The sequence below is a fragment of the Chitinophaga flava genome (assembly GCF_003308995.1).
Lineage (GTDB): Bacteria > Bacteroidota > Bacteroidia > Chitinophagales > Chitinophagaceae > Chitinophaga > Chitinophaga flava.
This window is the reverse complement of the sequence record NZ_QFFJ01000001.1, coordinates 1,557,130-1,787,815: the sequence shown is the minus strand read 5'-3', so window position 1 is coordinate 1,787,815 and position 230,686 is coordinate 1,557,130. Positions and strand designations below refer to the sequence as shown.

Annotated in this window: 188 protein-coding genes, 2 tRNA genes, 1 pseudogene and 1 riboswitch (2 of these 192 running past the window's edge); of the genes and pseudogenes, 108 read left to right on the top strand and 83 right to left on the bottom strand. The window is 46.7% G+C overall.

Features of this window, described 5'->3' with window-relative positions:
• Positions 1–296, top strand: partial view of a 30S ribosomal protein S1 gene (rpsA, locus tag DF182_RS07125; protein WP_113614958.1) — the final stretch only. 1,600 nt of this gene lie to the left of the window's left edge; 296 of the gene's 1,896 nt are visible here — the last part of the coding sequence; its start codon lies off the left edge, out of view; it ends in the stop codon at positions 294–296.
• A gap of 78 nt (positions 297–374) precedes the next feature.
• Here the strand turns inward: rpsA and DF182_RS07120 are convergent, their stop codons facing one another.
• Complete coding sequence (locus DF182_RS07120) at positions 375–1,139, bottom strand: cyclase family protein (protein WP_113614957.1); 765 nt, start codon at positions 1,137–1,139, stop codon at positions 375–377.
• Between the two features lie 35 nt (positions 1,140–1,174).
• The gene (hxpB, locus tag DF182_RS07115; RefSeq protein ID WP_161964080.1) at positions 1,175–1,837 is read right to left on the bottom strand and encodes a hexitol phosphatase HxpB; all 663 of its coding nucleotides are present in this window, start codon (positions 1,835–1,837) and stop codon (positions 1,175–1,177) included.
• Between the two features lie 964 nt (positions 1,838–2,801).
• On the opposite strand from hxpB, the gene DF182_RS07110 reads away from it, so the two are divergent.
• The 3 genes from DF182_RS07110 to DF182_RS07100 are packed head-to-tail and all read left to right on the top strand — an operon-like array spanning position 2,802 to position 6,302.
• Positions 2,802–4,916 carry a nitrite reductase gene (locus DF182_RS07110; RefSeq protein WP_113614955.1) on the top strand — a complete coding sequence of 705 codons (2,115 nt, stop codon included), beginning with the start codon at positions 2,802–2,804 and terminating at the stop codon, positions 4,914–4,916.
• A gap of 28 nt (positions 4,917–4,944) precedes the next feature.
• Positions 4,945–5,721, top strand: coding sequence for a uroporphyrinogen-III C-methyltransferase (gene cobA / locus DF182_RS07105; RefSeq protein ID WP_113614954.1), 777 nt, complete (start codon positions 4,945–4,947; stop codon positions 5,719–5,721).
• Complete coding sequence (locus DF182_RS07100) at positions 5,721–6,302, top strand: precorrin-2 dehydrogenase/sirohydrochlorin ferrochelatase family protein (RefSeq protein WP_113614953.1); 582 nt, start codon at positions 5,721–5,723, stop codon at positions 6,300–6,302. Before cobA ends, DF182_RS07100 begins: the two co-directional genes overlap by 1 nt.
• Positions 6,303–6,346: 44 nt before the next feature.
• On the opposite strand, the gene DF182_RS07095 is transcribed toward DF182_RS07100, so the two are convergent.
• Positions 6,347–6,694: a DUF488 domain-containing protein gene (locus DF182_RS07095; protein WP_113616800.1), complete on the bottom strand. Its 348-nt coding sequence runs from the start codon at positions 6,692–6,694 to the stop codon at positions 6,347–6,349.
• Between the two features lie 54 nt (positions 6,695–6,748).
• Here DF182_RS07095 and DF182_RS07090 point away from each other — a divergent pair, with 54 nt between their 5' ends.
• A complete protein-coding gene (locus tag DF182_RS07090) occupies positions 6,749–7,435 on the top strand; it encodes an HD domain-containing protein (protein ID WP_113614952.1) in 687 nt (228 codons plus the stop codon).
• 164 nt (positions 7,436–7,599) lie between these two features.
• Here the strand turns inward: DF182_RS07090 and DF182_RS07085 are convergent, their stop codons facing one another.
• Positions 7,600–8,121, bottom strand: a complete 522-nt coding sequence (locus tag DF182_RS07085; RefSeq protein WP_113614951.1) for an acyl-CoA thioesterase — start codon at positions 8,119–8,121, stop codon at positions 7,600–7,602.
• Between the two features lie 355 nt (positions 8,122–8,476).
• Between DF182_RS07085 and DF182_RS07080 the strand changes: the two genes are divergently transcribed.
• From DF182_RS07080 to DF182_RS07070, 3 genes are all read left to right on the top strand, one after another.
• Complete coding sequence (locus DF182_RS07080) at positions 8,477–10,129, top strand: CTP synthase (RefSeq protein ID WP_113614950.1); 1,653 nt, start codon at positions 8,477–8,479, stop codon at positions 10,127–10,129.
• Between the two features lie 216 nt (positions 10,130–10,345).
• Positions 10,346–12,196 carry a membrane protein insertase YidC gene (yidC, locus tag DF182_RS07075; protein ID WP_113614949.1) on the top strand — a complete coding sequence of 617 codons (1,851 nt, stop codon included), beginning with the start codon at positions 10,346–10,348 and terminating at the stop codon, positions 12,194–12,196.
• A gap of 81 nt (positions 12,197–12,277) precedes the next feature.
• Positions 12,278–13,204 carry a M20/M25/M40 family metallo-hydrolase gene (locus tag DF182_RS07070; protein ID WP_113614948.1) on the top strand — a complete coding sequence of 309 codons (927 nt, stop codon included), beginning with the start codon at positions 12,278–12,280 and terminating at the stop codon, positions 13,202–13,204.
• Here the strand turns inward: DF182_RS07070 and DF182_RS07065 are convergent, their stop codons facing one another.
• The 5 genes from DF182_RS07065 to DF182_RS07045 all read right to left on the bottom strand — a co-directional run bounded on the left by DF182_RS07065 (position 13,205) and on the right by DF182_RS07045 (position 15,375).
• Positions 13,205–13,825: a SprT-like domain-containing protein gene (locus DF182_RS07065; RefSeq protein ID WP_113614947.1), complete on the bottom strand. Its 621-nt coding sequence runs from the start codon at positions 13,823–13,825 to the stop codon at positions 13,205–13,207.
• 5 nt (positions 13,826–13,830) lie between these two features.
• Positions 13,831–14,217, bottom strand: a complete 387-nt coding sequence (locus DF182_RS07060) for a hypothetical protein (protein WP_113614946.1) — start codon at positions 14,215–14,217, stop codon at positions 13,831–13,833.
• Positions 14,217–14,435 carry an AtpZ/AtpI family protein gene (locus DF182_RS32840; protein ID WP_113614945.1) on the bottom strand — a complete coding sequence of 73 codons (219 nt, stop codon included), beginning with the start codon at positions 14,433–14,435 and terminating at the stop codon, positions 14,217–14,219. Before DF182_RS32840 ends, DF182_RS07060 begins: the two co-directional genes overlap by 1 nt.
• A complete protein-coding gene (locus tag DF182_RS07050) occupies positions 14,404–14,823 on the bottom strand; it encodes a bactofilin family protein (RefSeq protein WP_113614944.1) in 420 nt (139 codons plus the stop codon). The genes DF182_RS32840 and DF182_RS07050 overlap by 32 nt, the downstream gene beginning before the upstream one ends.
• Positions 14,824–14,970: 147 nt before the next feature.
• On the bottom strand, positions 14,971–15,375 hold the full coding sequence (locus DF182_RS07045) for a hypothetical protein (protein ID WP_113614943.1): 405 nt from the start codon (positions 15,373–15,375) through the stop codon (positions 14,971–14,973).
• A 220-nt stretch (positions 15,376–15,595) separates the two neighbouring features.
• Between DF182_RS07045 and porW the strand changes: the two genes are divergently transcribed.
• The 3 genes from porW to DF182_RS07030 all read left to right on the top strand — a co-directional run bounded on the left by porW (position 15,596) and on the right by DF182_RS07030 (position 22,559).
• Complete coding sequence (porW, locus tag DF182_RS07040; RefSeq protein WP_161964079.1) at positions 15,596–18,613, top strand: type IX secretion system periplasmic lipoprotein PorW/SprE; 3,018 nt, start codon at positions 15,596–15,598, stop codon at positions 18,611–18,613.
• Positions 18,614–18,857: 244 nt separating this feature from the next.
• Positions 18,858–21,266: a transglycosylase domain-containing protein gene (locus DF182_RS07035; protein ID WP_113614941.1), complete on the top strand. Its 2,409-nt coding sequence runs from the start codon at positions 18,858–18,860 to the stop codon at positions 21,264–21,266.
• 138 nt (positions 21,267–21,404) lie between these two features.
• Complete coding sequence (locus DF182_RS07030) at positions 21,405–22,559, top strand: thioredoxin family protein (RefSeq protein ID WP_113614940.1); 1,155 nt, start codon at positions 21,405–21,407, stop codon at positions 22,557–22,559.
• 56 nt (positions 22,560–22,615) lie between these two features.
• Here DF182_RS07030 and sucC read toward each other — a convergent pair whose 3' ends face one another.
• Entirely contained in the window at positions 22,616–23,827 is a 1,212-nt protein-coding gene (gene sucC / locus DF182_RS07025) for an ADP-forming succinate--CoA ligase subunit beta (protein WP_113614939.1), read from the bottom strand.
• Between the two features lie 130 nt (positions 23,828–23,957).
• On the opposite strand from sucC, the gene DF182_RS07020 reads away from it, so the two are divergent.
• From DF182_RS07020 to DF182_RS06985, 8 genes are all read left to right on the top strand, one after another.
• On the top strand, positions 23,958–24,779 hold the full coding sequence (locus DF182_RS07020) for a purine-nucleoside phosphorylase (protein ID WP_113614938.1): 822 nt from the start codon (positions 23,958–23,960) through the stop codon (positions 24,777–24,779).
• Between the two features lie 18 nt (positions 24,780–24,797).
• A complete protein-coding gene (locus DF182_RS07015; RefSeq protein ID WP_113614937.1) occupies positions 24,798–26,777 on the top strand; it encodes a putative porin in 1,980 nt (659 codons plus the stop codon).
• A gap of 76 nt (positions 26,778–26,853) precedes the next feature.
• Entirely contained in the window at positions 26,854–27,870 is a 1,017-nt protein-coding gene (locus DF182_RS07010; RefSeq protein WP_113614936.1) for a hypothetical protein, read from the top strand.
• 85 nt (positions 27,871–27,955) lie between these two features.
• Positions 27,956–28,351 carry an HYC_CC_PP family protein gene (locus tag DF182_RS07005; protein WP_113614935.1) on the top strand — a complete coding sequence of 132 codons (396 nt, stop codon included), beginning with the start codon at positions 27,956–27,958 and terminating at the stop codon, positions 28,349–28,351.
• Between the two features lie 79 nt (positions 28,352–28,430).
• Positions 28,431–28,976: a heavy-metal-associated domain-containing protein gene (locus DF182_RS07000; RefSeq protein WP_113614934.1), complete on the top strand. Its 546-nt coding sequence runs from the start codon at positions 28,431–28,433 to the stop codon at positions 28,974–28,976.
• Positions 28,977–28,994: 18 nt separating this feature from the next.
• A complete protein-coding gene (locus DF182_RS06995) occupies positions 28,995–29,849 on the top strand; it encodes a transporter family protein (RefSeq protein WP_113614933.1) in 855 nt (284 codons plus the stop codon).
• A 5-nt stretch (positions 29,850–29,854) separates the two neighbouring features.
• On the top strand, positions 29,855–30,424 hold the full coding sequence (locus DF182_RS06990) for a helix-turn-helix domain-containing protein (RefSeq protein ID WP_245957385.1): 570 nt from the start codon (positions 29,855–29,857) through the stop codon (positions 30,422–30,424).
• A 411-nt stretch (positions 30,425–30,835) separates the two neighbouring features.
• Positions 30,836–32,503 (top strand): L,D-transpeptidase family protein, encoded by a 1,668-nt coding sequence (locus DF182_RS06985; protein WP_113614932.1) that lies wholly within the window; start codon positions 30,836–30,838, stop codon positions 32,501–32,503.
• 72 nt (positions 32,504–32,575) lie between these two features.
• Here the strand turns inward: DF182_RS06985 and DF182_RS06980 are convergent, their stop codons facing one another.
• Both DF182_RS06980 and icd read right to left on the bottom strand, forming a co-directional pair.
• Positions 32,576–33,805, bottom strand: coding sequence for an NADP-dependent isocitrate dehydrogenase (locus DF182_RS06980; protein ID WP_113614931.1), 1,230 nt, complete (start codon positions 33,803–33,805; stop codon positions 32,576–32,578).
• Between the two features lie 285 nt (positions 33,806–34,090).
• Complete coding sequence (icd, locus tag DF182_RS06975) at positions 34,091–35,362, bottom strand: NADP-dependent isocitrate dehydrogenase (protein WP_113614930.1); 1,272 nt, start codon at positions 35,360–35,362, stop codon at positions 34,091–34,093.
• Positions 35,363–35,552: 190 nt separating this feature from the next.
• On the opposite strand from icd, the gene DF182_RS06970 reads away from it, so the two are divergent.
• The 6 genes from DF182_RS06970 to DF182_RS06945 all read left to right on the top strand — a co-directional run bounded on the left by DF182_RS06970 (position 35,553) and on the right by DF182_RS06945 (position 39,991).
• A complete protein-coding gene (locus DF182_RS06970; RefSeq protein ID WP_113614929.1) occupies positions 35,553–36,158 on the top strand; it encodes an SGNH/GDSL hydrolase family protein in 606 nt (201 codons plus the stop codon).
• Positions 36,159–36,205: 47 nt separating this feature from the next.
• Positions 36,206–36,874: an FAD-binding oxidoreductase gene (locus tag DF182_RS06965; RefSeq protein WP_113614928.1), complete on the top strand. Its 669-nt coding sequence runs from the start codon at positions 36,206–36,208 to the stop codon at positions 36,872–36,874.
• A 163-nt stretch (positions 36,875–37,037) separates the two neighbouring features.
• Positions 37,038–37,778 (top strand): LiaF transmembrane domain-containing protein, encoded by a 741-nt coding sequence (locus tag DF182_RS06960; protein ID WP_113614927.1) that lies wholly within the window; start codon positions 37,038–37,040, stop codon positions 37,776–37,778.
• Positions 37,779–37,832: 54 nt separating this feature from the next.
• Positions 37,833–38,186, top strand: coding sequence for a DUF4288 domain-containing protein (locus tag DF182_RS06955; protein ID WP_113614926.1), 354 nt, complete (start codon positions 37,833–37,835; stop codon positions 38,184–38,186).
• A 25-nt stretch (positions 38,187–38,211) separates the two neighbouring features.
• Positions 38,212–39,276, top strand: a complete 1,065-nt coding sequence (locus DF182_RS06950; protein WP_113614925.1) for a sensor histidine kinase — start codon at positions 38,212–38,214, stop codon at positions 39,274–39,276.
• Positions 39,254–39,991, top strand: a complete 738-nt coding sequence (locus tag DF182_RS06945) for a LytR/AlgR family response regulator transcription factor (protein WP_113614924.1) — start codon at positions 39,254–39,256, stop codon at positions 39,989–39,991. The genes DF182_RS06950 and DF182_RS06945 overlap by 23 nt, the downstream gene beginning before the upstream one ends.
• On the opposite strand, the gene DF182_RS06940 is transcribed toward DF182_RS06945, so the two are convergent.
• Entirely contained in the window at positions 39,986–40,375 is a 390-nt protein-coding gene (locus tag DF182_RS06940) for a thioesterase family protein (protein WP_113614923.1), read from the bottom strand. The genes DF182_RS06945 and DF182_RS06940 overlap by 6 nt on opposite strands.
• Positions 40,376–40,555: 180 nt before the next feature.
• Between DF182_RS06940 and DF182_RS06935 the strand changes: the two genes are divergently transcribed.
• Positions 40,556–40,981: a MarR family winged helix-turn-helix transcriptional regulator gene (locus DF182_RS06935; protein ID WP_113614922.1), complete on the top strand. Its 426-nt coding sequence runs from the start codon at positions 40,556–40,558 to the stop codon at positions 40,979–40,981.
• Positions 40,982–41,029: 48 nt separating this feature from the next.
• Positions 41,030–42,622 carry an MFS transporter gene (locus DF182_RS06930; RefSeq protein WP_147243366.1) on the top strand — a complete coding sequence of 531 codons (1,593 nt, stop codon included), beginning with the start codon at positions 41,030–41,032 and terminating at the stop codon, positions 42,620–42,622.
• 9 nt (positions 42,623–42,631) lie between these two features.
• Here DF182_RS06930 and DF182_RS06925 read toward each other — a convergent pair whose 3' ends face one another.
• Both DF182_RS06925 and DF182_RS06920 read right to left on the bottom strand, forming a co-directional pair.
• A complete protein-coding gene (locus tag DF182_RS06925; RefSeq protein ID WP_113614920.1) occupies positions 42,632–44,503 on the bottom strand; it encodes an Nramp family divalent metal transporter in 1,872 nt (623 codons plus the stop codon).
• A gap of 43 nt (positions 44,504–44,546) precedes the next feature.
• The gene (locus DF182_RS06920; protein WP_113614919.1) at positions 44,547–45,206 is read right to left on the bottom strand and encodes a metal-dependent transcriptional regulator; all 660 of its coding nucleotides are present in this window, start codon (positions 45,204–45,206) and stop codon (positions 44,547–44,549) included.
• 132 nt (positions 45,207–45,338) lie between these two features.
• Here DF182_RS06920 and DF182_RS06915 point away from each other — a divergent pair, with 132 nt between their 5' ends.
• Positions 45,339–46,283 carry a hypothetical protein gene (locus tag DF182_RS06915; RefSeq protein WP_113614918.1) on the top strand — a complete coding sequence of 315 codons (945 nt, stop codon included), beginning with the start codon at positions 45,339–45,341 and terminating at the stop codon, positions 46,281–46,283.
• A gap of 352 nt (positions 46,284–46,635) precedes the next feature.
• Here DF182_RS06915 and DF182_RS06910 read toward each other — a convergent pair.
• Positions 46,636–46,710 (bottom strand) — tRNA-Val (locus DF182_RS06910).
• Positions 46,711–46,905: 195 nt separating this feature from the next.
• Positions 46,906–49,065 (bottom strand): cation:proton antiporter, encoded by a 2,160-nt coding sequence (locus DF182_RS06905; protein WP_113614917.1) that lies wholly within the window; start codon positions 49,063–49,065, stop codon positions 46,906–46,908.
• A gap of 169 nt (positions 49,066–49,234) precedes the next feature.
• Between DF182_RS06905 and DF182_RS06900 the strand changes: the two genes are divergently transcribed.
• From DF182_RS06900 to DF182_RS06890, 3 genes are read left to right on the top strand one after another with little or no spacing between them, the layout of a single operon-like run.
• A complete protein-coding gene (locus tag DF182_RS06900; protein ID WP_113614916.1) occupies positions 49,235–49,543 on the top strand; it encodes an ATP-dependent Clp protease adaptor ClpS in 309 nt (102 codons plus the stop codon).
• Between the two features lie 25 nt (positions 49,544–49,568).
• Entirely contained in the window at positions 49,569–50,207 is a 639-nt protein-coding gene (gene aat / locus DF182_RS06895) for a leucyl/phenylalanyl-tRNA--protein transferase (protein ID WP_113614915.1), read from the top strand.
• 55 nt (positions 50,208–50,262) lie between these two features.
• Positions 50,263–50,901 carry a DinB family protein gene (locus DF182_RS06890; protein WP_113614914.1) on the top strand — a complete coding sequence of 213 codons (639 nt, stop codon included), beginning with the start codon at positions 50,263–50,265 and terminating at the stop codon, positions 50,899–50,901.
• A gap of 83 nt (positions 50,902–50,984) precedes the next feature.
• Here the strand turns inward: DF182_RS06890 and mtaB are convergent, their stop codons facing one another.
• A complete protein-coding gene (gene mtaB, locus DF182_RS06885) occupies positions 50,985–52,262 on the bottom strand; it encodes a tRNA (N(6)-L-threonylcarbamoyladenosine(37)-C(2))-methylthiotransferase MtaB (protein WP_113614913.1) in 1,278 nt (425 codons plus the stop codon).
• A gap of 102 nt (positions 52,263–52,364) precedes the next feature.
• On the opposite strand from mtaB, the gene DF182_RS06880 reads away from it, so the two are divergent.
• From DF182_RS06880 to priA, 3 genes are all read left to right on the top strand, one after another.
• A complete protein-coding gene (locus DF182_RS06880; RefSeq protein ID WP_113614912.1) occupies positions 52,365–52,811 on the top strand; it encodes a DUF4258 domain-containing protein in 447 nt (148 codons plus the stop codon).
• Positions 52,812–52,913: 102 nt separating this feature from the next.
• Complete coding sequence (locus DF182_RS06875) at positions 52,914–53,681, top strand: lysophospholipid acyltransferase family protein (protein WP_113614911.1); 768 nt, start codon at positions 52,914–52,916, stop codon at positions 53,679–53,681.
• Positions 53,678–56,119, top strand: a complete 2,442-nt coding sequence (priA, locus tag DF182_RS06870) for a replication restart helicase PriA (RefSeq protein WP_113614910.1) — start codon at positions 53,678–53,680, stop codon at positions 56,117–56,119. Before DF182_RS06875 ends, priA begins: the two co-directional genes overlap by 4 nt.
• Positions 56,120–56,125: 6 nt before the next feature.
• Here priA and DF182_RS06865 read toward each other — a convergent pair whose 3' ends face one another.
• Positions 56,126–58,093 (bottom strand): hypothetical protein, encoded by a 1,968-nt coding sequence (locus tag DF182_RS06865; protein WP_113614909.1) that lies wholly within the window; start codon positions 58,091–58,093, stop codon positions 56,126–56,128.
• A 14-nt stretch (positions 58,094–58,107) separates the two neighbouring features.
• The gene (locus DF182_RS06860; RefSeq protein ID WP_113614908.1) at positions 58,108–58,767 is read right to left on the bottom strand and encodes an oxidoreductase; all 660 of its coding nucleotides are present in this window, start codon (positions 58,765–58,767) and stop codon (positions 58,108–58,110) included.
• A 141-nt stretch (positions 58,768–58,908) separates the two neighbouring features.
• Between DF182_RS06860 and murB the strand changes: the two genes are divergently transcribed.
• A complete protein-coding gene (gene murB, locus DF182_RS06855; RefSeq protein WP_113614907.1) occupies positions 58,909–59,922 on the top strand; it encodes a UDP-N-acetylmuramate dehydrogenase in 1,014 nt (337 codons plus the stop codon).
• A gap of 60 nt (positions 59,923–59,982) precedes the next feature.
• Here the strand turns inward: murB and DF182_RS06850 are convergent, their stop codons facing one another.
• From DF182_RS06850 to DF182_RS06780, 15 genes and pseudogenes are all read right to left on the bottom strand, one after another.
• Positions 59,983–60,945, bottom strand: a complete 963-nt coding sequence (locus tag DF182_RS06850) for a YpdA family putative bacillithiol disulfide reductase (protein ID WP_113614906.1) — start codon at positions 60,943–60,945, stop codon at positions 59,983–59,985.
• 257 nt (positions 60,946–61,202) lie between these two features.
• Positions 61,203–62,087, bottom strand: a complete 885-nt coding sequence (locus tag DF182_RS06845) for a class I SAM-dependent methyltransferase (protein WP_113614905.1) — start codon at positions 62,085–62,087, stop codon at positions 61,203–61,205.
• Between the two features lie 134 nt (positions 62,088–62,221).
• The gene (locus tag DF182_RS06840) at positions 62,222–63,178 is read right to left on the bottom strand and encodes a YeiH family protein (RefSeq protein WP_113614904.1); all 957 of its coding nucleotides are present in this window, start codon (positions 63,176–63,178) and stop codon (positions 62,222–62,224) included.
• 93 nt (positions 63,179–63,271) lie between these two features.
• On the bottom strand, positions 63,272–64,102 hold the full coding sequence (locus DF182_RS06835; RefSeq protein WP_147243365.1) for a hypothetical protein: 831 nt from the start codon (positions 64,100–64,102) through the stop codon (positions 63,272–63,274).
• Positions 64,103–64,227: 125 nt separating this feature from the next.
• Positions 64,228–64,608: a hypothetical protein gene (locus tag DF182_RS06830; RefSeq protein ID WP_113614902.1), complete on the bottom strand. Its 381-nt coding sequence runs from the start codon at positions 64,606–64,608 to the stop codon at positions 64,228–64,230.
• Positions 64,609–65,049: 441 nt separating this feature from the next.
• Positions 65,050–65,619 carry a hypothetical protein gene (locus DF182_RS32575; RefSeq protein ID WP_211327070.1) on the bottom strand — a complete coding sequence of 190 codons (570 nt, stop codon included), beginning with the start codon at positions 65,617–65,619 and terminating at the stop codon, positions 65,050–65,052.
• A gap of 54 nt (positions 65,620–65,673) precedes the next feature.
• Positions 65,674–66,111: an HD domain-containing protein gene (locus DF182_RS06820; protein WP_113614901.1), complete on the bottom strand. Its 438-nt coding sequence runs from the start codon at positions 66,109–66,111 to the stop codon at positions 65,674–65,676.
• Between the two features lie 139 nt (positions 66,112–66,250).
• A pseudogene (gene nagB, locus DF182_RS06815) lies at positions 66,251–68,182 on the bottom strand (glucosamine-6-phosphate deaminase); the annotation flags it as partial.
• A 223-nt stretch (positions 68,183–68,405) separates the two neighbouring features.
• Entirely contained in the window at positions 68,406–70,694 is a 2,289-nt protein-coding gene (locus DF182_RS06810; protein WP_113614899.1) for a glycoside hydrolase family 20 protein, read from the bottom strand.
• Positions 70,695–70,723: 29 nt separating this feature from the next.
• Positions 70,724–71,491: an endonuclease/exonuclease/phosphatase family protein gene (locus DF182_RS06805; RefSeq protein ID WP_113614898.1), complete on the bottom strand. Its 768-nt coding sequence runs from the start codon at positions 71,489–71,491 to the stop codon at positions 70,724–70,726.
• 81 nt (positions 71,492–71,572) lie between these two features.
• Positions 71,573–72,457, bottom strand: coding sequence for an alkaline phosphatase (locus DF182_RS06800; RefSeq protein WP_113614897.1), 885 nt, complete (start codon positions 72,455–72,457; stop codon positions 71,573–71,575).
• A 78-nt stretch (positions 72,458–72,535) separates the two neighbouring features.
• Positions 72,536–73,300: a copper homeostasis protein CutC gene (locus DF182_RS06795; RefSeq protein WP_245957384.1), complete on the bottom strand. Its 765-nt coding sequence runs from the start codon at positions 73,298–73,300 to the stop codon at positions 72,536–72,538.
• Between the two features lie 96 nt (positions 73,301–73,396).
• Positions 73,397–74,449, bottom strand: coding sequence for a N(4)-(beta-N-acetylglucosaminyl)-L-asparaginase (locus DF182_RS06790; protein ID WP_113614895.1), 1,053 nt, complete (start codon positions 74,447–74,449; stop codon positions 73,397–73,399).
• A 33-nt stretch (positions 74,450–74,482) separates the two neighbouring features.
• Positions 74,483–75,448 carry an ROK family protein gene (locus DF182_RS06785; RefSeq protein ID WP_113614894.1) on the bottom strand — a complete coding sequence of 322 codons (966 nt, stop codon included), beginning with the start codon at positions 75,446–75,448 and terminating at the stop codon, positions 74,483–74,485.
• The gene (locus DF182_RS06780) at positions 75,420–77,336 is read right to left on the bottom strand and encodes an MFS transporter (protein ID WP_211327069.1); all 1,917 of its coding nucleotides are present in this window, start codon (positions 77,334–77,336) and stop codon (positions 75,420–75,422) included. The genes DF182_RS06785 and DF182_RS06780 overlap by 29 nt, the downstream gene beginning before the upstream one ends.
• Positions 77,337–77,529: 193 nt before the next feature.
• On the opposite strand from DF182_RS06780, the gene DF182_RS06770 reads away from it, so the two are divergent.
• Both DF182_RS06770 and galK read left to right on the top strand, forming a co-directional pair.
• Complete coding sequence (locus DF182_RS06770) at positions 77,530–78,855, top strand: sugar MFS transporter (protein ID WP_113614893.1); 1,326 nt, start codon at positions 77,530–77,532, stop codon at positions 78,853–78,855.
• 166 nt (positions 78,856–79,021) lie between these two features.
• Positions 79,022–80,197, top strand: a complete 1,176-nt coding sequence (gene galK, locus DF182_RS06765; protein ID WP_113614892.1) for a galactokinase — start codon at positions 79,022–79,024, stop codon at positions 80,195–80,197.
• A gap of 156 nt (positions 80,198–80,353) precedes the next feature.
• On the opposite strand, the gene DF182_RS06760 is transcribed toward galK, so the two are convergent.
• Positions 80,354–81,748: a Gfo/Idh/MocA family protein gene (locus tag DF182_RS06760; protein WP_113614891.1), complete on the bottom strand. Its 1,395-nt coding sequence runs from the start codon at positions 81,746–81,748 to the stop codon at positions 80,354–80,356.
• A gap of 260 nt (positions 81,749–82,008) precedes the next feature.
• Here DF182_RS06760 and DF182_RS06755 point away from each other — a divergent pair, with 260 nt between their 5' ends.
• The 13 genes from DF182_RS06755 to DF182_RS06695 all read left to right on the top strand — a co-directional run bounded on the left by DF182_RS06755 (position 82,009) and on the right by DF182_RS06695 (position 102,536).
• Positions 82,009–84,066, top strand: coding sequence for an alpha-L-fucosidase (locus DF182_RS06755; RefSeq protein ID WP_113614890.1), 2,058 nt, complete (start codon positions 82,009–82,011; stop codon positions 84,064–84,066).
• A gap of 417 nt (positions 84,067–84,483) precedes the next feature.
• Entirely contained in the window at positions 84,484–85,260 is a 777-nt protein-coding gene (locus tag DF182_RS06750; RefSeq protein WP_113614889.1) for a GNAT family N-acetyltransferase, read from the top strand.
• Between the two features lie 56 nt (positions 85,261–85,316).
• Entirely contained in the window at positions 85,317–86,507 is a 1,191-nt protein-coding gene (argG, locus tag DF182_RS06745; RefSeq protein WP_113614888.1) for an argininosuccinate synthase, read from the top strand.
• A 15-nt stretch (positions 86,508–86,522) separates the two neighbouring features.
• Complete coding sequence (gene argC, locus DF182_RS06740; protein ID WP_113614887.1) at positions 86,523–87,506, top strand: N-acetyl-gamma-glutamyl-phosphate reductase; 984 nt, start codon at positions 86,523–86,525, stop codon at positions 87,504–87,506.
• 33 nt (positions 87,507–87,539) lie between these two features.
• Positions 87,540–88,664 (top strand): aspartate aminotransferase family protein, encoded by a 1,125-nt coding sequence (locus DF182_RS06735; protein WP_113614886.1) that lies wholly within the window; start codon positions 87,540–87,542, stop codon positions 88,662–88,664.
• 5 nt (positions 88,665–88,669) lie between these two features.
• On the top strand, positions 88,670–89,620 hold the full coding sequence (locus tag DF182_RS06730) for an N-acetylornithine carbamoyltransferase (RefSeq protein ID WP_113614885.1): 951 nt from the start codon (positions 88,670–88,672) through the stop codon (positions 89,618–89,620).
• A 1-nt stretch (position 89,621) separates the two neighbouring features.
• Positions 89,622–90,410 (top strand): acetylglutamate kinase, encoded by a 789-nt coding sequence (gene argB, locus DF182_RS06725; protein ID WP_113614884.1) that lies wholly within the window; start codon positions 89,622–89,624, stop codon positions 90,408–90,410.
• A gap of 3 nt (positions 90,411–90,413) precedes the next feature.
• The gene (locus tag DF182_RS06720) at positions 90,414–91,478 is read left to right on the top strand and encodes a M20 family metallo-hydrolase (RefSeq protein ID WP_113614883.1); all 1,065 of its coding nucleotides are present in this window, start codon (positions 90,414–90,416) and stop codon (positions 91,476–91,478) included.
• A gap of 52 nt (positions 91,479–91,530) precedes the next feature.
• Complete coding sequence (gene argH, locus DF182_RS06715; protein WP_113614882.1) at positions 91,531–92,865, top strand: argininosuccinate lyase; 1,335 nt, start codon at positions 91,531–91,533, stop codon at positions 92,863–92,865.
• 82 nt (positions 92,866–92,947) lie between these two features.
• On the top strand, positions 92,948–93,421 hold the full coding sequence (locus DF182_RS06710; protein WP_113614881.1) for a hypothetical protein: 474 nt from the start codon (positions 92,948–92,950) through the stop codon (positions 93,419–93,421).
• Between the two features lie 11 nt (positions 93,422–93,432).
• On the top strand, positions 93,433–93,999 hold the full coding sequence (locus DF182_RS06705; protein ID WP_113614880.1) for a hypothetical protein: 567 nt from the start codon (positions 93,433–93,435) through the stop codon (positions 93,997–93,999).
• Positions 94,000–94,909: 910 nt separating this feature from the next.
• Positions 94,910–98,053, top strand: a complete 3,144-nt coding sequence (locus DF182_RS06700) for a hypothetical protein (protein ID WP_211327068.1) — start codon at positions 94,910–94,912, stop codon at positions 98,051–98,053.
• 97 nt (positions 98,054–98,150) lie between these two features.
• Positions 98,151–102,536: a DUF6443 domain-containing protein gene (locus DF182_RS06695; protein ID WP_161964078.1), complete on the top strand. Its 4,386-nt coding sequence runs from the start codon at positions 98,151–98,153 to the stop codon at positions 102,534–102,536.
• A gap of 668 nt (positions 102,537–103,204) precedes the next feature.
• Here DF182_RS06695 and DF182_RS06690 read toward each other — a convergent pair.
• Positions 103,205–105,580, bottom strand: a complete 2,376-nt coding sequence (locus tag DF182_RS06690) for a TonB-dependent receptor (protein WP_113616797.1) — start codon at positions 105,578–105,580, stop codon at positions 103,205–103,207.
• 280 nt (positions 105,581–105,860) lie between these two features.
• Between DF182_RS06690 and DF182_RS06685 the strand changes: the two genes are divergently transcribed.
• From DF182_RS06685 to DF182_RS06665, 5 genes are all read left to right on the top strand, one after another.
• Positions 105,861–106,268, top strand: a complete 408-nt coding sequence (locus DF182_RS06685; RefSeq protein ID WP_113614877.1) for a single-stranded DNA-binding protein — start codon at positions 105,861–105,863, stop codon at positions 106,266–106,268.
• 281 nt (positions 106,269–106,549) lie between these two features.
• A tRNA-Met gene (locus DF182_RS06680) sits at positions 106,550–106,621 on the top strand.
• A gap of 112 nt (positions 106,622–106,733) precedes the next feature.
• Complete coding sequence (era, locus tag DF182_RS06675; protein WP_211327067.1) at positions 106,734–107,603, top strand: GTPase Era; 870 nt, start codon at positions 106,734–106,736, stop codon at positions 107,601–107,603.
• A gap of 43 nt (positions 107,604–107,646) precedes the next feature.
• Positions 107,647–108,960, top strand: coding sequence for a ribosome biogenesis GTPase Der (gene der / locus DF182_RS06670; RefSeq protein ID WP_113614876.1), 1,314 nt, complete (start codon positions 107,647–107,649; stop codon positions 108,958–108,960).
• Between the two features lie 85 nt (positions 108,961–109,045).
• A complete protein-coding gene (locus DF182_RS06665) occupies positions 109,046–109,276 on the top strand; it encodes a hypothetical protein (RefSeq protein WP_113614875.1) in 231 nt (76 codons plus the stop codon).
• A 93-nt stretch (positions 109,277–109,369) separates the two neighbouring features.
• Here the strand turns inward: DF182_RS06665 and DF182_RS06660 are convergent, their stop codons facing one another.
• Together DF182_RS06660 and topA are read right to left on the bottom strand one after the other, a co-directional pair.
• Positions 109,370–110,242 carry a transglutaminase-like domain-containing protein gene (locus DF182_RS06660; protein WP_113614874.1) on the bottom strand — a complete coding sequence of 291 codons (873 nt, stop codon included), beginning with the start codon at positions 110,240–110,242 and terminating at the stop codon, positions 109,370–109,372.
• Positions 110,243–110,265: 23 nt separating this feature from the next.
• A complete protein-coding gene (topA, locus tag DF182_RS06655; RefSeq protein ID WP_113614873.1) occupies positions 110,266–112,620 on the bottom strand; it encodes a type I DNA topoisomerase in 2,355 nt (784 codons plus the stop codon).
• A gap of 244 nt (positions 112,621–112,864) precedes the next feature.
• Here topA and DF182_RS06650 point away from each other — a divergent pair, with 244 nt between their 5' ends.
• From DF182_RS06650 to DF182_RS32565, 4 genes are all read left to right on the top strand, one after another.
• The gene (locus DF182_RS06650) at positions 112,865–113,626 is read left to right on the top strand and encodes a Rossmann-like and DUF2520 domain-containing protein (RefSeq protein WP_161964077.1); all 762 of its coding nucleotides are present in this window, start codon (positions 112,865–112,867) and stop codon (positions 113,624–113,626) included.
• An 82-nt stretch (positions 113,627–113,708) separates the two neighbouring features.
• On the top strand, positions 113,709–114,230 hold the full coding sequence (locus DF182_RS06645; protein ID WP_113614871.1) for a KdsC family phosphatase: 522 nt from the start codon (positions 113,709–113,711) through the stop codon (positions 114,228–114,230).
• A gap of 11 nt (positions 114,231–114,241) precedes the next feature.
• Entirely contained in the window at positions 114,242–115,183 is a 942-nt protein-coding gene (locus tag DF182_RS32570) for a geranylgeranylglycerol-phosphate geranylgeranyltransferase (RefSeq protein WP_211327066.1), read from the top strand.
• Entirely contained in the window at positions 115,184–115,753 is a 570-nt protein-coding gene (locus DF182_RS32565; protein ID WP_211327065.1) for a Maf family protein, read from the top strand.
• A gap of 80 nt (positions 115,754–115,833) precedes the next feature.
• Here the strand turns inward: DF182_RS32565 and DF182_RS06635 are convergent, their stop codons facing one another.
• Positions 115,834–117,015, bottom strand: a complete 1,182-nt coding sequence (locus tag DF182_RS06635; protein ID WP_113614870.1) for a homoserine dehydrogenase — start codon at positions 117,013–117,015, stop codon at positions 115,834–115,836.
• 80 nt (positions 117,016–117,095) lie between these two features.
• Entirely contained in the window at positions 117,096–118,274 is a 1,179-nt protein-coding gene (locus DF182_RS06630; RefSeq protein WP_113614869.1) for a trans-sulfuration enzyme family protein, read from the bottom strand.
• Between the two features lie 178 nt (positions 118,275–118,452).
• A riboswitch (SAM riboswitch) is annotated at positions 118,453–118,571 on the bottom strand.
• Positions 118,572–118,702: 131 nt separating this feature from the next.
• Here DF182_RS06630 and DF182_RS06625 point away from each other — a divergent pair.
• Entirely contained in the window at positions 118,703–119,983 is a 1,281-nt protein-coding gene (locus DF182_RS06625) for a DUF2851 family protein (RefSeq protein WP_113614868.1), read from the top strand.
• 75 nt (positions 119,984–120,058) lie between these two features.
• Here DF182_RS06625 and DF182_RS06620 read toward each other — a convergent pair whose 3' ends face one another.
• Complete coding sequence (locus tag DF182_RS06620; RefSeq protein WP_113614867.1) at positions 120,059–120,466, bottom strand: OsmC family protein; 408 nt, start codon at positions 120,464–120,466, stop codon at positions 120,059–120,061.
• Between the two features lie 183 nt (positions 120,467–120,649).
• Here DF182_RS06620 and DF182_RS06615 point away from each other — a divergent pair, with 183 nt between their 5' ends.
• The 5 genes from DF182_RS06615 to DF182_RS06595 all read left to right on the top strand — a co-directional run bounded on the left by DF182_RS06615 (position 120,650) and on the right by DF182_RS06595 (position 128,498).
• Positions 120,650–121,483 carry a hypothetical protein gene (locus DF182_RS06615; protein ID WP_147243363.1) on the top strand — a complete coding sequence of 278 codons (834 nt, stop codon included), beginning with the start codon at positions 120,650–120,652 and terminating at the stop codon, positions 121,481–121,483.
• Positions 121,484–121,519: 36 nt separating this feature from the next.
• Complete coding sequence (lipA, locus tag DF182_RS06610) at positions 121,520–122,419, top strand: lipoyl synthase (RefSeq protein WP_113614865.1); 900 nt, start codon at positions 121,520–121,522, stop codon at positions 122,417–122,419.
• A 383-nt stretch (positions 122,420–122,802) separates the two neighbouring features.
• A complete protein-coding gene (locus tag DF182_RS06605) occupies positions 122,803–124,137 on the top strand; it encodes a TolC family protein (RefSeq protein ID WP_113614864.1) in 1,335 nt (444 codons plus the stop codon).
• 18 nt (positions 124,138–124,155) lie between these two features.
• Positions 124,156–125,295, top strand: coding sequence for an efflux RND transporter periplasmic adaptor subunit (locus tag DF182_RS06600; RefSeq protein WP_113616795.1), 1,140 nt, complete (start codon positions 124,156–124,158; stop codon positions 125,293–125,295).
• Positions 125,296–125,324: 29 nt separating this feature from the next.
• Positions 125,325–128,498 (top strand): efflux RND transporter permease subunit, encoded by a 3,174-nt coding sequence (locus tag DF182_RS06595; protein ID WP_113614863.1) that lies wholly within the window; start codon positions 125,325–125,327, stop codon positions 128,496–128,498.
• A gap of 136 nt (positions 128,499–128,634) precedes the next feature.
• Here the strand turns inward: DF182_RS06595 and DF182_RS06590 are convergent, their stop codons facing one another.
• Both DF182_RS06590 and DF182_RS06585 read right to left on the bottom strand, forming a co-directional pair.
• Positions 128,635–129,033 carry an SdpI family protein gene (locus DF182_RS06590; protein WP_113614862.1) on the bottom strand — a complete coding sequence of 133 codons (399 nt, stop codon included), beginning with the start codon at positions 129,031–129,033 and terminating at the stop codon, positions 128,635–128,637.
• Positions 129,034–129,172: 139 nt separating this feature from the next.
• Positions 129,173–131,881, bottom strand: a complete 2,709-nt coding sequence (locus tag DF182_RS06585) for an AsmA family protein (RefSeq protein WP_113614861.1) — start codon at positions 131,879–131,881, stop codon at positions 129,173–129,175.
• 211 nt (positions 131,882–132,092) lie between these two features.
• Between DF182_RS06585 and DF182_RS06580 the strand changes: the two genes are divergently transcribed.
• The gene (locus DF182_RS06580; RefSeq protein ID WP_113614860.1) at positions 132,093–132,695 is read left to right on the top strand and encodes a TrmH family RNA methyltransferase; all 603 of its coding nucleotides are present in this window, start codon (positions 132,093–132,095) and stop codon (positions 132,693–132,695) included.
• 58 nt (positions 132,696–132,753) lie between these two features.
• On the opposite strand, the gene DF182_RS06575 is transcribed toward DF182_RS06580, so the two are convergent.
• The gene (locus DF182_RS06575) at positions 132,754–135,645 is read right to left on the bottom strand and encodes an SGNH/GDSL hydrolase family protein (RefSeq protein ID WP_113614859.1); all 2,892 of its coding nucleotides are present in this window, start codon (positions 135,643–135,645) and stop codon (positions 132,754–132,756) included.
• Between the two features lie 37 nt (positions 135,646–135,682).
• Positions 135,683–136,117: a hypothetical protein gene (locus tag DF182_RS06570; RefSeq protein ID WP_113614858.1), complete on the bottom strand. Its 435-nt coding sequence runs from the start codon at positions 136,115–136,117 to the stop codon at positions 135,683–135,685.
• Positions 136,118–136,465: 348 nt separating this feature from the next.
• Here DF182_RS06570 and DF182_RS06565 point away from each other — a divergent pair, with 348 nt between their 5' ends.
• Together DF182_RS06565 and DF182_RS06560 are read left to right on the top strand one after the other, a co-directional pair.
• Entirely contained in the window at positions 136,466–136,960 is a 495-nt protein-coding gene (locus DF182_RS06565) for a hypothetical protein (protein WP_147243362.1), read from the top strand.
• A gap of 165 nt (positions 136,961–137,125) precedes the next feature.
• Positions 137,126–137,572, top strand: coding sequence for a hypothetical protein (locus DF182_RS06560; RefSeq protein WP_113614856.1), 447 nt, complete (start codon positions 137,126–137,128; stop codon positions 137,570–137,572).
• Positions 137,573–137,715: 143 nt separating this feature from the next.
• On the opposite strand, the gene DF182_RS06555 is transcribed toward DF182_RS06560, so the two are convergent.
• The 3 genes from DF182_RS06555 to DF182_RS06545 form a co-directional block, all read right to left on the bottom strand.
• The gene (locus DF182_RS06555) at positions 137,716–139,155 is read right to left on the bottom strand and encodes an apolipoprotein A1/A4/E family protein (RefSeq protein ID WP_245957383.1); all 1,440 of its coding nucleotides are present in this window, start codon (positions 139,153–139,155) and stop codon (positions 137,716–137,718) included.
• Positions 139,156–139,342: 187 nt separating this feature from the next.
• Entirely contained in the window at positions 139,343–141,718 is a 2,376-nt protein-coding gene (locus DF182_RS06550; RefSeq protein WP_113614855.1) for a ribonucleoside-diphosphate reductase subunit alpha, read from the bottom strand.
• A 92-nt stretch (positions 141,719–141,810) separates the two neighbouring features.
• A complete protein-coding gene (locus tag DF182_RS06545; RefSeq protein WP_113614854.1) occupies positions 141,811–142,785 on the bottom strand; it encodes a ribonucleoside-diphosphate reductase small subunit in 975 nt (324 codons plus the stop codon).
• 451 nt (positions 142,786–143,236) lie between these two features.
• Here DF182_RS06545 and DF182_RS06540 point away from each other — a divergent pair, with 451 nt between their 5' ends.
• On the top strand, positions 143,237–143,878 hold the full coding sequence (locus DF182_RS06540) for an ABC transporter ATP-binding protein (protein WP_113614853.1): 642 nt from the start codon (positions 143,237–143,239) through the stop codon (positions 143,876–143,878).
• Position 143,879: 1 nt separating this feature from the next.
• Positions 143,880–145,007: a hypothetical protein gene (locus DF182_RS06535; protein ID WP_113614852.1), complete on the top strand. Its 1,128-nt coding sequence runs from the start codon at positions 143,880–143,882 to the stop codon at positions 145,005–145,007.
• Positions 145,008–145,273: 266 nt separating this feature from the next.
• On the opposite strand, the gene DF182_RS06530 is transcribed toward DF182_RS06535, so the two are convergent.
• Entirely contained in the window at positions 145,274–146,827 is a 1,554-nt protein-coding gene (locus DF182_RS06530; RefSeq protein ID WP_113614851.1) for a hypothetical protein, read from the bottom strand.
• A 157-nt stretch (positions 146,828–146,984) separates the two neighbouring features.
• Here DF182_RS06530 and leuC point away from each other — a divergent pair, with 157 nt between their 5' ends.
• From leuC to DF182_RS06505, 5 genes are read left to right on the top strand one after another with little or no spacing between them, the layout of a single operon-like run.
• The gene (leuC, locus tag DF182_RS06525) at positions 146,985–148,388 is read left to right on the top strand and encodes a 3-isopropylmalate dehydratase large subunit (protein WP_113614850.1); all 1,404 of its coding nucleotides are present in this window, start codon (positions 146,985–146,987) and stop codon (positions 148,386–148,388) included.
• 40 nt (positions 148,389–148,428) lie between these two features.
• Positions 148,429–149,184 carry a methyltransferase domain-containing protein gene (locus DF182_RS06520; RefSeq protein WP_113614849.1) on the top strand — a complete coding sequence of 252 codons (756 nt, stop codon included), beginning with the start codon at positions 148,429–148,431 and terminating at the stop codon, positions 149,182–149,184.
• A 15-nt stretch (positions 149,185–149,199) separates the two neighbouring features.
• Positions 149,200–149,799: a 3-isopropylmalate dehydratase small subunit gene (gene leuD, locus DF182_RS06515; RefSeq protein ID WP_113614848.1), complete on the top strand. Its 600-nt coding sequence runs from the start codon at positions 149,200–149,202 to the stop codon at positions 149,797–149,799.
• 39 nt (positions 149,800–149,838) lie between these two features.
• Positions 149,839–150,918: a 3-isopropylmalate dehydrogenase gene (leuB, locus tag DF182_RS06510; protein WP_113614847.1), complete on the top strand. Its 1,080-nt coding sequence runs from the start codon at positions 149,839–149,841 to the stop codon at positions 150,916–150,918.
• A 26-nt stretch (positions 150,919–150,944) separates the two neighbouring features.
• Complete coding sequence (locus DF182_RS06505; RefSeq protein ID WP_113614846.1) at positions 150,945–152,450, top strand: 2-isopropylmalate synthase; 1,506 nt, start codon at positions 150,945–150,947, stop codon at positions 152,448–152,450.
• A 68-nt stretch (positions 152,451–152,518) separates the two neighbouring features.
• On the opposite strand, the gene DF182_RS06500 is transcribed toward DF182_RS06505, so the two are convergent.
• Complete coding sequence (locus DF182_RS06500; protein WP_161964076.1) at positions 152,519–153,199, bottom strand: M15 family metallopeptidase; 681 nt, start codon at positions 153,197–153,199, stop codon at positions 152,519–152,521.
• Positions 153,200–153,345: 146 nt separating this feature from the next.
• On the opposite strand from DF182_RS06500, the gene DF182_RS06495 reads away from it, so the two are divergent.
• From DF182_RS06495 to DF182_RS06455, 9 genes are all read left to right on the top strand, one after another.
• Positions 153,346–154,128 (top strand): SDR family NAD(P)-dependent oxidoreductase, encoded by a 783-nt coding sequence (locus DF182_RS06495; RefSeq protein WP_211327064.1) that lies wholly within the window; start codon positions 153,346–153,348, stop codon positions 154,126–154,128.
• A gap of 75 nt (positions 154,129–154,203) precedes the next feature.
• Positions 154,204–154,962 (top strand): hypothetical protein, encoded by a 759-nt coding sequence (locus DF182_RS06490; protein WP_113614844.1) that lies wholly within the window; start codon positions 154,204–154,206, stop codon positions 154,960–154,962.
• A gap of 24 nt (positions 154,963–154,986) precedes the next feature.
• Positions 154,987–155,838, top strand: a complete 852-nt coding sequence (locus DF182_RS06485; RefSeq protein ID WP_113614843.1) for a fumarylacetoacetate hydrolase family protein — start codon at positions 154,987–154,989, stop codon at positions 155,836–155,838.
• Between the two features lie 6 nt (positions 155,839–155,844).
• Positions 155,845–156,174 (top strand): L-rhamnose mutarotase, encoded by a 330-nt coding sequence (locus DF182_RS06480; protein WP_113614842.1) that lies wholly within the window; start codon positions 155,845–155,847, stop codon positions 156,172–156,174.
• A gap of 84 nt (positions 156,175–156,258) precedes the next feature.
• The gene (locus tag DF182_RS06475) at positions 156,259–157,086 is read left to right on the top strand and encodes an amidohydrolase family protein (RefSeq protein WP_113614841.1); all 828 of its coding nucleotides are present in this window, start codon (positions 156,259–156,261) and stop codon (positions 157,084–157,086) included.
• Positions 157,087–157,104: 18 nt separating this feature from the next.
• Positions 157,105–157,887: an L-fucose dehydrogenase gene (locus DF182_RS06470; RefSeq protein ID WP_113614840.1), complete on the top strand. Its 783-nt coding sequence runs from the start codon at positions 157,105–157,107 to the stop codon at positions 157,885–157,887.
• A gap of 57 nt (positions 157,888–157,944) precedes the next feature.
• Complete coding sequence (gene fucP, locus DF182_RS06465) at positions 157,945–159,252, top strand: L-fucose:H+ symporter permease (protein WP_113614839.1); 1,308 nt, start codon at positions 157,945–157,947, stop codon at positions 159,250–159,252.
• 68 nt (positions 159,253–159,320) lie between these two features.
• On the top strand, positions 159,321–160,100 hold the full coding sequence (locus DF182_RS06460; RefSeq protein ID WP_113614838.1) for an MbnP family protein: 780 nt from the start codon (positions 159,321–159,323) through the stop codon (positions 160,098–160,100).
• Between the two features lie 7 nt (positions 160,101–160,107).
• A complete protein-coding gene (locus tag DF182_RS06455) occupies positions 160,108–161,172 on the top strand; it encodes a cytochrome-c peroxidase (protein ID WP_245957382.1) in 1,065 nt (354 codons plus the stop codon).
• A 167-nt stretch (positions 161,173–161,339) separates the two neighbouring features.
• On the opposite strand, the gene DF182_RS06450 is transcribed toward DF182_RS06455, so the two are convergent.
• The 4 genes from DF182_RS06450 to DF182_RS06435 form a co-directional block, all read right to left on the bottom strand.
• Positions 161,340–161,915, bottom strand: coding sequence for a DNA-3-methyladenine glycosylase I (locus DF182_RS06450; RefSeq protein WP_113614837.1), 576 nt, complete (start codon positions 161,913–161,915; stop codon positions 161,340–161,342).
• The gene (locus tag DF182_RS06445) at positions 161,903–164,104 is read right to left on the bottom strand and encodes a DUF4954 family protein (protein WP_113614836.1); all 2,202 of its coding nucleotides are present in this window, start codon (positions 164,102–164,104) and stop codon (positions 161,903–161,905) included. The genes DF182_RS06450 and DF182_RS06445 overlap by 13 nt, the downstream gene beginning before the upstream one ends.
• Positions 164,105–164,118: 14 nt before the next feature.
• Positions 164,119–165,954 carry a glutamine--fructose-6-phosphate transaminase (isomerizing) gene (gene glmS, locus DF182_RS06440; RefSeq protein ID WP_113614835.1) on the bottom strand — a complete coding sequence of 612 codons (1,836 nt, stop codon included), beginning with the start codon at positions 165,952–165,954 and terminating at the stop codon, positions 164,119–164,121.
• A 270-nt stretch (positions 165,955–166,224) separates the two neighbouring features.
• Positions 166,225–168,597, bottom strand: a complete 2,373-nt coding sequence (locus tag DF182_RS06435) for a S9 family peptidase (protein WP_113614834.1) — start codon at positions 168,595–168,597, stop codon at positions 166,225–166,227.
• 102 nt (positions 168,598–168,699) lie between these two features.
• Here DF182_RS06435 and DF182_RS06430 point away from each other — a divergent pair, with 102 nt between their 5' ends.
• Positions 168,700–169,236, top strand: a complete 537-nt coding sequence (locus DF182_RS06430; protein WP_113614833.1) for a histidine phosphatase family protein — start codon at positions 168,700–168,702, stop codon at positions 169,234–169,236.
• Positions 169,237–169,358: 122 nt separating this feature from the next.
• Here DF182_RS06430 and mgtE read toward each other — a convergent pair whose 3' ends face one another.
• Together mgtE and DF182_RS06420 are read right to left on the bottom strand one after the other, a co-directional pair.
• Positions 169,359–170,735 (bottom strand): magnesium transporter, encoded by a 1,377-nt coding sequence (gene mgtE, locus DF182_RS06425; protein WP_113614832.1) that lies wholly within the window; start codon positions 170,733–170,735, stop codon positions 169,359–169,361.
• Between the two features lie 58 nt (positions 170,736–170,793).
• The gene (locus tag DF182_RS06420) at positions 170,794–171,669 is read right to left on the bottom strand and encodes a bestrophin family protein (RefSeq protein WP_113614831.1); all 876 of its coding nucleotides are present in this window, start codon (positions 171,667–171,669) and stop codon (positions 170,794–170,796) included.
• A 144-nt stretch (positions 171,670–171,813) separates the two neighbouring features.
• Here DF182_RS06420 and DF182_RS06415 point away from each other — a divergent pair, with 144 nt between their 5' ends.
• The 6 genes from DF182_RS06415 (at position 171,814) to hutG (ending at position 178,790) form a co-directional block, all read left to right on the top strand.
• A complete protein-coding gene (locus tag DF182_RS06415; protein WP_113614830.1) occupies positions 171,814–172,227 on the top strand; it encodes an SET domain-containing protein in 414 nt (137 codons plus the stop codon).
• A 442-nt stretch (positions 172,228–172,669) separates the two neighbouring features.
• Complete coding sequence (locus DF182_RS06405) at positions 172,670–173,158, top strand: MarR family winged helix-turn-helix transcriptional regulator (protein ID WP_113614828.1); 489 nt, start codon at positions 172,670–172,672, stop codon at positions 173,156–173,158.
• 47 nt (positions 173,159–173,205) lie between these two features.
• Entirely contained in the window at positions 173,206–174,774 is a 1,569-nt protein-coding gene (gene hutH, locus DF182_RS06400; RefSeq protein ID WP_113614827.1) for a histidine ammonia-lyase, read from the top strand.
• Positions 174,752–176,422, top strand: coding sequence for a urocanate hydratase (hutU, locus tag DF182_RS06395; RefSeq protein WP_113616791.1), 1,671 nt, complete (start codon positions 174,752–174,754; stop codon positions 176,420–176,422). The genes hutH and hutU overlap by 23 nt, the downstream gene beginning before the upstream one ends.
• A gap of 136 nt (positions 176,423–176,558) precedes the next feature.
• Positions 176,559–177,788 carry an imidazolonepropionase gene (gene hutI, locus DF182_RS06390; RefSeq protein ID WP_113614826.1) on the top strand — a complete coding sequence of 410 codons (1,230 nt, stop codon included), beginning with the start codon at positions 176,559–176,561 and terminating at the stop codon, positions 177,786–177,788.
• Between the two features lie 3 nt (positions 177,789–177,791).
• Positions 177,792–178,790: a formimidoylglutamase gene (gene hutG, locus DF182_RS06385; protein WP_113614825.1), complete on the top strand. Its 999-nt coding sequence runs from the start codon at positions 177,792–177,794 to the stop codon at positions 178,788–178,790.
• Positions 178,791–178,823: 33 nt separating this feature from the next.
• Here hutG and DF182_RS06380 read toward each other — a convergent pair whose 3' ends face one another.
• A complete protein-coding gene (locus tag DF182_RS06380; RefSeq protein ID WP_161964075.1) occupies positions 178,824–179,657 on the bottom strand; it encodes a CHAD domain-containing protein in 834 nt (277 codons plus the stop codon).
• 94 nt (positions 179,658–179,751) lie between these two features.
• On the opposite strand from DF182_RS06380, the gene DF182_RS06375 reads away from it, so the two are divergent.
• Complete coding sequence (locus DF182_RS06375) at positions 179,752–180,342, top strand: hypothetical protein (protein ID WP_113614824.1); 591 nt, start codon at positions 179,752–179,754, stop codon at positions 180,340–180,342.
• Positions 180,343–180,532: 190 nt separating this feature from the next.
• On the opposite strand, the gene purU is transcribed toward DF182_RS06375, so the two are convergent.
• Positions 180,533–181,399: a formyltetrahydrofolate deformylase gene (purU, locus tag DF182_RS06370; RefSeq protein WP_113614823.1), complete on the bottom strand. Its 867-nt coding sequence runs from the start codon at positions 181,397–181,399 to the stop codon at positions 180,533–180,535.
• A gap of 62 nt (positions 181,400–181,461) precedes the next feature.
• Here purU and DF182_RS06365 point away from each other — a divergent pair, with 62 nt between their 5' ends.
• The 3 genes from DF182_RS06365 to DF182_RS06355 all read left to right on the top strand — a co-directional run bounded on the left by DF182_RS06365 (position 181,462) and on the right by DF182_RS06355 (position 184,598).
• The gene (locus DF182_RS06365) at positions 181,462–181,932 is read left to right on the top strand and encodes a metallophosphoesterase family protein (protein ID WP_262511073.1); all 471 of its coding nucleotides are present in this window, start codon (positions 181,462–181,464) and stop codon (positions 181,930–181,932) included.
• 41 nt (positions 181,933–181,973) lie between these two features.
• Positions 181,974–183,041, top strand: a complete 1,068-nt coding sequence (locus tag DF182_RS06360; protein ID WP_113614821.1) for a DUF4421 domain-containing protein — start codon at positions 181,974–181,976, stop codon at positions 183,039–183,041.
• Between the two features lie 162 nt (positions 183,042–183,203).
• Entirely contained in the window at positions 183,204–184,598 is a 1,395-nt protein-coding gene (locus DF182_RS06355; protein ID WP_161964074.1) for an outer membrane protein assembly factor BamB family protein, read from the top strand.
• 59 nt (positions 184,599–184,657) lie between these two features.
• On the opposite strand, the gene DF182_RS06350 is transcribed toward DF182_RS06355, so the two are convergent.
• The 3 genes from DF182_RS06350 to DF182_RS06340 form a co-directional block, all read right to left on the bottom strand.
• A complete protein-coding gene (locus tag DF182_RS06350) occupies positions 184,658–185,239 on the bottom strand; it encodes an LOG family protein (RefSeq protein WP_113614819.1) in 582 nt (193 codons plus the stop codon).
• Positions 185,240–185,253: 14 nt separating this feature from the next.
• Positions 185,254–185,877: an HD domain-containing protein gene (locus DF182_RS06345; protein WP_147243361.1), complete on the bottom strand. Its 624-nt coding sequence runs from the start codon at positions 185,875–185,877 to the stop codon at positions 185,254–185,256.
• Positions 185,878–185,967: 90 nt separating this feature from the next.
• Positions 185,968–188,238, bottom strand: a complete 2,271-nt coding sequence (locus DF182_RS06340) for an aconitate hydratase (protein ID WP_113614817.1) — start codon at positions 188,236–188,238, stop codon at positions 185,968–185,970.
• 304 nt (positions 188,239–188,542) lie between these two features.
• On the opposite strand from DF182_RS06340, the gene DF182_RS06335 reads away from it, so the two are divergent.
• Entirely contained in the window at positions 188,543–188,764 is a 222-nt protein-coding gene (locus DF182_RS06335) for a PspC domain-containing protein (protein ID WP_113614816.1), read from the top strand.
• Positions 188,765–188,943: 179 nt separating this feature from the next.
• On the opposite strand, the gene DF182_RS06330 is transcribed toward DF182_RS06335, so the two are convergent.
• A complete protein-coding gene (locus DF182_RS06330) occupies positions 188,944–189,351 on the bottom strand; it encodes a hypothetical protein (RefSeq protein WP_113614815.1) in 408 nt (135 codons plus the stop codon).
• Between the two features lie 72 nt (positions 189,352–189,423).
• The gene (gene kdsA / locus DF182_RS06325; RefSeq protein WP_113614814.1) at positions 189,424–190,245 is read right to left on the bottom strand and encodes a 3-deoxy-8-phosphooctulonate synthase; all 822 of its coding nucleotides are present in this window, start codon (positions 190,243–190,245) and stop codon (positions 189,424–189,426) included.
• 250 nt (positions 190,246–190,495) lie between these two features.
• Here kdsA and DF182_RS06320 point away from each other — a divergent pair, with 250 nt between their 5' ends.
• Complete coding sequence (locus DF182_RS06320) at positions 190,496–191,434, top strand: NAD-dependent epimerase/dehydratase family protein (protein ID WP_113614813.1); 939 nt, start codon at positions 190,496–190,498, stop codon at positions 191,432–191,434.
• Positions 191,435–191,667: 233 nt separating this feature from the next.
• On the opposite strand, the gene DF182_RS06315 is transcribed toward DF182_RS06320, so the two are convergent.
• The 4 genes from DF182_RS06315 to DF182_RS06295 all read right to left on the bottom strand — a co-directional run bounded on the left by DF182_RS06315 (position 191,668) and on the right by DF182_RS06295 (position 195,497).
• On the bottom strand, positions 191,668–192,915 hold the full coding sequence (locus DF182_RS06315; RefSeq protein WP_211327063.1) for a sulfate adenylyltransferase subunit 1: 1,248 nt from the start codon (positions 192,913–192,915) through the stop codon (positions 191,668–191,670).
• A gap of 32 nt (positions 192,916–192,947) precedes the next feature.
• Complete coding sequence (gene cysD / locus DF182_RS06310) at positions 192,948–193,856, bottom strand: sulfate adenylyltransferase subunit CysD (RefSeq protein ID WP_113614811.1); 909 nt, start codon at positions 193,854–193,856, stop codon at positions 192,948–192,950.
• A 36-nt stretch (positions 193,857–193,892) separates the two neighbouring features.
• Positions 193,893–194,576 (bottom strand): phosphoadenylyl-sulfate reductase, encoded by a 684-nt coding sequence (locus DF182_RS06305; RefSeq protein ID WP_113616789.1) that lies wholly within the window; start codon positions 194,574–194,576, stop codon positions 193,893–193,895.
• 327 nt (positions 194,577–194,903) lie between these two features.
• Positions 194,904–195,497 carry an isochorismatase family cysteine hydrolase gene (locus DF182_RS06295; protein WP_113614809.1) on the bottom strand — a complete coding sequence of 198 codons (594 nt, stop codon included), beginning with the start codon at positions 195,495–195,497 and terminating at the stop codon, positions 194,904–194,906.
• Positions 195,498–195,591: 94 nt separating this feature from the next.
• Here DF182_RS06295 and DF182_RS06290 point away from each other — a divergent pair, with 94 nt between their 5' ends.
• On the top strand, positions 195,592–195,915 hold the full coding sequence (locus DF182_RS06290) for a MerR family transcriptional regulator (protein ID WP_113614808.1): 324 nt from the start codon (positions 195,592–195,594) through the stop codon (positions 195,913–195,915).
• Between the two features lie 90 nt (positions 195,916–196,005).
• Here the strand turns inward: DF182_RS06290 and DF182_RS06285 are convergent, their stop codons facing one another.
• From DF182_RS06285 to DF182_RS06260, 6 genes are all read right to left on the bottom strand, one after another.
• Entirely contained in the window at positions 196,006–196,425 is a 420-nt protein-coding gene (locus tag DF182_RS06285) for an RrF2 family transcriptional regulator (RefSeq protein ID WP_113614807.1), read from the bottom strand.
• A gap of 159 nt (positions 196,426–196,584) precedes the next feature.
• Complete coding sequence (gene dapB, locus DF182_RS06280; protein ID WP_113614806.1) at positions 196,585–197,301, bottom strand: 4-hydroxy-tetrahydrodipicolinate reductase; 717 nt, start codon at positions 197,299–197,301, stop codon at positions 196,585–196,587.
• A gap of 39 nt (positions 197,302–197,340) precedes the next feature.
• Complete coding sequence (locus DF182_RS06275) at positions 197,341–198,048, bottom strand: DUF5683 domain-containing protein (RefSeq protein ID WP_147243360.1); 708 nt, start codon at positions 198,046–198,048, stop codon at positions 197,341–197,343.
• Entirely contained in the window at positions 198,038–198,958 is a 921-nt protein-coding gene (locus DF182_RS06270) for a ParB/RepB/Spo0J family partition protein (protein WP_113614804.1), read from the bottom strand. The genes DF182_RS06275 and DF182_RS06270 overlap by 11 nt, the downstream gene beginning before the upstream one ends.
• Positions 198,955–199,755: a ParA family protein gene (locus DF182_RS06265; protein WP_113614803.1), complete on the bottom strand. Its 801-nt coding sequence runs from the start codon at positions 199,753–199,755 to the stop codon at positions 198,955–198,957. The genes DF182_RS06270 and DF182_RS06265 overlap by 4 nt, the downstream gene beginning before the upstream one ends.
• Positions 199,756–199,821: 66 nt before the next feature.
• On the bottom strand, positions 199,822–200,502 hold the full coding sequence (locus DF182_RS06260; protein ID WP_113614802.1) for a metal-dependent hydrolase: 681 nt from the start codon (positions 200,500–200,502) through the stop codon (positions 199,822–199,824).
• Positions 200,503–200,906: 404 nt separating this feature from the next.
• Here DF182_RS06260 and DF182_RS06255 point away from each other — a divergent pair, with 404 nt between their 5' ends.
• The 4 genes from DF182_RS06255 to lon all read left to right on the top strand — a co-directional run bounded on the left by DF182_RS06255 (position 200,907) and on the right by lon (position 206,552).
• Positions 200,907–202,175 carry a metallophosphoesterase gene (locus DF182_RS06255; protein WP_113614801.1) on the top strand — a complete coding sequence of 423 codons (1,269 nt, stop codon included), beginning with the start codon at positions 200,907–200,909 and terminating at the stop codon, positions 202,173–202,175.
• A gap of 67 nt (positions 202,176–202,242) precedes the next feature.
• Positions 202,243–203,181, top strand: coding sequence for a hypothetical protein (locus tag DF182_RS06250; protein ID WP_147243359.1), 939 nt, complete (start codon positions 202,243–202,245; stop codon positions 203,179–203,181).
• A 111-nt stretch (positions 203,182–203,292) separates the two neighbouring features.
• Positions 203,293–203,901, top strand: a complete 609-nt coding sequence (locus DF182_RS06245) for a porin family protein (RefSeq protein ID WP_113614799.1) — start codon at positions 203,293–203,295, stop codon at positions 203,899–203,901.
• A 248-nt stretch (positions 203,902–204,149) separates the two neighbouring features.
• Positions 204,150–206,552 carry an endopeptidase La gene (lon, locus tag DF182_RS06240; RefSeq protein ID WP_113614798.1) on the top strand — a complete coding sequence of 801 codons (2,403 nt, stop codon included), beginning with the start codon at positions 204,150–204,152 and terminating at the stop codon, positions 206,550–206,552.
• A gap of 355 nt (positions 206,553–206,907) precedes the next feature.
• Here the strand turns inward: lon and DF182_RS06235 are convergent, their stop codons facing one another.
• Both DF182_RS06235 and ahcY read right to left on the bottom strand, forming a co-directional pair.
• Positions 206,908–207,639, bottom strand: coding sequence for a pyridoxine 5'-phosphate synthase (locus DF182_RS06235; protein WP_113614797.1), 732 nt, complete (start codon positions 207,637–207,639; stop codon positions 206,908–206,910).
• A gap of 109 nt (positions 207,640–207,748) precedes the next feature.
• A complete protein-coding gene (gene ahcY / locus DF182_RS06230; RefSeq protein ID WP_113614796.1) occupies positions 207,749–209,077 on the bottom strand; it encodes an adenosylhomocysteinase in 1,329 nt (442 codons plus the stop codon).
• Between the two features lie 469 nt (positions 209,078–209,546).
• Here ahcY and DF182_RS06225 point away from each other — a divergent pair, with 469 nt between their 5' ends.
• Genes DF182_RS06225 through DF182_RS06210 form a run of 4 tightly spaced genes read left to right on the top strand, consistent with a single transcriptional unit; the run spans position 209,547 to position 222,543 of the window.
• Positions 209,547–216,857 carry a Calx-beta domain-containing protein gene (locus DF182_RS06225; protein ID WP_113614795.1) on the top strand — a complete coding sequence of 2,437 codons (7,311 nt, stop codon included), beginning with the start codon at positions 209,547–209,549 and terminating at the stop codon, positions 216,855–216,857.
• A gap of 39 nt (positions 216,858–216,896) precedes the next feature.
• Positions 216,897–217,811, top strand: a complete 915-nt coding sequence (locus DF182_RS06220) for a PorP/SprF family type IX secretion system membrane protein (protein WP_113614794.1) — start codon at positions 216,897–216,899, stop codon at positions 217,809–217,811.
• 10 nt (positions 217,812–217,821) lie between these two features.
• The gene (locus tag DF182_RS06215) at positions 217,822–220,023 is read left to right on the top strand and encodes an OmpA family protein (RefSeq protein ID WP_113614793.1); all 2,202 of its coding nucleotides are present in this window, start codon (positions 217,822–217,824) and stop codon (positions 220,021–220,023) included.
• Between the two features lie 36 nt (positions 220,024–220,059).
• The gene (locus DF182_RS06210) at positions 220,060–222,543 is read left to right on the top strand and encodes a Calx-beta domain-containing protein (protein ID WP_113614792.1); all 2,484 of its coding nucleotides are present in this window, start codon (positions 220,060–220,062) and stop codon (positions 222,541–222,543) included.
• A 284-nt stretch (positions 222,544–222,827) separates the two neighbouring features.
• Here the strand turns inward: DF182_RS06210 and DF182_RS06205 are convergent, their stop codons facing one another.
• From DF182_RS06205 to rplU, 7 genes are all read right to left on the bottom strand, one after another.
• Positions 222,828–223,322, bottom strand: coding sequence for a GNAT family N-acetyltransferase (locus DF182_RS06205; protein WP_113614791.1), 495 nt, complete (start codon positions 223,320–223,322; stop codon positions 222,828–222,830).
• Between the two features lie 10 nt (positions 223,323–223,332).
• On the bottom strand, positions 223,333–223,968 hold the full coding sequence (locus DF182_RS06200; protein WP_113614790.1) for a DsbA family protein: 636 nt from the start codon (positions 223,966–223,968) through the stop codon (positions 223,333–223,335).
• An 89-nt stretch (positions 223,969–224,057) separates the two neighbouring features.
• Positions 224,058–224,801 carry a PrsW family intramembrane metalloprotease gene (locus DF182_RS06195; protein WP_113614789.1) on the bottom strand — a complete coding sequence of 248 codons (744 nt, stop codon included), beginning with the start codon at positions 224,799–224,801 and terminating at the stop codon, positions 224,058–224,060.
• The gene (locus DF182_RS06190; protein ID WP_113614788.1) at positions 224,798–226,486 is read right to left on the bottom strand and encodes a helix-hairpin-helix domain-containing protein; all 1,689 of its coding nucleotides are present in this window, start codon (positions 226,484–226,486) and stop codon (positions 224,798–224,800) included. Before DF182_RS06190 ends, DF182_RS06195 begins: the two co-directional genes overlap by 4 nt.
• 405 nt (positions 226,487–226,891) lie before the next feature.
• Positions 226,892–227,302: a histone gene (locus tag DF182_RS06185; protein WP_113614787.1), complete on the bottom strand. Its 411-nt coding sequence runs from the start codon at positions 227,300–227,302 to the stop codon at positions 226,892–226,894.
• Between the two features lie 64 nt (positions 227,303–227,366).
• Positions 227,367–227,645: a 50S ribosomal protein L27 gene (rpmA, locus tag DF182_RS06180; RefSeq protein ID WP_113614786.1), complete on the bottom strand. Its 279-nt coding sequence runs from the start codon at positions 227,643–227,645 to the stop codon at positions 227,367–227,369.
• A 51-nt stretch (positions 227,646–227,696) separates the two neighbouring features.
• Positions 227,697–227,999, bottom strand: coding sequence for a 50S ribosomal protein L21 (rplU, locus tag DF182_RS06175; protein ID WP_113616788.1), 303 nt, complete (start codon positions 227,997–227,999; stop codon positions 227,697–227,699).
• A gap of 405 nt (positions 228,000–228,404) precedes the next feature.
• On the opposite strand from rplU, the gene DF182_RS06170 reads away from it, so the two are divergent.
• A complete protein-coding gene (locus tag DF182_RS06170) occupies positions 228,405–229,904 on the top strand; it encodes a GH3 auxin-responsive promoter family protein (protein WP_113614785.1) in 1,500 nt (499 codons plus the stop codon).
• A 94-nt stretch (positions 229,905–229,998) separates the two neighbouring features.
• Positions 229,999–230,686 carry the 5' portion of a 1-deoxy-D-xylulose-5-phosphate reductoisomerase gene (locus DF182_RS06165; RefSeq protein WP_211327062.1) on the top strand. Its footprint extends 479 nt past the window's final position, so the window shows 688 of its 1,167 coding nt (coding positions 1–688); the start codon lies at positions 229,999–230,001; its stop codon lies beyond the right edge, outside the window.

Sequence of the window (230,686 nt, the reverse complement as noted above, 5' to 3'; positions counted from 1 at the left end):
CAGAAGACGAAAAACCAATCAACGTTGAAGACGTGAAAGAATTCATGATCATCGAATTCGATCGCAGCGAAAAACGTATCCTGGTTTCTCACACCAGAGTATGGGAAAAAGCACAGGCTGAAGAAAAAGAAGCAGTACAGAAAGAAAGAAAAGCTGAAGCTGACAAAACCCGTAAAGCAGTGAAAAACATTCAGGGTAAAGTAGAAAAAGCTACTTTAGGTGACCTGGGTGCTTTAGCTGAACTGAGAGAAAAACTGAAACAATCTGAAGGTGGCGAAGAAAAAAGCGCACAATAAGATCCAGTTTCATTAAATAATAAATCCCGTTCTGAGTAAAATCAGAACGGGATTTTTTTATGTGTTGATGGCATCATATTAATCCAGCATCGCCACCACCCGGGCAGGTGCAGCACTGGCTCCCTTTATTTTCAGCGGAAACACAGCCACTTTAAAACCAAAAGGTGGTAAAGCACCCAGGTTGACCAGCTGCTCCATATGACAATACTCCTTCTGTTGCCCTACCAGATGGGCCTGCCAGAAATAATCATCTTTTCCTTCTTTTTTTGCTTTGGCAGCCATGTACTTCAGCGGAAGATCAAAGCCCCACTGATCTATGCCCATCACCTTTACACCCTGGTCGATCAGCCAGTGCGTGGCTTCTGCACTCATACCCGTACCCCGCATCGGGTATTCCCGTGTGCCGATGTACTTGTCACGGCCGGTATGTATCAGCACAATTGTGCCCGGTTTGATCACAGCACCGGTTTGCTGCAGATTTTCCCGTATATCCGACAACGTTATCTCTTCTAAATCCGCCTTATGGGTCATATTGATCACTACTCCATCGCCATAACACCATTCCAGTGGTACCTGGTCGATGGTTTTGGCCGGCTGGCCATTTACTTCCGGCGCATAATGCCAGGGAGCATCAATATGGGTGGCAGCATGTACACCCATGCCCAGGATCTTGTCATCGGCCCATCCCTGGAAACCCTTGGGAAACAATTTCGCCGGCAGGCCCAGGAAAAAACGGATCAGCGGCCGGCTTTGCCGGTGCGGCTTGTGTTTGATCCGGATACGCATAAACCAGGGGTCCTGTTTGTTGTACTCGATGGTTTTCGAGAGATCAATGATTTTCATAAGTGATGATATAAAGGGGTTGTTGGTTGACGGATTTAGTGTTGCATTAGCAAGGTCAGCTGCTGGTCGTTGAATTGCAGCAACGAATCCAGTTTCATGTTGGCCAGCGCATAACGCGGATCCTGGCGGTTGTGTGGTTCCGGCACTACCACCGTGGTCATACGGGCAGCCTTGGCAGCCGTCATACCGGTTACGGAATCCTCAAAAGCGATGCATTCCAGCGGATCACTGTTGAGCGCCTTCGCACAGGCCAGATATACCGCCGGATGGGGTTTACCATAATCTTCAAACTCAGCAGAATACACTGCCTGGAAAGACTCCTTTATCTGAAGATGCCCCAGCACCGCTTCTATCAGCCGCAGGGGAGAAGAAGAAGCCAGCCCCATCTTGAAATTGCGCTCCCGGAAAAAATCCAGGATATATGTCAATCCCTCCATAGCACGGCCTTCTGCCATAATCTTCTGTGTTACGCTGTCAATGATTTCATTGGTCACCTGTTCGGCACTCTTGCCCTCCCATTTAAAGTAGTTGTGCCAGTAACTTACCACCTCACGGGTACGAAGCCCTGTTGTACGATGTGTTAGTTCTGGTGTGAGTGTTACGCCTACCGTTGCAAATACCTCCCGCATCGCAATGCCCCACAATGGCTCTGAGTCTACCAGCAGGCCGTCCATATCGAATATTACCGTGTTGATCATATGCATTTTTTCCGTCGCAAAGATAATAAGGGGATAAGGACGTGTGATAAATTCTAAGAAAAACAGGAAACTTTTCTTAGGATGCGCAGTTGTAATGAACGATACAAAGGCACCTTTCCGGCACTCATCCTGTATTTACAGGTGATTCATTTACATCCGGTTAATATTCGCAATTAGTAGTCATTGTAATTTTGTAGAATAACTTTTTGAATTTTAAAACACAGCAATAATGGCTAATAACATAATTACAGTAATCATTGCGCTGGTATTCATTTCCACAGTATTTATTCCTCTTATCAAAATTTTGAAAATTAGTTTATCTCATTTTAAAAAAATGAAAATTAAAATAGAAGTGGCGAAATTGTTGAGCTGGATTTGGATAGAAAGAATGACGTAAATACTGTAATTAGTTTTACAGATATATTTCCAGGTCTTAAATAGTATGTTTTTTGGCAAGAGCAAAACCCCAATTATCGTCTGCCAGGACATTTAAAAATAATATACTGCGCTCCTGAAGTGGCTTTTTAGCCCCCCCCTATACTGCCTTAACCCATAATAAAATGTTATACCGGATAAGCGGAGGTTATGGACCAATGAATGGTTTCATTATGTATTGTGTTGATAATTATTATTTTAGACCTATTCCAGCCACTGTCTTTATTTTTCACACTGCGCAACCGTGCTTCAGCTCCCCACAAATTTTTTTTGGAAAGATGACCCGCATTTCTATCTTTGTATTACTCTACTAAAATTATAGGGAATATGGATAATAAGGTGACGTTGATGAGCCACTCTGGTAATTGTTGTTGCAGTGCAACAGCAGCGGAACGCGTGTAGTATGCAACACAGATAAGTTTACACTAATCTCAGTTATACGAAAGCCTCCGCACATCGCGGAGGCTTTTTAGTAGACTTCCCGACCAAAATTGATCAAAGATTTTACCACCACCTGAAAATACTTTTTATGCAAAGCTTCAGAACAGAACTCGAAAATCCCATTGTAGAACAGGATATTATCGACCTGGAGAAAAAGATCCGCCTGTTCCGTGAAGGAGCGATTACAGATGAAAAATTCCGTAGCCTCCGCTTGGCGAGAGGGGTGTATGGTCAGCGTCAGCCCGGTGTGCAAATGGTGCGCATCAAATTACCCTATGGTAAAATGACCCTGCAGCAGTGGAAAAAAATTACAGAAGTATCTGATGAATATGCTACCAGCAACCTGCACCTGACTACCCGTCAGGATGTACAGATCCACTATGTGAGCCTCGAAAGAACACCGGAACTGTGGCATAAACTGGAAGAAGATGAGATCACCATCCGCGAGGCCTGCGGCAACACCGTCCGCAACGTAACTGCTTCCGACCGTGCCGGCATAGATCCTGAAGAACCATTTGATATTACACCATACGCAGACGCTACTTTCCGCTATTTCCTGCGCAACCCTGTCAGCCAGGAAATGGGACGTAAAATAAAAATCGCTTTCTCTTCTTCTGAAAAAGATACTGCCTGGGCTTTTATGCATGATTTCGGCATGATACCCAAGGTGAAAATCATCGACGGAAAAGAAGTGCGCGGCTTCAAAGTATTGGTAGGTGGCGGTTTGGGAGCACAACCCTTCCTGGCCAAAACGGCATATGAATTCCTGGAAACAGATCTGTTGATTCCTTATATCGAAAACGTACTACGGGTATTTGACCGCTATGGTGAAAGAACCAGCAGAAACAAAGCCCGTATGAAATTCCTCATCCAGAAAATAGGCATAGAGGAATTTGAACGCCTGGTAAAAGAAGAATACAAAGCGGTTAAAGTCAAAAGTGTACCGGTAGATGCCGATGCATGGGTACAAACAACACCACCGCCGGTGCCCGCTTCCTTACCGGCTTATAGCATCAAAAACCCTCAGAAATACGAGGCCTGGAAAAAGACCAACGTCTTCGAACAGAAACAAAAAGGTTATTACGGCGCTTATGTAAAAATCACACTGGGCAACATCGGCTCTGCTGTTAGCCGCCAGCTGATTGAAGCCCTGCGGCCGGTAATAGCCGACGATGTAAGGGTGACAGCCAATCAGGGACTGCTCCTGAAATATATTTTGCCTGAACATCTGCCTTATGTGTATAGCGCCCTGGAAGATGCAGGCTTTGCTGAACCAGGATTTGACAGCATCGCCGATATCACGGCCTGCCCCGGTACAGATACCTGCAACCTGGGTATCTCCAGCAGCACCGGTATCGCTAAAGTACTGGAATCCGTGATCACAGACGAGTTCCCGGATCTGATTTATAATAAGGACATCAAAATAAAGATCAGTGGTTGTATGAATTCCTGCGGCCAGCATGGTATTGCCAGCATCGGTTTCCACGGCTCTTCCCTCAAAAGCGGAGGTAAGGTGCTGCCGGCCCTGCAGGTACTCCTCGGAGGAGGTATCGTAGGCGATGGTGTTGGACGGGTGGCCGACAAGGTAATCAAAGTGCCCAGCCGCCGCGGCCCCGACGTATTACGCAGCCTGTTGCATGATTATGAAATCAACAGTCAGGAACACGAGCTGTTTAACGAATACTACGATCGTCGGGGTGAAAAATATTTCTATGAACTGCTGAAACCACTGGCAGACGTCAGCAGCCTCACCGCGGGCGACTTCATCGACTGGGGACAGGCAGAAGATTACGCTACCGCTATCGGAGTAGGAGAGTGCGCCGGTGTGATCATCGATCTGGTAGCCACCCTGCTGCTGGAAGCTGAAGAGAAACTGGATTTGTCTGCTGTAGCGCTCGCCAATGGCGCCTTTGCAGACGGCATCTACCATGCCTACTCTTCCTTTGTACAGGGCGCTAAAGCACTGCTGCTCGGTGAAGCAGTCAGCGGTAATACGCAGATCGGCATTATCAACGACTTTGAAAAACATTTCGTTGCTACCGGCAAGTTCAGCTTTGAAACAGATTTCAAAACATTGGTACTGCAGATTAACGCCAACGAGCCTACGGAAAGTTTTGCTAAAACTTACTTCCAGCAGGCACAATCTTTCTACAATGCAGCACAGGTTTACCGCCGTAAAAGCAGTGAACCGGTACAGGCATAATTGTTCATCACATTTAATACAACATCTCATGCAGCACATACAACCTAAACTTACATTGGTAGGCGCCGGCCCCGGAGACCCGGAACTGATAACCGTGAAAGGCCTGAAAGCTATACAGGAAGCCAGGGTAATCCTCTATGATGCCCTGTCCAGCAACGAATTGCTGGAATATGCTCCGGCCAGCTGCCTCCGTCGTTTTGTAGGTAAACGTGCCGGCATGCATGTTTATTCCCAGGATGAAATTAACCGCATGATTGTAAAATATGCACTCAGCTACGGCAGCGTGGTTAGACTTAAAGGAGGCGATTCCTTTGTGTTTGGCCGCGGTCAGGAAGAAATAGCCTTTGCCCAGCAATTTGGCATCACGGCAGAAGTAGTACCAGGTATTTCCAGTGCTATTTCTGTCCCTGGTGTCAACAAAATACCCGTCACCGCCCGCAACGTCAGTGAAGGCTTCTGGGTTATCACCGGTAACACCCGGCATGGCAACCTGTCCCGCGATCTGGACTACGCCATCCAGGCCAATACTACCGTGATCATCCTGATGGGAATGAGCAAACTGGCTGAAATAGCTGGTATCTTCAACGCCCGCGGTAAAGGAAATACACCGGCAGCCATCATTCAGAATGGTACCCTGCCTAATCAGCAGCTGGGAATGGGTAAAGTGTCTGACCTTGTGGAAATAGCTGCTGCCCATCAGCTGTGCAATCCCGCCATCATCGTGGTAGGAGAGGTAGTACGTTTCCATGAAAACTTCGCCGCCCTGCAAACAAGGATCGTTGATGAACTTAAAATTGCTGTATAATGGAAAATCAGTTATTCCCGGTATTTTTTAAGCTGAACCGCCTGCATGTACTGGTAGTGGGCGGTGGCAACATTGGACTGGAAAAAGCGCAGGCCATGCTGCAGAATTGCCCGGAAAGCAATATCACCATTGTGGCCCTCGATTTTCTTCCTGAGCTGGAGGAAATAGCGCGTCGTTATCCCAATGTGGAACTCATCCGCAAACCTTTTTCCTGTGGAGATCTGTTGGGTAAGGACCTGGTGGTCGCTGCCACCAATGACCATGCGCTCAATTATACGATCTGGGAAAAAGCCAAAGGTAGTAAGGTGCTGATCAATGTTGCAGATACACCGGAGCTCTGCGATTTTTACCTGGGCTCTATCGTACAAAAAGGCAACCTGAAAATAGCCATCTCCACCAATGGCAAATCACCTACTGTGGCCAAACGCCTCAAACAGGTGCTCCAGGACGCCCTCCCTGATACTCTCGATGATGTACTCAATAAACTCTATATTATCCGGGATAAACTGAAAGGTGATTTCACCGCCAAGGTGAAACAATTGAATAATATTACAGATGTATTAGTAAAACCAAATCACTGATGCATATGCAGAATAACCTATGCCAACTATACAATATTCTTTTGTTAACCCTTTAATACTTCCATTAATACCCTTGCCTGATTGTGATGGTCATCTTTGGCCCCGTAAACTAGTGTTACCCGATGGTGCAGGGCTTTTTTCCTGATCGCTTCCAGCATTGTTTGTTTCTCCTCATCGGCCAATTCATCCATATATTTTGTCCGGAACGCGGGATATTTTTCAGGTTCATGATTAAACCATTTCCGCAGTGTTTCGCTGGGAGCGATCTCTTTCATCCATTCGTCTACATGTGCACGCTCTTTGGTAAGGCCGCGCGGCCATAGCCGGTCTACTAGGATGCGGTAACCGTCACTTTCTGAAAATTCGTCATATACACGTTTGATCTGTAACATATCCCCATTAACCATTCCGTGGTGGGAAAAGTTTTACGTATTATCTTTACCGTTATGCAAAATAATCAGGAAATCATTAACGCTACAGTGGCGTATGTTAAGGCTACCCTGGAAGGGGCGGAGGGAGGTCACGACTGGTGGCATATTCACCGGGTATGGCGTCAGTCACGGCATATCGCTGCACAGGAATCCGTGGACATGCTGATCGTAGAGCTGGGTGCATTATTACATGATATTGCCGACTCCAAATTCCATAATGGAGATGAAAACATCGGGCCGGCAAAGGCTACTGCCTTTATGGAATCGCAGGGCCTTACTCCGGAAGTGATAGCGCATGTGGTGAATATCATCCGGTATATTTCCTTCAAAGGAGGATTCACTGACAAAACATTTTATTCTCCGGAACTGGGCGTAGTACAGGATGCCGACCGTCTTGATGCTATCGGCGCCATCGGTATCGCCAGGGCTTTCAGCTATGGAGGGTTTAAGAACCGGGCTATCTATGATCCCACTATTACTCCTAAACCGTCTGCGTCCAAAGAAGAATATAAAAACAATACAGCCCCTACCATTAACCATTTCTACGAGAAACTGCTGTTGCTGAAAGATCGCATGAATACCAACACCGGCAAACAACTCGCAGAAGAAAGACACCGGTTTATGGAGATTTTTCTGGAACAGTTTTACCGGGAGAACCGTGATTTATATGATACTGCTGATGTTCCTGATGGGCGGAAATAATTGTGAGGCGTGAAGAATGTCACTGATATATTTTAAATAAAAACGGCTGACCTGAGTCAGCCGTTTTTATTTATTTCTTATTACTATCTGTTTCCTGCTGCATCTTCGCTTCAATCTGCGCTTATCAGAAATATCAGCAGTATCAAATATATCAGCGGTTGCTGTTATTTATCAAAGAACAGTGCTTTCAGCTCATCAGCATCTTCCGGTTTCATTTTTCCACCGAGGATCAGACGAAGCTGGCGGCGGCGGAGTGCGCCTTCATATAATCTTTTTTCCTCTTCTGTGTCAGTGATGATGCTGGGAACAGGTCTGGAGTTGCCATTGGGGTCCAGGGCTACAAATGTCATAAAAGCTTCATTTGATTTGTAGCGGTATTGTTGCACCGGATCTTCTCCCCAAACACGCATATGGACTTCCATGGAGGTGTTAAAGGCACGGCTTACTTTTGCTTCGATATGTACTACGTTGCCCAGTTTAATGGGATTTTCGAATGAGATGTTGTCCACTGAAGCAGTAACCACGGGGGCGCTGCAATGTTTCATACAGGCCAGTGCAGCTGCGATGTCCATCCAGTACATCAGGCGGCCTCCCATGAGGTTGCCGAAAGTATTGGTATCATTGGGTAAAACCAGTTCCGTCATCTGTATGAGCGAGTCCTGCGCTCTCTTAGGCGTTAAAGTCATCTTTTATTTATGTGTTTCGGATATTTATGTATTTCGGACGCAAATTTACAGTATATATTACTAAGGAACGAAAAGCTTATCCGGGCCGCGGTGTGCAGATGCAGGTTTTTAACAAATAATTTCCATCACTTGAAAATTCTTTAAAACCCACTGTGGTTCAATGATAAGAGCTGAAGAGAAACCCTCAAAAATTAACAAACAAATAAAGCCACTGCGTAAAAAACTTGGGAGCGAAGCAAATTTGTGTAACTTTGCATGACCTCCGGAAGTAGTTTACTTGACAGGTATAACACCAAATGCAATCTGGCACTTCCTCCTTAATAGGTCAAGTATCTTTAGCTGAATTTTAGTTTTTATGGCAAAATATATCTTCGTTACGGGAGGTGTTACTTCCTCTTTGGGTAAAGGAATTATAGCTGCTTCGCTGGCAAAACTGTTGCAGGCACGCGGCTTTAGAGTGACTATTCAGAAGTTCGATCCATATATCAACGTGGATCCGGGAACGTTAAACCCTTATGAGCACGGGGAATGTTACGTAACAGAAGATGGCGCCGAAACCGATCTGGACCTGGGGCACTACGAGCGCTTCCTGAACACGCCTACTTCTCAGGCTAACAACGTTACTACTGGTCGTATTTACCAGACTGTTATCAACAAGGAAAGAGAAGGCGCCTACCTGGGCAAAACTGTACAGGTAATCCCGCACATCACCGACGAAATCAAACGTCGTATCCTCCTGTTGGGTAAAGATGGCAAATATGATATCGTGATCACTGAGCTGGGCGGTACCGTGGGTGATATCGAATCACTCCCTTATATCGAGGCTGTTCGTCAGTTGCAATGGGAACTGGGTGAAGAAGACTGTCTGGTAGTACACCTGACACTGATTCCCTACCTGCGTGCGGCTAAAGAACTGAAAACCAAGCCTACACAGCACTCTGTACGTTTGCTGAGCGAATACGGTGTGCATCCTGATATCATTGTATGCCGTACGGAAGAACCGATGTACCGCGATCTGAAGAAAAAAATCGCCCTGTTCTGTAATGTGCAGGTAGATGCGGTAATCGAGGCTAACGACGTGCCTACTATTTATGAAGTGCCATTGGAAATGATGCGCGAGAAACTGGATGTTTCCGTTCTGAAAAGACTGAACCTGCCAGTGGAAAAAGAGCCTGAACTGTCTAAATGGCGCGAATTCCTGGACAAACTCAAATATCCTAAATCCAAAGTGACCATCGGTCTGATTGGTAAATATGTAGAGTTACAGGATGCTTACAAGTCTATTCTTGAATCATTTATACATGCTGGCTCTCTCAATGAGTGCAAGGTGATTGTACAGAATATCCACTCCGAGCACCTTACACCGGAGAACGTATGTGAGAAACTGAAAAACCTCGATGGTTTGTTGGTTGCTCCCGGTTTTGGCCACCGTGGTATTGAAGGTAAAATCACAGCTATTCAGTATGCCCGCGAAAACAACCTGCCTTTCTTTGGTATCTGTCTGGGTATGCAGATGAGCGTGGTGGAATTTGCCCGCAACGTACTGGGTTGGAAAGATGCGCACTCCGTGGAAATGAACCCCGACACTGCACATCCGGTGATCAACCTCATGGAAGAACAGAAAAAAATCACCGCTAAAGGTGGTACCATGCGTCTGGGTGCTTATGCATGTGAGCTCAAACCAGGTTCCAAAGCTGCAGAAATCTATGGCGGCGCAGCGGTGATCAGCGAAAGACACCGTCACCGCTATGAGTTCAACAACGAATATCTCGAACAGATCGAAAAGGCGGGTATGATGCCTTCCGGTAAAAACCCGGAAAGCGGCCTCGTAGAGATGATCGAAATACCTGGACATCCGTTCTTCGTAGGGTCCCAGTTCCACCCTGAACTGAAAAGTACAGTGGAAAGCCCGGCACCGCTCTTTGTTTCCTTTATTAAGGCCGCCAAACAATACGCGGAAAACAAAAACGGTAAGACTAAACTGGCTGAGGAAAAAATCGCCCAGTAATATTTACGTATTTGATTTTTTTAATCTATATATTTAAAATGCAGCGGATTTTATTCGCTGCATTTTAAATATATAATCATTACATAACCAATGGTAGCGGTCATTTTCACCTGTATTAAAGTGGGTTTTACCTGCTTAACAGTGGTTTCACCTAAAAAGGGGTGTTCAAATGATAAATCCTGCTTACCTTTGCTGCCTAAATTTTAATTGCATTTCATGGATAGAAATTCGGTTATTGGGTTTTTACTGTTGGGTGTTTTACTGGTTGGATATATTTTCTTTAACCAGAAACAGCAGGTAAATATCGCCAAGGAGAAAGCCCGGCAAGATTCCATCGCTAATCTTAACAAGCCTAAAGCACCAGTTGCTGACTCTCTGACACTTGCGGGTAACGGTGGAACGCTGGATTCGGCTCACCAGGCCCAACTGGCCGGAGAATTCGGCCTTTTTGCCGCTGCTGCGGTAGCACCGGTGCAAACTACCGTTATGGAAAATGATGATGTAAAAGTCACTTTCTCCAATAAAGGTGGTCAGCCTGTTAGTGTTCAATTAAAAAAATTCAAGACTTCTGAAGGAGGTCCTTTAATGCTGGCACAGGGTTCTTTTAACCGCCTTTCCGTGGAAGTGCCTGCCAGCGCTAATAAAGTACTGAGCAGCTCCGACCTGTTTTTTACCGCTGGTCAGGTACAGAAACAGGCTGATGGCGCACAATCTATCAGCTATCGCCTGAACACCACCAACCCGGCTATCTACCTCGAGTTTGTATATTCCATCAAACCAGGTAGCTATATCGTGGATTATAATGTTCATGCGGTTGGTTTCCAGAACATCCTGCCAGGTAATCAGAACTACCTGACCCTGCAATGGAACAGCCAGAACGACAAACAGGAGCATGACATGGAGAACGAGCGCCTCAACAACCAGGTGCACTACATGTTCAGCAACGATAAACACGATTACTTCACCTTACAGCGTACCAGCCACGAAAAACTGGACAACAAGCTGAAATGGATCAGTGTTAAACAACAGTTCTTCAACACCACGCTGATCGCTAAAAACGGCAGTTTCGACGCGGCAGACGTGAACACCAAAGTACCGCAGAGCGGCAACATCGTAGGACAGGCATTTACTTCCCTGCAAATACCTTACAACCGCGCCAATGATTTCTCTTTCCCGATTGAAATCTACTACGGTCCTAACCACTACAAAACCCTGAAGTCTTTTGACCTGGGCCTCGAAAAGATCATCCCGCTGGGCTCTGGTATCTTCGCTTTTGTAAAATATGTGAACAAATGGATCATCATTCCGGTGTTTAACTTCCTGAGCGGATTTATCGGCAACTATGGTCTGATCATTATTCTTCTCACCATCTTCATCCGTCTGCTCATCGCTCCTTTCACCTACCAGAGCTATGTGTCTCAGGCCAAAATGAAAGTGCTGAAACCAGAAATCGACGAGCTGCGCGCCAAATACGGCGACGACCAGCAAGGATTTGGTGTAGAACAGATGAAACTGTTCAAAAGCGCCGGTGTAAACCCACTGGGTGGCTGTTTACCAGCCCTGTTACAGTTACCGATCCTGGTAGCGATGTACAGCTTCTTCCCGTCTTCCATCGAGCTGCGTCAGGAAAGTTTCCTGTGGGCTAAGGATTTGTCTACTTATGACTCTATCCTGAACCTGCCGTTCAACATACCTTTCTATGGTAACCACGTGAGCCTGTTCACCATTCTGATGACCATCACCAGCTTGATCCTGGCCTTCTACAATCGTGGTATGACCGATCAGAGCAATCCGGTGATGAAATACATGCCTTACATGATGCCTATCATGTTGTTGGGTATCTTCAACAGACTGGCTGCTGCACTGACCTTCTACTATTTCCTGTCCAACGTGATCAGTATCCTGCTGCAATGGGTACTGCAGACATTTGTCATCAACCACGCCAAAATCCACGCACAGATCCAGGAAAATAAAAAGAAACCGGTCAGCAAATCCAAATGGCAGGAGAAGCTGGAAGAGGTACAACGCCGCCAGCAGTCAATGCAACAACAACAGAAGAAGAAATAGTTTTCTGTCTGATATAGTAATTAATTAGTGAGAGCCCTCAGCAATTATGCTGGGGGCTTTTGCTTCAACCCGATAGTGAATATGAAGAAAAGCTTGTTATTGATGTTGCTGGCAGGTGGAATGTCAGCGGCCTATGCGCAGGACACCATTCCGAATGCAGTCAGCATTCAGCAGACCGTTAATTATCTCGCCTCCGACAAACTGAAAGGAAGAGGTACCGACGAAAAAGGTGGAAGAACAGCCAGCCGTTATGTGGCCCGGCAGTTTAAAAAACTGGGCCTGAAGCCGGTGAATGGCAACAGTTATTTCCAGGATTTTACTTTCGACCGGAATGCCCATAAAAATATTCCCAGCCGTAACGTATTGGCATTGCTGGATAACGGTGCCGCCCGTACGATCATCATTGGCGCTCACTACGATCACCTGGGTACTGCTGGCCTGTTTGATGGTAAATATCCCATTGGACAGATCCACAACGGCGCTGATGACAACGCTTCCGGAGTGGCAGGCCTGCTCGAACTGGCACGTCATTATGTGAAAAATGCCGGAAAAGAGCCTTTTAACTTCCTGTTTATTGCTTTTGGAGGGGAAGAGCTGGGCCTGCAGGGTTCTAAATACTATACCGCCCACCCATTGATGCCGCTGGATAAAGTACATTTTATGCTGAACATGGATATGATTGGCCGGTACAATCCTGAAAGAGGCATTGGTATTGGTGGTTTCGGCAGTGCGCAGGAGTGGCCGGAAGTATTTAAGGACGTGCAGCAACCGGGCATTAAATATTTCACAGACGCGGCCGGCAAAGGGGCTTCCGACCATCACAACTTCTATATGAACAAGGTGCCGGTCCTGTTTTTCCATACCGGCGGGCATGACGACTACCATAAGCCGACGGATGATGCCAATAAGTTACAGGCTGCTGCAGAAGCGGGAATCCTGCAACTGGGCATACAGCTGATCAACAGGGCGATGACATTTGGTGAATTACACTATGTAGGCGAAAAATAATCAGTCGACTGGTTCTACCTCATACAAGGGGCTGAACAGATAAATACGTTTAGACGCTACCTCTTCACAGCGGTAGCGTTTTCTTATTCTTTCCCCTTTGCGGAAGATGCGGCCGTCTTTGGTTTTAAAGAGCTGGTTCGGTGGAAGTTGTTCTACTAGAAAATGAGTTTCTTTTTTGGCATCGTAATTCCGGAGTACCCGCATGAGGTTTTCATCGGAGCAGGAACTGGCAGCGGGATTCATCATGCTTTTCCGGACGGCCTGCTCTACATCATGCGGGAGGTAATTTTTTCCCACAAAATCACGCAGGATGACGGAATATTCGTGTTTCCATTCTTTTCCATGTGCCAGTACCCGGTTAGCGTATTTGTTGAAGGTGGTGAGATGAGCGATTTCGTGGAGCAGGGTAAGGAGAAAAGAATATTTGTTCAGCGATCCGTTGATGCTGATACGGTGTCCTTTTCCATTTCCGTCTGGATGACGGTAGTCACCCAGTATGCTTTGCCTTTCGCGCGTGATGGTAAGGTGCACTTTGTACATGTGCAGAAATTCCATCACCTGCTCAAAGGTGCCATCGGGTAAATAGGACGCTAATGCATGCAGAGGCGCCTCTTTTTTCACTACAACTACTTTTTAAGCCTGGTAAGCCGGAAGAGGCTCCATGTTTCAAATACAGTATACACGAGGTAGAACGACAACAACATAAAAATTGTCGGTTTGTTGACATTCGGCCGGTAGCTCAGCACGTATATGGCAATGCCAATTACGCACAGCATTAGTTTGCTGAGGGTGGAGCCGTATACAGCCCGTATAAATGCGTTGTTGTTGGAAGAAGCGAGCCCTTTACGGCTCATGAGGTAGGAGACCAGGGTGATCAGGGCCATAGCCAGGTTGCCAGCCATCAGCACGTACACATGTGCGCCGATGTCCAGCAACCGGGGCTTGAAAAATATGATCAGGCCGTTAAAAACTCCAAAAACGAAAAATAATCTGATTAAAAATCTATCGCTCATTACCGACGGGTGTCTTTTATAATTTGCCACAAAAGTATGGCTAAAGCCAATAAAGAAAAAATGATCAGGAATACAGGAAACCGCCAGCCAATTTTCTGGTCCAGTTTGTACCCTGCAAATACGCCTAATCCTAATGTGGCCATCATCTGAAACGCCAGCCCGGCATAGCGTAGTAACGGATTACGATTATTCGGCTTCCTGGAGGACGGATTTTCCATGTTTATTGTTTTCAGGCACCTCATCGCCCATGTAGCAGCGACCATTGAACTTGGCGCTAGGCTCCATTTCAAAATGAGCGGTGTATACATCGCCTTTTACAAGCGCATTCCCTTTCAGGAACAGCAGTTCGTCCACTCTGATAATACCGGTCACCTTACCCAGGATGTCTGCACTCTGACATACCAGGTCGCCGATAATATCACCTTCCGGACCTACTACAATCTTAGCTTTGGTTGATACCAGTCCGTTTACTTGTCCATCTATACGGATATCACCCTCGCATACGATATCTCCCTGGATAGTAGTGCCACTGCCGATAATGTTCACAGTGGAAGTTGGTAACATGGTCTTGTTGTCACCCTTAGAGTTTGATTTGTTATTAAACATAGGTTTTCAGGTTTTTCAGCTTTAATGATGTAAGATAATTAAAATATGTAATTATTTAGTTGTTTGACTATTGGTTACTAGTGGATATGGAATACCCCGAACAATCAATTAAACAATTCCCGATGACTGTAATTCTCCAATAAAGACTTAATACGTGCTATTGTCTACTTTGGGCACTTTTAGAATAGTAGTGTCCAATTGACCCGTGAAATCCCCGTTGATGACCTGTTTGATGTTTTTCAGGTAAAGGTCTCTTTGATTAATGGCTGTTTCCAGAGAGTCGGCCCTCATTTTCAGATGGATAAACTCCTTGCGCTGTTTCAGGTCTCCATAGCCTGGGATATAGTATCGTAATGGTGTAAATACAATGGTTGCCACTGTAATGGCCACCAGTAACACAAACAGGGTGCTCAAAGCGATATAAACACTCATTCTGGATAGTTTAAAGGACGTAACTTCTTCGTAGGTATCGTCATTCATAATTACCAAACGGTACTTATGACTCAGTTTTTCCAGGTTTCTTCTGTTGTTTTTTTTCCCCTTCTTCGCCATGATTAGGTAGTACTTGTAGAGATTTATTCGTTTTCAGGCGGCTAAAGTTAATCAATCCCACCAATTGATCCACTATTTTATCATATCTTTAAAATATTTTTTCAAACAAACAGTTATATAATAGAGCCTATACACCCTGGCATACATGAATTGCTATAAATCGCTACGTCGTTATCCGGTTTTATTTTTTTTATCGTTGTGCATAGGATCTCCGGCGGTTATGGCACAAATCAAGCCCCGTAATCCGGCACAACAGCAGCCATCGCAGCAGCAACCGCAGCCCCAGAGCAATCAGGCTAACAAGCCGGTTGTCAAACCCCTCTTTAAACCCAAAGAGCGTGTGGTACAGGACCGTCGTCCCCCGTCTGAAGTGATGCTGGAAAAAAAGCCCTGGAATTTTAAGCGCAAGTTCTTCCAGAACCTGGCGACCCGTTATAACTATTATTTCCACGCCCGGGTAAAACTGGATAAAGTAGTGAAAACCGTCAACCGCGACGGTCAGGATAATTATAACGTATTACTGCCGTTTTATCCTACCACCCTGCAAAGCAAAGGGTATAGCAAAACAGAACTCGACTCTGTTATCGAAAAAACCAATATGGCCATCCAGCTCCACGACCCCAGAGGGAAGTGGATAGATGACTGTTTCCTGCTGATGGGCCGAGCCTATTTCTATGAAGGAGACCTGGAAAATGCCAATAAAACCTTCCAGTATATCAACCTCACCTTCGCTCCCCGGAAAAAATCCGAATATAAAACCGTGGTAGGCGCCAGTGAAAATGATCATATCTCCATCGCTTCCAGAGAAAAAAGAAAAGGTTTCTTTGGCCGCTTCAAACATATATCTGCCCGTAACGATGCCTTTCTCTGGAGAGCCAAGACCCTCCTCGAACAGAAAGAATACGACGAGGTACAGGCCCTGCTGAATATCCTCAGTACAGACCCCAATTTCCCGCACCGCCTGGACGGCGGCCTCGCGGAAGTGCGCGCCTATAGCAACTATATCCAGGGCAGATACCCTGAGACGATAGAACCGCTGAAAATGGCCATCGATAAAAGCCGCGACCGGGTAGCTAAAGCCAGGATGTCTTTTATCCTCGGTCAGCTCTACCTGCAGCAACAGCACCCTGATTCCGCCATGGAGCAGTTCAGAGATGTAATCAGCCGCAAACCGGACCCCATGATGGACTTCCAGTCCCGCATCCAGATCGCTAAAATCAATGCGAAAAAAGAAGGGGGCCTGGCCCAAAGCCAGGAAGGCCTGCGGCATATGCTGAGAAAAGAACGCTTTACCCATTTCCGCGACGCGATCTACTATACCATGGGCACTCTCGCTTATCCAGCTGATGCAGAAGCAGCACTGGGATACCTTCAGAAGTCCCTCAAGGCAGGTGGTGATAATATGGTGCAGCGTACCCTCACCTACAAAGGCATCGCAGATATCTACTACGACCAGCGCCAGTACCTGGACGCCAAAAAATATTACGATAGTACCGCCGGTGCCATGACACCCGACTTTGTCGATGCAGCCAATGTCAATGTCCGTAAGGCAGTGCTCACAGACGTAGCTGCCAAGCTGGCCATTATCCGCCGGGAAGACAGTCTGCAGCGCATCGCCGCCATGCCCGAATCCGACCGGAATATCTTCCTCGCCAAAATGGCCGCTACCCTGAAAACAGCTGCCGCCGAGAAGAAAAAAAATGATGCCATGCAGGCCGCCAATCCGTACGACAATCCCACCTTCGGGATGAACAACAACGGCGCCTACAACCCCAAAGAAGAAAAAGGGGACTGGTACTTCTATAACCAGGGCAGCAAGTCGGCCGGATACTCCGAATTTAAACGCCGCTGGGGTAACAGGGCCGTAGGGGATAACTGGCGCCGCAGCCAGACCGGCACCATCAACCTGGCTAATAACAACAACGCCCCCACGGAAACTACCGGCCCCACCGCCACGACACCGGAAAATCTGCCCCCGGACAGTATTACCGGCGAACGGCTGGCACAAGGCCTCCCACTGACACCTGAGAAATTGAATGCTTCCCGCAAACTGGACCAGGATGCCCGTTTTGACCTCGGCAAGCTGTATTACGATAAACTCGAAAATTATCCGCTGGCCATAGAAACATACGATTCCCTGCTGCTCAAATACCCCGACCATCCGCGTAAACCGGAGATTTTATACTCCCTCTACGTATGGCACGGAAAACTGAACCACGCAGCGGAAGTCGCCCGCTACAAAGACCTGATACTGAAACAGTACGCCAATACCAACTACGCGGATATTATCCGCTCCGGTGGTAACAGGGATGTGGACCTGGCCAGAAAAAAAATCATCAGCGCCACCTACGATTCTGCCTATACGGCTTTCCGTGATGGAGACAACGCTACTGCTCTGGCTATTAAACGCCGTGCTGATTCTACCTATGGTGTTAATTTCATGCAGAGTAAATTCGACCTGCTGGAAGCCATGGTCCTGGTGAAATCAGACACGCTGATCGGCGTAGACTCTACCCAGGCTTCCCGTAAGGTGATTGTGGCAGTGATGAACAAATATCCCGGTGATGAAGGTGTCCGCCGCCAAACGCAGGCTCTCCTGGACGCACTGGACCACCGCAATGAGCTGGTTAACTACCTCGCGAAGCTGGAAATCAAAAAAGATGTGAATGGAGCCCCGATGGTAGATGAAAATATCTCCATGCGTTATCCCTGGCAAAATCCGCAGCCGGTGCTCGTAGATAAACTCAACGCCGCCAAAGCTGCTGCAAAACTCGATTCTGCCCGCATCTCCGATAAAATAGCCGGTGTGGTGCCTAACGCTCCGATTGCAACTGTGGCGCCGCCCAAGCCGATAACACCGTATAAACTGTCTGCCGCCAACCCCCACTTTGTGGTGCTGTCTTTCCAGCGCGTTTCCAAAGAGCTGATGGATGAAGGCCTGAACCAGTTTACCCGATACAATGCCTCCAAACATGCTACCGATAAAATAGAAGTGGGCAGTTTTGTATTGTCACCTTCTGAAACAATGCTTATTTTCCGCTTATTCCCGAACGAAGACAAGGCACTGAACTATTTCGATGAAATCCGCGAAGAGGCTTCCACGAATATTATTCCACGGATCAGGCCGTCTGAGTACTCCATATTTGTGATCTCCCGGGATAATTTCATTCTGCTCAACAGTACTAAAGACCTTATCGGTTACCGGAAGTTTTTTGCAGATAATTATGTAACACAATAATATATAGCGATTTATACCAGTACAGCGGGCTTTGCCGGAATAATGGAATGTTAAATCCGAAAGCCTGCTGTACCGAAATCATTAAATCTCTAAATATTTAATAGATTTGTGGGTCAAACTGTTAGTAAACAGGCCTGTTTATTGCTGTTAGAGGCCTTTTATTAAAAACTAATTTTAACAGCCAACGATAGGTCACTGTCCAATTTAAAGCGGCGGTAGCCCGCAAAACAAATTTATATAGCGCATGAAAAAATCGGTGAAAATATTATGGCGTGTAGCGTTTGGTATTTTAGCACTGTTCGTTCTTTTAATTTTATTGGTCAATTTCCGGGTCATTGGCAATATGCCTTCGATGGAGGAGTTGGAGAACCCGCGCGCAGCGCTGGCTTCAGAAGTGATCGCTGATGACGGAACTATTCTGGGTAAATACTATCAGGTAGACCGCTCTAGCAGCGATTATAATGAGATCTCCAAAAATGTGATCAATGCTCTGATTGCAACGGAAGAAACCCGTTTTTACCAAAACTCCGGTATCGACGCCAAAGGCACCATGGCCATTCCCTTCTATCTGCTGATCGGGAAAAAAAGAGGTTCCAGTACTATCACTCAACAGCTGGCCCTCAACCTGCAGGCAGACAACCTGGGTAAACAACGTGCCACCAATCCTTTAAGCAGGGCTTTTCAGAAACTGCAGGAATGGATCATCGCCGTTAAACTGGAAAGAAACTTCACCAAACAGGAGATTCTGACCCTGTATCTCAACACTGTAGCTTTCGGTGACAACGTATATGGTATCGAAAACGGAGCCCGTACTTTCTTCAGTAAAGATGCCGGCCACCTGTCTATCGAAGAGGCTGCCATTCTGGTTGGGATGCTGAAGGGTAACACATTGTACAACCCTCGCCGTAACCCGCAGATGGCCCTGGCCCGTCGTAATACTGTAATCGACAACATGGTGGATGCCAACTTTATCACATCTGCCGAAGCCGCTGCTGCCAAAAGCAAACCCATTGTATTACACTATAACAAAATAGACCATAACAAGGGATTGGCTCCCTACTTCCGGGAAGTGCTGCGTGATGAGGTGAAAACCTGGTGTAAAAATCACAACAAAGCCGATGGTACACCGTATAACCTTTATCGTGATGGTCTGAAAATCTATACTACCATCAACCCGCGTATGCAGTTGTATGCAGAAGAAGCAGTGGCCCGCCACCTGCAGACGCTGCAGAAATACCTGTCCAGCCAGCATGATGTGAAATCCGGCAGCGTATGGAAAAAATGGCCACAGTACCTCGACAAATACACCAAAGAGTCTGATCGTTATAAGGCCATGAAAGACGATGAGGCTTCTGATGAAGAAATCACCAAAGCATTCAACACCCCTACCAAAATGAAGGTGTTTGCCTGGAAAAGTTTCTCAGAACCTGATCTGAATGAAATGGACACTGTCATGACGCCGCTGGACTCCATTAAATATATGCGTGCCGTATTACAGGCAGGCTTTATGGCTATGGACCCGGAAAGCGGAGAGGTGAAAGCCTGGGTAGGCGGACCGGATTTCCGTTACTTTAAAAATGACCACGTAGCGAAAACCCGCCGTCAGGTTGGTTCTACCTTTAAACCATTCCTGTATTGCTTTGCTATCATGAATGGTATGTCGCCTAGTACCATGCTGCCTAATGAGCCTATCACCATTGGCAACTGGACACTGACCCGCAACTCCGAAGGAAGTGTAGGTGGAAGTATTTCCATGGCAGGTGCGCTGGCCAGGTCACTCAACCTGGTATCGGCTTACCTGATCAAACAAATCGGCGCCAAAGCTTTTGCAGACTTTGCACAGAATAAGATAGGTTTCACCAGCAAAATTGAACCGTATCCTTCTATTGCGCTCGGGGTTTCCGAAATATCCCTGTATGAAATGCTGCAGGCTTACACCATGTTCCCTGCCAGAGGTATCAATACCAAACCGATTTATATCACCCGCATCGAAGACCGATATGGTAATATCCTGGAAACATTTGCTCCGGTAAAACGTGAAGTGATCAGTGAGAAGGAATCCTATACCATGGTGAAAATGATGGAAGGCGTATTACAGCCCGGCGGTACCGGTGCCCGTATGCGCGGCACCTACAAAATGCAGGGAGAAATGGCCGGTAAAACCGGTACCACCAACGATAACACTGATGGCTGGTTTATCGGTTACACCCCCAAACTGCTGGCGGGCGCCTGGGTAGGTTGCGAAAACAACTTTATCCATTTTGCTACCACCGGTATCGGACAGGGTGCTAATACCGGTTTGCCGATCTGGGCCTACTTCATGCAAAAGGTATATGCAGATAATACCCTGAAAGTCAGTGCTGCCGATAAATTCCCGATTCCGGCCAACATGACCGATGAGACGTATTCCAACTTCGATACTAACGTGAAGCCAGGTGCTGAAGCTGAAGATATCGGCAATGGTTCTGAATCTGACTATAATTCCGGCGCCGGCGTAGAAGATATGTATGCTCCGGCAGACACCAAGCCTGCTCCTCCGGAAACGACGAAACCGAAAGATGAAAAGCCGGTAGCGCCGAAGCCTAAAGATGATAATAAAGGAATACCTGCTACCCCTCCCAAAGCAGTATATCCTCCAAAAAGAGATAGTTAAGAAAAAAGCGGATTACCCCTGGTAATCCGCTTTTTTTATGCCGTTTATCCAATATCCCGATAGGATTACCCGGATATTTTTTAGTTTACGCGCCAAAACCAAACCAACCAAACCAAAACCAAACCATTAAAAAGTAGTATGCAAAAGCTAACCAAAGCGTTGCTGATCGCAGCGCTGTTGCCCGTTGTGGCCTATGCCCAGGACAGTACCCAATTTATCAAAGGTTCCTGGAAGGAGCTGACCGCCAGGGCTCAGAAAGAGCACAAGCCCATTTTTATTGACACGTATTTTGAAGGCTGCCATGCCTGTAAAGACATGGAAGTGAAGGTATTTCCCCGGCCGGAAGTAAAGCGGTATATGGAAGAAAATTTCATTTGTACCGGTTATGATGTGTTTAAAGAAGAGTTCGGGATGGAACTGTGCCGCAAATATTTTATGCGTGGATTTCCTACCTACCTGGTTATCAGTGGAGAAGGCCAGCTGTTGAACCGCGGTGCGGGATATCAGGAGCCAGACAGGTTTATGGCTTTCCTGAAAGAGAATATTGCGCGTTACAAAGAGGGCCGGTACCTGGCTGGTTTTGGAAATAGCCTGTCTTCCAAAGACCCTGACTTTTACCGGGCTATGTGGAACAAGGATTACAAAGGAGGTAACAAGGAAGAAATAGCTGCTTATCTGGGCAAACAGAAAGATAAGCTGGCGGAATCTACCTTCAAGGTAATGCAGATGAGCCGGGAGCTGCCCGCCGATTACCGGGCTTTTTACCTGAAAAACAGGGCGTCTTACGTGGCCCGTTTCGGGGAAGAGCTGAACAATAACATCCTGGACGGCCTGTTAAAGCAGGATATCGCTGCGCTGCCGGCTACACTGGATATGGCTGTCTTTACTGCTTTCCTGCAAAAACAGCAGCAGGTATACGGAGCTGGTGACTGGTCTTATGTGCAGATGTTTTATGCAGAGAACTATCTCTTCAAAAAATGTAAGGATGCGAAGGCGTTTTTGGAATTTGCGGCTGCCCATCCTGATAAGAATGAGAACAGGGTTCGATACATGAATTTTTACATGGGTGCTGATATGGCCAAAGATCCTGCGCTCAAATCGCTGTATCTGAAATGGGCAGAACCAGTGGTGACAGCAGATGCCAGTCAGGAAACCTTGCAGATGCTGGCATATATGAGTAAAGGGCTGGATGAGAAGGTACAGGCTAAAAAATACTTCGGCTGGTTAATAGCGAAGAAAAAGGCCTGGGGTGATGATGCAGCAAGAGAGGAAAAAGAGCTTTCCCAGTTATAAAATAAAAAAGCAGCGAAAATTTTTCGCTGCTTTTTTTATTTAAAAATCAGATCAGATTAGTTCAGTGCTTTGTTCACCAGGTCAGCAGCTTCGCTGAGGAGGGTAGCAGACTGTACTTTCAGGCCGCTGGCTTCGATCAGGTCTTTTGCTTCTTTGGCGTTGGTACCTTGTAAACGTACGATGATCGGAACGTTGATGTTGCCGATGGATTTGTAGGCGTCGATAACACCCTGGGCAACCCTGTCGCAACGAACGATACCACCGAAGATATTGATGAGGATCGCTTTTACTTTAGGATCTTTCAGGATGATGCGGAAGCCGGCTTCCACGGTTTGTGCGTTGGCAGTACCACCTACGTCCAGGAAGTTGGCAGGATCACCACCGCTCAGTTTGATCATGTCCATAGTAGCCATGGCCAGACCGGCGCCGTTCACCATACAACCTACGTTACCGTCGAGTTTTACGAAGTTCAGGTTGTATTTGCCTGCTTCTACTTCGGTAGGATCTTCTTCAGTGATGTCGCGGAGTGCTTCCAGGTCGGGATGACGCATCAGTGCGTTGTCGTCGAGGTTTACCTTAGCGTCAACGGCAATGATTTTTTCATCGCTGGTTTTGAATAATGGGTTGATTTCCAGCATGCTGCAATCCAGTCCTACGTAAGCGTTGTACAGGTTGGTTACAAATTTAACCATGTTTTTGAACGCTTCGCCGCTTAAACCGAGGTTAAAAGCGATGTTACGGGCCTGGAATGGTTGCAGGGCCATGTTTGGCTTTACCCACTCTTTGAATATTTTTTCCGGTGTGTTGTGTGCTACTTCTTCAATGTCCATACCGCCTTCGGTAGAGTACATGATCACGTTCTGACCTTTAGCGCGGTCGAGCAGGATAGACAGGTAAAATTCTTTTACCGGGTTAGGGCCGGGATAATAAACGTCCTGTGCTACCAGTACTTTGTTAACCAGTTTACCAGCTTCGCCAGTCTGGATAGTTACCAGCGTACCACCGAGAATATTGCCTGCAATGGTTTTAACGTCTTCTGCATTTTTTCCTACAGCTACTCCTCTCTGCTCTGTTCCACGGACTTTACCTTTACCGCGTCCACCAGCGTGAATTTGCGCTTTAACCACAGCAAACTCGTTACCGTATTGCACCTTCAGTTGTTTGTACGCCTCGGCCGCCGCTTCTGGCGTATCTACGGGAATGCCTTCCTGTACCGGTACATTATATTTTTTCAACAGTTCTTTAGCCTGGTACTCGTGTAAGTTCATCGCAATAAAATTTGGCGCTAAAATAGGTCATTATGATTTAAATATAAAACTGCAGTCATTTGTGAATTAAAAAATAACTTTGCGCGGGTTTGATTTTTAAACCCGACTTTTAATTAATCGTATTAATCAGATGAGTGAATTAAAGGATCAGATCAAAGAAGCCGGTGACTTTATCAGGAAATTCTGGCAGGAACGCCCCGTAGCAGGCGTTATTTTGGGCAGTGGGTTGGGAAACCTGACCAAGGAAATAGAAAGTAGCATAGAAATTTCTTATCGTGATATCCCACATTTTCCTGTGTCAACTGTAGAAGGACATTCCGGCAAACTGATACTGGGGTATATGCAGGGCAAGCCTATTGTGGCCATGGCAGGACGTTTCCACTATTATGAAGGGTTTTCCATGCAACAGGTGACTTTCCCGGTACGGGTGATGAAGGAGCTGGGTATTCATACCTTATTCATTTCCAATGCTGCCGGCGGTATGAACGCTGCTTTTGAAGTGGGGGATCTTATGATAATCACAGATCATATCAATCTGCAGCCGGAGCATCCTTTACGTGGACGTAATGACGAAACCCTGGGACCCCGTTTCCCGGATATGAGCGAACCTTATTCCAAAGACCTGATTTTTGCGGCTTTTCAGATAGCTGCTGCCAACAATATACATTTACATTCCGGTGTATACGTAGGTGTACAGGGCCCTACTTTCGAAACCAGGTCTGAATACAAATACATGCATATCATCGGTGGTGATGCTGTAGGTATGAGTACTGTGCCCGAGGTGATTGTGGCCATACATTCCGGTCTGAAAGTGTTTGCGATGAGTGTGATTACCGATATTGGCATCCGGGAAGAAGAAAATGTGATTACCCATGAGGAAGTGCTGGAGGCAGCACATGCGGCAGAACCCAAGCTAACGCTTATCTTTAGTGAATTAATCCGGCAACTATAAACGTTTTGTCATTTTCGGATGAGGCATCTTCTTATTATCATAGCCCTGCTATTGGCAGGAGGGCATTCTTTAATGGCCCAGTTCAATACCGGGCGTTTCGGCAATATGGGCGGCGGCGGTGGCGGCACCAACAAAATGCAGCGTGATACCAGCAAACATGATCACGAACCGGACACGCTGACGCTGACCTACCGCTATCTCGGTGAACCTACCGATTTCGGCATAGACTCTTCTGTGGCAGACTTTAACACGGATTTCCTGAAAGTGCCGGCCAACTACATGACATTGGGCAACAGCGGTGCTGCTGCCCGTAACCTTATTTTTACGCCTCTTCTGAAACCCGGATTTGACGCCGGTTTTCATGCCTACGATGTATATGGCTTCACACACGCCAATGCGCGGTTTTATAATACCAACCGCCCATATTCTGAACTGAACTACCTTGTAGGCAGTAAACAGGAACAGGTGATAGGTGTAACCCATACCCAGAACCGTACGGACCGGTTCAACTTTGCCTTCGACTACCGCAAAATAAACTCACCAGGTTATTTCCGGACACAAAACACGAATCACGATAGCTACCGGCTCACTGCCCGCTATCAAAGCAAAAACAAAAGGGCTAACACCTACTTCAGCTTTTACTTCAATAAGCTCAATGGTGGAGAAAACGGTGGTATCAAAAATGATTCATTCCTGAACAGTAATCTGTACAGGAACCGTCAGAGTATCGATGTGAACCTGGGTAACCAGGAAGTAACTCAGTATGCCTTTTTCGGGTCCAAAATACCCGTGAAATCGCAGTATAAGGAAACAGGGATACTGATCCAGCAACAGTACGACTGGGGCCGCGGTGATTCCCTCCATATCAATGACACTACGGACTATTATCGTTATACGCCGATATTCAGGGTGCAATACACCTTCAACTATCAGAACAACGATTACCAGTTCATTGATACCAATCAGGACACTACCTTTTATACGCGGCATTACGGTTTTGATTTTATCCCGGGTGATACTATCACAGCCAGACATCAATGGAAGACAATTTCCAATGACCTGTCACTGGTGCAGTTTCCGGTATTTGGTAACCTCGGTCACTTTATCAACGTGGGAGCCCGCTTTGAAACGATTGCCGGTGTGTTCCTGGATGCCAATATCAATTTTACCAATCTGGCACTGCATGGTGAATACCGGAACAAAACACGTAATAAACTGTGGGACTTCTCTGCCCGCGGAGAATTATACGTAGCAGGGCAGAATCTTGGAGACTACAGTCTTTACGGTATGTTGCGCCGTCATATCAACGACTTGCTGGGAGATGTGAAACTGTCGGTGACGAATGTCAACCGCGAGCCGTCTTATGTGTATAAATTCTTTAACAGCAGTCGTAATACCTGGTATAACAGCACGCTGGCCAAGGAAAATACCACTCAGCTGCAATTTGCAGCCGAAAACAAAAAGCTGAAATATAACCTGGCGGTCAACTATTTCCTGTTTACCAACTACACTTATTTCAGCGACTATTTCCACAGTGCGCAGGCGCCGTCCCTGTTCAACCTTCTGCAGGTAGTACTTAGTAAGAAGTTCACTATTTCACCGTTCTCCTGGTACATGGATGTTGCTTTCCAGCAGCGTCATGGCGACGGACCGCTGAATGTACCTACATTCTGGACCCGTAACCGCTTTGCCTTCGAGAAGGTGCTGTATAAGAACCTCAACCTGATGACCGGTCTGGAGTTCCGTTATAATACAGACTACTACGCCGACGACTACTCGCCGTTGCTGGGACAGTTTGTTTTCCAGAACAGTACCAAGGTGAAATATTTTTCACCGGACATTTCCGCTTTTGCACATTTCCGTATCAAATCCTTTTCAGCTTTCGTGAGAGCTGAAAACCTGAATACATTCTTTGCTGAAAACAACCACAGCGCGCCGTTATACCCATATAACAACTTCGCATTCCGCGTTGGGCTCCGTTGGTGGTTTATCAACTGATTTTCTGCACCTTGTAGCCGCATACAAGGTGCAGAAAAATCTTATTTTGTAGTTTGTTGAACCCGTATTTATACTTATGAAACGTATCTTTTCTGTACTGCTGTTGCAGTGTTCTCTTGTATTTATAGCCTATGCCCAGAATGATCCTATTGATCAGGGCATGGTACAGATTTATGGTAATGAAGAAGGCGCAGCCTGGCTGAATGGCGACGAACCCTGGCAGACCATTACCAAAGGAAATTATATGGCCATAGAGCACCTCTTCGGAGGACAACTTAAAACAGGTTATGTACGACAGTACTATATACTGATCAGGCGAGCGGATAATATGACCTGTGGAGATATACAGTTCCGCTTCTGGTTTTCCTGGGCCAATAAACCCGGTCATGAGTTTCAAGTAAGTAAATGGTGGGGCCAACTTTGGGAAGGAGGTTATACCTTGGTGCAGATTCCTCCTACAATGGCGCAGGCGATAAAGGCGGGCCTTAATCCCGGTAACCCATCGGATTGGTTCTGGAGAATTGATGGGCGCATTATCGGATGTGGTTCAAACAAGTCTGCTTCTGCCAAGATCTCTGCCATGTATCTGAGAGCAATAGATTATTATCAAGGGAACACAGTGGATGTAAAACTCAATGAAGATGGAAATGTGACGATGGCTACCCGGTATGTGCTGGGAGGTGGTTATGGAGATATCGCCGTAAAAAATGGGAACGTAGGTATTGGTTCCTTTGACCCACAGGCCAAACTGGCGGTTAATGGAACTATCCTTGCCAAAAGAGTGAAAGTAAGCCAGGATGCTGCTGACTGGCCTGATTTTGTATTCCATCCGGATTATGCGCTGCCTTCTTTAGACAGCACCGCCGCTTTTGTTGCCCAGAACCGCCATCTGCCGGGAATTCCATCTGCGCAGCAGATCGCACAAAACGGGCTCGACCTGGGAGAAATGAATAAATTGTTGCTGCAGAAAGTGGAGGAACTTACCCTGCACCTGATTCAGCAGAAGGGAGAAAATGAGGCGTTAAAAGCCAGAGTGGAGCAATTGGAGCAAGCGCAGGCATCTCCCCGTAAAAAGAAAAAAACGAAACGCTAACCGAATGTTAAAATAACCGGCGCATCCGGAATTTCATCCTCGTGATGATGAAAAACAATTTATTGTAGTATTTTTGTATTTCATCATGAAACGTTTTCTCGCCATATTTTTTGCTGTCCTTTACACGCTGCTTACCAGCGGGTTTACGGTCAACGTGCATTACTGCATGGGCAAACTGGCATCTGTAAAGCTGCAGAGCGATTCTGATAAGGATCAGTGCAAGCGTTGCGGAAGGCCGGTAAAAAGTATGGACTGCTGTAAAAACGAGGTGAAATTCTGCAAGGTGACGACCTCCCACGAGGCGGCCAAAGCCCTGCAGCAGGATGCACCGGTTACCATGGATCTGCAGCTGCCCGTAAGAATCCTGCAGGCTCCAGCCTTATCTGTAACAGACATTCGTCTCACTGGTTATCCCCATGATCCACCGGGGCCCAATCTTCACACCCCCGTTTTCCTCCGGAACTGTTCATTTCTGATCTGATACAGTTGTTTCTGTTGTTTTCCACATCGTGGAAACATATAGGCATTGCTGTAATTATTAATCTATAAATATTCAGATCATGAAAATATTATCCATTCTTTTAGTTGCATTGGGTTTAACTTTTGGCGCCCAGGCGCAATATAAAAAAGCCAGCTTACAGGCTTCCGGCCTTACCTGCGCCATGTGTTCACGGGCTACACTGGAATCTCTCCAGACACTGCCTTTTGTTGATAAAATTGATACCGATTTAGATAATACCACCTTTATCTTATACTTTAAACCAGGCGCTGTAGTGAGCATCGACGCTATCAAAGCGAAAGTGGAAGATGCCGGTTTTTCTGTAGGTAAACTGGTGGTGACTGCTAATTTCAACGAGGTAAAAGTTCAGAACGACACCCATGTGCCTTTTGCCGGCAGCACCCTGCATTTTATGCATGTCAAAGATCAGGTGCTGAATGGCGATAAAGACATTACTGTCATCGATAAAGATTTTGTCTCTTCCAAACAGTTCAAAAAATATTCAACTGAAACAAGTATGCCCTGTTATAAAACAGGGATAATGGCAGATTGCTGCAAGCCCCACGAAGCAAACGCTTCCAAAAGGGTTTATCATGTAACCATTTAACACTATCTTGTTTTCGGTATGCGCAAACTTTTAATCATGGTCCTTGCCCTGTGTGGCATCGGCCAGGTAACAACAGCACAGGAATTATACGTTAATACAGAACCGGCCAGCAATATGCCGGCGAACTCGCTGGGTATCCGTCTTAGCAACAAGTTTTTTAAAATGGAGCACGACGGTACTACCGGGATGCGCTTTGAACCGGAAGTTATGTGGGGCATCAGTAAAAAGCTGATGGTACATGCTATTGGTTATGCCTCCAACATGATGCAGTCTTCCATCAGGATGGAAGGCGGTAGTGTTTACGCCAAATACCGGTTCCTCTCACTGGATCAGCAGCACGCCCATTTCAGGATGGCTGCCTATGTGAAAGGTTCTGTAATAGACAACCCGTATTTCCCGACCACGGAGGCAACCAAAAAGCCGTATCACAACACAGACCTGGATCTGGAAGGTGCTACCTCCGGTGTGGCCGGCGGTATCGTAGCCACACAACTGTTACATAAACTGGCATTGTCTACTACGTTGGGGTATTCCCGTTATATGAACAATGTGAAGGACAATATCCCCGAAGGGTTCCCAAAAAACTCGGTCAATTATAGTTTGTCTGCAGGATATCTGGTGCTGCCGGTAAGGTATAAGAATTTTAATCAGACCAATCTGAACCTGTATGTGGAGCTGTTGGGTAAAACCAATACAGACGTAGCAGGACGTGGTTCTTACCTGGACATAGCGCCGGCAGTACAATTCATTTTCAACAGTACTACCCGGCTCGATCTGTCTTACCGTACTCAGTTGGCCGGTGATATGCCGCGTAACTCGTTTAACTCAATGCTGGTGCGAATAGAGCACAACATTTTTAATATTAAAAAATAATCCGCGTGAAAACAGATCTGTTCATAAAAAATATGGTTTGTCCGCGCTGTCTCAAGGTGGTTAGATCGGTGCTGGAAGAAGCTGGACTTACTATTGAAGATATACAATTAGGTAAAGCTACGGTGGAAGAAAAGCTGACTGAGCAACAGTTGCAGGGAATTTCATCAGCTTTGCAGGCGGAAGGCTTTCTGCTGATTGACGATAAAAAACAACAGCTGGTAGCCGCCATCAAAAATATTGTAGTAGAAACCGTGCATTATTCTGAACTGGATGAAATGAGAGAAAATTTCTCCACACTGTTGGCAGGCAAATTGCAAAAGGATTACCATTACCTCAGCAGCCTCTTCTCTGAAATGGAAGGAGTAACCATCGAGCAGTATATCATCCAGCAGAAAATTGAACGGGTGAAAGAGCTCCTGGAATACAATGAACTGAGTTTGAGCGAAATCAGCTACAAGATGGGCTACAGCAGTGTGGCGCATCTGTCGGCACAATTCAAAAAAGTGACCGGCCTCACTCCAAGCCAGTACAAGCAGTTGAAAACGCCCAATCGTATTCCACTGGACAAATTATAATATTGGAAGTTAGTTGTTTTAGTTTTAGTTGAAAGAGAGGCTACCGAATACCGTAGCCTCTTCTTTAAAAATCAGCGGAGATGAAAAAAACATTATTAGCCATTTGGAAATTCATACAATCATTATTTACAAAAAAAGAATGCTGCCGCTAAGGTGTCCCAGGGCTAAAGCCATGGGCTATATTGGTTTAGCTCAAAGACGGTGGTTTAAAATAATTTAGCCTGGGGCCTTAGTCCCGGGTTATTTTTTTTATATATAAATAACCACTTGTGTTTTTATAATATTTAGCCTTGAGTTTTAGTATTTCCAATTGTAAATACCCCCATATATTATCTAGTTTAGCCCAGGACTTTAGCCCTGGGCTATTTTTTGGCATAGAAATTATATATCTTTAGCCATTGATTTATTCAAATGAAGTACAAGATTATTTTAAGTTTGTTATGCGGCTCTGGAGTGTTATTGTTAGCCTGTGGACACCAAAAGAAACGCGTAGTTCCCCAAAAGAAACAGATTGTCGCCAACATCAGGCAGCTCGATGAAGTGATCCGGGAAAGTATCACCGAGCGATTGAATGCTATTCAGGACAATGATGGTTTGATGGAAGACAGCCTTCCAGCATTTCGTACTGCTGCCATCCGGGATTTTTACAAGGAAAAAGACAATGCCGGCCGCTGGTCGCATGATGGGGTGGCCAATCCGGCTGCAGCCACTATGCTGGCCGCTATCCGTCAGGCTGATGAGGTGGGATTGTTGCCTGCCCATTATCATGAACCGGCATTGAATGCTGCCTTTGAGCAATTTTCCAAAGATCCTGCCGCCAAAAAAGACGCTGCCTTATGGGCCAGGGTAGACGTGATGCTCTCAGATGCTTTTATGAGAATGGCTTCTGACCTGCGTTTCGGAGCAGCTCCCCGTGACAGTGTTACGCTGAAAGCGGATTCTCTTTTTACCGATGTTGAGCTGACGGCCAAATTAAAGCAGGCACTTGAGCAAAATGATGTTGCTGAGCTGCTGCATGGCCTGGAACCTACTCATGCCGGTTATCTGGCGCTGAAAGAAGGTATCCATAGCTTCAAAGAAAAGTATGCATCTTATCACTGGGATACGCTGCCGCTCAATTACACGGATACTGCGGCATTCCGGTTACAGGTTATCAACCGGCTGGTACAAAGCGGTCATCTGGATACTGCTGGCAAAGTACTGGACAGCACGTTGCTGAAGACAGGTGTAAAAGCTTTTCAGAAAGAATTTAACATCTATCCTGATGGAGTAGCCGGCAAACGTACCGTGATGGCTATGAACAGGTCTGTACGCGACTGGGTGATGCAGGCAGGGTTGAACCTGGACCGCTGGCGCAAACTACCGGACACCATGCCTAATCAGTATATCATGGTTAACCTGCCCGGCTATACGCTCAGGGTGGTAGACAGCGGAGAGGTGAGGCTGGAGTCGAGGGTGATCGTAGGTACACCACGTACCCGCACGCCTATCCTCAATTCCTACATGACCAATTTTATGCTGTATCCATACTGGCGTGTACCCTACAGCATTGTATTTAAAGAGATGCTGCCCGCGATCAAAAAAAATGTGGGTTATCTGGCATCTAAAAACCTGGAAGTGATCGATGCTGCCGGTAATACCGTAGATCCGTCTACGATAGACTGGAGTAAGTTATCAAAGGGGCATTTCCCTTATGTATTACGACAGATGGACGGCCTGGACAACTCGCTGGGTATCATGAAATTTAATTTCCGTAATAAATACAGCGTATACCTGCATGATACAAATAACAGGGGACTGTTTAAAAATGCCATGCGTGCTATGAGCCATGGTTGCGTACGTGTGCAGCAGTGGGACAGCCTGGCGGAGTATCTGATATCTTCGCCGGATACGGCTAATCACCGGATAGACAGTGTACGTGCCTGGATAGTCCGTGAAGAAAAAAGACAGGTGGACCTAAGCAAACGTGTACCGATTTACTTCCGGTATTTTACAGCAGAAGGAAAAGAAGGCACCCTGGTGTTTTATGATGATATTTATGGAGAAGACAAGGTGGTACGCCGCCAGATGGGATTATAACCGATCAGTAGTAATGAACATAAAAGAAGGGCTGACCATTGGTCAGCCCTTCTTTTGTATTTGACAGAAAAATTATTTGGCAAGTTTCGCTTTCAGTGCTTTGTCCAGCTCTTCGAGGAACTCTTCAGTATACAGATAATCTTTACCGTGGGCTACTTTGTTACCGTGGATACAAACAGCGAGGTCTTTGGTCATTTTACCGCTTTCCACTGTTTCGATACAAACCTGTTCGAGGGCGTGGCAGAAGTTGATCAGTTCCTGGTTGTTGTCCAGTTTACCACGGAATTCCAGACCGCGGGTCCATGCGAAGATGGAAGCGATTGGGTTGGTGGAGGTAGGTTTACCGGCCTGGTGGTCGCGGTAGTGGCGGGTTACAGTACCGTGGGCAGCTTCTGCTTCCATGGTTTTACCGTCTGGCGTAACGAGGGTGGAGGTCATGAGACCGAGGGAGCCGAAGCCTTGCGCTACGGTGTCGGACTGTACGTCGCCATCGTAGTTTTTGCAGGCCCATACGAAGTTACCGTTCCATTTCAGGGCGCTGGCCACCATGTCATCGATGAGGCGGTGCTCATAAGTGAGGCCGGCAGCATCGAAAGCAGCTTTAAATTCCTGCTGGTAGATTTCTTCGAAAATATCTTTGAAGCGACCATCGTATTTTTTCAGGATGGTGTTTTTGGTGCTCAGGTACAGCGGCCATTTTTTCATCAGTGCCTGGTTGAAACATGCACGTGCGAAGCCTTTGATAGACTCGTCAGTGTTGTACATAGCCAGGGCAACGCCGTCGCCTTTGAAGTTGTATACTTCGTGTTCGATTACTTCACCGTTTTCACCTTCAAATTTGATGGTGAGTTTGCCTTTACCTTTGGTAACGAAGTCGGTAGCGCGGTATTGGTCGCCGAAAGCGTGACGGCCGATGCAGATAGGCGCGGTCCAGTTAGGTACCAGGCGAGGTACGTTTGTCATTACGATAGGCTCACGGAATACAGTACCATCCAGGATGTTACGGATAGTGCCGTTCGGTGATTTCCACATTTGTTTCAGGTTGAATTCCTTAACACGGGCTTCATCCGGAGTGATAGTGGCGCATTTGATACCTACACCTACTTCACGGATGGCGTTGGCAGCGTCGATAGTCACCTGGTCGTTGGTGGCATCACGATGCTCCATACCCAGGTCAAAGTATTTGATTTCTACGTCCAGATATGGAAGTATCAGTTTGTCCTTAATGAATTTCCAGATGATCCGTGTCATCTCGTCTCCATCCAGTTCTACCACCGGATTAGCAACTTTAATTTTTGACATTACGGTTTTTTTTAAAAAATTAGATTAAAAGCAACAAAAAACGAACAACTATTCAAGCAAGTCCCTTTTCAGGGATAATCACGAAAAATACGAATAGCTGAGAAAATTACAAAACATTTTCGCCGGCCGGGGCGGTGTAGTGCCAGCAAACCTTTGCTGGTACTACGATTGTGCAATAAATAAGCGCACAAAGGAGCGAAGATTACGTATACCGATTACCGGGAGATAATCAGTAGCGGTAGATCTTCGCTCCTTTTATTATTGGTTTGTCCTAAACTCTGCGGATTAGTGCTGCATTTGTTTGATCACCTCGTCAGCAAATTCGCTGGTTTTCACCAGGGTGGCGTCGTCCATCAGATTGTAGAAATCGATGGTAACGCGTTTGCGGGCGATAGCGGTGCTCAAACCGTGAACAATGATCTGTGCAGCTTCTTTCCAGCCCATGTATTCCAGCATCATTACACCGCTAAGGATAACGGAAGATGGATTCATAGTATTGGTGTTGGCGAAGCGAGGAGCTGTACCGTGGGTAGCTTCAAACACAGCATGACCGGTAACGTAGTTGATATTGGCGCCAGGGGCGATACCAATACCACCAACAGCGGCAGCCAGTGCATCGGAGATATAATCACCGTTCAGGTTGAGGGTAGCTACTACGGAATAGTCCTGCGGAGCCAGCAGTATCTGTTGGAGGAAGTTGTCCGCGATCACGTCTTTGATCAGCAGTTTACCTTCAGCCAGCGCTACTTTCAGCTCTTTATTGGCAGCTTCTTCGTTTTGTTCTTTTTTAGTTTTTTCCCAGCGTTCCCAGGTGTATACTTTATCACCGAATTCTCTTTCAGCGAGTGCGTAGCCCCAGTTTTTGAAACCACCTTCGGTGAATTTCATGATATTCCCTTTGTGTACGAGGGATACGGAAGGACGTTTGTGCTCGAGTGCATAGAGGATGGCAGCACGAACCAGTCTTTCTGTACCTTCGATAGATACGGGTTTGATACCGAGGGAAGAGGTTTGCGGGAAACGGATTTTCTTAACGCCCATTTCATTTTGCAGGAAATTGAGCAGTTTTTCCGCCTCAGGCGTACCTGTCATATATTCGATGCCGGCATAGATATCTTCTGTGTTTTCACGGAAGATGACCATGTCTACCTTTTCAGGATGTTTAACAGGAGAAGGTACTTTGTTGAACCAACGTACAGGCCTTACACAGGCGTAGAGGTCCAGTTCCTGGCGCATAGCCACATTGAGGGAACGGATACCACCACCTACAGGTGTAGACAACGGACCTTTGATAGACACCAGATACTCTTTCAACGCGTCCAGCGTCGCTTTAGGCAGCCATTCGCCGGTTTCCTGGAAGGCTTTTTCACCTGCCAATACTTCTTTCCATTCAATTTTCCTTTCGCTACCATAGGCTTTTTCAACAGCTGCGTCGAATACACGGACGCTGGCTTTCCAGATATCCGGACCAATTCCGTCGCCTTCTATAAATGGTATGATTGGGTGGGTAGGGACCTGTAACAGGCCATTGTTCATCGATATTTTTTCTGCCGGCATAAAACGGTTTCTTTATGCGTTACGTAAAAGTTGTAATCGGGTGCAAAGTTATGGCATTCCAATGTAAGGCCGGTCAACTTTCTTGCTTTATTCTGCTGAAATAACACAGTACATATAACTTTTTGCTTATGTCAGTATTAATGCTATTTTGCTGTACTTTTTTAATCAACCTAAAACAGTAGATACCCTCATGGTCCCTTATTCCTTTCTGGCGTTGGGCGATAGTTATACGATCGGTGAATGTGTAGCGGAAACAGAACGTTTTCCGGAACAGACAGTTGAGCTGCTTCGCAGCAAAGGCATAGCTGTGCAAACACCCCGTATAGTAGCTACTACCGGCTGGACGACAGACGAACTGGAGCAGGGCATCAGGGATGCTCATATTACCGGTACTTATGATATAGTGACGCTGCTGATCGGCGTTAATAACCAATACAGGGGCCGTGACCTGACCGAATACCGGGAGCAGTTTACCGCCTTATTGCAACAGGCCATTGGTTTTGCAGGCAACCGGCCTTCCCATGTGGTTGTGCTCTCTATCCCCGACTGGGGCGTGACTCCTTTTGCCGCCGACCGCGACCGTGCTGCTATTGCTACACAGATAGATGCCTACAATGCGGCCAATAAAGACATTGCAGCATCTATAGGTGTTCATTGGCTCAATATTACCCCCTATACCCGTGAGGCTGCACATGATATTACGCTGGTAGCATCCGACGGCCTGCATCCCTCGGGGAAAGATTATGCCCGCTGGGCCGCAGATCTGGCCGCATGGTTACCACAGGCATTGCACTAAGCCAAAAAATATCCTACATTCATATATTTAAGGAAAACCTACACACTATGGAAAGCCATATCGTAAAAGTATTGTCGGTAACCCCGGTAACACACAATGTCAGATGTTTTAAAGTAGAGAAGCCTGAAGGCTATACTTTTGTCCCCGGGCAAGCCACCGAAGTGGCTGTTAACAAGCCCGGATGGGAAGAAGAGCGTCGCCCCTTTACTTTTACCGGTCTGAATGAGTGGGACCATCTGGAGTTTACCATCAAGATTTATGAAGATCACCATAGCGTGACCGACCAGCTGGGCCATGTGCAAGCCGGCGACAGTTTTATTATCCATGATGTATGGGGCGCCATCCATTACAAAGGTGAAGGCGTTTTTATCGCCGGCGGCGCCGGTGTTACCCCTTTTATCGCCATTTTCCGTGATCTGCAGAGGAAAGGCCAGTTGGGTCACAACAAACTGTTTTTCTCCAACCGGACCTTTGGTGATATAATTCTTAAAGAAGAATTTGAACAGATGCTGGGCGACAACTTTATTAACACCATTACAAGAGAAGAAGTGCCGGGTTATGAGCATCATATTATAGATGAAGCTTATTTGAAAAGAAAGCTTCCCAATTTCGACCGGCAATTTTACATCTGTGGCCCTGATATAATGGTTCAGGATCTCCGTGCAGTACTGGAAAGATTGTCCGGTAGCGCCGATCTCGTGACCGTAGAAGTCTGACCTGACAACGGTGGAAATGGAGGTCATCATTTTCACCGGTATTTTCCTGCATTTTACCGGCAAAAGCACATTTTTAGCCTAAAGAGACTTTCGCGGCAGCTCCTGCCGTCCTACTTTTGTATTGTTAAAAATTTCCAACAATGAAAATGAAAAAGCAGTCAAAATGATCAAAGATGATATTATCGCTAAAAGGAGAAAGGGGCGCAACATCGGAGGAATAATCCTCATTATCGTAGGAACCGGCCTGTTGCTGAAAAGACTGGATCTCGACATACCTGACTGGATTTTTTCCTGGCAGATGATTTTGATAACCGTAGGCCTGGTACTGGGCTTTAAACATAACTTCAGAGGTGGTCACTGGCTTGCAATGATAGCGGTTGGCGGCATCTTTCTGGCCGGTGAGATTATGAACTGGCCTTATAATACAGCCCGCTTTATCTGGCCGGTAGTATTGATTGCAATTGGTATCACCGCATTGTTCAAACGGCAGAACGAGCATTCTTATGTTACAGATACACGGTATTTCGCCAAAGACACCTCGGACAGCGATGCTTCCAACGAAGACAAAATCAACACTTCTTCCTGTTTCAGTTCAGTAGAAAGGGTCGTTACTTCCAAAAATTTCCAGGGAGGTTATGTATCCAACGTGTTTGGTGGTACAAACCTGAACCTGATGCAGGCAGATATCAACGGTACTGTGACGCTGGAAGTGGAAGCTATCTTCGGAGGATGTGAAATCGTGGTGCCCTCCAACTGGACCATCAGAGTAGATATTTCTACCGTTATGGGTGGTGTGGAGGAAAAACGGCCGGCTGCGCTCCTGGGTAATATTGATAAAGACAAGGTGTTGTTGCTGAAAGGCAACTGTATCTTCGGCGGCGTGGAAATCAAAAGCTATGCATGAACTTCATAAACGGAAACCATTTTAACTATCTCATCCAACTTAAAATATTATTGTATGTATTGGTTTGTTGCTAAAGTAGTTTACCAGATCATCTGCGGAAATGGCACTCATACGCCGCAATTCGATGAACAGTTAAGACTGATCAGCGCCATCTCTAAAAAAGAGGCTTATCAGAAAGCGAGGGAAATCGGAATGCAGGAACAATACGCATTCAAAAATCAACAACAGGAACTGGTACAATGGAAATTTATCAATGTACCGGAAGTATATACCCTTGATCATCTTACTGATGGCATGGAATTGTATTCCCGCATAGAAGAACCGGGAGATCCCAATTCATATCTGGCCTGGCTGCAAATGAAATCGGCCCAGCTTCAAGGGCAACAATATATTGAAGTCAACGTTTAAAACGATCTAAAAACAAGGCGAACCTTTGGCAAAACAATTATACAAGGGAAGCTCCTCCTGGAGTTTCCTTACTTCTTTCCTGATCTGGCTGGTATTGTATGCCGCCTTGTTGTATTACTGGTTTGATTTAACATTATGGCAGGCAATTACAGATAGTTCTGTTCACGTTATCCTGCTGGGTGCTGCCGGTTTACTGATCAGCCGCAACCTGTCGTATTACAGGCCGGGAGCGGGTATCAACAAATTTTTATATGTAACGGTAGTCAGTACAGTGATGTGTGCCCTTTGGGTATTCTTTAGCCACTGGCTGCTGGTCACCACCTTCAGTACTGATCCGGCTTACATACATTGGTTAAACAGTGCCATCCCTATTCATTTTATTGTTGGAGATATGATCATAGCGGGCATTGGATACAGAAGCCAGGTATGGTATGATGAAGAAGAAGTACAGGAAGAACGTGAAAGGAGAGAAGCCAATGAAGCGATTGTCCGGGAAGCGGAGTTGTATAAGTTACGGCAGCAACTGCAGCCGCACTTTCTGTTTAACAGCCTCAATTCCATCAATGCGCTGATTATGATACGTCCGGAGCAGGCCCGTGAGATGGTGCTTAAGTTATCTGATTTCCTGCGCGGGTCGTTGAAACGGGAAGATGATCACTGGATCTCTCTGAAAGAAGAACTGCAATATCTTCAGCTGTATCTGGATATCGAAAAGGTACGTTTTGGTCATCGTTTATCCACTAACGTTACCTACGATGAAACCGCAGAAAAAATGTATATGCCGCCGATGTTGTTGCAACCAGTTGTGGAAAACGCTATTAAGTTCGGCCTGTACGATACTATCGGAGATATCACCATCACTATAAGGGCTTACGTGGAAGATGGTATGCTGTTGCTCGAAGTAAAAAATCCATTCGACAACGAACTGCAGCAGCCTCATAAAGGCACCGGTTTCGGGCTTACTTCCATCAGACGCCGTCTGTACCTGCTCTTTGCCCGGCAGGATCTTATGGAAACAGGTGCGCATGAAAATATTTATACTACCTTGATTAAAGTACCACAAACACATGATAAAAGCAGTAATAATTGATGATGAACCTCTGGCTCGTGAAGTGGTAAAAGAGTTCCTGGCACACTATCCACAGGTACAGCTGCTGCAGGAATGCAATGATGGTTTTGAAGGATTGAAGGCGATACAACAACATCAGCCGGACATCATTTTTCTGGACATACAGATGCCTAAGATCACAGGCTTTGAGATGCTGGAGCTGGTAGAAAATATGCCTGCTGTGATTTTTACTACCGCCTTCGAAGAACACGCGCTGCGCGCCTTTGAAGTACATGCAGTGGATTATCTGTTGAAACCCTTTTCCCGCGAGCGTTTCGACAAATCCTTCCAGAAATGGCTGGAGCAGCATAATAACAATACCGCTGCTACCACCGCATTACTGGAAACAGCTGCTTCCACGCCAGCACAGAGTAATCGGGTAGTCATCAAAATCAATGGTAAAATCAAAATCATTCCCGTCCAGGATATTCACTATCTGGAAGCGGCAGATGATTATGTGAAAATCATTACCCAGGAAGGTAGTTTCCTGAAGAACAAGACGATGTCTTTTTTTGAGCAAATGCTGGACCCGCAACAGTTTACACGGGTGCACCGTTCTTATATCCTCAATGTAAACCAGGTGACCCGTATTGATCCGTATGAGAAGGAGAACCACCTGGCGATTCTGCGCAGCGGAGCTAAAGTACTGGTGAGCAAAACGGGTTATCCCCGGCTGAAAGCAGCCCTGGGCTTATAATGACGCAAACCGGCGTTCCAGTTTGGCTTTGGGAAGGATCTTCTGTACCTGGACGCCTCTGGCCACCAGCCGGTTATCACAATGGGCTTCATAACTGCAGGTAATTTCATTTCCCTGTAAGGCGGTGATGGTAGCAGTAAACAATACCACGCTGCCTTGCAGGGCAGGTGACAGATGCTCTACCGTGAGTTTGGTTCCAATGCCTTCTTCTTCTTCCGTTTTCATCTCCAGCACAAACAGGCGGCAGCACCATTCCGCATCACGGCCCAGCGCAAAGGTGGCATATACAGGATGTACCTGTCCGCTGTCGAAGGCAGCACAGTCTTCTGCCCGCACATGACGGGTAAATTGTTTGACATCCCCTGGCTGGAAGATCGCTCTCATAGCAGTTATTTATCTTCCAAATTACGCTTTTAATTGTTTATATACGCGGTGCTATAACCAGAAAGCCTGTACGAAACAACGGTACAGGTAGTCAACCTACCTTGTCAGTGATCAAGCATTGTTAATAGTTGAATATTCAACTATTGTATCGTACCTTTGTGGAGATCAAAACTTGTAAATATGAATTCCGTACCGAGGATCAGTCTGTTAGTTTCGCAGGCACTGGGGCTTTATCGTTTGCGCATCAATGGTTTGCTGGCACAGCATAATATTGATCTCACGTCGGAGATGGTGATGGTACTGCGGATCATATGGCAGAGGGAAGGCCGCAAACAACAAGAGCTGGCGGACTTGTTGTACAAAGACAAGGCAAGTATTACCAAGATTATCCATAACCTGGAGAGCAGGAAACTGGTGGCCCGGGTGAGTGATGACGAAGATGCCCGCAATAAAAAGATTGTACTGACACCAAAGGGGCTGGCCCTGAAGAAACAGGTGTTGCCGGTGTTGGATCCTTTCCTCGACAGTATTACAGCTGATTTCTCTGAAAAAGAATTGCAAACAACCTGTTTAGTACTGGAATCAATTATCCAAAAATTGAAATAAAAATTTTTACTTATATAGTTGAATATTCAACTATTAATCTGTTCTTTCATGGCTTACGCGTTATCACCTTACCGGTCATATATTCCTCGGCTGATAAAAGGGCCGGTGATAATATTGCTGATCCTGCTGCAGTCGTTTGTGTTGGGGATCACGAGTACAACGGCTTCTCGGTTGTCGGCTTTTTACGGCATTGAGCCGGAGACTGTCGTATGGTTTTCGCAGATCGGCGCGGTGGGGATGGTGGCGATTATACCGGTGTATTATCGTTTACGGATGTACTTTAAAAAAGCAGACCTGCTGCAGCTGGCGTTGTGTTTACAGGTATTGCTGGCCCTGTTGTGTTTTACGGTAGACTATGCGCCGTTGTTGCTGGTCACCAACTTTTTTATGGGTATGCTGAAACTGATATGTTTGCTGGATTTTATTTCGGTGCTGACGGCCAATTATCCGGTGATGCGCCACAGGGCTTTATTTTACGGCATCTACTATACTATTGCCAGGATAGGGGGAGAGCTGGCAGATATTTTTGTGAACCCGGTGCTGGAAGATTATGACTGGCGTGATATTTACCTGATCTCTGCTGTATCCGCCAGTATTTGTATTATTATTTGTGCGGTATTGTTTCATCGTCAGCGCATGCACCGGAAAGTGCCGTTGTATCAGGTAGACTGGCTGAGTATGTTCCTGTTTGCGGCGGCAGCCTTGTTATTCTGTTATATGCTTACTTACGGTAAAACGCTGGACTGGTTTGAGGATGAGACGATACTGTATGCGCTGGTGGGCTGTTGTATCAGCACGTTGTTGTTTGTATACCGGCAGTATCATGTGAAGCGCCCGTTCTGGAACCTCCGTGTCTTCAGCCTGTATCGACAGGTGCCGCTGGGGATTGCGTTTATGCTGGTGTTGTATGTTTTTTACAGTACCAATTTTTTGTTTAACTATTATGCGGGTTATAATTTCAGGGAAGAAGAAAATTATCTTTCACAGGTTGCTTTCATTACGTTGTGTGCTTATCTGGTGAGCTTTCCGTTGACGGGGCTGCTGCTGTATAAGGGGATACAGCGCCGGGTGATGCTGTGTATCGGCTTTTTGTCATATGCCGGGTCTTTATATCTTTTCTGTAACAGTATTCAAACGTCTGCTTCTTTTGAGGGGCTGGTGTTGCCTTACCTGATGCAGGGTATGGCTTACGGGATGGTGTTAACTACGTTATCCACATTTGCAGCTACCAATATTCCCCGGGAGATGAATGCGGACAGGGTGATGGGCAGTTTATCATTTCGTTATATTATAGGTTCATTTGCGGGATATTCGTTGTACAGCAACTGGTTGTTCAGAAGTACAGTGGTTCATGCCTCCCGGCTGTCGGAGGGGCTTACCTATGAGAATCCGTTATATCATACAGAGTTAAACTCTTTCAGGGCTTTATACCTTTCCCATGGGATGGACATGCAAGATGCCACCGCAGCGGCATTGGCCACGATCCAGAAAAAACTGCAGCTACAGGCAATGCTGGTATCTATACGGGATATTTCCATGCAGGCCGCTATCGCGGCGGCGATAGTGGCCTGCGTGGTATTACTGGTGCGTAAATTTGAGATGCATGAAATGGGGGTAGGGAATACCTATAAAATCGTATAGTCGATATCGTTATTGTACCACCAGTACGGGTATTTTTACAAAGTGTCTTACCTGATCGGCTGTTTCTCCATAAATCCAGTCTTTGATGCCTTTGTGGCCGTGGCCGCCGAGTATGAGAAAATCGGCTTTTTCGTTGTTGGCGATACGGGCGATTTCTTTGGCACGGTGACGGAAGCCCAGTTGTCCGCGGGCTTTGATGCCGCGGCTTTGCAGCAGGGCCAGATAGGTATCCAGCTGTTCCTGGTCTTTGCGGGTTTCGAAGTCATCAGACTCTTTACCGAAGTATTTAGCAGAGGCGCTTTCCACAATATGAATCAGGATATATTCCGTTTGTGCGTTACCGTGAGCGATGGCATAGGAGATGATTTGTTCATCTTTTTTGCTGAATTCGAGTGCCATGGCAATCCGTTTGTATTCGGGCTTTTCCAGTTCACCGAGTGATACCTGCGGGGTATGGATACCACCGGTAGCTTCCTGACGATAGCGGCTGAGGAGTGGATATACGATGGTGATGACGAGCAGTGCCACAAAGCCCAGCATGGCCAGGATGATGATACCGTCTACATATATATTTCCGGTGCCGGAGATATAGTTCATGGCTTCTGTATACACCATACGCATATTCAAATATACCAACAATGCCGTGATGGCCCAGCTGATGACTTTGACAACGGGTTTGATAGCGTATTTACCCATGGTGTGTTTATCGCTGACGAAGTGTATCAGCGGGATGATGGCAAATCCCAGTTGCATACTCAGTAGTACCTGACTGAATACCAGCAGGGGGCCTACCTGGTTTTCGCCGGCAATCAGGATGGTGAAGAACGCAGGAACGATGGCTAGGAGACGGGTCAGCAGTCTGCGCAGCCATGGGTTGATACGCAGGTGGAGGTATCCTTCCATAATGATTTGTCCGGCCAGCGTACCGGTTACGGTGCTGCTTTGTCCGGCGGCTATCAGCGCCACGGCAAAGAGGATAGGGGCGAGTTTGCTGCTCAGCAGCTGTTCCAGCAGTTGATGGGCATCCTGTATTTCAGCAACATCCGTGCGGCCGGTTTTAAAGAATACGGCAGCGGCCAGTATCAGGATGGCTGCATTCACGAGGAAGGCGAGGTTGAGTGCGATGGTGCTGTCGATGAAATTGAGTTTCAGCGCTTGTTTGATACCAGCATCATCGCGTTTTATTTTGCGGGTTTGTACAAGGGCGGAGTGAAGGTACAGGTTATGCGGCATTACGGTGGCGCCGATAATACCGATGGCGATGTAGAGGGCCGTGTTGTCAGGAAGGGTGGGAATGAATCCATGTACTACCTCACCCATGTTGGGTTTGGCCATTATCAGCTGTATCAGGAAAGAGATGCCTACAATGGCTACCAGTGCTACGATGAAAGCTTCCATTTTACGGATGCCGTAACGTTGTAGCACCAGCAGGAGGAAAGTGTCGAATACAGTGAGGCTCACACCCCAAATCAGCGGGAGGCCGGTGAGGAGCTGGATACCGATGGCCATGCCCAGCACCTCGGCGAGGTCGGTGGCTGCGATGGCCACTTCTGCCAGCAGATAGAGTATGAAGTTAACGCCTTTGGGATAGGTTTCCCGGTTGGCCTGAGCGAGGTCACGTCCGCGGACAATACCCAGCCGGGCGCTGAGGCTTTGCAGCAGCAATGCCATCATATTACTCATCAGCAGCACCCATAGTAATTTATAGCCGTATTGGCTACCGCCGGCCAGGTCTGTGGCCCAGTTCCCCGGGTCCATATATCCTACACTGACCAGGTAGGCCGGTCCGAAGAATGCAAAAAGTTTTTTCCATTTCGATTTACCATTGGTGTCGATGCTCTGATGTACTTCACTCAGGGACGTAGCATGATTATAATTCATAATACTTCAATTACGCATAATGGCTGCATATCGCAGCCATTTATTAAACGGGTCTTACCATAATATTTTTAGCCACCTGCTCGCTGATAGTGAGTGTTGGCTGGTGTTTTAATTTGATTTCGATGGAGTTGTCATACTCGTAGTGAGCAACAATTTCCAGTTGAGTGCCCAGCCGGATGCCTTTGGCATTCAGGAAGGCGAGGAGGGCAACGGACTGATCGGTGACGGCGGTGACCACCAGGCGTTTGGCATTGGCCTGGTCCAGTGGTGTTTGTGGTCTGGGTTTGATCATTTTGCCGTTGGCGTCGGGGATAGGGTCGCCATGCGGATCGATAACCGGATTGCCAAGGAATTCACTCAGGCGGGTGGTGAGCTTTTCGCTGCGCACATGTTCCAGCTCTTCCGCGATTTCATGTACCTCTTCCCAGCTGAAGCCCAGTTTATCTACCAGAAAACACTCCCATAAGCGGTGACGTCGTACGATCTGCAGGGCATAGCGGCGCCCTTCTGCTGTCAGGGTAATACCTTGATATTTTTCATAGTCTATCAACTGCTTCTCCTTTAGCTTTTTGGCCATATCTGTTACGGAAGCCGGTTTGGTGTCCAGCTCATACGCCAGGGCATTGGTGGTAACGGCTGTATCTCCTTCCTGGAGCTTGTAAATAGCTTTCACGTAATTCTCTTCCGCAATAGATAAGTTCATATCGTCTAAAATATTATTTAGGCAAATCTAAATAATTTTTATTTAAACTTTTACCTATCCGGTATGTTTTTTGAAATTACCTGTGCACATATAAAAATTATATCTAACTTTTCGCCCAGAATTAACTTTTCAATGAAGCGTTACCTGTTATTATTACTGATGATTGGTGCATTAGCCGCCTGTAAGAACAATAAAAAGGCTGGCAATAACACCAACGAGCCGATGACATTTGAAGACTTCCAGGCACTTTTTAAGCCGGGAACATTACCCTACAAACTGAACGCAGACACGCTGCAGTTGAAAATGGCCGATTCACTGGCCGTAGCAGCCACCGATGTGAACCGTTTTCTGACTGACACCCTCACCAAAGGAGATTATAGTAAAACAGAAAAAGTAAAACTGTTTCCGCTGACCCGCATACCGGGCAATGTGGCCGACTATATGATTATCAAAGCAGTGGGAAAATCACAGACTACCGGTTATCTCTGCATCCTGGATAAAAAGGGTAAATATCTCAACCGGCTGCGTATAGCCAACACCGGTGGTAGCGATGGTTCCATCATCTCCACTTCCATCGACAACAAAAATGTAGTTAAAATCAGTGCTGAGAAAAAAAAGAGCGGAGCCAACACCTCTCTGAAAGAAGAGTTTTATGCGGTGAACAAAGATGGTTCCGTACAGCTGATCATGACTAACACCAACGGCCCTACGACAGCAGGACAGATATTCAACCCCATCGATACACTGCCCCGTAAACACAAGTTTTCCGGTGACTATACCTCCGGCGATATGAGCATCGTATCTATCCGCGACGGAGAAGATGGTAAAACCTTCCAGTTCTTCATCTCTTTCTCAAAGGATAATGGCAACTGCAAAGGTGAGCTGAGCGGCAGAGGACATTACCTCGCAGGCAACAGAGGAGAGTATAAAGACAAGGAATCCTCCTGCGGGATCTCTTTCCAGTTCTCCGCTGGGCGGGTAAATATCCGTGAAATCGGGGGCTGCGGTGCTTACCGCGGTATCAAATGCTTCTTTGAAGGCGGATTTGTGAAGAAAAAACATAAATCCCAGGGCTAAAGCCCTGGGCTATTTTTGATTTAAACAGCTGTTTTTAAATAGAGATTTAATTCGGCTGTTTATGGATTTTTAGTATTAACCAGGTTGATTGTTATTCTCCGGTATAAGATAGCCCAAGGTTTCACCTTGGGCTATCTTATTTTTATATATAAAGGTTTAATTCTTCTGTTGAAGGAAGTTGCAGTATCATCAAATATTATTCAATAAGGGCCTAATTCGTTTATTGAAGAAAGTTGTAATATTAACTCACCAATTATTGAATCCCCCGAAGCATCTAAAACCAATATAGCCCAGGGCTTTAGCCCTGGGGCTAAATAAAAAAAGCCACTCAGTAATACTGAGTGGCTTCTAGTGGGAGCTACTGGATTCGAACCAGTGACCCTCTGCTTGTAAGGCAGATGCTCTGAACCAGCTGAGCTAAGCTCCCTTTTCTTTGTTTTTCCGTCGAGCCTTTCGTTCGATGGGATTGCAAAGGTATAAACTATTTTTATTCTACCAAATAAATTTTTGAAGTTAGTTGAGGTGTTTGTCTGAAATCCTTTGCTGGAAAGGATTTCAGACAAGTGAAAAATATTTTATGCTCCTGATATTTCTTGTCATTTGTATACAAAAGACAGTTTTATCAGTTTTTATTTTTGGGTCCTTTGAAGATTCTTCTGAAGGCTTTGCCTAGTTTATTCAGGTTGGCCAGCTGCTCCTGAATAGGTGCCAGTGTTAAGTCTTCCGGTTGTAGCCCTGCTTCCAGGTAATCAATTTCTGTTTGTTCCGGATAAAGCAGGATCACGTTGTTGTCTTTAAAATGGCGGCTTACTTTGGCGGGTATCCCTTCCATGTAAGCATGATAGGACAAGGTGCCTTTACGTGCGGTAACCACTACCACCAGGTCGTCGCGGGTCACTTCACGGGAGAGGATGAGGAAATCTTCTATCGTATCAAATTGTTTGTAGGCAATTTCCACACTCATTTTTGACTGGACTTTAAATTCTTCCATGAGTGATTGGGTTCGTCCGTTGCAGAATACCAGCAGTTTGGCGCCGGCCTGTTTGGCGAGCATGAACATTTTTTGCAGGTAGTGGAGGAAGCCCAGTTCGTACTCGGTATTAGGGGGCAGTACCAGCACCATTTTTTTGGTGGTACTGAGTGGATGGAGGAAGTTACAGACATATACGGTTTCCCATACACTTTGTAAAACGTTGTCCATGGTGGTGCCGAAGATGGTGCCAAACCAGCGGTCGGTGGTGCTGGTTTTGTCGGTCCATCCCAATACCACATCGCTGATCATGAGTTCTTTTGCTGCGCGGGCGATACCATCAGATACGTTAAGGTCTATTCTTGTTACCACCTGTACATTGCTTTCGGTGGCGGCGGCATGAATGATCGCTTTTTCCATCATTTTGTTGGTGAGATGGATTTTCTCGCGGGCTTCTTCATTATCCTGAACTACGGCCAGGGGGTAGATGGGCGTGGTGGTGTGGGTATCCTTGATCATAACGGCGAAGTCGAGCAGGGCTTCGATACGTTCTGGATTGGCTACGGGCACCAATATACGTTCGGGCTGGTCGGGTAGTTCAGGTTGTTGTTCTGCTTCCTGCAGTGCCAGTTTACGGCCGGCGCTTTCTGTTACGAAAGAGCCTACGAGGCAGGTGATGAGGATGAGTACTACGGTGCCGTTGAGTACATTTTCATCCACGATGCCCATGTTAAAACCAATGAGGATAACGGCGATAGTGGCGGCCGCGTGGGCGCTGCTGAGGCCGAATATGACATTCCGTTGGGTAGGACTGTATTTAAAAATGAGCTGTGTAAAAAATGCAGCGAACCATTTGCTGCAGAGTGCCATAATGGTGAGTGCTCCGGCTATCATCAGGGCGGTAGGACCTTTGAGCAGTACCCGGAGGTCTACCAGCATACCTACGCTGATCAGGAAGAAGGGGATGAACAGGGCGTTGCCTACAAATTCAATCCGGTTCATTAAAGGCGAGGTATGCGGTATCAGCTGGTTGAGCGCCAGTCCGGCCAGAAACGCGCCGATAATACCTTCTACGCCGGCCAGTTCGGCCAGAAATGCGGCAGCAAATACAAGCGCCAGCACAAAGATGAAATGGGAGGTCTTATCGTCCTTTATTTTCTTGAAAAACCATCTCCCGAGCATAGGCATCAGCCAGAGGATAATAACGGCAAAAATGGCCAGGGAAATGCTTAATCTCATCCAAAACTGGGTGTTAAGGTTGCCTGCCTGTGCGCCGGTAATGATAGCCAGTATCAGCAGCACCGCAGTATCGGTGATGATGGTGCCACCTACCGCTACGGTGACAGCCTCATTTTTGGTAATGCCCAGCCTGCTGGCCAGCGGATAGGCTACCAGCGTATGTGTGGCAAACATGCTGGATACCAGCAATGTTGCTTTGAAGTTAAAATGCAGTACATAGGTGCATACCACAAATCCCAGCAGCAGCGGGATAAAAAAGGTAAGCGCTCCGAAAACCATACTACGGTAGCGGTTTTTCCTGAACTCCGTCATATCCAGCTCCAGCCCCGCCAGAAACATGATATACAGTAAACCTGCTTTGCCAAACAAATCGATACTGCCTTTTTCTATAATCCCGAATCCATGGTCCCCAATCAGCATACCGGCCAGTATCAACCCAATGATACTCGGTATCCGGAATTTCCGCAGGATAATAGGGGCCAGCAAAATGATAAACAGTACCAGCGAAAAAATAGGTACCGGATCTTTCAGCGGCAGGTGAGTGTCCATTAATAATACCAAGCTATTAACCATATAACATTTTGTTATTTTGTTATTTTCAGATTCCTTTTCCGGATCCTTTATAGCGGCCTGAAAAGCCGAATATGAAAATAAACAAATCTTAAATAATCAATTTCTCCAGGTCAAATATGAATAAATTAACGAATAATCCATGTAATTTTGCATAAAGCTTTGTTTAAAAATGAGCGAAAGAACTAATACACAGGTATTTACGGAGGAGCTGGAGGATATTCTGGTAGCGGAAGATGAACAGTTTCCGTTCAGTCTGGTGGTATGGAACGATGAGGTAAATACATTCGACTGGGTGATCGCTTCCCTGATAGAGGTATGTGGTCATACACATCAGCAGGCAGAACAATGCGCCCTCATTATCCATCACAATGGTAAATATGCTGTAAAGGAAGGAGAATACCATAAACTGCGCCCGATGTGGGAAGCGCTGGTAGAAAGAGGTATTACTGCCACCATCGAAGAGATGGCGGATAAATAATGTTAGCCTTCACCCCGCTTGTTTCATGCCCGTTTTCCGTCTTTCCAAACAACTGATTTTTCCACCGGTGTCCCTTGCGGAGCCTGACGGTCTGCTGGCCGTAGGCGGTGATCTCTCTGTAGAGCGGTTGCTGCTGGCCTACCGTTCCGGTATATTTCCCTGGTTTGATGAACGCCCTATTCTCTGGTGGAGCCCGGACCCCCGTTTTGTATTGTTTCCGGCGGATCTTAAAGTGTCTGCCAGCATGAGGCAGGTGCTGCGCCGCAATCAATTCCGTATCACCTACAATGCGGACTTTCCGGCTGTAATAGCCCGCTGCAGCCGTATTCCGCGTGCAGGACAAAACGGTACCTGGATCACTAAGGAGATGCAGGATGCCTATATCCGCCTGCATAAAGCAGGGTATGCCATGTCGATAGAGAGTTGGGAAGATGACCGGCTGGTGGGCGGACTGTACGGCGTAAAAATTGGTTCCTGCTTCTTTGGTGAGTCAATGTTTGCCGATGTCAGCAATGCTTCCAAAGCCGCCTTTATTACTTTCGTACAGGCTTATGCGCATGAACTCGCTTTGATCGACTGTCAGGTGGAAACGGAGCACCTTGCCTCACTGGGAGCCGGTTTCATCAGTCGTGATACCTTTCTTGAACTACTGCAAGTTTCATGATTTTTGTAGCTTTGTAATTGCTTACCAACCCCATTGTCCACCAAAATTTACTGCAATGAAAAAAGTACTCTTATTGATGGCAGTGGTACTGTTTTCGGGCTTTATCGCTCCTCCGCACCGCCATACACGGCATCATCACAGTATGCGGCATGAATTCCGGGCTGAAGACAAAATGATGCTGATCTCACAGCTGAAAGATTCAAGGGAAAATCTGCTGAAATCTATCGCTGGCCTCACGGATGCACAACTGCAATATAAGCCGGCACCAGACCGCTGGTCTATCATAGAAAATGTGGAACATATCAGCATCATCGAAAAAATGCTGATGGACACAGAAAAGAACCTGATGAGCCAGCCCGCAGATCCGGCAAAAAAGAAAGACCTGAAGTATACAGATGAAAGCCTGCTCACTATGGTGGAAGACCGTAGCAAAAAACAGAAAACACCTGATTTTGGTATGCCTAAACATAATTATGCTTCTCCTGCAGATGCGGTGGATGCCTTTGTCAGACAGAGAGATGGGCTGATTGATTATGTAGCCACTACCAAAGACAAATTACGTGATCACATTACAGATAACCCGAACATAGGCACCATAGATGCGTACCAGTTATTACTGTTTGACGCAGGCCATACAGCACGTCATATCAAACAAATCGAAGAAGTAAAAGCTGATCCGGGTTTCCCGAAATAATAGCCCCAACGGGCCGGAGTGATGAATAGTGTGATGATTAAGTAGACCCTCTCTGTATCAGCGATACAGAGAGGGTAAAAAGATTAGCGCAGTTCCCAGTCTACCAGCTGGTTTACCCATTCCTGGCGGAAGGGCGTAGTTACGCGGATATAGTTGTCGGTATAACCTTCCATCATACCGTCTTTGTTATGTCCTTCAAACAATACTTTACGGGTTTGCTGGAGATATTGTTCGTTGAAGTATTGTTGTTTTTTATGACTGAGATTACGGAGCTGTTTGTTGCGTTCATGGCGCACGTTAACCGGCACTACGGGGTTGATCTCGAGTGCGGGGGTATTGGCTCTTTCTGAGTAGGTGAACACGTGCAGGTACGATACATCCAGCGAATGCAGGAAGTCATAGGTGTCCTGGAATTGGACATCACTTTCAGAAGGGAAGCCAACGATCACGTCTACACCGATAGCGCAGTGAGGCATGAACTGTTTGATGAGCGCTACTTTTTCCGCATACAGTTCGCGGCGGTAGCGGCGGCGCATCAGGCCCAGGATCTCATTGTTGCCGCTCTGCAGCGGAATATGGAAGTGAGGCATGAACCTGCGGCTGTTGGCCACAAACTCGATGATCTCGTTGGTGAGCAGGTTGGGTTCGATAGAAGAGATACGGTAACGTTCTATACCTTCTACCTTATCCAGTTCCTGTATCAGTTCATAAAAACTTTCTTCTCTTTTTTTGCCACCGGTAAGGCCTTTACCGAAATCGCCCAGGTTGACGCCGGTAAGCACTATTTCCTTTACGCCGTCGCTGGCCAGTTTAACGGCATTTTCCACTACGCTGGCAACACTGTCGCTGCGGCTTTTTCCTCTGGCCATAGGGATGGTACAGAAGGTACAGCTGTAGTCGCAGCCATCCTGTACTTTCAGGAAGGTACGGGTACGGTCGTTGACAGAGTAGGAGGCATGGAAGGTATTGACATCTTCAATATCACAGGAACAGATTTTGGCACTGTCTCCTTTAGTGAGTGTTTTCAGATGTTCGGTGATATTGAATTTTTCTGCAGCGCCCAGTACCAGGTCTACCCCTTCAATAGAAGCGATTTCCTGAGGTTTGAGCTGTGCATAACAGCCGGTGATGACGATCATGCTTTCTGGTGCACGGCGCTGAATACGGCGTACCAGCTGCCGGCATTCCTTGTCGGCATTATCGGTCACAGAGCAGGTGTTGATCACGTACACATCTGCTGTGCTTTCAAAATCTGTTTTCATAAACCCATCCTGTTCCAGCAACCTGCTCAAAGTAGAGGTCTCTGAAAAATTCAGCTTACAGCCGAGTGTATGAAATGCTACTGTTTTTACCTGTTCCATAAAGGAGGGCAAAGGTAGGAACTTTTTATGTCATAGTTAGGTAAGTAATTTTAAGTACTTTAGTGCCGCTTTTCTAAAAAGCACGTCCTGTTTATTGAAAATATGAAATCACTGCAAAAGTACCTACCCGTTATTTTACTGGCCTTATTACTGCTTGCCGGATGGCATCAGGAATGGTGGAAAGGAAACGATAAGTCTTCCGCCCCTATCACAGAAAAGCCAGTTGTTACCCGCTCCGGGAAAGCCGCCGCCACTGTTTCTGATGCCCTGCTCAACCGACAGGCCCGCCTGGAATATACCCGGCACGCCATGTGTCGGATGGACTGCCGTCATGTGACAAAAGGGGAAGTGGAAGAAATTCTTGCCAAAGGAAAAATAAATCCTGATAAGTCCAACCTGCAGGATAAACCCTGCCCTACCTATGCACTGGAAGGGTATTCCCATGAAGGCCAACACCTCCGTATTGTATTCGCTCCCTGTGATCAGGAACACGCCAAAGTGATCACCTGTATAGACCTGGACAAAGACTGGAGCTGCAGTTGTGAATAGGTAAAAAAACTGTCGCTTCTCTGTTGCTTCGTGTCTTTACATGCACTCTTCGGGAAAAAAGTCGTAGTTTTCCGCCATCATTAATCATTCTACAAGGCGTTTATGAATTTTCTACTGAAACCGTTGCGTGTAATCTATGTTGTGTACGCCGCTATCGTTTTCCTGGGTATTATGTTTCTGATCCTGCCGCCAATTTTTCTGGCATCCTTGCTGGGCAAGGAGAAGGGTGGAAACATTATCTTCTATTTCCTGCGCTTCTGGGCGCATGTCTGGTTTCCGATGGTAGGTATCCGGGTTACCCGCGAATATAAATGTGAACGTGATAAAGAGCCTTGTATCTATGTGGTGAACCACCGTTCTTATCTCGATGCGGCCGTGGCCGTTAAAGTGATGCGGCTGCCGTTCCGTCCGCTGGGAAAAGTGGAAATGTCTAAAATCCCTTTCTTCGGATTTATATATAAAAACTCTGTCGTAGCAGTAGACCGCTCCAACGCGCCTGCCCGTGCCAGAAGTGTAAGAGAGATGATGACCGCCCTCAAAGCCGGTATTTCCATCCTCGTATTTCCGGAAGGAACCACCAACGAAACCAAAGAACCACTGCGCCCGTTTCATAACGGCGCTTTCCGTATGGCCATTGAAATGCAGATTCCGATCAAACCCGTTTTGTATGTAGATTCAGGTGACCGTTTCCCACATACCGGACTTATGCATCTCAATCCCGGCCGCTGCCGCGTAGTATTCTTGCCCACTATCCCTGTTGCAGGGCTTACCCTGGATGATATCAATACGCTGAAACAACAGACCTATGATATCATGGAAAAAGAACTCAGGCAACACCGCGATTATCCAACATTGCAGCCCGTAGGATGAAGTACGCAGATGTAATATTGCCGCTGGCCTTACCCAAAAATTATACTTATGCTGTCCCTGAAAGCATGGAAGATGCTTTACAGCCGGGAAGCCGTGTGGCTGTACAACTGGGAAAACAGAAAAAGTATGCCGGCATTGTAAAAGCAGTACACGAACAGGCCCCGCCTTATAAAACCAAGCCACTGCTGGATATGCTGGATAAGGATCCGGTCGTATATCCCACACAGTTAGCCTTCTGGTCATGGATAGGCAGCTATTATATGTGCAGTGAAGGTGAAGTGCTGAACGCCGCCCTTCCCGCGCACCTCAAGCTTTCCAGTGAAACGTTGTTGCTGTTTAATGACGCCTACGGCGATGATTTTACCAATCTCGATGATGATGAATACCTTATTGCGGAAGCGCTGCATATCCGCAAGGAACTACGTATAGAGGAAGTACAGCTGATTCTCGATAAATCAGAAGTGTACTCCATCATCAAAAAACTGATAGAAAAAAAGGTATGCCTCATCTATGAAGAACTGAAAGAGGTATACAAAGAGAAACAGGAGAACTTTGTACAGCTGCATGCTGAATACGAGGATGAAGAGAAACTGGCTGCTCTCTTCAATGATATGGGCCGCGCTCCCAAACAAATGGAGCTGCTGCTGGCCTACCTGCACCTGTTGAAAACAGAAGGCACCGTACGGCAGAATGAGCTGTTGAAAAAATCCGGCGCCACCACCGCCCAGCTGAAAGGACTGGTGGATAAAAATATTCTCTGGATAGAAAAAAGAGCAGTAGACAGAATCCGTACCAGCAAAGTAGAGGCGCAGATCAACTTTGATCTGAGCTCTGCGCAGGAAGCGGCATTACAAGCTGTCCGCCGTCATTTTGAAGATAAACAGGTGACCCTCCTCCATGGGGTGACCTCCAGCGGTAAAACGCAGATATATGTGAAGATGATGGAAGAATGCCTGGCCTTAGGCCGGCAGGTACTTTACCTGCTGCCGGAGATCGCACTCACCGCACAGATCATCACCCGCCTGCAGAAACACTTTGGCAGCAGCATCGCCATCTATCACTCCCGCTTCAGCAACAACGAACGGGTGGAGATATGGAACAAAGTGAAAAACGGAACCGTACAAATCGTACTGGGCGCCCGTTCCAGCCTGCTGTTGCCTTTCCGCGACCTGGGACTTATCATCCTGGATGAAGAACACGATCCTTCCTACAAACAGCAGGACCCTGCGCCCCGCTACCATGCGAGAGATGCAGCCATCTATTATGCCGGGTTGTTTAAAGCCAAAGTACTACTGGGCTCCGCCACACCGGCACTGGAATCGTATTATAATGCCCTTCAGGGTAAATACGGATTGGTAGAACTGACTGAACGTTTTGGAGGTATACAGATGCCTGCCATCGAGGTAGTGGACATCAAACAGGAAATGGCTGAAAAAACCATGGACGGCCATTTTACACAGGCCCTGAAAACCGCTATCAGCCAGAGCCTGGATGAAAAAAAACAGGTTATTCTTTTTCAGAATAGACGTGGGTATGCGCCTTTTCTGTTATGCACTACCTGCGGCTGGATACCTCATTGCAAACAATGTGATGTATCACTTACCTATCACCGTAACCAGGATAAACTACATTGCCACTACTGTGGTACCCGTTATCCATACGTATTTACCTGTGAAGCCTGTGGTTCGCAGTCGCTGATTCCGAAAAGCTTTGGCACGGAAAAAATTGAAGACGACCTGCAGCAGATCTTCCCGGAAGCGCGTATAGCACGTATGGACGTGGATTCCATCCGAAACAAAGACAGCCACAATAAAATGATCCGCCTGCTCGAAGAGCAGGAAATAGATATTCTGGTAGGCACCCAGATGGTGGTGAAGGGGCTCGACTTTGATAATGTAAACCTGGTAGGCATCCTCAGTGCGGACAGTTTGCTGAGTTATCCTGATTTCAGGGTGAATGAAAGAGCTTTCCAGCTGATGGAGCAGGTGAGCGGCCGCGCAGGCCGTAAACACGGTATGGGTAAAGTGCTGATACAAGCCAGCAATACCCGTCATCCGATACTACATTACGTAAAGGAACACGATTACAAAAGCATGTATGAGGCGGAAATCGCCGAACGGCAACAGTTTGGTTATCCTCCGTTTTACCGGGTGCTTAAACTAACATTAAGGCATAAAAACCAGCAGGTAGTGGAACAGGCTGCACAGATACTGGCTTCCTGGCTGCAGCCGCATATTGGCGGGCAACTGGTAGGCCCTGCCGCGCCGCTGGTGTCAAGGGTGAGGAACAACTACCTGCAGGAGATGCTGATAAAACTTCCCCGCGAAGCACGTGTGATAGCACATATCAAACAGGTGCTCCGCGAGTATTTTATTCAGCTGCTGGCGGAAAAACGTTTCCGGTCTGTGGTGATCGTACCGGACGTAGACCACGTATAATAACTTCTATTTCTTTTTCAGTATCAAAGGTTGTTGCTGCAATTGTTTGAGCCGGTGCATCACGGCTTCAAATGTTTTTTTGCTGTCTCCGTTAAATTCGTTCTGGCTGTACCACTCGATGGTATAGATGTTGAGCCGGCCATTTTCTTCTTCGCATCTCATTTTAAAACCCATCAGGTTTTTGTTGGTGATATCGGCCGTGAAGGCTGCTTTATCTGCCAGCGTATAACCATCAGGGAGTTCAATATGTACTCTTTTTTCCTGGTAATAAGGGAAGGCCAGCTGTATAGGTCTGTTGCCTTCGGGGATGCTGTAATTGTAGTTTTGGTTGCTGGTCAGAATCTGGCCGATACCGATGATATAGTTACCGCCGTCCTGTACTACCAGTCCGGGTGTTTCCAGTGTGCTGGTGATCACTACAGGTTTGTCGAGCGGCAGTGGTGTGAACTTCTCATTTTGTGCTTCTACAGCCAGCGGTTTGCGGTTGCCGGGCATAAATGGCAGGATGGCGTTGAAGATGGCGTTGCGCAGTTCAGTGGTATTGGCCTGAGAGAAAGCATTTTTAACATTGCTGCCGGCATAGCCGCCGAAGGACTGTGTTACTTTCCAGGAGGGCAGGGCACTGAGATTGCTTACGCTGGCTTCGAGTGTGCTGCTGCTCAGGGTATAGAGTGGTTGCGGAGTAGTGATGAAATCGGTGAGCACGCGGCTTTGTGTACCTACCAGTGTATCGCGGCAGCGTAAAGCCAGGGTATTGGTCCAGAGTGACGGATAACAAGGATAGCGTGTATCCATCTCCGTTGGCGCCAGTGCCTGCTGTTCTGTCGGGAAGTACAACAGGATATTATTGGCGGCAGCGCGGTTGACGAGGTCCTGCTGGAGGGGAATGGTATCCCGCGAAGCGGTGAATAACAGTTGTACGGGCACATTCAGGGTGTAAAAGGTGGCCATCATCAGCTTTACCATGCCTACCTTATCCGTTTGTTTGTTGCGGATAATGGTGCCCAGATCAGGGGCTTCAAAGAAATCACTGGCGGGGCGCAGGCTGTAGTTGCTTTTGATAAATTGTTCTACCAGGTAAATCAGCTGTGATGTTGGGCGGCGTTGGCGCAGGAAAGGCCATCTGTCCAGTTCTTTCTCCAGTTGTTTCTGTTCGTTTTTGTTGACTGAAACATAGGGGATATAAGCATCTTCACCAAACTGCTGCCAGGTGATGCGGGTGGTATCTTTGCCTTCTATGGCGTTGTTCAGCGCAAAATCGATCCGTTGCAGTTGTGGCAGATAGTAGTATAACTCATTGCTTTTTAGCGGTGTTACATGTTGAAGTGCTACCTGATGAAAATGGCTGTTGCCGGAAGAGCTGTCTTTAACAGCGGGTAGGCCATTGGCGCTATGGAAGCGAAACTGCAGGTTACGAGGTGCTGCCAGCATAAAGTGAGTCTGGCCGGTGGCGATACCGGACTGCAGGTAGTCAGAGCCGGCGTAGTCGAATTGTATTTTCAGGCTCATCTCATATTCCAGCTCACAGCCTGCCTGTACCTGAATATTGTTGACCACCACGGCTATGCGGTTGTCGTTGAGTTTGAGAGATCTTGTCTGATCGGTAAGATTCGCTGTTTTTCCATCAGGGAAGATGGCTCTGATGCGGAATCCCCGCAGCACTTCGCCGTTCTCCAGTGTCAGTGCCAGCTGGGTGAGACTATCAGCTGCGGCGGCAGTATTGATATGTATCTTTTTATAGATTGTTTTATAGTGGGTAAAAGTTTCTGCTTTATCACGATTGGTGATGTTGAAATCACGGGCTATTTTGTAGCTGGTGATATAATAAGGTTGCTGTGCGATAGGACCGGTAACGGCTTCGGTGTGAGCATTGTCCTGCCAGGTACCGGGATAATAGTTGTTGATCTGGGCAGAGGTCTGCAGTGAGAGAGAAGCTATGAATGTGACTATGACGAAGAATATAAGTTGTTTCATGATGGCGAAGGTATCTAAATTCCTAAATTTTGTATGGCATCGGATTCAAAGATATGTATTCCGGGGTCAGCTTGTTTGGCTACTCTTACCATGGCGCTGGCAACGGTTGCTGCTTTGATGCCACGGTATTTTTTCCAGCGGCCCTGCAGCAGGAAATAGAAGAGTTGAATGAGGTACTTACCAAGCCATTCTCCGAAGCGGAATTCACTTCGCTGGCCTATCAGGAAGGAGGGCCGGAAGATGTAGGTGCCATAGAAGCCCAAACCCAGCACCGCTTCTTCTGTTTGGCCTTTGGTGCGGAGGTAGAAGTTGGCAGACCGGGGATTGGCGCCGATAGAGGATATCATCAGGAACTCAGAAATACCATTGCTTTGGGCTATGCGGGCACATCTGATGGTGATGCCGAAGTCTACGGCGCGGAAGTTCTCCTGAGTACCTGCTTTTCTAATAGTGGTACCGATGCAGGAAAAAAATACATCACCGCCCTGCATCGCTTCTGCCAGGCTATCTTCATCTTCAAAATCTACAATAACACTTTCCAGTCCGGGCCGTTGATGTACCCATGGTTTGCGTACAAGTACTTTTACTTTGCTGAAAGAATTGTCCTGTAATAATGCTGAGACGAGATGGGTGCCGGTAAGCCCTGTAGCTCCAATAACGATAGCTGTTTTCATACAATTACAAGTTACAAATTACGAATTACGAATTATGTGCGACGAATGATTAATGCGAATTACACTTTACTTCAATTCGCAATTCATAATTCGTAATTGGTAATTTCCGATATATTTGCTTCATTATAAAGTTACACTATTATGATATCCGAAAATGAGCAGCTTCAGTCGTATAATACATTTGGTATTCCGGTCGTAAGCCGCTACTTCGCTTCCTTTGTCAGTCAGCATGACCTGACATCGGCGCTGGACGATGCGCGGGCTAAAGGTTTGCCACGTATGATACTTGGAGGGGGCAGTAATATCCTCTTTACAAAAGATTATAATGGGCTGATGCTCAAAAATGATATCAAGGGCATCCAGGTGGTGGATGAGGATAACGATCACGTATATGTGAAAGCTGGTGCAGGCGAGAACTGGCACAGCTTTGTACAGTACTGCCTGTCAGCGGATCTGGCCGGACTGGAGAACTTGTCACTGATACCAGGTAATGTGGGAGCCAGTCCCATGCAGAATATCGGCGCCTACGGCGTGGAAATAAAGGATACTTTCCATTCACTGGAAGCTTTCCATCTGCACGACAGAACAGTGGTGACCTTCACCAACAATGATTGTGCATTTGGTTACCGCGAGAGTGTATTCAAAAAACAGTACCGCGACCAGTTTGCCATACTCAGCGTTATTTACCGGCTGAATAAAAAACCGAATTTCAACACCAGCTATGGTGCTATCAATGAAGAGCTGGAGCGTATGGGAGTGAAAGAGCTGTCTATACAGGCTATCAGCCAGGCAGTGATTAATATCCGTACCTCTAAACTGCCGGACCCTGCAAAGATTGGCAATGCAGGCAGCTTCTTTAAAAATCCTTCTGTAGATGCGGTCGCCTATGAGCGGCTGAAAGCAGCACATCCGCAGATTGTGGCTTATCCGCTGGCCGACGGACACTATAAGCTGGCAGCAGGCTGGCTGATAGAACAATGTGGCTGGAAAGGCTTTCGTGAAGGGGATGCCGGTGTACATGCCAAACAGGCACTGGTGCTGGTCAACTATGGCCATGCCAAAGGCAATGAGATCTATGCATTGTCGCAGCAGGTGCTGGACAGCGTACACGCCAAATTTGGTGTACAGCTGGAGCGGGAAGTGAATATCGTGTAAATAATCACATAATAAAAAAGCGAAGACCAGCCCTGTATGAGGCTGGTCTTCGCTTTTTTATTATCGTTTGATGGATTGTATGATTTTATCTGCGTGGTCGCGTGAGTTTTCTATGAACCATATGTGTGTGTCCATTCCTCCGCATACCACACCGGCCAGATAGATATGTGGCATATTGGTTTCCATGGTCAGCGGATTATAGGCTGGCAGTTTCTTTTCATCATCTGACAGCTTTATGCCTGCTTTTTCCAGGAACCCGAAATTGGGCTGGTAGCCAGTCATCGCGATCACAAAATCGTTGGGGATGGTGACTTCTCCCTCCGGTGTGTTGATGATCACCGCCTGCTCCTCAATTGTTTTGATGGTGGAATGGAAATACGCTTTGATAGATCCTTCCTTGATTCTGTTTTCAATATCCGGTCTTACCCAGTATTTCACCCGTTTGCCTATTTCATCTTCCCGGATGACCATAGTCACCTGTGCACCTTTGCGATAGGTTTCCAGTGCGGCATCTACGGCAGAGTTGTGGGCGCCTACCACCACTACTTTACGGGTAGCGTAATAGTGCGGGTCTTTGTAGTAGTGCGTAACTTTAGGCAGGTGTTCACCGGGCACACTGAGCGTATTGGGTATATCGTAGAAGCCGGTGGCGATGATCACATGGCGGGCATGGTAGGTCGATTGGGAGGTGGTGATAATGTATTCCCCTGCGTTGGGTTGTACCGCTCTTACTTCTTCAAAAAGATTGATGTTGAGTGCTTCTGAAGTGACTACCCTGCGGTAGTATTCCAGGGCTTCGGGCCGGGAAGGTTTGGGATTGATGGAAACGAAGGGAATACCACCTATTTCCAGCCTCTCTGAGGTGGAAAAGAAGGTCATGTACAGCGGGTAGTTATAGAGGGAGTTGACAACGCAACCTTTTTCTATAATGATATAGCTCAGTCCTGCTTTTTTTGCAGCCAGGCCGCAGGCTATTCCAATGGGTCCTCCTCCTATTATCAGTACGTCGTAAGCAGCGATCATGATGTCCGTATTTTTTTAGTGTCCGGCGAGATAGTCGAGTAGCCGGAACATGGTTTGTTATTTTCGCTGACATTGTATGTGCCAGCAGTTGTGAGCCTGGTATGTCCATTCTCAGTTATCCAGTCGGCAATGCAGGCAAGGCCTTGAAAAGGCACATGTTGAAAATAGTAGATATGCATGATCTGTTCTGGTAAATGGTTACCCGAAGATACGTTGCAATCCTGAAGTACGATAGTTCAAAATTATTGGAAGAGCTGTTATTGCAGCTCGCTTCGTACTACGCGGAAGTATTCATAGCCTTTCATATGTTGACTTTTCTCCCCGAAATATTCAGCGCGGTATCTGTCGGCTCCGCCATCATAAAGCACTTTCATATTACGTTCATGCATAAACGCAGTAATGTTCTGAGGGTCGAGACCATAATCCCATCCTTCACCGGCGCGGTGCAGGGTTTTGTTGATACGTGAAAATCCTTTGTATCGATGCGGGTTTTCGAGGACGGCCCTGTCGGGGTAGGTGACGATCACCTGCGTGCCGGAAGGAAAGCTGCGGATGAACCGGAACATGGTTTCTGCATGTTGTGCTTCGAAATTGGTGCTGAGATTTTCCCAGAGGAAGAGTGTTTTATAATGATCGCGTTGTTTGAGGAGAACGGGGGAGATGACATCGGCGAGGTGTTCCTTGTTCATATCCAGTTTTACATAATCCAGGTGAATGGCGGGGGACTGGATGAGTTCCCATAGTTTTGATTGTTTGAAATACTGGGTTTCGGGATGATCGACCTCTACAAAACTGACCGGTTTGCCGATGTTGAGGCGATGGGCCCGGGTATCGAAGGTAGCGCTGAGGATGATGATCTGGTTGATATCCTGTTCGCAGACAGCCTGAATGATCATATCATCTATCAGCTTTGTGCGGGCGATGGCGGCAGTATGTGTTCCGGGCCATCGGAGCTGAATATAGGCTGCCAGCAGTTTTCGGACAAATGGTATACTACAGCCGGCAATCAGCGTTTGATGATAACCCTGTAAAAATGCTGCGGCATACGGATCATAAAATAGCCGCTCTTCAGTTGGTTTGGTGCTTTCCATAGCACGGAATAAAGCCATGTAAGTACCGGATTTGGTGGATGGTGCCTTCATGTTAATGTTGTGGTAATGAATAATGTATTCGGGGAGATCTCGGTCTTTCAATTGGTTATTTCACGTGACCATAATATCAAATATATCATAAAATAATCATTTTGACGCTGGGAAAATCCCCCCTTTTCAAAATTCTATACCAGATAAAAAACAGCGAGCAGCGCACCAGTGCTGATCAGCACCCAGAGCAGGATCCCCTGCAGCAAAGGTTGCCATCCTATACCGCTGAAAGCCTGCCTGGTGAGGCCAGTGCCTATCAGGAAAAGGGTAAGGGAAAGAGCCGTTTTAGCGCTGTGTACAAGGTAAGGAGCCACTGTGCTGACTTCTGGCACCCAGGTGTTGAGCAGCATTGCCAGCAAAAACAGACCGATGAACCAGGGAATTTTTATTTTACCATTACCATTCCTGAAAAGCAGCATGGTAATAAAAGCTACCGGCATAATCCAGAGGGCGCGGGAGAGCTTGACCGTAGTAGCCACTTGCAGGGCCAGGTCGCCGTATTTATTGGCAGCGCCCACTACAGAGCTGGTATCGTGGATAGCGACCGCACTCCATAACCCGAATTGTTGCTGCGTGAGATGCAGCCAGTGGCCTACAGCGGGGAATACAAAGAGGGCGAGGGAATTGAGCAGGAACACAATACCCAGTGCCACAGATATCTGTTTCTCACCGGCTTTGATCACTGGAGAGATGGCGGCTATGGCACTACCACCGCAGATAGCGGTGCCACAGGAGATGAGGTGGGAGGTTTTGGGTTCTATTTTCAACAGTTTACCTAACAAAGCACCAAACAGCAGGGTCCCTGTGATAGAAGCAATAGTGAAAAGGAACCCTTCTTTGCCGGCTTTCAGCGCCATATGAGCATTCATGCCAAAGCCGAGGCCTATCACAGACAGCTGCAGCAGCCAATGGGTTATTTTAGGGGTGATGCCTGCAAATGGATTGCCGATAGTTTGTGCGATGGCCAGTCCAAGGAGGAGGGCTACCGGCGGTTCTACTGCGGGTAGCAGCGTTGCCGCGGCGGCAGTGAGGAATATCACTTTGGGAAGATAATGCTGAATCCGGGCCTGTTCAGTTTTTTGTAGTTGCATGGCAGCGTTTTTTGAGACACAAAGGTCCGTTCATTTGCTGCCGGAGTCAAATGTTGAAAAGTGATCGTCCATAACCTCAGGTTATGACCTTCATTAATCCACAGAGACGATAAACTTGTTGAATTTGGTACTGAAATCCTCCTGAAGGGTTTTATCGATGCCATTGAGAAAATGGATGGTGAAGCCGCGCTGCAGTCTGCGGGAGCTGCTGGCAGGCAGTTCCAATGGTCTGGAATGGACTACACCGATCAGCTGTTTACCCTGGCAAACGAGCGCAATACGGTACATCGGGCTGGGATCGTCGATACCGCTTTCATAGTTGAAATACAGTGTATACGGTTTGATGGCTAATTTGTCTTCCTCCAGTTGGAAATTGTGGATAAACGGTGTGAGATCTTCTTCACTATGACCTTTATGCTGGTGGAGGAAGTTGACCAGTGCTGTTTCTACGATAGTGCCGCTACGGATATTTTTCTTTTCCGTATAGCCGTTGAGGGTAGCCCACATTTTTTCGCCATTGGTGGCTACCGGGAGGCGGATATCTTTTTCGAGCACACCGGCGCTGATGCCATTGACTTTTATCTTATGTCCTTTACGAAAGAGGGGTTTGGTATATTCAGCCGCAGTGATATCGATGTTGACCAGCACGGGAAACCAGCCGTTTTTCAGGTTGGCGCAGTACACGGGTATATAGTCCGTGAGGGTGGCGATCACGTCTCCATTGGGACCGGAGCGGATCACGGTGCCGGCGGCCACTCTTTCACTGATGATCGGTGCGGTGGAAGCTGTTTTTGTGTTGGCAGTTTTTTTAGTGGCAGCATTTTTTTTATCGCCTGTTTCATCTTCATTACCAAATCTGCTGTGTTTGTCCGGGTTACAGGCAAATAATACCGCGGCCATCACCAAATAACAAATTTTCTTCATAATTGATTGGAACACAAAGTGTAAGATAGGCAAAAATATCAATTACGGCAGAAAATTCCGGTATAGGGGTAACCGTTAACCATCCGCTGAAAAATGGTTGCAGTCAAAAGAATGTGATGGATAAATCAGTATTCCGAGAAGATAATGTGGTTGCCTACTTCGAGGCGGCGTATTTCCTTCATGCTGGAGAAGGGATCGAGAGGAGACCAGGCCGATGCCGTAAACAGTTGTATCGATTGACCCTGCAGCTGCTGTCCGAGGCTTGCCAAAGAAGCCGTGGGTAAAGAAGCAGGTTTGATATAATAAATCCTGGGATCATCTTTCAGGTGAATAACAAACCCCGGAGCACTCTGGGAAACTTCCAACACCAATCCTGATACCGGTTTGCAGCTGTTTTTATTGACACGGCGGACAGAAGGTATCCCTGAAATAAGCAGCACCAGAATAATACAGGCTACCAGCAATAGTGTAGCAGGACCTTTGTTGTTTGTTTTGTTATTCATCATCAGTTGGCGATATTTTTGTCTCCCAGGGTTCCCAGGGCTGAAGCCCTGGGCTATGGTTGTTGAATTGTTTTAACGGTGTGTTCTTGTTTAATTTAATCCAAGGCTTCAGTTTAATTTAGCCCAATCTAGCATTGGATTCTACTCTAATTTAACTCAAGGCTTTAGTTTAAGCTGACTAAGTATAGGATTTCGGTCTGATTTAATCCAGGGCTTCAGTTCAATTTAATCTAATAGCACAGGATTTTAACGCCTTAACTCAGGACTGCAGCCCAATTTAGTCTAATTAAATCCAGAACTAAAAAGATGAGAACACTCCGTTAAAACAATTCAACAATCTTAGCCCAGGGCTTCAGCCCTGGGAGCCCTGGGAGCAAAATACGAAAATATATGAATAAAAAAAGCAGGCTATAAGCCTGCTCTGTATCAATCTATTAATTTCTTTTATTTTTTCTTCGGGTCAGTATCTTCTTCCCATTCTTCACTTTCATCCCAGTCTTCATCTTCATCCCAATCATCTTCATCATCTTCGATAAGCAGACTTTGTTCAGAACCTGGTTCTACGTTGTTGGCGCGCCAGTGGGCTACGATTTCGTCATTACGTTTTTGTACGGCGTCGAAGCTGTTGATTTTGCCTTCTTCAAACATCACTTCCACTTCCGGGAGTGCTTTGATGGCGTTATAACATTCCTGCAGGAGGCTGATTCTGGAGGGGGCATTACGTAAAGCGCTATACGAAAGACGGATGGCGTCGAACGGGCCGCTGTTATGAAATACTTCTTCTCCGTTGAGCATGGGGAAAAGCCAGATGAGCACATCATCTCCTTCTTCCTCGTCATTCAGGATGCCAAAAAAATCGTCCAGTTGTTCAAATCCCAGTGGTGCAAGGTCTTTGAAGGTCTGGCTTCGTGCCGGATATTTCGGATGTTCTTCCCCGGTGATCAGAAACAGTTCGCCGAAGCGCGGTTTGTCTTTGGCTTTAAACCTGAAGTCGATAAGGATATCGTTTTCCATTGATGGCTAAGCTTTATACTGTAATTTAATGGTTTAATTGGAAAGGTATTAAAATTATTTATCCTGAATAAGTGCTGCCGCGATTTTGCGATAGGCGTTCAGGTATTTATTCAAACGGGGGATATCCTTTTCTCCGAGCGTCGGGATACGTCTGATATCCATGTTGTCTGACAGATCATAGAGTTTAACCGTGGATGCCAGTCTGTTTTGTAAGGTACGATTTACAAAGTGTTCGTAGTCTTCCTCTTCAGATAGTTTGGTTACACAGCGCAGGGCTTCGAGCAGCTGGGGTGACAGTCCTTCTTTTTCCAGTGCTTCGAAGGTCCAGGAGCTGTCTTCCACAACGTCGTGCAGTACGCCCAGTATTTTCTCTTCTGTTGTCCGTCCCATCTGCATTACGCGGAGCACATGGGTAATATAGGGCTGACCGTATTTGTCGACCTGGCCCTGGTGTGCTTCTATTGCGATGGCAATCGCGCGGGTTAAATCCATGGGATAAATGTAGGATTTTTTTACACAAAGGCGCCAAGCCGCTGGGAGGATAGAAAAAGAGCGAAGCCCAAACAGTGTTCCCGGTGGGGTACTGTCTGGGCTTTTGCTGTTGATTATTTTTGCGCTTTCGCGCGAAGTATTACATAAAGTGATAACGCACGAATGCTTCCATGGCAGCGTATTTCTGCAGACCTAACTGGTCGTACAGGTTGGCCGTGTTGGCATTGCGGTCTTCTGCACGTTGCCAGAACTCGCGGAGGTCTGTACCCTGGAAAGGAACAACGTCTTTCTGGCTCTGGTGGATGAAGATGCCGAGGCGTTTCTGCAGTACCTGGTCAGGGCTCATAGGAACAGCCATTTCAATTTCGTGGATATCCCATTCCTGCCATGCACCTTTATACAGCCATACCCAGCAGTCTTTCATCCATTCTTCGTGTTTCAGCCTGTCGAGGGCGGCGAAGATAGTGTCGAGACATACCTTGTGGGTACCATGCGGATCGGCGAGGTCGCCGGCGCAATAGATCTGGTGTGGTTTTAATTTGCGGATCAGGTCAACGGTCAGCTGGATATCCTCTTCACCCATTGGTTTCTTTTCCACCAGGCCTGTTTCATAGAACGGCAGGTTCATGAAGTGGGCGTTTTCTTCAGCGATACCTACGTAGCGGCAGGTAGCTTTAGCTTCGCAGCGGCGGATCAGGCCTTTAATGGCGCGGTTTTCCGGTGTATCTTTCTGACTTGGTTTTTTGGTGCGGATAAATGCTTTGGCTTCATCCAGGATCTGGGAGCTTTTGCTTTTATCGATGTCGAACATACCTTCAAAGCCTACGGCGAAGTCGATGAAACGCAGCAGGAATTCGTCGGTAACAGCGATGTTGCCGGAAGTCTGGTAAGCTACGTGTACTTCATGTCCTTGTTCGTGGAGGCGGATGAAGGTGCCACCCATGGAGATGATATCATCATCGGGGTGCGGAGAGAAGATCAGCACGCGCTTTTTAGCGGGTTCGGAGCGTTCCGGATGCTTAGGCAGCTGCGGGCCGGGTTTACCGCCGGGCCAGCCGGTGATGGTGTCGCGGAGGGCGTTAAATTCTTTGATGTTCAGTTCGTAGGCAGAACCATATTGTACGATCAGGTCGTTGAGGCCATTTTCGTTATAGTCCTTGTCGGTGAGCATCAGGATAGGTTTGTTGAGCTTCATCGCCAGGCTGGTTACCGCTTTGCGGGTCAGGCTGGGAGTCCATTCGCAGTCGCCGGTGAGCCATGGCTCTTTGAAGCGGGTGAGCTCAGCTGAAGCCTGCTCGTCGATTACGAATTTGCAGTTAGGATGCTGTTGCAGCAGGGAAGCAGGCACCTGGTCAGTGCTGTGGCCTTCTACAGAACGGCAAACGATTTTTGCTTTGTGGGAGCCCCATGCCATCAGTATTACACGTTTGGCTTTGAAGATGGAGCTGAGACCCATGGTGATAGCCAGACGAGGCACCTGGCTCATATTCGGGAACTCGTAAGCATTGGCCAGGCGGGTGCTGTTGTCCAGTGTTACAAGACGGGTATGTGAGTTGATGTTGGAACCTGGCTCATTGAAACCGATATGGCCGTTGTTACCGATGCCCAGGATCTGAATGTCAATACCACCGGCTTCTTCGATACGTTTTTCGTAGTCTGCGCAGTATTGTTTGATCTGATCTTTAGGAATAGTACCATCAGGAATATTATATTGTCCTTCCGGAATATCGATATGATTAAAGAGGTGTTCCTTCATAAAGCGGTTGTAGCTCTGCAGGGCATCCGGCTCTATAGGATAGTATTCGTCGAGGTTAAAGGTGATTACATTTTTGAAGCTCAGTCCTTCCTCTTTGTGCAGGCGAACTAATTCGGCGTAGAGATATTTGGGTGTAGAGCCGGTGGCCATTCCCAAAACACATTTTTGATTGGCAGCCTGCCTTTCGCGTATCAGCGCAGCAATTTCATGTGCAACTGCTTTGGAACCCTCTTTGGCAGAAGGGTGTATGTCCACAGCAATTTGCTCAAAGCTGTCAATCAGTTCGATTTCCTGATGATTAATCGTCATTTGTAAACGTTTTTGATTAGATGCGGTTTAAAAACGAGCCGGAAAATTAAATAAAATACTGCTAAAATCTGCTAAAATTTAGCTCTTATTTAATTTAAAAATATTTTAACTTAAAAAGAACGTTTTTTATATTGTATAAGATTAATATCCGGCATATACTCAAACCGCTTTTCGGTGTAGGAGTCATATAAAAAACCGCCCGGGCCAAAAGGGCGGGCGGTTTTACTTTTTACTGGATAATCATTTCATCTATGAAGAGCCAGGCCGGGTTACCAGCACCTTCAGCGCCGGCAGGGATTTTCCCGAAATTGACGGCGTTCAGCTTCACATAACGTCCTCTCGCTGCTACCTTACCCCGTACCTGATTGATGCCGGTTTGTGTAAAGTCTGTCTGTTTATATACCTCTTTATAGGTTTTACCATCTTCTGAAACGGCAAATGTTACCTGTTTGGGTGGATATATCCAGTTGGGCCGCAGGTTCAGCGTGTTCATACCTACCAGGCTGATGTCCTGTACACTATCCAGATCGATCACTGCTTCAAAATTATTACCGTTATAACCAAACCACTGATTGTCGTTATAGGAGGCGATGCCTTCAATACCGTTTACCAGGGCGAAGCTATTGCCGGGATCATAATCTTTTGACGGAGGTGCAGCCAGGGTCACTTTTTTACCCAGACCTTTATGGAACACAAAGTGCTGGCTGTATTCGTTGCCAAAAGGTTTATCGTTCTGAAATACCTGCGCACGGATAGTACCGGTTTGTTTGATCTGTACTGGTCCGCTGTAGGCAGTAGATTGAAGGGAAGGAGCGGAGCTATCGAGCGTATATACGATTTTACCGCCATCGAGCTTGCTGCTGAGCGTTACTTCCACACCACCTTTTTTATTGTCTGTTACGGTGCCGGCTACTTCAAATACATGTTTGGCGTAGTTGACTTTTTTCTGGTCGAGGCGTTTTACGTGTACTTTGAGTCTTTCGAGGAAATTGTCGTAGTTGCGTTTGTCAGCGGGTGACCACAGTACTTCTGCGAGGGCGGAGGCACGTGGATAAACCATGTATTCGAGATAGTCGGTGTTGCCGATGTATTCTGTCCATAAGTTGGCCTGTGCGCCTTTGATGTAGCGGGCTTCGTCTTTGTTCAGTTCTGTGGGCACTGGTTCGAAAGCATACACTTTGCTTACAGGCGTAAATCCGCCGATAGCCAGTGGTTCGTTGTGGCCTTGTGACTGATAATGGTCGAAGTAGCAGAAGTTGCCTGGTGTCATGATCACATCATGTTTCTGTTTGGCAGCGGCGATACCGCCTTCAATGCCTCTCCAGCTCATTACGGTGGCGTTGGGAGCCAGTCCGCCTTCAAGGATCTCATCCCAGCCGATGATCTGGCGACCTTTGCTGTTCAGGTATTTTTCCATACGCTGGATAAAATAGCTCTGCAGGGCATGAGCGTCTTTCAGGCCTTCCTGTTTCATGCGGGCCTGGCATTTGGGACATTTTTCCCAGCGCACCTTAGGGCATTCATCTCCGCCGATGTGTACGTATTTGCTGGGGAACAGCGGCAGTACTTCATCGAGGATATCCTGCAGGAAGGTGAACACGCTGTCGTTGCCGGCGCAGAACACATCGTCGTATACGCCCCAGCGTGTGCCTACTTCATAGGGGCCGCCGGTGCATCCCAGGTTGGGGTAGGCAGCAAGGGCTGCCAGTGCGTGACCTGGCATTTCTATTTCAGGGATGACGGTCACAAAGTGATCAGTAGCATATTGTACCACTTCTTTCACTTGTTCCTGTGTATAGAAGCCACCATAGGGCTTTCCGTCATATTTATTGTCGGCATAACGGCCGGCCATGGTTTCCTTGCGTTTGGAAGCCACTTCCTGCAGGCGCGGATATTTTTTGATTTCGATGCGCCAGCCCTGGTCTTCTGTGAGATGCCAGTGGAAAGTGTTGAACTTATGCATGGCCAGCAGGTCGATATATTTTTTGATGAACTCCACCGGGAAGAAGTGACGGCCCACGTCGAGGTGGAGGCCGCGGTAGGCGAAGCGGGGAGCATCTGTAATGCTTACACCAGGGATGTACATGGCCTCAGCTTTCTGTACGGGAAGCAGCTGAATAAGCGACTGTATGCCGTAGAAGGTGCCGCGGCCGCTGTTGCCATTGATGGCAACGCCTTTGCTGTCTACATTCAGCGTATAACCTTCTGCGTTAGTAGAGTCGCTGCCAGTATGCAGTACGATGCTGTTTCTGTCGCCCTGGTCTTTGATGGCCAGTTCGTAGCCGGTCAGTTCTTTCAGCCAGGCATTAAAAAGGGCGGCTGTTTTGCGGTCGGCATCGCCGGAGGCGACGATAACCGTGTGTTTATCCAGAAGGAAGGAGTCCTGTTTTTCTGTCACGCTCGCGGGCATAGGAATGATGCTCACTTTGCCTTTGGGCGCGTCTGTATGCCGGGAGCCGGAGCAGCTGTATAAAGCGGTTGCCCCACCCAACAGGCATAGGTAGAAAAGTTTTTTCATTGACACATTACATATTTAGATTATGAGAATTATTTCAGTTCCAGATCGCTGAGCAGTGGCCGGTGATCGGAGGCTACGGCTTCTTCGATGACCCTGGCACCGGTAACATTCCAGTGGTGTTTGGGATGGTACATGATGTAGTCGAGTTTCACCCGGGGAGAGTCTGCGGGGAAGGTAGGACCCATCTGTGCGGTGGCGTCTGTGAATATTTTTTTTAAGATCTGTATTTCTTTGGCATTAGGTGTAGCGTTAAAATCGCCGGCGAGTATCACCGGTGTTTGTGTTTCCCTGAAATATTCTGCCAGTGTGATGGCTTGTGCGATGCGGTCGCCGGCATGTTTTTCTGAGTCGAGGTGAGTGCTTACAAAACGAAGCAGGCTGTCACCAGGTAGTTTTACGGTGATCACGCCGGCTACTCTGGGCTCTGTACCTGGTTTCGCGGAAGGCAGCGGTACGGTGACAGCTTCTGTAATAGGGAAGCGTGACAGGATACCAGTGCCATAACCACCGCCATCAAAGTCCATCGCTTTGGCAAAATAGGTATACATGCCTGTGATAGATGCCAGTTCTTTCAGCTGGTCTGTGTGTTTGGTACGCTGGGTAGCACTGTCTACTTCCTGCAGTGCCACCAGGTCGGGATTGGTGGCAAGGATCACGTTGGCAATACCCTGGAGGTCGAGCACTCCTTTGATGTTTTCGCCGTGATGGATGTTGTAGGTCAGTACTTTTACCTTTTGTTGGGCAGTCAGTGAAAACCCTGTCAGCCATATGACAGTGAGGAGCAGCAATTTTTTCATAGCATGTATATTTGATGATTTCCGGATTCCGGTGTTTGATATTGAATGAAAATCAAAAAACCGAAATCCGAAAATAAGGAATTACTTAAATGCTTCTTTCACGGGTCTTCCGGTCCATACCTGCGGTGTTTTGAGACCGAAGATCCAGGCGATAGTGGCGGCAGTATCGTAGGTTACAACACTGGTGCTAAGTTCTTTGTTTGCCTTTACGCCCGGGCCGCGGATGATCCATGGAATCTGCATCTCTTCCATGGTTTTGCCGCCATGACCTTTTTTAATACCACCATGATCTGCTGTGAGCAGGATGATGGTATTGTCCCACATACCGGCATCTTTAACAGCCTGTAATATTTTGCCCAGCAGCTCGTCATTTTTTTTCACCTGATCGAAGTAGGGTTGGATATTATGACCAATATTATGTCCTACACCATCAGGCTGATCAAAATGTATGAAGAGGAAGTCTGGTTTTTTTTCTTTGATATAAGCTACCGATGCTTCAGTGGCGAGGCTGTCATTGTCTTTGGTGCCGAGGTCCTTGTTGACTGCGGCTTTAGGGAACAGATAACCGATCCCTTCCCAGCTGTAGATGACGCCTATTTCGGCTTTGGGTTTCTGTTCACGCAACAGGGTGTAGATAGAGGGGAACATGCCGTACTGGTCGAGGGTTCGGGAAGGCAGCTCTGGTTTGCGGCTGTCCCATTCGGTATAGCCGTGGATTTCAGGGCCTGCGCCCATCACCATCGAAGCCCAGTTGACTGCACTGGAAGAAGGCAGTACACTGCGGGCCTGAAGCGTCCAGGCGCCATCCTTCATCAGCTGTTTCATATTTGGATTGTCGACCTTGGGAAAACAATAAGCACCAAAGCCGTCCATGCCGATCAGGATAACATGTTTCACACCTTTGACCTGTGCGTGCGCGAAAAGTCCGCCCAGCAACAGTCCGGTTGCAATGATCAGTTTTTTCATTTCGTTGTTCACTTTTAAAAGGCATGCACGGCCATGATGAGACCGTGCAGCGAATATTTGTACAGGTGCTAATATAGCCTACTGTTTCATCTCATGCAAGGCTTTTTCTGCGAGTTCACGAATTTGTAATACTTCTTTGCGTTGAGTGAGAGAGATACCATATTCCGGTACGCCGGGAATACCGCCCATACTCACGTTAGGGTTGCGGTACACCATTTTGCTGTCCTCGTAGGCTTTGGCAGAGGTATGGTATTCCATTACGCCGGTAGTTTTGATCAGCTGAGCGATATTATTAGCTCTGACGCCGGAACCAGCCATGATGATGATACGGTCATTGGCTCTTTCCACGAGGTCTTTCAGCAGGGAGGCGCCTTCTACGGCTGTATTGCGTGAGCCGGAGGTGAGGATACGCTCACAGCCGATTTCGATAATGTCTTCCAGTGCTTCAAACGGGTTGTCGGTCATATCGAAGGCACGGTGAAAGGTTACGCCCATCGGCCAGGCCAGGTCTACCAGCTCTTTGCAGCGATGTTTGTCTACGCGGCCGTCGGGGGTGAGCATACCGATTACTACACCGTTGCAGCCCAGCTGTTTGCACAGTTCGATATCTTTTTTCATGACTTCAAATTCCAGGTCGGAATAGAGGAAGTCGCCGCCTCTGGGGCGTATGATAGGGTAGAGATCAATTTTTACTTTTTCCCTGGCTATGGCAATAGTAGCATAGCTGGGGGTGGTGCCGCCTTCCAGCAGGTTATCACACAGTTCTATACGATTGGCGCCGCCTTCTTCGGCAGCTATGCAGGAGGCTACGGAATTGGCGCATATTTCGAGGACAAAAGACATAAGCATTTGGTTATTTGGGTTATTGGGTTATTTGATTATTTAAGAGAGTTCATATGTTCTTCAAATATCAAAATAATCAAATAACCCAATGGCAAATTAAAAATAATGTTTACCGTCTATCAGTGTGTTATTCACATCTTTATTGAGTACGGCATAGCTAAATCCTTTCTGGAGGCAGTAAGCGCCGTATTGTCCTTTTTTGTTGAGGGCGAGGAAGCCTACTTGTATTTCCTTTGCTTTGGAGGGGCTTCTTTTTACGATACGTTCTACTGCTTCCTTGCAGGCTTTTTCCGGTGGATAGCCCTGACGCATCAGTTCCACTACCAGATGGCTGCCTACTATTTTGATCACTTCTTCCCCTACGCCGGTGCTGGTGGCGGCGCCTACTTCGTTGTCCACATAAAGGCCTGCGCCGATAATGGGGGAGTCGCCTACGCGGCCATGAAGTTTGAAGGCCATGCCACTGGTGGTGCAGGCGCCGGAGAGATTACCTTCCGCATCCATAGCCACCATGCCGATAGTATCGTGGTTATATACGTTGCCCGGCAGCATGAGCGGATTAAACGCTGTAGCGCCGTTGGTGGGTGTATATGATTTGTTTTCTATGTTGATAACAGGTTTGTATTCGGATGTTTTGAGCCATTCTTTCCAGGCTTTCTCTGCTTCTGGTGTCAGCAGGTTTTCTTTTTGGAAACCGTTGGCCAGTGCGAACTGCAGGGCACCGTCGCCTACCAGCATGACATGTGGTGTTTTTTCCATTACCAGTCTGGCAACGGAGATGGCATGTGTAACATGTTCGAGGGCTGCTACGGAGCCGCAGTTGCCGTGTTCGTCCATGATACAGGCGTCGAGGGTCACACGGCCGTCGCGGTCGGGATAGCCGGAATAACCTACGGTGTGGTTATTGGGGTCGGCTTCAGGCACGCGTACGCCGGCTTCAACTGCATCGAGGGCGCGGCCTCCTTTTTTCAGTATCTCCCAGGCGGCTTCATTGGCGGCACGACCGAAGTCCCAGGTGGAGAGTACGATAGGCTTACCTTTTACGGGGCCTTTGGCTTGTGAGCGTGCAGCCGTAGCTGTTACACTGTCTAAAGAGAAAACAGCGGCACTGAGGGCCGCTGTTTTCAGAAAATTTCTTCTATTTTTCATATTACTTTAATTAGCTGTCAGGTAGCCGGCAGGCTAGTCTTTCATTTCCCAGGCCAGTGCACTGGCACCCAGAATAGCGGCATCGCTTTCTTTAAGTTCTGAGAACACCAATTTAACTTTATTCTGGAAGATAGGGAGCAGATTTTTTTCCATATGCTCTCTTACCGGTTTCATGATCAGGTCTCCTGCTTTGGTGAGGCCACCGAAGAGGATGATGGCTTCCGGGCTGGAGAACATAACGAAATTGGCCAGGGCAGCGCCCAGTATTTCGCCGGTGAACTCGTATACTTCCATGGCTAGCGGATCGCCTTTCATGGCAGCTTCGTAGATCAGTTTGGAATTGATTTCCTCTTTGGTATGTTCCCGCATCATGCTGGGCATATCCGGACGGGTAGCCAGGAATTCCAGGGCGGTGTTGGTAACACCGGTAGCGGAAGCATAGGCTTCGAGGGAGCCATGTGCGCCGGTTCCGGGATGGAAACGGCCGCCGGGGATCACAATGATGTGTCCCAGTTCGCCGGCAAAACCATCATGACCGTATATCAGCTGTCCGTTGGCTACGATACCGCTGCCTACGCCGGTGCCCAGGGTGATCACAATAAAATCTTTCATACCTCTGGCGGCGCCGTAGATCAGTTCTCCGAGAGCGGCCGCATTGGCGTCGTTGGTGAGAACTGCCGGCAGTCCGAATTTTTTCTCCAGCAGGCTAGCCAAGGGTACTACCCCTTTCCAGCGCAGATTGGGCGCATATTCGATATTACCGTTGTAATAGTTGCCATTGGGAGCACCTACGCCAATGCCTTTAATATTTTCGATGCCGCCAACTTCTGCTATCAATATAGACAGCTGTTGGTGCAGTTCTTCGAGGAAACAGTTTACATCTTCATGCTTATTCGTTAACATACGACCATCACACAAAATATTTCCTCTGCGATCTACAATGCCGAATTTGGTATTAGTCCCTCCGATATCAATGCCCACCACTAGTTGCTGACTCATAATCGATTCCTTGAGATTTTAATATGTTTTTAACTCTAAATGCAAAAAATGCGAGATAAGCAAAGCACAGCCCCGGAATGATATAGGAGGCGTGGATACCTATGCTCGGAATGTCGGCGAGGCCGCCCTGTACAGGAGGAACGAGGGAACCGCCGAGGATCATCATGATCAGGAATGCAGAACCCTGGCCGGTATATTTACCCAGGCCACCGATGGATAATGCGAAGATGCTGGGCCACATTACAGAGCAGAACAGACCACCGCTGATGAAGGCGAATGTGGCGAGTGCGCCGCTGGTGAAGAGGCCAACCAGCACCATGCCTACGCCCAGCAGACCAAATACCATGAGGGTTTTGGCAGGTTTGTCCTGGCCGGCGAAGAAGCCGATGATTTGAATCGCGATGCAGATAGTGTATGGATATAAGACAGTTACATCGTTGCCTTTGGCAATGTTGGCGCCAAGAATAACGCCGTAAGCGATGAAAGGAACGATTACGCTCAGAATCTTACGGGTGGTTTTGGAGACGTTGAATACGCTGATGGCGCCAGTCCAGCGGCCGATCATCATACTACCCCAGAACAGCGATACATAAGGGTCCAGCTCTGATTCCGCCAGCCCTTTGGGGGTGAGGAAACCAGGATGTTTCAGTAATGCACCGAGATTGCTGGCGATGGTCACTTCCCCGCCTACATAAATAAAGATGGCGAGCATGCCCAGTATCAGCTGGGGATATTTCATGGCGCCCCATCCTTCGCTGTTGGCGGCAGAAGCACTTTTAGCATAGAGGAGTATACCGATGATTCCTATGATACCTGCAATGAAGAAAGGCAGTTCATATTTCAGCACCAGTCCGAGCAGGATCATGATAAACATGACGGTGATGCCTATGATGGATTGGGTAGCTTTTGGGGATGTTTCAAATACTTCGTTGTCCTGGCTTTCCGGCATTTTCACAAACGCGAAGATGGCAGCAGCGACGAGGAACAATACGATCAGCATTATATATAAGGTATTGATTTTGCTGATATCGGAGCTGACATCACCGCCCTTGCTATTACCGAAGAGCAGCATGCTCACGATAACAGGGCCGATGGTAGTACCGAAGGAGTTGATACCGCCGGCGAGGTTGAGACGGTGTGAACCTTTGGCAGGATCACCCAGCAGGATGGCAAACGGATTGGCCGCTGTTTGTTGAAGGGAGAAACCGAGTGCCACGATGAAAAGCGCCATCAGGATAAGTGCGAAGTAACCGAAGGTAACGGTTTGCTGATGGTCTGTTTGCAGCGCGGTAACGATTTTTTCGATACTGGATTTGTTGAAGGTACCCGCATACTGATGATGTTCTTCATCTTTGGTGAAGCCCTGTGGAATCTCTGCCAGCAGGTGCGGGTTGTTGATGTACTTGTCTGCGGCTTCATTGCCGGAGATCAGGAGGGAGTAAGTGTCTTTTTCTTTTTCACGACGGATTTTCACCTGCCGATCAGAAGTCTGTAATTGTTGTTCTACCTGGAAACTGCTGATGTCGCTGATGGTTTCCTTGATGGGAACAATTTTTTCTTTGTTGACACAGGGGATCATGATAGCAGATCCAAGTACGGAAATTAATAAACCGTAAATAATACCCTTCTTATATCCTATTTTATTAAGGATATCTACTTTTCTTGCCGCAGATGCCAGATACAGGATGAGGGAGCCGATGAAATAGGCGCTGTAAAAGGAGAAGTCAACCAGTTGAGACTCAAGTTGGGTAAGGTTAAAGTGAGATTTACAGAAAGGGATAAATATACTGTTGGATGCAGCCAGGAAACCCCAGAAAAAGAACACCAGTATAAGCACAAAGAACGACGGATGTGTACTTTGTGCGCCTTGCTTTGTTTGCTGAGCCATAAACGCGTTAAGTTACAGTGAAATTTTGCCGGATAAATGTATAATATTTTTTTAAGGAATTTCTAAAAAACCAAATAAACCGTTGCATTTTTTTTCGATGATAAAACGTTTTAGCTAATATATTTATGAATTGTAGCATAAAATATAACCGAAGTTCATTATGTTCGCGTTTATCTAAAATCAACTGACAGCTATGTCCAACCAAACAGCAACAATGAATATACCTTCCAAAAAGGCAGGTTACGCCCAGGCAATGGCCATTATTGGCATTTTGTTTTTCGTGTTCGGGTTTGTTACCTGGCTCAATGGAACGTTGATCCAGTTTTTCCAGATAGTGTGTGAGTTGAACGTGTCGCAGGCGCTGCTGGTAACCATGGCCTTTTTTATGGCTTACTTCTTTTTATCGATTCCATCTTCTATGATCCTCAATAAAACGGGGTTCAAAAATGGGATGGTCCTGGGGCTTGTGATTATCGCAGTGGGTTCCCTGGTATTTATTCCCGCTGCTAATGCACGCAGTTTTGGTATGTTCCTGACAGGCCTGTTTATTCAGGGTGCCGGATTAGCCTTGCTGCAAACGGCTTCCAACCCGTATGCCAGCATCATCGGACCTAAGGAAAGCGCTGCCAAACGTATCAGTATTCTGGGTATCTGTAACAAAACAGCCGGTGCTCTGGCACCGCTGGTTCTCGGTTCTATTGTACTGAAAGGTGCAGAAAAACTGGAAGCTGACATAGCTGCCACCGTAGATACAGCACAGAAAAATGCACTGCTCGACAGTCTGGCTTCCCGCGTAATCGGGCCTTATGTAGCGATGGCTATCGTGCTCGTTATTCTGGCATTCCTGCTGAAACGCTCTGCCCTGCCGGAAATAGATACTAACACAGAAGATGAAACAACTGCAGCTGCTACCAACGGAAAAACCAACGTATTCCAGTTCCCGCAACTGGTGCTGGGTGTAATCTGCATCTTCGTATATGTAGGAGTAGAGGTAATGGCCGGTGACGTGATCGGTCAGTATGGTAAAGCACTGGGTATGAGTTTAAAGGATACCAGATATTTCACCACCTTCACCCTGATGGCCATGCTGGCAGGTTATGTGATCGGTATCGCTACCATTCCTAAATATATCACCGGTAAAAAAGGTTTGCAGATCTCTGCTGTACTGGGCGTGCTGTTTACCATCGCTGCCTACTTCAATACCGGTTATTCTGCAGTGACTTTCATCGCCCTGCTCGGATTGGCTAACGCGCTGATGTGGCCTGCCATCTTCCCGATGGCTATCGATGGCCTGGGCCGTTTCACCAAAATCGGTTCCGCCCTGCTCGTAATGGGAATCGCCGGTGGTGGCGTTATTCCACAGATATATAGTGGTATGTTCGACCAGCACAGCATATTCAATTTCCTATACAGCAGCAGCATCGACTTCAAACATGCTTTCCTGTATTGCATGGTGCCTTGTTATCTCTACATCCTGTTTTATTCACTGGCAGGAGATAAGATCGGCAAAAAAGCATAAGGATTTTTTGATATAAGGATTTACAGTTTAGATATTTAAAAATGCAGCGATGATGACCGTTAAGGTCTTCGCTGCATTTTTTTTTAAATATCAGTATCAAAAATCCCTGAATCGTAAATGTTTTTATATTATTTTAGGCGTAAAATTTACGTTTAATATCTTTTGAATGATACAGCAAACAAGGGAGAAATTCATCACGTTATTTGGAAAAGAGCCACTGATAGTAGTATCCCCCGGAAGAATTAACCTCATTGGTGAACATACTGACTACAACGACGGTTTTGTACTGCCCGCCGCTATCGATAAAAAAATCGTTTATGCCGTAGCGTTAAACAATACCAGGAAATGTAATGTACATGCGGTTTTCACCAATGAAACCGTTTCCTTTGATCTGGAGCATGTAGTACCTACTCCCGGATGGATCAACTACCTGATGGGTGTGGTATATCAGCTGCAGCAGGGCAATTACCCCGTTGAAGGCTTCGACTGTGTGATCGCTGGTGATATCCCGGTAGGTGCAGGCTTGTCTTCTTCCGCAGCGGTAGAAGGTGGGCTGGTAGCAGCACTGGACCATATCTTCCGGTACGGCATGAGCCGCATGGAAATGGCGCTGTTGGGCCAGCGTGCTGAACATTCTTTTCCCGGCGTGAAATGTGGTATCATGGATCAGTTTGCCAACCTGCATGGCAAAAAAGATCAGGTGGTACGCCTGGACTGCCGCAGTCTGGAGTATGAGTATTTCCCATTCGATTTTCCTGATTATCGTATTGTGCTGTGTAACTCTATGGTGCACCATTCTCTGGCCAGCTCAGAATATAATGTGCGCCGCCATCAATGTGAAGAAGGTGTGAAAGCCATACAGGTACTGCATCCGGAGGTGAAATCCTTACGTGATGCTACCCTTCCCATGCTGGAAGCGGTACGTACGCAGTTGCCTGCCAAAGTATATGATCGCTGTAAATATGTGATAGAAGAGATCCAACGCGTACAGGATGCAACCACACTGTTGAAAGCAGGAGATCTGAAAACCTTCGGTCAACTGATGTACGCCACCCATGAAGGACTTAGCAGCCTCTATGAAGTGAGCTGCCCTGAACTGGACTTCCTCGTATCACTGGCCAAAGAGCGGGAAGAAGTGACTGGTGCCCGCGTAATGGGAGGTGGCTTCGGCGGCTGTACCATCAACCTGGTAAGGCAAGATAAAGTGGAAGAGTTCCGCTCTTTTGTGACAGACCGTTATCAGCAGCAGTATGGTAAAGCACCGGAAATATATGTGACGACCATTCAAAACGGGACTGTGATAAATACTGATACCGCTGATTTTCCTGATGAGCGAAGATAAAAGTGGAGATAAGTGTGGATTGATTTTTTGCTAATCAATATTTATAAGAGATAAAAGAGAAGCCCGCATTGATTTTATATCAATGCGGGCTTCTCTTTTATCTTCGCTATGATCTCCGTTTATCAGGAGCATCAGCGGTATCAGTATTTATCACCGTTAGTATTGGTCGTCCAGGCCGAAGATTGGTTTTCTGTTCATCCAGCGACCGCGGGTGAAGTCGGGGATGTACTGAACGCCGCCGCCTTCGAGGATAGACTGTTCACTCAGCGGAGTGATAGCATACCAGGTGGCCATATCGTAAACGTCGAGCTGATAAGGAGCGCCACGTTTGATACTTTCCACGAAGGAGTTGAGTACGTACCAGTCCATACCGCCGTGGCCTGCGCCTTTGGCGTCGTTGGCATAACGTTTCCACAGCGGGTGGTCGTATTTACCGAAGTAGCTGTTGGCATCTTCTGGTTTGCCAGTATTTTCCCACTGATCATGCGGGCTTTTCTTTTCAATATATACGGAGTCCTGATCATCCATCCACAGGCCGTTGGTACCTTGAACGCGGAAGTTCAGGGAGTAGGGGCGTGGTGAGTTGGTGTCGTGGGACAGCATGATGGTTTCGCCGTTGTTGGTGGTGATCAGGGAAGAAACGATATCACCCAGTTTGAATTTTACTTTGGCGTTTGGATGATTTTCGTTGCTGTTGTCAACGATATATTTATGCAGACCGCGTGCTTTGGTGGCCACAGAAGAGATGGTCAGGAGGCGGTTGCCGCGGTTCATGTTGATCACGTTGCCGATAGGGCCGAGGCCATGGGAAGGGTAGAGGTCAGCATTGCGGTAAACGGAGTGGTTGGTTCTCCATTTAGCTTCAGAGAGTGCGTTATCGCCGAACTCCACGCCACCGCCGTAATATTGTTTGCCGTCGTTGAATTTAACCGGACGCAGATCGTGCTGGTATCCGCCCTGCAGGTGGGTGATTTCACCGAAGAGGCCCTGGCGTACCATGTTGAGTACTGCCATCACATCTCTGCGGTAACATACGTTTTCCATACCAAATACAGGTATGCCGGTAGCTTCGCTGGTGTTAACCAGTTCCCAGCATTCCTGGATATCAGAGGCACCGCATACTTCTACTGCAGGGGTTTTGCCGGCTTTCATGGCAGCAACGGCCATGATGGTATGCCATTCCCAGGGAGTAGCGATGATCACCGCATCGATGTCATCTCTTTTCAGCATGTTACGGAAATCATCCGGACCATTGGTGTATTCAGCCACTTTCTTTTTGCCGCCATATACTTTGGTGATCATATCTCTTGCCTTAGGCACGGTAAACGCAGTATCAGGATCAGCGAAAGCTACCACCTCTACGTCTTCCCTGTGGAGGCAGAGGCTGAGGTGACCCAGACCGCGGGCGCCTACGCCGATAAGGCCAATTCTTACTTTGGGTTTCTTTTCGTTGGCAAATAGTTTTGCAGAGGAGCCGAGCATAGAGAGTCCTATACCTGCGGCCGCCGTGTTTTTGAGAAAACTTCTGCGATGCAGTGGTTGTTTATTCATTGTTCAGTTTTTAATAGCGTATAAAAGAATACGTTGGAGGGACTAAATTTATAAATTTTGTGTCGTGTAAACCAACAGCCTGTCCCATTTTCTTACATTTTTGTGATAAACGGCAGAAAGTGCAAGCAGTTGCAGGTTAATATTCAATTAAGAAAGGAGAATAGCGGATCAGCTCCGGGTGAGAAGGATGATTATCTTCGCTGACATTAAATCGCGTGAAGGCATTGAGAAGATCAGTTATCCGTAATTTATCCAGTGAAATGAAAAAGACCAATTTAGTATTAGCCGGTTTGCTGACCTGCAGTATGGCCATGGCACAGAAAATACAGCCCTATGGCGCGTTGCCGTCCAAAGCGCAGGTAGCCTGGAATGACATGGAATATTACATGTTCATCCACTTTGGCCCCAACACCTTTACCAACAAGGAATGGGGACATGGGGATGAAGATCCGAAAGTATTTAATCCTACCCGCCTCGATGCCCGTCAATGGGCCCGTACCGCCAAATTGGCCGGTATGAAAGGAATTGTGATCACAGCCAAACACCACGACGGTTTTTGTTTGTGGCCCAGCAAATACAGCACCCACACCGTTAGGGAAAGTGCCTGGAAAAATGGTAAGGGTGATGTGCTCGCAGAATTGTCTGCTGCCTGTAAGGAATACGGGCTGAAGTTTGGCGTATATCTCTCTCCGTGGGATCGTAACCATCCGGAGTATGGCACCGCCAATTACAACCAGGTATTTGCCAACACCTTAAATGAGGTGCTCTCCAGCTACGGCCCCGTTTTCGAACAGTGGTTCGACGGCGCCAATGGCGGTAATGTCAAACAACCTTATGACTGGGACCTGTTCCACAAAGTGGTATATAAAAACCAGCCCAACGCCGTGATCTTCAGCGACGTGGGCCCTGGCTGCCGCTGGGTAGGCAATGAAAACGGCATCGCCGGCACTACCAACTGGAGCACGCTCAACGTAAAAGGTTTCTCACCAGGCCTTGGTGGCCCTCCCACCAAATCCCTCAACGAAGGCAATGAAGAAGGCGAAAAATGGGTGCCCGCAGAATGCGACGTATCTATCCGCCCGGGATGGTTCTACAGCCCTGAAACAGATGACAAAGTGAAATCCGTTAACACACTGCTGGATATTTACTACGGTTCCGTAGGCCGCAACGGCAACCTGATCCTCAACGTGCCCATCGACCGTGAAGGATTAATCCATCCCAACGACTCCACCCGTCTGATGGAACTCCGCAAAGTGCTGGACGCTTCCTTTAAAAATAACCTGGCTAAAAAAGCGGTAGTAACGGCAACGGATACACGTAAAAATACCGCAGAGGTTAAAGTGGCTCATCTGACAGATGGCAACAACAGTACTTACTGGGCTACCGCCAATAACGTCACCAAAACCACCATCAAACTGTCTTTCCCGAAACCAGTTACCTTTAACCGTTTGGTGCTGCAGGAATACATCGCTCTCGGTCAGCGTGTCGAAGCTTTCAGCGTAGACATCCTCGAGAACGGTAAGCGAAAAGAGATCGCGCGTGAAACCACTATAGGACACAAACGTATCCTGCGCCTGCCGGACTATACCACTACTGAGGTATATATTAATATAACAGATGCCAAAGCTTGTCCGGTGATCAGTGAAGTGCAGTTGTACGAAGCGCCCGGTATGCTGGCCACACCCGAGATCCACCGCAGTAAGGACGGACAGGTGACCATCACCGCGGCCTCTGCTGATCCGGAAATACATTATACTACAGATGGCACCACACCAGCACTGAATGCTCCGCTGTATGTTCCGAAAACACAGATCAGCCTGCCCGGTGGCGGCGTGGTGAAAGCCAGAGCATTCCTGAGAAAAACGAACGCAGCCAGTCCGGAAGTGACAGCTGACTTTGACGTGGCGCCGGCCAAATGGCAGGTGACGGCTCCGGCTGGCAATGCAGACGCAGCCAAAGCTATAGACGGCAATACAACTACTGTATGGGTGTCTGAGAAGATTGCCCAATATCCGCATCAGCTGGAAGTAGACCTCGGTGAAACCCTGACGCTGAAAGGGTTTACCTACACACCTACTACCAACGATCACATCGGTGGAGTGATATATGGTTACGCTTTTTATACCAGTGCAGATGGAAAAAACTGGGGACAGCCTGCAGCCACAGGCAGTTTCGCCAATATCAAAAATAACCCGGTTCCACAGAAGGTGAGCTTTGCACCGGTAGCGGCCAGGTTTGTCCGCCTGGTGGCACTTACTCCTGCTACAGAAAAAGAGAGCCGGGCAAGTATTGCAGAGCTGAGTGTGATCACCAGATAATAGATAATTCTTTAAAGTATAAGGCGGCTGGCCCCTGACAAGTTGGGCGCAGCCGCCTTTTTGTTAACGGTTTGAAAAAAAACTATAACTTCCAAAAAAAATTCGATTGATTAAAAAGATATTGTTATAACTTTGCGGATAATCTAAACTAAAGACAATATTTATAACAATTTAACGCTGAACTGAAGTTGGAAAAAAACGCAACTCATACCAACATCTCCGCATATCATCCCGCTTTACAGAAAGGGGTATATTCTGTTGGGTTCAATGTCTTTAGATTCCTTTCCCGACGACCCAGGATTTGATAGCGCTTGTCATATAACAACCGCTATCGCGCCAGGACTCCCATTCCTGGTGATGTTCCAGTAATGGAAGTCTTCAATGTAGTTTATTGGTTCACGATTTCAATTTTAAAAGTTGGAAAATCAGCATATCATCGTTAGGGTAGCTACACCTGACGATATTCACTATTCAAAGACCATCACTGATGAGATGGAAGCGTCTGCAAAAGCGCGTGGAACTGGTATTGCCAAACGTTCCCCGTCATATGTAGAGCTTAAAATGCAGGAGGGCAAAGCTGTAATTGCAGTGACCGACAACGGTGACTGGGTGGGCTTTTGTTATATAGAAGCCTGGGGACATGGAAAATTTGTAGCCAATTCCGGGTTGATCGTGAATCCTGCTTTCCGTGGGCATGGCGTAGCCAAAGCCATCAAAAAGAAAATTTTTGAACTGTCACGCGAAAAGTACCCCGAGTCTAAAATCTTCGGTCTTACTACAGGACTGGCCGTTATGAAAATCAACTCCGAACTGGGATATGAACCGGTTACCTATTCTGAGCTGACAGATGATGAAGAGTTCTGGAAAGGTTGCCGTAGCTGTATCAATTTTGATATTCTCACCAGCAAACAACGGAAGAACTGTCTCTGTACTGCTATGCTCTACGATCCCGCTGAAAAACTGAAAGAAGCGGAAGAGCGTGCTATGGCTGATGCCAAAGCGAAAATGGAAGCACCTGTTAACCAGCTCTCCGTAACGCCTGAAGGTCAGATTCTTCAGGAGAAAAAACGTCGTGGATTTAAAGGAAACATAAAGCTGTACGATCGCTGGTTAAGATTTAAAAGATTTGTTTTGCTGAACAGCAAAAAAGAAGGTGGCGCTACCGGAACAAGGAAAAAATTCTTCCTGTTCTAACCACTATATAACTGTCTGAAATATTTGTTCTGGAAATAAAAAAATGATGTCGTAAAATGAAAAAAGTAGTACTGGGATTCAGCGGAGGACTTGATACTTCCTATTGCGTTAAATATCTGACCAACGAAAAAGGATATGAAGTTCATTCGGTGATTGTAAACACTGGTGGTTTTTCGGATGAAGAACTGCAGGAAATAGAGAAACGTGCTTATAACCTGGGCGTTAAGAGTCACAAGACTGTTAATGCGGTCCGATCCTACTACGATGGCGTTATTAAATACCTGATCTTCGGTAATGTACTGAAAAATAATACCTATCCGCTGAGCGTAAGTGCTGAGCGTATGAGCCAGGCGCTTGCCATCGCGGAATATGTAAAAGAAGTGGGTGCAGACGCCGTAGCACACGGCAGCACCGGTGCTGGCAACGACCAGGTTCGTTTTGACATGGTGTTTCATATCATGATCCCGAATGTGGAGATCATCACGCCTATCCGCGATATGAAACTGAGCCGTGAAGAAGAGATTGCCTACCTGCGTTCCAAAGGTGTAGAAGTGAACTTCGAAAAGGCTATGTACTCTATCAACAAAGGCCTTTGGGGTACTTCCGTAGGTGGTAAGGAAACACTGACCTCCAACGGTATGCTGCCGGAAGAAGCCTGGCCTACACAGTTGACCAAACAAGGAGAAGAACAAGTGAAACTGACTTTTGAAAAAGGTGAACTGATTGGTATCAACGACCAGAAATTCGCGCATCCTACAGAAGCGATTCAATATTTACAAACGATTGCCGGTCCGTTTGCTATCGGCCGTGATATTCACGTTGGCGATACCATCATCGGTATCAAAGGCCGTGTAGGTTTTGAAGCCGCGGCTCCGATGGTGATCATCAAAGCACACCACGCCCTCGAAAAACATGTGCTCACCAAATGGCAGCTGACCTGGAAAGACCAGCTGGCACAGTTCTATGGCAACTGGATGCACGAAGGTCAGATCATGGACCCTGTAATGCGTGATATCGAAGCTTTCCTGCAACATACGCAGGAAAACGTTTCCGGTGAAGTATTTGTAACCCTGATGCCTTACCGCTTCCAGGTGACCGGTATCCAGTCTCCGTACGATCTGATGAGCAGCAAGTTTGGTAAATACGGTGAGATGAACAGCGGCTGGAGCGGTGATGATGTAAGAGGCTTCAGCAAAATCTTCGGTAACCAGACTATGATCTGGCATCAGGTTAAACAATCTATCTAAACAAGTATTCACGACATGGCAAATGATAAAAAGATAAGGGCTGGAATCGTTGGAGGGGCTGGCTATACCGGCGGAGAGATGATCCGGCTTTTATTAAACCATCCGGATGTGTCTATTTCGTTTGTGCACAGCCGTAGTAACGCAGGCAATCCTTTGTATGCAGTACATGCCGACCTACTGGGTGAAACTGAGCGCTCTTTCACCGCTGAACTGAGCAATGATATTGATGTGATGTTCCTGTGTCTGGGGCATGGTGAATCCAGAAAATTCCTGGAAGCAACACCAGTGGCTCCGCATGTGAAAATAATTGATCTGAGCCAGGATTTTCGTTTAGGCGAAAGCGTTGGCGAAAGGGAGTTCGTATACGGACTACCGGAGCTGCAGCGGGAGAAAATCAAAACGGCCAGCAATATCGCTAACCCCGGTTGTTTTGCTACTGCTATCCAGTTAGGTATTCTGCCGCTGGCCAAAGCAGGTCTGCTGAAAGAAGTACATACCACCGGCATCACTGGTTCCACCGGCGCTGGTCAAAGCTTGCAGGCTACTTCGCATTTTACCTGGAGAGCCAACAACATGTCAACCTACAAAGTACTCAACCACCAGCATCTGAAGGAAATCCGACGAAGCCTGCAGCAGCTGCAGCCTGGCTTTGCAGAGGAGGTGAACTTTGTTCCGGTACGCGGCGATTTCCCCAGAGGTATCTGGGTAACGTCTTACCTGCAAAGCGACCTGACACTGGAGGCAGCAGTACAGCTGTACAAAGACTTCTACGCCGGTCATCCTTTTACGCATGTCAGTGACAAACAGATAGACCTGAAGCAGGTAGTCAATACCAACAAGGTGTTGATACAACTGGAGAAAGTGGGCAACAAACTGGTGATTCACTCTATCGAGGACAATCTGCTGAAAGGCGCTTCCGGTCAGGCTGTGCAGAATATGAACATCATGTGCGGACTGGATGAAACGGCCGGACTTAAACTGAAGTCCATCGTGTTCTAATCGTTTTGATCATTTTCAATTTTACATCACATCATGAAACTTTTCGACGTTTATCCCGTAAACGACATCATCATAGATAAAGCTGCCGGTTCCAACGTATGGGACGATAAAGGCAACGAATACCTGGATCTGTACGGTGGTCATGCCGTAATCTCTATTGGTCATACCCATCCGCATTATGTAAAACGTTTGACAGACCAGCTGCATAAAGTAGGCTTCTATTCCAACTCTGTGAAGATGCCTTTGCAGGAAGAGCTGGCAGCTCTCCTGGGCAAGGTTTCCGGTAAAACGGACTATCAGCTGTTTTTGTGCAACTCCGGTGCGGAAGCTAATGAAAACGCACTGAAACTGGCTTCTTTCTACAATGGTAAAAAGAAAGTAATCGCTTTCCGCAAATCCTTCCACGGCAGAACTTCTCTGGCGGTAGCAGCTACCGACAATCCGAAGATTGTAGCGCCGGTGAATGAAACCGAAAACATCGTGTTTCTGCCATGGGAAGATGAAGCTGCGCTGGAAGAGGCTTTCAAACAACATGAAGTATCTTCTGTTATTATAGAGGGTATACAGGGAGTAGGTGGTATCAATGTGGCCAGCGAATCCTTCCTCCGCAAGATCCGGACTTTGTGTGATGCGCACAACGCCGTATTCATCGCGGATTCCGTGCAATGCGGTTATGGCAGGAGCGGTAAATTTTTCTCCCATGATTTTGCGGGTGTAGATGCTGACATCTATTCTATGGCAAAAGGTATGGGTAATGGTTTCCCGATAGGTGGCATTATCATCTCCCCTAAATTCAAACCGGTATACGGTATGCTGGGCACCACCTTTGGTGGTAACCACCTGGCTTGTGCAGCAGCACTGGCGGTGCTGGAAGTAATCGAAAGCGAAAAGCTGCTCGACAACGCTGCTACTGTAGGTAACTACCTGATGACAGAACTGAAAAAATTCTCTCAGGTAAAAGAAGTAAGAGGTCGTGGGCTCATGATCGGTATCGAGATGCCGGAGGAGCTGGCTCATGTAAGGAAAAACCTGCTGGGCGTACACAAAATCTTCACCGGTGAAGCGAAACCCAATGTAATCAGGTTGCTGCCATCTCTGGCACTGACCCAGGCACATGCAGATCAGTTTTTGGAAGCGTTTAGAAAAGAAGTCAAATAGCAATAATGAAGCAATTTATTTCAACAGCAGATGTTCCCAGTGTCCCGCGTTTGGTGGACATTGCCATGAACTACAAGAAAGATCCTTTCAGGGATAAGGAATTAGGAAAGAACAAAACGTTAGGAATGATTTTCCTGAATCCCAGTTTGCGAACACGATTAAGTACACAGGTAGCTGCTAAAAACCTGGGTATGGATGCTGTAGTGTTTAACATCGACAAGGAAGGATGGGCGCTGGAAATGAATGATGGCGTAGTGATGAATGGCAATACCACCGAGCACGTTAAAGAAGCTGCGGCTGTTATGGGGCAGTATTTTGACATTCTGGCCATCCGTACATTCCCCGGGTTGAAAAATAAAGAAGAAGATTATACCGAGAAATATATCAACCAGTTCATTAAATATGCCGGCGTACCGGTAGTGAGCCTGGAAAGCGCCACTCTGCATCCTTTGCAGAGCCTTACCGATGTGATCACCATCCGTGAAAACTGGCAACAGGCCCGCAAACCTAAAGTGGTGATGACCTGGGCTCCGCATGTGAAAGCATTGCCACAGGCGGTTCCCAACTCTTTCGCCCAGTGGATGAATGCCTGGGGTGAAACAGATTTTGTGATCACTCATCCGGAAGGATATGAGCTGGATGAAAAATTCTCTGGTAACGCCCGTATTGAATACAATCAGGATAAAGCGTTGGAAGATGCTGACTTTGTATATGTGAAGAACTGGTCTTCGTATAAGGATTACGGTAAGATCACCTGCACAGACAGCAACTGGATGGTGACCAACGATAAACTTAAAAATACCAATGCTGCCAAGGTAATGCACTGTCTGCCGGTAAGAAGGAATGTGGTGATTGCAGATGAAGTACTGGACGGACCTAATTCCATCGTGATACAGGAAGCCGGCAACCGCGTATGGGCTGCACAGGCAGTATTGAGTGAAATATTGAAAGGATAATATGATTGATCTGTTTATTATAAAAGTAGGCGGAAACGTTATCGACAATCCGGTATTGTTGCAGGCTTTCCTCGAAAAGTTTGCAGCAATACCTGGTAAAAAGATACTGATACATGGTGGCGGTAAAATCGCCACCCGTATCGGCGATCAGCTGGGTATACAATCCAATTATGTAGATGGCAGACGTATCACGGATGCAGCTACCATCGATGTAGTAACGATGGTATACGGTGGTTTGGTAAACAAACAGCTGGTGGCCAAACTACAAGCTTACCACTGTAATGCTATCGGCCTCACCGGTGCTGATGCGAATATCATCCCTGCCACCAAAAGGCCTGTAAAGGAAATTGACTATGGTTTTGTAGGTGATGTAAAGCCGGAGATGCTGCAGGTAGCTCCGCTGAAAGCGTTGCTGGAAGCAGGTGTTACGCCGGTGTTTGCACCACTCACCCATGATGGCAATGGGCAGATGCTCAACACCAATGCAGACACTATTGCTGCTTCTCTGGCGATTGCATTGTCTGCCAGCTATCAGGTAAGGCTGATCTACTGCTTCGAAAAGAAAGGCGTATTACGCGATCCTTCTGATGATAATGCAGTGATCCATCTCATCAACAAAGAAATCTATCAGCAACTGCTGGAAGAAAAAATACTCACGGACGGCATACTGCCCAAGTTGCAAAACGCCTTCTCCGCCATCGAAAATGGTGTGAAAGAAGTGCTGATAGGACACGCAGACGACGTGCTGAGCAACACAACCGATACGGTGGCAGGCACCTTAATATGCTAATCTATGTGGAACGAAAAATTATACGACGTGGCCGTGGCGCTGTTGAAACAGCTCATCGCCACGCCTTCCATCAGCCGGGAAGAAGACGGCACCGCACAAGTGATCAGTGACTTCCTGACCACCATGGACATACCGCATGAGCGGCATCTCAACAATATCTGGGCCTACAACAAACACTTCGATCCGGCCAAACGTAATATACTCCTCAACTCCCATCACGATACTGTAAAGCCCAATCCACAATACACCCGCGACCCTTTCAGTCCGGATGTGGAAGACGGCAAACTCTTTGGCCTCGGCAGCAATGATGCCGGCGGTTGCCTCGTCAGCCTCATCGCCACCTTCCTGCACTTTTATCATCGTACAGACCTGGCATACAACATCATCCTCTCTGCCACTGCTGAAGAGGAAATCAGCGGCGCTAACGGCGTAGAGAGCATCCTCTCTCAACTGCCCGCCATCGATTTTGCGATCGTAGGCGAGCCTACCCAGACACAACTGGCCATCGCAGAAAAAGGGCTGATGGTGCTGGACTGCACCAGCTATGGTAAAGCAGGCCACGCTGCCAGAGAAGAAGGCGAGAACGCGCTGTACAAGGCATTGCCTGACCTCAACTGGTTCCGCGATTACCGTTACCCTAAAGTGTCTGACACCCTGGGTCCGGTGAAGATGAGCGTTACCGTGATACAGACGTCCAACAAAGCACACAACGTAGTGCCGGCAGACTGCAGCTTTGTAGTAGACGTACGCGCTACCGACCAGTACACACTGGAAGAACTGCTGGAGATCATCAAGGCCAACGTGAGCTGCGAAGTAAAACCACGTTCCATGCGTATGCGTCCTTCCTTCATCCCGATGGACCATCCGTTTGTTCTGGCCGGCATCTCCGTAGGAAAAACCTGTTATGGTTCTCCTACCACTTCAGACCAGGCGCTGATACCCGCCACCTCCGTGAAAATGGGCCCTGGCGATTCTGCCCGTTCACATACAGCAGATGAATATATCTACCTGGAAGAGATCCGTGATGGTATCGGTAGTTATATACAGTTGCTTGAAATGATACAGTAGTTTAATCACATAAAGGCACTTGCATTTTTCCTTTGTGAGCAAAAATAATTTTATGAAACTGTGGCAAAAAGATAAAGCATCCCTGGATGCTGTTGAGAAATTCACGGTAGGAAAAGACCGTGAAATGGACGCTTTCCTGGCACCGTTTGACGTGCTGGGCTCTATGGCCCACATTACCATGCTGCAAAGCATTGGCCTGCTGGAAGCAGAAGAGCTGACTGTTTTAAAGCAGGAACTGAAGAACATATACAAAGACATACAGGATGGTAATTTTGTGTTGGAAGACGGTGTAGAAGATATTCACTCTCAGGTGGAACTGCTGCTCACCCGCCGCCTGGGCGAAGTAGGCAAAAAGATTCATAGTGGCCGCTCGCGCAATGATCAGGTTTTAGTAGACCTGAAACTCTTCCTGCGTCACGAACTGGAGACAATGGTCAGCTCCGTGAAAGCGCTGTTTGATCTGCTGCAACAGAAAAGCGAACAATACAAAAACCATCTGATCCCTGGTTATACACATCTGCAGATTGCTATGCCTTCTTCTTTCGGGCTGTGGTTTGGTGCTTATGCAGAAAGCCTGGTAGACGACCTCACCATGTTGCAGGGCGCTTACCGGGTGGTGAATAAAAACCCGCTGGGCTCTGCTGCCGGCTATGGTTCTTCGTTCCCCCTTGACCGTGAGATGACCACTCGTCTGCTTGGTTTCGATTCACTCAACTACAACGTCGTATACGCTCAGATGGGCCGCGGTAAAACGGAAAAGATCGTTGCCTTTGCATTGGCCGGCATTGCTGCCACCATCGCCAAAATGGCCATGGACGCCTGTTTGTTTATGAACCAGAACTTCGGCTTCATCGGTTTCCCGGATGAACTGACTACCGGTTCCAGCATCATGCCGCATAAAAAGAACCCGGACGTATGGGAACTGATCCGCTCTCATGGCAATAAAATACAGGCACTGCCCAACGAAATCGCCATGATGATCACCAACCTGCCTTCCGGCTACCACCGCGACCTGCAGCTGTTGAAAGAAAACCTGTTCCCCGCCTTCCGGACACTGCGCGACTGCATAGACATGAGCCGCCTCATGTTGGAAAACATCCGCATCAAAGAGAACATCCTCGATGATGAAAAATACCAATATCTGTTCAGCGTAGAAGTGGTGAACAACCTGGTACTACAGGGTACTCCTTTCCGTGAAGCATACAAACAGGTAGGCATGGATATCGAACACGGAACCTTTGCACCGTCGAAAGAAGTGAACCATACCCACGCCGGTAGTATCGGTAACCTCTGCACCGAGCAGATCGCTGCCCAGATGGACCAGGTGATTAAAGGGTTTCCTTTTGAGGCTGTGGATAAGGCGATTCGGCAGCTGTTGAATAGTTAATTACTTTATCAAAATTGGTATACCAGAGCCCTTCGCATACAGCGAAGGGCTTTTTGTTTATATTGAGGTCAATAAATTAGAAATGGCAATTGTATTTCAAGGCCTAAGTACTTGTCCGTTATGTGAGGAGGTACTGGATGAACGTAACGCATATACGATGTTTCCTCCTCTTTGCGGCAACGCAAAAGAAGCCCTTTATATATTCAGCGATGCCGCTGTACATGTTGATTGTTTGCAGAAACATCCGCTGTGTGAAATGGCTTTATCTGCCAGGAATCAGATGGATGAACATCGTCCTTCTCCTGCATCTGTATGTCTGGTGGATGGTAAAATAATTACTGATCGCCACGATATTGTCTTTATTGGCCTGCTCACCTCTGATCCTTCTGAAGATCTGCACCGGTTTAATTTCTTAACATTGAACAGAAACAATATTGCCCACTGGGAAGACAGAGATGAATTTCTCACAGCTGTAAAACAGTTTAGCAGCGACGGCAAATGGGAGCAGGAAGGACCGTTTAATTATCTGGTATACATCATAAATGAACTTACATAGTTTCAATACTTATGCCTCATACTATTCAATCCGCTTCGGAAAAATATCAAAAATACCTGCTACAGATAATATTTAAAGGCCACACTTATTATACTGTTTCGGGCGCTGACTTGACTGACAATGATACGGATAAACTGCTGGTGGACCATCAGCAACAGCTCGTGCTGGCATTAACCATCAGTGATCTGATTACTACCATTGAATACGAAGAATATTTTGATAGTCACAGGCTGAGAAAATGGGCAAAAGTACTGAGTGATACCAGCAGCCATTATGCAACCTTTAATCTGGATGATTTGTTCATCGACAAGCTGGATGAAGATAATGATGAGCATCTGTTCTCTCTCTATGCGCTGTTAGGACTAATAAGAGATTACGCTTTGCAGGCAGATGATGAATACCTGATGCAACTGCTGGACAATCCAGCTATCATAGACCTGCTGGATGAATTGGCGGATTATTTCTGGTGGAAAGGGCAACGTAGTTTGCAGATAAAGGGAAATAAGGAATTGATTGGTGGTTTGATTAATCAGATGTACATCAGGATAAATGATAGAATCACTATTTTATATGCATGAATTGAAAAGTAATGTTCTAAGTGATTTTTTATTAATAAAATAATTAGAGCAATGGAAGAACAACCAAAAAAAATATTATCAGGCTGACTTAGAAGTTGTTTTGAAAGGGCTACATATTCATATGCAGGTAGGGAATGGACATATTCCAATTATTCGATGAAATTAAATTGCATATGATAACCGGTTATATTATTGCAAGACAGCCAATGTGTGATTTTAGCGACTAGATTTTATCGAGCTGGAAAAATAATGATGATACAGTGATATTGACAACCTACGCTTCTGTGCCAGACGATTGCAACGTTAAATCTGTAAAATACGCATTGAAAAAAGATACGCTTCAATCAATTGCGAAGAGTAGTATTTGTTTACCGACGAGGTTTTGATCCGTTAAAGGTTGCTTATAATAATTCGGGAGAATGAACTAGCGTTTAGTCTTATACGTTATAGAAAGGATAGTCAATATTGATGGGACTACCACTTATGTGTTATTTTGACCACAAGAATACTTTATTAAATTTACATTTTATCACAACCAGATTGTTATTGTTTTATACTTAGTGAGATTTGTTCGAGCATGTTAACTGTAGCAGGCATTGTGCCTTAACCCTTCCGTGACCAGACACTGATCAATAAGTACATCCCTAACCTGTGGCAAACTATGAAGTACTTTTTTCCCTTATCCTTATTGTTGTTGACAGTTGTTTATAAACTGGAGGCACAAACGCTGGCACCTCAGTTGTACCAGGTAATGCCACCTTCTCCTGACGCTACGGCCTTTCACCGACAGGGTAATATTCCGGTGACGTTGAATACAGGTATCCCCCAGATAAGTATTCCGATATTTAACTATGCAGGCATCAGTAATCAGCTGAAATGTAATATTGACTTGAGTTACCATGCAGGTGGAGTGAAGGTGGAAGATATTGCCTCCAAAACAGGTCTGGGTTGGTCTTTGAATATGGGTGGTGCTATCTCCAGGGTGGTTCGTGGAATACCGGATGACCAGCCGGGAGGGTACATGGACAACAGTATCAGCATACCAGTGGAGGCAAAGGGAAAGGAGTTGTTGCCTGGATTTGAGATTTACAGAGGCTTTTTTGAAAAAAGCAAGGATAGCGAAATGGATATCTTTAACTTCAGCTTTAATGGCCGGAGCGGTAAATTCTATATTGGGAAAGGAACGGGACCAGATAGGATTGTCGTAGAACCCTATCAGAAATTACAGGTCAGCTTTAATCAACTCAATGGTTATGATATTACCAGTTTTGTGATCACGGATGAAAACGGAGTAAAGTATGAGTTTGCAGCTCGGGAGAGCTCTGGAAGTATGGCTTTGAACGTAGATGGTCTTATACTTGGGTCAAATCTTTCTGGTACAACAAGCTGGTACCTTACAAAAATGATCTCTCCGTCAGGAAAGGATGAGATTAACTTCGAATACTCTTCCATGGGATATTCCTATAAGAGTGCAATTACAGATAATTATTACCTTAATTCAGGTATCCCTTCGGTGGTAAGCAGGAGTTATAACCAGGTGTCTGGCACTGCTGTTTATCCATCCCGTATTCTTTTGCCTGATGGTACTGACATTAAGTTTACCTATGATACAGGGAAACGGTTAGATGTTCCTGGAATGGAAACACTGAAAAAGATATGGATTAACAACCGCCGTGGATATGAACTGAATTACCAGTATACTGGTGGCCTGGAAAATGGAGATCCTTCTAGGAATAGCTATAGGCTGATGCTGGCTTCTGTACAGGAAATTACGGCTCAGGGGAATATGATGCCGCCTTATCAGTTTTCATATTATCCAGGTAATCTGCCTCCCAGAAACAGTTATGCTATTGATCACTGGGGATTCTATAACGGGGCTGTTAACAATGTTACAGCAATTCCTTCGTTAGATTTTTCTATAACTGGCAGAACCTATAATATTCCCGGTGGAAACCGGGAGGTCGATTCAAGCTCGTCGCTTATCGGTACGTTGAACAAGATAGTTTATCCTTCCGGAGGATTTACCACTTTTGAACACGAAAATAACAGGGCTTACATGTACAGAGGCGTGGAAAATGAAGTCCATAAATACTTGGACCAGAATGCCAGTCAATTCGGGGAAGTATTGCCGCTAGGTATCATTGGACTTCAGAATCAGCCGGTCCTTGAAATGAAACTCACTGATCCACAATTGTCTACCAATGTGGATGTGATCGAAACAACGTTTCCATATGCAGATTTTAAATTCAGATTATATAATCCAGCTGGGCAGGTGTTATATACTTCGGAAGCTTATACCTATCGGGAAATGGTGGAGTCATGGCATAATATTCCTAATATCACCAACGCCGTGGATGGTAGTTATATAAAAGTCTTCCTTAATGAAAATCAATTTCCATCATTAACGAATATCCTAAAAAACAGCAACGCCTATATCACTTTCTCTTGTCAATATAGATCTCTGATAGTATCAACTGAAATGGCAGTTGGTGGGTTACGGATTAAAAAGATAACTGATTATGATCCGGTGCATAATAAAACACAGTATCGGGAATTCAAATATCTGATGTCCAATAATGAAAGCTCCGGTATATTACCTGTTTACCCTCGATACGATTATATTATTGATAACCCATATGGGAGTACTTATTGGGCTGCCAGCTCAAATCGAAATTCGTCTCCTTATGCCAATCAGGATGGTATTATTTATTACAAACGTGTAGAGACAATTTTAGGAAATGGAGAGATGGGACGAATAATTTCTACTTTTGATCCTGCCCATCTCGTGGCAAGTGGTTCACCTACACCCGCCGACTATCCATATATGTACTGGGGGATTCCTTCCTGGTGTCTGGGAAATCTTAAGGAAGAAGAAATAAAGGATAAATCAGGTAGAACAGTTAGACATACCATCAACCAGTATAATGTTACCTTCAATACCCATAATGCTCCAAATTTCCGTTGCCTTTATATGGCCAGTCTGTCTATGGAAAATCCTTATGTTGGTGGGTATTATGCAAAATCCTATTCGCCTGTCTCTGGAATGATTGTTAAGACAGAAGAAAAGACGAAGGAGTATAGTTATGAAAATAATTCAGCCCCGTTACTTGAAACGGTACATCAATATGAATATGATCCATCCTTTTATCAACTGAAAACTGACAAAAATCTGTCGGATCCGAATAATGCAATCATCACCCGATATAAATACCCGAATGATTTTCCTGCTTCTCCAGTATATCAGGGAATGGTGGCTCGTAACATCATTGCACCAGCAGTTGAGCAAATAGAAGAGAGGAATGGCCAGTTGGTAAGAAAGGTTGAGTCTAGATATAAGGACTGGTTCAACAATGGTAAATTATATGCTCCTGAGTCTTTTTATGTTCAGGAAGGGGCCGGTGCTAATGAGCCTCGTATTCAATTTTACGGTTATGATGAACATCAGAATATATTAACACAGGCTAATGCCACTGATGCATTACAGTCTATTATATGGGATTACAACGGGCAATACCCAGTAGCTAAAGTACTGAATGCTGGTAGTGCTCATATCGCCTATACCAGCTTTGAATCAGATGGTTCTGGTAACTGGACCATCCCTTCCGCTGCACGGAATACCAGTGCGGCCTTTACCGGCAAAAAGTCATACGACCTTGGAAATGGTAACATTACAGCAGTTTTACCTGCAGGAAGTACTGCATCAAAAGTAATGTACTGGTCTGCAGGAGGTGCTGCTACAGTAAATGGTGGGACAGGCAAAGCGTTAGCCTCCCGTAATGGTTGGACCCTGTATGAACACCTTTTGCCTGCCGGCACGCAAAATGTAACTGTTTCAGGTAATGTGACGATCGATGAGTTACGTCTTCATCCGCAGACTGCGACTATGACCACTGCTACCTATGAGCCACAAACAGGAGTTACCAGTAGTACAGATGAGCGGAACAATATGGTGTATTATGAGTATGATAATTTTGGCCGTCTGCTGATGATCCGCGATCAGGATAAAAAAATCCTCAAGCAGTTCGATTACCAATATCAATCGCCTGTTCAATAGCCTCAAAAAATAACCAGTTGATTCACTGATTAAGCCTATTACTATGTTTCAGTATATAAAACCCTATATCCTACTGTCGTTGCTCTGCTGTTCAAGTATGAGCAAAGTACATGCACAGGTGCCATTACCATATAACAGCACCAGTAAGATCAATTATGTCCGTACCTTGGAACCTTCTTTTCCAACTACAGATCCGGCTGCAGTAACAGCACCGGGCCGGCCGGTTTCAGATGTCAAACAAGCCACAAAATATTTTGATGGACTTGGGCGCCTGTTACAAACAGTAGAAAAAGGTATGAGTGGAGATAGCAAAGACATAGTCACTCCAGTTTTGTATGATGAATTCGGATTGGAACAATTCAAATATCTACCCTATGTGCCCACAGGCGGAAATATGAGCGATGGGAAATTTAAACTGGATCCTTTTGGTGCACAACAGATATTTTATAAAGACCCATCCCTCAATCCTACTTTAAAGGATGAAGGTATTTATTATCATCAAACTGAATTTGAACCATCGCCCTTAAACAGAACAATAAAGGTGTATGCCCCAGGCAGCAGTTGGGGAAAAACGATGGGGAACAAGCCTGTTGGCCAGCAGTACCTGATGAATACAGCCGCGGATTCTGTTCGTATCTGGACCATTGCGGATAATGCAGATTTGCCTGTAACAGCAGCCATTTTTGATGCAGGACAATTATATAAGAATGTAACAACGAATGAACATAATGTTCAAACGGTCGAATATAAAGATAAAGAGGGGAGGATGGTGCTGAAAAAAGTGCAGCTTCATAGCAGCGCCTTACTGGGAACTGCGCATATGGGTTGGCTTTGCACTTATTACGTGTATGATAACCTCAACCGTCTCCGGTTTGTTATTTCTCCTATGGGCGTTTCGAAAATTACAAGCAGCTGGAATGTAACAACAGTAGCGGAGGAATTTTGTTTTCGGTACCGTTATGATACCAAAAGCCGGATGATCTTTAAAAAAGTACCGGGAGCTAAACCGGTTGAAATGGTTTATGATCAGCGGAATAGACTGGTTTTCACAAGGGATGGTAATATGAATGCCGATAATGTTAAAAACTGGCTGGTGACATTTTATGATGAGCTGAACAGACCGGTGCAAACAGCTTTATATCATTCTGCAGCTTCCAGGGAGACTTTACAGGGCGCGATGAATACTGTAGTGAATGCAACCGGAAATACAAATTATAAATTTCCAGGAATTGCGGATCTGGTAGTAGCGGCAAAGGATAGAGATATTTACAAAGCAATCAACAGTATTGCATTTGAAAGCGGATTTGATACTGGAGAGAATGGAGTAATGGATGCTTATATAGATGGTAACTTAAATGAGGGAATTGCGAATATCGTTGTTAACAATCCCCTCCCAGATATCGATCCGGCTTCGCTGACACCACTTACCTACACCTTTTACGATCATTACGATTTTCCGGGTAGCCAGCCTATACTGACTACAGATCTGGGTAAGCCGGTGGCTGGCAACAATCCATATAGCGAACCTTCTGTAGTAAGTGACGTGACGACCGGTTTGGTGACAGGTACTAAGGCGAGGATACTGGGAACTGACCGCTGGCAAACCAGTACCATTTACTATAACAGCAAGGGCCGAGTCGTTCAGACAGTCACGGATAATATCGCGAATGGGAAGGATATAACCTCCAATTTGTATGATTTCAATGGAAAACTGCTTAGTACTTATGGGCGCCACAAGAACCCCATGAGTAGTATCACACCGGAGGTCCGGATTCTAACAATGATGGACTATGATCAGGCTGGCCGTGTATTGGCTATCCGTAAGCAGATCAATGATGCAGGTGCACTTAAAACAATTGTTCAACATACCTACAATGCACTCGGACAATTAACCCAAAAACAATTAGGTGACAACCTGGATGTATTGACCTATGATTATAATATCAGAGGATGGTTGCTGGGAATGAACCGTGATTTTGTGAAATCATCTGGAAATACACCATTTTTTGGTTTTGAGTTGGGATATGATAAACCCACATCAGTTATTTCGGGAGCTACTTTTGCCGGGCAACAATATAGTGGCAATGTTTCCGGTACGATCTGGCGCAGTAAAGGTGATAATATTTGCCGTAAGTATGATTTTTCATATGATCTCGTAAACAGGTTGTCAGCTGCCGATTTTAATCAGCAAAATTCCGGTAGCTCTGGTTGGTCAAAAGACCAGGCAGACTTCAGTGTGAGCAACCTGAGTTATGATGCCAGTGGAAACATTCTTACTATGAGGCAGAAAGGTATTAGTGGCGGTGCCCCAACAACAATTGATGATTTGCGATATGATTATAAAAATGGGTCTACCAATAAACTGAACTTCGTAACGGATGGTATCTTTAATCCTCAGAGTACGCTAGGTGATTTTAAGGAAAACCAGCAGGCAGATACCCAAGACTACTGGTACGACGACAACGGTAATATGACCAGGGATGAAAATAAAAACATTGGTGCTATTACTTATAATCACCTGAATCTGCCAGAAGCAATCACGATGACAGGTAAGGGAAACATCCGGTATTATTATAACGCCCTGGGTAAAAAAGTGCGCAAAGTGGTACAGGACAATTCAGGATCTTCTTCCATCACCACTACTACAGATTATATCAATGGTTTTGTGTATAAAGATAATGTTCTTCAATTCACTGGACATGAGGAAGGCCGTATCCGCGCGGTAACCAGCCAGAATGCTCCAGTTGCTTTTGTGTATGATTATTTTGAGAAAGATCATCTGGGCAATGTACGGATTGTGTTAACAGAGCAAAATACTAATGCCATCTATGCTGCTACGATGGAAACGGCTACCGCTCCTAAGGAGTCAGCACTCTTCAGTAATCTGGATGACACTCGTGTGCCTAAACCGGTTGGCTTTGCAGCAGGAGATAGTAAGGAAAATAAATTTGTGGCTAAATTGAATGCGCAGGGAAGTTCAAAGAAGATAGGACCTTCTATCGTGCTGCGAGTAATGGCTGGAGATACTGTGCAAATTGGTGCGAAAGCTTTCTATAAATCTACTGATCCTGCGAATAAAAAAGAAAATCCAGTTCAGGCAGAGAGCATAGTGACTGATCTGATAGCTGCTTTTGGTGGAACAGCAATAGCAGATGCTACCCACGGTGGTCCTGCGACTTCGTCTCAGTCTCCTTTTAATACCAATTTCTACAATAATGATTATCAACGATTGAAGGATAAAGATCCGGATCACAACACCACCGGAAGACCTAAAGCCTATCTTAATTTTGTATTATTTGATGATCAATTTAAATTAGTTGAACAGAGTAGCGGGGTAAAGCAAGTAAAGGCTGAACCGGACCAGGTACAGACACTTTCCCAGGATAAAATGCCTATTGCTAAAACTGGTTTCTTATATGTATATACCAGCAATGAAAGTCCACAGGATGTGTTCTTTGATGATGTCGTCGTGGCACATGCAAGCAGCCCGTTGTTGGAGGAGACACATTATTATCCGTTTGGGTTGACGATGGCAGGGATTAGTTCAAGTGCGCAGGTAGGCACAAATTACCCGGAGAATAGGTTCAAGTATAATGGAAACGCACTTCAATCAAAAGAGTTTATTGATGGAACAGGACTTGAGCTATATGACTTTAATGCAAGATCATTGGATCACCAGATAGGTCGTTTTTGGCAAACAGACCCATTAATGGAACTGCATCTCAATTATACTCCTTATAATTTTGCACTTAATAACCCTATACTATTTGCGGACCCATTAGGATTAGACACTACTAGAGGAACTACAATACCTGAAAGTCCTAAAGATGGGGATGTTTTGGCTATTCCTGGTAGAAATGGGGGAGAATCATTTTACAGCTATTCTAATAATGGGGGATGGGTTGGTACAGGGATGAATGGAGGTACTTTAAATGAGGTTACTGTTGGCGTTTCAAGTACGTATAGTAATTATTTTAATGCTAAGGTCTATTATGGTAGCATATCAGATGGAGAAGGAATAGGAGCTCAAGATATGATCAATTTTGGGGTATCAACTTTAGGCCTAGGTATAAATATGTTTCAGACTAGGATGAATAATGACTTGAAAACCCTAATTAGAGGTGGATTACGAACTCCTGCAGCTCGTGGTACTAGAACTGCTTTGGTGAGGAGTTTAAAGAGCTTGGATAAAGTAGGTAAAAGACTTGGTTGGGTGGGAGCTGGTCTGACAGCTGTAAATTTAGCAAATAAATACGTTATGGATGGAGAGGGATTAACACGAAAAGATCTCTTTGATGCTGCGATTTCTGTAACTTTAGCGGTTGTCTCTATATCCAATCCTATTGGACTTGTAGGGTTAGGTGTATATGGGTTTCTTGATGCTACCGGGGCCTTAGATAATATAAAAGCATACGTTGGAATTGATGATACCGTAGTGCTTCCTAGCAAGCCTGAATACACTCTACATAATTTACTTCAATAATAAATAGCAAAAATTGCTTAGAATAACAGGATGTTTTACTTTTAATACTCAATAGTTTATTAGTATGTTATGGTATAGATATTTATATATTCATATATACAAAGGCTGTGCTAAGGTAAGGCGATATAATGCGAAGTATTCAGCGCTACTGTATTTGTCATTAATAAGCATACTGCTTACCTTGCCTTTCTTTGTGCTGATTATTTCTCGATTCGGGAAAATGCCAAAAGCATTGTTTTTTTTGTTGTCAATGTCCTTTGCATATTTGGTCTATTTAGCTAACAAGAAAGTGCTTTACAACAAAAAATCCTTCAAGCAATCATTAAGATTGTTTAATTTGGAAAATAACTTACAAAGGTCAATAGGTTATATCGTCTCATTTATATTATTGGCGAGCTCCCCAGTTTTGTTTATACTGATTTTGTGGTGGATTAAACGAATTATATATTTTTAAGAATAAGAGATATCGGAAATCGGTGCGGGAATTTTTGAATTGGTAAAATATAGAATGAGAATGATGTACTTATTCTCAGCCCTGGACGCAGTAGGTTAGATGTTTGGGGGCTTGGGGGAGACTAAATCTTTAACAGAACTATGCACTTGTTTAATATAACCAAATAGAAAAGCAGCAGGCGATCCTGCTGCTTTTCTATTTATTTTAAATAATTTTAAAACCCTACACTCACTCCCACAAAACAATTAAACCCTGCCATAGGGTAGTAGTAAGTATCATATACTACCTTGTTCTGCTTCAGATCATAAGCACTGTAGGTGCTTCCGTTGGGTTCATATTTTTTATTGAAGATGTTGTTGAGCATAAGTTGCAGTCCCAGTTCGCGGAATAACGGTTGCGGTACTACGTAGTTGAAACGCAGGTTGCTTACGTAATAAGGATTAAGACTAGCATCCTTGCTGGAAGTGTTATCCAGGTATTGACGGCTGACATATTTTCCGATCAGGTCTACGGTGAGGCCTTTCAGCGGACGGGCAGTCAGCGTATATCCACCTACAAAAGAAGGGGAGAAGGAGATGTTTGTTTTCTTATACGTTTCAGTGTGAGCTACCTCGTTGCTATCGTAGGAAATGGCATTATAGTCCAGTACTTTATTCTGGCTGAAAGCTGCGTTGGCGGCGATGGAGAAAATATTACTCAGTTTAACGGTACCACTCACTTCAACGCCTGCACGATAACTCTTAGGAATATTGGTACGAACATAAGCGCCTACATCGTTGAGCATACCGGTTTGTACGAGCTGGTTTTTATAGTTCATGTAGTATACGTTGGCCTGGAAGGAGGCGATGCTGTTGCTCCAGGAGTAACCGGCTTCGAGGTCGCGGAGTACTTCGGGTTTAGGCGGTGTTACGCCGTTGTTGGATTCGAAGTCAACACGATTGGGTTCTTTATGTGCCACGGCGATGGAGGCAAACACCCGGCTGGCGGGACTGAGCAGGTAAGAGATACCAGCCTTAGGATTAAAGAAGTTATAGTAGACATGCGCCATATATTCCGGGGCAGCTTCAAAACCGTTCATATTGTAGGCGATGTTGCGGTATTGCAGATCGGCGAAGAGGCGCAGGGCTTCAGTGATTTTATATTCTCCTTTCCAGTAGATGTTGAAGTCGTTTTTATCAGCGGGGTAGCGATAGTATTCATGATCTTTGTCGATGCCTGTTTGGGCCCAGATGACTTTACCATAGTGATCGCCGGTATAGCGGTTCCAGCCGCCGCCGAGGCTCCAGTTGAATTTGTTGCCGGTACGGTTTACCGAGAAGACGCTGCCATAGAAGTAGTTGTCGAGCCAGAGCTGACGTACCAGATCGGTGTTGGTTACTTTGGTGCCATTGATTTCGAAGGGAGGCAGGCCGTAATCAGAGAATGCACTGTTGGCTCTGTATTGTTCGTAGTAGCCGCGGCCACGGGTGAGGTGCAGGGCTACATTGAAATTGAGACTGGAATTTATTTCCTGATTGAGAAACAGTTGATAGTGGTCTTGTTGGTAGTTGTCAGTTTCATTGTTGTAGGGAGTGCCGGGTTTGGTGGTGCCGGCGGAGTTGTAGGTTCTGGCAGAGTCCAGGAATGCTTTGGGTACGCCGTTCCATGCCTGGTATGTTTTTTCTTTGCCGGAGAAGATGTTGAGGCGCAGCGCTGTTTTTTTGGAGATGTAGGCGGTGGAAGTATAGAAAGAGCGCAGGTCAGAGGTAGCACGGTCTATATATCCGTCGGAGGTGATTTTAGACAGGCGGGCATCGATGGTGAAGTGGTCGTTGATAAGGCCGGAACCTACTTTGACAGTGTTTTTCCAGCTATTGAAGGAGCCGAAGCTGCTGTTGATTTCACCATATGCTTTCTCGCGGAATTCGTTGGTGCTGAGATTGAGTGTGGCTCCAAATGCGGCGGCTCCGTTGGTGGAAGTACCTACACCGCGCTGCAGTTCTATGCTGCTCACGGAGGAGGCAAAATCAGGCATGTTCACAAAGAAAGTGCCTTGAGATTCTGCATCGTTGACAGGAATACCATTGACGGTAACGTTGATGCGGGTGATGTCGGAGCCACGTACGCGCAAGCCCGTATAGCCGATACCGGTACCGGCGTCGGAACTGGTGACTACGCCGGGTTGCTGGTCGAGTAGTATGGGCAGGTCTTGTCCGAGGTTGGCTTTTTTAATATCTGCGGCAGATAAGGTGCTGTTTACAAACGGAGCGTTTTTACCCGCACGGAGACTGCTGATTTCTACCGGTTTTACAAGAAGGCCGGTTTCTTCCAGTACAATATCTGCCACCTGTGTGCTGTTGGAAGCCTGCAGGATGGTGCTATAGGATTTGTAACCGATATAACTTACCTGAAGCGTATAATTTCCTTTTTTAGGAAGATGAATGCTGTAATGGCCTTTTTGATCTGTTAAGGTGCCTGTTTGGTTGATAGAGATGGTAACACCTTCCAGCGGTTTACCATTGGTTTTACTGGTAACGGTACCCGTCAACAGGGATTGTGCCTGTAAAGTGCCTGCTATAGACAGCAGCACCAGCAACATAAGCTGTTTCATTTTTAAGTATGTCTGTTTTCTGTTTTCAATTTCCTAACCAGCATTACCTGGTCCAGGTTCTGTGGGTGTGATCTCAGCCTGAAAGTAAGGCACCCCATGAGTTGCAAAGGAGTTGTTGGTCCTTGCTAGCCGCAAAGATAGGTTAATAAAAACATAAAATTGTTTTTTGTTGACGGGCGCGTGTAACCGCCTGGCGTGAAAACAAAAAAAATGATGTATTTTCCTGCTACACTTCTCTCAATCATCTTGTATAAATTTTTAACCATTAAATCTTTATCAGATGATCAAACTTCAGTTAATCGGCCATTTGGGCCGGGATGTAGTCAGGAAGGAAGTGAACGGCAATGTGGTACTTAATTTTCCGGTGGCGGTGAATGAGCGTTTTAGGAACCATGCCGGCGTCCTGGAAGAACGGACCACTTGGGTGGACTGCTCTTTGTGGAACAGGGAAGGACTGGCGCCTTATCTGAATCAGGGTGTGCTGGTATTTGTGGAAGGAGCGCCTAAATCGGAAGGTTACATCACTAAAAACAACAATCCTGCGGGAGCGCTCCGGCTCCGGGTTTTCCAGCTGCAGCTGCTTAGCCGTAAGGATGATGAAAAACGCCGCACGATCATGCCTGAAGTTCCGGCTGTTCCCGAGCAGGAGCTTGTGGAAGAACAACCCGCCGACGATCTGCCCTTCTAAATAAACATGCATTCCAACAAGAAGGGCTGTCTCCAACGGAGACAGCTTCTTTCCGATAAGGTAATTATAGCTCCATTTATCCCAATCATATTCCTCTTATAGGGATGTTTATTATTTATATATAATAATTTTAACAGAACCGATTTGCCATGAGATATAGTGCCCTGGCTGATTGTGCTCATTTTTACGCTCTCAGAAATATTACCTCAACACACCCTTTTTTAATTTTTTTTAAAAAAGATTTGGTGTGAATGAAAATAATTCTATCTTTGCACCCTCATTGCGAGGTAGAGCAGAGGTAGCTCGTCGGGCTCATAACCCGAAGGTCAGTGGTTCGAATCCGCTCCTCGCTACAAAGAGCGCATCAGCGCTGGTAAAGAGACCAGAAAGAGCCGAAGAAATTCGGCTTTTTTTATTTCCGTAAGTTTGAGCTGTGGAATGCATCACAGCCATCATAAGATCATCATGCACAAAGCAGGTTTTGTAAACATATTCGGTAAGCCCAATGCGGGAAAAAGTACCTTGCTCAACGCCATCATCGGTGAAAAGCTGGCTATCATATCCCCCAAGGTGCAAACCACCAGACATCGTATCACAGGCGTATTGACAGAGCCGGGCTACCAGATCGTATTCTCCGATACACCTGGTATCATCGACCCAAAATATAAACTGCACGAAAAAATGATGAGTGCGGTGAAATCAGCCCTGGAAGATGCTGACGTGGCTTTACTGATCATGGACGCAAAAGACTCGCTGGAAGAAAACCTCGAACTGTTCGAATCCTTAAGGCTCAAAGTACCAGCTATCCTCATCATCAACAAAATGGATAACCTCGTTAAAGCAGACATGGACGCGCTGCTCGAACGGGCTAAAGCATGGGGAAAAGCCAAAGCGGTAGTAGCTATCTCTGCCAGACAGAAAAAAGGACTCCCCGAACTGATGAAGGAAATCGTCGCTATGCTCCCGGAAGGGAACCCTTTTTATCCGGACGATACCCTAACGGACAAGTCTACACGTTTTCTGGTAGCAGAAATGATACGGGAAAAAATCTTCCAGTTGTTTGAAGAAGAAATCCCCTACCACACTACCGTAATCGTTACACAGTTCCAGGAAAAGGAAACACTGACTAAAATAACGGCAGAGATTATCGTTACCCGTGATACTCAGAAAGGCATCATCCTTGGAGAAGGAGGTAAGTCGATCCGTGAGCTGGGAACACAGGCCAGAAAAGAAATCGAACAATTCATCGAACGTAAGGTGTTCCTCGAACTGTTCGTTAAGGTACGTGGTAAATGGAGAGACAACGACCTCTTCCTGAAAGAATACGGATATTAATTCCGTTGTGCACAATTTTTAAAAATAGTAATAGTAATATACAATGGCTGGATTTACAGTAGCTATAGTGGGCCGCCCGAACGTGGGCAAATCAACGTTGTTCAACCGTTTACTGGAACAGCGCAGAGCTATCGTAGACGATCAGAGCGGTGTAACGCGTGATCGTCAGTATGGTATTGCGGACTGGAACGGCAAATCTTTCAACGTGATCGATACCGGCGGGTTTGTATCCAATAGTGATGATGTATTTGAACGGGAAATCCGTAAACAGGCCAAAGTGGCCATGGACGAAGCAAACGTGCTGATATTCATGACCGACGTAACAACCGGTATCACCGACCTCGATTCTGATGTGGCCAATCTCCTGCGTCGTACTTCCAAACCAGTTTACCTGGTTGTCAATAAAGTAGACAACAGCCAGCGTCAGCTCGAAGCCACCGAGTTCTACAGCCTCGGCTTCGATAAAACCTATTTCCTCTCTTCTATGAGCGGAAGCGGTACCGGTGAACTGCTCGATGATGTCGTGAGTAATATCACGGATGATATGGAAGATCCCAACCTGGAATCCAATGTTCCTAAAATTGCGATCATTGGCCAGCCTAATGTGGGTAAGTCTTCCCTGCTCAACGCCCTCGTAGGAGCAGACCGTAACATCGTATCCGATATCGCCGGTACCACCCGCGATACTATTCATACCCGGTACAACATGTACCAGAAGGACTTTATCCTCATTGATACCGCCGGTATCAGACGTAAACAAAAGGTGAATGAAGACCTGGAGTTTTACTCCGTTATCCGCGCTATCAAAGCCGTAGATGAATCCGATGTGGTGATGCTCCTGCTGGATGCCGAAAAAGGTATCACCGCTCAGGACCTCAGCATCTTCAGCCTCGCCGCCCGTAAAGGCAAAGGCGTGGTAGTGCTGGTCAACAAATGGGACCTGATGGAGAAAAGCACCAACACCGCCCGCGATTACGAAAAAGACCTGAAAAAACGCCTGGCTCCTTTCTCCGATGTACCGGTGATCTTCACCTCCGTCGTTGAAAAGCAACGTATCTTCAAAGCAATAGAAGCAGCACTGGAAGTATACGACAACCGTCAACGCAGAATACAGACCTCCCGCCTCAACGAGGTGATGCTCAAAGCTATCGAAGCTTATCACCCGCCAGTAGTAAGAGGTGTTCCTATCCGTATCAAGTATGTAACGCAACTGCCTACCCATACACCGGCCTTTGCTTTCTTCTGTAACCTGCCGGATGATGTGAAAACGCCTTACAGAAATTATCTTGAGAACCAGCTTCGGACAAACTTTGATTTCAGTGGGGTGCCGATCAAAATCTTCTTCCGTAAAAAATAGTCGAAAAAAAGCGGAATGAATTGATTTTGCATTCTGAAAATATTCTATACCTTTGCGGCGGTTTTAAAAAATAAAACAAACTAAAATGAAAAAAGTATTTGTATTTGCAATCGCAGCTGGTATGTTCTTCGTAGCTTGTAACGGTGGTAGCACTCCTGCTGCTGATTCTACTGCTACAACTGTAGACACTATGAACGCTGCTCCAGTTGCTACTCCAGCTGTTGATTCTGCTGCTGCTGCCGTAGCTCCTGCTGCTGACTCTGCTGCTGTTGCTGCTCCTGCTGCTGACTCTGCTGCTCACGCTGCTAAGAAGTAATTTTCGATTTATTTTCGATAAATTCTTGCAAGAACAAAAAGGCCGATTGCTTAGCAATCGGCCTTTTTGTTTGAATATTATTCAGGGAAATTCCTATTCTTCCAGTATAGAAGCCAGATTATTCAGCTCATCCTGGCGGTAAGCATCTTTATCGTCCCGGAAACACTTGGAGAGCTCCTCCAGCAGGTACTGGATGATCCGCTTGTTGGACTGTGGCTTGAAGTAGGCAGGGATAGAAGGCACGGAAACCCTTTTCAGGTAAGTGTCCACGTCTTGCTGGGTATAAATCTGCCCTTGTATGGGATCTATGAAAAACAGAATGCGCTGGTCTTCAGGCTCTACCGGCTCATCAAAATCCACAAAAGTATCAAAGTAGGCCAGGATAAACTGCCGCGGGATATTAACGGCATATACCGGCAGGTCCAGCATCGAACAGAGACTTTGATAGATGATCCCATTGGTAAGGGGATTACCTTTTTTAGACTCTATCACCTGGTTGATGAAGAACTGATTTTTCCGCTGGTAAGACATCTCTTCTCCCTTCAGCCCGAAATAATTGTAAATCATGCTGTTGAGCACATTGATTTTTTCGAGCGGGGTGAGATAGTTGTTGAGCTCCAGCCAGATATTACGTTTAATACGTTCTATTTCGTTGAGCACCTGGGAAGGCATCAGATCGGGGAACTGGTATTTGGCAGCCAGTATAGCCCCTTGCAGCAGGTCCTGCATATCCGATAAGCCCCACACACGCAGGGCCGCCTGGAGATCCTGATAATGGACCCGGTGAATCAGCAATTCTATTCGCTCCTGTATGGCTTCGTCTACAGTATTCTCCCACAAATTCTCCAGATTGGGAATAATATCCTTACCGTACAATAATATTTTATTGGCAACAGTATCGAATACTTCCTGATCGGGGTCATCCAACAGGTGGAACAAAGCATTTATTTCCTTGTTTTCATGCATAGTGATATACGGGTCCGTCCGGGTTATTCCGCTTTTTTCTTTCTGGGTGGAGCCTTTTTCTTAGGCGGATTGGCCTTAGCTTCTTCAATGATGGCTTTGGCTTCCTCCACAGTCAGGTCAGCGGCATTATCAATTTTTTCCTTTGGAATCTTATAGTTTTTAAGTCCCTGTTTGATGTAGGGGCCATAAGGTCCTTTCAGTATCTGAATCTTCTCTTTCTCAAATATCTTGATGGTACGTTCGTCTTTGGCGGTCCTTTTCTCAACGATCAGCGGCGCGATTTCGTCCAGCTCTACAGTGTAGGGGTCCATTTCCTTTTTCAGGGAATAGAACTTTTTATCGTGCTGAGCGTAAGGGCCAAAGCGGCCGATATTGATCACTACGTCCGAATCTTCAAACTGTCCGAGGGTACGGGGCAATCTGAATAGCTCCATGGCTTCTTCCAGGGAGATGGTTTCAATGCTCTGGGTAGCTTTCAGTTTGGCGAAGCGGGGTTTTTCCTCATCTTCTACCTTACCGATCTGGATCATGGGACCGTAGCGTCCCATGCGGGCTACAATCGGTTTGCCGGTAGACTCTTCTACACCCAGCTGACGTTCTCCTTTTACACGTTCTGCGTGTTCCAGGGTGTTTTCCACATCTTTATGGAAAGGTTTGTAGAACTCTCCCAGCATTTTGTTCCACACCTTCTTGCCGTTGGCGATTTCGTCGAACTCCTCTTCAATTTTGGCGGTAAAGCCGTAGTCCATCACGGAATTGAAGTATTGGTTGAGGAAATCAGTCACGATCATGCCCAGATCAGTAGGGAAAAGTTTGGATTTTTCCGCACCGGTATTTTCGGCATCGGTCTGGTTGGTGATTTTATCATCTTTCAGAATGAGGATACGGAATTCCCTTTTCACGCCTTCTTTATCCCTTTTTTCGACATAACCACGTTTTTGGATGGTGGTGATGGTAGGAGCGTAGGTAGAAGGGCGGCCGATACCCAGTTCTTCCAGCTTTTTAACAAGACTGGCTTCTGTGTAGCGGGGGGCAGGACGGGAGAATCTTTCGGTGGCTTTCATCTCCCTGAGGTCCAGGGACTGTTTCACAGCCAGTGGCGGCAGTGAACCTTCCTGGGCATCCTCTTCGTTGATATCTTCATCATCGTGGCTTTCCATGTATACTTTCAGGAAGCCGTCAAATTTCAATACTTCACCGCTGGCAGTCAGCTCTTCGTTGTTGGTGGAGATATTGATTTTAGCGATGGTTTTTTCCAGTTCAGCGTCTGCCATCTGGCTGGCGATGGTACGTTTCCAGATCAGTTCATACAGTTTGCGGGTATCGCTGTCATCTACAGTGGTGTTTTCCATGTAGGTAGGGCGGATCGCTTCGTGCGCTTCCTGGGCAGACTCGTTTTTATTTTTGAATTTGCGGTACTGATGGTAGCGGTCGCCAAAGCTGGTTTTGATAGCTTTTTCGATTTCCGCCACTGCTGTGTCAGACAGGTTAACGGAGTCAGTACGCATGTAGGTGATAAAACCGCTTTCATACAGTTTCTGGGCCAGCAGCATGGTTTTAGACACGCTATATCCCAGTTTGCGGCTGGCTTCCTGTTGAAGGGTAGAAGTGGTAAAAGGAGCGGCAGGTGATTTTTTGCCGGGTTTTACCTGTATATCTTTAACGGTATAGGCTGCTTTTACGCATTCCTGCAGGAATTTGTTAGCATCTTCCGCTGTTTTGAACTTATTAGGGCCTTCTGCTTTGAAGGAGATGTTTTTGCCGTTGATATCTTTTCCGGTGAACCAGGCTTCTACCTTAAAGGTGCTGACAGCGGTAAAGCCGTTGATTTCTCTTTCCCTTTCCACGATCAGTCGTACGGCTACAGACTGTACACGGCCGGCAGAGAGCGAGTTACGCATGCTCATTTTCCGCCATAACACCGGGGATAATTCGAAACCCACAATCCTGTCTAGTATACGGCGTGCCTGTTGGGCATTTACGCGGTCCATATCCACCCGGCGCGGATGCTGTACCGCATTTTCGATGGCCGGCTTGGTAATTTCATGGAATACAATACGTTTGGTTTCACCCGGATCGAGGCCCAGTACCTCGCACAAATGCCATGAAATGGCTTCCCCTTCACGGTCCTCATCCGTTGCCAGCCAAACCTCATCGGTTTCCTTAGCCAGCTTCTTCAGGTCCTTTACTACCTTTTCTTTATCTTCCGGTATTACATATTTAGGCTTGAAGTTATTTTCAATGTCTATCCCCATGTCGTCCTTCTCCAGGTCACGGATGTGGCCGAAGCAGGATTTGACTTCAAAGTCCTTGCCCAGAATTTTTTCAATGGTCTTGGCCTTTGCCGGGGACTCAACTATAACTAAATTTTTTGCCATGTAAGCTTCTTTAATGTGCTGCTAAATACGTAAAAAAACGTAAAATAAATACTAATAGGATTTTGCAATTATATAAAAGTACCTTCAAAATAAAAAATAAGGCCCCTTTAAACCATAAAGTTACGAATAATGAATGTTGAAATAAGCATACCGAATGCAAGCTCTGGCAAATGATCATCTATTATTAATTATTCATTATTTACAAATTGTAATTTGTAATCCGCAATTAATCATAAATTTACTTATGGACATTGTAATAATTGGAACCGGGAATGTAGCCCATTGTTTTGGCCAGCTGCTAAAATTGCATGGGCATCAGGTGAAACAGGTGCTGAGCCGGCATATAGACCATGCCCGGAACCTGGGGGAAATGCTCAATGCCCCCTACACTGATGATTTAACGGATATAGATATGAATGCAGATGTTTATCTCCTGGCTGTCAGTGATGCCGCCATCCCGGAACTGAATGATCAGCTCCGCCTCGGCAAACGGATCGTTGCCCATACGGCAGGGGCCGTACCACTCAGCGCCATCTCCCGCATATCCGTTAATACCGGCGTATTATACCCTCTGCAATCCATCCGTAAGGAACTCAAAACCTACCCGCCTATCCCGGTGATGCTGGAAGCAGGCAATGATGAGGTACTCAGACGTCTGCAGGCCCTGGCTGGCAGTATTGCCTCCCGTATTGCTATAGCAGACTCAACCCAGCGACTGAAGTACCATCTCACCGCAGTATTGTGTAACAACTTCACCAACCATCTTTTTGCTGAAGCCAAAGCTTATTGTGAGAAGGAACAGCTGGACTTTACCTTGTTGCAACCTATTATTAAGGAGACTTTCGACCGGCTGGAGAAGTATGCTCCGGAAACGGTACAGACCGGTCCGGCCCTCCGCAAGGACAACACTACCATGGACCTCCATCGTTCTCTCCTGGCAGATAATGAACATCTCCTACGGGTATACGAAGTGCTGAGTGAAGCCATCTATCGGCTGCATCATTAATCATAAGTAGTGTAACATCCCCGCACAATTCAATTTGTTATCTGTAATTGCTATTTTTGGGGCCGTTACAGAAAAATTCTACATGAATATATTAGCTTTATTTAAACCTATTACCACTTTTGTCCTGGATGTGGATGGTGTTTTGACGGATGGAACATTGCAGCTGCTGCCCGGCGGGGAAATGTCGCGCAAAATGAATATTAAAGACGGTTATGCCTTACAGCTGGCTGTTAAAAAGGGATACCGGGTGGTGATCATCTCCGGTGGAAAATCGGAGAGCGTGGTAAGCCGCCTGCAGGGACTGGGTATCAAAGATATCTATACCGGTATTCACGATAAAAAGGAAAAACTGCAGGATTATGTATTTGAGCATGATCTTACCTGGGAAGAAATCCTGTATATGGGAGATGATATACCGGATTACCAGGTGATGCAGCTGGTGGCGCTGCCGGTTTGCCCGGCAGATGCGGCACCTGAGATAAAAAGCATCTCCAGATATGTATCACCGGTACCGGGTGGCCATGGCTGCGTACGGGAAGTGATCGAAAAAGTACTGAAGCTGAATAATCACTGGCTGATGGACGAAGGCATAGCATCGAAATAAAACACTACACTATGAAACTCTGGGCTGCGTTTTTTAAACTGGTGAGATATCCCAATCTCATATATATTGCCCTAACCCAGTTTTTGCTGCAATACTGTGTGGTAGCACCGGTATTACACAGTACCGGTGAAGAACCGTCACTCTCAGTGCCGCAGTTCATTCTGCTGAGCCTTTCTACCGTGCTGATTGCCGCCGCGGGCTATATTATCAATGATTATTTTGATATCAACATTGATATTGTCAACAAGCCCGATAAAATGGTGCTGGATAAAATCATCAGCCGCCGCTGGGCAATGGCCTGGCATACCATATTTAATATGGCAGGTGTGTCACTGGGTTTTATCGTAGCCTGGAAAACAGGCCAGATCTATCTGGGTTTTACCCAGGTGATTTGCTCGCTGCTGTTATGGTTTTACTCCACTTCCTTTAAAAGGCAGGTACTGATCGGCAATGTGGTGATCTCCTTGCTGACCGCCTTATCGGTGGTGGTAGTGGGCTTTTATGAGAAACAGATCTATGAAAGCTTTGAGGCCATCATGTCTCCTTCCGGCAGGAAACTGATACAAATCATCGGCGTGTATGCGTTGTTTGCTTTTGTCATTTCCATGATAAGGGAAATAGTGAAAGATTTGGAAGATATGATCGGTGACAGTAAAGACGGTTGCCGTACAATCCCCATCATCTGGGGCGTGTTGCCGGCCAAGCGTCTTTGTAACGCACTGATGTTGCTGCTGCAGGTAACCATTATCGCGGTGGAGGTAAGGGTGTGGATACTGGGCTGGTATGGTGCTATTATTTATCTGTTGCTGTTTGTGCAGCTGCCCTGCATTTACGCTTACTGGCTGTTGAAGAAAGCACATCTGGCGGCACATTATCACAAGGTAAGTTCCATTGTAAAGCTGGTGATGCTGACCGGTATTTTATCCATGATATTTTTTAAACTTTTGTTATAGATGTATAAAGGCGCACCTGTTGTGCTGGCTTCCCAGTCGCCCCGCAGAAAACAGCTGCTGGAGCAGGCTGGTATCCCTTTCGAAGTGAAGGTGGTGGAAACAGCAGAAACTTATCCTCCCGGGCTGGCTATAGAGCAGATTCCCATTCATATTGCAGAGCAGAAGGCGGCCGCCGTGATGGCGCTGTGTACGCCGCAGGACATTGTGATTGCGGCTGATACGGTAGTAGTGCTGGATGATGTTATCATCGGCAAACCCAAAGACCGGGAAGATGCTATCCGTATCCTGACCGCACTGAGCGGCCGGTCACATCGGGTGATCACCGGAGTGGTGATCCGCCGTAATGGAGTGGAAACAGCTTTCTCCCAAACAACCACGGTGCATTTTAAGCCCCTCACCACTGATCAGGTGAGTTATTATGTAGATAATTTCAAACCTTATGATAAAGCAGGTGCTTATGCTATCCAGGAATGGATCGGCGCGGTGGGCATCGATAGTATCCATGGTTGCTTTTATAATGTAATGGGGCTGCCGGTGAGCAGGGTAGTGGAAGAACTCAACAAGTATTAAAAATCAGAGAGGCTGTCCCGTAATGGAGACAGCCTCATATATAACTATAATGGTTGGTTTGTGCCACAGGCACTAATATCTTACTCGAGAACTAACAGGTTAACGTCTTTCTTTTTCAGCCATCCGCCTTCTCTCAGTTTTTGCAGGTTGATGGTTCCCACCACATATCTCCATTCAGGAGATTCATACTTTTCAGAGATATTGAAAAAGTCTGTCAGGTCTACCTGATCAGGTGTTTTATATCGCAGGTATACTTTCAGCTTCACGTCGTTGGAGAAGTTGGGCTGGTTGTTTTGTTTGATTTTTTTGTATTCGTAGCGGTAGTTATACAGCAGGGCAGAGATGTCGGAGAGAACGGCGCTGCCGGTAGCAGTACCGCCGGCACCTTTACCTACGAAGAACTGTTTGTCCGTGAAGGCACTTTCCAGGAGGATGCCGTTGTATTCGTTGTACACGTCGAAGAGCAGGTTGTGTTCCTTTACCAGGTGTGGTAATACATAGGAGTACACGCTTCCGTTCTGGCGGCGGCATTGTGCAATCAGTTTGATGGTACAGTTACGTTGTTTGGCGAACTGTATATCGAAGTCGTTGAGATGATGGATACCGAAGTTGAACACTTCTTCGGGTTTTACGAAAGTACCGAAGGCGTGGAGCAGAAGGATAACGATTTTAAACTTAGGATCGTATCCTTCGATATCGAGGCTGGGGTCTGTTTCGGCGAAGCCCAGATCCTGCGCTTGTTTGAGGGCAGTTTCAAAGCTGAGATTTTCTTCGAATATTTTGGTGAGGATGTAATTCGTAGAGCCGTTACAGATACCTTCTACCGCGTTGAGGAGGTCGTTATCGTAATATTCTTCCAGGTTGCGGATGATGGGAATACTAGCGCAGCTGGACGCTTCATACAGGAAAGGCACTCTGTGAACTGACTGAAGTTCGTACAGGGCAGGCAGGTTTTCAGCGATCATGCGTTTGCTGGCGCTTACTACGGCTTTGCCGTTGCGGAGCGCGGTGCTTACGATGTCGAAGGCCGCTTCTGTGTCGTTGATCAGCTCTACCACTACGTCAATAGTAGGATCTTCGAGGATTTCATTTTTATCGGTCGTAAAATAGCTGTTGTCGATAGGTCTTGATTTGTTGGGGTCTTTAATACAGATCTTTTTGATGCGTGCATTAATACCTTTTGTTCTGTTCAAAACCTCGTACAGACCTTGTCCTACGACGCCGAAGCCGAAAATACCCAGATTGATGATCTTGTTTTCCATACTTTAGTACATAATTGGTTGGTGCTGTCAGCGTTCAGTGTTGAAGCGGCCGGTGGCGGCCTATAGCTGTGAGCTGACAGCTATTGTAAAACAGTGATTTGTTTGCCGGCTGGATGATTTAGTTTATCCAGTGCTTGTTTCAGGTCGTTGATGAGGTCTTCCGCATCTTCGATCCCTACTGATAACCGGATGCAGGAGTCCTGCAGTCCTGTTTTTTTCCGGAATTCTTCCGGTATGGTGCGATGTGTCATTGTGGCCGGGTGGGCCAGCATACTTTTCACGCCGCCGAAGCTCTCCGCGAGTTTAAACAGCTTGGTAGCGTTAACGATGCGGATTGCGTTTTTGATATTGTCGCTTTTGAGCGAGAAACTAACGAGTGCGCCGTAGTTTTTCTGCTGTTTGCGGGCGATATGATGGTTTTTGTGGGAGGCGAGTCCCGGATAATATACTTTGTCTACTGCCGGATGTGCGGCCAGCCAGTTGGCGATGGCGCTGGCGTTGCTGCATTGTTTTTCGAACCGGAGATAGAGTGTTTCTATTCCGCGGATGGTCAGCCAGGCTTCAAACGGGCTCAGGATGCTACCGGAGATGTTTTGATTATACCGGATCTGATCTGCCAGGGCTTTGGAGTTGACTACTACCAGTCCGGCGATTACATCACAGTGGCCAGCCAGGTATTTGGAGGCGCTGTGGATCACGATATCGGCGCCCAGTGTGAGCGGTTGCTGCAGCAGCGGGGTGCTGAAGGTATTGTCTACTGCCAGCAGTATATTATGTTGTTTGGCAATTTTGCTGATAGATTTGATATCAGAGATGCGCAAAGTAGGATTGGTAGGGGATTCCAGCCAGATGATACGGGTATTGGGTGTGATGGCGGCCAATACTTTGTCGAGGTTGCTGGTGTCTACAAAATTTACTTTGATGCCAAAGCGTTCGAACATGTGGTTGAAGATCTGGAAGATGCCACCATAGGTATCTTCCACGGCCATGATTTCGTCGCCGGATTTCAATAGTTTGAGTACAGCGTCGATGGCAGACATGCCGCTGGCAAAGGCGAAGCCGGCATAACCTTCTTCCAGGCTACAAATGAGCTCTTCCAGCACTTTACGCGTGGGATTGTTGGCCCGCGAAAATTCAAAACCTTTATTGATACCCGGTGATTCCTGCACGAAGGTGGATGTCTGATAGATAGGTACAGAAATCGCACCTGTCAGTTCATCTACCGGAATGCTATGAATCAGTTGTGTAGCTGTTTTCATGTTAATAAAATTTTAATGAAGTCACAAATAGTCATGCTATTACGTGCAACTTTATCATTAAAAATCTACTTAAACAACCTTATTTCCAGGAAGTGACGGGAGGAGGCAAAAAAAAAGCCCTTCCGGGTGTTGGAAGAGCTCAATCAAATAATATATCTGGTGAAGAATTATCTCTGCCAACTTATCTTTCCCCGGTATAACCGAGGCAGGAATTAGCACCTTTTTCCTGATCTGTTGAATCAGGAAAGGTTGCTAAGGCATCGCAGGGCCAAGTCCCTCCGCCTTTCTGGATAAGTGATGTATAAGAACTGGGTGCAAAGGTAATAGCAGTTTTATCAATTTTCCAAATTTGGGGGCAGAATTTATTTTCCGGCAGCGGGTGAATTGTTATCTTTAGGAACATTGTTTTATTGACCAACCATATCTTTATGAGTGTTAACCCCCCGCTCTCAGAGGCGCTGTTCCAGCATATCTGGAAGTGCCGTCTGTTCAGGCAGGACAGCCTGGTGGCCATCACCGGAGAAGCTGTCCAGATCATCAGCCCTGGTACACAAAATCATCATAGTGGTCCTGATTTTATAGCGGCCCGCATCCGGATTGACGGTATTTTATGGGCCGGCCCGGTAGAGCTGCACCTGCGCTCGTCTGACTGGTACCGGCACGGGCATGCGGGCAATGAGCAGTACCGGCATATCATTCTGCATGTGGTGTATGTACACGATCTGCCGGAAGGTATTGGCGGACACATACGTTGCCTGGAATTACAACCGTATATCTCCAATCTGTTGCTGGAGCGCTATGAGGAGCTGAGGCGGACCGCTGCCTTTGTGCCCTGTAGTGCGCATGCCGGCAGGGTTTCCCGGTTGATATGGACAGGCTGGCAGGAACGCCTGCTGGCCGGACGCTGGGAACGGCGCTGGCAGGAGCTGATGCACTGGCTGAGCCTCAATGGTTTCAACTGGGAAGAAACCTGTTACTGGTCACTGGCCCGTAGTTACGGTGCCCCGGTGAACGCACGGCCTTTCCTGCAACTGGCGCAGTCGTTGCCCTATACCGTGCTGCAATGGCATTACGACCGGCCGCTGGCGGCAGAAGCACTGCTGTTTGGCCAGGCAGGCATGTTGGAAGGTCCCTTTACCGACGTATATCCTTTACAGTTACAACAGGAATATGGCCAGCTCCGTCAGCGACATCAGCTGGAACCCATGACGGTACATCAGTGGAACTGGCTCCGGATGCGGCCTTCGGCATTCCCTGCCATGCGTATTGCCAGCTTTGCTGCCCTGATACAACAACGACGGCAGCTTTTCAGCCGTATCCTGGAAGTGAAGAATATCCGGGAACTGGAGCAGCTTTTTTTCGTTCCCCCTTCCCCGTATTGGCGTACGCATTATCGTTTCGGACGCAGTGTACGCCACACCCGCCAACCCGGACGGCAGGCACTGCATACGGTATTGATCAACAGCGTGTTGCCCCTGCTCCACTTGTATGGTCAGCAGCGGGAATCAGCTTATTTCCAGGAGCTGGCATTATCGCTGCTGCAGCAGCTGCCGGCAGAAAACAACCATATCACCCGGGCCTGGAAAAAGCTGGGTATCGTACAGGAAAATGCATTGGCATCGCAAGGGCTGCTGGAGCTGAAGCAGTATTATTGCGAACAGATGAGGTGTCTGGAATGTGCAGTAGGGACGCGGATTCTGGGCGGGTAGATAAAAACAAAGGCGCAGGGGAAGACGGTTGTCAAACTCCTTTGCGCCTTTGTAGCTTTGCGTTTCCGCAAAAAATTACCAGTTGAAAGTAATATCCTGTTTAATGTCAGGGTGGATGCTCTGTGCCACAGGGCAGGTATGGGCGGCTCTTTCGAGGATGGTCTTTTCCTTGTCACCGAGGCCATGACCGGCCGGCATATCGAATATTACGTTGATGCCGGTGATACGACGGGGTTCTGTGCCCATGATCTTGGTCACACTGATTTTGGTGCCATCAATAGGCCAGTTGTTGTCTCTGGCTTTGATGCCCATGATAGTGAGCATACAGGAGCCAAGTGCCGCTGCTACCAGATCAGTAGGAGAGAAACGTTCGCCTTTACCATTATTGTCTACCGGGGCATCTGTTTCGATAACAGTGCCTGACTTCAGGTGGGTGGCTGTGGTTCTGAGCTCGCCGGTATAGATTATTTCAGCTGTTGCCATATTTTTGTTTTATAAAGACAGTAAAAGTCTGTTTGATATCAACTGTAAAATAAATGTATTTTTAGTAGATGAGAAAGCCGGAAAGATGCGCTGGCAAACTCGAAAAAAATTAGGTACGTTTGTAATATTAATATAACAATACCTTTGTTCAAGCGTTTATTTATTACATAATAGCCCATCACTGTGAAAAAATTATACATCATCCTATTTTTAGCAACGATCTCCGGAGGTTTGTATGCACAGACAACAAGCCGGCCTTCTACATCATCCAAAAGAACTGAGAAAGAAGAACGCAAACTGAAGAAGATTGCCATATTCCGGGAGCAGGAGGAAGGTGAGAATGTGTTTCAGCGTGATTTTTCCGTGGGCGCCCGTTTGAATACGGATGGCTGGTCAGGCTTTGTGGAGATGGGCTATCGTAAGAGCCGCAAAGTGGTGAACTATTTCCAGTTTGAATTTGCAGAGAAGAAAAACCCCAAGGAAACCAAACGCCAGGGCTCCGGTGGCAGCGGCTTCTCCTTTACAGAAAGGCCGTTTATCTATGGAAAGGTTAACAACTTCTACCAGGCTAAGCTGGGCATCGGACAACGGTATCTGATCGGCGGCAAAGCCAATAAAAATGGAGTAGAGGTAGATGCTATCTATTATGGAGGCCTGTCTGTAGGGCTCCTGAAACCTTACTATCTGAATGTTAAGAGCCAGGACGGCCCTGAACAGGAAGTGAAATACGATCCCAGCAATCCAAACAATAACTTCCTTAACGATGGCAAAATCATCGGTGCTGCCGGCTTCGGAAAGGGCTGGAGCGACCTGAGCGTAGTGCCCGGGTTACATGCCCGCGCAGGCCTCCGCTTCGACTGGGCCCACTTTAATGAAGTTGTGAGCGCCCTGGAGATCGGTGTAAATGCTGAGATGTATACTAAAAAGATACAGATCATGGCAAATCAGGATGATAAACAGTTTTTTTTTAATGCATATGTTAGCTTGCAGTTTGGTAAGCGCTGGAATAGGAGATAAGTATTAACTTTGTTTTTTTAAAGAAAGGAATCAGCGATGCAAGAACTACCCGTTATAGCTGCCGAACCGGCCACCACAAGAGTGAAAAAGCCCGACTGGCTGCGCGTTAAGTTACCTATAGGCGAGAACTACAAGCAGGTGAGAAACCTGGTAGATACCCATAAATTACATACGATCTGCGAAAGCGGCAACTGCCCTAACATGGGCGAGTGCTGGGGAGCCGGTACGGCTACTTTCATGATCCTGGGCAATATCTGTACCCGCAGCTGCGGCTTCTGTGCCGTAGCCACCGGCCGTCCGGAAGCGGTGGACTTCGATGAGCCACAACGTGTGGCAGAAGCCATCTACCTCATGAAAGTAAAACATGCGGTGATCACCTCTGTTGACAGAGATGAGCTGAAAGATGGTGGTTCCATCATCTGGGCCAATACCATCAACGCCGTAAGAGCCTTGAATCCGGAAACCACCATGGAAACACTCATTCCCGACTTCCGTGGCCAGTGGGAAAACCTCCAGCGCATCATCGATGTAGCGCCCGAGATCGTTTCCCATAACCTCGAAACAGTGGAAAGACTGACCAAACAGGTTAGAATACAAGCTAAATACCACCGTAGTCTGGAAGTGATCCGTCGTTTGAAAGAAGGCGGTATGCGTACTAAAAGTGGTATCATGCTCGGACTGGGTGAAACCAAGGAAGAAGTGGTACAGGCTATGCAGGACCTCTATGACAACGGCTGCGATGTGGTAACATTGGGCCAGTACCTGCAACCTACTCCCAAACATCTGCCGGTAGTACGCTTCGTACATCCCGACGAATTTGCGGAATTACGTGAGATCGGTTACAACATGGGACTCGACTACGTAGAGGCAGGTCCGTTAGTAAGATCTTCCTATCATGCAGAGAAACATATTGTCAGCGGTCGTAATAAAGGATGATCGGATAAGAATTTTCAAGTAATTGTTAAAATCCACCCATTGGGTGGATTTTTGTTTAGAGAAAGTTATCTTAGCGCCTCAATTTAATTTTACCTAAGCAGCAGGATGTCTGTTGCTCCTACCTACTCACTGTTATCGGTTGTTGTTCAATCGCTGTTACCCGCCGGACTATGCCACGGTTATCACCCCGATTGAACAAGCAGCTATCAGTCAACCCGCCTGTTTACTGCCATTGCAGCATACCATGGTTATACTTCAACGGTTTGACTATGTGCAGAGGAAATCTCTAGAAATAATGGAGCATGAAGGCCTTAACAGGTCTGCCTGTTAACGCCTTGTGCTTTCGATTGGTACAATGAAGAACTGAATGTCAAAAGCCTTTTATGAAAAGAGCATTTTACTTTTTGGCTGTTGCCTGCGGGATATTATTGTCCCCGCAACTTTATGCGCAGCAACCTGCTGATTCTGTTTTAACCAGCGCCACGCTACAGGATTGCATCCGGTATGCGCTGTCGCATCAGCCGGTGTTAAGACAGTCCAGGATCGATGAAGCTATCACCGACAGGACCGTCAAAAGCAAGCTGGCAGACTGGTATCCGCAGGTGAACCTGGACTACAATATCCAGCATTATCTGGAACTGCCAACTTCCATTTTTGGTGGCAACCCTACCAAAGTAGGTGTAGCCAACACTTCTACCGCACAGTTCGGGCTTAATCAAAACATCTTTACCCGCGATCTGCTGCTGGCATCAAATACGGCAAAGGATGTACGAAAACAGAGCCAGCAAAACACTGTCCGCAATCAGATTGATGTGGTGGCTAGTGTAAGCAAAGCTTATTACGATATCCTGCTGACTAACCAGCAGATTCGTGTACTGGACGAAGATATCCTGCGTCTGGAGCGCAGCCTGAAAGATGCCCGCAATCAGTATGAAAGTGGTACTGTTGATAAGATCGACTTCAAGCGTGCCACTATCTCACTCAACAATGCCCGTGCACAGCAGAAATCCGCCCGTGAACTGCTCACCGCCAAACAGGTATACCTGAAACAGTTGATGGGTTATCCTGACAATGCCGGCGCTGTGCCGCTGGTATATGATACTGCACAAATGGTACAGCAGGTGGCAGGTGAAGATACCACACTCACGGCCAACTATCAGAACAGGATAGAATATCAACAGCTGCAAACACAACAGAGCCTGCAGAAAGCCAATCTGCAATACAACAAATGGAGCTTTCTGCCTTCGTTGTCTGCTTTTGTCAACTACAGTTTTGCCTGGCAAAACCAGAGCTTCAGCAAGTTATACAGCACCGACTATCCCAACTCTCTGCTGGGACTTAAACTGTCATTGCCCATCTTCCAGGGTGGCAAACGCATACACAATATAAAAATGGCCGAACTACAACTGCAACGCACAGACTGGGATTTTACTACACTGAAAAACCAGATCAATACGCAGTATGCGCAGGCGCTGGCCACCTATAAAAGTAACCTGAACGATTTCATGACCCTGAAAGAAAATATGGCCATGGCACAGGATGTCTACAATATGCTGCAACTGCAATATAAAGAAGGCATCAAGACCTACCTGGACGTGCTGATTTCAGAAACAGACCTGCGCACCGCGCAGCTGAGTTATTACAACGCTATGTACCAGGTGCTGTCGAGCAAGATAGACCTGCAAAAAGCATTAGGAACCTTAACAGCTAATTATTAAATGGTAACCGGATCGGATATGAAAAAAATGAACCACTTTGTCTTAATCAGCGCTGCCGGCCTGCTGGGTTTTACTGCCTGCAAAGGGCCTGCCCAGAAAGGAGCGCCAGCCATGCCCCCTACGCCGGTAAACATTACGGAGGTATCTGTGGCACCGGCCGTTTATTACGACAAATTTCCCGCTACTGTAACAGCACTGAACAATGTGGAGCTGCGCTCCCAGGTGGCTGGTTTTATCACCGGTATTTTCTTTAAGGAAGGGGAAATCGTGCAGCAGGGAAAACCCCTGTATGAAATAGACCGCCGTAAATACCAGGCAGCCTATCTCCAGGCGGAAGCCAATGTGGCCAGTGCCAAAGCTAATTATAACAGGGCCAAAAAAGATGATGAACGCTACAAACGTCTGGCAGAACAGGATGCAGTAGCCCGTCAGATACTGGACAATGCAGAAGCTGCCCTGGAAACTACCCGCAGCGCACTCGCAGCAGCAGAAGCCAACCTGGCCGCTGTACGTACAGACCTGGACTACTCCGTGATCAAAGCGCCGTTTACCGGCCGTATCGGTATCTCACAGGTGAGGTTGGGCGCACAGGTAAGCCCCGGTACTACACTGCTGAACACCATCTCCAGTGAGAACCCTATCGCGGTGGACTTTGTGGTCAATGAAACAGATCTTTCCCGTTTTGCTGCGATGCAGGGAAAAAATATCAATGCTGGTGATTCCACTTTCCGCCTGCAACTGTCTGATGGTACCATGTACAATCATGGCGGCCGCATACTGGCTGTGGATCGCGGTGTAGATAACCAGACTGCTACCGTAAAGGTGAGGATAGAATTCAATAACCCTGACAGCCAGCTGAAAGATGGTATGAGCAGCGTATTACAGGTGCTCAACGAACAATCCGGTGACCGACTGATACTGCCTTATAAAGCTGTAACAGAGCAGATGGGAGAGTACTTCGTATTTGTGGCGAAAGACACCGTAGCAGCCCAGCAGAAAGTACACCTGGGACCAAAGATCGGCGACAGAATCGTGATCATGGATGGTATCCAGGCAGGCGATAAAGTGATTGTGGAAGGCTTCCAGCGTTTACGCGATGGCGGCAAGATACAGATAGGAATACCGGCACCACCACAGGGCGCTCCGGCGAAGAATTAGTTTATTAGTAGAATCAACAGCAGAAACTCATGATTGCAGATACTTTTATTAAAAGGCCCGTTACCGCAATAGTCATTTCTATTGTACTGGTGCTGGTGGGGATACTGGCGATGATGAACCTGCCCATTGGGCAGTACCCCGAAATCTCGCCCCCCACGGTACAGGTAACCGGCAACTACACCGGTGCGGATGCACAAACGGTGGAGCAAACCGTGGCCACGCCCGTGGAAGTACAGGTAAATGGTACGCCCGGCATGACCTACATCTCCACCAACAATACAAGTAGCGGGCAAATGAGTATGACGGTCAACTTTGAAGTAGGTACCGATATCAATATTGCCGCACTGGACGTGCAGAACCGTGTAGGTATTGCACAACCAACTTTGCCTCAGGAAGTACAGCGTTTAGGCTTAACCGTTAGAAAACGTAATCCCAGTATCCTGATGCTGGTAGCCCTGTACTCACCCAAAGGCACACACGATATTACCTTCCTCGATAACTATACCAACGTATATGTAAAGGATGCATTGCTTCGTGCCAAAGGTGTAGGTGATATCTTCACCCGTGCAGATGACTTCAGTATGCGTATCTGGCTGAAGCCCGACAAGCTGGCGCAGATGGGCGTTACCGCCGAAGATATCCGAGCAGCCCTGGCCGAACAGAACGCGCAGATCACCGCCGGTTCCGTAGGTGCGCCACCACAGCAAACCGGTCAGACATTTGAATACAACATCTTCACCAAAGGGCGTCTGAGTACACCGGAAGAGTTTGGCAATATCATCATTAAAACACGCCCCAACGACGGATCACTGGTATATCTCAAAGACGTAGCCCGTATTCAGCTGGGTAAATTCAACTATGCCGGTAACAACTTCGTAGACGGCAAACGTGCTGCCTACCTGCTTGTATACCAGGCTCCCGGCAGTAACGCGCTGGAAACAGCTGCCAACGTTACTGAAGCGATGGAGCGTTTGAAAAAGCAGTTCCCTAACGATGTGGACTATGTAGTGCCTTTCGAATCTGTGTCTGTGGTAAAAGTGTCTATCGAAGAAGTGTTGCACACACTGGTGGAAGCGCTTATACTGGTGGTAATAGTGGTGTTCCTCTTCCTGCAGAGCTGGAGGGCTACCATCATCCCCATCCTCGCTATTCCGGTGTCTATCATCGCTACTTTCATCTTCTTCATACCATTAGGCTTTACCATCAATACGCTGACACTGTTTGGTTTCGTACTGGCGATCGGTATTGTGGTGGACGATGCCATTGTGGTGGTGGAAGCGGTACAACATAACATCGACCATGAGAAGATGTCTCCCAAAGAAGCTACCATACAGGCGATGAAAGAGATCTCCGGCCCGGTAATAGCCATTGCGCTTATTCTCGCTGCAGTGTTTGTGCCGGTAGGATTTATTCCTGGTATCGTAGGCCGCTTGTATCAGCAGTTTGCCATCACTATCGCCATCTCCGTACTGATATCCGCCTTTGTGGCGCTGTCACTCACGCCGGCCCTGTGTATGCTGCTGCTGAAGCCCATGCATCTTGATAAGGACTCCAAAGGACTTAACAAGTTCTTCTATAAGTTTAACCGTTGGTTTGGTCATACCACTTCCCGTTATTCTATGGGAGTGAAAAAAAGCATTCGCTGGTCACGTTATGCAGTTGTCTTGCTACTGTGTATTTTCGTAGGTACGGTCATGTTATTCAAGGCCAAGCCCAGTGGCTTTATTCCTACAGAAGATGAGGGCCGTCTGATCATTACCTTTGACCTGCCGGAATCTTCTTCCACAGAGCGTACTGTGAGTGTGATGAGTCAGATGATGAAAGACCTTGACAGTATGCCTGGTATCAACCACTATGCTGCACTCGGAGGTCTGAACGCGGTGAACTTCTCTACCAAATCCAACAGTGGTACGATCTTTTGTTCACTGAAACCATGGAGCGAGCGTAAAGCAGAATCGCTTCAGATATTTGGCATGGTGGCTGCCGTGCAGAAAAAACTCAGCAAATATAAGGAAGCCAATGTGGTGGTGATTCCACCGCCGGCTATCCCTGGTCTGGGTCAGACTGCCGGTTTCTCGTTTGTATTACAGCAGAAGGCAAGCGGTGATATCAAGGCTTTTGAGGGGGTATTACGGAACTTCCTCGATACCGTCAACAAGCGGCCGGAGATAGCCAGGGCCTTCTCCTTCTTTACTGCCCGTACGCCAGGTTATCAACTGGACATCGATCGTGAGAAAGCTAAAAAAATGGGCGTGAAGATTTCAGATATCGCCACCGCTCTGCAAACCTATATGGGTAGTGCCTACATCAACGACTTCACGGTGTACGGACGTAACTTCCGTGTAGTAACACAGGCCGATTCCACCTATCGTGGAGATATCAAAAACCTGAGCCAGTTTTTTGTACGCAACAGCGCCGGAAACATGGTACCGCTGAGTGCACTCACATCCTATAAGGTGATTGAAAATGCACCGGTGATATCCCACTACAACCTGTTCCGTTCTGCGGAAATCAATGGTAACCCGGCGCCGGGCTACAGTAGCGGTGATGCGATCAAAGCACTGAAGGAAGTAGCGGAGATACTGCCGGATGGCTATGGGTATGAGTTCTCAGGCCTTAGCCGTGAGGAGATATTATCCGGTTCCAAAACCGTATATATCTTCGCGTTATCCATCATCTTTGTGTTCCTGTTCCTGGCAGCACTGTATGAAAGCTGGTCGGTACCGTTCTCCGTACTGCTGGCCGTGCCTATCGGCGCTTTCGGTGCGATCACCGTACTAACGTTCCTGCCTAAACTGAGTAACAACGTATATGCGCAGATTGGTTTGATTACCCTCATCGGTCTGTCAGCCAAAAACGCCATCCTGATCGTTGAGTTTGCAAAAGAGCGTGTAGACAGGGGCATGGATCTGGTAACCGCCGCTGTAGAGGCAGCCAAACTGCGTCTGCGTCCAATCGTGATGACCTCTCTGGCTTTCCTCCTCGGTATCATGCCGCTGGTACTATCCTCCGGAGCCGGCGCAGAAGCCCGTAAAACAATGGGCTGGACAGTACTCGGAGGGATGTTTACCGCTACATTCCTGGCCATCTTTATCGTGCCGGTATTGTATGTGGTGATCACCCGACTGGCTTATGGTAAAGAGAAACTGAGGAAGATGAAAGAGAATTATCAGTCAGTGCCAGAACACGACATACAACTGTGATGAGTGTGATACTACTGATGTTCCTGATGAGTGGAGATCAGTGCGGAAATTGAATAAGATTGAGTTGTTTTTTTGAATAAACGAAGAGCCCGTTGATAATTTGATCAACGGGCTCTTCTGATTTTATTATTCGCTTTTATCTTCGTTTATCAGGAATATCAGCGCCATCATACTCATCACGGTTCATTTTTTGTTGTAGCCTCCACTCTGTATAACCTACCATATACATCACACCAATGATCACGGAACCTACGGTAATGTACCAGAACCAGTCTGTCTGGCCTTCGAAAAACAGGGCACAGGCAAAGCCGGTGGGTATAAGGATAGCGCCGATGCGCCTGGAAATATAAGCTGCATCCTGGTTGGCCTCATGCCACATCTCCGGGCTTTGGGTAGAGAGGAAGCTTCGGTAACCATACCATGTTTGGGTACTCTTAGGAGGATAACGCCGGATAAAATACCCCATAAAGAAGAATAGTATCCCAGCGAAAATAGCCGCATTACAGTAGGTGGAATGCAAGAAATTCATGAACATGGGAAGGGGTTTGGTTACTATAAGGTACGAAAAAAAATGTTGTAATGTAAATGATAAGCAGTCTGTTCCGGTGGGGCTTAAATGTAAAAAAGCTCCTGATATGTCAGGAGCTTTTTTTATATACTACTAAAATATGTTTTTATTGTTTGGTAGAATCTGCCGGTTGTTTCTTTTTGCCGAACAGGCCGTTGAGTGTGTTTTTCACAGATTCGCCGGCTTGTTTGCCTACATTTTCCAGCGGTTTGCCACCAGAAGGTTGGGTAGAATCTTTTTTGCCACTCAATTGGTTTTTAAGCTCGTTTTTAAGGGCGTTCACCGCATTGTTCTTGATCTGGTTCACAGAGTCACGTACAACGCTTTTAACGGTGTCTATTTTGTTTTTAACGAGTTCGGTAGCCTGGTTCTTCAGGTTGTTGGCACTTTCCTTCAGGTCTGTTTTAAGAGAAGGCTTTCCGATATTGCCACCCATGAGCACCTGCAGGTGTACGCTGTCGCCCAGGTTTACGGGGATGCCTCTGCTTTGGGCCTGAGAGGCGAGGTTGTTGACGAGGGTGTTACCGGCGGAACCCATCAGGCTGCGGGGCAGCGCCAGTTGCAGGGTGTAGTCCAGTGACTGGTCGAAGCCGTGTGAACCGGCGATGTTCATGTTGATACCATTTACGGACACTTTGAACGGATTCACTTTTACGCGGCCGTTTTCAAAAGCGAAATAGTTTTTGATATCACGCAGGGATACATCTTTCAGCTGTGAGATATTGAGTGTGCTGGCCAGCTGGTCTACCGGAGCGAACTGTTTGAGGAAGCCCTGGATAAGCAGGAGGTTACCATCACCGGTGAGGGTGCTGAGATCGGGGCTCATGTCTTTGCCCAGTTTGCCATGCATCTTCAGCTGGGAGGTGATTTTGCCGGAGAGGAATTTACCGATAGGCATCAGTTTCTGTACGGTGTTAAAAGTATAGAAGGTCTGTTGCACATCGAGGTTTTGTACATCGTAGGCGATGTTGATATCCGGATTGTTTTTGCTGTTTTTAGTGCTGTAGCTGCCGTTGATTTCCATAGTACCCTGGAGGGCGTTGGCTTTCAGCTGCTGCATGGTTACTGTTTCATCTTTTACAAGCAGGGTACCGGTTACGTTGTTAAGTTCTGCTTTATCGTACAGTACTTTACCTACGGCTGTCTGCAGGCTGATGTTCAGGTTGGCTGGCACAGCAAAGGGGACCATGGCTGCAGAATCCACTTTGGCCGGAGCGGCTTTGCCGTCGCTGGCAGCGGTGCTGGTGGTGCCCATGAATTTATTCACATTCACCTGGTCGGCTTTGAAGTTCAGTTTACCATCCAGTGGTGCATTTTTAAACATATAGGCGAGCAGGTTATTGACTTCACCGTTGGCTTCGAAGTTGGAGCCAAGGTATTGCCCGCTGAGGTCTTTTACGGTAACGTTTTTAGGATTGAACTGGAGGAACAGGTTTTTTACGTTGACACCGTCGGGGTAGTCTTTGCTTTTATACAGCATATTGCTGAGTTGCAGGGTACCGGCGGCATAGAAGCGATCGTATTGTTGTTTTTCGATAGCGCTCATATTGCCTTTGGCGGAGATGTCGGCATCGAGAAGGCCGCTGAGGGCGGTACCTGTTTCCAGTTTTACGAACTGGGTGATCTTGGAGAGATCTATCTTACCTTTTGCGGCTCCGTCGAGGTACATATCGGATACCGGTGTTTTTACGAGCAGACGCAGGTCGAGAGGAGTATTATCCATTTCGAGGTGGCCGGTAGGCATGTCTACTATAGTATGATCAGGCACGCCGTCGGGATTGGTAACCTTCATGGCTATCTGAATATTTTTTACCGGCTTAGGCAGGTCGGGATACTGGAAGAAACCGTCTTTTATGCCCAGGTCGAGGCCGAAGGCCGGCATCTGTGAAGGAGAGTAGTTGCCTTTCACATAACCTCCGAAAGAGGCGGTGCCGCTGGTTTTGATCTTATCAAAGTCAGCTTTGTAGATAACTGGTATCAGTGACAGCAGGTCTTTGAATTGGGTGGAAGGTGCTTTAAAGCTGAGGTCCATGCCATAGGTGGAATCGTTCACCAGTTTAAAGAAGCCCTGCATGGCTATCTGAAGGTTGTTGAGGGCAGCCTTACCTTCTTTCAGTGTATACGTGCTGGTGGTATTGTCTATCTGGAGGTTGGCGTCCAGTTTGGTTTTTACGCTGGAGAGATAAGGGACCAGTCCATAGCGGAAGGAGATACCTTCTGCGGTGGTGCTGGTTTCCAGGGTAAATTTATCCTGGGTGAAATCACCTTTACCCTGGTGGGTCAGTCCATCGATGATCAGCCGCATGTTACCCTGTTGGTCATCATAGCTGATCCAGGCATCTTCGATTTTATATTGCTGCAGGCCGAGGGCGAAGCTGGTTTTACCGGTATCTGCAGGAGAGGCCTTGGCAGTATCAGGTTTGGTAATGTTCCAGTTAGCCGCGCCGTTGTTATGTACGATAGCGTTTATCTTTGGCTGTATAAGGGCTACATTGTAGATGTCCATTTTGTCCCCTTTGATAACGCTCATCAGGTTGAGGGCTACATCGATCTGTTTTACTTTCAACAGAGTATCACCTTCAAATTCTCCTGTGCCGGTCACCTTCAGGTCTTCGAGACCTACGGCCAGTCGTGGGAAATGCCGGAACAGACTGATGTCCACATCTTTAAAGTCTACTTTGGCAGTAAGACGTTTGTTGAGTTCTGTTTTTACTTTGGCCATGATCTTGTCCTTAAAAAAATAAGGAATGGCGATGGCTGCCAGGACCAGCACCACTATTATACCCGCTACAACTTTCAGGATTTTCTTGAGCATAGGTTGTCGTTTGATTTATGGGTGTGAAGGTAATTTTTTCCTTTAAAGGTGCAAAGGGGGCGCAGGGAGTCTTTTGTTGTGCAAGGTGCCCATTGTGCTGAGATATGGGCTGTATTGGCTTGTTATTCAGTGTGATGGGGTCTTTTGAGACCAGCAGGGAGCTCAATTTCATTTTTGTTATTTTTGCAGGATTCGGAAAAAATATAAACGTATGACACCAGAAAGAAGAGAGCGGTTAATCTCCACCCTGAACAATCGACAGGCCAATTTAACCGTCGTATTGGAAGATGTGCAGGACCCGCATAATGCTTCGGCCGTATTACGTACCTGCGATGCGGTAGGTATTCAGGATGTTTATATCATCAATACACTGGAGCCACGGCGCAAGAAATGGGGCCACAGGAGCAGCAGTAGTGCCGCCCGCTGGCTTACCACCCACCAGTTTGACAATGCAGCGGATTGTTTTGCCGAGTTGCGCGCCAAATACGATAAGATATTGACCACCCATCTGTCCAGCGATGCGGTGAGCTTATATGATATCGACTTCTCCGGTTCTGTGGCATTGGTATTTGGTAATGAACAAATGGGTGTTAGCCAGAAGGTAAGGGATATGGCTGATGGTAACTTTATCATCCCACAGATGGGCATCATCAAATCACTCAATATCTCTGTAGCCTGCGCGGTCAGCATTTATGAAGCCATGCGGCAGAAAAAGCTGGCGGGTCATTATGATAAACCCGGACTGCCACCGGAACAGTATAATACGCTGTTGACAGAATGGGGATATAAAGAAGAACTGGACGGAGAGTTATGATAACCACATAAAAAAGCATCCCGGTCAACTGACCGGGATGCTTTTTTATGTGATGGTTTTAGTTCTCAATAACTATTAAGGCATTGATATAGGAGAAGTCTCCATTGGTGGTTAGCGTCGGAGAATTTACAGAGAGTTTGATAACACCATTGGCATCCGGTGCTACGTTGTTGACAACCGTTTCCTGGGAAGTATTGTCTTTTATGTCCTGTAAAATTTCATTACCACCATTGACACGCCATGCGCTATACCTTGAAAGGCCTGGATTGCCGCCGTTGCTTCTTGCACCAATTAACCGGATGGTATAGGTTTTCGCAGGATTGAGCCCTTTGATATGCAGGTTGTCCATGCCAGTAGCGTATTTCAGGCTGTAGTTGAACCAGTGGCTTTTCAGAACGATATCAGGCACAATGCCGCTGTTATTGCCGGTGGTGACACCTGATGTGTCGGCAGCCTGGCTGCCGGCGAAAGGTGACCAGTATAATTTGGTGTCTGACACGTTATCCACTATCCAGTTGGTTATAGGATCTGTCATGGTGATACGCTGATTGATAGTAGTGTTATACATGTTGAGCCATCCAGGAATAGGAGTGACCTGATTTTTACTAAAGTGTACCCGCATAGTTTTTTTACCGTTGTTGTCCGGGAATACTTTAACAGAAGATTGTGCTGTCAGCACTTCACCACTGGTGGTTGTTCCGGATATTTTAAATACAAAGGTTCCATTGGTGAGGCCGGAGATACTGGCTGTTGCCGTGCTACCATTGCCGATTACGACAGTGTTGGGCCCGGAAACCTGGCTCCATTGATAGGATGTTATACTGGCGCCGTTAACGGGTATGGAAGTCAGTTGCAGGGTACTGAGCGTGGTGGTGGTATCGTTGAGCTTCAGTTGGGGTACTACTGGCAGGGTGCCCATTACACCGATATCCACAACGCTGACATGTGCAAAAGTGCTGGAAGGCCCTACACGCAGGATGATGTCCACGGAATCACGTCCGGTGACATTGCTGAAGGTAATAGCCCGGTTGTAGTCGGGTGTACCGTTGGTAGCATAACGGTCATCCACGGATTGTGCATCTGTCCAGCTTTCCTCTCCCAGTTTGGCTTGCAATACACGCGGAGTGTTGGTGTCATCCAATCTGGCACCCCACAGTTTGATATAATACTTATTGGCTTTCGCGAGTCCTTTTATGCGCAGCGTGATACCATTGGGATTGATGGAAGTATGCAGAAACATGTTATCATAAACAGCTTCATAGGGATAGTCACCAGCCGGTACTTTAAATCCATTGTAGTTGATGGCTTTGGTGTCGGATGAACCAAAAGTACCTTGTGGTGATCCAAGTAACTGTATGCTCATGTTAGTGATGGCATTGGTGGTGGTTTTCAGTTGAGTGATCGCTGCGTTATCAGCAAATCCTGTCACTCCTCCGATACCAAACCAGTTGTTCCAGTATTTCCCGGAACCATCGGGCGATGGTGTGGGTTTCCCATCGGGCAAATTGGAACCATTCAGTGTGTTAATGTTGTCGCCGCCCAGGTCTACCAGGAGCCGGTAATTAAAGTCATCTACGCCGGGGTTGGTAGGTGTGGTCTTTGCTTCCAGCGTTGCGATATTGGAATAAGGTGTGACGGTGCCGTCTTTCAATTCGGCTTTCACCCTGAAATATTGTTTGGCCTGATTGAACCGGGGATAGGTACGTTTTACAATATTTTGGTCCTGCTCTACGGCGAACTGCGCCCAGTTGGTTTTGTCCAGGGATGAATCGATTACATACCGTTTTACTCCTTTGATAGATTGGAAGTAATCCATCCAGGCGTCAAAGAGGTTGTTGGCAATAAACTGGTTGCCGGTACTGTTAAGATGGACCCCATCTCCGTTATCATATTGGGGCAGTATGTTGCCAGGAACAGCGGGATCGACCACGTCCTTATATCCTTCTACATAACGTTTGGGCCATATCGCTCTGATACTATCTCCCAGTTGCCTGAGCATATCTTTTTGCTGGGAGATATAGTTGTTGCGGGGTTGTGTTGTTTCGAAGAAAACAGGAATGCCTTGCTGTTGTGCCAGTTCATCTATTTTTTTCAGGTTGGCAATGCTCTCATTCACGGAAATACCGGAAGCAGGATCATTGGACGGAAGTGACACGAAGATGAAGTCAGGGTTGAGGTTTAAGGCTGCTTCGATATTATGTCCGGTTGCACCACCATTCAAAACAGGCAGTACATCTTTACTGTTATAGCCGGCAATAGCCAGGTTATCCCAGGTAGGATTATTGGTGTTGTTGGTTAACCACAATGATATTTTATCGCCCAGCCGGTCTGGGTTGTTGAGTCCGTAACCCGCTAGGGTAGAGGATCCCAGGGCGGTAATCTTCGGACTTAGATACAGGGTTTTAGCATTAGTGGTCCATCTGATAGTAAAAGTTTTCCCCGTATTTTCGAATGCACCGGTTTGTAGTAGCAGCGGTCCCCTTGAAGCAGGAGTCCCGGGATTGACCTCAGATCCATCCAGTGATAAATCCATTCCTCCCAGTGCTTCTATGTAAATGTGATCATTCTGTTGCAAGGCAGGATAAAAAACGATGCTGCCATTGTTATCATCTATTTTCACACCATTGGGATTAGTTCGGTATTGGAGTAATCCATTTCTCAATACTTTGATGGTGTAGCCAGCCAGTGATGAATGCTGGAATACAGTGTCACCGGCAGCCGGATACCCAGGTGTTCCTACCTGGAACTGTACCTGTTTACCCATTTTTCGGAACATCGTAACTCCATCGCCACTGTTGTACAGATATCCGGTTACATCCTTGGTTTTATTTCTCAATACCAGTTCGGCATTGTGAATTTTTACTGAATCTTTTTCTATTCTCAACGGAGGTTGAGCAACAGCAGTCATTCCCAATAACAGGAGCGGGATTAGCAGAACTTGTTTAAACATATGGATGTATTAATAAGTTATCAAGTGTTGAATGGAGTCATAATGCAATAGCCATTTTGTCTAGTGCTTCTATATAAATTTTTTCTGCCTGTATCAAAGCTGGATAAAAAATGATTGTACCGGCAATGCTGTCTATATTTACGCCACGTTGCAGATCTTTTTTCTGCAGCAATCCGCTTCGCCATACTTTAATCGATTTTTTCCTCAGGGCAGGATGACTATAGGCTGTATCACCAGCGACAGGAGATCCCTGCATACCTACAGAAAACTGTATTGCTTTTCCAGGCTGACTGAAACCGGTGACCCCATCTCCGGTATTCAATAAATATCCTTTGATGTTTCTGGTGTTATTACGAATGACCATTGACTGAGTAGTTATTTTTACCGAGTCATTCTTCACCAGCATTTTAGACTGGGCATTGACCTGCTGCAGGGATACCAACAGGAATAATCCCATACTGTAACGTATCATACACTGTTACTTTAGATGAAAAAATATAGGGAAGATGAAGGGGCATAGACATTCATCTTACATTCATTTCTACTAAAAGTTATTGCTGTTCATATATGTTTGGTATAGGGCAAACTGCCAGGGTTAAATTATTGCTACAGGAAATGAAAGTACAAAAGTTTCGCAATGTTGGTTATCTTTTCTGTTGAAAGTGTTGGTGACAAAAGGATAGGCGGAAATAGAAAAGTTGTCTTGTGGTGTCAGTTGCGTTTGTATATTTTTGAAACACTGCTAACATGAAGAATTGATCGTCTTACTATGCATGGATGTGCTATATGATCTGTTCTTAAATAGAGATACTAAGATAGAATGAAAAATAAGATGATAAATATGTTGCCTTTGATTCTGATGGCCTTCCTTGTCTGGTTTAATTTTTTATCCTGTAAGGAAAGTAAAAGGGCAACTATCGAATTTCAATCTCAAGAGATTACGCTAAACGATACATTTGATCGTATTGCTTCAAGGCTTAATCTCGAAGTTGTTCCGGATGAAGATGGTAAGGATACAATGGTGTATATGTGTATGATGTCTCATTCAGCGACAGATGTTAATTATGAATCATGTACCGTGTATTTTAGCTTTGGGAGACAGAGTAGGAAACTTGGAGAAGTAACTATACAATATTTGTTTCAGCAGAAGATTACAGCTTCTCAACTTAAAGCTTTAGCCAAAGAAGTTCCTCTCCTTAAGGAAATGAAGAACGGACATTTGAAAGTAAAGAAGAGTGATGTTATGGGGACTATTACAGCTGATCTTGATAATAAGGCTCCTTATCCTGCTGTTAGTTTGAAAATGTATAAATGAAGTGAATAAAGTTGTTCCTGAAAAAATCGTGTTGGAGTACCGTTGTGTAAATCTATATTTCTTAAAAGAGTGTACTTTAGGGCTATTAATTTTTTAGTTATCCATTCATGCCGGTAGGAAGATAATCTGACGGGTCCCGGAGATAGAGTCTCTAATATTCATAATATGTTATCTACAACTTTAATTGATATTCTTTTCAAGGGAACAATCGATAGGATTGCTCCGGCTTTTATCAATGAATATATAAGCGGATGCAAGGATTGGTGGTGGAATGAGCCGAAAATGGATTCAAAGAAGGAAATCGTCGATGTCGTTGCGGTGTTTGAGAACAATTTATATGTTGATCTGGCCATTAGCACAGATAACTTTTGTATTTTAAATCATTCAGTTCCTCATGTTTTTATAAATTTTACCAGGAAGGAAGATGCAGTTGAATTACTGTTCTTCTTGGATCTGATGAATATAGGGGGAGGAAGTGTCAGAGATAAAATAGATAATATTGAAAAGTGGGTTATTGAGTTTCGAACAAGATACCAATTTGATGAGGTAGTGTGCCAGCTGGATAATGGAGATAAATTGGCTGACAGCAATACTGAATGCCAACAGTCCTGATAAATTTATGTCGAATTAATGTTATTATAATCGGTGCTTTTAATACCTTGGAAGCTAGAGAATTTACCTTGTCCTCGTTGCTGCAACGAGTATTCTTTTCATAAATACAGAGTGTCAGGATGTTATTTAAATGTATGTATAATTTAGAAATTATACCCCATCCTTACCTTGATAGGATCTGTTCTCGGTACATGCTGGTTGTAGAGGAAGTCAAAAAGAACCATCATATTGCCTTTTAACTTACTGTTGATCTTATATTTTTTGCTGATGCCTATCAGGCCGCTGGGCGTCCAGGCCTGGCCTACGCCACCTGTTGCAGCAATACCTTCGGGCTGGTAGTTTTGTTCATAGCCACCATTGAGGAAGAAAGTGCCTTTGAGCTTCCAGTCGATGAAAGAGCGTATGCTGGCTCCCTGACCGCTGAAGTGGATATCATTGAAGCCGGTGCCCATACCCAGTTTATAAGAGGCGCCGATACCTACGCTACCGTTTTTATGAAATTTATAGGCTACCTGTCCGGCGAGGTCGCTGGTGGTGGGGAAGAATTTGGTGCTACGCTGAAACTGTATGTTGCTGCCGAATTCCAGCCGTTGAAGAAAACTTTTTGTTTTCATTTCGTTGGGCTTAAAATTGGGCATATCTGCGGCATTATCGAGATCCGGGAATTTACTTTTCAGCTCATTCATTCTGCTGCGGGCTTCGGCCATCTGCTGTCCTACAGCGGCGCCGGCATTCGGACCGCCACCCAGTCGCTGTTGTATCAGCTGCTCCACCTGGCTGCGTGTTTGCAGGCCTTCCAGGCTTTGTGCGGAGGCGCTGCTGTTCTGCAGGTTAAATAGTCCAGCCAGCTGTGAATGTTTCTGCATGAAATCATTAAAGGCAGGCACCTTTTTAATGATTTCCATGGCTTTCTGTTCTGCTTTCTTTTTGTCTTTGAAGACCTCTTTATATTCTTTCAGCTGTTGTGCGTAGTAGTAGGCTTCCTTGTTCATTTTCTGCAGGTCTTTGGTGAAGCCGGTGTATTGAGACAGCTGTTCTTTCAGTTGTTGTTTTCTTTCGCGGATAAATGCTTTGATGGCTTCTGCTTGTTGCAGTTTATCTTTCAGGGCGTCCATGGATTTGGTGGCGCCGTTGAGTTTATCGGTGATCCCTTTGGATTGTTTGAGCAGGTCTTTGGAGTTTTTGAGGAAGGCGAGAGAGTTCTGTAAACTGTCAAGATAGGGCCCTCCGGGTTGGGATAATGCGGACGGTACTTTGCCCAGTTTGCCTTTCAGCCTGGCCTGCAAATTGCCTAGTGAGTCGATGCTGCGGGTAAAGATATTGCGAGCGGCTACACTGTCTATTTTGGCCAGTTTTTTCTGCATGGTTTGTTCTTCCTTCAGCAGTCGTTTCAGGGCCTTGTCGGTGCGGGTGGTAACTTGTTTATTCAGCTTATCTGCTTTGTTTTTAGCAGTGGAAATAAACTTTTCAGGTACCTGCTGTACTTTGGTCACTACACTGTCTTTTTTAGCAGTAAGGTTCTGCGCAGTTATATTGGAAAACGAGATACAAGACAGTACTATAAGGATATAAAAAAATTTCATATAGGTAAGGGTTACAATTGTCCGGACACACTGCAAAGTAACGTAATAAATCCCAGGAAATCGGCTAGCATTAAAGTTGTGCAATCATTGGCAAATTATGTATTCTCAGCCGGAAAAACAAGCAAAAAAAATCCCCGGCCACCAGGGCCGGGGAAATACTCTATACTTATTAAACCCCTTTTCGTGATTATGCGCTGCAGGTTACACAACCTTCTTCCATGGTGCATACAGCCCCTTCAGGGATGTCTTCCAGGGAAACATCACCGCCTTTGGCGATAATGGGTTGTATCTGCTGGCCGCCCTGTTTTTCAACAGTAAACTGTACGGCTTGTGTAGCTGCCTGGGTACGCAGGTAGTACATACCGGTTTTCAGTCCTTTTTTCCAGGCGTAGAAGTGCATGGAGGTCAGTTTAGCTGCAGTAGGTGTGTCCACAAACAGGTTCAGTGACTGAGACTGACAAATGAACGCACCGCGGTCGGCAGCCATGTCAATGAGACTACGCTGTTTGATTTCCCATACTGTTTTATACAGTTCCTTGATATTGCCAGGGATCTCATTGATGTTCTGGATAGAACCATTGGAGGCAATGATTTTTGTTTTCATATCATTGTCCCAGAGGCCCAGTTCTACCAGGTCTTTCAACAGGTGTTTGTTTACCACTACAAACTCACCACTCAGTACACGACGGGTGTAGATGTTGGAAGTGTAAGGCTCAAAGCACTCGTTGTTACCCAGGATCTGAGAAGTAGAAGCTGTCGGCATAGGAGCCAGCAGCAGGGAGTTGCGGATACCGTCCTTAACAATAGACTTTTTCAGTGCATCCCAGTTCCAGCGTGCAGAAGGTGTTACATCCCACATGTCAAACTGCAGAATACCTTTGGAAGCCGGAGAGCCGGGGAAGGTTTCGTAGTAGCCTTCTTTTTTGGAGAGGTCGTTGGAAGCGGTCAGTGCTGCGAAGTAGATGGTTTCAAATATTTCGCTGTTCAGTTTTTTCGCTTCAGCGCTCTCAAAAGGATAACGCATCAGGATAAACGCGTCGGCGAGACCCTGTACACCCAGGCCGATAGGGCGGTGACGCAGGTTGCTGCGTTCTGCCTCTTCTACCGGGTAGTAGTTATTGTCAATGATTTTGTTCAGGTTCAGGGTAGCCTGGTAAGTTACTTCATATAACTTCTGATGGTCAAACTGTCCGTCGTTGATGAAACGGGGCAGTGCCAGGGAAGCCAGGTTACATACTGCAACTTCGTTGGCATCGGTATACTCGATGATTTCGGTGCAGAGGTTGGAACTCTTGATGGTACCGAGGTTCTGCTGATTGGATTTGCGGTTGGCCGCATCTTTATACAGCAGGTAAGGAGTACCGGTTTCTATCTGTGCGTCGAGGATGGCGAACCACAGGTCCTGTGCTTTCACGGTTTTGCGGGCACGGCCTTCCTTTTCGTATTTTTCATACAGCGCTTCAAATTTTTCGCCCCAGCATTCGTGCAGTCCGGGTGCTTCGTGCGGACAGAAAAGTGACCAGGTGCCGTTGGATTCTACGCGTTGCATGAACAGATCAGGCATCCACAGTGCATAGAAGAGATCGCGTGCGCGCATTTCTTCTTTACCATGGTTTTTACGCAGGTCCAGGAATTCGAAGATATCAGCATGCCATGGTTCCAGATAGATGGCGAAAGCGCCTTTGCGTTTGCCACCACCCTGGTCTACGTAACGTGCGGTGTCGTTGAATACACGGAGCATCGGAATGATACCGTTGGAGGTACCGTTGGTGCCGCTGATATAGGAACCGGTAGCACGGATGTTGTGAATGCTCAGACCAATACCGCCGGCGCTCTGGGAGATTTTGGCGGTTTGTTTCAGTGTATCATAGATACCTTCGATACTGTCGTCCTGCATGGTAAGCAGGAAGCAGGAAGACATCTGTGGTTTTGGTGTGCCTGCATTGAAGAGGGTAGGCGTGGCATGTGTAAACCAGCGCTCACTCATCAGGTTGTATGTTTTGATGGCAGACTCGATGTCTTCTTTGTGGATGCCCACAGATACACGCATGAACATGTGCTGCGGACGTTCTACCACTCTGCCGTCTGTTTTCAGCAGGTAAGAGCGCTCCAGTGTTTTGAAACCGAAGTAGTCGAATGCGAAGTCGCGGTCGTAGATGATGTTGGAATCCAGGATGTCTGCATGCTGTTCAATGATCGCCCAAACCTCGTCAGACAGCAGTGCTGCGTTTTTGCCGGTTTTAGGATCGATGTAGTTGTACAGTTTGCGCATCGTTTTGGAAAACGACTTCTCTGTATTTTTATGCAGATTGCTTACTGCTATGCGGGAAGCCAGCAGGGCATAGTCAGGATGTTTGGTCGTAAGGGAGGCAGCGGTTTCAGCAGCCAGGTTGTCCAGTTCTGAGGTGGTAACGCCATCATATAAACCCTGAATCACTTTCTTGGCTACATCAATAGCGTCTACATATTCCGTATTAAAACCATAGCACAGTTTTTCAATACGGGCGGTGATCTTGTCGAATTTCACCGCTTCTTTTCTTCCATCTCTCTTGATTACGAACATGGGTTTGTGAATTTAAGAGGTTAGATAAATAATTTTTTGATCCCGGATTTTTGATGTTGAGAAAATCCCATCATCAGCAAATCCGGAAATAATTAGAAGTCTTCTTCCAGGCTGAAGGTCTGGGCTTCTTTGGCACCGCCCATCACACCTGACTTCTGGTAATCTCCCACACGTTTCTCAAAGAAATTAGTCTTACCCTGTAATGAAATCATTTCCATGAAATCAAAAGGATTGGACGAGTTGTATATCTTGGTGTAACCCAGTTCAGAGAGCCATCTGTCTGCCACAAACTCAATGTATTGCGCCATCAGATCAGCGTTCATACCGATCAGGTTTACAGGTAAAGCTTCAGTGATAAATTCCTTTTCATAGGCCACCGCATCACGGATGATGGTATGTACCTGTTCTTCAGACAGTTTATTTTCCAGCATGCTGTAGAGCAGGCAGGCAAATTCACAGTGCAGACCTTCGTCACGGCTGATCAGCTCATTGGAGAAAGTCAGACCAGGCATTAATCCTCTTTTCTTCAGCCAGAAAATAGAGCAGAAGCTACCGCTGAAGAAAATGCCTTCTACCGCTGCAAAGGCCACCAGGCGCTCTGCAAAGGTGCCGTTCTCAATCCAGCGCAGCGCCCACTCTGCTTTTTTCTTCACAGCAGGCACCGTATCGATAGCATGGAATAACCGGTCTTTTTCAGCCGGATCTTTTATATAGGTATCTATCAGCAACGCGTATGTCTCAGAGTGGATATTTTCCATCATGATCTGGAAACCATAAAAGCAACGTGCTTCAGGTATCTGCACTTCGCTCATAAAGTTCACTGCCAGGTTTTCATTCACAATACCATCGCTGGCAGCAAAGAAAGCCAGTACATGGGAGATGAAGTGACGTTCACCATCATTCATGCCTGCCCAGTCTTTCAGGTCTGCGCTCAGATCAATCTCTTCGGCCGTCCAGAAGCTCGCTTCGTGTTTTTTATATTGCTCCCAAATGCTAGGGTATTTGATTGGCAATAACACAAAACGGTCCTTGTTCTCTTTTAGAAGAATTTCATTCTCGTTACTCATAATAATATTTTTTTATTCGGGTACTGTCGCGGTTTTCGGTTTTTCCTTGTTTGGGGTTGGTATACTGAAAGATCATATACGTCACATTTACTACCTACCCGGGTCCAGCATGTATCCAAAAAAACTAACGTCCAGATTACAAATGTAAGCATCCACTTCAGCGAGGAAAGATATAGTTTTCAACAGGTGTGGAAAAAGAATGTGAACATTATTGAAATATAATGCTGTTGAGGGTTTCAGACTATTGTGGATAACACTGTATATAATATCTTTCCTATGTGAAAAAATCATGACATAATGGGAAGATATGTACACAGGAAAACTATACAATCAGATAAGTACATGATCATCAGTATTAAAAAAGCTGCAACGAAATTTTTGTTAAATTGATCACCGGTATATCTTATATATGAATTAATTTTTCATATTTACAGCCTATCAATAATTACGTATGTCCCAACCGGTTATTGCCCTTTATTCTGTCAGAAAAAGTTACCAGGACGTGCCCGTACTGGATATTCCACACCTGGAACTGCCAACAGGCATCTATTGGCTCCAGGGTGAAAACGGCGCAGGCAAAACTACCTGCATGAAAGTAACGGCCGGCCTTATACCCTTCAAAGGGGAAATACGGCTCCAGGGGACGGTCAGCAGCCAGGAACATCCCGTACAGTTCCGCCGCCTGATCAACTACGCCGAGGCAGAACCCTTCTACCCGGCGTTCCTCACCGGCCGTGATCTCCTGGAGTTATATCTTAATACTAAAGGCGGAGACCGCCACCTGATCGGGGAAATAGCCGAAAGAATGGGTGTGCATATCTTTGTGAATAACCCGGTAAGTACCTATTCCAGCGGTATGCTCAAAAAATTATCACTGCTGCTCGCTTTTACCGGCAACCCGGCAGTCATCCTCCTCGATGAACCACTGATCACCATCGATACCCGCACCCTGGCCATCTTGTACGACCTGGTACGTACCTGGCACGCTAAAGGCGTTTCCTTCCTTATTACCTCCCATCAACCGCTCGACCCGGAAGAAATTACCCTCACCGGCACCCTCCGGGTAGCAGATAAAAATATTACGCTCAATTAATATGCGTTCAACCACCGCCATCTTACAAAAAATATTCACCGCCCAGTTTTATATCCAGAACACCGGTTTTTTCCTCGTGCTGTTTTATCTGATGTTCGGCGTAGTAGACAGCAGCAGCCTGCTCAGTTATCATCAATCACTGATGATGGGCTTCCTCGAAGGCCACTCTTTCCTGCTGCTGGTGCTCCTCTTATGGACACTCTACCTGCTCAAATGCACCGGCTTCGTCATGAAAACACTGCAAACCCGTGGTTATGAATTTCTCTACACCACAATGGGAAGTATGCACAAAAAACAACGCCTCCGCGAATGGGCCTTCATTCATACCGCTATCTACCTGCCGGTACTGATATACTCCGGAATAGCTATCGTTGTAGGTGTCAAACACCACTACTACAGCACCGCCTCCATCATACTGATTTTTAATATCGCTATGTGCTGCTGGCCACTGGCACTCTATGAAAGAAAACTACATAACCCCGACACTCTCTTTTTTACCGGTCACCTGCAACGATGGATCAACCGCCACATCGTCAAACCACCGGTATTATATTTTCTGTATGAACTCTTCACACAGTTTCCACGCCGTATCCTCAGCGCCAAACTCATTTCTGCCGCCCTTGTATGGATCACCTTTTTTCTCATGCAACAAGGCGACTACTTCGATCTGCGGGGTCTGCAACTGGGCGTGATGGTATCTGTGCTGCTACATCTGCAACTGCTTACCCATCATCGTGTGTTTGATGATACCTGGCTCAACTTCATGGAAAATCTGCCCATCAGCACTTTCCGGCATTATCTCCGGATGACAGGCATATATGTGATTATTTTTTTACCGGAGATGATCATGATTACCGTCAACGCCTATACGAAAACAGACGCGTTATCCTTGCTGATGGTTTTTTGTATGGCGCTTTCTTTACTGATGTTTTTCCGCACCTTGTTATACTTTCCGAAAATCAACAATGAAATACATGTGCGTTATGTACTAGTTACCTGTTTTGTTGTATTGTTCATGATCCTGGGACATAGAGAATGGATCGCTATCCTGATACTGCAGCTGCTGTCAGCGATCATCTTCTTTAAAAAATATCGTCAATACGAGCCATATATCGAGTCCCAGGGCTGAAGCCCTGGGCTATAATTGTTGAGGGGAAAGACGGCGTTTTATTTTCCAGGAACTGTATTTTCCTCAAACAATAATAACAGAAGAAGGACTATGATTGTATTGAAATAAATTTTTAAAAACCCAGGAAAAAGAAACCACCGTATTTTCTCCCAACAATTATAGCCCAGGGCTTCAGCCCTGGGAGCAAATGATGATCTTCGCTCTTTATCTTTGATTGAATGATCTTCGCTCTTTCTCCTTAATCAAATTCTCCTCTTTCTCCTTAATCAAATTCTCCGCTCTTTATTAACAAACTTCCGATGTATCACTTCCTGTACCGGAATATTTTCAATCTTGCTCTCCAGCCAGGAGATGATGTCCAGATAGAGGAAAGACCTGCGTTCATAAGGATCTTCGGAGATCTGTTCCAGTCTGTCTTTCAGGTCAACGAAGGCGCTGCGTAGTTCTTTTGGATTGGCATAGATATAACGACGGAGGAACTTCATGATCTCTTCCATTACCAGCCCGAGGTCTTTGTGTTTGGAGATAAAGTGATACACTGATTTGATCAGGTATTCTACGAGGCTGTAATTTTCCAGTTCGTAATGGGCAATGAGGTGCAGGATGCGGGCAAAGCATTGTATATCGGCGCGTAGGTTACCGATTTTCAGGTTGATGATTTTGTTGAGATAAACGATGGCTTTACTGTTGTCGCCACTACCGAAATAGAGGCAGGCGATTTTGTAGTAAAACACGAGTACGCGGTGCTGATCTATTTTGAGGGTATGGTTACAGATTTCTGTTTCGAGTTCTGGTACCATGGCAAGGCCCTGACTGAAGGTACCTTCCAGGAAGTAACGGTTGATCTTGGCGGTGTACAGATGTACAAAGGCTGATGTACGCGTGTTTTCGTGGAAGTACTCTTCATTTTCCCGGATGAAATGTTCCAGATCGCAGAGTGCTGATTTGAACTTCTCGAAGTTGGACGTATAAAAATGTGCCGTCAGCAGGTTATGCTGTGCTTTGATATAAAGGTCCATGTCTGTTTGCTGCATGGCGGGATACTGTTTGAACAGGTCAACCCATTTCTGTGTGTAGCGGTAGTACATCACAAAGTCCTGCAGGATATAGTAGTACCAGGAAGAGGCCTGGTAGAGATATACTTTTTCGTAGAAGCTCATCAGGGAGAAGTCCCGTTGTGGCAGCTGGCTTTCAAAAAATGATTTCACCATTTCTGCGTCTCTTTCGTTGCGGGCATGGCCCAGCTTGAGGTAGAGGCCGTACATCCGGAGGGATAGGGTGCTCAGGCGGCTGATGTTGGTCAGTTGCAGCTCTATCTGTCTGGATTCGGCGCTCAGGGCTTCGGCCCTGTTTTCCAGGCTTCGGGTGATATGGCGGGATTCTATCAGCTTTTCGAATTCCACGATTTCATAGCCCAGCATTACCTCTTCCTGTTCCAAGGCCATGGTTTTGGCTTTGGCAAGAATTTTAAGGCTCTGGTTGTATAATCCTTTGTTATATAGTACCCGGGCATGGTCCAGCTGTTCCCGCAGGTCTATCAGCGGGTCTTTCTGTTTGTACAGCTGCCGGAGGCTGGACAATAGGTGTTTATAAAGATGGGCCTTTACGTTGGACAGCTGTTGCTTTTTCAGGTCTGGTACTTTCTTCAGAATCTGTTCCTCATCATAGTCTTTCATTTTGTCCAGCGTATTGAAGAGCTGAATAAACAGAACGTCGTCTTTGCTGTTGTTCTTATTGAAAGCAAGCTGAAAATTTCGCTTTTCTGCTTTTGTAAGTGTTTTTATTAATATGAATAAGGCATCACTTTGACTGTTGGGCATCGTTAATAAAATCTTGTAAGTGTTTGATATACAGAAGGTTAATGTATATCAAGGTGTTTTAAAAGTTGTAATTAAAGCAAATTTAGCGATATGGCAATTAAATATTGACCATTAGATTTGAAGGTATAAAACAATTTAAAAAGGAAAGCATTTAAGGATGGGAAAAACGTTATTTGACAAGATCTGGGACAGTCACATCGTGAAGAGCCGGCCGGACCACCCGGATGCGGTGTATATCAATACGCACTTTATTCATGAAGTTACCAGTCCGCAAGCGTTTGATGGGCTGCGTAAGCGTAGTATCCCGGTATTTCGTCCGCAGAAAACCAGGGCTACCGCCGACCACAACGTACCGACCATGGACCAGCACCTGCCTATCAAGGAAGCGCTGAGCCGCCACCAGGTGGAAATGCTTACTAAAAATACAGCCGAATTCGGCGTGGAACTGTATGGTCTGGGACATCGTTACCAGGGTATCGTTCACGTGATAGGCCCCGAACTGGGCATCACCCTGCCGGGTATGACCATCGTTTGCGGCGATAGCCACACCAGCACCCACGGCGCTTTCGGTGCCGTAGCTTTTGGCATCGGCACCTCTGAAGTAGAACAGGTACTGGCCACCCAGTGTATCCTGCAATACAAGCCCAAACGCATGAAAATAGAGGTCAACGGTACCCTCAGAAAAGGTGTGCTGTCTAAAGATATCATCCTCTATATCATCTCTAAAATATCCGCTTCCGGCGCTACCGGCTATTTCGTGGAATATGCCGGCGATGCTATCCGCAACCTCAGCATGGAAGCCCGTATGACTATCTGTAATATGAGCATCGAAATGGGTGCCCGTGGCGGCCTCATCGCTCCGGATGACATCACCTTCGATTATATCAAAGGCCGTGAGTTTGCTCCACAGGGCGCCGACTGGGACAAAGCCCTGGCATACTGGAAAACACTGTATTCTGATAACGACGCACAGTTCGATAAAGTACTCATCTTCGATGCTGCCGATATCGAACCACAGATCACCTACGGTACCAACCCCGGCATGGGCATGGGTATCACCCAACAGATCCCTTCGCTGGAACAGATAGACGAAAAAGAAAGACCTTCCTTCAAAAAGTCCCTGGAATACATGGACTTACAGCCTGGCAGCGCTCTGCTCGGCAAAAAAATCGACTACGTATTTATCGGTAGCTGTACTAACTCCCGCATCGAAGACCTCCGTCTGGTGGCCGATCTGGTGAAAGGAAGACGTAAAGCTGATGATGTGGTGGTATGGATAGTGCCCGGCTCTAAACAAGTGGAAGCCCAGGCCATAGAAGAAGGCATCGATAAAGTGTTTGCAGAAGCTGGTTTCCAGCTGCGTGAGCCTGGATGTTCTGCCTGCCTGGGTATGAATGAAGACAAAGTGCCTGCAGGTATGTATTGTATTTCTACTTCCAACCGCAACTTCGAAGGTCGTCAGGGTCCTAATGCCCGCACCTTCCTGGCCAGCCCGCTCACCGCTGCTGCTGCCGCTATTACCGGCAGGGTAACGGATGGAAGAGAAGTATTTGGCTTCTAATCAGCGAAATAAATAAATCTCAAAATAAATAAATCTCAAAATGGCAGACACCTGGAACGCCGAATTATATAAAACCAAACACGCCTTTGTGTTTGAATATGGTAACAGCCTGATCGGAGACTGGTTGCAACCACAGGCCGGAGAACAGATCCTCGACCTGGGCTGCGGTACCGGAGAACTCACCGCCCAGCTGGCAGCCAGCGGTGCACAGGTGACAGGCATTGATGCCTCTCCTGCCATGATCGCCACCGCCCGGCAAACTTTTCCGGAAGGATCGTTTGACGTGGCCGATGCCACTACCTTCTCACTGCCGCAACAGTTCGATGCCATCTTCTCCAATGCTACCCTCCACTGGGTACGGGAAAAAGAAAAAGCTATCGCCCGGATGTATGCTCAGCTGAAGAAAGGTGGCCGCCTCGTCATCGAGATGGGCGGAAAAGGCAATGTGGACAGTATCCTGCATACACTCAATATAGTGATGCAGGAAAAAGGATACCACTACGAACCTTTCTGGTATTTCCCTTCACCGGGTGAATATACCACGCTGCTGGAGCAGGCAGGCTTTAAGGTGGAGAGGGTGCATTTCTTTGACCGGCCCACCCGGCTGGCAGATCCGCATACCGGTATTATTGACTGGCTGCAGATGTTTGGACAACATTTTTTCGCCGGTATACCGGAAACGGATATACAAAACATCCTGCAGCAGGTGCAGCAGGAGTTGGCGCCACAGATCACCCGTAACGGTGAACTATACGCCGATTATGTCAGACTGCGGGTAGCCGCCATAAAAATCTAAACAGTAATCATCATCATGAGTAAAATATTTCAACATCTCGTTTCATCTGCGGTACCCGTACCCATTGAAAATATTGATACAGACCAGATCATCCCTGCACGCTTCCTGAAAGCTACCACCAGAGACGGTTTCGGTGAAAATCTGTTCCGTGACTGGAGCTTCGATGCCAACAATCAGCCTAAAGCTGATTTTGTGCTCAACAATCCCATTTACAGCGGTAAAATACTGGTGGCCGGCAAAAACTTCGGTTGTGGCTCCTCCCGTGAACACGCCGCCTGGGCAATTGGCGACTACGGCTTTAAAGTAGTGGTGAGCAGCTTCTTCGCCGATATCTTTAAAAACAATGCGCTCAACAACTTCATCCTGCCTGTACAGGTGAGCGAATCCTTCCTGGATAATATCTTCAAAGCCATCGAAGCAGATCCCAATGCACAGATAGAAGTGGACCTGGAAAACCAGTTCATCAAAATAGTGGCTACCGGCGAAAAAGAAAATTTCGATATCAACGCATACAAAAAAACATGCCTGCTCAATGGGTATGATGATATCGATTATCTCCTGAGTCTGCGCGAGGACATCGAAAAATACGAAACCACCCGGGAGTTCAATTTCTAATAATCACTAAAACAACATAAAAGCAAAAGCAATCCTAGTATGGGCGTAGAGAAGAAAATATTGGTAATACCCGGCGACGGCATAGGTCAGGAAGTAACCTCCTGGGGACTGAAAGTGTTGAAGACGATAGCGGCTAACTATCATCACAGCTTCACTTTTGAAGAAGGTATCATGGGCCACGTAGCCATCGAAGCTACCGGCGACCCGCTGCCTGAAGAGACGCTGCAGAAAGCCAAAAACAGCGATGCTATCCTGTTTGGTGCTATCGGTCATGCTAAATACGATAATGACCCTACGCTGAAGGTAAGACCCGAACAAGGTCTGCTGAAAATCCGCAAGGAGCTGGGCTTATATGCCAATCTCCGCCCTATAAAACTTTTTGATGAACTGCTGGAAGCATCCAGTATAAAGCCGGAAATCCTCCGCGGCTCGGATATTCTCTTCTTCCGCGAACTCACCGGTGACGTGTATTTCGGCGAAAAGAAAAGAACAGAAGATCGCAACACCGCTTCCGACCTGATGATCTACCACCGCTACGAGGTAGAGCGTATCGCCCGCAAAGCCTACGAAGCTGCCCGTACCCGCCGCAAAAAACTCTGCTCTGTGGATAAAGCCAATGTGCTGGAAGCCAGCCGCCTCTGGAGAGAAGTGATACAGGAAGTGGCGAAAGAATATCCTGATGTGGAAACAGAACATATGTTCATCGATAACGCAGCCATGCAGCTGATCAAAGACCCCAAACGTTTCGACGTAGTGGTGACCGGCAACCTCTTCGGAGATATCCTCACCGACGAAGCTTCCCAGATCGCCGGTTCTATGGGCATGCTGGCATCTGCCTCTGTTGGTGATAAAGTAGGTTTCTATGAGCCTATTCACGGTTCTGCCCACGATATCGCCGGTAAAGGTATTGCCAATCCGCTGGCCTCTATCCTGTCTGCTGCGCTGATGCTGGATATCTCTTTTGGCCTGAAGACGGAATCACAGCGTGTGATCAAAGCTGTAGAAGCTACACTCAGACAAGGATACAGAACAATGGATATCGCTAACAAACATACGGAAAACGATTTCATTATGGGTACAGACGCCATGGGCGCCAAAGTGCTTGAAAATCTGAACTAATTCTTCATTGAAAATATTTCATTATCATGGATAAAAATCGTGTATACGTCTTTGATACCACCTTGCGCGATGGCGAACAGGTCCCTGGTTGCCAGCTGACTACTGTAGAAAAAATTATTGTAGCAAAAAAACTGGAAGCGCTGGGTGTAGATATCATCGAAGCCGGCTTCCCTATTTCTAGCCCCGGCGATTTTCAAAGCGTAGTGGAGATCTCCAAAGCCGTTACTGAACCGGTGATCTGCGCACTGACCCGCGCCAACACGACAGACATCGACGCTGCCGCTGAAGCGCTCCGCTTCGCCAAACGTAAACGTATCCATACCGGTATCGGCTCGTCGGACATGCACATCAAGTACAAGTTCAACAGCACCCGCGAACAGATCCTGGAACGTGCCGTAGCAGCCGTGAAATATGCCCGTAATTTTACGGACGATGTGGAATTTTTTGCAGAAGATGCAGGCCGCGCCGACAATGCTTACCTGGCCCAGATGATCGAAGCCGTGATCGCTGCAGGCGCTACCACCGTGAATATCCCCGATACCAACGGTTACTGTCTGCCCGACCAGTACGGTGCCAAAATCAAATACCTGGTAGATCACGTATCCAATATCGATAAAGCCATCATCTCCGTTCACTGTCACAACGACCTGGGGCTGGCTACTGCCAACACCATCGCCGGTGTGATCAACGGCGCCAGACAAGTGGAATGTACTATCAACGGTATCGGTGAACGCGCCGGTAACACTTCCCTCGAAGAAGTGGCCATGATCCTGAAAACACACCATGGCCTGGGTTATCATACCAACATCAACTCCAAAGGCATCTACGAAATCAGTACGCTGGTAGAGAAAATGATGCGTATGCCGGTACAGCCCAATAAAGCCATCGTAGGCCGCAACGCTTTTGCACACAGCTCCGGTATCCACCAGGACGGCGTGCTGAAACACCGCGAAAACTACGAAATCCTGAATCCGGAAGATGTAGGTATCAACTCCAACTCCATTATCCTCACCGCCCGCAGCGGCCGTCACGCCCTGAAACACCATCTGGAAAGACTGGGCTATAAAATGGATAAAATCAACCTGGACGAAGTATACCAGCGCTTCCTGGAAATGGCCGACAACAAAAAGGAAATCAGCGATGCAGACCTGCTGCAACTGATGGGCGATGGCGATAACAAAAATTACGACGATAAAGCGATTAAAGTAACGCTGTTACAGGTGGTATGCGGTGATCCGCTGCGCCCGATGGCTACTGTTAAACTGCGTATCAACGGAGAAGACCGTGAAGCCAGCGCTGCCGGCAACGGCCCTGTAAACGCTACCATCAACGCTATCCACGCCATCATCAAAGATGAAATCGAACTGGATGAATTCAGTATCCAGGCGATGCACGGTGGCAGTGAAGATATCAGCAAGGTGAATATGCGGGTAAAACATAAAGGACAGGCATTCTACGGCTTCGGCTATTCTACCGATATCGTGAACGCTTCTGTTCATGCTTATGTAGATGCTCTCAACAAGATATACTAACTATTGCCAATGAAAAGAGTAACGGAGTTGCGGGCATATGCCCGGCAACTCCGTTTTTTTATAGAACGTTATTGAAAGAAGATGTCCATCAGCGGATACTTCTTGTAGTCTGGCAGGTAAAAATGCCACCATTCGGTGCTGGAGCCCTTAAAACCGTGTTGTTTCATCGTGTCACGCAGCAGTTTGCGGTTGGCAGCCACGATAGGGTCGGCAGGCACATAGTTTTCATGCGCCTTTTTGGTAAAATCATCAAAGTCCGTAGGCATGGCCACGGGCTTTCCTGTTTTAAGGTCGGCCATCGACAGGTCTACGGCCACACCCCGGTTATGCCCCGAACCTTTGCGCGGATCGGCCGCATACAGGTCGTTGGGCACTATCTTAAACATCTCCTCTGTAACACGGTAAGGACGATAAGCATCATATATCAGCAGGGTATATCCTTTTTTATTCAGCGCTTCCTGTACAGCCTTCAGTTTCTCTGCTGCTGGCCGCCGCAGGTAAATTTTTGTATTCTTATATAATTGCTGATGGGTGAAGTTGTTGGTAGTGGCATATCGTACATCTTTACGGATATGTGGAATAAAGTGTTCCAGGTCTACCAGTTCCTGGCTGCGGTCTTTTTTTATCAGTTGCTCATACTGCGCAGTGGTGCCTACTACCAGCAGCCCGTACTTGTTAGGGGTGACCTGCTGGGCTACAGCCACCTGGATCAGGGTACCGCACAAGGCGGATAATAATAACATTCTCATGGTCCTGAATAGAAAAAATTGATTCATTTACTCCGGAATTTATTGAATTTTGCGAAAATTAGGCAAGAAAGTATGAAATACAGTGAAAATAAGATTGTAATCCACTTTCTAAAATAGGTATTTTAGAACCCTTAAATATTTTTAATATGGAGCTGTTCAGATTAGATCACAAAGTGGCGGTTATTACCGGAGGTGGTAGCGGCATAGGACAGGCAATTGCGAAATGCTTTGGTGCCCAGGGTGCACAAGTGCACATTATTGAGCTGAATGAAGATGGAGGCAGGACCACGGCAGAAGAAATCAAGGCCGCCGGCGGACAGGCGCAGGTACATGCCTGCAACGTGGCCGATCAGGCTGCGGTGATCGGTGTGATGGACAAAATAGTGCAGACAGCCGGAAAACTGGATATCCTCGTTAACTGTGCCGGTATTGCACATGTAGGTAACCTGGAAAACACTACTGAACAGGACTTTGACCGGGTATACCAGGTGAATGTGAAAGGTTCCTATAACTGTATGTATGCTGTTATCAAACAAATGAAAGAGCAGGGCGGCGGCGTGATCCTCAATATCGCTTCTATCGCTTCCAGCGTAGGTATCCCCGATAGGCTGGCCTACTCCATGAGTAAAGGTGCGGTGCTCACCATGACCCTCTCTGTGGCAAAAGATTATCTCAACAGCAACATCCGCTGCAACTGCGTATCCCCTGCCAGGGTACATACACCGTTTGTAGATGGTTTCATCGCTAAAAACTATCCCGGCAAAGAAGTTGAGATGTTTGATAAACTCAGTAAAACACAACCGATAGGCCGTATGGCTAAACCGGCAGAAGTAGGCCATCTGGCGCTCTATCTCTGCTCCGATGAAGCTGGTTTTATTACCGGATGCGATTATCCGATCGACGGAGGCTTTATCCGCCTAAATAATTAATTTATTAATGTGATGAATGTATTTTTAGGGTTATTATCTAATTTTCAACAATTCATTCATCAATCATTAATCACCATGATGCAACATTTTCGTGCATGGCCGGTGCTGCTGGCAGTTGTAGCCTTCACCGCCTGTAACCAGGGAGGAACCAAACAAGAAAAGAACAATACCGCGGACTCCGCGCTGGTACCTGCCACCCCGGCAGGCACTGTAGCAGTGGAAATTTCCGGTAAGGACAAAGACACGCAGGAGATCAATATTAAGTTTCAGGTAAAAGGTCTGACAAAGGAGAAGAAGTTTGAACAGGTAGTGTTAAAAGATGCTCCCGACGCGGAAGTGTATAAAGTGTTGTGGGATGAGCCTAACAGTTGTTATATAGGTGTGCTTAAAGCCAACCACGCTGTCAGGTATTATCATGCCAGCCTCGATGATGCCGGTAATCCAAAGGTCCTGTGGGCCACTGCTCCGCCGGAACGTATCTGGAAATACATGGAGAATACCATGGGTCTGGGTAAAGTAACAGCCAGTGCTGAACAGGTGAAAAAATACAGTAAAAACCTGCAGTCCGGAAAAATCATCGCCGACTTTATCGCAGAGATCAGGCCTGATAATTCCCCCGACAGTGTAGAACTGTATGTGGAATTTGGTGGTGTCCGCAAAAGCATGTTCATCGCGGTGCCGCAGGGTTATCAGCCTACTATCCAGCAAACTTCAGAGGCAGACCATGTGTACTTTTCTCTGGCCAAAGATGGTAAGGCAGAACCGTTCATCGACCTGCATGTGCAAAATGGCCGCTTACAAGTGGTGACATTAAAAGAAATCAAGAAAGACTAAAGGATAACAATAAAAAATATTGCAATGAAACTGATCAGGTTTGGTTTACCGGGTGAAGAAAAACCGGGCGTTGTTACAGAAGCAGGTATGTTTGATGTAAGTGCTTTTGGAGAAGATTTTGGCGAACAATTCCTGGCCGCCAATGGGCTGGAACGTTTGTCCCAATGGTGGGCACAGCACGGTGCTTCCTGCCCTAAGGTACCGGAAGGTACCCGTCTGGGCGCTCCGCTGCAACGTCCATCCAAAATCGTTTGCATCGGCCTCAACTATGCCGACCATGCCCGCGAAACAAACGCCCCGATACCTACTGAACCAATCGTGTTCTTTAAAAGTACTACCGCACTCGTAGGTCCTAACGACAACCTGGTGATTCCGCGTAACAGCGAAAAAACAGACTGGGAAGTAGAACTGGCCGTTGTGATCGGTAAAAAAGCCACTTATGTGGAAGAGAAAGATGCACTGGACTATGTAGCCGGTTACTGCCTGCACAACGATTATAGTGAACGCGCTTTCCAGATTGAAAGAAACGGTCAGTGGGTAAAAGGAAAAAGCTGCGATACCTTCGCTCCTTTAGGCCCATGGCTGGCTACCAAAGATGAAATAAAAGATGTGAACAATCTGCGTTTATGGCTCACCGTTAACGGTAAAAAAATGCAGGATGGTAACACCTCCAACTTCATCTTTAACGTACCCTTCATCGTATCCTACCTCAGCCAGTTTATGACACTGCTCCCGGGTGATATCATCTCCACCGGAACACCGGCAGGTGTAGGCCTGGGCATGAATCCACAGGTATACCTGAAACCAGGTGACGTGGTAGAACTGGGCATCGATGGCCTGGGTACTTCCAAACAAACAGCCGTAGCCTATAAATAACAATATATGAAACGTTATTGCCTGGCACTGGATCTGGTAAACGAGCCGCAGCTGATAGCCGAATATGAAAACTATCACCGCGACGTATGGCCGGAAATCAAAAAAAGCATCACCGACAGCGGTATCGAAAACATGGAAATTTACCGTGCCGGTAACCGCCTGTTTATGATCATGGAAGTAAACGATTCCTTCTCTTTTGAACGCAAAGGAGCCATGGACGCTGACAATCCTAAAGTACAGGAATGGGAACAGCTGATGTGGAAATACCAGCAGGCTTTGCCCATTGCAAAGCCAGGAGAGAAGTGGATTATCATGGATAAAATTTTTGCATTATAGATTTTTTAGATTTTCGATTTTTTGATTTTGGGGAAAGATGATCGATCCCCGGAATCAAAAAATCGAAAATCTCCCAAGGAGCTTATGGTTATTGACGCACATCAGCATTTCTGGCAGTATGATCCCGTTCGTGACGCGTGGATAGATGATTCCATGCAGGTGATCCGGGGCGATTTTTTTCCGGAACACCTGAAGCCTGTGTTGGCTGCCAATGGTGTACATGGCTGCGTAGCAGTACAGGCCGACCAGTCGGAAAATGAAACCGCTTTCCTGCTGGACCTGGCTGGTAAACATGCGTTCATCAAAGGTGTGGTAGGGTGGACCGATCTCCGTGCTTCCAACATCAGGGAAAAACTGGCCACCTATGCTGTCAATCCCAAACTGAAAGGGTTCCGGCATATTGTACAGGGAGAACCGGATGTTAATTTTCTGCTGGGAGAAGCTTTCTGTCACGGTATCACAGCGCTGGCCGAGTTCGGATTTTCATACGATATTCTCGTATATCCGAAACAGTTAGCTGCCACTGCTGCCTTTGTAAAGAAATTTCCGGAACACCGCCTGGTGATAGATCATGTGGCCAAACCAGATTTTAAAACCGGCGCGCTGGAGGAATGGGCTTCCCATATGCGTAGTATCGCACAATCGCCTAATGTCTACTGCAAACTCAGTGGCCTGGTAACAGAAGCCGACTGGCAACATTGGAAACCGGCACATTTTGAGCCCTTCCTTGATGTAGTGCTGGAGAGTTTCGGGCCTCACAGGCTTATGTTTGGCTCCGACTGGCCCGTATGTCTGCTGGCAGCCGAATATAAGGAAGTGAAAGACATCATCACCCAATACATCAGCAAACTGTCTGACACAGAACAAAACAACATCATGGGAGGCAATGCTATCTCATTTTATCATCTATAAATAACAACACCTACGAATATGGATTTAGGATTACAGGGAAAAGTGATTATTGTTACCGGCGGTGCCAAAGGAATTGGAGAAGGTATTGCAAAACTGGTAGCTGCAGAAGGAGGAATTGTTGTAATTGCAGGCAGAAATGAAGCAGACAACAGCAAAACAGTAGACGCTATTATCCAGGCTGGTGGCCAGGCCTTCGGTATTCAGGCGGAGCTGTCTAAAGTGGATGACTGCCGCAAAGTGATCGCTGAAACCATTGAAAAATACGGAAAAATCGATGGACTGGTAAACAATGCCGGCGCCAACGACGGGGTAGGCCTCGAAAGCGGAAGTCCCGAAAAATTTATGCAGTCCCTGCAAAACAACCTGTCACATTATTACAACCTGGCTCACTTTGCTTTGCCTTATCTTAAAAACACCAAAGGCAATATCGTGAACATCGGTTCCAAAGTAGCCACCACCGGCCAGGGCAACACCTCCGGTTATGCTGCATCCAAAGGCGCCATCAATGCACTCACCCGCGAATGGGCGGTAGAACTGCTGCCATATTCCGTACGCGTAAACACTGTTATCCCGGCAGAAGTATGGACTCCATTATACGAAACCTGGATCAACTCATTGCCCAATCCAAAAGAAAAACTGGCATCCATCACCGAAAAAATTCCTTTCGAACACCGGATGACCACTTCAGAAGAGATTGCTAATACAACTGTATTCCTGCTGTCACCACGTTCTTCTCATACAACCGGACAAATACTATTCGTTGACGGAGGTTACACACACCTCGACAGATCCATCAGCTAAGCTTTTGCCAACCAACTGATACATCATACTTTAACCTGAAACATTAAACTCTTCGTTATGGCCGGAGGCGCAGTCAGTAATTCCACCTATACCAGCAAGCCCACCAGCGGGAAACAAGCGGGCAGTTATCTCTTCCCGTTTATATTGGTTACCAGCCTGTTTTTCCTGTGGGCATTAATTCACAACCTGAGTCCGGTGCTTATCCCGCACCTGAAAAAGGCCTGTCAGCTTACAGACCTGCAGTCGTCCTTCATCGATTCTGCAGTATTTGCGGCCTACTTCCTGATGGCATTGCCTGCCGGCGCTGTCATGCGTAAGTTCGGTTACAAGACGGGCATCATTTTCGGCTTGTGTTTATATGCGATAGGGGCCTTTCTGTTTATTCCTGCTGCCAACAGCCGTGAATACATTGCTTTCCTGGGCGCTTTATTCGTGATAGCCACCGGGCTGACTTTCCTCGAAACAGCTGCCAATCCGTACGTGACCGTACTGGGCAGTCCGGAAACAGCCACCACCCGCCTCAACCTGGCCCAGTCCTTTAACGGCGTAGGTGCTGTACTGGGGCCGGTATTAGGTGCCCGGTTTATCCTCTCTGGTACAGAACATACACAGGATCAGCTCAATGCCATGTCATCGGTTGAGCTGCAGCAATACCTCAGCACAGAGGCCGGCACCGTAAAAATTCCCTACATGATTATCGGGATGGTGGTACTCCTCGTGGCGCTGATGTTTGTAGTCACTAAAATGCCGGAAGTGCAGGAAGCTAAAGATGAAAACGTAGATGCCAGCCCTTCCGGAGGCAGTATCTTCAGACATAAACACCTGGTAGCAGCTGTGATTACACAGTTCTTCTATATCGGCGCACAGATCGGCGTGAACGCCTTCTTTATCCGCTTTGCCAAATATGCAGCCGGCATACCGGAAAGAGAAGCCGCTAATCTGCTGGGATGGGTAGCAGGATTGGGCTTCATGATAGGCCGCTTCTTCGGTACCTTCCTCATGAGTAAAATAAAAGCCTCTTCTCTGCTGACCGTCTATGGTGCTATTAACGTGGGCCTGATATTGCTGGCGATGACTACCAAAGGTATGGTGGCTGTAGGGGCTGTGTTGCTGGTGCCTTTCTTTATGTCGATCATGTTCCCGACCATCTTCTCGTTGGGTATCAGAGGGCTGGGCGGAGATACCAAACTGGGTTCTTCCCTGCTGGTGATGTCTATTGTAGGTGGTGCAATCTGCCCGCCGCTGATGGGCCTCATCTCTGATGCATCCAATATTCAGATGGCTTATATCATACCGTTGGTATGTTTTGCAGTGGTAGTATGGTTTGGGGCCAAGGGCCACAAACTGGATGCTGCCAGAAGCTAATACATCGCTTTTTTTAATCTTCTAATCCGCAAAATCATCGTATCTTCCTGATAACAAAAAGGAATACCATGGTTTTGCGGATTTATACTTCCTTTACCTTCCGTTGTATCCTGTTATGCCTGTCTATCCTATGGCTCAGCAGTTGCTCCAAAAAAGATAAATCCTCCACAGAGGATCCGCCGGTTCTTTATTCGAGGCTGACGCTGAATTTCTCCCATGTGATGAATGGCAGTCCGCTGGTGCGTAGTAGCAGCACTTATATAAACCCTTCCGGTGAATCTTTTGTCATCTCCCGTTTCCGTTATTATCTCAGTAATTTTTCATTGGTGAATGATGCGGGGAAAACAGTTATCCTGCCGCCCGCCTATTTTCTGATAGATGATGCAACAGATTCCACCAAACGGATTTCCCTCGATAGTATCCCGCAAGGTAATTATACAGCCCTTCGTTTTATGATAGGGGTAGACAGCGCCCGTAATAACAGTGGCGTACAATCCGGTGCCCTGGCGCCGGAAAACGGGATGTTCTGGACCTGGAACAGTGGTTATATCATGGCGCAGATGGAAGGGTATGCTGATGCAGTAGCTTCTCCCACCCATCAGTTCCAGTTTCATGTAGGCGGTTTTAAAGGGCCTTATAATGTTTTAAAAATAGTTTCTCTTCCTGTGAAACTGGGTATCAATCCCACCATGAGCGTTGTCCCGCAACTGAATATTGTAGCGGATGCCGCCAAATGGTTTACGCCCGATACTGTGAGTTTTAAACAGGCGGCTGTGATCATGGCGGAAGGAACCAATGCACTGAGGATCGCCAATAACTACCAGCAGATGTTCTCCATCAAAAATTAAATCACCCATGCGTCACAAAGCCCTATATATCGCCGCTACCTTTGGAATACTGCTGATGCTGGCCCATGCCTGTAAGAAGGAGAACAAGGGCGGTGGTGATGGCACACGGCCCGAACCAGTGGCTCTACAGCTGCCTCCGGGCTTTCCTGCGCCGGTATATAGCTTTGCCAACAATCCACTTACCAAACAGGGGATTGCCCTGGGCCGCTTTATGTTTTACGATTACAGGCTCTCACGTGACAGTACAGTATCCTGTGGTTTCTGCCACCAGAAGTTCGCTGCCTTCGGACATTTCGACCATGCGCTGAGCCACGGTGTTGGCGGCCAGCAGGGCACCCGCTCTGTGCCCGTCATCTTCAATATGATTTGGCAAAAGGAATTTATGTGGGACGGTGGTGTGAATAACCTGGAAATACAGCCACTGACACCACTTACAGACCACAATGAAATGGCGATGGACCTCAAGGAGCTGTTGAAAAAAATGCAGGGCGACCCGCAATACCGGCAGAAATTCAAAGATGCGTTCGGTACCGAAGAAGTAACCAGCGAACGCATGTTTAAAGCTATTACCCAGTTTGTGGCCACCATGATATCCGGTAATTCCAGGTACGATAGTATTATGCGTAAAGAACCCGGTGCGGCCTTCAGTCTGGATGAACAGGCCGGCTATCAGATCTTCCAGCAGAAATGTGCAGCCTGTCATAAAGAGCCGCTGTTTACAGATCTGAGTTACCGCAGCAATGGTCTGCCTTACCTGCCAGCGCTCAATGATGTAGGCCGTATGAAAATCACCAACAGCACCGGCGATTATCTTAAATTTAAAGTGCCTTCCCTGCGCAATATCCTGAAAAGCTCGCCCTATATGCATGACGGTCGCTACTTCGATATATTCCAGGTCTTCGATTTTTATGATCACGGTGTCAAAGCTACCAGTACTACTGATCCGCTGGTGAAAAACGGTATCCCGCTTTCTGCCCAGGAAAAAAGGCAACTATATCTCTTCCTTAATACCCTCACTGATTATACGCTGATTAACAATGATGCGCTGAGCGAAGTGTTGATCAATCCATGAACAGAACTGTGATGGGTGTGATTTTTCTGATGAAAATGATACAGGAAGATAAAAGCGAAAGGAGCTATTGAAAATGATCAATAGCTCCTTTCGCTTTTATCTTCGTTATTAATCTCCGCTTCAATCTCCGCCCATCAGGTCAATCAGAAAAATCACATACATCATAGTTACGGTTTCCTTGTCCAGCATGTTGTCACATGATCATTCACCATCCCTGTTGCCTGCATATAGGCGTAACAGATAGTAGAGCCTACAAACTTAAATCCGCGTTTGAGCAGGTCTTTGCTCATGGCGTCGGAGATAGCTGTTTTAGCGGGTACTTCCTGCAAGGTTTTGAAATTGTTGACGATAGGCTGATGTTTGACAAATGACCAGATGTAATGGTCGAAGGAACCGAATTCCTGTTGCACGGCCAGAAAAGCTTTGGCATTGGAAATGACGGAATTGACCTTTAGTTTGTTACGGATGATTCCTTCATTCTCCAGTAGTTTTGCCACCTTTTTTTCGTCGTACTTAGCGATCTTTTTAGCGTCCCAGTTATCAAATGCTTTGCGGTAGTTTTCTCTTTTGACCAGTACAGTGTGCCAGCTCAGTCCGGCTTGTGCGCCTTCAAGGCATAGCAGTTCAAAGAGGTGGCGATCATCATGACTGGGTTTTCCCCATTCGTTGTCGTGATAATCTTTGTACAATTGATCTTTAAGACTCCAGCCGCATCGGCTTTTTTCGGTGGCTATAGTTCCCATTCATTGATGATTTTTCTCACACGGTTTTTATACTCACCCAGCTCGTTCAGTGTTTCATTGATGAAGGTGTTATGTTCCAGGCTACCCAGTACGATATCCATCTCATCAGCATTCTCATATGCCATCTGGCGGAAGGGGTTTTTATAATCTTTCTCGCGGGAATGACGAATGTTGTGTGTGATCCATTCCATGGTGCGGGTAGAGTCTTCCAGCCATTCAGCCAGTAGCGCCGGGGTAAAGTTTTTCAAAGATACCTCTTTTATTTCCAATAAACTGGCTACGGCATGTTGTAGTTTGTCTGATGAGTATTCCTTACCAATGGCAACATAAGCTTCGTGCAATTGTGGCCAGCCGGAGATCTTATTTTTTTTGATCTTCTGTTTGAGCGTATTCACCGTTTCCTCTTTCATCAGCTGTCCGCCAATGTTGTGCCATTCGCTGCGTTTAGCTGTTTTGATAGCAGCCTGTAAAGCCAGGAAAGATGGTTTGTTGGTAGTGATGATATTTTTGATACCGTAAAAAACGATCAGCTCGCGGAAGATAGCATAGGCTTTGTGTACTTTTAGCAGCTGTACCTCGCGGGAACTGTTTTCCATACCGGTGGCCAGTATGGTCAGTTGTGCTACTACTTCCGGTTGTTGCAGTAATAGCTCTTTTCCTTTTTTACGTATATCCTTCTCCGTTAGTTCCTTTTTAGGTGTGTTATCCGGAAGGGCGAACCAGGCTTTTCCTACGGCTGCTTCCATGATACCCAGTCCCTCAAACATCTCTTCTATAGAATCGGGTGCCAGAAAATCGTACTCAATGTATTGTGTTTTGTCTGTCCGTTTGTCCCGGTCTACGTATTTCCAGGAGTTGCGGGCAATCGCGTACATGTTGTGCATGAACCAGTAGCCGGGCATTACTTTGAGCCGGTTGTCATGTTCATCGTTGAGTACGAGGCTGAAAGGGATATTGATATGTAGTTCTGACATATAATTCCCTTTGGAGATGAGGGTAAAGGTGGCAAACTTTGAATTGTGTTTGAGGCTTACGCAGAGGCCGGGCCAGAAGCCTCTGCCGGCAATGACTTCACCATCTGCTCCGCGTGAGTTGTGGTTGGAGCCGATAGTAGCGCCGGCGGCCATATTGCTTTGCCCCATGATCAGCGCCGCGCACAGGAAAGAGTTGTTGTGGTGCTGTTCATGTGCTGGAAAGATCAGTGAATTCAATACTTCGCAGCAGGAGATAGTGGCGTTGTTACCCAGATAGGAGTTGATCAGCCGTGCACCATATTTCAGCTGTGAATGGGAAGCCATCACAAAACGCACAGCTTTCACACCATAAAACACCCGGCATCCGTAACCGATGATACCATTCACCAGTTCGCATCCTTCCCCGATCTGGGAAGCGGCATCGCTGGCACTGTTGATGGTAAGGTTCTTCAGTTTGTTGGCGCCTTTAAGATAGGCATCCGTGCCGATGGTAACATCTTTAATGATCTTACAGTTTTTGATCACGGTACGATCACCTACCATACCGTAGTAGCCGCGTCGTTTATCAAACTGTTTTTCAGTAAAGGCTTTGAACTGCTGTTGCAGCTGCTGATCGTCGCGGTAGCGTGTCCAGAGATAAGCATCACCGGGGAGCATGCCGTCGAAGGGCATAACACTTCTGCCACCGTTTTCGTTGCACAGCTCCAGCTGTATACGACCACTTTCCTGTTCACCATCTTTTAAAATACCATTCCCGAATTTGGCATAGTCGGTGGTGGCCATTTCATTTACATTGGCTACAATCACCTCGTTGCCCAGGATATAATGAGACAGGTAGTTGACATTATGTACGACTACATTATCTCCGAAATCACAGGCGCAGATAGTGCTGTTGTACAGTCCTACCGGCAGCCGCAGGTTGTGAAATTCCAGATAGTACGGTTCCAGTTTGCCGATGCGTACCATGCCAAAAAAGTGGCAGTGCTGCACCAGCTGAGGATTAAATTCATTGGAAACAAAAATATTGTTCCAGTCGTCGGAGCTGTTGTCGTTTCGTACCAGTGCTTCTACTTCATGGGCCAGCAGTCTTCTGTAATGATCCTGCCGGTTCCATTGTTCATTACGCAGGTAGTATTCGTCTTTACCTTTGGGCAACGGGGTCTCAATAAAGTTGTACCCCAGTTCGGATAGAGGCTTTTTTTTGATGTTGTTCATGGATAAGATCTTTGTTATTCAACAGTCACACTCTTGGCGAGGTTCCTCGGTTTATCAACGTCAAACCCTTTTAATACGCCGATGTGGTAGGCGAGTAATTGCAGAGGTATAACGGAGATAATCGGAGCAACCAGTTCATCCGCTGAAGGTACAAAAATAACATCGTCTGCCATGGGAGGAATGGTTTGATCGCCTTCTGTTACAACGGCGATCACTTTGCCTTTGCGGGCTTTTATTTCCTGTATGTTGGAAACAATTTTTTCGTAGTAGCTGTCTTTGGTAGCCACAATCACTACCGGCAGGTTTTCATCTACCAGTGCGATAGGACCGTGTTTCATCTCTGCCGCAGGATAACCTTCGGCGTGGATGTAAGAGATCTCTTTCAGTTTCAGTGCGCCTTCCAGGGCAACGGGGAAGTTGTAGCCACGGCCCAGATACAGGAAGTCACGCGCATCTTTATATTTCGCAGCTATCTGTTTTACCTGGTCATCGAGTGTAAGAGCAGTCGCTACTTTATCGGATATCTGTTCCAGCTCATCGAGCAGGTACTGGAAACGTTGTTGGGTGATGGAGCCTTTTTCTGACGCTATCTTTAGCCCTACGAGGCAGAGTACTGCCAGCTGTGCGGTGAATGCTTTTGTACTGGCTACACCGATTTCAGGGCCTGCGTGCGTATAGGCGCCAGCGTGAGACATGCGCGCAATGGAAGAACCTACTACGTTACAGATGCCGAGAATGATAGCACCTTTTTCTTTGGCAGCTTCAATGGCTACCAGCGTATCAGCTGTTTCGCCCGACTGCGATACGGCTATGATCACATCACCAGGGCCTACTACCGGATTGCGGTAGCGGAACTCAGAAGCGTATTCCACTTCCACGGGTATGCGGCATAGTTCCTCGATCATATATTCAGCGATAAGGCCGGCATGCCAGGAGGTGCCACAGGCCACGATAATAATGCGTTGGGCCTTGCTGAGGGTTTCCGCGTATTCACGGATACCACCCATGGTAAGCGTACCTTTTTTAGCATCCAGACGACCACGCAGACTATCAAAAATTGTTTGTGGCTGCTCAAAAATCTCTTTGAGCATAAAATGGGCATAACCACCTTTTTCAATAGCGGCCAGCTCGATGTCCAGCTTTTGTATGTAAGGAGTCTGCCTTTCGTTGGAGATATTTTTCAGGATCAGCTCGTCGGCTTTGATGATGGCGATCTCGTAGTCATTGACATACACTACTTCTTTCGTGTATTCCACAATAGGGGAGGCGTCGGAAGCGAGGAAGTGCTCGCCTTTGCCTACGCCTATTACCAGCGGGCTGCCTTTACGGGCGGCGATGAGTGTATCAGGGTTGTCTGCATCGATCAGTACAATCACATAGGCGCCCACTACTCTTTTTAAAGCAATGCGGAGGGCTTCCTCCAGCGGGCACTGGTTCTGTTGTTTGATCTCTTCGATGAAATGCAGCAACACTTCTGTGTCGGTATCACTTTGAAAAACATGTCCTTTTTTGCTCAGCTCCTGCTTCAGTTGTACATAGTTTTCGATGATGCCGTTATGTACCATGGAAAGTTTTCCGTCACCGGAAAGGTGGGGGTGGGCATTACGGTCGCAAGGCTCTCCGTGTGTGGCCCAGCGGGTATGTCCGATGGCAATGGAGCTGCGCATATCATAACTGGATGCGTACTCTTCCAATGCCGCTACTTTGTCTTTTTTCTTGTATACCTGAAGTCCGTCGTTGATAATGGCTACGCCTGCGCTGTCGTAACCGCGGTATTCCAGTCTTTTAAGGCCTTTCAATACTACCGGGTATGCTTCTCTGTGCCCGATGTAAGCTACAATTCCACACATGTGTTTAATCGCGTTTTTGGTGAGGGTGTTGATTGCAATATCGCATAAATTGTGAAAATAACATCAGTTTATGTTAATAAAATATAATATAAGATATGGTTCCTGCGTGCATGCATTTCACATAACGTGCATTCTAAAATAAAATGAAAAAAGGGAATATAGTGTGCGATTAACCGAATGTTAATATCCGGAGCATCGTTCACTATATTCCCTTTGATGTATAACGGATTTTAATCGCTTAGGTCTTCGCTTAAAATCCGCGTTTATTAATTACTTCAATAATGTATTCTCAAACAAATGTAAGATTCTTTTGTATTCATCCGTCCAGCTGCTGGGGGTAGTAAATCCGTGATCTTCCACAGGATAAACAGCCAGCTCCCAGTTATCTTTTCCCAGTTCTATCAATCGTTGAGACAACCGCACAATATCCTGGAAGTGTACGTTGGTGTCTACCATACCATGGCACATCAGCAGTTTTCCTTTCAGTCCATCTGCAAAATAGATGGGAGAGGAGCGGCGGTAAGCGATACTATCGGTGAATGGTTCATTCAGGATATTGCTCGTATAGCCGTGATTGTAATGTGCCCAGTCGGTAACGGAACGTAGTGCAGCACCGGAGGCAAATACACCTGGTTTGGTAAACATAGCCATCAGTGTCATGAAGCCACCATAGCTGCCGCCATAGATACCGATACGGTTCGCGTCTACCTGCAATTTCTCTGCCAGATATTTTGCTGCGTCTACTTCATCATCGAGATCTTTGCCGCCCATAAAACGATAAATACCGGTGCGCCAGTTGCGGCCATAGCCGGCACTGCCGCGGTAATCTACATCCAGCACGGTATAACCTTTATCAGTAAGCAGGTTGTGGAACATGTATTCCCTGAAGTAATTACTCCACCATTTATGTGCATTCTGCAGATAACCGGCGCCATGAACGAAGATAACGGCAGCGCCGTTTTTCTTTGCCGGGTCTGGTGTATAGAGGCGTGCATACACCGGCTGGTTGTCGCGGGCAGTAAAAGTGATCACCTGCGGATCACGCCAGGGGTAGGAACGGAATTCTTCGGATTGTGCCTGATGGGTGATCTGTACAGGTTTGGCGCCTGCGTTGTTGGGCTGCAGATACAGCTCCCAGGGTTTGTTGGAATAGGAGTAGCGGTACGCGATCCATTTTTCATCAGGGGAGATGCTGACTTCATGGGCTCCCTGCATGGAGGTCAGTTTTTCTGCTTTACCACCGGTAACGGCTATACGGTATAACTGTTTTTCACCGGGATGTATTTCATTGGTGATGATGTAAAAATATTTTTTGTCGTGAGACAGCTGCGCATCCTGCACTTCGTACGCACCACTGGTCAGTTGCTTGGTTTGGCCTGTCGCTACCTGTGTGGTGTACAAATGAGAATAGCCGCTGGCTTCCGATTGGAACCAGCAGGTGTTTTCATCTATCCAGCCCAGGTTGCTGCCTCCCATGCTCCAGCCTATACCGGGACCGGCGATCCATGCTTCATCTCTTTGACGGTTGATCGTTTTTAGTTGGCCGGTGGTGGGGTCCAGCAAAGCGATCCAGCGGTCTTTGTTGTCCTGTGAACGGATATCAACAATGGCATGGGTCCCTTGTTCAGACCAGTAGGGGCCATTTACGATTACTTCCCTGACTACAACGCTGTCTCTGCCGGGGTAGTCTTTGGTAAAATCAGGCCGGTCTTTAATGCCGGTGAGGTTGGAAGTAACGATAGGCAGTACGGTGTCGCGCAGGCGGTCGTAGAGGAAACTTTCGAAGCTGCCCTGGGGAGCACCCACCTTATCACGGGAACGGATATCCGTAGTGAAGCCAGTGGAAGTCACAAATTCAGGCACGATGGTATTACGCGCATCAGCGGCCGCCTTGTAGAGGCGGTAGGTGACATAGCGGCCATCAGGGCTTATCTGTACACTCTGCAGCTTTTTATCGTTGAGATACAGGCTGCGTAGCGGTTTGGGATCGTATTGTTTATTGAAGGCGGTGGCGGCATCTGCTTTGGTTTTTTTATCGCGGATGATGGCCATCAGCTCCAGTTGCTGTGCTTTGAGATATCTTTCTTCTGCGTTGCCCTTGTCTTTATCGGCCTTTTCAGCTGGTGGTTTGCTGCTGGTTTCGAAGCTGGTCAACTGGGTAGTGGTGCCGGTGGTGCGGTCCCAGGCGAAGAGGTCGCGGTTTTGCTGGTATACCACCTGCCGTCCGCCAAAGCTGAATACCGGTTTGGTTTCAGGGGCAGTAGTGCTGGTGATGCGGATGGTTTTGCCGGTTTTGATGTCCAGCAGGAAAATATCTCCCTGAAAGCTATAGGCCAGCAATGACTGGTCCTGGTTGTAAGTGCCTTCAGATCTGGCTGTTATCAGAGAACGTTCGGCTGCCGCGGTTTTAACGGGCGTGTTGTTTTTAATACCGGTGGCATAGAGTGAGTCGGCAAGTTGTTTGTCCGGATTCCAGTTGAAATACACTGTCTGGTTGTCGGTTCCCCAGAACACGTTGTCGGGGGAGGTGCCTATCCATTTAGGATCGCGCATGATTTTTTCTACCGTAAGCGGCCCTGGTTGTTGGGCATAGAGACTGTTGGCTGATAAAAAAATGATGGCGGGCAGTACCCATTTTGTCATAGCAGATGTTTATTTTGTTGGCTGATAAATGTAACAGTTTAATCATAAATTGCTGGAAATTTTGGATAGACGTACGGTGTTTATCTGTAATCATGCTGCCATATGCGCTTATACCCTGTTTTATGTGTCTTTGTTCTGCTGGCTGCCTGCAAGCCTAAACCGCCGCAGCGCCAGCCGGTGCCGGTATCGGAAGATACCACCTTCCTCACTGGTACCTTTTATGTAGTCAGGCACGCAGAACGGTTTCCGGGAGCAGACACCTGCCTCACGCCGGAAGGGTTTAAAAGAGCCGGGTTTTTATATGAAAGGCTGAAAAATGCCCATCTCGACAAGATCTATCTCACTCCTTACCTGCGTAGTATCCAAACGGCCGACAGCCTGCGGATCAAGCTACATCTTGATACCTGTTTCTATAAAGCAGATACTACTGGCGAATCACTGATATACGAAATCACCCGGCATGGCGACTGGGGTAAACGTCTGCTCATCATCGGTCACAGCAATACGCTGGTGCCTTTGCTGCATAGTCTCCGGGCCCGTCCTCATATGGCTGCCCTCGGCGAACATGAATACGACTGGCTTTTTATTGTCCGTAAAACATCGGCAGGCAGCAGTCTCACAGAAGACTGTTATCCTTGACGAGCAGTATAAAAAGCGAATGGGCCATTGATCAGATCAATGGCCCATTCGCTTTTTATAATTCGCTTTAATCTTCGCTCATGAGGAAAATCATCAAACATCATAACCTATCACAGTTACAGTTATAACAGTATTCCTCTCATCAGTGTATACGCCACGGTGAAGTAAATCAGCAGTCCCGTCACATCTACCAGTGTGGCTACAAAAGGAGCGGAAGAAGTAGCGGGGTCGGCGCCGGCTTTTTTAAGGATGATAGGTAGCATAGAACCGGAAAGGGTGCCCCATAATACCACGCCTACGAGGGAGAACCCTACAGTAGTGCCTATGAGAACGGTATGTTCTCCATAGGTGTGGAAAAGGCTGTTCCAGAGCAGGATGCGGATGAATCCGATGCAACCCAGAACACTTCCCAGCATCAGGCCCGAAACAATTTCGCGTCGCATAACGCGCCACCAGTCGTTGATGGTGATTTCGCCCAGTGCCATAGCCTGGATGATAAGGGTAGAAGCCTGTGAGCCGCTATTACCACCACTGGAGATAATCAATGGTACAAAGAGGGCCAGCACTACGGCTTTGGCTATTTCATCCTCAAAAAATCCCATGGCGGTGGCGGTGAGCATTTCACCGATGAACAGTACCACGAGCCAGCCTACACGCTTTTTGACCAGTTTGAGTAGGGGCATGTCGAGATAGGGCTCATCGAGGGCTTCGGTACCACCGATCTTCTGAATGTCTTCTGTATGTTCTTCGTTGGCAATCCACAACATATCATCGATGGTCACGATACCCAGCAGGATGCCCTGGTCGTCTACTACAGGGAGGGCTACCCGGTTTTCCATCCGGAACACCTGGATGGCTTCTTCCTGGTCATCATTGGCATGAAGCGATACAAAGCGGTCGTCCATGAGGGTATGTACCACCGTGTCGGTGGCTACCAGCAGAAATTCGCGAATACGGAAGTCATCGAGCAGATGGCCTTTTTCATCTATCACATAAATTACGTCGATGGTCTCACTGTCTTTTCCGTGTTCCCGGATATAGTCCAGCACTTCTTTGACGGTCCATTCTTCCCTGACAGCGATATAATCGGGCGTCATGATACGTCCTACGCTGTTCTCCGGGTATCCCAGCAGGGAAAGGGTGATGCGTCGTTCTTCCGGGTCGAGTAGTTTAATCAGCTCTTTCACGGCTTCGCTGGGCAGTTCTTCGAGGAAGGAGGTACGGTCATCGGCCGGCAACTCATTCATGAGCTCGGCTATTTTGGCGGGTGCCAGTGCCCTGATCACGTCTTCCTGCAGGGGAAAGTCCAGGATACGGAAAGCCGCTGCCGCTCGGGTGATCGACAGGTTGTTGATAATAGCGCCGGCATTTTCCGGGTCGTCGTGGATCAACTCTGCTATGTCCGTAATTAACTGGTCGTCCAGGTACACTGAGAGCTCGCGGTAGTTTTTTTCTTTCTTCAGTGTGCTGAATTTCTCCAGTAATGCTTCATTTTCCATGTACTAATTTGACTCTATGCGCGAAAATAAGTTAAAATAAAACGCCTCCGGGTTATTACTATAATAATTCTCCGACGTGTAAGCGGATATTGTTACAGATAGTATCAGTAGGCAGGTCGTTGGCGTCCAGTCCGAAAGGATCTTCAATTTCTTCGGCAATAAGTTCAAGGCTGGCCAGTACAAAGAATATAAATACTACCATGGGGATGATCAGGTAGCCCAGGCTGAACACATACCCGAAGGGCATGGTCATGATATAGAAGAAGATGAATTTTTTGATGAATACACTGTAACTGAAAGGAATAGGAGTGCTTTTGATGCGCTCACAGGCGCCGCAAACTTCGGTTAGTGCCTGTAACTCATTGTTGAGGATGATGAGTTGGTCACCACTGAGTTGTCCCTGGCGATGCAGTTCCATGGTTTTGCACTGGATCCGGGAAGCCAGCTGGTTGGGTACATGTTTGGAAAGATCTACGGGGTCCTGTTCTCCGGGCAGTGCTTCCATTTCTTCCGGCTTATAGGTTTTGCGCAGATGGTTTTTGAGGCTGAAGGCATAGTTGGGGATCATGATCCGGAAAAATTCCCGGGCTTCCTTGTTGGAAGACGGTAACATGGCCTGTAGTTTAATGGCGAGGTTACGGCTGCTGTTGACCAGCGTGCCCCATTGGCGACGTCCTTCCCACCAGCGGTCATAGGCAGTATTGGTTCTGAATACCAGTAAGAGGGAGATGACAAACCCCAGCAGGCCGTGCATCAGGGATATGTTTTTAATCTCACTGTTGGCAGACAGGTTCCAGAAAGATAGCTCCAGCCAGGCTATTGCAGCAGAATAGATGGACAGGGCTATAAACATGGGAAAGAGCTTCCGTACCGTGTCCGCTTTGTGGATACGGAAGATAAACGTAAACCAGTCTTTCGGGTTGTAGTTGATCATAAGCTAACTGTTAACGTATAAAAGTAAATACCGATCCCTTAAAAGAAAATTAAATCGGGCCGCAAACCTAAAATTTTTAAACATGATTTTGATAACTTCCTGCTTTAACTTTACTTTACGCCTTCTTTTATTTGAATTAGCGCTATGATTAAGCCATACTTATACGTAGATAAGTCCAAGGGAAAAGGTCGGGGAGTATACACAAAGGAACGAATTCCCGCCGGAACAAGGATTGAGACATCTCCCGTACTGGTCCTCTCTTATGACGACACAGAAATTGTGGACAAAACAAAACTTCACAATTATATTTTCCTCTGGGGTGTCCGTGAAACACGCTCCTGCATTGCCCTGGGGTTCTGCTCTATCTACAACCACGACTACAATCCCAACTGTGAATACGAGATGGATTTTGATGCTGAAACGATGAGTATCATCACCCGCCGCGATATCAAAAGAGGAGAGGAATTGTTCATCAACTACAACGGTGATGTGACTGACGATTCCCCGGTTTGGTTCGATATGAAACGTACCAAAGAAAACCAGGAAAAGTCCAAATAAGGACCTTCGGACCTTCCGGATGGGTGCCGCTGCGATGCCCGTCCGGAAATTTCCGGAAAAATCCTTGGCGCCTGGTAATTTTTTCCTAATATTGTATAAGTACTTATATAATTTAAAAAGGTACTGCTGCCAGAAGGCACCGGCATCACCGGCCCCGCTGATTAAGCGTCAGCTGTTCTACCAAGGTACCATTGTCTGAAGGTACCAGGATGATGATTTGGCCAGTGAAGCATCAATCCATAGGAGCGACCGGTTTTGTCCATCATAGCACCGGCACCATGATTTAGCCGGTAAAGCCCTTTCTCTGCAGACCTTGCCAACACAGATGATAAAAGCGGATGATCGCCCGCGATCACTCTTCCGCCCGTTTATCATCTTTTTAAAAGAAAATTATATAAGCGCTTATATAAATTGTAATTCATCATCCGTAATTCGTAATTGAATGAGTTTTTATCCATCACTGGGATATCTGGTCTTTGGCAGCCGCCTTCGGAGGCTCAGTGAATACTTCCTCATGGAAGTCAACAAGGTATATGAACAGGCAGGCATCCCCTTTGATGCCAGCTGGTTCCCCGTGTTTTACCTGCTCTCCGGCCAGCAGCCCATGCCTATTATAGACATCGCTGCCCAGCTGGAAATATCCCACTCTGCCGTTAGTCAGATGGTAACTAACCTGCGCAAAAAAGGTCTGCTTAAAACCACGCCCTGCAAAGAAGATGGACGACGCCAGCTGGTAGCCTTCACTAAAAAAGGCACAGAAATGCTGCATCAGATACAACCCATCTGGAAAGCCATCTCCATAGCCATGGAAGATCTCGTGATGGAGAACAAACAAAGCCAGCAGCTGCTGGCCGCTATTGCACAGGTGGAACAGGCAGTGCAGCAGCGACCCTTGTCGGAAAGAGTAGTAAACTCCTTACAACACAAATAAATCAATCATCATACACCAGCTCAATCTTTATCTATAAATCAATAACCATGAGTGATATTTTCAAATACGGTACTGACCAGTTGACAGTAGGCGTGGTGCTCGATATTGCCGCCGGCAAAATAAAAGGCATCCTGTCTCCGGAAGTCATTACCCGTATCAACACCAGCCATGGATACGTGCAGAAAATCGTTGCACAACATACCACGGTATATGGTATCAACACCGGCTTCGGCCCGCTCTGCGATACCAAAATCTCAGAAGAAGATACCCGCGCCTTGCAGTACAACATCCTGCAAAGCCACAGCGTAGGCGTAGGCAGCCCTATCCCCGAAGAGATTGCCCGCCTCATGCTCATCACCAAAGTACATGCACTGGCACAGGGATATTCAGGCGTGGCGCTCACTACACTGGAGCGCATCATCTGGCATATCGAAAACAATGTCACCCCGCTGGTGCCTGAAAAAGGCTCTGTAGGCGCCTCCGGCGACCTCGCCCCACTTTCACATCTTTTCCTGCCACTCATCGGCCTCGGAAAAGTGTGGTACAAAGGTCAGCAAACCACCATGGATGCAGTGATGCAGCAGGAAGGTCTGCAACCCATCGTACTGGGCCCCAAGGAAGGTCTGGCCCTCATCAATGGTACCCAGTTCATCCTGTCTTTCGCTGTGAAAGCAGTACAACGTCTGCACAACGCACTGGAAGCAGCTGACATCATCGGCGCTCTCTCCCTCGAAGGACTCATGGGTACCCACAAACCTTTTGACCCGCGTCTGCACGCCATCCGGCCTTTCCCAGGCAACCAGCTCGTAGCACATCGTCTTAAAACCATGCTCGACAACTCCGAGATCATGGCCTCACATGTCAACTGCGACCGCGTTCAGGACCCTTACTCACTTCGCTGTATGCCGCAGGTACACGGCGCTTCCCGCACCGCATGGCTGCACCTCGCAGAACTGACCACCATCGAACTCAATGCTGTAACAGACAACCCGATCATCTTCAGTGATACCGATACCATCAGCGGAGGAAACTTCCACGGCCAGCCTATGGCATTGCCTCTCGACTACGCTACCATCGCCGCTGCCGAAGTAGGTAATATCTCCGACAGACGCAGTTACATGATGATTGAAGGTCGCTATGGCCTGCCCAAATTGCTGATCGAAGATGCGGGACTCAACTCCGGATTTATGATACCGCAGTACACTACCGCAGCACTGGTTACCGAAAATAAAACACTCTGTTTCCCTCCCAGCGCCGATAGCGTGCCTACCTCACTGGGTCAGGAAGACCACGTGTCCATGGGATCTATCAGCGGCCGTAAACTCAACCAGGTAATCGGCAACCTCGAATACATCCTGGCGATAGAACTGCTGTATGCCGCACAGGCTGTAGACTTCCGCCGGCCACGCAAATCAGGTCCCATCCTGGAAGCTGTACATCGCTACGCCCGCGAAAAAGTTTCTTTCGCCAATAAAGACCGCATCTTCGCTTATGATATCGAAGCGCTGCACCAAATCGTTTCTGACCAGTCTCTTGTGCGCGTAGCCAATGAAGCAGCCGCACAGCATCAATTACCTATAAATGGAATCTATCATGACCAGTTTGGACTTTATTAAACAATACGCGGCGCATCCGCATTATAAGGCACCCCGCGGCACTCAGCTGCATGCTAAATCCTGGCAGACAGAAGCTCCGCTGCGTATGCTGCTCAACAACCTCGATGATGAAGTAGCTGAAAACCCCGATGAACTGGTAGTTTACGGTGGTATCGGACAGGCTGCCCGCAACCGCGAAGCCCTGGAAAAAATCATCAAAACATTACTGGAACTCGATGAAGACCATTCTCTGCTGGTGCAGTCCGGCAAACCGGTAGGCATCGTACGTACCCATCCGCAGGCCCCCAGAGTAATGCTTGCAAATAGCAACCTCGTACCTAAATGGGCTACCTGGGAACATTTCAACGAACTGCGCGCCAAAGGCCTCATGATGTATGGTCAGATGACTGCAGGCAGCTGGATCTATATCGGTACCCAGGGCATCCTGCAGGGAACCTACGAAACCTTTATGGAATGCGGTCGTCAGCACTTCAATGGTAACCTCGCCGGTAAACTGATCGTTACTGCCGGTATCGGTGGTATGGGTGGCGCCCAGCCCCTGGCCGCTACCATGGCCGGTGGCGTGATGCTCGCTGCAGACATCGATCCTACCCGCATACAAAAACGTATAGATACCCGCTACATCGACCGCATGACTTATTCCTATGAGGAAGCGTTAGCCTGGGTGAAAGAAGCGATGGCTAAAGGACAGCCGCTGTCTGTAGGCCTTGTCAGCGATGCCGGCGATATGCTGGAACGTCTGCTCAAAGACAATATCATCCCCGATGTGCTCACAGACCAGACTTCCGCACATGATCCTATCAATGGTTATGTGCCCAATGACATGACCCTCCAGGCCGCGCTGGAACTGCGTAAAAACGATCCTGCCCGTTATCGTCAGCTGTCGCTCAGGAGCATGGCCCGCCACGTAGGATTTATGCTGGAGATGCAACAAAAAGGTGCCGTGACTTTCGACTATGGCAACAACCTCCGCGAATTCGCTAAAGAAGGTGGTGAGCCCAATGCATTTAATTTCCCTGGTTTCACACCTGCTTATATCCGTCCGCTTTTCTGCGAAGGAAAAGGACCTTTCCGCTGGGTAGCCCTCTCCGGTGACCCTGAAGATATCTATACCACAGACCGTGCGCTGATGGAAGCTTTCCCGGAAAATACCCACCTGATCAACTGGCTGAAACAGGCGCAGGAAAAAGTGGCCTTCCAGGGATTGCCTGCCCGTATCTGCTGGCTGGGCCTGGGAGAAAGAGAAAAAGCAGGACTGATCTTTAACGAACTTGTAAGGACCGGTAAGGTAAAAGCACCGATTGTTATCGGACGTGATCACCTCGACTGCGGCTCTGTAGCTTCTCCCAACCGGGAAACAGAATCCATGAAAGATGGCTCTGATGCTGTGAGCGACTGGACACTGCTCAACCTGATGTCCAACACCGGTGGCGGTGCTACCTGGGTGTCTTTCCACCACGGTGGTGGCGTAGGCATGGGATACTCCCAGCATGCCGGTATGGTGGTACTGGCAGACGGTACAGACCGGGCTGCTGCCTGCCTTAGCCGTGTGCTGTTCAACGACCCGGCCATGGGCATCTTCCGTCATGCCGACGCTGGTTATGAAAAAGCACAGCAATGGGCCGATAAATTCGGGATCAATATTTAGATAAGAGATTTTTGATTGATGGATTTTGGAATTTAAAATGACGGAAAAGTAGCATAACACAATCTCCGCCAACAAATTCCAAAATCTATCAATCAAAAAATCCCTAAATCCAATCACCCAATATCCAAAGCATCCAATGAAACTATTAATAGGTCCTTTCTCGCAAATCCTTCCCCTGACAGGCCTGCCGCTGAAAGGCACGCTGCAGGACGAACAGCTCACCGTCATCGAAAAAGGTGGTATCGTGGTGAGCGATGGGAAAATAGTCGCAGTGGCGCCTTACAAGGAACTGCAGCGTGAGTATCCTGACTGTGAGCTGGCTTTTATTGACCGGCCAATGGTGTTGCTGCCAGGGTTTATTGATTGTCATACACACATTTGTTTTGATGGTACCCGCAACAGGGACTATGCCATGCGTATTGCCGGTAAAAGTTACCTTGAGATAGCCCGCGCTGGTGGCGGTATATGGGACTCTGTTACCAAAACACGTATAGCCGATATGGTTACCCTGGTGGAAAATACGGTGGCCCGTGCCAACCGTCATCTGAAAGAAGGGGTTACAACCATAGAGGTGAAAAGTGGTTATGGGCTTAACTTTGAAAGCGAACTGAAAATGCTGCAGGCCATACAACAGGCATCGCTGCATACTGCTGCCACACTGGTGTCCACCTGTCTGGCCGCACATATGAAACCAAGGGATTTCAATGGTACAGAAGAAGCCTATCTGCAATGGGTGCTCAATGAGTTGTTGCCTGTATTGAAAGCGGAAGCGCTCACCAACCGCGTAGATATTTTCATTGAAGAAACAGCTTTCTCTGCAACAGCATCACTGACATACCTGCAGAAGGCCCGTGAGCTGGGTTTTGCCGCCACGGTACATGCTGATCAGTTCAGCGCCGGTGGCGCAGCAGTGGCTGTGGCAGCAGGTGCGCTGTCTGCCGACCATCTGGAAGCCAGCAGCGATAAGGAAATAGCATTGCTGGCCAAATCTGACACTGTGGCGGTAGTATTGCCAGGTGCATCACTCGGTTTGGGTATGCATTACGCGCCGGCACGCAGATTGCTGAATGAAGGAGCCTGTGTGGCCATCGCGAGTGACTGGAACCCGGGATCAGCGCCGATGGGCGATCTGCTGATACAGGCAGCGGTGATGAGTGCGGCAGAAAAACTGTCTACTGCCGAAGTACTGGCAGCTTTAACGCTGAGGGCAGCACCGGCACTGCAGATAAAAGATGCAGGCCAGCTGGACGTCGGATTTGTGGCCGACCTGCAGGCTTACCCCACCGCCGACTTCAGAGACATACTCTACTATCAGGGTAAAATGAAACCGGCGATGGTTTGGAAAAAAGGAGATTTAGTCCAATAAACTATGATAACAAAGGAAAGCTACCGGCCTACGCCTGCTAATGCATGGACCGGCCGTATAGATGGTAAGGAAGCTGACCTGCTGCGCTGGCATCAGGTCATCAAAACAGTAGACCTGCTGCAACAGCCACTGCCTGCGCTGCAAAAAGAACAGAAAGGTGTTGTGTTCCTGGGCTTTGCCTGTGATGAAGGCGTACGCCGCAACAAGGGCCGTACCGGCGCTGTAGAAGGTCCCGGCGCGCTGAGAAAAGTCATCGCTAATTTCCCGGCCCACTTCAGCGAACAGGCTGTACTGCTCGATGCCGGCGATATCGTTTGCACCGGCACAGCCCTCGAAGAAGCACAGCTGGTACTCAGCAATGCTGTACAAGCCATCCTCACAGCCGGCTACCTGCCTGTGTTGCTGGGCGGCGGACATGAAATTACGTATGGCCATGCCAGTGGTATACGCCAGTATATGCATGGTAAGGGGCAGCTGGGGCTGATCAATTTCGACGCCCATTTTGATATCCGCATCCCTGGCGAAGAAGGGCCCAGCTCCGGCACCGGTTTCTGGCAACTGGCGCAGGATTGCAAACAAAGCGGAGAGCCTTTCAACTACCTTGCCCTCGGCATCCAGAAAAACGGTAACACCCGCCAGCTCTTTAACATAGCCGGCGAAGAAGGCGCTACCTATGTGGGGGCCGATGCCTTCCACCTGGAAGATAAAGACACCATTTTTGCGGCGATACAACATTTCCTCAGCCAGGTAGACAAAGTATATCTGACCACCTGCCTGGATGTTTTTGCATCACCTTTTGCACCAGGCGTTAGTGCTACCGCCTACAACGGCATTACCCCCGGCGGCTTGTTCCTGCAGTGTTACAGGGCCATCCTTGAAAGTGGAAAAGTATGTGGAGTGGATATCGCGGAGCTAAATCCTTCACTGGACATCGACAACCGTACTGCCAAACTGGGCGCTGCTATTATCTTTGAAGTGCTCATGGCTTATTGTGGAGAATAATCTGCAGGCTGACTAAAAAGGGCGCTGCTCTTTTTAGTCAGCACTGTTAGTCAGCATATGTATACGTTTGGCGCTATCCGCCAGTTTTTCCGTTGTTTCCCGTTGTAATTCATGAATCAGCTTTGATACATTGTCAGACAGCCCTGTTTTCTCCTTCTTCACTTTTGTGGCTGTATTTTTTATGAACAACAACAATTCACTGGCATCATGCCATTGCCCCAGCAGGTTGCCGGTTTTTTTGGTGTGCTGCAGCTGTTGCCGGTGCCGGTGTGTATGATGCGGTAATTGTGTAATGATGCTCAGTTGATAATACAACCTCTTCGTATTTTTTCGCAGATCATGCCACACGGTGTCGGGGGCCTTGCTGTCCGGCAGAAAAATGTGTCTGTATTGTTTTGCTACATGCTCGGTCATAACGGCGATAGCGGTTTCATCTTCAATATCAGCGATGGCAGCTTTAAAGGCTTTCGGTAAGGTTGTTAGTTTTTTGATAGATAGTTGTTGAGACAAGGATTCCAGGGTAGTATCGACGGTAGTCAGTTTCGTTTTCAGTAACAGATGAGCAACAGAAAAGCGCCAGGAGACTGTTTTTTCATGGCGGGTCAGCGATTGTTCCTGTAGCTGGGTATCGCGTGATATGCCGCCTATCTGTTGCAGTATTTTAAGCGTAGTCAGGTATTTACCTTTTTTGAGATGATAACCGGGGATTTGCTGTGCCAATGCGAGTAGTGCACGTATTTTCTTACTGCCCACCCGGAGCTGATGGATGGCTTTTTGTCGCCGGGTGGGGTGCTGGAGCTGTTCAAATGAGGCCGCTACTGTGGAGCAGGCAGACTCCAGATAATCGTGGAGGAGGGTTTTGAGCATTATACTAAAGATAACGTAAAATGGGAAGAAAAATAGGTATAAATACGCAGGATTATCCGACAGCCTTTTCATAGTTTTGGCAAAAATTATCCAAATGCAAACCATCCTTAGATTAGCAGCTGCCGCATTGCTGCTGGCCTTAAGCATCCCTGTCATGGCCCAGAAAATCAAACTCGTGGAAGGCGATTTGTCTGCGCTGAAAAATGAAAAACAACTGAATGTCGAGTACACTTACAACCAGCTGAAAGTAGGCAAGTTCGATAACGAAGACGACTACATCCGGAAAAAAACAGAAGAGTATAACCAGAAAGAAGCCGGTAAAGGTGACAACTGGGCCAAAGCCTGGAAAGACGACCGGAAAAACCGCTTCGAGCCCAAGTTTGAATTGCTTTTTAACGAAAACAGTGATATCAAAGCCGGACGTTTCCCTGAAGCAAAGTATACCCTTATCTTCCATACTACCTTTGTTGAACCAGGCTTCAATATAGGCATCATGCGTAAAAACGCTTATATAGATGCAGAGGTGCTGATCGTGGAAACAGCCAGCAAAAAGCCTGTGGCTAAAATGTCCTTAGACAACGCTCCGGGCCGTATCTTCGGTGGTTTTGACTTCGATACCGGCGTACGTATCCAGGAAGCTTATGCAGTGTCTGGTAAAAAACTGGCTAAGTCACTGAACCGATAACTGTGATGTATTTGATGCCGCTGATGCTCCTGATAAACGAAGATCAAAGCGAACAGTAGGCAATATAAAAGTAATGTCCCGATTGACAAACATCAATCGGGACATTGCTTTTATATTTATTCAGCTCAAATTATGTCTCCGCTAAAATCTCCGCTTATCAGGAGAATCAGCGGCATCACATGTATCACAGTTAGAAGATGATGGTCTTATTCCCATGTACAATAACCCTGTTTTCGATATGGGCCTTAATAGCTCTGGAAAGCACCTGGCGTTCTATATCCCGGCCAAGCATGACAAGATCATCCACGGAATGTTTATGACTAACGCGGGCCACGTCCTGTTCTATAATGGGGCCTTCATCCAGCTCGTTGGTCACGTAGTGGGCGGTAGCTCCGATTAGTTTTACACCACGCGTATAGGCGTTGAGGTAAGGCCGTGCACCCGCAAAAGCCGGGAGAAAGGAGTGGTGTATGTTGATGATACGTTGCGGATATAACCCTACAAAATGGGGCGACAGGATCTGCATATAGCGGGCCAGCACAGTAAAGTCTACCTGGTGTTCCTGCAGCAGGCGGATAGTGGCCTGTTCCTGGGCTGTTTTGTTTTCAGCGTTTACAGGCAGATAGTGAAACGGGATGTTGAGGGTGCTGCATTCCTTTTCCAGTCGGGTATGGTTGGAGATCACCAGTGGGATGTCAACGGCCAGTTCTCCGCTTCGCCAGCGCCATAGCAGTTCCATCAGGCAATGATCGTAGGAGGATACCATGATAGCCATCCGTTTACGCTGATCGCTGTAGTGGATATGCCATTCCATCGCCAGCGGGGTGGCCACCTGTTGCTGGAAAGAGTGCTCCAGTTGTGCCCTATCCGGCACTTCCAGCTGTATCTCCATCCGCATAAAAAACAATCCTTCTCGTGGATCTGTGCTGTGTTGGCTTGCATCGAGTATATTTGCACCGAGTTGGAAGAAAAACATAGATACGCCGGCCACAATACCTGGTCGGTCAGGACAGCAGATTAACAGACAGGCGATAGTAGGGTCAGAGGGCTTTTGCATAAGCCTAAAATAAAAAAATTAATATAAAGCGCTAAAGGATTTCTGTGAAAAAAATCGGGTTAATGTCGGATACGCACAGCTATCTGCATCCGCAAATATTTAAATATTTTGAAGAAGTAGATGAAATCTGGCATGCCGGCGATATTGGTAATGTAGAGCTGGCAGACCAGCTGGAGGCTTTTAAGCCTTTCAGGGCCGTTTATGGCAATATAGATGGGGCAGATATCCGTATCCGTTACCCTGAAACACTCCGCTTCAATGTGGAAGGTGTGGAGGTGCTAATGACCCATATCGGTGGTTATCCGGGAAAGTATGCCCCGGGTATCCGGGAAGAGCTGAAAAAAAATCCGCCCAAACTCTTTATCTGCGGACATTCCCATATCCTTAAAGTAATGCCCGACCCGGCACTGCAATTGTTGCATATGAACCCGGGCGCCTGTGGACAGCAAGGCTGGCATAAAGTAAAAACATTACTCCGGTTCCGCCTAGACCAGGGACGGATAGAACAACTGGAAGTCATCGAACTTCCCTGATAAACTTCTGCAGCAGGCAGCTGCAACTGCAAAGAAACACTATGGCCAAGCGCACTTTATTGATACTGCTGATCGTATGCGGCTGCATAGCCGGAGCCAAAGCTCAGGGAAAACTCCTGAAATGGCTGCATACCGACAACGATACAGCCTACATCGAAGAACATACGGAAGATCTCACGTTCCGCCTGTACGGCTCCCGCAAGTATACCCGTTACGATATCATGGACAAAAAACTGAAAAAAGACATCCTTTATCGTCCCAATACGCCGTCTAATATCGGAGTGGGTTTCAACTATCGCTTTATCGGTATCAACCTGGGTTTTAATTTTCCTTTTGTGAACCGCCGGAATGATAAATACGGTAATACCAGATTCATCGACCTGCAGTCGCATATCTATCTGCGCAAGCTGGTGGTGGATTTCTATGGTCAGAAATACAAGGGCTTTTATATTTCCAACCCGGAGAAAATTTTTGAAAAAGAATACTCTCTCCAGAACCCTTACCCACAACGGCCTGATATCAAAAACCTTGGCCTGGGAATGAACGTACAGTATATCTTCAATGATAAACGTTTTTCTTACCGGGCGCCGAATCTGCAGAATGAATACCAGAAAAAAAGCGCCGGTTCGTTTATCGTCGGGGGAGAGTTTTATCTGGCCAAGATACAGGGAGATTCTTCATTAATACCTATCAATCTTAACGATACGACTTTTCTGCGGAACGAACATTATTACAAAACACTGGTGGCCACGTTTGCGGCGAATGTAGGGTATGCCCACACATTTGTATTCAAAAAACATTTTTTCCTCTCACTATCAGTCACTACAGGACTGGGAGCTGCTAAAACAAGTCTGCATTACGAAAGTGGTGATGTGAGCCATAGCGTGGGACTGCTGTTCAGTAGCACAGTGCGTGCCTCACTGGGGTATAATTCCAGCCGTTATTTTGCAGGGATACATTATGTGGGAATGACTACCCGCAGCCGTCTGCCGGTACCAGATACCTATCAGGCTTTTGGTAATGGCAACCTTAGAGTGAGTCTGGTGCGGCGTTTTAGCTTAAAAAAACCGTTGTGGAGAAATAATACGCTTGCAAAAACTGCAGGATAAATACTTATTACGATACAAGATAGTTTAGGTGAATTCAAATAATAAATAATATCACATTTATGAAATGTGAAAAGGGGTAAGTCATAGTTGATTTTATCACGCTGACCTTAGCGGTATATCTTTGGGAAAAAAGCGTGGTGCTATTTTTTTTATCTTATGCAGATGAAAAAAATAATAACCTGTTACCCCCCTGTACTTGCAGCATGTATTTGTTTGTTTGCCTGCAGTAAACAAACCGATGCTCCTGAAGAAAAGCTTGATTCAGCAAAGCTGATTACAACCATCAGTTTAAAAGACATTGATCCTGCCCGTATTTCTGCTGAGATAAAAGGGGATACCTTTTTATTCAGCATACCGGGTAACCTTTCCCTCTCTGCAATAACACCTGTGATTACATTTAAGGGAACCAGTATTCAGCCGGCCAGTGGTATTAGTCAGGAGTTCGACAATCCGGTTAAATATATTGTGACTGCACAAAACGGCAGCAAGAAAGAATATGTTGTGAAAATTGTCAGAAGGAAAGTCCTTTATATTGGAGGGAGGAGCATAATGGCTTTGGATACCAAAGACGGAAAACTCTTGTGGCAAGGCACGGAGCGGGGGGATTACGGTTATTCCAATCCACTATTGCACAATAATGTTTTGTACGCCGGAAGTGCAGGCGCTAATACTAACTTATACGCACATAATTCCAATACCGGTTCCATTTTATGGAAGTTCACTCTGGGAGCTGGTGGTATCGAAGGTCCTCCGATGATTTATGGCAATACTTTGTATGTCGGCTGTAATGATAGCTATTTGTATGCGTTTGACCTCGGGACTACCTCCGAAAAATGGCGGTTTAAAACAGGTGCGAATGTGAGTACGCAGCCTGTCAATTATGGACGTACAGTCATTTTCGGTAGTAGTGATGGGTATGTTTATGCCGTAGATACTGCCACTGCAAGCGTTGTTTGGAGGTATCCGACAGGCGGGGTCATTGGTTCATCTTCTCCCCGGCTTTCAAATGGGGTGGTATTCGTTGGAGACAGAAATGGATATCTGCATGCAGTTGATGCATCCACAGGCAGCAATAAATGGAAATATTATACCGGTATTTCTATGGAGAAGGCAGAAGTAGCAGTAAGCAACGGAACGATTTATACAGCGGGTTGGTATTCCTTGCCCATACGAGGTGGTATCCCTGGAAGCCTTTACGCAATTGATGAAAATACCGGAAAATTAAACTGGGAATCACTGAAAAACCTGGGCTTCTCAGGGCGTTTGCGTTTAAATAATAACATTATCTATGTGTCTGCAGACGATGGTTATTTTTACGCTGTTAATGCTGCGAATGGAAATGTATTATGGCGGAAGTATATTCTGCCTAACGGAGCGGGCGCAGCGGTTGCGGATCACACGGTATATGTAGGAGGTGGAGGTACCCGTTATTTATATGCATTGGATGCAATAACCGGTGATGAAAAATGGAAATATCCCATTGAGGAGTTGCTCGTCTCTTATCCGGCCGTGGGCAGGAAAGCGGAAGACAAAGTGAAGATCTCTGTAGGGTTATAATAAATTATATCCAAACATTTGTTCGTGAGAACAAATGTTTGGATATCTCTTCTGATCAATCAGCTCTGCTCAGGCATTATCCACTTCGGTTTTTCCACCGGCTTGTATTGTTCCATCTGTGTCAGCAGATCATCTATTTTATCACTATAGAGCAGTATATCACGATTGGAGGCAGACAGGAAACCCTTGTCTGTCATGGTTTGCGACAGCTGATGCAACGCATCATAAAATCCGTTTACGTTGAGCATGCCAATAGGCTTCTGATGAAGTCCCAGTTGTCCCCAGGTAAGCATCTCAAACAATTCCTCCATGGTGCCGAAGCCGCCGGGAAGTGCAATAATCCCGTCAGCCAGCTCATTCATTCTGGTTTTGCGTTCGTGCATGGTATCTACCAGGATCAGTTCAGTAAGACCGGTATGGGCCAGCTCTTTCTGCTGCAGGAAATGAGGCAGCACACCGATAACGCTACCGCCTGCACGGAGAGCGCCATCGGCTACGGCGCCCATCAGTCCTACTTTGGCGCCGCCATATACCAGCCCTATATCACGTTTGGCGAGGGCTTCGCCCAGTTGTAACGCCTGTTCCATAAACACCGGATCATGGCCGGCGCTGGAACCACAAAAGACTACAATGTTTTTCATATAAGCTTGTTCCGTTATAATGAGTCCAGTTCTGTCTGTATGTTCTGCCGTGCCGCTGTTTCATATTGTTGCTGAAAGGCAGGGGTGCGGAAGATAACAGGCATCTCCAGAAAATGATGCAATACTTTTTTTCTACCCGGATGATATACCAGGTCGGGATAAATACTGTATTCCTGGCGTATCTGCCGGGTATATGCCAGATAGGCATCCGGTGCAGTGCCCAGTATCTGCAGGTCAAAGTCCAGGAAATAATCCAGGTCTGCGTTTGACTGGTTGTTGACATGCGTTTTGGTGGCCACAATAAACTCCTTTACAGCCGTTGTTTTTTCCGATGGATAGTGTATGCGTTGCAGATATTCCATCGCAGCATCAGCGCTTTTTTCTTCGTTATCTGATTTTAAAACATCATACACGATATCATGGAAAAAAATGGCAAAGAGGATGGTTTCAGGGTCCTGTAACTGTTGTGCATATTGCTGATGCAGTGTCAGCAGTTGAGCGATATGCTGCAGATTATGGTAATGCCGCGCGGTACCGGAGTAGGCGGCAGTGATATCATTAAAGGCCTGCTGAACAAGGAGCGGGTCAACATCGCGGTTCAGCTGTGCCCAGGTTTCACTAATAAAAGATGCAGACATCTGATAATTTTTTTCCGGAGGTAATTTAAAAAGAAAAACGGGCAGAATGATCTGCCCGTTTTCCACATATATGTTCAACCAGGGGCTGAATTATGCTTTTTTGGCTGCTTCTGCACGGATTACGTTCAGGGCGCCGCCGGCTTTAAACCACTCGATCTGTTGTTCGTTGTAAGTGTGGTTTACAGAGAACTCTTCAGAGCTGCCGTCTTTGTGGTGCAGTACCACAGCGAGCGGTTTGCCTGGAGCGAAGGTAGTCAGGCCGGTGATATCGATAGTATCATCTTCCTGGATCTTTTCGTAATCTTCTTTATTAGCGAAAGTCAGACCCAGCATACCTTGTTTTTTCAGGTTGGTTTCGTGGATACGGGCGAAAGATTTCACCAGGATAGCACGAACGCCGAGGTGGCGGGGTTCCATAGCAGCGTGTTCGCGGCTGGAGCCTTCACCGTAGTTTTCGTCACCTACTACTACAGCACCGAAACCGGCAGCTTTGTAAGCACGCATAGTGGCAGGAACAGCACCGTATTCGCTGGTCAGAGCATTTTTAACGGTGTCAGTTTTGTCGTTGAATGCGTTTACAGCGCCGATCAGCATGTTGTTGGAGATGTTGTCCAGGTGACCGCGGTATTTCAGCCATGGGCCGGCCATGGAGATGTGGTCAGTAGTACATTTACCTTTTGCTTTGATGAGGAGTTTCAGCCCTTTCAGGTCAGTACCTTCCCATGCAGCAAATGGTTCCAGCAGTTGCAGACGATCGGAAGTAGGGGATACGATTACCTGTACACCCTTACCATCTTCAGCAGGAGCCTGGTAACCCGCGTCTTCTACTGCGAAACCTTTGGTAGGCAGTTCAAAACCGGTAGGTTCGTCCAGCATTACTTCTTCGCCGTTTTTGTTTTTCAGCTTGTCGGTCAGCGGGTTGAAGGTGAGGTCACCTGCAATAGCCAGTGCTGTTACGATCTCAGGAGAAGCTACAAAAGCGTGGGTAGAAGCCAGACCATCATTTCTCTTCGCGAAGTTACGGTTGAAGGAAGTGATGATGGAGTTTTTACGGTTAGGATCGTCGATATGACGGGCCCATTGGCCGATGCAGGGTCCGCAGGCGTTTGCCAGCACTACACCACCTACTTTATCGAAAGTAGCCAGGAGACCGTCTCTTTCGATGGTATAACGTACCAGTTCAGAACCTGGTGTGATGGTGAATTCGGATTTCATATCCAGTTGTTTGTCGATGGCTTGTTTGGCCAGGGACGCAGAACGGGAGATATCTTCGTAGGAAGAGTTGGTGCAGGAACCGATCAGGGCAACTTCCAGTTTTTCAGGCCAGTTGTTTTCTTTGATCGCTTGTGCAAATTTGGAGATAGGCCATGCCAGATCCGGAGTGAACGGACCGTTTACATGAGGCTCCAGTTCGTCGAGGTTGATTTCGATCAGCTGATCGTAGTATTTAGCAGGGTCTGCATATACTTCAGCATCCGGACGCAGGTGTTCTTTTACTGTGTCAGCCAGGGCTGCAACTTCAGCTCTGCTGGTACCTTTCAGGTAGTCAGCCATTTTGCTGTCGTAAGCGAAAACGGAGCAGGTAGCACCGATTTCAGCACCCATGTTACAGATAGTACCTTTACCGGTAGCGCTCAGGCTGTCAGCACCTTCACCGAAGTATTCCACGATAGCACCAGTACCACCTTTTACAGTCAGGATACCAGCCACTTTCAGGATAACATCTTTGGCAGAAGTCCATCCGCTCATTTTACCAGTCAGTTTCACACCGATCAGTTTCGGCATTTTCAGCTCCCAGGGAAGGCCTGCCATCACGTCTACCGCGTCAGCACCACCTACACCGATAGCCACCATACCCAGACCACCAGCGTTAGGGGTGTGGGAGTCTGTACCGATCATCATACCACCCGGAAAAGCATAGTTTTCCAGCACTACCTGGTGAATGATACCAGCACCTGGTTTCCAGAAACCAATACCGTATTTGTCGGAAATGGAAGAAAGAAAATCGTAAACTTCTTTATTAGTGTCAATAGCAATCGCCAGATCTTCTGTGGCGCCCACTTTGGCTTGTATAAGGTGATCACAGTGTACTGTGGAAGGAACCGCAACTTTATCACGACCGCAGGTCATAAACTGAAGCAACGCCATCTGCGCGGTGGCATCCTGCATGGCTACACGGTCCGGCGCAAATTCAACGTAGGATTTGCCTCTTTCATAAGGCGTAGTAGTTGGTGCGTACAGGTGCGCGTATAAAATCTTTTCGGCAAGTGTGAGCGGGCGGCCTAACATATTACGGGTCGCTTCCACCTTACCCGGTAGTGCCGCATACACTTTTTTAATCATGTCAATATCAAACACCATGGGAAAAAAATAATTTAAGAGCGGTTAAAAATTGCACGCAAAATTAACTAAAAACAACAAGTTTTTAAATTAATTAGTAAAGATATAGATAGATTTTTACCCCGCTTCCAACAGGAGAAATACATCAGGCGGATTGGGCCACACCTTTAAAAGAATTGTTAAAAATTATTATATTAAATTTTGAGCCGCTGTAAGTATTGCCCGGCTCCTCCTGTCTGTAACCAGCCACCCTGTTAAAATACAGCAGCTAAAACCGTTGTCTGTCGTCCTTGTTTTTCCGCCCGGAATTTGATACATTTGGAATATGAACCGGATAAAAGACTTTTTGGAATGGAAGGCCTTCGGTGTATGTGCGGCTATCGGGGATAAACTCGGTGTTGCCACTTCCCGGATCCGCATCTTTTTCATTTATGCCACCTTCCTCGCGATGGGGTCCCCACTCATCGTTTATATGATCCTCGCTTTCTGGGTAAATATGAAAAACTATATCCAGAACGCAAGAAGAAATCCACTACGCTACTTATAACATCTGTACCAGCATAATACTGTAAAGCCCCTTTTCCTGTTTTTGCAGGGAGATGGGGGAGATATGCCTGCGCGATGACATAAGGAAGCGTATTCCCATCTTTGAAACGACTAAAAAACAAAGAGGAAATCTCCGGGATCAACCGGAAATTTCCTCTTTATCTATATTTTGCCCGGATGTTATTCCAGGTGGAAATTAGTCATTCCATGATAATGGTTCTGCAACTCATTCAGTGTAATGGGCGCATTCAGGTTCCTGGTTTCATCCCGGTAATGCAGCTGCATCAGCGGTTTGTTGCCTGGTTCAAACATACGCACAGAGAACGGGCCTCTGACGTACACCTTGCTTGTACCACCACCGGACTGTGAATTGTCCAGATGGAATTGCAGTTTCAGTAACGTGGCTTCGTCCAACGGGATGGAGTACAGGTTGTCCAGATCGTACCAGAACTCATTTGTGTTGTTATCAGTGGCAACAAGCACTTTTTTGTCCTCATGATCTACCTGCAGAATCTTCCCCGGTTTCTCTACACCTCCATAATTGGTAATCACCGAATCTCCGGTTTTTAAATGGTGTAAACTGATCATAGCGAGTTGTTTTTGGTGTTGTATGAATTTACATAAATCAATCCAAAACAACAAGGATACAGTTGACCGTTATTACAATTTAACCGCCACTTTTCTGAGTTCTACCAGTTTCTCCAGCAGCTCTTCGAGCAGGTCGAGACGCAGCATGTTGGCGCCATCAGATTTAGCATTGGCCGGGTCCGGGTGGGTTTCGATAAACAGACCATCCGCTCCGGTAGCAATAGCTGCTTTGGCAATAGTGCTGATCATCTGCGGGTTGCCGCCGGTAACACCGCTGGTCTGGTTAGGCTGCTGCAGCGAGTGCGTGCAGTCCATCACCACCGGATGACCGAAATGTTTCATCACCGGGATATTGCGGTAGTCTACCACCAGGTCCTGATAACCGAAGGTAGTACCCCTTTCGGTGAGCATAATATGTTCGTTGCCGGCGCCCTTAATTTTTTCAACAGCAAACTTCATGGATTCGCCGCTGAGGAACTGGCCCTTTTTTACGTTCACTACTTTACCTGTTTCTGCAGCTGCCAGCAGGATGTCTGTCTGACGGCACAGGAAGGCAGGTATCTGTAACACATCTACGTAAGCAGCTGCCATAGCGGCTTCGGCTGCAGAGTGAATGTCGGAGGTTACCGGCACATTAAAGGTTTTACCTATTTTATGCAACAGCTCCAGCCCTTCCACATCGCCAATGCCCGTAAAAGAGTGTACACTGGTACGGTTGGCCTTGCGGTAAGAGGCCTTAAAAACATAAGGTATAGCAAGCCGTTTGCAGATACCGGAAACCTTCTCTGCTACGGTCATCAGCAACTCTTCTTCTTCAATTACACAAGGGCCTGCAATCAGGAAGAAATTCTCCGGATTGTACTGTTCTTTGAACAATGATTTTAAATGCTTCATAATTTATAACTATTGGGTCACTAATCGAAATGCAAAGATAGTCTTTCCCTGTATTAACAGGGAGCCGTCAAGCCCCGTTCCTGTAATATGAAAAGTTAAAATTGTCATACTTTTGTAATCCGCCATTGGAAAGTTCTCTCATGGTTGTTTTTATTGTTATGGCATTGTCATGCGAATGATCAGGCAGTGCGGAAATACCGCCGAACCTGTTAATATTACGCTCTCAAATTATAGCTTACAATTTTCGTGTATGAAGAAAGATAAGATCCTGGTTATTGGTGCCTGCGGACAAATAGGCGTGGAGCTGACCCTGGCGTTAAGGAAAATGTATGGAGATGCCAACGTACTGGCATCAGATCTCCGGGAAGAACATGAGCTGCTGAAAGGAACAGGGCCTTATGTGTCGCTGGACGTGATGAACAAGGAAATGCTGCACGTACTCGTGATCCGGCACAATATCACCCAGATCTACCTGCTGGCAGCCATCCTGTCTGCTACCGGTGAAAAAAATCCGCTGCTGGCATGGCATATCAATATGCAAAGTCTGCTCAACGTACTCGATATCGCCAAAGAGGAAAATATTGATAAAGTATACTGGCCTAGCTCCATTGCGGTGTTCGGTCCTAACTCCCCGATGATGGAAACACCTCAGCACACTATCATCGAGCCTACCACCATTTACGGTATCAGCAAATTTGCCGGTGAACGCTGGTGCGAATACTACAACCACCGCTATGGTGTGGATGTAAGAAGCCTCCGCTACCCAGGCCTGATTAGCTACAAATCTGCTCCAGGCGGCGGTACTACCGACTACGCAGTGGAAATCTTCCACGAAGCCAAGGAGCGCCAGGAATACACCAGCTTCCTGTCTGAAGATACTTATCTGCCCATGATGTACATGCCCGACGCTATCCGCGCCACCATCGAACTCATGGAAGCCGATGCCTCCAAAATAACAGTTCGTTCTGCCTACAATCTCTCCGGCATGAGCTTCTCTCCTAAAGAGATCGCAGCAGAAATCAAAAAACATATACCTGACTTCACCATCAGCTATGAACCAGACTATCGTCAGCAAATCGCCGACGGCTGGCCCAACAGCATGGATGACAGCCGCGCACGCGCTGACTGGGGCTGGAAACACGAGTATGACCTGGCGAAGATGACCGCCGACATGCTCCAGAACATATAACTTGATGCATGTGAACTGTGATGCATGTGATTGTACTGATGCTCCTGATTCTTAGCAACAATAATAATGACGAATTTTGCTGACGCTTTGTTGAAGCCAGCATGTTTGATTTGAGTATTAATAAATAAAGGCCCGTTGATTTCTCAACGGGCCTTTGTTTTCTCTATATTTTGTTATTCTCCCTTAACATCATCTGTCAATCTCCGCTCATCAGGAGAATCAAAAGCATCATACTAAATCACCGTTCCGACAGCGACGGTAGTATTATTAAACTCATCTATCAGTATAAACGCGCCATTGGCAGGGTTTTCCTGATAAAGGTCTGCAAAGATGGGGGCCGCAGTTTTAAGCGTGATTTTTCCGATATCGTTTAATCCCATTTCTTTTTTATCGGTCACTTCCTGGTAGCTGGTAACATCGGTGACGAAGTGAAGCTGCTGTACTTTAGCTTTCACGCGGTTTATACCGTGTTGCAGCAGGTATGTTTTGCCTGCAGTGAGTTTTTGCTGGTCCATCCAGCAGATGTAGGCGGATATTTCTTTCCGTTGCTCGGCAACGTTGTCTGTTTTTACGAGCATATTGCCACGGCTGCTGTCAATTTCGTCTTCGAGCGTGATGACAACGCTTTCGCGTGCATGCGCGGTATTCAGTTGTTTTTCGAACTGCTCGATGGTTTTGATCTTGCTTTTCTGACCGGAGGGCAGGGAGATGATTTCATCGCCTACACTAAAATGACCGCTGGTCACTTTACCGGCAAAGCCACGGAAGTCGTGGTGGGCGGCTGTTTTTGGGCGGATCACACTCTGGATCGGGAAACGGGCCGGATGGCGGCTGTCCTGATGGTCGAAGGAAACCTGTTCCAGGTATTCCAGCAGGGCAGGGCCTTCGTACCAGTTGATAGCACCGGTATGGGAAGCCACATTTTCGCCATGCAGGGAAGAGATGGGAATAAACTTCACTTCCTGGTCTTTGAAGGCGGAGTTGTCGAGCAACTGCTGGAAGTCTTCTACAATCTGGTTGAAGCGGGCTTGACTGTAATCTACCAGGTCCATTTTATTGACACATACTACCAGGTAGGGGATGCGTAGCAGGCTGGCGATGAAGAAGTGACGGTGTGTCTGTTCTACAATGCCTTTGCGGGCATCTATGAGTATCAGGGATACCTGTGCGTTAGACGCGCCGGTCACCATGTTACGGGTGTATTCGATGTGGCCGGGGGTATCTGCGATGATATATTTACGGGTAGGGGTGGAGAAGTAGATATGCGCCACGTCGATGGTGATGCCTTGTTCTCTTTCAGCTACGAGGCCGTCTGTCAGCAGTGACAGATCGGTGAAGTCAAGTCCCTTGCGTTTGCTGGCCGCATGGAGTGCTTCCATTTTATCCTGGGGGATAGAGTTGGTGTCGTATAAAAGACGGCCGATCAATGTACTTTTACCATCATCCACACTACCGGAAGTGGCTATACGTAAAACCTCCATATTATTAAGCTTTATGCTGTAAAAAGTAAATGTTAAAAATAGCCTGCCTGCTTTCTCTTTTCCATGGCGGCTTCTGAGCGTTTGTCGTCGATACGGGCGCCGCGTTCGGAGATTTTAGCTTCCATGATTTCGGCGATGATATCTTCCAGCTTATCTGCTTCGGAGATAACGGCAGCGGTACAGGTCATGTCCCCTACGGTGCGGAAGCGTACTTTCTGGCGGTAAGGTACTTCGTCATCGGTGGTATTGAGATAAGGCGAATAAGGCCAGTAGAGTCCGTCGCGCTCGATGATCTCTCTTTCGTGGGCGAAGTAGATAGAAGGTATTTCCAGCTTTTCGCGGCGGATGTAGTTCCATACGTCCAGTTCGGTCCAGTTGGAGATAGGGAATACACGTACGTTTTCGCCGATATTGATTTTTCCGTTGAGCATATCAAACAGCTCGGGGCGTTGCATTTTGGCGTTCCACTGGCCAAATTCATCGCGTACGGAGAATATTCTTTCTTTGGCGCGGGCCTTTTCTTCATCACGGCGGGCGCCTCCGATGCAGGCATCGAATTTACCTTCTTCGATGGCATCGAGGAGGGTAACGGTTTGCAGTGCGTTACGGCTGGCGTATTTACCGGTTTCTTCCTGTACTTTGCCCTGGTCTATGCTGTCCTGCACATTGCGGACAATCAGATCGAGGCCCAGGCTGTTGACCAGCCAGTCGCGGAACTGGATTGTTTCCGGGAAGTTGTGGCCGGTGTCCACGTGTAAGAGGGCAAAAGGTACTTTCCCTGGATAAAATGCTTTCTGGGCCAGTCTCACCAGGGTAATAGAGTCCTTACCACCGGAAAAGAGCAGTACGGGTTTCTCGAACTGGGCGGCTGTTTCCCTTAATATGTATATGGCTTCATCTTCCAGCGCCTGTGGAAATTCCCAATTTATTTTGTTAGTCATGGATGACAATGATTTAAAATTGCAAAGGCTGTTTGTTTATCCGTGCAGGCCGCATTCCTTATGCGACGTTTCCCACCACCACCGGCCGGCGCGCGGATGTTCTCCCGGCTCGATGGCGCGTGTACAGGGTGCACAACCGATGCTGACGAAGCCTTTGTCGTGCAGTTTATTATAGGGGACGTTGTGTTTGGTGAGGTAATCCAGCACTTCATCATATCCCCAGTGGATAAGCGGATTGTACTTATAAAGGTGCCGTTGTGCATCCCATTCCAGCGTCTGCATATCGTGGCGGTTTTCGGACTGTTCGGCACGTAAACCGGTGATCCATACTTTCACACCTTCCAGCGCCCTGTTGAGGGGCACTACTTTACGGATGCCACAGCACTGTTTGCGGTTTTCCACCGATTCGTAAAAGCTGTTGGGGCCTTTTTCGGAAACCAGCTTTTCCACGGCTGCCGTGTCGGGGTAGTACACTTCAACCGGCTGTTTATAACGGGAAAGGGTAAGGTCCATCACGTCGTAGGTCTCCTGGAACAGGCGGCCTGTGTCCAGTGTGAATACCCTGACGGGTAAATGGTGACGCCAGATAATATCGGCGATGACCTGGTCTTCCTGGCCAAAGGAAGTGGAAAACGCCACAGCGCCCGGATACTGCTCCAGCAGATACTGTATGGCTTCTTCCACGGGCTTGTTGGCCAGTGCAGTGGTAATGTCTGTCATGTAATCTTCCTTAAAGATAAATGCCTTGTGCCAGCGCATCACTTTTCAGTGACGCCATGCACAAAAATACATAAAACCTATAAAAAAGATAGACTATTGTGTCAAAAAATTGTGGGTTTTGCGGGAAGGCGCTATAGGAGAGAGTTTCAGGAGAACCGGTACTGCGGGGATATTGCTCGTATCTATCCGGGTTTGGTTGGGAACAAGGCAGATACCCTGGGCTTCAAAAGCCTTACAGGGCATCTGCCTAGTTAAGCCTTCAGCATATCGGAGGATAATTTGTATAATGCCATGCTTATACGAAGTGTCCAATGGCCTCTCAGCCATTCATCGCGAAAGACTTACACTTAAAAATTCCTGGGTTGACAGGTGCTGTCCGAAATGATGCACGATTTCGTTTACAACATAATTTTGTTGCATACGATTGAAGGCTGAAGTCGCATCCTGCAACAAAATTGGGTTGTAGCCTTTATCATGGGCCTCTCGTAATGTGCTTTCAACACATACATGGGTTGCATATCCGGTTAAATAAATATCCTCAATTTTATTATTTCGCAGCCAGATATCCAGGTTGGAGCCGGCAAAGCCACTTGCGCCGGTACGCCCGGTAACCACAAATTCACCTTCTATAGGTCGAAAAGGTTCATAGAACCGGGAGCCAAATTCATTCAACTGGAATGTTCCGAATTCAGGTATTGCTTTGTTTAAGCCACTTTTGCCATGGGCTAATTCAGGATAACCTTCCTGAAACCGGAGTCCCACATGGGCTACGGGCATTTTTATTTGCCTTGCATGCTGCAATACCTGAATAATGTTACCCACCGACTCGTCAAACATATCTCTGTCTTCAATCAATCTTTGCAGTTTACCATTAGGGGCGAGCCATTCATTCTGGCATTCAATTAAAATCAGTGCTTTCATTTTATATTATTTTCAATTATTGTAAATAATTTACAATTGCAAAGTAAGGTGAAAAAATCTATATTTGTTACAATTATTGTAAATAATTTACAAAATGAGTAAATCAAATACGAATCCGGATCTGTCGTTTGACTTCGATTTTTTGGAAAAACTAGTTGTTGGCATTGGGGAGGTGTCACAAATAACAGGCATCCCTACACGACAAATTCGTTATTGGGAAGACAAAGCTATTATTTCAAGTCTGACAGAAGAGGAAGGAAAGAACAGGAGATATGATTATAAAAACATTAAAAAAATGTTGCTCATTAAAGAGTTGATGGATGATGGTTATACCCTTGATGCAGCGGCAGAAAAAGTAAAAAAACGAATGGAGCTGATTGAAGAGACATTGAAAAAGCTAACAAAGAAGGAGGATTAATGAATATCCTCAATGTTTCCGGTAGGGCATACGCAAAAAAAGCCGGCTGGATATACCAGCCGGCCTGATAGTTTTCACCGCAAGCGCCGTTTATACGTTGCGGGTAAGAATGTCTTTCAGTGTTTTTGTTTCCAACAGCTTCAGGGTGGCGTCCCTTACCTTGCTCATCACTTCGTGGAGGCCACATACAGCTTCATCACGACAGTTCTCACAGCGCTCATAGTAGTTGAGGCTCACGCAGGGCAGCAGGGCGATAGGCCCATCCAGCAAACGGATAATTTTGGCCAGCGCAATCTCTTTAGGAGGCTTCATCAGATAATATCCGCCGCCTTTTCCTTTTTTACTGCCCAGAATACCGGCATTCTTCAATTCCAACAGGATATTCTCCAGGAACTTGATGGATATGTTTTTCTCCTGTGCAATTTCGGAGATCAGGATAGGTCCTTTATCAATGTTTTCTGCCAGATGAATGAGTGCGTGAAATGCGTATTGTGTTTTCTTAGATAACATACTGACTTATTTGCATCCCTGGGATGACTCTATCGGTGTTGCAATGAACATATTTGACACAACAAATATAAGCTCTTCTTTTCAGTTTCAAATTTCAGCAGCCAGGGTGTCGTGGAACAGGAATTTTTATTAACTGATTTTCAATTAATTGTGTGATGTCTACAGATTCAGCACATCCCGCATGGTAAATACCCCTGTTTTGCCTTTCAGCCATTCTGCAGCTACCACAGCACCAGCGGCAAATCCTTCCCGGGAATGGGCGGTATGCGTAATGGTGATATCGTCGATAGGCGAAGTATAGGTGATGGTATGTGTACCAGGAGCAGGATCTATCCTTTTGGAGATGATGGACAGCGTATCAGCCTGATGGCTTTCTTCGTTTATCCATGCGGTTTTCCGGGTTACGGAAGACATCAGTTGTTCTGCCAGTGTAAGGGCAGTACCACTGGGTGCGTCTTTTTTCTGGGTATGGTGGATTTCTTCCATCCATACATCGTATTGAGGCTGGGATGCCATGAGGGCAGCCAGTTTTTTGTTCACTTCAAAGAAAATGTTTACGCCGATGCTGAAGTTGGTAGCATGTAAAAAGGCATGCTGGCCTTTTGCACACAGGGCTTCTATCTCAGGCAGTTTATCGAGCCAGCCGGTAGTGCCGCAAACAACGGGTACATTGGCTTCGAAACATTTCTGGATGTTATGAAAGGCTGTTTCAGGTGTCGTGAATTCAATGGCCACATCTGCCTGACTCAGGTGTTCCTTTTCCAGCAGGTGCTGGCTGTCGTGATCTACTCTGAGTATAACCTCATGACCTTTGGCGGTGGCAATGGCATCAATGGCTTTGCCCATTTTACCATATCCTATAAGTGCTATTTTCATGCCCCTTGGTTGTTATTTTTTGATAGATGGAGAGATGAACTACCGACCGGCAAGCCAGGTATTCTTTTTAGCCTTTTTACTGCCGCCGATTGAAATATTAACACTGATACCCAGTGCACGGTTGTTGATCAGTGCAGGGGATATCCGCATGCTCAGCTCGTCATTCATGTCCCAGTTGCGTAGGTGCGCAAACACGGTAGCATCAGCGATATTGAGGCCATAGGCCAGTACAAAGAACAGTACGGAATAGTCAATATTCTGACGGTAGTAGTCGCGGTAGGCCTTCAGGTATTGTTCAGACCTGGCGGCCAGGAATGGATCGGAAATATTGGTGTCAGGATTACCGTCTACCTTCAGCCGGTAGGCATCGCGGTAGAGATGGTATTTGTCCAGGTTAAATACAAAGAAGTAGGTACAGGTGCCAATAGCGGCATATACCAGCGGCATTTTCCAGTATTCACGGTTGTAAGCCTGCCCCAGACCCGGCAGGATAGCAGAATATAGCGCTGCCTTACGTGGACTATGCGGGGGACGCAGTTCCATATGCGAAGTACGCACGGTATCCTTCGACACAATGGTGACATCACCAGTAGTGTCAACATGAGGACGGGCCACTGTATCAGCGGCCCTGGCAGCAGGACGGGTAACGTTCTGCGCCCGTGCAGATGTGGCTACTACCAGCAGCGACATCAATATCAGGAAATTGCAACGAAATAAATGGAATGATTTTCCAGCCTTAATTGCCACCGTATATATCTATTTTTTCCAGAATGCTATCCAGTTCTTCGTCCGAATAGAATTCAATCATGATGCTTCCTTTGCCGTTCTTACCTCTGTCCAGTTTCACTTTTGTTGAGAAGTGGGAACTGAGATTATCCTGTATTTTCTGGTAGGCTGGCGGTAACTTAACTTTGACAGCTTTCTGCTGATTGCCTTTGTCAGCCTGGTTTAATCTGCGGGCCAGTTCTTCTGTTTGTCTTACAGACAGACCATTTTGCAGGATCTCGTTGTAGAGGAACAGCTGGTTTTCCACGTTCTCCACACCAGTCAGTACGCGGGCATGGCCCATGCTAAGTTGGCCGTTCCTTACCGCTACCTGGATATCAGGCGGCAGTTTGAGCAGACGTATATAGTTGGTGACGGTGCTTCGTTCCTTGCCCATACGGTCGGCTACCTGTTCCTGTGTGAGGGTACATTCTTCCATCAACCGTTTGTAGCTCAATCCAACCTCTATGGCGTTCAGGTTTTCCCGTTGCAGGTTCTCCAGCAGCGCCAGTTCCAGCAGCTCCTGGTCGTTAGCCTGACGTACATATGCCGGGATATCTTTCAGTTCCGCCATTTTACTGGCCCGTAAACGCCTTTCACCAGCGATCAGCTGATATTTTTTATTGTTGATTTTGGCAACGGTAATAGGCTGAATGATATCATGCAGTTTGATAGACTGGCTCAGTTCCTGCAGGGCAACCTCATCAAAGTCACGGCGCGGTTGCTTAGGGTTGGTCACAATCTGTTCCAGCGGAATACGTTCAATACCGGTAACTGCAGCTACTGCTTTATCGCCCAATGTGGTGGCAGTATGCTTAAGGTCAGTATCTATGTTCTGGAGCAGAGAGCGGATGCCTTTACCCAACGCCTCTTTCTTACTTGGATTGCTCATCTTAAGATTTTGTCTTTGGATTTAATTTTCGTGTAGTTATGTTTCTGCAGTATTTCCTTGGCCAGGTTCAGGTAATTGATAGCACCGGTACTGGCTGCATCATACATAATAACGGATTTACCGAAGCTGGGAGCCTCTCCCAGTTTGGTATTACGATGGATGATAGTGTTAAACACACTCTCCTCGAAGTGTTGTTTCACTTCGTCCACCACCTGGTTGCTGAGGCGCAAACGACCATCATACATGGTCATCAGAATACCTTCAATTTCCAGGTCTGTATTCAGTCTGCTCTGAACGATCTTGATGGTATTGAGCAGTTTGCCCAGACCTTCCAGTGCAAAAAATTCACATTGAACAGGAATGATCACCGCGTTGGAAGCCACCAGGGCATTCACAGTGATCAGTCCCAATGAAGGGGAACAGTCCACGATCACAAAATCGTAATCATCTTTTACAGACTCCACCACCTGTTTCATCACCCGCTCACGGTTAGGGTGATTGATCAGTTCCAGTTCTGCACCTACCAGATCGATATGGGAAGGCAGTACCTTGAGGTTAGGTGTATCAGATTCCAGTATCACATCTTTGGCCTGAACATCGTTTACCATACAGTCGTACAGGCTCTGCTGCACATTGCGCAGGTCAAAACCCAGTCCTGTGGTACTGTTAGCCTGGGGATCGGCATCTACCAGCAATGTTTTGTATTCCAGTACAGCCAGGCTGCTTGCCAGGTTGATTGCACTGGTTGTTTTTCCCACCCCACCTTTCTGATTAGCGATTGCGATTACTCTAGCCATTGTGTAATTTAAAATTCAAAGGTTCATTTATAGGATAAAGGATAAAATAGCAGGATCGCCTCTTCCTCAAACCTCTATAGTACTTCCGATTTCCGGAAGCAGCAGTTCTACACCGGCATCATCAAACATCCGGAGCACTGCTTTCGTGTCTATCTTGATATATCCGAAGGTATCGTAATGTATACCGATGATTTTTTCACACCCGATCATATCGGCGGCGGCAATGGCATCTTCCGGGCCCATGGTGAAATTATCACCTATCGGTAAAACAGCAAAATCCAGCTGGGCAATGTCCGGGATCAGTTCCATTTCCATGGTCAGCGCCGTATCACCACTATAATAAAAATTGCCTTCGTCTGTCATAAATACAAACCCCATCGGGTTGCCGGCATAGGAGCCATCCGCAAAACTGCTGGAGTGCTGGGCTGCCACACATTTCACCGTACCAAAATCAAAGTTCCATTTCCCGCCGGTATTCATCGGATGTATCTTGCTGATACCCTGCCTGCTTGCCCACATCACAATCTCAAAGTTGGACACCACCGTGGCACCGGTTCTTTTGGCCAGGTCTATCAGGTCGGCCGTATGGTCTTCATGACCATGGGAAACAAAAATGTAATCTGCCTGGATGGCATTTATATCTACCTTTTTCGCCAGTTCATTGTGCGTGATAAAAGGATCAAAAAGTATCCGCTTGCCCTTGATCTCCACTGCAAAGCAGGAATGACCGTAGTTGGTGTATCTCATGGTCTCAATTTTAGGTAAAAATTACGAATTACGGATGGGCAGATACGAATTTAGTGATTCGCCTCCGGCATCCGTAAACACAATTTTATTCGAAAATCAGTCCTTTGTTTGAATTAAAAGTAGCCTGAATCGGACAAAAATACAACGATTAGACAGAAAACCGGCGCTGTAGTATATTTATTTATTCACAAAGTGTCCTGATGACCATAGATATTTCCTATAAATATTAATATTTTATTAATGTATGATAGCGCTGTTCTGTTTTTTTAAGAATTAATTTAAAACCCTGCAATTTATCCGTTTGTTATACGTCTGCATGACGTCAGGAACCAGTTTTTAACTTTTCCTACCCGATTACTTGTGTTAAATTGCCGCTCATTTCTTTTTTATATTAATATTTTATAATGCGATCCGGACTGAATTCTATTATATTGGTTGTTTTTCTCCTCTTACTGGACATTTATGTGTTTCAGGCAGTAAGGGCCATGGTATATATGTCGCTGCCCAGGGTCCGCAATATCACCTATGCCGTCTATTGGTCTATTTCCGCGATATGCGTCACCATGGTGCTATTGTTACCTTATATCAACTGGCATAGCTGGCCTGCCCAGGTAAAGTCTTACCTGATGGCCATCTTCCTGGGATTGGTAGTGGCCAAACTACTGGCAGTCGTATTTTTACTGATTGATGATGTGCGCCGGGGGATTGTATGGCTGATCCGCCGCTTTACCAATGAAAAAGATATCGTGCCCACAGAAGGTGTTGTCAGCGGACTTACCCGCTCTCAGTTCCTGAGCAGGCTTGGACTGATCACCGGCGGTGCCTTCTTTGCCACGCTGGTCTACGGCTTTTCCAACAAGTACAATTATCGCGTCCATAAACTGAAACTGGCATTCAGAGACCTCCCGTCTTCTTTCAGAGGGCTCCGTATCGTTCAGATCTCCGACATCCACTCCGGCAGCTTCGCCGACCGCGAAGCAGTGGTCAAAGGCGTGAATATGATCAACGCCCAAAAAGCGGACCTGGTGCTCTTTACCGGCGACCTGGTCAATGATCGCGCAGATGAAATGGCCCCCTGGATGGATGTGTTTAACCAGATAAAAGCCCCTATGGGCGTGTATTCCACTTTAGGTAACCACGACTATGGCGATTATTACCCCTGGCCCGATAAAACAGCTTCTGGTCATAGCGATATGCAAAAACAAAACCTGGAAAGATTGAAGGCGCTACATGGGGAACTGGGCTGGAAACTGATGATGAATGAAAGTGTGGTTCTGGAAAAAGGTGGCGACCAGATTGCGCTGCTGGGCGTGGAAAACTGGAGCGCCATTAAGCGTTTCCCCCGCCACGGCGATCTCCGCAGGGCCTACCAGGGCGTAAGCCATATTCCGTTTAAAATACTACTCTCGCATGATCCTACCCACTGGGATGCACAGATCAGACCCGAATACCCTGATATCGCACTCACCCTTGCAGGACATACACATGGTATGCAGTTTGGTGTAGAGATACCTGGTCTCAAGTGGAGCCCAGCACAATACTTCTATAAGGAATGGGCCGGACTGTACAAGGCCGGTGAACAACGACTGTACGTAAACAGGGGCTTCGGTTTCCTGGGTTACCCAGGCAGGGTAGGCGTACTCCCGGAAATTACCGTGATAGATCTGATATAACCTTAAGCGCAAAACAGCATTGGGATTGACAAAATTATCAGGAGGCAAAGTGATCAAATCCCAAAATATGCTATATTGTGGGCAGTATCTCTATATAATGCGCGTATTCCTGACAAGTCTGCTACTGTTTTGCAGTGTTTTCGCCAATGGCCAATCTTTAGCGGAAGTGGAAAGGCAGTTGGATTCGCTGCTGAATGCCCAGCGGAAAAGTGAAATGGTGGTAGCGTTCAGTTACGGAAATAATCCCGCCTACGGCAACAAAGTCGCCAACTACGAACAGCCTCTTGTCATGAAGCCCTTTCTTTCTCCTTCCCTGACATGGTATCATAAAAGTGGTTTTTTTGCCGGCGCCAACGCTTACTACTTATTCAATACGGAGAAAAATCATTGGTTTGAATGGGACCTGACTGCCGGATACGACTATACGAAAAATAAAAACTTCCAGACCGGCATTTCGTATACACGTTACATTTTTGCGGATTCCACTGATGTTCCTACTACACCGATCAAGAATGAACTGTATGCCTATTTTTATTACCGTAAGTGGTGGCTGCAGCCTGGTATTAGCCTTGATTACGGGTGGGGCAACCATTCCAGCAGCGGGCTGCATAGCAAGGAAACTCTGCAGGGCAGTGACTTTAACGTAATCGCTACCGTAAGACATTCATTTATTTTCGATGGATTGTTGAGCTCCCGCGATGCCTTGTTGCTGTTGCCTTCCTTGTCATTGACCCTGGGCACGGCCAACTACTACAGCCAGTTGATCGCTTTCCGTTATGTGACCCGCTCTAAAAAAATGAAATTTGATAAAGTACATCCGGGTAAAGTGCTGAGTTTTGAAGATCATACCGGTTTTGAACCCCGCGCAATAGACTGTACGATCAATGCGTCCTATCTCGTAAATAAATTTACCATCTCTCCCGCCTTCACTATTTTTAAGCCACTTACTGGCGCAGACCAGCATTTGATGAGTTATTTCACTGCAAGACTGGCCTATAGTTTTTAGTATTGTTAACAAATAGCACGGAATTTGTATTTGAGGAATCTCCTTTTTGATATAGGGGTATTTTACTGTTCGGGCGTCTATAATTTTAACCATTACTAACAACATACAATTATGAAAAAACTGTTTCTCGCCGTTGCGATCCTGGCTACTACAGCTGTGACTACTACCGTTAGCGCACAAAGATTACTGCGTTTTGGTATCAAAGGTGGTGCTAATCTTGGAAAACTGGACGGAACCGGATTTCAGGATGGATTTAAATTAGGCTACCACCTGGGTGGTTTTGCACAATTAAACCTGATAAAAGGTTTTGGTGTGCAGGGTGAAGTGATCTTTTCCTCTACCAAAACTGAAACCACAAGTGATTTCAATCACTTTTACGATAATGTAACTGATGCTGATAACCGTAAAAAAATAAACCTGAACTATCTGAGCATCCCGCTGCTGGCAAATATTGATCTGGGTACCCCTCGTCTGAAACTGCAGGTAGGTCCTCAGTTTGGCGCGATGGTAAGTGACAGAAAAGTTTTCGGCGCTGCCAATACTGCCTTCAAAGGTGGTGAAATTTCAGGTGTGGCTGGTCTCTGGCTGCAATTGCCTATCGTAAATGTCAGCGCCCGTTACATCATTGGCTTCAATGACGTAAAAGGTATCGGCAGTATAGCCAATACCAGCAACTGGAAAAACCAGGGCATTCAGCTGGGCGTTGGTGTTACCCTGTAATTACGCAGGTAAGCTAAAGGACTAGCCCGAAGCAAAGCCAGGGAGCGAATGATCAGCATGATCATTCGCTCCCTGGCTTTTTTGTCTGAAAAAAATATTGTTTCCTTGTGTCGCTTTGTGTTGTTATACGAAATGAACTGCCATCCAGTCACTTGGCACTAAACTTGACAATATAGGGAAGCATAAAAAAAACGGGGGTTTAAACAGAATTTTCTGACATAATGTCCTCCGGGCTTTAAATATCTCAGATGAACAGATTTTATTTAGGAAATTCGGAAGATGAAATGGAGTTCATGCCTATTATCCCTTTGAATGAAGATGGGGAAGGTCAGGAGGATGAGCGTATTCCCGATGAACTGGCATTGTTGCCATTACGAAATACAGTATTATTTCCCGGTGTAGTATTACCTATTACAGTGGGCCGGGATAAATCCATAAAGGCAGTTAACGATGCGTACAAAGCTGACAAATTGATCGGTGTAGTAGCGCAAAAAGACAGTACGATAGAAGACCCGAATGTGGCAGACCTCAGTGATGTGGGCACGGTAGCGCGTATTGTAAAACTGATCAAGATGCCGGATGGTGGTACTACCATCATCATACAGGGTCGCAAACGTTTCAAGATAAAGGAGATCGTATCAGAAGATCCTTATTTCAAAGCACAGATAACCGTTTTACAGGACGAGGCTGCAGACGATGATTCTGAGTTTGAGGCTTATATTTCTTCTATCAAGGATCTGGCAGCACAGATTATTCAGCTGTCTCCCAACCTGCCTTCTGAAGCGAGCATCATCCTGAAAAATATAGAGAATGCTTCTTTCCTGGTGCATTTTGTTTCTTCCAATCTCAATTCTGATCTGAAAGAAAAACAACAGTTGCTGGAAATCAACAATCTGCGTACCCGCGCAGAGCTGCTGATGAAACTGTTGCAGACAGAACTGCAGTTGGCTGAACTAAAAAACAAAATCACCAATAAAACAAAAGCTGATCTCGACAAACAACAGCGTGATTACTTCCTGCAACAGCAGATGAAGTCTATCAAGGAAGAACTGGGCGGAGATTCCAATGATCGCGAGATCAAGGAAATGAAGCGCAAAGCGGAAGAAAAGAAATGGCCTGTTGCTGCTGCTGAAGCTTTTGCCAAAGGTATTGAGAAACTGGAACGCATGCATCCCTCCACACCAGACTACAGCGTGGTGTACAACCACCTGGACCTGCTGCTGGACTTGCCATGGGGCGAATACACAACTGACAGCTATGACCTGAAAAAGGCCAAAAAAGTACTGGACCATGACCATTATGGCATGGAAAAAATCAAGGAAAGAATACTGGAATACCTGGCTGTACTGAAACTGAAAGGCGACATGAAGTCTCCTATCTTATGTTTTGTAGGCCCTCCGGGTATCGGTAAAACCTCCCTCGGACGTTCTATTGCTAATGCAGTAGGCCGCAAGTATGTGAGGCTGAGCCTTGGTGGTTTGCACGACGAGAGTGAGATCCGCGGACACCGTAAAACCTATATCGGCGCTATGCCAGGCCGCGTAGTACAGTCTATCCGCAAGATCAAGTCCTCCAACCCGGTGATGATCCTCGATGAAATCGACAAAATCGGCAACGATCTGCGTGGAGATCCGAGCTCTGCACTGCTGGAAGTGCTGGACCCTGAACAGAACAGTACCTTCTATGATAACTACCTGGAGCTGGAATTTGACCTGAGCAAAGTGTTGTTCATTGCTACGGCCAATAACATCAGCGCTATTCATCCTGCATTGCGTGACAGGCTTGAAATCATCGATCTGAGTGGTTATTCCATTGAAGAAAAAACGGAGATCGCCAAACGTCACCTGTTGCCTAAACAGAAAGATGCGCATGGTCTGGCAGATGCGAAATTCAAAATCGCCAATAATGTAATAGAATATATCATCGCCAACTATACCCGGGAAAGCGGTGTGAGAGAGCTGGACAGGCAATTTGCGGCCATTATGCGTAATCTCGCCAAACAAGTAGCGATGGAGCATAAATTGTCCGACAATATTACTACCGCTGCTGTGGAGAAGATCCTGGGCAAACCGCGTTACTCCAACGAAATGTACAAGGTGGGCAACCCGCCGGGGGTAGCGGTAGGGCTGGCCTGGACTTATGTAGGTGGCGAAATTCTGTTTATCGAGAGCAGCCTTAGCGATGGTAAGGGAGAGCTGAAACTGACAGGTAATCTGGGAAATGTGATGAAAGAGTCTGCTGTAACGGCGCTCACATACCTGCAATCCCATGCCGCGCAGCTGAAGCTGGACCCGAAGATTTTTAGTACTAAAAGTGTGCATGTGCATATACCGGAAGGTGCGGTGCCTAAAGACGGCCCCAGTGCAGGTATCACTATGCTCACGGCGCTGACTTCCGTTTTCACCGGCCGTAAGGTAAAATCCTATCTGGCGATGTCCGGGGAGATCACTTTAAGAGGTCTGGTGCTGCCAGTGGGTGGAATAAAAGAAAAAATTCTGGCCGCCAAAAGGGCAGGTATTCGCGAGATTATCTTGTGCTGGCAGAATGAGAAAGATATAAAAGACATAAATCCGGCATATATCAAGGGGATGAAATTTCATTATGTGAAAGAAATGAACCAAGTGCTGGAAATTGCGTTATTAAAGAAGTAAATAACGAATAACGTCATTTTGTTGCCAGTCCTGGCAGCAATTTTTAAATAATTCATATCGGTTTTGTTGTGACCCCGATATGAATATCATGTTGATTGTTTTAAGGGTTCTTTGAAGCCATTCCTCTCAGCGGAATGGCTTTAAAGTTTAACGGAGATGAGTGCTGATGAATGCTGATGGGTCTGATGCGCGAAGATTAGCATGAAGATAAAGAAGATAAAAGAGAAGCCCCCATTGATATAGCAATCAATGGGGGCTTCTCTTTTATCTTTGTAAATATTGATCAGCAAAAAATCAATCCACACTTATCTTCGTTTATCAGGCCCATCAGCATTCATCAGCATTCATCTCCGTTTCAGTCGATTAATTGTCTTTTATACAATTGTATTGTGTTTTCCAGGCCGAAATAGAGTGCATCAGCGACGAGGGCATGACCGATAGATACTTCTTTGAGCTGCGGGATATGCAGTTTAAAGAAGCGGAGGTTGTCCAGGTTGAGGTCATGGCCGGCGTTGAGATCCAGGCCGATGGCGGTGGCAGCGCGGGCGGTGTTTTTATAGTCGTTGAAGAGCTGGAGGTTTTGTTGTTGGGTGCGGGCATTCGTATATTCTTCGGCGTAAGGGCCGGTATACAGTTCGATACGGTCGGCACCGGCAGTTTTGGCGCCTTCTACCTTATCAACCTCTGCGTTGAGAAATATAGATACTCTGATGCCGGCTTTTTTCAGTTCGGTGATCACATCCTTTAATTGTGACTGGTTACGGATGGTATCCCAGCCTGTATTGGAGGTGATGGCATCTGGTGGATCGGGCACCAGGGTACACTGGTGTGGTTTAACGGCCAGTACCAGGTCCATAAATTCTTTGGAGGGGTATCCTTCGATATTGAATTCGGTGGTAACGATAGGTTTAAGGTCTCTTACGTCCTGGTAGCGGATGTGGCGTTCATCCGGGCGGGGGTGTACGGTGATACCATCGGCGCCGAAGCGTTCGCAGTCCTGGGCCACTTTAAGAATATCCGGAAGATTGCCGCCGCGTGCGTTTCGCAGGGTAGCAAACTTGTTGATGTTTACACTCAGCTTTGTCATATTGCAAAAATACGCTAAAAAGAATGAACGATGTATTCAGCAAGTTGAATAAAAAGAGAAGACCCGGGCTATAGTGGCCCGGGTCTTTGTTATTTGAAGTACTAATTGCTTAGTATCTGTAGTAGTCTGGTTTGAATGGACCTTCAACCGGAATGCCGAGGTATTCAGATTGTGTAGGAGTGAGTACGTCCAGTTCCACACCGATTTTTTTCAGGTGCAGGCGGGCTACTTTTTCATCCAGGTGTTTAGGCAGTACATAAACTTTGTTTTCGTACTTGTCTGAATTCAGCCACAGTTCCAGCTGAGCCAGTGTCTGGTTGGTGAAAGAGTTACTCATTACGAAGGAAGGGTGACCGGTAGCGCAACCCAGGTTTACCAGGCGGCCTTCAGCCAGCAGGATGATATCTTTACCGTCGATGGTATATTTATCTACCTGAGGTTTGATTTCCACTTTAGTATTACCGTAGTTTTTGTTTAACCAGGCAACGTCGATTTCGATGTCGAAGTGACCGATGTTGGAAACGATACATTTATCCTTCATCAGTTTGAAGTGTTCGCCATTGATGATATCGCGGCAACCGGTAGTGGTAACGATGATATCAGCTTCTTTTACGGCGTCGTTCATTTTTTTCACTTCGTAACCTTCCATAGCAGCTTGTAAAGCGCAGATAGGATCGATTTCGGTAACGATTACGCGGGCGCCTGCACCTCTGAGGGATTCAGCAGAACCTTTACCTACGTCGCCAAAACCGGCTACAACAGCTACTTTACCAGCGATCATCACGTCAGTGGCGCGACGGATAGCGTCTACGCAGGATTCGCGGCAACCGTATTTGTTATCGAATTTGGATTTAGTAACGGAGTCGTTGATGTTAATGGCAGGCATAGGAAGCGTACCATTTTTCATGCGCTCATACAGACGGTGAACACCGGTAGTGGTTTCTTCGCTGAGACCTTTAATGTGTTGGATCAGCTCAGGGTATCTGTCGAATACCATGTTGGTGAGGTCACCACCATCGTCCAGGATCATGTTCAGCGGGCGTTCAGCGCTACCGAAGAACAGGGTCTGTTCGATACACCAGTCAAATTCCTGCTCATTCAGGCCTTTCCAGGCAAATACAGGTACTCCGGCAGCAGCTACAGCAGCAGCAGCATGATCCTGAGTAGAGAAGATATTGCAGGAGCTCCAGCGTACTTCTGCACCCAGATGTACCAGAGTTTCTATTAATACAGCAGTTTGAATGGTCATATGCAGACAGCCGGCAATACGGGCACCTTGCAACGGTTTGCTGTTGCCATATTCTTCCCTTAAGGACATCAGTCCGGGCATTTCAGCTTCTGCCAGCTCTATCTCTTTACGACCCCAGGCCGCGAGCGACATATCTTTTACCTTGTAGCCAAGATTAAAGTCAATGTTGGATTTCGCAATTGTAGACATTAAAATGGAGTTTTTTGCAAATCTAGGGTTATTTTACCTTTTTACATAAAAACCACTGCCGTTTGACCTCATAGTCTACTAATCATTTGATAATCATTTTCTTATAACTGAATCTTGTTTTCTAAGTTAAATTTAATTTGATTAAATATAAATAATATTATAAGTTTGCTAATTAAAATATATGATTTTATAATTAATTGTTTGGTGGTAAAGAACAGCTAGTAGGGTATAAACAATTATTAAAACATCATAATATGCACAGCTAGTGAGTCTTATACCTTGCCATGTTAGGGTATTTTAAATTTCAGATGATTGCCGGCAACAGGTTTTTCAGTTTCATCGCATGAAAGTTTTTATGCAAAAATTGCCGGGAGAGCCAATTTTATAGGCATATAGGGTTTTACAAAGGACTGTATCTTAATTTCTTGACTAAAAAACTATATGTATAAATAGAAATTTACATACGCATATGTTAGTCCTGTCCTATCCTACGAAAGTTAAAGTACGTCTATTGCCGGAAGGCAAAAACATGCTCAGGCGCTGCGTTACCTTATTGATGACGATATTGCTTATCAATACAGGCATCATGGCACAGCTGCCGGCCATCCGCGTTATAAACCCCACAGGAGGCAACACTATCAGCGATGGCCTCCGCCTGGAACTAGATGCTAAAGGCAGAATACAGGTCTTCAGAAATGGTAAAACAGAGTCTTATGTGGCCAACGGAGAAAAGGGCTTCGGCGACTATATCCGCGTAAAGCACAGCACCTACACCATGACCGCCCTGCAAAGCCTCGATACCACCGTGTGTTATATCTCTCCCCTGATAGGAAAAGGAACAACTGCAGAACCTTACCGCATTTTTGTTTTTAATAAGACATCAGATAAAAAGCCGATCGTCAATCCGGCCATGGACAGCGTGGCGCCTATCTATATCACCCGTACCATCAGTTACGTGGTCCCCAATAAATATTTCACCATAGATTATTCCTTTAATGGTCCCAACCAGGGCTACAACATGCTGCTTTACCAGGAAGAACACCTCGCCATGCAGCAGGACCCTAACTTTGCTTATGCAGGACCAGCCTTTAAAGCAGGTGTGCCGGGATATTGCTCCTATGGCTTTAGGCAGGCTGCCTTTAACAACCAATATGCTGGTGTGTACCATTATCCCGGAGAGTGTAGTATTGCAGAAATGTTTTCCCATGGGTTCGTTGCATTTGACTCTTTGTATAGCTATACCGTTGCTAACAATGCTGCCAGAGGAAGTACCCAGATCACTACCCTGTCAAGCACCTATCCCTATAACAAAATCGTTGGGCAGATGTATACGACGGGTACCGACAGAGCCCTTTGCGTACAGACCATCATCGATAATAAACTGCTCAACACTACCCTGGGCACCAGAATCGCGGTAGGTTATGGAGAAGATAATACCTTCGCGGATTATGATGCCATCCATACTGCCATCGGACAGACGCCTACGAGCAACGGCAGTAACCCTGTCACCGTGGAATTTGCCGGTGATGCCAGCGATCCGGAAGGTAATGCCGGTAATAACCATCCTCCGCAAAGTCTCAAACTGAAAGTGACCGGTGGCGTCCTCACGGCTCCTGTGTACATGGAAATGAAAGTAGTGGCCGTTCCGGGAGAACCACACCCTGCTGTGGAAAACCAGGACTTCACCTACTCCATGGGATTCACCATCCCCGCAGGCGATTATACGCAAACCGCCAATCAGTTGGTACCCGTAACCAACGTGACCATCATCGGAAATAATAAACTCGAATATAACCGTAAGCTCACCCTCGCCCTGGTGGATATTTCCTGTAATGCGCAGGTGGTATTGGGCACTACAAAGCAGGCTACCTATACCATTGTAGATGATGAGGACCGCACCCTGACACTCAGTTTCAATAAAACGTCTTTCCTCGAAGGCACTTCCATCACCGGTACGCTTTCCCTGCCAGGGACAGTAACGGAAGATACCTACATCGATTTGTCTGTACTGACAGGTAATACTGCCACACCGGACGTGGATTTTAAAATGCCTGCTCGTGTGATGATCGGAAACGGAGCAGGAAGTACCACCTTTACGATCACGGGAGAACCAGACCTGATACTGGAACCCGATGAAACCTTCAAGGTGAAAGCTGATGCCATGGTACTCGGACAAGCCTCTTCCGCAACAGGGCCACTGCTTACACTAAACGATGATACCCGCAACCACATAGAAAATATTACGCTCGGCATGACCGTCACGCCGGCAGATCCGGACCCGTCTTATCCGGCCCTTACCTTTAAGGAAGGGTATACCGGTACGCTTAACATAAGTCTGCCGGCAGGTGTATCCACCGTTATACCAATTACCGTCAACATTAGCAAAGCAGGAACCGCCACAGAAGGAAATGATTACACGCTGGTCATACCGGCTAACACCATCTCCGGCAGCACAACGGTGAGCGGTACCCTTACCCTCATCAACGACTACAGGATAGAAGGAGATGAAAACATTAAGATCACCGGTACTGCTACAGACGGTACTGCCACTGCTTTTGTGATAACACCCACCACCATCACGATCAAGGATGCCCAGTTGCCACTGACAGATCCGGTGTCTCTGCATCTCTCTACCAATGATATTAATGAAGGTGATGCCGGCGCCAAATGCTGGATAGAATTGCCTGCGGGCATTGTAGCCACGGATATCCAATTGGATTTTGATATCTCTACCGTCGCCGGTACTACTGCCTTATCTACTTCCTACGCCGGACTACCTGCTTCCATGAGCATCCTGGCCGGCAGCAAAGCATCTACACAGTATACCATTACTGCCGCTACCAACAAAGTACTGGAAGATGACCGCGTAGTAGTAATCCATGCGACCACCGCTACTACCACTACGTTGCCTGGTGTTACCACCGGTGCTGATGTGACGCTCAATATTCATGATAAAACAGATCCAACTGGTGTAGCAGTGGTGATCGCTCCGGTAACCACACCATTACCGGAAGGTCAGGCTACTAAATTCACCATCGGCCTCACCAATGGTTTCAGTTCTGCCAAAAAAATCAGTGTCACACTGGCACCCAATCCTGTTGGAACAGAAGCTACTACCACAGACTATACGATGGTGGGTGGTATCTCAGTGATAGAGCTGCCTGCTTACACCACCGGTGCCTATACCACACCGACTGATGTTGTGTTTGCCAATCCGGACATGGTGATTGAGAAAGATAAAAAACTGATCTTCACCGGTACCGCCACCGGCTATACGGTGCAGGATGCTGTGATGATCATTCAGGACGAAACCAGAAGGAATACCGCCAATACCAAAGTAACACTGACAGCTCCTCAAACCACCATCAAAGAAAATAACTATACTACTATTACGGCTAGTCTGCCTGCAGGAGTAACGACAGAAATACCCATTACCGTAGATCTGAGTGCTATAACGGGAACGGCTACACCGATAGCAGATTTTACATTAGATAAAACAATTCAGATTACTGCAGCTACTCCTCAACCAGTAGCTACGTTGAATGTGCTGAAAGATGACCTGGTAGAAAATCAGGAAGATTTCACAATTACACCCGCTATCAGCGATGCTTACAGCACCACTTATACCAGTATTCCTGCCACGTTGACATTTACCATCCAGGATTATGAGTATCCGCTGCTGGCCACCAATCCTATTGTATTGAGTGCCACACCTTCTACCATACTGGAAAATGATCCAACCGGTGCCACGCTCACTGCTACCTTACCCAATAGCTGGAAAACAGCGATCCCGCTGGATGTACAGCTGGTTAAAAACAGCAGTTCTACTGCCGCCGATGATCGCCATACTTCCATCCTCAATCAAAAACTGACTATCCTGCCAACATCCGGTACCGCTTCCATGCAGATACTGGCTACCGACAATAATGTGCTGGATGATGATGCTGACCTGGTGATAGATGGTAATCCCGGCAACACAGTATTGCCTGTTACCAGCACCACCATTCATATTGCAGATAACACTATCAATAAACCTAACGCCAGAAATATTACACTTACGGCCAACAAAACACTGATACCGGAAGGAGAGAAGTTGAGTGTAACAGTGTCCCGTTTGTACACTTCTTCCAAAAAAGTAAGTATTCAGCTGACCGTAGATCCTTCTTCAGAAGCCAGTCTCGCCAAAAATGATTATTCCATCATCAATACGATGCTGGAGCTGGACCCAACAGATAAAACGCGCACCTTCGATGTAATACAAACCAACACCGATGATGTGCTGGAAAAGGATGAATCTCTGTTGATCAAAGCAGCACTGGCTGGTTATATATTGAATGACCTTGACCTGAAAATCAAGGATATGACCAGGACTATTCCCTCCAATCTGGTGCTGACATTGACACCTTACAAGACTGTACATGCACAGGAAGGGGATAATGGAACAGTACATATCAGTCTGCCAGCGGGCATCACCACCGAAGTGCCCATCAACCTCACACTGGCTCAGACCAGCGGAACAGCAGAAGCAGGGCTGGATTATGAAATGCCCACTAACTTCAGCTTTAATAATGCCAATGATACCACCATTGCCCTGAAAATTCTGGTAGATGACCTGCTGGAAGGACCAGAGAAACTGGTGATTTCCACTACTGCTACTGACGGAATCAGTGCATATACTGCCAATGATTTTGAGGTGAATATAGATGATGCACAGTATCCGCTCACCTCACCGATTCGCATCACTCTTACTCCGGGTGCTATTGATGAAGGTGGTGCCGGCGCTGCCATCGGCGTGATGCTGCCTCCCGGTATACGCGCGGGTAAACCCATCACTATCACTATTGACAAAGACGCAGCTTCTACTGCAGATGTAAATGATTATAAACCATTCGCATTTCCATTTACTATCACCATACCGAAACTGGCCACCAGCGCCACCCATCCGGTGTTGATGGAAGCTATACTCGATAAGATCCTGGAAGATGATGAAACTGTCATCTTCAATGGAACAACCGGTGATGTAAATATGCCTGTAAAAGGAGACACCCTTGTGATCCACGACAGAACACATGATGATCCGGCCACCGGTTATATCCACATTATTCCGGTAACACCCGGAACCAGCGTGAGAGAAGGAAATACCTATAATGCCAAAGTATCGCTGGCGCCAGGTGTGACCTCCAGCAAAGCCATCACCATATCCTTGTACGCTGGTAGCGGTACACAAGCCAAAGTATCGGACTACAGCGGTCTTCCGCCAACTGTAACGATACCAGCCCTGCAACCGGATGTGGCCTTCTCTGTACATGCCGAACCGGATAATATTATTGAGAAAGACAAGCTGTTACAGATTGTGGCGCAACCACAGAACTTCGTTGGAATGAAAGGGGATACGCTGAATCTGATCATCGAAGATGCAACCCGTCTGGATCCCAATAACCTGAAAATGCAGCTGAAAGTGGATTCCACCATCCTGCATGAAGGCAGCTCTTCCAAAGTGACGGTAGGTTTTGTGAACAGTCTGATTTCTTCCGATGAAGAGATTGTGATCAACATCAACAGAGATGCGGTGACTTCCACTGCTGATGATGCAGATTACACCGGTCTGCCCGCACAGGTAACGCTGCCGGCCCTGCAGAATAATCAGGTATATACACTGCAGATAACCGATGATAATATACTGGAAGGAGATGAAGTGTTGCAACTGAATGCACAGCTGGTGACACCGGGTTATACTATTAGTCAGCCTGCACCGATTCTGATACCGGAAACCGGAAATATGAGTGTGCAGTTACTGAAAGGTAATGATGCCGCAGAACCTGGCACCACCGGTAATTATATCCTTAAATTCCCTGGTAACAGCACTGCTGCTGCCGATGTGAAAGTAGTATTTTATGTAAGCAGCATTGCCGGTACTACCAATATAGCGCCGATACAAACATCCGCTACCATTCCTCAGGGACAAAACAGTGTAACCGTTCCCGTGAATGTGATTGATAATAACGTGATAGAAGGAGATGAAGAAGTGAAGGTTGCTCTGATGCTGGCACAGATGAAACGGTTCAACAAAAACCTTCCTTTCGATGTGAATGATATGGATACTGTGCGCATGACCGTATTCGATGATGAAAGTTATGCTTCCGGACCTAAAGCTGTATCCAGAGAGATGATGGTGGAAAAAACTGCCGATGCTTCCGAACCTGCTACTCCTGGCTATTTCAGAGTACATTTCACGGATACTCAGCTATCGGCTGTAAAAGATGTAACGGTAACTTACCAGGTGAGCGGCAACGCTGTACCGGATAGCCGTTACCGTAAGCTCAGCGGTACTGTAGTGATCCCTGCCGGCCGCAACTATACAGATATTAAAGTAGATCCGATTGATAATACCATTGTGGAAGGAGATGAAGATGTACAGGTACAACTGCAAACAGTCAGCGGTAATATCCCGGGTGTTACCTGGCCTTTATCTGCGAACAACAAGGCATCTGTGCTTATCCATGATAACGATACGCTGATGGTGGAAATATTTAATGATGGTTTGCCAGTTGAAGAAGGTAAACCAGTAACCTTCCATATCCGCTCTGTGAACAGTGCTACACATGATATGCCTATTACTTTCAAGGTAGAGCAGGATGTAGCCCGCACTTTCACCGCCACCAATGCTACTGTGAGTGGTAATACCATCACCGTGGTACTGCCTGCTTTCGGCACTTCCCGCGACTTCACTATTACTGCGGTAGATAATGATACCAACGACGACGACGGTTTTGTGAAAGTCACTATCCTGCCTTTTGCGGGCAATAGTGGTCTCCCTATTTACAAGGCTGGTACCAACAGTGTAGCCGAGACCGTTATTACCGACAATGATCCGCTGACCCTGGCATTTGCTGCAGATCAGTTCAGTGTGAAGGAAGGTAATACTGGTGATGTTACGCCACTGAACTTTATCGTGAAAATGAACCGTCGCAGCTCAAGGGATATTACCATCAAATTTGACTTTGAAGAATCTAAAGATGGGGTAAGTTATCCTTTCCTGGACTTCAGGGCTACGCCAGGTGTTGATTTCGATACTGCCGTTAAGAAGGCCATTATACCGGCCTTCCAGCCTGAAGGTAAAGTGGTCGTGAAAATCTTTGGTGATGATAAGTTTGAACAAAACGAAAAATTCATTGTGAAGATGCTGTCCGCAACAGTACCTTCCGGACAAAACAAACCAACCCTCGGTGATCCATCCAAAGCGACAGGTATTATACTCAACGATGACGCGATGTGCAGAACCTGCGATACTGATGGTGATGGTCTGACAGATGAACAGGAAGATATCAACGGCAACGGAGATCCTTTTGATGATGATACAGACGGAGATGGTATTCCGAACTTCCTGGACCTGGATTCTGATGGCTCTGGCATTCCGGATTCTGTAAGCCGCTTCCATCTGGATATGAACCGCAAGATGGATTATATCGATGGCCGTGACGGCAAGATAAAAGTACATCCGGCCATCTCCCCCAATAACGACGGGCTGGGTAACGATGTGATGTATATCGCGAACATCAACAAATATCCGAAGAACGAAGTGGTGGTGTTTAACCGCTGGGGTGGTGTTGTATTTAAAACAAGTAATTACGATAATAAATCCAACAATTTCAATGGCAAGGCCAATACCGGCGGGCAGTCGGGTACAGATGTGCCGGATGGTTCCTACTTCTACCAGATATTGATCTGGACAGATGGTAAGGTAGAGCGGCATACTGGTTTTATCGTCATCAAACGTTGAGGTAATTATTAGTAACGAAAAACATTTAAGCTGATACCTATGACCAAGCGATTTTTGAAAGCTTTAGGGTTTGCTATATTATGCTGTTGCTGTTGTCTGCAGAGTCGGGCACAGCAACAGCCGATCTACTCCCAGTATATGTTTAACGGGATGATCATCAACCCGGCTTATCCCTCTATGGATGAGTCTTCCAGCCTGACGGCCGTGGGCCGTAATCAGTGGGTGGGCGTGGACGGTGCTCCTAAAACGGCCACCGCCTCTTTTTACACACCGCTGCGGGCTACCAATACCAGTCTGGGGGTATCACTGACTAATGAGAAGATCACTGTTAACTCCCAGACCGGTGTTCACTTCAACGTTTCCCAACGGGTAAAGCTGAACGAAAAATTGTACCTGGCAATGGGTCTGAAAGGCGGGATGTCTCAATACCGGGAAGACAATACTTCCTTATATACTTCCGATCCGGTGTTTGCACAGAACCAGAGCTACTGGAAAACAGATATTGGTTTTGGCTTTATGGTGTTTACCGATCACTTCTTTATCGGTTTATCCTCTCCTACATTTAAAAGTTTTGACCTGGGCAACAGTGTTAATAAAGTAGCGGTAGCATCGCATTATTACCTGCAGTCAGGTTATCTTATTACCGTTAACGACAACGTAAAATTCAAACCCAATGTGCTACTGAGACTGGTAAAAGGTGCCGGTCTGCAGTACGACCTCAATGCAAATATTCTCTTAAAAAATCTGGTATGGCTGGGTGCATCCTGGCGTTCAGAAAAAACGATGACAGGTCTTGTACAAGTGCAGCTGAACAAAAACCTGCAACTCGGATATTCATATGATACTCCGATGCAGTCTAATTTGAAAGGCGCACAATCAGTATCCCACGAAATAATGATCAATTATCGTTTTTCCTGGTCCAAATGGAAAGTGGTGGCCCCGCGGTACTTCTAAAAACAATGTTATGAAAACCCAAATAACGGAACGTATGCGAAAACATCCTCTTAGTAACCTCATACTTTTCCTGGGCATGGTGATACTGACAGGTTCCTGCTCTATGGTAAAAGACAACGCACTGGGAGGAAGTGCGGGGAAAGTGAGAAAGGCAGAACGTTTGTACAAAAGGCAGGAATTCGAGGGAGCGATCTGGTTCTGCAATAATGTACTCAACAACAGCAGTGATGAAACTTCCAGACGTAAGGCCAAGTTTCTGCTAGCCCGCATTTATTTTGAAACCAGGCAGTTTGAAAAAACGGTCAGCCTCTATGACGAGCTGTTGTATAAGCCTGCAGATGATATCCGGGTAAGTGACGTAACCACTTATATCGACCTCCTTAAACGTACTGGCAGAGTGGAAAAAGCCCGTCAGGTAAGCGAATTGTATGCCAACAACTATAAAAATAATGCCCGGTTTACCAATCTTCAGGAATCACTCAATAACTACTATTCCTTCTTTAATCGTGATTCTCTCCGGAATGTAAAAGCGGACAGTCTGCGTCTTAGCCTCCCGGGCTATCAGTACGGATTGGCCTTGTATAAAGACAATATCGTTTTCCTTTCCAATGATTTCAAAAAAAATGATGTCCAGTCTTTTTACACCAATTCCAAATTATACATGATCTCGGAAGATGGTATCGAACCCTTTAATAACAGCCTGAAAGGCGTTTTACAGGTAGGTCCGGCATCTTTCTATGATAATGGAAAGAAGGTGATCTACACGTCGAACCGTTTTGCGGATGTTAAAAACGAGAAGAATTCCTTCATTGATTATAATAACAATACCCAACTGTTATCGGCTACTTATCAGGAAAACCATGATGCCTGGAGTAAACCGGTATCTGTAAAACTCCCTAAAACTTCAGATTCTTATTCTTTCATGCATCCATCAGTTGCTTCAAACGGTAAACGTTTGTACTTTGCATCCGATATGCCTGGTGGTCAGGGAGGTACAGATATATACTATTGTGATTGGGATAAAGCGGAGAAGCGTTGGAAAGCGCCTGTGAACATGGGCCCGAGGGTAAACACCAATGGCAATGAGCTGTATCCGTTTATTGTAGGAGACAAATTGTTTTTCTGCTCCAACGGTTTACAGGGCTTCGGAGGGCTGGATATTTTTATGATCAGCCTTAACAAGCCTGATGAAGGTCCGGTGCATTTGCCTTATCCGGTAAATACACAGTTTGATGATCTGAATGCAGTGCTGGATGAATCCAAGCTGCTGTTATATTTTACATCAGACCGTTCAGGTGCTCATGACAATGACCATATTTATGTCTTAAATCTGAAGAAGAATCCTTTGAAACAACTGGACCTGCCTTATCCCGGCAAACCGGTAAATGAAGAAGATAAAGTGCCTTATACCAAGATGCAGACGGAAAACCGCCAACAGCTGACTTTAGTAGGGAATAAAAGCTATGATAACCTGCCTCCTGTTCAAAACAAAGCAGATGAGAAACCTGTTATAGTACATACCGTCGTTTCCGTTAAAGATTCATCCCGTAGTGTAACAGACTACTCTGAAGGTGCTATCGTGGACAGCTCTCCGGAAATGATTCCCTGGCAGAACATGGCCAATCCAGTTGTGACAACATCAACATCTGTTGCCACTGGTGCAACCGTTACTGCCGCAGCAGCCTATGCTGAGCGTACAGTGAGCAGCAACCCCAACGAGCTCAGCTGGCAAAATGGTAAACAAAACACCAGTCTTAAAGCGGGTGACCGTGATAGCACAGGTGTAGTACACGTGAGCGCCTATACGTTACCCGTAGACAGTGCAGCCGCTAAATTACCGGCAGCTCTGTGGAAAGCCCCAGGTGTGGTTTACTTCGATCTCAACTCCTATGTACCACAAGACCAGGAATGGCGTAAACTGGATTCTATTTTCCTTATCTGGAAATCCAATCCGCGGCGAATGATCATTGTTAATGGACATGCAGACGTAATAGGTACCGAAAAATATAATCTCACTTTGTCCAAAAACCGGGCGGTATACATACAGGAATGCCTGCTCAGCCGTGGCGTGGACGGCGATAGAATCCGTATCAACTATTTCGGCTCTACCCGTCCCATACTAACTGTCAGCCGGTATACACTGGATGCTGACAGGGAGAGGTTTATCATGCAACAGGGCGTAAACCGGAGATGTGAGATCAGAATACAATAAGTCTAATTTTTTTATTGCGTATATCAAACTAACAAAATGAACAAGATTGCATCACTAATGCTGTTGCTGGGAGTAGGCTCACAGGCCTTCGCCCAGGAAATGCCGGTTGTGTTCAACAAAAGCATGGGCGCTCCAAAAAACCAGTATCGTAAACTGGCCATAGCGGAGAACAATGCGATTGTCGCCATCGGTGGGGGATTGGATAATGGGTGTATCACCAAGTTATCATCTACCGGAAATCCTATTTATAATACCCGTTTAAACAAAGGCGGGCTGGTAGCTTATCAGGACCTGGTGTTGCTGCCTAAAAACGAGCTGGTGGCAGTAGGTGGTGGTACCATCGCTTATGGTAACGCCCGTATTACCAAACTGAGCGCTACCGGAGAAGTGGTATTCGACAAAAGTATCGGTAACGGCCAGGGCGGTTATTTTACCCGCATCATCACCGATCGCCACGGGAACTATATCACCGTTGGGGTAGACGGTAGCAAGCCGGCACAGGCGCGTATCACCAAAATGACCGCGGAAGGAAAGATCGAGTTTGATAAAGGTTTTGGCTCACACAACGTATTTACAAACGTACTGATCGATGAAGATGAGAATATCGTGGCTGTGGGAGGTGATGTTGGAGATGGCCAGGGTAAAGCTTTTATGGTAAAAGTAGATGGTAAGGGAGAAAAACAATTCGAACTCACCTTCGGTAAACCCGGCGCCATATTTGAAAAAATGCTGTTGCTCGAAGATGGCTCTGTACTGGCTATGGGCGGTGGCGCCTATGGTACCGGCAACGCCAGCCGTATCTCCAAAGTGAATGCTGAAGGTCAGGTAGTATTCGATAAAGAATATAGCACCGTAGATGGTAAATTCAACGCCATGAAAGTAAACGACCTGGGTCAGATTTTCGCCTGTGCTGAAGAAAAAGACAAAGGCCGTATCGTAAAACTGCGCCCCGACGGAACAGAACTGTTCAATAAGGAAGTAGACGCTGCACTGTATGCACTGGAAGTAGGTAAAAACGGTAAAGTGGTGGCTGCTGGTGGTAACATCGGCATGAACACCGGTAAAATCGTGAAATTATTACCAGACGGTACACAGGTGGTGAATAAAAATGTAGGCAATGTATTCCAGCATCTGTTGCTGACAGAAGAAGATGAGATGTGTGTAGTAACCAAAGATGGTTACCGCCTCATCAAACTGTCTCCTGATGGTGAAATGATGTTCGACAAACAACTGGGTAAGTACGATGCTAAAACCACATTGGCTTCATTGGTGATGAGCCCTTCAGGTGAAATCCTGGCTGCTGGCGGTGGAGAAGAAGATGGCAACCGTATCATCAAAATCAGCCATGGTGTATCTATCAATGATATCGCTGTTTCTGAGCCACTGAACGGATTATCAAACGCCAGTCTCACCATCACGCTGTCCGGCTTCCTGAGAAGCAATGGAGTGCGCACTCCGGTAAATGTACACTACAAAACCATTCCGCATAAAGATGGCGCTGGTGCAGGTGACTTCGATATCACAGAAGGTACTATTTCTTTTGTGCCTTCTGAATTTGCTGCAGGTGCTATCATCTCTAAAACCATCCAGATACCGGTGAAAAGTGATAACCTGCTGGAAGGTAAAGAAACTTTCCATGTAGAAATTATGGATGCGTCGGAATTACACCTCACAAAGGCAAAAGGCGAAGTGACCATTCTCGATCAGCCAGCCATCGTGAAATTCATTGGTGGTACCAATGGTGCTGAACCTAATACAGACGTAGTATTTTCTGCAGGACTGTTCAAACGTGATGGTACTCCGCTGATCAACGCTACAGGCAAACCAGTAAGACTGACCTATAAATTCGGCAATGGTACTGCTTTACCGGGAGCTGACTTTGTAAGCAGCATCAAAGCACCATTTGCTATCGAAACTGGTGCCAGCACTGCTAGCCTCAATGTAAAAGTGAAAGACGACAACCGCTTTGAACTGGCAGAAACCGTGGTACTGGTACTGAGCGAAATCAAGGCTGAAAACGAAGCTATAGTAGGCTACAACGGCGATGTGACTTCTATCTCAGCATCTCAGTATATCATGGACCAGGCAGCTCATATTACACTGGTTAAACTCACTGATGCCAATGAATCTGCCACCGCTCCGGTAAGCATGTTCAAATGTATACTGGTAAAAGCTTCCGACGGAACCGTACAAACCAACTGTACTGGTAGTGATATCAACATCTACTTCGGTGTAGATTCTATCAGCGCTGCTGCCTATGGCCGGAAGTTCATCATCATGAATGGTGACATGGTGAAAATCACCGGTGATTGTGCTTTCAGCGAAACAGACATCCAGGTGGCTGTGGTAAACGACCGTGTGAAAGAAGCAGATGCTATGGTAGCCGTGAAGCTGCGTGATGTTACTGCTGCTGCTAATGCCGGCATACTGAAAATTTCACCTGAGCTGAAACTGAACAAAGCTGTGGCTGTTATCCATGATGATGACAATGACGAAGGAACCGGGCTGTCAGCCAAATAACACAGGCTTGAATCAATAACCGATATACGCTGCTTCAGGCAACACCTACATTCCCGCATAATTAATTATGCGGGAATTTTTTTCTTTAATAAACTTAAAAGCAGCATCCTTTATATTAAAATATAAAAGATGCTGCTTTTTTTATTATTTATAAATCCACGATAATTTGTTTATCGTAGGTAATAATAGAAGCAACGAAAAATAAGATAATTCAAAATAAAGAGTTGTGTCTTTTAATGGTTAACTTGGGAATAGCCTGGTATGTCCTTACCGGGCTCTTTTTTTTATAATGATTTTCTCATGATATAATCTTCCATCAGATAACCATTACCGATGTCGGTGTCTTTCTCATTATAAACTGTGAATCCCATTTTTTCGTAGAAGAACCGGGCTTTGTTGTAACGGTTTACGTCCAGCTCCAGAATGGTGGCGCCCAGTTTTTTTACCTGTCTGATCACTGTATCAAGGAAGAAGCGACCCACACCCTTACCCTGGTAACTGGGGTCGAGGTATATTTTATGCAGTTTATAAACACCTTCAGTGTCAGTGGGGCTATACGATGCATAACCAATAGGTCTTTTATCATCCTGCAGGATGATATACTTGTGTTGTAGTTCGGTGATTTGTTTGGTTAGCGAAGCAGTGCTATACATCATGTCGATCATATAATCGACTTGTTCCGGCTCGAGGATGCTCTTATAAGTTGGTTTCCAGATTCTCTTAGAGAGTTCCTGTATAACGGGAATATCAGCTACTGTTGTTGATTTTACGCGATACATGGTTTGTTAATTATAAACGGTTACTTTCCTGTATAATATTATTGATGGTCTGTTGAAGTTTGTCCAGGGGGGTATATCCTCTTGCGCAAAGGTACAGTTGTTTACCTGTATCCAGAATAGCAGCCGGAAATCCGGTGATCCCCCAGTTTTGTATCAGCTGAAACTCCTGCTGGGTTTCATATCGGAGATGTTCATCCTGCATGCGGCTGATGAATTCATCTTCCGGTAGTCCGTATTTGCGGATCAGTTTCCGGTAAGTATCGTTATGATTAAGACTGAGTCCATCATAGTTGAGTGCTACCTGCATATCATGCGCAAAGGAAATAGCATTTTCCGGCTGGTATAGTTTGAAAACAGTGAGTGCTACGGAAGGTTTTTCTGAATCCATTATTTCCTGTGAAGGAAGTAGTTTTTCGAGGAAGGCCTCTCCGAATTTCACACCTGTCATATCTTCCACGTTGGTATGTTCCCGTTGAATATAAGCCGCCATAGTAGAAAAAGGATGACGGTTATCACCGGTGATCATTCCGCCGGAGAGAATATCAAATTCCATGGTATCCATCTGTAGCTGCTGAAACTGAAGGACTACTGGCGTAAAGCCGTAGCACCAGCCACAAAGTGGATCATAGATATATATAAAACGCATAAACAGGCATTTAGCAGTTAATGGTTAGCTGGGTAGTTAGCCTTTACATGGATGTGCAAGCGGCTACAAAGATAGCCAAAAGCTACATGTTAAAGCAGGTTATCCTGATCATCATCTTCTTCCAGCTCCAGTGTGTTTGTTTCTTCCTGAGTGCGCCGTCCGAACAGTTTCTTCGATAGCTGCAGATCTTTACGGGTTGCCTTGAGCGACATCCTGCCAGCAATAATGAGTGTGATCACAGCAGCGCCCAGTGCCAGTATATTATTACCGGAGAACAGGAAAAAATCGAAAGCACCATGAAAGAAGACCGCTATCATCAGTCCTTTCAGTAGTAGCTCATCTCTCTGTATCGGCATAAATTTGGCCAACCCCACATAATAACCCATCAGAATGGCAAAAGTGGCGTGGGCCGGTACCGAGAGGAACATGCGGGCTACGCCTACGCCAAAACCGTACTGATATACATAGGTAATGTTTTCGAAGGTAGCGAACCCCATGCCTACCATTACAGCGTATACAATCCCATCGAGCGGCTCATTAAAATGTTTTTTTGGATACGCATATAAACGTAGCACCAGGAATTTGGCGAACTCTTCGGAAAGGCCCACTATGCCGAAAGCAAAAAAAGCGGTGTCGAACAGGTTATTGTTGGTTTCCTGAAACCCATAGAGTGAGGCCATTGTCTGAAAAGACAATGGCAGTGTTACACAGGCCATCCCCAGGAGGAAGCTTTTTACCAGCAGACCTACGGGTTCGCGATCGTATTTGTCGAGCACAAACATCAGGAGACAGATGGCCAGTCCGGGAGAGATGGCGAGTGCCAGCAGCATCATAACAGGATATTTTTTTGTTTTTTACGTTCCTGTAAATAAACATCGAGCATGTCAACACTGAAGCTACTCAGATTGTTGGCTTTGGTGACGCCACCTTTTTGTGCCGCGAGGGTACCATAATATATGTCGCGGTAGCCTTGTATACTGTGGGCATCAGGATCGATGGAGATGAGTACTTTTTTCTCCAGTGCATAAGGGATCCAGGTCCAGTCTATATCCAGGCGGCGCGGGTGAGCATTTAGCTCTATGGCCACGCCATGTTCGGCACAGGCATCAATGATGGTTTTATGATTTACCGGGTATCCGTTGCGGCTCAGTAACAGACGGCCGGTCATATGTCCGAGGATGGTAGTGTAAGGATTTTCGATGGCTTTCAGGAGGCGGGCCATGGCTTTTTCTTCGGTCATCTTCAGGTTGGAGTGTACAGAAGCGATCACCAGGTCGAAGCGGGCCAGTATTTCATCCGGGTAGTCGAGTGAGCCATCGTTGAGGATGTCTGCCTCTATACTTTTGAAGATACGGAAGGGGGCCAGTTGTTTGTTGAGTTCATCGATCTGTTCCTGTTGGGCGATGACACGTTCTATACTCAGGCCATTGGCATAGAAAGCAGAGCGGGAGTGGTCGCTGAGGACGAGGTATTCGAATCCCTGGTCTCTGGCGGCGATAGCCATTTCTTCAAGGGTGTCGACACCATCGCTCCATTGGCTGTGGGAATGGACGATCCCTTTGATGTCTGCCCGGGTGATCAGTTGTGGTAGCTGTTGCTGACGGGCCAGTTCAATTTCGTTCAGGCCTTCCCGCAGGCAGGGAGGAATGAATGCGATCCCTGCTCCACTGAAAATAGCTTCTTCAGACAGGGCATTTTTAATATGGGAGGCGCCGCCGGCAGCATTAAATTTATCCATAAAAGTAGCGGAGCCGGTAGTGGAGAAGAGCAGGCTATAAAAGTCTTCTTTCTCACATGCATGTGTCACTACATTGAGTTTATCGTTGTATTTCCATACCAGGTTATGGCCCTGGCTATCAGTAAGGGTAAAGCCGGGCAAGGCAGCAAGCTGTTGGCGCAGGATGTCCGGAGTGGTGGCAATAACCAGTTCCAGTTCATCGATAATCACTTCCTGACGGCGGAAGGCTCCTGTGAGAGCTACGGGAGCGGGTGCCAGGAGCTGCTGCAGCTGTTTTTCGAGGGTATGGGCAATTTCCTCCACTTCAGCAAACAGGAAGCGGTTGCGGTTGGAGAGGTAGAATTCAATATTCTGCCGTACGTTGTCCTGTGTTTTTTCGCCAAATCCTTTGAGCAGGAGAAGACGGTTTTCATTGCAGGCATATAATAGTTCACCCATGGACTCAACTTCCAGTTCTTTCCAGATAGTCGCTATCTTTTTGGGTCCCAGGCCTTTTATTTTCATGATTTCCATGATGCCTGGAGGAGTGATATTGAGATAGTTTTCCAAGAGTGTAAAACTATTGGTATCGAGCATTTCGAGGATGCTTTTTCCGGTAGATTCCCCAATGCCTTTGATGCGGAAGATATCATCGCGGGACGTTTCTTTGAGCTGAGTCGGCAGTTTTTCTATGGTAAATGCCGCAGAGGCAAAAGATTTGGCTTTAAAGCTGTTTTCGCCGTGTATGTCCATTAGTTTGGACAGCAGGGAGAAATTATCTGCTATTGAATTATTGTCCATGGCGTAAAAATACGAATTCCCAGGGCTAAAGCCCTGGGCTATTTTGGATGGGGCTTTGCCGGAGGTTTTTATTATTGGATCGGAGTGTGGTGTGTGTGTTAGCGCTATATAGTTTTTGCTCCGGATTTTAGTAGAAATACGGATTGGCTATTTTGGAAGGGGTTTTACCGGATGTTTTTTATTATTGGATTGGGGTGTAGTATATGTGTTGGCGCAATATAGTTTTTGCTCCGGATTTTAATAAAAATACGGATTCTTGGGGCTATTTTATTATTGGAATGAGGTGTAAGGGGGGGATAGGGTGTATATAACAACAATTTTAACCTCGGACTAAAGTCCGAGGAATAAAAAAGATCCCGGTATAGAAACCGGGATCTTTTATAACTACATTTTGTAAATCCGATCTTAGTTTGCTGGTGCAATTGGTGTAGCTGGAGGAGCAGCAGGTGCTTTTTTAGCAGCAGCTTTCTTCTTAGCAACAGGTTTTTTAGCAGCAGCTTTCTTTTTAGGAGCGGCTTTCTTAGCAGCAGCTTTTTTAGGAGCAGCTTTCTTAGCAGCAGCTTTCTTTTTAGGAGCGGCTTTTTTAGCAGCAACTTTCTTTTTAGGAGCGGCTTTCTTAGCAGCAGCTTTTTTAGGAGCTACTTTTTTAGCAGCAGCTTTCTTTTTAGGAGCAGCTTTTTTAGCAGCGGCTTTCTTTTTAGGAGCAGCTTTTTTAGGAGCGGCTTTCTTAGCAGCAGCTTTTTTAGGCGCAGCTTTCTTAGCAGCCGCTTTTTTAGGAGCAGCTTTCTTAGCAGCCGCTTTTTTAATTGTTGCCATTGTTTTTTGAATTTGGGTTAGTAAAAAAATATTGGGTATAAAAAAACTTTATGGCTAACACTGATTAGGCTTCTGCCTGAGCAGTGGTGTCAAATGCTTTAACAGAAACGTAAGTCTTGTTTTCGCGACCTTTTCTGAATTCAACCACACCATCTGTCAACGCGAAAATGGTAAAATCTTTACCAACACCTACGTTTTGACCGGGATGATAAACTGTACCTCTCTGACGAACGATGATGTTGCCAGAAATAGCAGGTTGACCACCGAAGATTTTTACTCCCAGCCTTTTGCTTTGGGAATCACGGCCGTTCTTTACACTACCTTCACCTTTTTTATGTGCCATTGTATAATTACTTTAAACTTTGTCTAAATAAAAAATGTAGCTTAAAACGAATTAAGCTATGTCATTGATCTTGATCTTAGTAAAATGGGTGCGGTGACCGATTTTCTTTCTGAAGCCTTTTCTTCTCTTCATTTTGAAAGCGATCACTTTCTCACCCTGAACATGGCTCAGGATCTCTGCTTTTACTACTGATTTTACATCAGTGCCTACGGTCAGTGAACCAGCGTTATCGATCAACAGAACTTCGGAAAACTCCACTTTGTCTCCAACTTTTCCTTGTAACTGCTGTACAAAAATTTCCTGGTCTTTTTGTACTTTAAATTGCTGACCTGCGATTTTTACAACTGCAAACATAATTATCCAAAATATAATTTCCGCAAAAGTATCAATTGTTTTCCAATTGAACAAAGATTTCCGGCTTTTTTTAATTCATATATGTAAGTATGTATTAAAAGCCGGATAAAAACTTATTCTTTTCAAAGATACGTACTTTCCTGAATTTTAAATTTTTTTAACAAACTGCCCTGCTGTCACCCCTGCCGGCATACTGCTGTTGTGTTATATGACAATGGCGTAAAAACAGTTATCTTGCTATACAAACCAACGCAATTTTGTATACTTTTGTCGTTTACGCGAAGGCATTTTTTGATTTACGGATTTAGCTGTCCGGTAAGACTGAAAAGTGGATACAGTAGCCAGATACCTAAATCCGTAAATCCGTAAATCAAAAAATATACTCTCAATTATAAAATAACGGGCATGAAGTTTAAATCACTGCTAGCCAAACCATTTGCTTCTATTGTACATAACAAGATCAGGAAGGAAATGCTCAGGGCGGTGGAAGACCAAGAGGCAATCCTGGATGAACTGATAAAGACAGGCAAAAAAACGGAGTTCGGAAATGACCATAAACTGGATGCAGTACGTACTTACGATGAATTTAAACAAGCTATACCGATCCGGGATTACGAGCAGTTTAAACCATATATAGAAAGAATCAAAGAGGGCAAACAAAATGTGCTCTGGAAAGGTCTGCCTATCTATCTGGCCAAAACTTCCGGTACTACCAGTGGCGTTAAATATATCCCTATCTCCAAAGATTCTATTTCCAATCATATAGATACCGCCCGGAATGCTCTGCTCAACTATATGGGCGAAACCGGTAATACGGCTTTTGCTGATGGTAAAATGATCTTCCTCTCCGGTTCTCCTGAACTGGAAAGGGTAGGTGGTATCCCCACCGGACGCCTCAGTGGGATCGTAAACCACCATATACCCCGCTATCTGCGTACCAACCAGCTTCCTACATATGAAACAAATTGCATAGACGATTGGGAGACCAAGCTGGACAGGATTGTGGAAGAAACCATCAACCAGGATATGACACTGATCAGTGGCATTCCACCCTGGGTACAGATGTATTTCGACCGCCTGATGGAACGTACCAACGGTAAGAAGATTAAAGAAATATTTAAAAATTTTGATGTGATGGTGTACGGTGGAGTCAACTTTGAGCCGTACCGGGCTAAACTGATGGCTTCCATTGGCAGTCCCATCCATACAATTGAAACGTTCCCTGCTTCTGAAGGCTTTTTTGCCTTCCAGGATTCGCAGGAGCAGGAAGGCCTTTTATTAAATGCCAATTCCGGTATTTTCTATGAGTTTATACCTGCACAGGAAATTTTTAATGAAAATCCTACCCGGCTGTCGCTGAAAGATGTTCAAACCGGCGTAAATTACGCTATGGTCATCAACAACAACGCCGGATTGTGGGGATATAACCTGGGCGACACGGTGAAATTCATCTCCACCAATCCATACCGTTTGTTGGTAACCGGGAGGATCAAACATTTTATTTCAGCCTTCGGTGAACACGTGATCGGAGAAGAAGTGGAATACAGTCTGATGAAAGCAGCTGCGGAAGAAAATGTCCATATCACGGAATTTACGGTGGCCCCTATGGTGCAGACCAGTGGAGAACTGCCCTTCCATGAATGGTTTGTGGAGTTTGAAAATACCCCCAAAGACCTGAAGGCTTTTGCAATGAAGGTAGACCAGAACCTCCGTCAGAAGAACATCTATTATAATGACCTTTTAACCGGTAATATATTACAACCCCTTAAAATAAGGACCGTACGCAAACAGGGTTTCATTGATTATATGAAAGCTATTGGAAAACTGGGAGGACAGAACAAAGTACCACGTTTAAGCAATGACAGAAAACTGGCCGATGAACTGACCAGGTATGTGCAGCCATAAGCGAAAGTGGAGATAATCGTAGCATCCGGTACCATCAACAGGTGGCCGGTCACTCTTTTCCGGTTAATTGAAGATAAAAAAGTAAATCACTGTAATGAATAAACGAAGAATTGCCATATTCGGGTCCACCGGATCCATTGGTATACAGGCACTGGAAGTGATCGCAGCACACCCCGACAAATTCAGCGTGGAAGTGCTGACTGCGCAACAGAACGCCGACCTCCTGATCGAGCAGGCGTTGAAATTTAAGCCCAACGCTGTGGTGATTGGCAGTGAGGAGAAATATAAACAGGTAAAAGACGTATTGTTTGACAAAGGCATCAAAGTATTTGCCGGTGCCAAAGCCATGGTGGAAGTAGCTTCCTGGAGTTCTATCGATATGATGCTCGCCGCCATTATCGGTTTTGCCGGTTTGGCTCCTACCTTGTCTGCCATTGAACAGGGTACCCCGGTAGCTCTGGCCAACAAGGAAACCCTGGTAGTAGCCGGAGATATCGTAATGGCCACCGCACGCAGAAAAAATGTGCCTATCATTCCGGTAGATTCAGAACATTCCGCCATTTTCCAATGTCTGGTAGGAGAGCCTTTCAGCAAAGTAGAAAAGGTGATACTCACCGCTTCCGGCGGTCCTTTTCTGGGTAAAAAGCCTAACTTCCTCATCAATGTAAAAAAAGATCATGCCCTGCAGCACCCTAACTGGCGCATGGGCGCTAAGATAACCATCGACTGTGCCACCCTGATGAACAAGGGGCTGGAAATGATCGAAGCCCGCTGGATGTTTG

Coding starts and splice junctions, on each gene's coding strand:
- glmS (WP_113614835.1), bottom strand. CDS start 165,954: ATGTGTGGAATTGTAGCTTACATCGGGCACAGAGAAGCATACCCGGTA.
- DF182_RS06185 (WP_113614787.1), bottom strand. CDS start 227,302: ATGGCAACAATTAAAAAAGCGGCTGCTAAGAAAGCTGCTCCTAAAAAA.
- lipA (WP_113614865.1), top strand. CDS start 121,520: ATGCAAGAACTACCCGTTATAGCTGCCGAACCGGCCACCACAAGAGTG.
- DF182_RS06760 (WP_113614891.1), bottom strand. CDS start 81,748: ATGAATAAACAACCACTGCATCGCAGAAGTTTTCTCAAAAACACGGCG.
- kdsA (WP_113614814.1), bottom strand. CDS start 190,245: ATGAAGCATTTAAAATCATTGTTCAAAGAACAGTACAATCCGGAGAAT.
- DF182_RS06200 (WP_113614790.1), bottom strand. CDS start 223,968: ATGCGTTTTATATATATCTATGATCCACTTTGTGGCTGGTGCTACGGC.
- porW (WP_161964079.1), top strand. CDS start 15,596: ATGGCACAAATCAAGCCCCGTAATCCGGCACAACAGCAGCCATCGCAG.
- DF182_RS06520 (WP_113614849.1), top strand. CDS start 148,429: ATGGCAGACACCTGGAACGCCGAATTATATAAAACCAAACACGCCTTT.
- DF182_RS06730 (WP_113614885.1), top strand. CDS start 88,670: ATGAAGCAATTTATTTCAACAGCAGATGTTCCCAGTGTCCCGCGTTTG.
- DF182_RS06695 (WP_161964078.1), top strand. CDS start 98,151: ATGAGCAAAGTACATGCACAGGTGCCATTACCATATAACAGCACCAGT.
- hutG (WP_113614825.1), top strand. CDS start 177,792: ATGATAACAAAGGAAAGCTACCGGCCTACGCCTGCTAATGCATGGACC.
- DF182_RS06970 (WP_113614929.1), top strand. CDS start 35,553: ATGGTCCCTTATTCCTTTCTGGCGTTGGGCGATAGTTATACGATCGGT.
- DF182_RS06830 (WP_113614902.1), bottom strand. CDS start 64,608: ATGATGAATAACAAAACAAACAACAAAGGTCCTGCTACACTATTGCTG.
- DF182_RS06245 (WP_113614799.1), top strand. CDS start 203,293: ATGAAAAAACTGTTTCTCGCCGTTGCGATCCTGGCTACTACAGCTGTG.
- DF182_RS07095 (WP_113616800.1), bottom strand. CDS start 6,694: ATGTTACAGATCAAACGTGTATATGACGAATTTTCAGAAAGTGACGGT.
- DF182_RS06495 (WP_211327064.1), top strand. CDS start 153,346: ATGGAGCTGTTCAGATTAGATCACAAAGTGGCGGTTATTACCGGAGGT.
- DF182_RS07020 (WP_113614938.1), top strand. CDS start 23,958: ATGAGTGAATTAAAGGATCAGATCAAAGAAGCCGGTGACTTTATCAGG.
- rpmA (WP_113614786.1), bottom strand. CDS start 227,645: ATGGCACATAAAAAAGGTGAAGGTAGTGTAAAGAACGGCCGTGATTCC.
- DF182_RS06435 (WP_113614834.1), bottom strand. CDS start 168,597: ATGACAAAATGGGTACTGCCCGCCATCATTTTTTTATCAGCCAACAGT.
- DF182_RS06375 (WP_113614824.1), top strand. CDS start 179,752: ATGCAAACCATCCTTAGATTAGCAGCTGCCGCATTGCTGCTGGCCTTA.
- DF182_RS06220 (WP_113614794.1), top strand. CDS start 216,897: ATGACCAAGCGATTTTTGAAAGCTTTAGGGTTTGCTATATTATGCTGT.
- DF182_RS06540 (WP_113614853.1), top strand. CDS start 143,237: ATGTCCCAACCGGTTATTGCCCTTTATTCTGTCAGAAAAAGTTACCAG.
- topA (WP_113614873.1), bottom strand. CDS start 112,620: ATGGCAAAAAATTTAGTTATAGTTGAGTCCCCGGCAAAGGCCAAGACC.
- galK (WP_113614892.1), top strand. CDS start 79,022: ATGATACAGCAAACAAGGGAGAAATTCATCACGTTATTTGGAAAAGAG.
- DF182_RS06380 (WP_161964075.1), bottom strand. CDS start 179,657: ATGCTCAAAACCCTCCTCCACGATTATCTGGAGTCTGCCTGCTCCACA.
- DF182_RS06900 (WP_113614916.1), top strand. CDS start 49,235: ATGAGCGAAAGAACTAATACACAGGTATTTACGGAGGAGCTGGAGGAT.
- DF182_RS06835 (WP_147243365.1), bottom strand. CDS start 64,102: ATGAAGAAAATTTGTTATTTGGTGATGGCCGCGGTATTATTTGCCTGT.
- DF182_RS06710 (WP_113614881.1), top strand. CDS start 92,948: ATGGCAATTGTATTTCAAGGCCTAAGTACTTGTCCGTTATGTGAGGAG.
- DF182_RS06340 (WP_113614817.1), bottom strand. CDS start 188,238: ATGGTGTTTGATATTGACATGATTAAAAAAGTGTATGCGGCACTACCG.
- DF182_RS06770 (WP_113614893.1), top strand. CDS start 77,530: ATGTCCAACCAAACAGCAACAATGAATATACCTTCCAAAAAGGCAGGT.
- hutU (WP_113616791.1), top strand. CDS start 174,752: ATGACCAGTTTGGACTTTATTAAACAATACGCGGCGCATCCGCATTAT.
- DF182_RS06800 (WP_113614897.1), bottom strand. CDS start 72,457: ATGAAAAAACTGATCATTGCAACCGGACTGTTGCTGGGCGGACTTTTC.
- DF182_RS06470 (WP_113614840.1), top strand. CDS start 157,105: ATGGATTTAGGATTACAGGGAAAAGTGATTATTGTTACCGGCGGTGCC.
- DF182_RS07070 (WP_113614948.1), top strand. CDS start 12,278: ATGAAGAAAAGCTTGTTATTGATGTTGCTGGCAGGTGGAATGTCAGCG.
- DF182_RS06330 (WP_113614815.1), bottom strand. CDS start 189,351: ATGATCAGTTTACACCATTTAAAAACCGGAGATTCGGTGATTACCAAT.
- DF182_RS06235 (WP_113614797.1), bottom strand. CDS start 207,639: ATGACAAAGCTGAGTGTAAACATCAACAAGTTTGCTACCCTGCGAAAC.
- DF182_RS06920 (WP_113614919.1), bottom strand. CDS start 45,206: ATGAACTTATCTATTGCGGAAGAGAATTACGTGAAAGCTATTTACAAG.
- DF182_RS06780 (WP_211327069.1), bottom strand. CDS start 77,336: ATGGCTCAGCAAACAAAGCAAGGCGCACAAAGTACACATCCGTCGTTC.
- hutI (WP_113614826.1), top strand. CDS start 176,559: ATGAAACTATTAATAGGTCCTTTCTCGCAAATCCTTCCCCTGACAGGC.
- DF182_RS06485 (WP_113614843.1), top strand. CDS start 154,987: ATGAAACTGATCAGGTTTGGTTTACCGGGTGAAGAAAAACCGGGCGTT.
- DF182_RS06795 (WP_245957384.1), bottom strand. CDS start 73,300: ATGTCTTTTGTCCTCGAAATATGCGCCAATTCCGTAGCCTCCTGCATA.
- leuB (WP_113614847.1), top strand. CDS start 149,839: ATGGGCGTAGAGAAGAAAATATTGGTAATACCCGGCGACGGCATAGGT.
- DF182_RS06705 (WP_113614880.1), top strand. CDS start 93,433: ATGCCTCATACTATTCAATCCGCTTCGGAAAAATATCAAAAATACCTG.
- mtaB (WP_113614913.1), bottom strand. CDS start 52,262: ATGGAACAGGTAAAAACAGTAGCATTTCATACACTCGGCTGTAAGCTG.
- DF182_RS06285 (WP_113614807.1), bottom strand. CDS start 196,425: ATGTTATCTAAGAAAACACAATACGCATTTCACGCACTCATTCATCTG.
- DF182_RS06335 (WP_113614816.1), top strand. CDS start 188,543: ATGAACCGGATAAAAGACTTTTTGGAATGGAAGGCCTTCGGTGTATGT.
- DF182_RS07110 (WP_113614955.1), top strand. CDS start 2,802: ATGCAAAGCTTCAGAACAGAACTCGAAAATCCCATTGTAGAACAGGAT.
- DF182_RS06355 (WP_161964074.1), top strand. CDS start 183,204: ATGAAAAAAATAATAACCTGTTACCCCCCTGTACTTGCAGCATGTATT.
- DF182_RS07045 (WP_113614943.1), bottom strand. CDS start 15,375: ATGGCGAAGAAGGGGAAAAAAAACAACAGAAGAAACCTGGAAAAACTG.
- DF182_RS06820 (WP_113614901.1), bottom strand. CDS start 66,111: ATGGATTTAACCCGCGCGATTGCCATCGCAATAGAAGCACACCAGGGC.
- DF182_RS06565 (WP_147243362.1), top strand. CDS start 136,466: ATGAAAAATAAGATGATAAATATGTTGCCTTTGATTCTGATGGCCTTC.
- hutH (WP_113614827.1), top strand. CDS start 173,206: ATGAGTGATATTTTCAAATACGGTACTGACCAGTTGACAGTAGGCGTG.
- DF182_RS06545 (WP_113614854.1), bottom strand. CDS start 142,785: ATGAGTAACGAGAATGAAATTCTTCTAAAAGAGAACAAGGACCGTTTT.
- icd (WP_113614930.1), bottom strand. CDS start 35,362: ATGCCGGCAGAAAAAATATCGATGAACAATGGCCTGTTACAGGTCCCT.
- DF182_RS06650 (WP_161964077.1), top strand. CDS start 112,865: ATGGACATTGTAATAATTGGAACCGGGAATGTAGCCCATTGTTTTGGC.
- DF182_RS06480 (WP_113614842.1), top strand. CDS start 155,845: ATGAAACGTTATTGCCTGGCACTGGATCTGGTAAACGAGCCGCAGCTG.
- DF182_RS06690 (WP_113616797.1), bottom strand. CDS start 105,580: ATGAAACAGCTTATGTTGCTGGTGCTGCTGTCTATAGCAGGCACTTTA.
- DF182_RS06585 (WP_113614861.1), bottom strand. CDS start 131,881: ATGCTCAAGAAAATCCTGAAAGTTGTAGCGGGTATAATAGTGGTGCTG.
- DF182_RS06850 (WP_113614906.1), bottom strand. CDS start 60,945: ATGATCGCTGCTTACGACGTACTGATAATAGGAGGAGGACCCATTGGA.
- argG (WP_113614888.1), top strand. CDS start 85,317: ATGAAAAAAGTAGTACTGGGATTCAGCGGAGGACTTGATACTTCCTAT.
- ahcY (WP_113614796.1), bottom strand. CDS start 209,077: ATGTCTACAATTGCGAAATCCAACATTGACTTTAATCTTGGCTACAAG.
- DF182_RS07080 (WP_113614950.1), top strand. CDS start 8,477: ATGGCAAAATATATCTTCGTTACGGGAGGTGTTACTTCCTCTTTGGGT.
- DF182_RS06940 (WP_113614923.1), bottom strand. CDS start 40,375: ATGAGAGCGATCTTCCAGCCAGGGGATGTCAAACAATTTACCCGTCAT.
- DF182_RS06190 (WP_113614788.1), bottom strand. CDS start 226,486: ATGGACAATAATTCAATAGCAGATAATTTCTCCCTGCTGTCCAAACTA.
- DF182_RS06320 (WP_113614813.1), top strand. CDS start 190,496: ATGAAGAAAGATAAGATCCTGGTTATTGGTGCCTGCGGACAAATAGGC.
- DF182_RS07085 (WP_113614951.1), bottom strand. CDS start 8,121: ATGACTTTAACGCCTAAGAGAGCGCAGGACTCGCTCATACAGATGACG.
- DF182_RS06720 (WP_113614883.1), top strand. CDS start 90,414: ATGTGGAACGAAAAATTATACGACGTGGCCGTGGCGCTGTTGAAACAG.
- DF182_RS06985 (WP_113614932.1), top strand. CDS start 30,836: ATGAAGTACAAGATTATTTTAAGTTTGTTATGCGGCTCTGGAGTGTTA.
- DF182_RS07090 (WP_113614952.1), top strand. CDS start 6,749: ATGCAAAATAATCAGGAAATCATTAACGCTACAGTGGCGTATGTTAAG.
- DF182_RS06955 (WP_113614926.1), top strand. CDS start 37,833: ATGTATTGGTTTGTTGCTAAAGTAGTTTACCAGATCATCTGCGGAAAT.
- DF182_RS06980 (WP_113614931.1), bottom strand. CDS start 33,805: ATGTCAAAAATTAAAGTTGCTAATCCGGTGGTAGAACTGGATGGAGAC.
- mgtE (WP_113614832.1), bottom strand. CDS start 170,735: ATGGAAAATGAAGCATTACTGGAGAAATTCAGCACACTGAAGAAAGAA.
- sucC (WP_113614939.1), bottom strand. CDS start 23,827: ATGAACTTACACGAGTACCAGGCTAAAGAACTGTTGAAAAAATATAAT.
- DF182_RS06315 (WP_211327063.1), bottom strand. CDS start 192,915: ATGGAGGTTTTACGTATAGCCACTTCCGGTAGTGTGGATGATGGTAAA.
- DF182_RS06345 (WP_147243361.1), bottom strand. CDS start 185,877: ATGTCTGCATCTTTTATTAGTGAAACCTGGGCACAGCTGAACCGCGAT.
- murB (WP_113614907.1), top strand. CDS start 58,909: ATGATATCCGAAAATGAGCAGCTTCAGTCGTATAATACATTTGGTATT.
- DF182_RS06475 (WP_113614841.1), top strand. CDS start 156,259: ATGGTTATTGACGCACATCAGCATTTCTGGCAGTATGATCCCGTTCGT.
- DF182_RS06450 (WP_113614837.1), bottom strand. CDS start 161,915: ATGGGAACTATAGCCACCGAAAAAAGCCGATGCGGCTGGAGTCTTAAA.
- DF182_RS06205 (WP_113614791.1), bottom strand. CDS start 223,322: ATGTATCGCGTAAAATCAACAACAGTAGCTGATATTCCCGTTATACAG.
- DF182_RS06925 (WP_113614920.1), bottom strand. CDS start 44,503: ATGAATTATAATCATGCTACGTCCCTGAGTGAAGTACATCAGAGCATC.
- aat (WP_113614915.1), top strand. CDS start 49,569: ATGCCCGTTTTCCGTCTTTCCAAACAACTGATTTTTCCACCGGTGTCC.
- DF182_RS06685 (WP_113614877.1), top strand. CDS start 105,861: ATGATCAAACTTCAGTTAATCGGCCATTTGGGCCGGGATGTAGTCAGG.
- DF182_RS06645 (WP_113614871.1), top strand. CDS start 113,709: ATGAATATATTAGCTTTATTTAAACCTATTACCACTTTTGTCCTGGAT.
- DF182_RS06755 (WP_113614890.1), top strand. CDS start 82,009: ATGAAAAAGACCAATTTAGTATTAGCCGGTTTGCTGACCTGCAGTATG.
- DF182_RS06665 (WP_113614875.1), top strand. CDS start 109,046: ATGAAAAAAGTATTTGTATTTGCAATCGCAGCTGGTATGTTCTTCGTA.
- DF182_RS06915 (WP_113614918.1), top strand. CDS start 45,339: ATGAAGCGTTACCTGTTATTATTACTGATGATTGGTGCATTAGCCGCC.
- DF182_RS06290 (WP_113614808.1), top strand. CDS start 195,592: ATGAGTAAATCAAATACGAATCCGGATCTGTCGTTTGACTTCGATTTT.
- DF182_RS06580 (WP_113614860.1), top strand. CDS start 132,093: ATGACACCAGAAAGAAGAGAGCGGTTAATCTCCACCCTGAACAATCGA.
- DF182_RS06590 (WP_113614862.1), bottom strand. CDS start 129,033: ATGTTCATGAATTTCTTGCATTCCACCTACTGTAATGCGGCTATTTTC.
- DF182_RS06445 (WP_113614836.1), bottom strand. CDS start 164,104: ATGAACAACATCAAAAAAAAGCCTCTATCCGAACTGGGGTACAACTTT.
- DF182_RS06930 (WP_147243366.1), top strand. CDS start 41,030: ATGGCTTACGCGTTATCACCTTACCGGTCATATATTCCTCGGCTGATA.
- DF182_RS06430 (WP_113614833.1), top strand. CDS start 168,700: ATGCGCTTATACCCTGTTTTATGTGTCTTTGTTCTGCTGGCTGCCTGC.
- DF182_RS06805 (WP_113614898.1), bottom strand. CDS start 71,491: ATGAAAAAATTGCTGCTCCTCACTGTCATATGGCTGACAGGGTTTTCA.
- leuC (WP_113614850.1), top strand. CDS start 146,985: ATGGGAAAAACGTTATTTGACAAGATCTGGGACAGTCACATCGTGAAG.
- cobA (WP_113614954.1), top strand. CDS start 4,945: ATGCAGCACATACAACCTAAACTTACATTGGTAGGCGCCGGCCCCGGA.
- priA (WP_113614910.1), top strand. CDS start 53,678: ATGAAGTACGCAGATGTAATATTGCCGCTGGCCTTACCCAAAAATTAT.
- DF182_RS06875 (WP_113614911.1), top strand. CDS start 52,914: ATGAATTTTCTACTGAAACCGTTGCGTGTAATCTATGTTGTGTACGCC.
- lon (WP_113614798.1), top strand. CDS start 204,150: ATGAACAGATTTTATTTAGGAAATTCGGAAGATGAAATGGAGTTCATG.
- DF182_RS06960 (WP_113614927.1), top strand. CDS start 37,038: ATGATCAAAGATGATATTATCGCTAAAAGGAGAAAGGGGCGCAACATC.
- DF182_RS06625 (WP_113614868.1), top strand. CDS start 118,703: ATGAGTGTTAACCCCCCGCTCTCAGAGGCGCTGTTCCAGCATATCTGG.
- DF182_RS06530 (WP_113614851.1), bottom strand. CDS start 146,827: ATGCCCAACAGTCAAAGTGATGCCTTATTCATATTAATAAAAACACTT.
- DF182_RS06415 (WP_113614830.1), top strand. CDS start 171,814: ATGATTAAGCCATACTTATACGTAGATAAGTCCAAGGGAAAAGGTCGG.
- DF182_RS06810 (WP_113614899.1), bottom strand. CDS start 70,694: ATGAAAAAACTTTTCTACCTATGCCTGTTGGGTGGGGCAACCGCTTTA.
- DF182_RS07050 (WP_113614944.1), bottom strand. CDS start 14,823: ATGTTTAATAACAAATCAAACTCTAAGGGTGACAACAAGACCATGTTA.
- DF182_RS06570 (WP_113614858.1), bottom strand. CDS start 136,117: ATGATACGTTACAGTATGGGATTATTCCTGTTGGTATCCCTGCAGCAG.
- DF182_RS06965 (WP_113614928.1), top strand. CDS start 36,206: ATGGAAAGCCATATCGTAAAAGTATTGTCGGTAACCCCGGTAACACAC.
- DF182_RS06605 (WP_113614864.1), top strand. CDS start 122,803: ATGAAAAGAGCATTTTACTTTTTGGCTGTTGCCTGCGGGATATTATTG.
- DF182_RS07035 (WP_113614941.1), top strand. CDS start 18,858: ATGAAAAAATCGGTGAAAATATTATGGCGTGTAGCGTTTGGTATTTTA.
- DF182_RS06460 (WP_113614838.1), top strand. CDS start 159,321: ATGGTTTTGCGGATTTATACTTCCTTTACCTTCCGTTGTATCCTGTTA.
- DF182_RS06735 (WP_113614886.1), top strand. CDS start 87,540: ATGAAACTTTTCGACGTTTATCCCGTAAACGACATCATCATAGATAAA.
- DF182_RS06490 (WP_113614844.1), top strand. CDS start 154,204: ATGATGCAACATTTTCGTGCATGGCCGGTGCTGCTGGCAGTTGTAGCC.
- DF182_RS06455 (WP_245957382.1), top strand. CDS start 160,108: ATGCGTCACAAAGCCCTATATATCGCCGCTACCTTTGGAATACTGCTG.
- DF182_RS07015 (WP_113614937.1), top strand. CDS start 24,798: ATGAGGCATCTTCTTATTATCATAGCCCTGCTATTGGCAGGAGGGCAT.
- DF182_RS06270 (WP_113614804.1), bottom strand. CDS start 198,958: ATGAGCAATCCAAGTAAGAAAGAGGCGTTGGGTAAAGGCATCCGCTCT.
- DF182_RS32575 (WP_211327070.1), bottom strand. CDS start 65,619: ATGGAAAACGATATCCTTATCGACTTCAGGTTTAAAGCCAAAGACAAA.
- leuD (WP_113614848.1), top strand. CDS start 149,200: ATGAGTAAAATATTTCAACATCTCGTTTCATCTGCGGTACCCGTACCC.
- dapB (WP_113614806.1), bottom strand. CDS start 197,301: ATGAAAATAGCACTTATAGGATATGGTAAAATGGGCAAAGCCATTGAT.
- DF182_RS06365 (WP_262511073.1), top strand. CDS start 181,462: ATGTCGGATACGCACAGCTATCTGCATCCGCAAATATTTAAATATTTT.
- DF182_RS06255 (WP_113614801.1), top strand. CDS start 200,907: ATGCGATCCGGACTGAATTCTATTATATTGGTTGTTTTTCTCCTCTTA.
- DF182_RS07100 (WP_113614953.1), top strand. CDS start 5,721: ATGGAAAATCAGTTATTCCCGGTATTTTTTAAGCTGAACCGCCTGCAT.
- DF182_RS07005 (WP_113614935.1), top strand. CDS start 27,956: ATGAAACGTTTTCTCGCCATATTTTTTGCTGTCCTTTACACGCTGCTT.
- DF182_RS06550 (WP_113614855.1), bottom strand. CDS start 141,718: ATGTTCGTAATCAAGAGAGATGGAAGAAAAGAAGCGGTGAAATTCGAC.
- DF182_RS07120 (WP_113614957.1), bottom strand. CDS start 1,139: ATGAAAATCATTGATCTCTCGAAAACCATCGAGTACAACAAACAGGAC.
- rplU (WP_113616788.1), bottom strand. CDS start 227,999: ATGTTTGCAGTTGTAAAAATCGCAGGTCAGCAATTTAAAGTACAAAAA.
- DF182_RS06170 (WP_113614785.1), top strand. CDS start 228,405: ATGAAGTTTAAATCACTGCTAGCCAAACCATTTGCTTCTATTGTACAT.
- fucP (WP_113614839.1), top strand. CDS start 157,945: ATGGCCGGAGGCGCAGTCAGTAATTCCACCTATACCAGCAAGCCCACC.
- DF182_RS06790 (WP_113614895.1), bottom strand. CDS start 74,449: ATGAAAAATAGAAGAAATTTTCTGAAAACAGCGGCCCTCAGTGCCGCT.
- DF182_RS06295 (WP_113614809.1), bottom strand. CDS start 195,497: ATGAAAGCACTGATTTTAATTGAATGCCAGAATGAATGGCTCGCCCCT.
- DF182_RS06420 (WP_113614831.1), bottom strand. CDS start 171,669: ATGATCAACTACAACCCGAAAGACTGGTTTACGTTTATCTTCCGTATC.
- era (WP_211327067.1), top strand. CDS start 106,734: ATGCACAAAGCAGGTTTTGTAAACATATTCGGTAAGCCCAATGCGGGA.
- DF182_RS06635 (WP_113614870.1), bottom strand. CDS start 117,015: ATGGAAAACAAGATCATCAATCTGGGTATTTTCGGCTTCGGCGTCGTA.
- DF182_RS06945 (WP_113614924.1), top strand. CDS start 39,254: ATGATAAAAGCAGTAATAATTGATGATGAACCTCTGGCTCGTGAAGTG.
- argH (WP_113614882.1), top strand. CDS start 91,531: ATGAAACTGTGGCAAAAAGATAAAGCATCCCTGGATGCTGTTGAGAAA.
- DF182_RS06660 (WP_113614874.1), bottom strand. CDS start 110,242: ATGCATGAAAACAAGGAAATAAATGCTTTGTTCCACCTGTTGGATGAC.
- DF182_RS32840 (WP_113614945.1), bottom strand. CDS start 14,435: ATGGAAAATCCGTCCTCCAGGAAGCCGAATAATCGTAATCCGTTACTA.
- DF182_RS06880 (WP_113614912.1), top strand. CDS start 52,365: ATGAAATCACTGCAAAAGTACCTACCCGTTATTTTACTGGCCTTATTA.
- DF182_RS06250 (WP_147243359.1), top strand. CDS start 202,243: ATGCTATATTGTGGGCAGTATCTCTATATAATGCGCGTATTCCTGACA.
- argB (WP_113614884.1), top strand. CDS start 89,622: ATGATTGATCTGTTTATTATAAAAGTAGGCGGAAACGTTATCGACAAT.
- DF182_RS06195 (WP_113614789.1), bottom strand. CDS start 224,801: ATGATGCTGCTGGCACTCGCCATCTCTCCCGGACTGGCCATCTGTCTC.
- DF182_RS07060 (WP_113614946.1), bottom strand. CDS start 14,217: ATGAGCGATAGATTTTTAATCAGATTATTTTTCGTTTTTGGAGTTTTT.
- DF182_RS06575 (WP_113614859.1), bottom strand. CDS start 135,645: ATGTTTAAACAAGTTCTGCTAATCCCGCTCCTGTTATTGGGAATGACT.
- DF182_RS32570 (WP_211327066.1), top strand. CDS start 114,242: ATGAAACTCTGGGCTGCGTTTTTTAAACTGGTGAGATATCCCAATCTC.
- DF182_RS06360 (WP_113614821.1), top strand. CDS start 181,974: ATGGCCAAGCGCACTTTATTGATACTGCTGATCGTATGCGGCTGCATA.
- DF182_RS06995 (WP_113614933.1), top strand. CDS start 28,995: ATGCGCAAACTTTTAATCATGGTCCTTGCCCTGTGTGGCATCGGCCAG.
- DF182_RS06620 (WP_113614867.1), bottom strand. CDS start 120,466: ATGGCAACAGCTGAAATAATCTATACCGGCGAGCTCAGAACCACAGCC.
- DF182_RS06500 (WP_161964076.1), bottom strand. CDS start 153,199: ATGAGAATGTTATTATTATCCGCCTTGTGCGGTACCCTGATCCAGGTG.
- DF182_RS06890 (WP_113614914.1), top strand. CDS start 50,263: ATGAAAAAAGTACTCTTATTGATGGCAGTGGTACTGTTTTCGGGCTTT.
- hxpB (WP_161964080.1), bottom strand. CDS start 1,837: ATGATCAACACGGTAATATTCGATATGGACGGCCTGCTGGTAGACTCA.
- DF182_RS06305 (WP_113616789.1), bottom strand. CDS start 194,576: ATGACAGACATTACCACTGCACTGGCCAACAAGCCCGTGGAAGAAGCC.
- DF182_RS07010 (WP_113614936.1), top strand. CDS start 26,854: ATGAAACGTATCTTTTCTGTACTGCTGTTGCAGTGTTCTCTTGTATTT.
- DF182_RS06785 (WP_113614894.1), bottom strand. CDS start 75,448: ATGAGTCAGCAACTAGTGGTGGGCATTGATATCGGAGGGACTAATACC.
- DF182_RS06845 (WP_113614905.1), bottom strand. CDS start 62,087: ATGAAGGCACCATCCACCAAATCCGGTACTTACATGGCTTTATTCCGT.
- DF182_RS06905 (WP_113614917.1), bottom strand. CDS start 49,065: ATGGTTAATAGCTTGGTATTATTAATGGACACTCACCTGCCGCTGAAA.
- DF182_RS06935 (WP_113614922.1), top strand. CDS start 40,556: ATGAATTCCGTACCGAGGATCAGTCTGTTAGTTTCGCAGGCACTGGGG.
- DF182_RS06215 (WP_113614793.1), top strand. CDS start 217,822: ATGAAAACCCAAATAACGGAACGTATGCGAAAACATCCTCTTAGTAAC.
- DF182_RS06505 (WP_113614846.1), top strand. CDS start 150,945: ATGGATAAAAATCGTGTATACGTCTTTGATACCACCTTGCGCGATGGC.
- DF182_RS06210 (WP_113614792.1), top strand. CDS start 220,060: ATGAACAAGATTGCATCACTAATGCTGTTGCTGGGAGTAGGCTCACAG.
- DF182_RS06350 (WP_113614819.1), bottom strand. CDS start 185,239: ATGAAAAACATTGTAGTCTTTTGTGGTTCCAGCGCCGGCCATGATCCG.
- cysD (WP_113614811.1), bottom strand. CDS start 193,856: ATGACTAACAAAATAAATTGGGAATTTCCACAGGCGCTGGAAGATGAA.
- purU (WP_113614823.1), bottom strand. CDS start 181,399: ATGCAAAAGCCCTCTGACCCTACTATCGCCTGTCTGTTAATCTGCTGT.
- DF182_RS06630 (WP_113614869.1), bottom strand. CDS start 118,274: ATGAAAACAGCTACACAACTGATTCATAGCATTCCGGTAGATGAACTG.
- DF182_RS06860 (WP_113614908.1), bottom strand. CDS start 58,767: ATGAAAACAGCTATCGTTATTGGAGCTACAGGGCTTACCGGCACCCAT.
- DF182_RS06560 (WP_113614856.1), top strand. CDS start 137,126: ATGTTATCTACAACTTTAATTGATATTCTTTTCAAGGGAACAATCGAT.
- der (WP_113614876.1), top strand. CDS start 107,647: ATGGCTGGATTTACAGTAGCTATAGTGGGCCGCCCGAACGTGGGCAAA.
- DF182_RS32565 (WP_211327065.1), top strand. CDS start 115,184: ATGTATAAAGGCGCACCTGTTGTGCTGGCTTCCCAGTCGCCCCGCAGA.
- DF182_RS06260 (WP_113614802.1), bottom strand. CDS start 200,502: ATGAGATACACCAACTACGGTCATTCCTGCTTTGCAGTGGAGATCAAG.
- DF182_RS06225 (WP_113614795.1), top strand. CDS start 209,547: ATGTTAGTCCTGTCCTATCCTACGAAAGTTAAAGTACGTCTATTGCCG.
- DF182_RS06405 (WP_113614828.1), top strand. CDS start 172,670: ATGAGTTTTTATCCATCACTGGGATATCTGGTCTTTGGCAGCCGCCTT.
- DF182_RS06555 (WP_245957383.1), bottom strand. CDS start 139,155: ATGAAATTTTTTTATATCCTTATAGTACTGTCTTGTATCTCGTTTTCC.
- DF182_RS07030 (WP_113614940.1), top strand. CDS start 21,405: ATGCAAAAGCTAACCAAAGCGTTGCTGATCGCAGCGCTGTTGCCCGTT.
- DF182_RS06865 (WP_113614909.1), bottom strand. CDS start 58,093: ATGAAACAACTTATATTCTTCGTCATAGTCACATTCATAGCTTCTCTC.
- DF182_RS06595 (WP_113614863.1), top strand. CDS start 125,325: ATGATTGCAGATACTTTTATTAAAAGGCCCGTTACCGCAATAGTCATT.
- DF182_RS06535 (WP_113614852.1), top strand. CDS start 143,880: ATGCGTTCAACCACCGCCATCTTACAAAAAATATTCACCGCCCAGTTT.
- argC (WP_113614887.1), top strand. CDS start 86,523: ATGGCAAATGATAAAAAGATAAGGGCTGGAATCGTTGGAGGGGCTGGC.
- DF182_RS07000 (WP_113614934.1), top strand. CDS start 28,431: ATGAAAATATTATCCATTCTTTTAGTTGCATTGGGTTTAACTTTTGGC.
- DF182_RS06600 (WP_113616795.1), top strand. CDS start 124,156: ATGAAAAAAATGAACCACTTTGTCTTAATCAGCGCTGCCGGCCTGCTG.
- yidC (WP_113614949.1), top strand. CDS start 10,346: ATGGATAGAAATTCGGTTATTGGGTTTTTACTGTTGGGTGTTTTACTG.
- DF182_RS06265 (WP_113614803.1), bottom strand. CDS start 199,755: ATGGCTAGAGTAATCGCAATCGCTAATCAGAAAGGTGGGGTGGGAAAA.
- DF182_RS06840 (WP_113614904.1), bottom strand. CDS start 63,178: ATGCAACTACAAAAAACTGAACAGGCCCGGATTCAGCATTATCTTCCC.